This is a genomic window from Pseudomonas oryzicola, assembly GCF_014269185.2.
Taxonomy (GTDB): domain Bacteria; phylum Pseudomonadota; class Gammaproteobacteria; order Pseudomonadales; family Pseudomonadaceae; genus Aquipseudomonas; species Aquipseudomonas oryzicola.
The window spans coordinates 534,512-765,197 of the sequence record NZ_JABWRZ020000001.1 but is presented as its reverse complement, the minus strand read 5'-3'; the positions used below and the strand labels follow the sequence as shown (position 1 = coordinate 765,197).

At 63.1% G+C, this 230,686-nt stretch carries 183 protein-coding genes, 2 pseudogenes and 2 riboswitches (1 of these 187 only partly in view); of the genes and pseudogenes, 83 read left to right on the top strand and 102 right to left on the bottom strand.

The features are described from left to right. From HU760_RS03415 to HU760_RS03365, 11 genes are all read right to left on the bottom strand, one after another. Window positions 1-1,188: the 5' portion of an adenylosuccinate synthase gene (locus tag HU760_RS03415; protein WP_063911922.1), read on the bottom strand. It extends 105 nt beyond the left edge of the window; 1,188 of the gene's 1,293 nt are visible here — the first part of the coding sequence; its start codon is at window positions 1,186-1,188; its stop codon lies off the left edge, out of view. Between the two features lie 56 nt (window positions 1,189-1,244). After that, complete coding sequence (locus HU760_RS03410) at window positions 1,245-2,432, bottom strand: ATP phosphoribosyltransferase regulatory subunit (RefSeq protein WP_170033013.1); 1,188 nt, start codon at window positions 2,430-2,432, stop codon at window positions 1,245-1,247. Window positions 2,433-2,731: 299 nt separating this feature from the next. Further along, window positions 2,732-3,601 (bottom strand): protease modulator HflC, encoded by an 870-nt coding sequence (hflC, locus tag HU760_RS03405; RefSeq protein ID WP_186672545.1) that lies wholly within the window; start codon window positions 3,599-3,601, stop codon window positions 2,732-2,734. After that, window positions 3,601-4,782: an FtsH protease activity modulator HflK gene (hflK, locus tag HU760_RS03400; protein WP_186672543.1), complete on the bottom strand. Its 1,182-nt coding sequence runs from the start codon at window positions 4,780-4,782 to the stop codon at window positions 3,601-3,603. The genes hflC and hflK overlap by 1 nt, the downstream gene beginning before the upstream one ends. A gap of 96 nt (window positions 4,783-4,878) precedes the next feature. Beyond that, entirely contained in the window at window positions 4,879-6,180 is a 1,302-nt protein-coding gene (gene hflX, locus HU760_RS03395; protein ID WP_186672541.1) for a ribosome rescue GTPase HflX, read from the bottom strand. A gap of 12 nt (window positions 6,181-6,192) precedes the next feature. Continuing rightward, complete coding sequence (gene hfq / locus HU760_RS03390) at window positions 6,193-6,453, bottom strand: RNA chaperone Hfq (RefSeq protein ID WP_015272006.1); 261 nt, start codon at window positions 6,451-6,453, stop codon at window positions 6,193-6,195. Between the two features lie 94 nt (window positions 6,454-6,547). Further along, window positions 6,548-7,519 (bottom strand): tRNA (adenosine(37)-N6)-dimethylallyltransferase MiaA, encoded by a 972-nt coding sequence (gene miaA, locus HU760_RS03385; protein ID WP_186672538.1) that lies wholly within the window; start codon window positions 7,517-7,519, stop codon window positions 6,548-6,550. Window position 7,520: 1 nt separating this feature from the next. Then, the gene (mutL, locus tag HU760_RS03380; protein WP_186672536.1) at window positions 7,521-9,419 is read right to left on the bottom strand and encodes a DNA mismatch repair endonuclease MutL; all 1,899 of its coding nucleotides are present in this window, start codon (window positions 9,417-9,419) and stop codon (window positions 7,521-7,523) included. After that, entirely contained in the window at window positions 9,416-10,846 is a 1,431-nt protein-coding gene (locus HU760_RS03375; protein WP_186672534.1) for an N-acetylmuramoyl-L-alanine amidase, read from the bottom strand. The genes mutL and HU760_RS03375 overlap by 4 nt, the downstream gene beginning before the upstream one ends. Window positions 10,847-10,857: 11 nt before the next feature. Beyond that, window positions 10,858-11,316, bottom strand: coding sequence for a tRNA (adenosine(37)-N6)-threonylcarbamoyltransferase complex ATPase subunit type 1 TsaE (gene tsaE, locus HU760_RS03370; RefSeq protein WP_189665355.1), 459 nt, complete (start codon window positions 11,314-11,316; stop codon window positions 10,858-10,860). 2 nt (window positions 11,317-11,318) lie between these two features. Then, entirely contained in the window at window positions 11,319-12,179 is an 861-nt protein-coding gene (locus HU760_RS03365; protein WP_186672518.1) for an NAD(P)H-hydrate dehydratase, read from the bottom strand. Window positions 12,180-12,244: 65 nt separating this feature from the next. Between HU760_RS03365 and queG the strand changes: the two genes are divergently transcribed. Further along, window positions 12,245-13,309 carry a tRNA epoxyqueuosine(34) reductase QueG gene (gene queG / locus HU760_RS03360; RefSeq protein WP_186672980.1) on the top strand — a complete coding sequence of 355 codons (1,065 nt, stop codon included), beginning with the start codon at window positions 12,245-12,247 and terminating at the stop codon, window positions 13,307-13,309. Between the two features lie 135 nt (window positions 13,310-13,444). Here queG and HU760_RS03355 read toward each other — a convergent pair whose 3' ends face one another. Both HU760_RS03355 and orn read right to left on the bottom strand, forming a co-directional pair. Continuing rightward, on the bottom strand, window positions 13,445-14,056 hold the full coding sequence (locus HU760_RS03355) for a trimeric intracellular cation channel family protein (protein WP_170033022.1): 612 nt from the start codon (window positions 14,054-14,056) through the stop codon (window positions 13,445-13,447). Window positions 14,057-14,156: 100 nt separating this feature from the next. Next, the gene (gene orn / locus HU760_RS03350) at window positions 14,157-14,699 is read right to left on the bottom strand and encodes an oligoribonuclease (RefSeq protein WP_170033023.1); all 543 of its coding nucleotides are present in this window, start codon (window positions 14,697-14,699) and stop codon (window positions 14,157-14,159) included. Window positions 14,700-14,844: 145 nt separating this feature from the next. Between orn and rsgA the strand changes: the two genes are divergently transcribed. Beyond that, window positions 14,845-15,876, top strand: coding sequence for a small ribosomal subunit biogenesis GTPase RsgA (gene rsgA / locus HU760_RS03345; protein WP_186672516.1), 1,032 nt, complete (start codon window positions 14,845-14,847; stop codon window positions 15,874-15,876). Between the two features lie 150 nt (window positions 15,877-16,026). Here the strand turns inward: rsgA and motB are convergent, their stop codons facing one another. Next, window positions 16,027-17,034: a flagellar motor protein MotB gene (gene motB, locus HU760_RS03340; RefSeq protein ID WP_186672508.1), complete on the bottom strand. Its 1,008-nt coding sequence runs from the start codon at window positions 17,032-17,034 to the stop codon at window positions 16,027-16,029. A gap of 3 nt (window positions 17,035-17,037) precedes the next feature. Next, window positions 17,038-17,889 (bottom strand): flagellar motor stator protein MotA, encoded by an 852-nt coding sequence (gene motA, locus HU760_RS03335; RefSeq protein WP_186672506.1) that lies wholly within the window; start codon window positions 17,887-17,889, stop codon window positions 17,038-17,040. Window positions 17,890-18,019: 130 nt separating this feature from the next. Here motA and HU760_RS03330 point away from each other — a divergent pair, with 130 nt between their 5' ends. The 3 genes from HU760_RS03330 to asd are packed head-to-tail and all read left to right on the top strand — an operon-like array spanning window position 18,020 to window position 21,282. Beyond that, complete coding sequence (locus HU760_RS03330; RefSeq protein WP_186672504.1) at window positions 18,020-19,555, top strand: HDOD domain-containing protein; 1,536 nt, start codon at window positions 18,020-18,022, stop codon at window positions 19,553-19,555. Between the two features lie 44 nt (window positions 19,556-19,599). Beyond that, window positions 19,600-20,409, top strand: a complete 810-nt coding sequence (locus HU760_RS03325) for a rhodanese-like domain-containing protein (RefSeq protein WP_186672502.1) — start codon at window positions 19,600-19,602, stop codon at window positions 20,407-20,409. A gap of 9 nt (window positions 20,410-20,418) precedes the next feature. Then, a complete protein-coding gene (gene asd, locus HU760_RS03320; protein WP_186672500.1) occupies window positions 20,419-21,282 on the top strand; it encodes an archaetidylserine decarboxylase in 864 nt (287 codons plus the stop codon). A gap of 75 nt (window positions 21,283-21,357) precedes the next feature. Here the strand turns inward: asd and serB are convergent, their stop codons facing one another. Continuing rightward, complete coding sequence (gene serB / locus HU760_RS03315; RefSeq protein WP_186672498.1) at window positions 21,358-22,572, bottom strand: phosphoserine phosphatase SerB; 1,215 nt, start codon at window positions 22,570-22,572, stop codon at window positions 21,358-21,360. A gap of 134 nt (window positions 22,573-22,706) precedes the next feature. Between serB and HU760_RS03310 the strand changes: the two genes are divergently transcribed. Then, window positions 22,707-24,161 (top strand): AhpA/YtjB family protein, encoded by a 1,455-nt coding sequence (locus tag HU760_RS03310; protein WP_186672496.1) that lies wholly within the window; start codon window positions 22,707-22,709, stop codon window positions 24,159-24,161. A 96-nt stretch (window positions 24,162-24,257) separates the two neighbouring features. On the opposite strand, the gene HU760_RS03305 is transcribed toward HU760_RS03310, so the two are convergent. From HU760_RS03305 to HU760_RS03265, 9 genes are all read right to left on the bottom strand, one after another. Next, window positions 24,258-24,968: a PqiC family protein gene (locus HU760_RS03305; RefSeq protein ID WP_186672494.1), complete on the bottom strand. Its 711-nt coding sequence runs from the start codon at window positions 24,966-24,968 to the stop codon at window positions 24,258-24,260. A 172-nt stretch (window positions 24,969-25,140) separates the two neighbouring features. Further along, window positions 25,141-27,399 carry a DNA topoisomerase IV subunit A gene (parC, locus tag HU760_RS03300; protein ID WP_186672493.1) on the bottom strand — a complete coding sequence of 753 codons (2,259 nt, stop codon included), beginning with the start codon at window positions 27,397-27,399 and terminating at the stop codon, window positions 25,141-25,143. Window positions 27,400-27,409: 10 nt separating this feature from the next. Then, a complete protein-coding gene (locus tag HU760_RS03295) occupies window positions 27,410-27,928 on the bottom strand; it encodes a retropepsin-like aspartic protease family protein (protein WP_186672491.1) in 519 nt (172 codons plus the stop codon). Then, on the bottom strand, window positions 27,925-28,911 hold the full coding sequence (locus tag HU760_RS03290) for an esterase-like activity of phytase family protein (RefSeq protein WP_186672489.1): 987 nt from the start codon (window positions 28,909-28,911) through the stop codon (window positions 27,925-27,927). Before HU760_RS03290 ends, HU760_RS03295 begins: the two co-directional genes overlap by 4 nt. Further along, on the bottom strand, window positions 28,908-30,812 hold the full coding sequence (gene parE, locus HU760_RS03285; RefSeq protein WP_186672487.1) for a DNA topoisomerase IV subunit B: 1,905 nt from the start codon (window positions 30,810-30,812) through the stop codon (window positions 28,908-28,910). The genes HU760_RS03290 and parE overlap by 4 nt, the downstream gene beginning before the upstream one ends. A gap of 30 nt (window positions 30,813-30,842) precedes the next feature. After that, entirely contained in the window at window positions 30,843-31,451 is a 609-nt protein-coding gene (locus tag HU760_RS03280) for a YqiA/YcfP family alpha/beta fold hydrolase (protein ID WP_186672485.1), read from the bottom strand. Between the two features lie 148 nt (window positions 31,452-31,599). Next, a complete protein-coding gene (cpdA, locus tag HU760_RS03275) occupies window positions 31,600-32,400 on the bottom strand; it encodes a 3',5'-cyclic-AMP phosphodiesterase (RefSeq protein WP_186672484.1) in 801 nt (266 codons plus the stop codon). A gap of 85 nt (window positions 32,401-32,485) precedes the next feature. Continuing rightward, complete coding sequence (locus HU760_RS03270) at window positions 32,486-32,938, bottom strand: DUF1249 domain-containing protein (protein WP_114170587.1); 453 nt, start codon at window positions 32,936-32,938, stop codon at window positions 32,486-32,488. After that, the gene (locus HU760_RS03265; protein ID WP_186672482.1) at window positions 32,929-33,546 is read right to left on the bottom strand and encodes an NUDIX domain-containing protein; all 618 of its coding nucleotides are present in this window, start codon (window positions 33,544-33,546) and stop codon (window positions 32,929-32,931) included. Before HU760_RS03265 ends, HU760_RS03270 begins: the two co-directional genes overlap by 10 nt. 184 nt (window positions 33,547-33,730) lie before the next feature. Here HU760_RS03265 and HU760_RS03260 point away from each other — a divergent pair, with 184 nt between their 5' ends. Continuing rightward, the gene (locus HU760_RS03260) at window positions 33,731-34,477 is read left to right on the top strand and encodes an RsiV family protein (RefSeq protein ID WP_186672480.1); all 747 of its coding nucleotides are present in this window, start codon (window positions 33,731-33,733) and stop codon (window positions 34,475-34,477) included. Here the strand turns inward: HU760_RS03260 and cytX are convergent. Together cytX and thiC are read right to left on the bottom strand one after the other, a co-directional pair. Then, window positions 34,446-35,729, bottom strand: a complete 1,284-nt coding sequence (cytX, locus tag HU760_RS03255; RefSeq protein WP_186672474.1) for a putative hydroxymethylpyrimidine transporter CytX — start codon at window positions 35,727-35,729, stop codon at window positions 34,446-34,448. The two genes, HU760_RS03260 and cytX, sit on opposite strands and share 32 nt — an antisense overlap. A 164-nt stretch (window positions 35,730-35,893) precedes the next feature. Then, window positions 35,894-37,774: a phosphomethylpyrimidine synthase ThiC gene (gene thiC / locus HU760_RS03250; RefSeq protein WP_186672472.1), complete on the bottom strand. Its 1,881-nt coding sequence runs from the start codon at window positions 37,772-37,774 to the stop codon at window positions 35,894-35,896. 155 nt (window positions 37,775-37,929) lie between these two features. Continuing rightward, window positions 37,930-38,036: riboswitch (TPP riboswitch) on the bottom strand. Window positions 38,037-38,195: 159 nt separating this feature from the next. On the opposite strand from thiC, the gene HU760_RS03245 reads away from it, so the two are divergent. After that, window positions 38,196-39,629, top strand: coding sequence for a TolC family outer membrane protein (locus HU760_RS03245; protein WP_186672470.1), 1,434 nt, complete (start codon window positions 38,196-38,198; stop codon window positions 39,627-39,629). A 53-nt stretch (window positions 39,630-39,682) separates the two neighbouring features. On the opposite strand, the gene HU760_RS03240 is transcribed toward HU760_RS03245, so the two are convergent. From HU760_RS03240 to HU760_RS03230, 3 genes are all read right to left on the bottom strand, one after another. Continuing rightward, complete coding sequence (locus tag HU760_RS03240; RefSeq protein WP_186672468.1) at window positions 39,683-40,585, bottom strand: carbohydrate binding domain-containing protein; 903 nt, start codon at window positions 40,583-40,585, stop codon at window positions 39,683-39,685. Between the two features lie 131 nt (window positions 40,586-40,716). Beyond that, window positions 40,717-41,994 carry a lipid IV(A) 3-deoxy-D-manno-octulosonic acid transferase gene (waaA, locus tag HU760_RS03235; RefSeq protein WP_186672467.1) on the bottom strand — a complete coding sequence of 426 codons (1,278 nt, stop codon included), beginning with the start codon at window positions 41,992-41,994 and terminating at the stop codon, window positions 40,717-40,719. An 11-nt stretch (window positions 41,995-42,005) separates the two neighbouring features. Then, window positions 42,006-42,896, bottom strand: coding sequence for a LysR family transcriptional regulator (locus HU760_RS03230; protein ID WP_186672465.1), 891 nt, complete (start codon window positions 42,894-42,896; stop codon window positions 42,006-42,008). A gap of 87 nt (window positions 42,897-42,983) precedes the next feature. Here HU760_RS03230 and HU760_RS03225 point away from each other — a divergent pair, with 87 nt between their 5' ends. From HU760_RS03225 to HU760_RS03210, 4 genes are all read left to right on the top strand, one after another. Next, window positions 42,984-43,316, top strand: a complete 333-nt coding sequence (locus HU760_RS03225) for a DMT family transporter (protein WP_170033064.1) — start codon at window positions 42,984-42,986, stop codon at window positions 43,314-43,316. 79 nt (window positions 43,317-43,395) lie between these two features. Next, entirely contained in the window at window positions 43,396-44,571 is a 1,176-nt protein-coding gene (locus tag HU760_RS03220; protein ID WP_186672463.1) for an NAD(P)/FAD-dependent oxidoreductase, read from the top strand. Continuing rightward, window positions 44,568-45,380 carry an aldo/keto reductase gene (locus HU760_RS03215; RefSeq protein ID WP_186672461.1) on the top strand — a complete coding sequence of 271 codons (813 nt, stop codon included), beginning with the start codon at window positions 44,568-44,570 and terminating at the stop codon, window positions 45,378-45,380. Before HU760_RS03220 ends, HU760_RS03215 begins: the two co-directional genes overlap by 4 nt. A gap of 52 nt (window positions 45,381-45,432) precedes the next feature. Beyond that, on the top strand, window positions 45,433-46,401 hold the full coding sequence (locus HU760_RS03210; RefSeq protein WP_186672459.1) for a metal ABC transporter ATPase: 969 nt from the start codon (window positions 45,433-45,435) through the stop codon (window positions 46,399-46,401). Between the two features lie 29 nt (window positions 46,402-46,430). On the opposite strand, the gene hldE is transcribed toward HU760_RS03210, so the two are convergent. From hldE to HU760_RS03195, 3 genes are all read right to left on the bottom strand, one after another. Further along, window positions 46,431-47,852 carry a bifunctional D-glycero-beta-D-manno-heptose-7-phosphate kinase/D-glycero-beta-D-manno-heptose 1-phosphate adenylyltransferase HldE gene (gene hldE, locus HU760_RS03205; protein ID WP_186672457.1) on the bottom strand — a complete coding sequence of 474 codons (1,422 nt, stop codon included), beginning with the start codon at window positions 47,850-47,852 and terminating at the stop codon, window positions 46,431-46,433. Window positions 47,853-47,982: 130 nt separating this feature from the next. After that, window positions 47,983-49,791, bottom strand: a complete 1,809-nt coding sequence (gene msbA / locus HU760_RS03200) for a lipid A export permease/ATP-binding protein MsbA (RefSeq protein WP_186672455.1) — start codon at window positions 49,789-49,791, stop codon at window positions 47,983-47,985. 15 nt (window positions 49,792-49,806) lie between these two features. Next, window positions 49,807-50,982 carry an O-antigen ligase family protein gene (locus HU760_RS03195; RefSeq protein WP_186672454.1) on the bottom strand — a complete coding sequence of 392 codons (1,176 nt, stop codon included), beginning with the start codon at window positions 50,980-50,982 and terminating at the stop codon, window positions 49,807-49,809. 101 nt (window positions 50,983-51,083) lie between these two features. Here HU760_RS03195 and HU760_RS03190 point away from each other — a divergent pair, with 101 nt between their 5' ends. Then, the gene (locus HU760_RS03190) at window positions 51,084-51,689 is read left to right on the top strand and encodes a toluene tolerance protein (RefSeq protein ID WP_186672452.1); all 606 of its coding nucleotides are present in this window, start codon (window positions 51,084-51,086) and stop codon (window positions 51,687-51,689) included. Between the two features lie 3 nt (window positions 51,690-51,692). Here the strand turns inward: HU760_RS03190 and HU760_RS03185 are convergent, their stop codons facing one another. From HU760_RS03185 to putP, 9 genes are all read right to left on the bottom strand, one after another. Next, a complete protein-coding gene (locus HU760_RS03185; RefSeq protein ID WP_186672450.1) occupies window positions 51,693-52,784 on the bottom strand; it encodes a glycosyltransferase in 1,092 nt (363 codons plus the stop codon). A 37-nt stretch (window positions 52,785-52,821) separates the two neighbouring features. Continuing rightward, on the bottom strand, window positions 52,822-53,595 hold the full coding sequence (locus HU760_RS03180) for a glycosyltransferase family 2 protein (protein ID WP_186672448.1): 774 nt from the start codon (window positions 53,593-53,595) through the stop codon (window positions 52,822-52,824). A 66-nt stretch (window positions 53,596-53,661) separates the two neighbouring features. Beyond that, complete coding sequence (locus HU760_RS03175) at window positions 53,662-54,618, bottom strand: glycosyltransferase family protein (RefSeq protein ID WP_186672446.1); 957 nt, start codon at window positions 54,616-54,618, stop codon at window positions 53,662-53,664. Between the two features lie 46 nt (window positions 54,619-54,664). Continuing rightward, entirely contained in the window at window positions 54,665-56,068 is a 1,404-nt protein-coding gene (locus HU760_RS03170; protein WP_186672978.1) for a PIG-L deacetylase family protein, read from the bottom strand. After that, window positions 56,065-56,961: an antimicrobial resistance protein Mig-14 gene (locus tag HU760_RS03165; RefSeq protein ID WP_186672444.1), complete on the bottom strand. Its 897-nt coding sequence runs from the start codon at window positions 56,959-56,961 to the stop codon at window positions 56,065-56,067. Before HU760_RS03165 ends, HU760_RS03170 begins: the two co-directional genes overlap by 4 nt. After that, the gene (locus HU760_RS03160) at window positions 56,961-58,091 is read right to left on the bottom strand and encodes a glycosyltransferase (protein ID WP_186672442.1); all 1,131 of its coding nucleotides are present in this window, start codon (window positions 58,089-58,091) and stop codon (window positions 56,961-56,963) included. Before HU760_RS03160 ends, HU760_RS03165 begins: the two co-directional genes overlap by 1 nt. Then, a complete protein-coding gene (locus tag HU760_RS03155) occupies window positions 58,075-59,832 on the bottom strand; it encodes a carbamoyltransferase family protein (RefSeq protein WP_186672440.1) in 1,758 nt (585 codons plus the stop codon). The genes HU760_RS03160 and HU760_RS03155 overlap by 17 nt, the downstream gene beginning before the upstream one ends. A gap of 138 nt (window positions 59,833-59,970) precedes the next feature. Beyond that, window positions 59,971-60,807 (bottom strand): 23S rRNA (adenine(2030)-N(6))-methyltransferase RlmJ, encoded by an 837-nt coding sequence (locus HU760_RS03150; protein ID WP_170033092.1) that lies wholly within the window; start codon window positions 60,805-60,807, stop codon window positions 59,971-59,973. A gap of 185 nt (window positions 60,808-60,992) precedes the next feature. Then, complete coding sequence (gene putP / locus HU760_RS03145; RefSeq protein WP_186672439.1) at window positions 60,993-62,471, bottom strand: sodium/proline symporter PutP; 1,479 nt, start codon at window positions 62,469-62,471, stop codon at window positions 60,993-60,995. Between the two features lie 74 nt (window positions 62,472-62,545). Between putP and HU760_RS03140 the strand changes: the two genes are divergently transcribed. From HU760_RS03140 to yccS, 9 genes are all read left to right on the top strand, one after another. Continuing rightward, the gene (locus HU760_RS03140) at window positions 62,546-62,701 is read left to right on the top strand and encodes a hypothetical protein (RefSeq protein ID WP_186672437.1); all 156 of its coding nucleotides are present in this window, start codon (window positions 62,546-62,548) and stop codon (window positions 62,699-62,701) included. A gap of 127 nt (window positions 62,702-62,828) precedes the next feature. After that, window positions 62,829-66,782: a trifunctional transcriptional regulator/proline dehydrogenase/L-glutamate gamma-semialdehyde dehydrogenase gene (putA, locus tag HU760_RS03135; RefSeq protein WP_186672435.1), complete on the top strand. Its 3,954-nt coding sequence runs from the start codon at window positions 62,829-62,831 to the stop codon at window positions 66,780-66,782. A gap of 303 nt (window positions 66,783-67,085) precedes the next feature. Then, window positions 67,086-68,888 carry an acyl-CoA dehydrogenase gene (locus tag HU760_RS03130; RefSeq protein ID WP_186672427.1) on the top strand — a complete coding sequence of 601 codons (1,803 nt, stop codon included), beginning with the start codon at window positions 67,086-67,088 and terminating at the stop codon, window positions 68,886-68,888. Between the two features lie 31 nt (window positions 68,889-68,919). Next, on the top strand, window positions 68,920-70,365 hold the full coding sequence (locus tag HU760_RS03125; RefSeq protein ID WP_186672425.1) for a TldD/PmbA family protein: 1,446 nt from the start codon (window positions 68,920-68,922) through the stop codon (window positions 70,363-70,365). Next, window positions 70,362-71,681 (top strand): TldD/PmbA family protein, encoded by a 1,320-nt coding sequence (locus HU760_RS03120; RefSeq protein ID WP_186672424.1) that lies wholly within the window; start codon window positions 70,362-70,364, stop codon window positions 71,679-71,681. Before HU760_RS03125 ends, HU760_RS03120 begins: the two co-directional genes overlap by 4 nt. Window positions 71,682-71,808: 127 nt before the next feature. Beyond that, window positions 71,809-73,236 (top strand): multidrug transporter subunit MdtD, encoded by a 1,428-nt coding sequence (mdtD, locus tag HU760_RS03115; protein WP_170033108.1) that lies wholly within the window; start codon window positions 71,809-71,811, stop codon window positions 73,234-73,236. 112 nt (window positions 73,237-73,348) lie between these two features. Beyond that, window positions 73,349-74,686 (top strand): ATP-dependent RNA helicase DbpA, encoded by a 1,338-nt coding sequence (gene dbpA / locus HU760_RS03110; RefSeq protein WP_264081713.1) that lies wholly within the window; start codon window positions 73,349-73,351, stop codon window positions 74,684-74,686. Window positions 74,687-74,833: 147 nt separating this feature from the next. Further along, window positions 74,834-76,015 (top strand): BaiN/RdsA family NAD(P)/FAD-dependent oxidoreductase, encoded by a 1,182-nt coding sequence (locus tag HU760_RS03105; protein ID WP_186672421.1) that lies wholly within the window; start codon window positions 74,834-74,836, stop codon window positions 76,013-76,015. An 83-nt stretch (window positions 76,016-76,098) separates the two neighbouring features. Next, a complete protein-coding gene (gene yccS, locus HU760_RS03100; protein ID WP_186672419.1) occupies window positions 76,099-78,282 on the top strand; it encodes a YccS family putative transporter in 2,184 nt (727 codons plus the stop codon). A gap of 69 nt (window positions 78,283-78,351) precedes the next feature. Here yccS and HU760_RS03095 read toward each other — a convergent pair whose 3' ends face one another. The 10 genes from HU760_RS03095 to tkt form a co-directional block, all read right to left on the bottom strand. Beyond that, complete coding sequence (locus HU760_RS03095; RefSeq protein ID WP_186672417.1) at window positions 78,352-79,089, bottom strand: substrate-binding periplasmic protein; 738 nt, start codon at window positions 79,087-79,089, stop codon at window positions 78,352-78,354. A 175-nt stretch (window positions 79,090-79,264) separates the two neighbouring features. Further along, the gene (locus HU760_RS03090) at window positions 79,265-79,561 is read right to left on the bottom strand and encodes a winged helix-turn-helix domain-containing protein (RefSeq protein WP_170033118.1); all 297 of its coding nucleotides are present in this window, start codon (window positions 79,559-79,561) and stop codon (window positions 79,265-79,267) included. 12 nt (window positions 79,562-79,573) lie between these two features. Then, the gene (locus tag HU760_RS03085; RefSeq protein ID WP_024087829.1) at window positions 79,574-80,074 is read right to left on the bottom strand and encodes a M48 metallopeptidase family protein; all 501 of its coding nucleotides are present in this window, start codon (window positions 80,072-80,074) and stop codon (window positions 79,574-79,576) included. A 39-nt stretch (window positions 80,075-80,113) separates the two neighbouring features. Continuing rightward, entirely contained in the window at window positions 80,114-82,240 is a 2,127-nt protein-coding gene (locus HU760_RS03080) for a putative bifunctional diguanylate cyclase/phosphodiesterase (RefSeq protein ID WP_186672415.1), read from the bottom strand. Between the two features lie 246 nt (window positions 82,241-82,486). Next, a complete protein-coding gene (gene fba / locus HU760_RS03075) occupies window positions 82,487-83,551 on the bottom strand; it encodes a class II fructose-bisphosphate aldolase (RefSeq protein ID WP_186672414.1) in 1,065 nt (354 codons plus the stop codon). 100 nt (window positions 83,552-83,651) lie between these two features. After that, on the bottom strand, window positions 83,652-83,981 hold the full coding sequence (locus HU760_RS03070; protein ID WP_186672412.1) for an MliC family protein: 330 nt from the start codon (window positions 83,979-83,981) through the stop codon (window positions 83,652-83,654). Window positions 83,982-84,044: 63 nt separating this feature from the next. Beyond that, the gene (locus HU760_RS03065; RefSeq protein WP_170033128.1) at window positions 84,045-84,296 is read right to left on the bottom strand and encodes a hypothetical protein; all 252 of its coding nucleotides are present in this window, start codon (window positions 84,294-84,296) and stop codon (window positions 84,045-84,047) included. Further along, window positions 84,296-85,459, bottom strand: coding sequence for a phosphoglycerate kinase (locus HU760_RS03060; RefSeq protein WP_186672410.1), 1,164 nt, complete (start codon window positions 85,457-85,459; stop codon window positions 84,296-84,298). The genes HU760_RS03065 and HU760_RS03060 overlap by 1 nt, the downstream gene beginning before the upstream one ends. Before the next feature lie 12 nt (window positions 85,460-85,471). Further along, entirely contained in the window at window positions 85,472-86,533 is a 1,062-nt protein-coding gene (gene epd, locus HU760_RS03055; protein WP_186672404.1) for an erythrose-4-phosphate dehydrogenase, read from the bottom strand. A 179-nt stretch (window positions 86,534-86,712) separates the two neighbouring features. Further along, complete coding sequence (gene tkt, locus HU760_RS03050) at window positions 86,713-88,710, bottom strand: transketolase (RefSeq protein WP_186672402.1); 1,998 nt, start codon at window positions 88,708-88,710, stop codon at window positions 86,713-86,715. A gap of 229 nt (window positions 88,711-88,939) precedes the next feature. On the opposite strand from tkt, the gene HU760_RS03045 reads away from it, so the two are divergent. From HU760_RS03045 to HU760_RS03030, 4 genes are all read left to right on the top strand, one after another. Continuing rightward, entirely contained in the window at window positions 88,940-89,932 is a 993-nt protein-coding gene (locus HU760_RS03045; protein WP_186672401.1) for an ArsR/SmtB family transcription factor, read from the top strand. Between the two features lie 18 nt (window positions 89,933-89,950). After that, entirely contained in the window at window positions 89,951-91,141 is a 1,191-nt protein-coding gene (gene metK / locus HU760_RS03040; RefSeq protein WP_170033138.1) for a methionine adenosyltransferase, read from the top strand. A 145-nt stretch (window positions 91,142-91,286) separates the two neighbouring features. Beyond that, window positions 91,287-92,987 carry an NAD-dependent DNA ligase LigB gene (gene ligB, locus HU760_RS03035; protein ID WP_186672400.1) on the top strand — a complete coding sequence of 567 codons (1,701 nt, stop codon included), beginning with the start codon at window positions 91,287-91,289 and terminating at the stop codon, window positions 92,985-92,987. Window positions 92,988-93,119: 132 nt separating this feature from the next. After that, window positions 93,120-93,512 (top strand): DUF1090 domain-containing protein, encoded by a 393-nt coding sequence (locus HU760_RS03030; RefSeq protein WP_186672399.1) that lies wholly within the window; start codon window positions 93,120-93,122, stop codon window positions 93,510-93,512. A gap of 70 nt (window positions 93,513-93,582) precedes the next feature. Here the strand turns inward: HU760_RS03030 and HU760_RS03025 are convergent, their stop codons facing one another. Continuing rightward, entirely contained in the window at window positions 93,583-94,041 is a 459-nt protein-coding gene (locus HU760_RS03025; protein ID WP_186672398.1) for a c-type cytochrome, read from the bottom strand. A gap of 119 nt (window positions 94,042-94,160) precedes the next feature. Between HU760_RS03025 and mltA the strand changes: the two genes are divergently transcribed. Continuing rightward, the gene (mltA, locus tag HU760_RS03020; RefSeq protein ID WP_186672397.1) at window positions 94,161-95,312 is read left to right on the top strand and encodes a murein transglycosylase A; all 1,152 of its coding nucleotides are present in this window, start codon (window positions 94,161-94,163) and stop codon (window positions 95,310-95,312) included. Between the two features lie 50 nt (window positions 95,313-95,362). Here the strand turns inward: mltA and HU760_RS03015 are convergent, their stop codons facing one another. Together HU760_RS03015 and HU760_RS03010 are read right to left on the bottom strand one after the other, a co-directional pair. Further along, the gene (locus HU760_RS03015) at window positions 95,363-95,746 is read right to left on the bottom strand and encodes an MAPEG family protein (RefSeq protein WP_186672396.1); all 384 of its coding nucleotides are present in this window, start codon (window positions 95,744-95,746) and stop codon (window positions 95,363-95,365) included. Between the two features lie 28 nt (window positions 95,747-95,774). Then, window positions 95,775-96,608 (bottom strand): EamA family transporter, encoded by an 834-nt coding sequence (locus tag HU760_RS03010; RefSeq protein WP_186672394.1) that lies wholly within the window; start codon window positions 96,606-96,608, stop codon window positions 95,775-95,777. Window positions 96,609-97,008: 400 nt separating this feature from the next. Here HU760_RS03010 and HU760_RS03005 point away from each other — a divergent pair, with 400 nt between their 5' ends. Further along, window positions 97,009-98,244 carry a cation:proton antiporter gene (locus HU760_RS03005; RefSeq protein ID WP_186672392.1) on the top strand — a complete coding sequence of 412 codons (1,236 nt, stop codon included), beginning with the start codon at window positions 97,009-97,011 and terminating at the stop codon, window positions 98,242-98,244. A gap of 32 nt (window positions 98,245-98,276) precedes the next feature. On the opposite strand, the gene HU760_RS03000 is transcribed toward HU760_RS03005, so the two are convergent. Then, window positions 98,277-98,678 carry an acyl-CoA thioesterase gene (locus HU760_RS03000; protein WP_003257757.1) on the bottom strand — a complete coding sequence of 134 codons (402 nt, stop codon included), beginning with the start codon at window positions 98,676-98,678 and terminating at the stop codon, window positions 98,277-98,279. A gap of 178 nt (window positions 98,679-98,856) precedes the next feature. Beyond that, a riboswitch (S-adenosyl-L-homocysteine riboswitch) is annotated at window positions 98,857-98,953 on the top strand. 20 nt (window positions 98,954-98,973) lie between these two features. On the opposite strand from HU760_RS03000, the gene ahcY reads away from it, so the two are divergent. From ahcY to rhlE2, 5 genes are all read left to right on the top strand, one after another. Beyond that, window positions 98,974-100,383 (top strand): adenosylhomocysteinase, encoded by a 1,410-nt coding sequence (gene ahcY / locus HU760_RS02995; RefSeq protein ID WP_170033154.1) that lies wholly within the window; start codon window positions 98,974-98,976, stop codon window positions 100,381-100,383. 158 nt (window positions 100,384-100,541) lie between these two features. Then, the gene (gene metF, locus HU760_RS02990; RefSeq protein ID WP_186672390.1) at window positions 100,542-101,387 is read left to right on the top strand and encodes a methylenetetrahydrofolate reductase [NAD(P)H]; all 846 of its coding nucleotides are present in this window, start codon (window positions 100,542-100,544) and stop codon (window positions 101,385-101,387) included. Between the two features lie 91 nt (window positions 101,388-101,478). Further along, on the top strand, window positions 101,479-102,546 hold the full coding sequence (locus tag HU760_RS02985) for a hypothetical protein (protein WP_186672388.1): 1,068 nt from the start codon (window positions 101,479-101,481) through the stop codon (window positions 102,544-102,546). 17 nt (window positions 102,547-102,563) lie between these two features. Then, window positions 102,564-103,352, top strand: a complete 789-nt coding sequence (locus HU760_RS02980) for a substrate-binding periplasmic protein (protein ID WP_186672386.1) — start codon at window positions 102,564-102,566, stop codon at window positions 103,350-103,352. A gap of 219 nt (window positions 103,353-103,571) precedes the next feature. Further along, window positions 103,572-105,452: an RNA helicase RhlE2 gene (gene rhlE2, locus HU760_RS02975; RefSeq protein ID WP_186672384.1), complete on the top strand. Its 1,881-nt coding sequence runs from the start codon at window positions 103,572-103,574 to the stop codon at window positions 105,450-105,452. Window positions 105,453-105,511: 59 nt separating this feature from the next. Here the strand turns inward: rhlE2 and HU760_RS02970 are convergent, their stop codons facing one another. The 3 genes from HU760_RS02970 to HU760_RS02960 all read right to left on the bottom strand — a co-directional run bounded on the left by HU760_RS02970 (window position 105,512) and on the right by HU760_RS02960 (window position 108,809). After that, window positions 105,512-106,090 (bottom strand): YceI family protein, encoded by a 579-nt coding sequence (locus HU760_RS02970; RefSeq protein ID WP_186672383.1) that lies wholly within the window; start codon window positions 106,088-106,090, stop codon window positions 105,512-105,514. 34 nt (window positions 106,091-106,124) lie between these two features. Next, window positions 106,125-106,676, bottom strand: a complete 552-nt coding sequence (locus HU760_RS02965) for a cytochrome b (RefSeq protein WP_186672382.1) — start codon at window positions 106,674-106,676, stop codon at window positions 106,125-106,127. A gap of 273 nt (window positions 106,677-106,949) precedes the next feature. After that, window positions 106,950-108,809: a flavin monoamine oxidase family protein gene (locus HU760_RS02960; protein WP_186672381.1), complete on the bottom strand. Its 1,860-nt coding sequence runs from the start codon at window positions 108,807-108,809 to the stop codon at window positions 106,950-106,952. Between the two features lie 262 nt (window positions 108,810-109,071). On the opposite strand from HU760_RS02960, the gene HU760_RS02955 reads away from it, so the two are divergent. Together HU760_RS02955 and HU760_RS02950 are read left to right on the top strand one after the other, a co-directional pair. After that, entirely contained in the window at window positions 109,072-110,478 is a 1,407-nt protein-coding gene (locus HU760_RS02955) for an adenosylmethionine--8-amino-7-oxononanoate transaminase (protein WP_186672380.1), read from the top strand. A gap of 97 nt (window positions 110,479-110,575) precedes the next feature. Continuing rightward, a complete protein-coding gene (locus tag HU760_RS02950; RefSeq protein ID WP_186672379.1) occupies window positions 110,576-111,295 on the top strand; it encodes a 16S rRNA (uracil(1498)-N(3))-methyltransferase in 720 nt (239 codons plus the stop codon). Here the strand turns inward: HU760_RS02950 and trhA are convergent, their stop codons facing one another. The 7 genes from trhA to HU760_RS02915 all read right to left on the bottom strand — a co-directional run bounded on the left by trhA (window position 111,296) and on the right by HU760_RS02915 (window position 120,898). Next, window positions 111,296-111,913, bottom strand: a complete 618-nt coding sequence (trhA, locus tag HU760_RS02945) for a PAQR family membrane homeostasis protein TrhA (RefSeq protein ID WP_186672378.1) — start codon at window positions 111,911-111,913, stop codon at window positions 111,296-111,298. A 95-nt stretch (window positions 111,914-112,008) separates the two neighbouring features. Then, window positions 112,009-112,482, bottom strand: a complete 474-nt coding sequence (locus tag HU760_RS02940; RefSeq protein ID WP_186672376.1) for a chemotaxis protein CheW — start codon at window positions 112,480-112,482, stop codon at window positions 112,009-112,011. Further along, window positions 112,475-117,427: a hybrid sensor histidine kinase/response regulator gene (locus HU760_RS02935; RefSeq protein ID WP_186672374.1), complete on the bottom strand. Its 4,953-nt coding sequence runs from the start codon at window positions 117,425-117,427 to the stop codon at window positions 112,475-112,477. Before HU760_RS02935 ends, HU760_RS02940 begins: the two co-directional genes overlap by 8 nt. Before the next feature lie 9 nt (window positions 117,428-117,436). Continuing rightward, complete coding sequence (locus HU760_RS02930; RefSeq protein WP_367615775.1) at window positions 117,437-119,485, bottom strand: methyl-accepting chemotaxis protein; 2,049 nt, start codon at window positions 119,483-119,485, stop codon at window positions 117,437-117,439. Between the two features lie 47 nt (window positions 119,486-119,532). After that, window positions 119,533-120,087, bottom strand: coding sequence for a chemotaxis protein CheW (locus HU760_RS02925; protein WP_186672370.1), 555 nt, complete (start codon window positions 120,085-120,087; stop codon window positions 119,533-119,535). Further along, window positions 120,084-120,449, bottom strand: a complete 366-nt coding sequence (gene pilH / locus HU760_RS02920; protein WP_186672368.1) for a twitching motility response regulator PilH — start codon at window positions 120,447-120,449, stop codon at window positions 120,084-120,086. Before pilH ends, HU760_RS02925 begins: the two co-directional genes overlap by 4 nt. 47 nt (window positions 120,450-120,496) lie before the next feature. Beyond that, on the bottom strand, window positions 120,497-120,898 hold the full coding sequence (locus tag HU760_RS02915) for a response regulator (RefSeq protein ID WP_186672362.1): 402 nt from the start codon (window positions 120,896-120,898) through the stop codon (window positions 120,497-120,499). A gap of 231 nt (window positions 120,899-121,129) precedes the next feature. Here HU760_RS02915 and gshB point away from each other — a divergent pair, with 231 nt between their 5' ends. The 14 genes from gshB to HU760_RS02845 all read left to right on the top strand — a co-directional run bounded on the left by gshB (window position 121,130) and on the right by HU760_RS02845 (window position 135,044). Continuing rightward, window positions 121,130-122,083 carry a glutathione synthase gene (gene gshB, locus HU760_RS02910; protein WP_186672360.1) on the top strand — a complete coding sequence of 318 codons (954 nt, stop codon included), beginning with the start codon at window positions 121,130-121,132 and terminating at the stop codon, window positions 122,081-122,083. A gap of 91 nt (window positions 122,084-122,174) precedes the next feature. Beyond that, window positions 122,175-123,080, top strand: a complete 906-nt coding sequence (locus tag HU760_RS02905; protein WP_186672358.1) for an energy transducer TonB — start codon at window positions 122,175-122,177, stop codon at window positions 123,078-123,080. A 174-nt stretch (window positions 123,081-123,254) separates the two neighbouring features. Next, a complete protein-coding gene (locus HU760_RS02900) occupies window positions 123,255-123,824 on the top strand; it encodes a YqgE/AlgH family protein (protein ID WP_170033190.1) in 570 nt (189 codons plus the stop codon). Further along, entirely contained in the window at window positions 123,824-124,261 is a 438-nt protein-coding gene (gene ruvX / locus HU760_RS02895; RefSeq protein ID WP_186672355.1) for a Holliday junction resolvase RuvX, read from the top strand. The genes HU760_RS02900 and ruvX overlap by 1 nt, the downstream gene beginning before the upstream one ends. 49 nt (window positions 124,262-124,310) lie before the next feature. Next, window positions 124,311-124,829 (top strand): bifunctional pyr operon transcriptional regulator/uracil phosphoribosyltransferase PyrR, encoded by a 519-nt coding sequence (gene pyrR, locus HU760_RS02890; protein WP_186672348.1) that lies wholly within the window; start codon window positions 124,311-124,313, stop codon window positions 124,827-124,829. A 13-nt stretch (window positions 124,830-124,842) separates the two neighbouring features. Then, on the top strand, window positions 124,843-125,847 hold the full coding sequence (locus tag HU760_RS02885) for an aspartate carbamoyltransferase catalytic subunit (RefSeq protein ID WP_186672346.1): 1,005 nt from the start codon (window positions 124,843-124,845) through the stop codon (window positions 125,845-125,847). Next, the gene (locus HU760_RS02880) at window positions 125,844-127,115 is read left to right on the top strand and encodes a dihydroorotase (RefSeq protein ID WP_186672344.1); all 1,272 of its coding nucleotides are present in this window, start codon (window positions 125,844-125,846) and stop codon (window positions 127,113-127,115) included. The genes HU760_RS02885 and HU760_RS02880 overlap by 4 nt, the downstream gene beginning before the upstream one ends. Window positions 127,116-127,311: 196 nt before the next feature. Next, window positions 127,312-127,842 (top strand): ATP-dependent protease subunit HslV, encoded by a 531-nt coding sequence (hslV, locus tag HU760_RS02875; protein WP_025340909.1) that lies wholly within the window; start codon window positions 127,312-127,314, stop codon window positions 127,840-127,842. A 76-nt stretch (window positions 127,843-127,918) separates the two neighbouring features. Next, window positions 127,919-129,262 carry an ATP-dependent protease ATPase subunit HslU gene (hslU, locus tag HU760_RS02870; protein WP_015272084.1) on the top strand — a complete coding sequence of 448 codons (1,344 nt, stop codon included), beginning with the start codon at window positions 127,919-127,921 and terminating at the stop codon, window positions 129,260-129,262. A gap of 166 nt (window positions 129,263-129,428) precedes the next feature. Next, the gene (locus HU760_RS02865) at window positions 129,429-129,806 is read left to right on the top strand and encodes a gamma-butyrobetaine hydroxylase family protein (RefSeq protein WP_186672342.1); all 378 of its coding nucleotides are present in this window, start codon (window positions 129,429-129,431) and stop codon (window positions 129,804-129,806) included. Between the two features lie 268 nt (window positions 129,807-130,074). Then, on the top strand, window positions 130,075-131,754 hold the full coding sequence (gene phaC, locus HU760_RS02860) for a class II poly(R)-hydroxyalkanoic acid synthase (RefSeq protein ID WP_186672340.1): 1,680 nt from the start codon (window positions 130,075-130,077) through the stop codon (window positions 131,752-131,754). A gap of 61 nt (window positions 131,755-131,815) precedes the next feature. Next, a complete protein-coding gene (phaZ, locus tag HU760_RS02855; protein ID WP_186672338.1) occupies window positions 131,816-132,667 on the top strand; it encodes a poly(3-hydroxyalkanoate) depolymerase in 852 nt (283 codons plus the stop codon). A 66-nt stretch (window positions 132,668-132,733) separates the two neighbouring features. Then, window positions 132,734-134,416 carry a class II poly(R)-hydroxyalkanoic acid synthase gene (gene phaC, locus HU760_RS02850; protein WP_186672336.1) on the top strand — a complete coding sequence of 561 codons (1,683 nt, stop codon included), beginning with the start codon at window positions 132,734-132,736 and terminating at the stop codon, window positions 134,414-134,416. A 13-nt stretch (window positions 134,417-134,429) separates the two neighbouring features. Next, window positions 134,430-135,044 carry a TetR/AcrR family transcriptional regulator gene (locus HU760_RS02845; RefSeq protein WP_186672335.1) on the top strand — a complete coding sequence of 205 codons (615 nt, stop codon included), beginning with the start codon at window positions 134,430-134,432 and terminating at the stop codon, window positions 135,042-135,044. Between the two features lie 121 nt (window positions 135,045-135,165). On the opposite strand, the gene HU760_RS02840 is transcribed toward HU760_RS02845, so the two are convergent. Both HU760_RS02840 and HU760_RS02835 read right to left on the bottom strand, forming a co-directional pair. Beyond that, a complete protein-coding gene (locus tag HU760_RS02840; protein ID WP_186672333.1) occupies window positions 135,166-135,924 on the bottom strand; it encodes a phasin family protein in 759 nt (252 codons plus the stop codon). 10 nt (window positions 135,925-135,934) lie between these two features. Then, window positions 135,935-136,354 carry a phasin family protein gene (locus HU760_RS02835; protein WP_186672331.1) on the bottom strand — a complete coding sequence of 140 codons (420 nt, stop codon included), beginning with the start codon at window positions 136,352-136,354 and terminating at the stop codon, window positions 135,935-135,937. 181 nt (window positions 136,355-136,535) lie between these two features. Here HU760_RS02835 and HU760_RS02830 point away from each other — a divergent pair, with 181 nt between their 5' ends. Continuing rightward, a complete protein-coding gene (locus tag HU760_RS02830) occupies window positions 136,536-141,263 on the top strand; it encodes a DUF6543 domain-containing protein (protein WP_189665321.1) in 4,728 nt (1,575 codons plus the stop codon). A 31-nt stretch (window positions 141,264-141,294) separates the two neighbouring features. Here HU760_RS02830 and HU760_RS02825 read toward each other — a convergent pair whose 3' ends face one another. Further along, on the bottom strand, window positions 141,295-141,570 hold the full coding sequence (locus HU760_RS02825; protein WP_186672329.1) for a polyhydroxyalkanoic acid system family protein: 276 nt from the start codon (window positions 141,568-141,570) through the stop codon (window positions 141,295-141,297). A 124-nt stretch (window positions 141,571-141,694) separates the two neighbouring features. Between HU760_RS02825 and ubiE the strand changes: the two genes are divergently transcribed. From ubiE to HU760_RS24620, 13 genes and pseudogenes are all read left to right on the top strand, one after another. Beyond that, window positions 141,695-142,465, top strand: coding sequence for a bifunctional demethylmenaquinone methyltransferase/2-methoxy-6-polyprenyl-1,4-benzoquinol methylase UbiE (ubiE, locus tag HU760_RS02820; RefSeq protein WP_186672327.1), 771 nt, complete (start codon window positions 141,695-141,697; stop codon window positions 142,463-142,465). Beyond that, window positions 142,465-143,088, top strand: a complete 624-nt coding sequence (locus HU760_RS02815) for a ubiquinone biosynthesis accessory factor UbiJ (protein ID WP_186672325.1) — start codon at window positions 142,465-142,467, stop codon at window positions 143,086-143,088. The genes ubiE and HU760_RS02815 overlap by 1 nt, the downstream gene beginning before the upstream one ends. Next, window positions 143,085-144,704 carry a ubiquinone biosynthesis regulatory protein kinase UbiB gene (gene ubiB / locus HU760_RS02810; protein WP_186672323.1) on the top strand — a complete coding sequence of 540 codons (1,620 nt, stop codon included), beginning with the start codon at window positions 143,085-143,087 and terminating at the stop codon, window positions 144,702-144,704. Before HU760_RS02815 ends, ubiB begins: the two co-directional genes overlap by 4 nt. 72 nt (window positions 144,705-144,776) lie before the next feature. Beyond that, entirely contained in the window at window positions 144,777-145,169 is a 393-nt protein-coding gene (hisI, locus tag HU760_RS02805) for a phosphoribosyl-AMP cyclohydrolase (protein ID WP_013974544.1), read from the top strand. 1 nt (window position 145,170) lies between these two features. After that, window positions 145,171-145,506, top strand: coding sequence for a phosphoribosyl-ATP diphosphatase (locus HU760_RS02800; RefSeq protein ID WP_013974545.1), 336 nt, complete (start codon window positions 145,171-145,173; stop codon window positions 145,504-145,506). 69 nt (window positions 145,507-145,575) lie between these two features. Beyond that, complete coding sequence (locus HU760_RS02795; RefSeq protein ID WP_186672316.1) at window positions 145,576-145,848, top strand: twin-arginine translocase TatA/TatE family subunit; 273 nt, start codon at window positions 145,576-145,578, stop codon at window positions 145,846-145,848. Between the two features lie 3 nt (window positions 145,849-145,851). Continuing rightward, a complete protein-coding gene (gene tatB, locus HU760_RS02790; RefSeq protein ID WP_186672314.1) occupies window positions 145,852-146,229 on the top strand; it encodes a Sec-independent protein translocase protein TatB in 378 nt (125 codons plus the stop codon). Then, complete coding sequence (tatC, locus tag HU760_RS02785) at window positions 146,226-147,011, top strand: twin-arginine translocase subunit TatC (RefSeq protein WP_186672313.1); 786 nt, start codon at window positions 146,226-146,228, stop codon at window positions 147,009-147,011. The genes tatB and tatC overlap by 4 nt, the downstream gene beginning before the upstream one ends. Then, window positions 147,008-147,715: a 16S rRNA (uracil(1498)-N(3))-methyltransferase gene (locus HU760_RS02780; RefSeq protein WP_186672312.1), complete on the top strand. Its 708-nt coding sequence runs from the start codon at window positions 147,008-147,010 to the stop codon at window positions 147,713-147,715. Before tatC ends, HU760_RS02780 begins: the two co-directional genes overlap by 4 nt. A gap of 101 nt (window positions 147,716-147,816) precedes the next feature. After that, a pseudogene (locus HU760_RS24635) lies at window positions 147,817-148,878 on the top strand (methyl-accepting chemotaxis protein); the annotation flags it as partial. Continuing rightward, window positions 148,861-149,733, top strand: coding sequence for a methyl-accepting chemotaxis protein (locus HU760_RS24630; RefSeq protein ID WP_437179850.1), 873 nt, complete (start codon window positions 148,861-148,863; stop codon window positions 149,731-149,733). The pseudogene HU760_RS24635 and the gene HU760_RS24630, both read left to right, overlap by 18 nt. A gap of 199 nt (window positions 149,734-149,932) precedes the next feature. Next, window positions 149,933-150,973 (top strand): annotated as a pseudogene (locus HU760_RS24625) (methyl-accepting chemotaxis protein); the annotation flags it as partial. 9 nt (window positions 150,974-150,982) lie between these two features. Beyond that, window positions 150,983-151,876, top strand: a complete 894-nt coding sequence (locus tag HU760_RS24620) for a methyl-accepting chemotaxis protein (protein WP_437179849.1) — start codon at window positions 150,983-150,985, stop codon at window positions 151,874-151,876. 60 nt (window positions 151,877-151,936) lie between these two features. Here HU760_RS24620 and HU760_RS02765 read toward each other — a convergent pair whose 3' ends face one another. From HU760_RS02765 to pip, 7 genes are all read right to left on the bottom strand, one after another. Continuing rightward, window positions 151,937-152,671 carry an amino acid ABC transporter ATP-binding protein gene (locus HU760_RS02765; RefSeq protein WP_170034317.1) on the bottom strand — a complete coding sequence of 245 codons (735 nt, stop codon included), beginning with the start codon at window positions 152,669-152,671 and terminating at the stop codon, window positions 151,937-151,939. Further along, window positions 152,664-153,626 carry an amino acid ABC transporter permease gene (locus HU760_RS02760; RefSeq protein ID WP_186672305.1) on the bottom strand — a complete coding sequence of 321 codons (963 nt, stop codon included), beginning with the start codon at window positions 153,624-153,626 and terminating at the stop codon, window positions 152,664-152,666. Before HU760_RS02760 ends, HU760_RS02765 begins: the two co-directional genes overlap by 8 nt. A 79-nt stretch (window positions 153,627-153,705) precedes the next feature. Continuing rightward, entirely contained in the window at window positions 153,706-154,503 is a 798-nt protein-coding gene (locus tag HU760_RS02755; RefSeq protein ID WP_186672975.1) for a transporter substrate-binding domain-containing protein, read from the bottom strand. Between the two features lie 211 nt (window positions 154,504-154,714). Further along, complete coding sequence (mdoH, locus tag HU760_RS02750; RefSeq protein ID WP_186672304.1) at window positions 154,715-157,288, bottom strand: glucans biosynthesis glucosyltransferase MdoH; 2,574 nt, start codon at window positions 157,286-157,288, stop codon at window positions 154,715-154,717. Then, on the bottom strand, window positions 157,281-158,999 hold the full coding sequence (locus HU760_RS02745) for a glucan biosynthesis protein G (RefSeq protein WP_217858964.1): 1,719 nt from the start codon (window positions 158,997-158,999) through the stop codon (window positions 157,281-157,283). The genes mdoH and HU760_RS02745 overlap by 8 nt, the downstream gene beginning before the upstream one ends. Window positions 159,000-159,262: 263 nt before the next feature. Continuing rightward, window positions 159,263-159,700, bottom strand: coding sequence for a D-aminoacyl-tRNA deacylase (dtd, locus tag HU760_RS02740; RefSeq protein ID WP_186672302.1), 438 nt, complete (start codon window positions 159,698-159,700; stop codon window positions 159,263-159,265). Next, window positions 159,697-160,668, bottom strand: a complete 972-nt coding sequence (gene pip / locus HU760_RS02735) for a prolyl aminopeptidase (RefSeq protein WP_186672301.1) — start codon at window positions 160,666-160,668, stop codon at window positions 159,697-159,699. The genes dtd and pip overlap by 4 nt, the downstream gene beginning before the upstream one ends. 168 nt (window positions 160,669-160,836) lie before the next feature. On the opposite strand from pip, the gene HU760_RS02730 reads away from it, so the two are divergent. Together HU760_RS02730 and HU760_RS02725 are read left to right on the top strand one after the other, a co-directional pair. Beyond that, entirely contained in the window at window positions 160,837-166,350 is a 5,514-nt protein-coding gene (locus HU760_RS02730; RefSeq protein ID WP_225932795.1) for a dermonecrotic toxin domain-containing protein, read from the top strand. A gap of 289 nt (window positions 166,351-166,639) precedes the next feature. Continuing rightward, window positions 166,640-172,150, top strand: a complete 5,511-nt coding sequence (locus HU760_RS02725; RefSeq protein ID WP_186672300.1) for a dermonecrotic toxin domain-containing protein — start codon at window positions 166,640-166,642, stop codon at window positions 172,148-172,150. Between the two features lie 75 nt (window positions 172,151-172,225). Here the strand turns inward: HU760_RS02725 and hutG are convergent, their stop codons facing one another. The 11 genes from hutG to hutC form a co-directional block, all read right to left on the bottom strand. After that, entirely contained in the window at window positions 172,226-173,053 is an 828-nt protein-coding gene (hutG, locus tag HU760_RS02720; protein ID WP_186672299.1) for an N-formylglutamate deformylase, read from the bottom strand. Between the two features lie 10 nt (window positions 173,054-173,063). Next, complete coding sequence (gene hutI / locus HU760_RS02715; protein ID WP_186672298.1) at window positions 173,064-174,269, bottom strand: imidazolonepropionase; 1,206 nt, start codon at window positions 174,267-174,269, stop codon at window positions 173,064-173,066. Between the two features lie 14 nt (window positions 174,270-174,283). Then, entirely contained in the window at window positions 174,284-175,687 is a 1,404-nt protein-coding gene (locus tag HU760_RS02710; protein ID WP_186672297.1) for an amino acid permease, read from the bottom strand. A 66-nt stretch (window positions 175,688-175,753) separates the two neighbouring features. Then, window positions 175,754-177,286 carry a histidine ammonia-lyase gene (hutH, locus tag HU760_RS02705; RefSeq protein ID WP_186672296.1) on the bottom strand — a complete coding sequence of 511 codons (1,533 nt, stop codon included), beginning with the start codon at window positions 177,284-177,286 and terminating at the stop codon, window positions 175,754-175,756. Window positions 177,287-177,307: 21 nt separating this feature from the next. After that, the gene (locus HU760_RS02700; RefSeq protein ID WP_186672295.1) at window positions 177,308-178,831 is read right to left on the bottom strand and encodes an HAL/PAL/TAL family ammonia-lyase; all 1,524 of its coding nucleotides are present in this window, start codon (window positions 178,829-178,831) and stop codon (window positions 177,308-177,310) included. 8 nt (window positions 178,832-178,839) lie between these two features. Further along, window positions 178,840-179,670 (bottom strand): quaternary amine ABC transporter ATP-binding protein, encoded by an 831-nt coding sequence (locus HU760_RS02695; protein WP_170033254.1) that lies wholly within the window; start codon window positions 179,668-179,670, stop codon window positions 178,840-178,842. Beyond that, a complete protein-coding gene (locus HU760_RS02690) occupies window positions 179,667-180,518 on the bottom strand; it encodes an ABC transporter permease (RefSeq protein WP_186672293.1) in 852 nt (283 codons plus the stop codon). Before HU760_RS02690 ends, HU760_RS02695 begins: the two co-directional genes overlap by 4 nt. Window positions 180,519-180,544: 26 nt before the next feature. Then, the gene (locus HU760_RS02685; RefSeq protein WP_186672292.1) at window positions 180,545-181,513 is read right to left on the bottom strand and encodes an ABC transporter substrate-binding protein; all 969 of its coding nucleotides are present in this window, start codon (window positions 181,511-181,513) and stop codon (window positions 180,545-180,547) included. A 106-nt stretch (window positions 181,514-181,619) separates the two neighbouring features. After that, on the bottom strand, window positions 181,620-183,299 hold the full coding sequence (gene hutU / locus HU760_RS02680; RefSeq protein WP_186672290.1) for a urocanate hydratase: 1,680 nt from the start codon (window positions 183,297-183,299) through the stop codon (window positions 181,620-181,622). Window positions 183,300-183,680: 381 nt separating this feature from the next. Further along, window positions 183,681-184,256, bottom strand: a complete 576-nt coding sequence (locus tag HU760_RS02675) for a HutD/Ves family protein (protein WP_186672288.1) — start codon at window positions 184,254-184,256, stop codon at window positions 183,681-183,683. Then, window positions 184,253-184,963, bottom strand: coding sequence for a histidine utilization transcriptional repressor HutC (gene hutC, locus HU760_RS02670; protein WP_170034323.1), 711 nt, complete (start codon window positions 184,961-184,963; stop codon window positions 184,253-184,255). Before hutC ends, HU760_RS02675 begins: the two co-directional genes overlap by 4 nt. Before the next feature lie 143 nt (window positions 184,964-185,106). Between hutC and HU760_RS02665 the strand changes: the two genes are divergently transcribed. Next, complete coding sequence (locus tag HU760_RS02665; protein WP_186672285.1) at window positions 185,107-186,471, top strand: formimidoylglutamate deiminase; 1,365 nt, start codon at window positions 185,107-185,109, stop codon at window positions 186,469-186,471. Window positions 186,472-186,505: 34 nt separating this feature from the next. On the opposite strand, the gene HU760_RS02660 is transcribed toward HU760_RS02665, so the two are convergent. From HU760_RS02660 to HU760_RS02640, 5 genes are all read right to left on the bottom strand, one after another. After that, window positions 186,506-187,078 (bottom strand): lipocalin family protein, encoded by a 573-nt coding sequence (locus HU760_RS02660; RefSeq protein WP_186672277.1) that lies wholly within the window; start codon window positions 187,076-187,078, stop codon window positions 186,506-186,508. Next, complete coding sequence (gene bamE, locus HU760_RS02655) at window positions 187,075-187,329, bottom strand: outer membrane protein assembly factor BamE domain-containing protein (RefSeq protein ID WP_003249234.1); 255 nt, start codon at window positions 187,327-187,329, stop codon at window positions 187,075-187,077. The genes HU760_RS02660 and bamE overlap by 4 nt, the downstream gene beginning before the upstream one ends. Before the next feature lie 226 nt (window positions 187,330-187,555). Next, a complete protein-coding gene (locus tag HU760_RS02650) occupies window positions 187,556-188,152 on the bottom strand; it encodes a DUF924 family protein (RefSeq protein ID WP_170033267.1) in 597 nt (198 codons plus the stop codon). Between the two features lie 3 nt (window positions 188,153-188,155). Further along, on the bottom strand, window positions 188,156-189,166 hold the full coding sequence (locus tag HU760_RS02645; RefSeq protein WP_051099541.1) for a class 1 fructose-bisphosphatase: 1,011 nt from the start codon (window positions 189,164-189,166) through the stop codon (window positions 188,156-188,158). 192 nt (window positions 189,167-189,358) lie between these two features. Beyond that, the gene (locus HU760_RS02640; RefSeq protein ID WP_186672276.1) at window positions 189,359-191,809 is read right to left on the bottom strand and encodes a glycogen/starch/alpha-glucan phosphorylase; all 2,451 of its coding nucleotides are present in this window, start codon (window positions 191,807-191,809) and stop codon (window positions 189,359-189,361) included. A 185-nt stretch (window positions 191,810-191,994) separates the two neighbouring features. Between HU760_RS02640 and HU760_RS02635 the strand changes: the two genes are divergently transcribed. Continuing rightward, on the top strand, window positions 191,995-192,399 hold the full coding sequence (locus HU760_RS02635) for a YkgJ family cysteine cluster protein (protein WP_186672274.1): 405 nt from the start codon (window positions 191,995-191,997) through the stop codon (window positions 192,397-192,399). Between the two features lie 40 nt (window positions 192,400-192,439). Here HU760_RS02635 and HU760_RS02630 read toward each other — a convergent pair whose 3' ends face one another. The 3 genes from HU760_RS02630 to thiI all read right to left on the bottom strand — a co-directional run bounded on the left by HU760_RS02630 (window position 192,440) and on the right by thiI (window position 197,455). Beyond that, window positions 192,440-193,864, bottom strand: coding sequence for a PhoPQ-activated protein PqaA family protein (locus tag HU760_RS02630; protein WP_186672272.1), 1,425 nt, complete (start codon window positions 193,862-193,864; stop codon window positions 192,440-192,442). Between the two features lie 188 nt (window positions 193,865-194,052). Beyond that, the gene (gene typA / locus HU760_RS02625) at window positions 194,053-195,873 is read right to left on the bottom strand and encodes a translational GTPase TypA (RefSeq protein WP_186672270.1); all 1,821 of its coding nucleotides are present in this window, start codon (window positions 195,871-195,873) and stop codon (window positions 194,053-194,055) included. 127 nt (window positions 195,874-196,000) lie between these two features. Next, entirely contained in the window at window positions 196,001-197,455 is a 1,455-nt protein-coding gene (thiI, locus tag HU760_RS02620) for a tRNA uracil 4-sulfurtransferase ThiI (protein ID WP_186672262.1), read from the bottom strand. A 489-nt stretch (window positions 197,456-197,944) separates the two neighbouring features. On the opposite strand from thiI, the gene glnA reads away from it, so the two are divergent. The 4 genes from glnA to ntrC all read left to right on the top strand — a co-directional run bounded on the left by glnA (window position 197,945) and on the right by ntrC (window position 203,217). Next, window positions 197,945-199,351: a type I glutamate--ammonia ligase gene (glnA, locus tag HU760_RS02615; RefSeq protein WP_170033280.1), complete on the top strand. Its 1,407-nt coding sequence runs from the start codon at window positions 197,945-197,947 to the stop codon at window positions 199,349-199,351. A gap of 171 nt (window positions 199,352-199,522) precedes the next feature. Further along, window positions 199,523-200,434 carry a chorismate mutase gene (locus HU760_RS24425; RefSeq protein ID WP_225932794.1) on the top strand — a complete coding sequence of 304 codons (912 nt, stop codon included), beginning with the start codon at window positions 199,523-199,525 and terminating at the stop codon, window positions 200,432-200,434. A gap of 264 nt (window positions 200,435-200,698) precedes the next feature. Then, complete coding sequence (glnL, locus tag HU760_RS02605; RefSeq protein WP_186672261.1) at window positions 200,699-201,784, top strand: nitrogen regulation protein NR(II); 1,086 nt, start codon at window positions 200,699-200,701, stop codon at window positions 201,782-201,784. Next, window positions 201,781-203,217, top strand: coding sequence for a nitrogen regulation protein NR(I) (gene ntrC, locus HU760_RS02600; RefSeq protein ID WP_186672259.1), 1,437 nt, complete (start codon window positions 201,781-201,783; stop codon window positions 203,215-203,217). The genes glnL and ntrC overlap by 4 nt, the downstream gene beginning before the upstream one ends. A gap of 378 nt (window positions 203,218-203,595) precedes the next feature. Here ntrC and HU760_RS02595 read toward each other — a convergent pair whose 3' ends face one another. Then, window positions 203,596-204,033, bottom strand: coding sequence for a hypothetical protein (locus HU760_RS02595; protein ID WP_186672257.1), 438 nt, complete (start codon window positions 204,031-204,033; stop codon window positions 203,596-203,598). Here HU760_RS02595 and trmL point away from each other — a divergent pair. After that, complete coding sequence (trmL, locus tag HU760_RS02590; protein WP_186672255.1) at window positions 204,032-204,493, top strand: tRNA (uridine(34)/cytosine(34)/5-carboxymethylaminomethyluridine(34)-2'-O)-methyltransferase TrmL; 462 nt, start codon at window positions 204,032-204,034, stop codon at window positions 204,491-204,493. The genes HU760_RS02595 and trmL overlap by 2 nt on opposite strands. A gap of 160 nt (window positions 204,494-204,653) precedes the next feature. Here the strand turns inward: trmL and secB are convergent, their stop codons facing one another. The 3 genes from secB to HU760_RS02575 are packed head-to-tail and all read right to left on the bottom strand — an operon-like array spanning window position 204,654 to window position 205,848. Next, window positions 204,654-205,139, bottom strand: a complete 486-nt coding sequence (gene secB / locus HU760_RS02585; RefSeq protein ID WP_170033292.1) for a protein-export chaperone SecB — start codon at window positions 205,137-205,139, stop codon at window positions 204,654-204,656. Between the two features lie 39 nt (window positions 205,140-205,178). Then, window positions 205,179-205,433 (bottom strand): glutaredoxin 3, encoded by a 255-nt coding sequence (gene grxC, locus HU760_RS02580; RefSeq protein WP_003249204.1) that lies wholly within the window; start codon window positions 205,431-205,433, stop codon window positions 205,179-205,181. A 1-nt stretch (window position 205,434) separates the two neighbouring features. After that, window positions 205,435-205,848 carry a rhodanese-like domain-containing protein gene (locus tag HU760_RS02575; RefSeq protein ID WP_186672247.1) on the bottom strand — a complete coding sequence of 138 codons (414 nt, stop codon included), beginning with the start codon at window positions 205,846-205,848 and terminating at the stop codon, window positions 205,435-205,437. 203 nt (window positions 205,849-206,051) lie between these two features. On the opposite strand from HU760_RS02575, the gene gpmI reads away from it, so the two are divergent. The 4 genes from gpmI to HU760_RS02555 all read left to right on the top strand — a co-directional run bounded on the left by gpmI (window position 206,052) and on the right by HU760_RS02555 (window position 211,226). After that, complete coding sequence (gene gpmI / locus HU760_RS02570; protein WP_186672245.1) at window positions 206,052-207,587, top strand: 2,3-bisphosphoglycerate-independent phosphoglycerate mutase; 1,536 nt, start codon at window positions 206,052-206,054, stop codon at window positions 207,585-207,587. 142 nt (window positions 207,588-207,729) lie between these two features. Beyond that, entirely contained in the window at window positions 207,730-209,034 is a 1,305-nt protein-coding gene (locus HU760_RS02565) for a murein hydrolase activator EnvC family protein (protein ID WP_186672243.1), read from the top strand. A 78-nt stretch (window positions 209,035-209,112) separates the two neighbouring features. Further along, a complete protein-coding gene (locus HU760_RS02560; RefSeq protein WP_186672241.1) occupies window positions 209,113-210,429 on the top strand; it encodes a S41 family peptidase in 1,317 nt (438 codons plus the stop codon). An 8-nt stretch (window positions 210,430-210,437) separates the two neighbouring features. Continuing rightward, window positions 210,438-211,226 carry a divergent polysaccharide deacetylase family protein gene (locus HU760_RS02555; protein WP_186672239.1) on the top strand — a complete coding sequence of 263 codons (789 nt, stop codon included), beginning with the start codon at window positions 210,438-210,440 and terminating at the stop codon, window positions 211,224-211,226. On the opposite strand, the gene HU760_RS02550 is transcribed toward HU760_RS02555, so the two are convergent. Both HU760_RS02550 and HU760_RS02545 read right to left on the bottom strand, forming a co-directional pair. Next, window positions 211,210-215,856, bottom strand: coding sequence for a dermonecrotic toxin domain-containing protein (locus HU760_RS02550; RefSeq protein WP_186672237.1), 4,647 nt, complete (start codon window positions 215,854-215,856; stop codon window positions 211,210-211,212). The genes HU760_RS02555 and HU760_RS02550 overlap by 17 nt on opposite strands. 120 nt (window positions 215,857-215,976) lie before the next feature. After that, the gene (locus HU760_RS02545) at window positions 215,977-217,923 is read right to left on the bottom strand and encodes a BCCT family transporter (protein WP_225931987.1); all 1,947 of its coding nucleotides are present in this window, start codon (window positions 217,921-217,923) and stop codon (window positions 215,977-215,979) included. Window positions 217,924-218,454: 531 nt separating this feature from the next. Between HU760_RS02545 and betI the strand changes: the two genes are divergently transcribed. The 7 genes from betI to trxC all read left to right on the top strand — a co-directional run bounded on the left by betI (window position 218,455) and on the right by trxC (window position 229,888). Continuing rightward, window positions 218,455-219,111, top strand: coding sequence for a transcriptional regulator BetI (gene betI / locus HU760_RS02540; RefSeq protein ID WP_186672233.1), 657 nt, complete (start codon window positions 218,455-218,457; stop codon window positions 219,109-219,111). A gap of 37 nt (window positions 219,112-219,148) precedes the next feature. After that, window positions 219,149-220,621, top strand: coding sequence for a betaine-aldehyde dehydrogenase (gene betB, locus HU760_RS02535; protein ID WP_186672231.1), 1,473 nt, complete (start codon window positions 219,149-219,151; stop codon window positions 220,619-220,621). A gap of 77 nt (window positions 220,622-220,698) precedes the next feature. Beyond that, window positions 220,699-222,396, top strand: coding sequence for a choline dehydrogenase (betA, locus tag HU760_RS02530; protein ID WP_186672229.1), 1,698 nt, complete (start codon window positions 220,699-220,701; stop codon window positions 222,394-222,396). 197 nt (window positions 222,397-222,593) lie between these two features. Then, complete coding sequence (locus HU760_RS02525; RefSeq protein WP_186672223.1) at window positions 222,594-224,336, top strand: potassium/proton antiporter; 1,743 nt, start codon at window positions 222,594-222,596, stop codon at window positions 224,334-224,336. A gap of 33 nt (window positions 224,337-224,369) precedes the next feature. Next, the gene (mscK, locus tag HU760_RS02520) at window positions 224,370-227,678 is read left to right on the top strand and encodes a mechanosensitive channel MscK (protein ID WP_186672222.1); all 3,309 of its coding nucleotides are present in this window, start codon (window positions 224,370-224,372) and stop codon (window positions 227,676-227,678) included. Window positions 227,679-227,858: 180 nt separating this feature from the next. Continuing rightward, entirely contained in the window at window positions 227,859-229,319 is a 1,461-nt protein-coding gene (gene selO / locus HU760_RS02515) for a protein adenylyltransferase SelO (RefSeq protein ID WP_186672221.1), read from the top strand. Between the two features lie 134 nt (window positions 229,320-229,453). Then, window positions 229,454-229,888, top strand: coding sequence for a thioredoxin TrxC (gene trxC / locus HU760_RS02510; protein ID WP_186672220.1), 435 nt, complete (start codon window positions 229,454-229,456; stop codon window positions 229,886-229,888). Here the strand turns inward: trxC and HU760_RS02505 are convergent. After that, window positions 229,885-230,658 carry a ParA family protein gene (locus HU760_RS02505; RefSeq protein WP_186672219.1) on the bottom strand — a complete coding sequence of 258 codons (774 nt, stop codon included), beginning with the start codon at window positions 230,656-230,658 and terminating at the stop codon, window positions 229,885-229,887. The two genes, trxC and HU760_RS02505, sit on opposite strands and share 4 nt — an antisense overlap. Window positions 230,659-230,686 lie beyond the last annotated feature (28 nt).

The following is a 230,686-nucleotide window of genomic DNA, read 5'->3' as shown; positions in this document are numbered from 1 at the left end:
GCGAGCGTTGGCTGGCAGTTCTTCCAGGGTTTTAACGCCCAGGGTCGACTCGCTCCAGCCTGGCATCTCTTCGTACACCGGCTCCAGGCCGATGTAGCTGTCGGCATCGGAAGGCGCGTCGATGACGGCACCGTTCTCGTTCTTGTAGCCAACGCAGATGTTGATGGTTTCCAGGCCGTCCAGTACGTCCAGCTTGGTCAGGCAGATGCCCGAGATGCTGTTGACGTCGATGGCACGACGCAGGATGACGGCATCGAACCAGCCGCAACGGCGGGCACGGCCGGTGGTGGAGCCGAACTCGTGGCCACGCTTGGCCAGGGTAGCGCCAGTCTCGTCGAACAGTTCGGTCGGGAACGGACCGGAACCTACGCGAGTGGTGTAGGCCTTGGTGATACCCAGGATGTAGTCGAGGTACATCGGGCCAACGCCAGAACCAGTGGAGATACCGCCAGCGGTGGTGTTGGAGCTGGTGACGTACGGGTAGGTACCGTGGTCGATGTCCAGCAGCGAGCCCTGGGCACCTTCGAACATGATGTCCTTGCCGGCACGACGCAGGTTGTGCAGCTCGGCGGTGACGTCGAGCATCATCGGCTTGAGCTGTTCGGCGTAGGCCATGCATTCGTCCAGGGTCTGCTGGAAGTCGATGGCCGGCTCTTTGTAGTAGTTCACCAGCTGGAAGTTGTGGTAATCCAGCAGCTCACCGAGCTTGGCAGCGAAACGCTCGCGGTGGAACAGATCGCCGACGCGCAGGCCGCGACGTGCCACCTTGTCTTCATAGGCTGGGCCGATACCGCGACCGGTGGTGCCGATCTTGGCTTCGCCACGGGCTTTCTCGCGGGCCTGGTCCAGGGCCACGTGATACGACAGGATCAGCGGCGCAGCCGGGGAAATGCGCAGGCGCTCACGCACCGGTACGCCCTTCTCTTCCAGCTTGGTGATTTCACGCATCAGCGCGTCCGGTGCAACGACCACGCCGTTGCCGATCAGGCACTGTACGCCTTCACGCAGGATGCCCGAGGGAATCAGGTGCAGAACGGTCTTTTCACCATTGATCACCAGGGTGTGACCCGCGTTGTGGCCACCCTGGTAGCGCACTACGGCGGCAGCATGTTCGGTCAGCAGATCGACGATCTTGCCTTTGCCCTCATCACCCCACTGGGTACCCAGGACGACGACATTCTTACCCATTACATTGGTCCTCATTCACGCAAACTTGGTTGTCGGCCTGTTGCCGACGCAGAAACTCACTGGGTCAGCGGCAGAACCTGCCAGCGCCCGTCTTGCTGAATCAATTGCCGATCACAATCCGCTTCGAGGGCAGCACTCAACGGCTGGCCAGGCAGGGCCTGGACCACACGCTGGCCCTCGTTGCGCAACTGGCAGACTTGCTGCCAGAGGGCCGCATCGCCACTGTCCGGCATCCAGATGCCGCCAGCTGGCAATACGACCTCCGCTCGCCCCAGTGTGACCAGGGTCTTCAAATCCGTGGAAAATCCGGTGGCCGGGCGTGCCCGGCCAAAGTCGGCGCCGATGTCGTCGTAGCGTCCGCCCTGGGCGATCGATTGGCCTTCGCCAGGCACGAACACGGCGAACACCACGCCGGTGTGGTAGTGGTAACCGCGCAGTTCGCCGAGGTCGAAGTACAGCGGCAGGTCAGGGAAGCGCGATGCCAGGCGATCGGCGATCGCCAGCAGGTCGTCCAGCGCCGCCAGCACGCTGGCCGGGGCACGGCCCAGGCGCACGCGGGCGTCGGCCAGCACTTCACGACCACCGCACAGCTCGACCAGCGCACGCAGCATGTTGCCCAGGTCTTTCGGCAAGTCGGCGGTCAGCGCCTGGACCTCATCGACGGCCTTGCGCTGCAGGGCGTCGAACAGCTGCTGCTCGACCGCACCAGACAGGCCGGCAGCACGGGCCAGGCCGCGGTAGATACCGACGTGGCCGAGGTCCATGTGTACATCCGGTACGTCGGCCAGTTGCAGCGTGGCGAGCATCAGGCTGATGACTTCGACATCGCTGGTAGGGCTGGCATCGCCGTACAGCTCGGCGCCCAGCTGGATCGGGCTGCGCGAGGTAGACAGGGCACGCGGCTGGGCATGCAGCACACTGCCGGCATAGCACAGGCGGCTCGGGCCTTCACGGCGCAAGGTGTGGGCATCGATGCGTGCCACCTGCGGAGTGAAGTCGGCGCGGAAGCCCATCAGGCGGCCGGACTGCGGGTCCACTACCTTGAAGGTGCGCTGATCCAGGTCCTGGCCGGCGCCGGTGAGCAGCGACTCCAGGTACTCGATATGCGGGGTGACGACCAGTTCGTAGCCCCAACTCTGGAACAGGTCCAACACCTGGCGGCGCGCGATCTCGATGCGCGCAGCCTCAGGTGGCAGTACTTCCTCGATGCCATCTGGCAGCAGCCAGCGGTCTACCGTTGCCATTACGCCATTTCCCCTCTGGTCCGGGTGGCTTGCCAGCAGGCGAGCCGTCAGTAAAGCCGGTATCGCGCACAGCAGCGGGCAGCACTGATCCCAGCGCAGCCACCGTACCCGATACCCTCGAATTGCCATGCGACCTGACCAAACCGTCAACTGGCGGTTTGCCAATCAACCTTGCAGACGCAAAAAAGCCGGGAAATTTCCCGGCTGCCTCATCATACACCCCTTTTCCATCAGGATGCACCCCGCCAGGCGTTTTAGCTGCCAGGCGGGGCCGCTGCATCGGAATCAGGGCCTGAGCATCACGGCCTGCTCTTGTCCAGGAAGCGGAAGAACTCGTTCTTCGGGTCCAGGACCAGCACGTCGCTCTTGCTCGAGAAGCTCTCGCGGTACGCCTGCAGGCTACGGTAGAACGCATAGAAATCGGCGTCCTGGGTGTAGGCCTTGGCGTAGATGGCTGCCGCCTGGGCGTCACCATCACCGCGGGTTTCCTCTGCCTCGCGATAAGCCTCGGCCAGCAGTACACGACGCTGACGGTCAGCATCGGCACGGATACCCTCAGCCAGCTCGTTACCCTTGGCGCGGTGCTCGCGGGCTTCTCGCTCACGCTCGGTGCTCATGCGGTCGAACACGCTGCGGTTGACTTCCTTCGGCAGGTCGATGGCCTTGACGCGTACGTCGACCACCTCGATCCCCAGCTCCTTGGCGGCCATGCGGTTGAGCGATGCAGTGATGTCGGCCATCAGCGCGTCACGTTCACCGGAAACCACCTCGTGCAGGGTACGTTTACCGAACTGGTCACGCAGGCCGCTTTCCAGGCGACGCGACAGACGCTCGTCGGCAATCTGCTTCATGCCGGACGTGGCGGTGTAGAAGCGCTCGGCATCCTTGACGCGCCACTTGGCGTAGGCGTCGACCATCACCGCTTTCTTCTCCAGGGTCAGGAACCGCTGGGTCGGGGCGTCGAGGGTCATCAGGCGAGCGTCGAACTTGCGTACCTGGTTCACGTACGGAATCTTCACGTGCAGGCCCGGCTGGACATCTGCCTGGACCACCTTACCGAAGCGCAGCAGTACTGCACGCTCGGTCTGGGACACGATATAGAAGCTGTTCCAGGCAACGATTGCCAGGACCACGGCGGCGATCAGGGCGATCAGCGATCGGTTGCTCATCAGCGGCTCTCCCTAGTGCGCAGCGGCTGCTGTTGCTGTTGCAGGTCCTGCGCCGCACGGGCGGCCGCATCGTTGACCGATGGCGACACGCTGGTGGTTGGCACGGACGGGTTGCGGCTGCCTTCGACCATCTTGTCCAGTGGCAGGTAGAGCAGGTTGTTCTGCCCGTCCTTGGTTGCCACCATGACCTTGCTCGAATTGCTGTAGACCTCCTGCATGGTCTCCAGGTACAGGCGCTGACGGGTCACGTCAGGTGCCTTGCGGTACTCGGCAACCAGCTTGGTGAAGCGGTCGGCCTCACCCTTGGCACGGGCAATGACTTCGTCACGGTAGCCGTTGGCATCCTCGATGATACGCTGGGCCTGGCCACGGGCTTCCGGCACCACGCCGTTGGCGTAGGACTCGGCCTGGTTGCGCGCACGCTGCTCGTCTTCGCGGGCACGGATCACGTCGTCGAAGGCTTCCTGCACTTCACGCGGGGCGGCCGCGCTCTGCACGTTGACCTGGGTAACGGTGATACCCGTGCGGTAGTTGTCGAGGAAGCGCTGCAGACGTTCGCGGATATCCACGGCCATCTGCTCGCGACCTTCGGTCAGCACCTGGTCCATCGAGGTGGAACCCACCACGTGGCGCAGGGCGCTTTCGGTCGCGTGCTGCAGGCTCACCTCAGGCTGGTCGACGTTGAGCACGAAGTCCTGCAGGTTGCTGATCTTGTACTGGACGGTCAGCGGCACCTCGACGATGTTCTCGTCTTCGGTCAGCATCTGGCCCTGCTTGGTGTAGGCACGCTCACGCGTGACGTTTTCCATGTACTTGCGATCGATCGGCGGGAAGTAGATGTTCAGGCCGGGACCGACCGTTTCATAGTACTTGCCGAAGCGCAGCACCACGGCTTGCTCCTGCTCGTCGACGACATAAACGGCGCTGTACAGCCAGATGGCCGCCAGTACCGCCAGGCCGATGCCCAGCAGGCCCAGGCCACCGCCCTTGCCGACATTGCGGTCGCTGCCGCCACGTTTCTTGCCACTGCCGAACATGCCGTTCAGGCTGTCCTGCAATTTGCGGAAGGCCTCGTCCAGGTCCGGCGGACCTTTCTTGTCACCACCGCCGCCACCGCCACCACGGCGGCCGCCCCAGGGATCCTGATTGTTCGAGTTGCCACCCGGCTCGTTCCAAGCCATAGCGCTCTCCATCTGATAAAGCAAAGACGCGCCCACGGCGCGCCGTCCAATGCTACAGAATGCCTGTCACTGCTGCCCGGCGACCTCGACGAGCATTTATTGCAAAGTGTGTTGCTCGACAAACACTTGCGGCTCTATGCCTTCGCGGCTGACCAGGCGATTCAGTTCCACCCTGGGCAGTCGCACGCTCAGCAGGCTGCGCCCTTCTTCATCATGCGCTTCACTCTGCACGGCCCCCAGGGCGAAGAATTGCGCGCGCAAGCGGGCAAAACGCTGCTCCAGACACAGGGTACCGACAAACAGATCATCCCCCAGCAACTCGGCAATCGCCTGGCCGACCAGCTCCAGGCCACGCCCATCGCGTGCCGATACCCAGACCCGCTCAGGCTTGCCATCGGCATTGCGCTGGATCTGCGGCTCGACATCTTCGAGCAAGTCGAGTTTGTTATACACCTCGAGGATCGGCAACCCTTCGGCACCAATCTCGCCCAACACCGCCAGCACTTGCTCGATCTGCTCCATGCGCTCTGGCTCATGGGCGTCGATCACATGCAGCAGCAGGTCGGAGTTGCTCGACTCTTCGAGCGTAGCCCGAAATGCCTCCACCAGCTTGTGCGGCAGGTGGCGAATGAAACCCACGGTGTCAGCCAGCACGATCGGCCCCAGATCGTTCAGCTCGAGCCGGCGCAGGGTCGGGTCGAGGGTGGCGAACAGCTGGTCCGCGGCATACACCTCGGATGCAGTCAGGGCATTGAACAGCGTGGACTTGCCGGCGTTGGTATAGCCCACCAGCGACACCGAAGGGATATCCGCGCGCTTGCGCCCGCGCCGTGCCTGCTCGCGCTGGCTGCGCACCTTTTCCAGGCGTGACTTGATCTGGCGAATGCGTACCCGCAGCAGACGGCGGTCGGTTTCCAGCTGGGTTTCACCCGGGCCGCGCAGGCCGATACCACCCTTCTGCCGCTCAAGGTGGGTCCAGCCGCGGACCAGTCGCGTGCTCATGTGCTCGAGCTGGGCCAACTCGACCTGCAGCTTGCCTTCATGGGTACGCGCCCGCTGGGCGAAGATATCGAGGATCAGCCCGGTACGGTCGAGCACACGGCACTCGAACACGCGTTCGAGGTTGCGCTCCTGACTGGGCGTGAGGGTGTGATTGAAAATCACCAGGTCTACCTGTTCGGCATGGACCAGGTCATGCAACTCCTCGACCTTGCCAGTGCCAATCAGGTATTTGGCGGAAGGCTGATGCCTTGACACCGTGACCAGCGAGACGATGTCGGCACCGGCCGACAATGCCAGCTCCTGAAACTCCTGCGGGTCTTCGCGCGCCTCAGGGTTCTGGCCTTCCAAGTGAACGAGCAACGCCCGCTCACCACCACCGTGGCGCTCAAAGAACAATGCAGGCTCCTATCAGGCGTTGCCTGGCTCGCTGTCGCCGTGATCGGAATCGGACGGGCTTGGCAGGCGAACCGGACGTGCAGGAACCACGGTCGAGATGGCGTGCTTGTAGACCATCTGGCTGACGGTGTTCTTCAGCAATACCACGAACTGGTCGAAAGATTCGATCGAGCCCTGCAGCTTGATACCGTTGACCAGATAGATGGACACCGGGACCTTTTCTTTTCTCAAGGTGTTCAAGTAAGGGTCTTGTAGCGAATGCCCTTTTGACATATGCCGCACTCCTGTAAGGATCAATAATAGAAAATCAAGAAAATCGATAAATTGGGCCGCCCCTTCGCAAGGATAGACGGCAAACAACAGGGACTCAGCTCAATATGGAGATGGCCCCAAGGTATTTCAAGGTGCGGGACAGATTGTCGCAGGCCAGGCTGTCAAGCCAATGCACTTCAGGCCAGCCACGCAACCAGGTGAACTGCCGCTTGGCCAGCTGCCGGGTAGCAATGATACCGCGCTCACGCATCTCATTCTCAGTCAGCCTGCCATCGAGGTAATCCCAGACCTGCCGATACCCCACTGCCCGTATAGACGGCAGCCCGGCGTGCAAGTCACTTCTGGCTCGCAGCGATCGGACCTCCTCGACAAAGCCCTGTTCCAACATCTGTGAAAATCGTAACGCAATTCGCTGATGCAAAATGTGACGATCTGTAGGAGCAATCGCCAAACTCGCGACAGTATAGGGCAAATGTCCGCCAGCGCCTGCGTCTGCGCCGCGACTTTCCGCGAATTGACGCTGACGATGGGTTGTCATGCTCTCGCCACTCACCCGGTACACTTCCAGCGCCCGGATCAACCGTTGCGGGTCGTTGGGGTGGATACGCGCCGCCGACTCGGGGTCTACCTCGGCCAACTGGCGGTGCAACTCGGCCAGGCCCAAGGCCTCGGCCTGGGCCTCCAGCTCGGCCCGGACCGCAGCATCGGCGGCCGGCATGTCGGCCAGCCCATCGATCAGCGCCTTGTAATAGAGCATGGTGCCGCCCACCAACAAGGGGATCTTGCCGCGCGCAGTGATCTCAGCCATGGCCTCCAGGGCATCGGCACGGAATTGCGCAGCGGAGTAGCTCTCGGCCGGATCGCGAATGTCGATCAGCCGGTGCGGGTAGGCCGCGAGGATTTCCTTCGAAGGCTTGGCCGACCCGATATCCATGCCACGGTAGACCAGTGCCGAATCGACGCTGATCAGTTCACAGGGCAAGACCTTGGTCAGTTCGATGGCCAAGTCGGTCTTGCCGGCCGCCGTCGGGCCCATCAGGAATATTGCAGGGGGCTTGCCGCTCATGTCACCGACCGCGCAGGAAGAGTTTGTCCAGGTCGTCCAGGCCCATCTGGGTCCAGGTGGGACGACCGTGATTGCACTGGCCGCTGCGCTCGGTGTTTTCCATATCACGCAGCAGGGCGTTCATCTCGGGGATCGCCAGGCGCCGGTTGGCGCGCACGGCGCCGTGGCAAGCCATGGTGCCGAGCAGCTCGTTAAGGTGCGCCTGGATACGGTCGCTGGTGCCGTATTCCATCAGGTCGGCGAGCACATCCTGCACCAGGCGGTTGGCCTCGGCCTGCTTGAGCAAGGCCGGGATCTGGCGGATAGCCAGGGTCTCGGGGCCCAGGCGCTGCAGTTCGAAGCCCAGGCGCTGGAACCACTGCGCGTGTTCTTCGGCGCAATCGGCTTCGCGCTGGCTCAGGGCCAGGGTCTCGGGCACCAGCAGCGGTTGGCCGCTGAGGCCTTCGCTGGCCATGGCCACTTTCAGGCGTTCGTACATGATTCGCTCGTGGGCCGCGTGCATGTCCACCAGCACCAGGCCGATGGCGTTTTCGGCCAGGATGTAGATGCCCTTGAGCTGCGCCAGCGCGTAGCCCAGCGGGGGAATATCCCCCTGGCTTTCGGGCAGCGCCGGCGCCGTGACCACACCTTCATCCAGCGGTTTGTAGAACTCGCGATACACCGCCTGCGCCTCGGCGGCCGGCAGCGGCTGCGCGGGACGCGGGGTGTACTGGTACTGGTAACCCGCGCCACTGCCGCCACCGGCATATGACTGCTGCGGGGCACGTGGCTGTTCGAGCACCGGCGAGGCCAGGCGCATTTCCCCCTGTGGGCCGAACTCACCGGCCTGCGGCCCGGTGGGGCGGATGACTTCAGGCACGGCGGCAGGCGCGGCCAGCTGGTCTTCCGGACGCACGTCGGCCAAGGCGCGATGCAGGGTGCCATAGAGGAAATCGTGCACCGAGCGCCCTTCGCGGAAACGCACTTCATGCTTGGTCGGGTGCACGTTGACGTCGACGCCGTTGGGCTCCAGCTCCAGGAACAGCACGAAGGTCGGGTGCCGGCCATTGAACAGCACGTCACGGTAGGCCTGGCGCACGGCGTGGGCGACCAGCTTGTCGCGCACCGCACGACCATTGACGAAGAAATACTGCAAGTCGGCCTGGCTGCGCGAGAAGGTTGGCAGGCCGACCCAGCCCCACAAGCGCAGGCCGTTGCGCTCGACATCGATCGGCAGCGCCTGCTCCATGAAGCCTGGGCCGCAAATGGCGCTTACCCGCCGCGCACGGGCAGTTTCATCATGGGCTTCGTGCAGGCTGAGGATGCTCTTGCCGTTGTGGCGCAGATGGAAGCCAACATCGAAACGCGCCAGCGCCAGGCGCCGGATGACCTCCTGCAGGTGATCGAATTCGGTTTTCTCGGCTTTGAGGAACTTGCGCCGCGCCGGGGTGTTGAAGAACAGGTCGCGCACTTCCACCGACGTGCCTACCGGATGCGCCGCCGGCTGCACCCGTGGAGTCATGTCGCGGCCTTCGGTTTCCACCTGCCAGGCTTCGCTCGCACTGGCGGTGCGCGAGGTCAGGGTCAGGCGCGCTACCGAGCTGATCGAGGCCAGGGCCTCACCGCGGAAGCCCAGGCTCAATACCCCTTCGAGGTCTTCCAGTTCACGAATCTTGCTGGTCGCGTGGCGGGCCAGGGCCAGCGGCAGGTCATCGGCGGAAATGCCGCTACCATCGTCACGCACCCGCAGCAGCTTGACGCCGCCCTGCTCCACTTCCACATCGATGCGCCGGGCACCGGAGTCCAGGCTGTTCTCCAGCAGCTCCTTGGCGACCGAGGCCGGCCGCTCGACAACCTCGCCGGCAGCAATCTGGTTGGCCAGCCGCGGGCTGAGCAGCTGGATGCGCGAACCGCCACTCATTGCGAGGCCAATGTGGTGGCAGGGATATCGAGGCGCTGGCCAACCTTCAGTTCATCGCTCTTGAGGCTGTTGGCGTTGCGCAGGCTGGTCACGCTGACCTGGTAGCGGACCGCGATCATTGCCAGGGTCTCGCCAGGGCGCACCGTGTGCTCACGCGGGCCTGCGGCGATCTTGCCAGTGTCGCGCAGCCAGGCGATGTAGGTGCCAGGCGGCGGGTTCTGCTGGAAGTACTGGCGCACACCGGTGTGGATCGAACGGGCCAGGGCCTGCTGGTGGCTCGCGGTAGCAAGCTTGGCGGCTTCGTTGTTGTTCGAGATGAACCCGGTTTCAACGAGGATCGACGGAATGTCCGGCGACTTCAGCACCATGAAGCCGGCCTGTTCCACACGCTGCTTGTGCAGCGAGGTGATCCGCCCCATGTTGCCCAGCACCTTCTGCCCGACATTGAGGCTGGAGCTGAGCGTGGCGGTCATCGACAGGTCGAGCAATACCCCGGCGAGCATGCGGTCCTTGTCGTCGAGGCTGACGTTACCGGCGCCACCGATCAGGTCGGAACGGTTTTCCGTGTCGGCCAGCCAGCGCGCGGTCTCGGAGGTGGCACCGCGGTCGGACAGGGCGAACACCGAGGCACCGAAGGCGGCACGGGACGGCGCGGCGTCGGCATGGATCGAGATGAACAGGTCGGCGCCCTTCTTGCGGGCGATCTCCGTGCGCTTGCGCAGCGGGATGAAATAGTCGCCGGTGCGGGTCAGCTCGGCCCGGAAGCCTTTTTCGCTATTGATCTGGCGCTGCAGCTCCTTGGCGATCTGCAGCACGATGTCCTTCTCATGCTGGCCACGCGAGCCGGAGGCACCCGGGTCTTCGCCGCCGTGACCGGCGTCGATGGCCACCACGATGTCGCGTTTGCCGTTGGGGACTGGCGGCAGCTTGATGGCCGGCTGGGCTGGGGTGACCGGCACGGCTGGTGTGGTTGCGGGCGCTTGTACCGGAGCCGGCGGCGGGGTTGGCGCGCTGGCGGCGATGGCGTCGGCTTCCTGGTCGTACAGGTCGACCACCAGGCGGTTGCCATACTGGGCGTTGGGCGCCAGGGTAAAGCTTTTCGGGGTGACCGACTTTTTCAGGTCGACCACCACGCGCAGGTCGGTCGGGGTGCGCTGGGCCGAACGCACGCTACTGATCGGCGTGTTGGAGGTGGCCACGTTCAACGGCGCGGCCAGGGTCGCGCCGTTGATGTCGATAACCAGGCGATCCGGTGCGCTCAAGGTGAAGACGCTATGCTGCACGGGGCCAGACAGGTCGAAGACCAGCCGCGTGTTGTCTGGCGCGCGCCACAGGCGCATGCTCTTGACTTGAGTGACGGCCAGAGCGTCAACGGTCACCGTTGTCAGCAGCAGCCCAACGATGGCGACCAGTGCGCGTATGCGCATACCTACCCCACTTACTGTTTATGATGTTCGGCCAGTGCCACGCACCAGGCCTCGCCGCGAGCCCCCTGCGGCGAAAGGTTCAGCGAGCGTCCGCCCGCTTGGGGGCTTATGGTAATGGTCAGGTCAGGCTTTGGCAAAACGCCCGCACCCTTTTGTGGCCACTCGAACAGGCACAGCGGGTCGCCCTCGAAATAGTCACGAATCCCCATGAATTCCAGCTCTTCCGGATCGACCAGGCGGTACAGGTCAAAGTGGAAAGCTCGGACCTCACCGATTTCGTAAGGTTCGACCACGGTGAAGGTCGGGCTTTTCACTGCACCAGTATGGCCCAGGCCCCGGATCAGGCCACGCGACAGCGTGGTTTTGCCCGCGCCCAGGTCACCTTCCAGGAAAATCACGCCGTGCCCCCCGGTTACCTCGGCCAGATGTGCGCCGAATTTGACCGTGGCCGCTTCATCGGCCAGAAACAGGTTTAAGCCAGACACGCAGAATGCTCCTCCAACAACTCACGAATGACCGGCGCCAGATCGCTGGCGGCCAGGCCTCTACCTTTTACGCCCAGGCGCTCGCCCGCACAGGCGTGCAGCCATACCCCCAGCCCCGCGGCTTGCCAGGCATCCAGGCCCTGGGCCAACAGCGCTGCCAGCACGCCCGTGAGCACATCGCCGAGGCCGGCACCGGCCATGGCCGGGTGGCCACGTTCGCATAGCAGCAGTTGCCCGGCCGGGTCTGCGACCAGCGTGCCAGCGCCCTTGAGCACGCAGACACTGTTGTAGCGGCGCGCCAGCTTGCGCGCGGCCCCCTGGCGGTCGACCTGCACCGCCTCGGTGGAAATCCCCAGCAGCCGCGCCGCTTCCCCCGGGTGCGGGGTGAGAATGCTGCCACTCGGCAGGGCCAGCGGGGTGCGCGCCAGCAAATTCAGGGCATCGGCATCCCACACCTGCGGGCGCTCGGCATTGGCCACTGCCGACAGCAGGCTGCGGCCCCAGGCCGCCTGGCCCAGGCCGGGGCCGACCACCAGTACCGAAGCACGCTCCAGCCCCCCCATCAACTGGTTGGCCGATTCGACCCCCAGGCACATGGTCTCGGGCATGCGGGTCAGGCCGGCAGCAACGTGCTCAGGGCGGGTTGCCACACTGACCAAACCGGCACCACAGCGCAAGGCGGCTTCGGCGCTGAGCAACACGGCGCCACCGGTGCCGAGGTCGCCGCCGACCACAAGCACATGGCCGAAGTCGCCTTTGTGAGCCTGCGCATGGCGTGCCGGCAGGCGAGCGACGCTCACGCTGCTGAGCAGTTGCGGGGCATGACTGGGGTGTTTGGTCTGCGGCATGCGGTCAAAGGCTCCAATGTCTGGCAGAATTATACGCACCTGAGCCCGTTATGCCTTGCCCATCCATGTCCGCTTGTACGCCTGACCTCGCCCAACTGGCCCAATCCATCAAGATTTGGGGCCAAGAACTCGGTTTTGCCCATGTTGGCATCGCCGGGGTCGACCTTGGCGAGCACGAACATCACCTGCAACGCTGGCTCGATGCCGGTTACCAGGGTGAGATGGAATACCTGGGCGCCCATGGCAGCAAACGCGCGCACCCGGAGCAACTTATCCCCGGCACCGTGCGCGTGGTATCGCTGCGCATGGACTACCTGCCCGGCGACACGCAGATGGCGCAGCGCCTGGCGCAGCCGGAAAAAGCCTACGTGTCGCGCTACGCCCTGGGCCGGGACTACCACAAGCTGGTACGCAAGCGCGTGCAGTTCCTGGCCGACCGCATCCAGGAAGCTATCGGCCCGTTCGGTTACCGCGCCTTCGTCGACAGCGCTCCAGTACTGGAAAAGGCCCTGGCCGAGCAGGCCGGGCTGGGCTGGATCGGCAAGAACACGCTGCTGCTCAACCGCAAGGCAGGCAGCTACTTCTTCCTCGCCGAACTGTTCGTCGACCTGCCGCTGCCGGTGGACGAAGCCACCAGCAGCGAGCATTGCGGGCGTTGCCAGGCCTGCCTGGACATCTGCCCGACCCAGGCATTCGTCGGGCCCTATGTGCTGGATGCACGGCGCTGCATTTCGTACCTGACCATCGAGCTCAGAGGGCCGATCCCGGTCGAGCTGCGCGCCAAGATGGGTAACCGGGTGTTCGGTTGCGATGATTGCCAGATCGTCTGCCCATGGAACCGCTTTGCCAGGCACAGCCAGGAGCAGGACTTCCAGCCACGGCACGGCCTGGAAAATGCCGAACTGGCCGAAATGTTCCTGTGGGATGAAAGGACGTTCCTGCGCAAGACCGAGGGCGGGCCGTTGCGCCGGGCCGGGTATGAGCGCTGGTTGCGCAACCTGGCAGTGGGGTTGGGCAATGCGCCGTCGACGATCCCGGTGATCGAAGCCCTGAAAGCGCGACGAGAGGATGCCTCGGAGCTGGTGCGCGAACATGTGGAGTGGGCGCTGGCGCAGCACGGCATTCAATAGTTCAAAGGCTGCATACCCCTTGAACTGCTCCGGCTTGCAGCAGCGGCTTCAGCCGCGATCACCGGCACAGCCGGCGCCATCCACCGCGTCGCCAGCTTCGCGGATAAATCCGCTCCTACCTGGAGCGCTTTAGCGTTACTGCTGGTCGTTGTAGTGGAACTTCGGCATTTCCCAGTGAAAGCGGATCGCCAGCAGGCGCAACAGGAAGCCGCCAAACAACGTCAGCAGCATCGCCTGCTCCGCCGGCACCTTGAAGTACACGCAGCCCAGGTAGAACCAGGCCGCGGCAAACGAGACGCTGGCGTACAACTCGCGACGGAACACCAAGGGGATGTCGTTGCAGAAGATATCCCGCAGGATCCCGCCAAACACCCCGGTAATGACCCCGCTGAGGGATGCCACCAGCATGCCCTGCCCCATCTCCAGTGCAGTCATGCAGCCAATCAGGGTAAAGGCCACCAGCCCCAGGGCATCGAGCACCAGGAACAGCGAGCGCAAGCGGCGCATCATCGGTGCAATGAAAATGGTCAACAGCGCTGCACAACTGGTCAGTACCAGATACTCCGGGTGCTTCACCCAGGTCAGCGGGTAGTGCCCGAGCAGCACGTCACGCACCGAGCCGCCACCCAGGGCGGTGACGCAGGCAATCAGTACCACGCCGAACCAGTCCATGCCGCGGCGGCCGGCAGACAACGCACCGGTCATGGCTTCGGCGGTGATGGCAATCAGGTAGAGCATCAACAACATGGCGCGGGGTCCGTGCGGGCAGGCGAGAAAGGCGCGCAGTCTAACCAGTTGCACATGGCACCAAAAGGGGGCGCAGAGAGAATATCTGCGCCTTTTCGACTCACAGCTTGATGAAATGCTCGCGGTAGTGGCGCAGCTCGGCGATCGATTCGCGGATGTCGTCCAGCGCCAGGTGGGTGTTGCCCTTCTTGAAGCTGTCACGCACGGATGGCGCCCAGCGGGCAGCCAGCTCCTTCAAGGTCGAGACATCCAGGTTGCGGTAATGGAAGTAGTTTTCCAGGTTGCGCATGTGGCGGTAGAGGAAGCGGCGGTCCTGGCAGATGCTGTTGCCGCAGATCGGCGATTTGCCTTTTGGCACCCACTGTTCGAGGAAGGCAATGGTCTGCGCCTCGGCTTCGGCCATGCCGACCTTGCTCTCGCGCACGCGCTGGGTCAGGCCCGAAGCGCCATGGGTGCGGGTGTTCCACTCGTCCATGCGTGCCAACACTTCGTCACTGTGATGGATGGCAATCACCGGCCCTTCGGCCAGGGTGTTCAGCTCGCTGTCGGTAACGATGGTGGCCATCTCGATGATGACATCGCTGTCCGGATCCAGGCCGGTCATTTCCAGGTCGATCCAGATCAGGTTCTGTGGGTTTTGCATGCAGGGGCTCCTCGTATAGGCGTTCATAGTAGCGTAGTGGCCAGGGCACGCCCATTCACGGCACGCAGGCCAGCGAATTGATCCGCTGCCTGGCGTGCTAAACTGCCTGCCGTTTTCCACCCGCCCCACCACGCACGGAACCTTCATGGCCAAACGCCAGCTCAACCGCCGCCAGAACTGGCGCATCGAAAAAATCCAGAACGAGCGCGCCGCGCGTGCGGCCAAACGCGAGCAGCACGTGCTGCAGGAACTGGAGGGTGGCGACCTGGGGCCGGAGCAGCTGGGCCTGGTGATCGCGCACTTCGGTGTGCAGGTAGAAGTGGAGGCTCAGGACGGCGAAGCCGCAGGCCAGGTGTTCCGCTGCCACCTGCGCGCCAACCTGCCGGCATTGGTCACCGGCGACCGCGTGGTCTGGCGCGCGGGCAACCAGGGCATCGGCGTGATCGTCGCGCAGATGCCGCGCAGCACCGAGCTGTGCCGGCCGAACAACCACGGCCAGCTGAAGCCGGTGGCAGCCAACGTCGACCTGATCGTGATCGTCTTCGCTCCGGCTCCCGAACCGCATCCCAACTTGATCGACCGTTACCTGGTCGCGGCGGAACACGCCGGCATTCGCCCGCTGTTGCTGCTGAACAAGGCCGACCTGATCGATGACCAGAACGGCCCGGGCCTGCATGCGTTGCTGGAGGTCTACCGCGATCTGGGCTACCCGCTGCTGGAAGTATCGGCGCACCATGGGGACGGCATGCAACGCCTGCAGCAGATGCTCGACGGCCACATCAGCGTGTTCGTCGGCCAGTCGGGGGTCGGCAAGTCCTCGCTGGTGAACAGCCTGCTGCCGGACGCCGGCACCCGCGTCGGCGATCTGTCGGAATGGTCTGGCCAGGGTACCCACACCACTACTACCGCGCGGCTGTACCACTTCCCTAATGGCGGTGACCTGATCGACTCACCGGGCATCCGCGAATTCGGCCTTGGCCACGTCAGCCGCAGCGATGTGGAAGATGGCTTCATCGAGTTCCGCGACCTGTTCGGTACCTGCCGCTTCCGCGACTGCAAGCACGACCGTGAACCGGGTTGCGCACTGCTCAAGGCGCTGGACGAAGGACGCATCAAGCAGCAACGAATGAACAGCTACCGCTCGATCATCGCCAGCCTGCCGGAAGACAGTTACTGAAGCACACGCCTGCAGAAGCGGCCTTGTGTCGCGAAAGGGCCGTAACGCGGCCCCGGCAATATTGGCACTTTTGCTGATATCCGGGGCCGCTGCGCGCCCCTTTCGCGACACGAGGCCGCTTCTACAGGGGGCTGCGCAGGCATGGAGGGCTTACTGCTCCTTGGCCTCATCCATCTTCAGCGTTCCTTCCTCGAAGATGTTCAGCTTCTGGCGCAGTTCGCGCGGCTGCATGGGGGCTTGCTCGGTCGCATCGGACGCAGGCGGTGCGGCCGGAGTGGCCGGTGCGGCAGCCGGTTTTTCCGGGGTACCCTGTTCACCTTCAATGTCGCGCTGGGCCTTTTTGGTCAGCACGATGATGTCGATGCGGCGGTTGACCGGGTTGAACGGGTTGTTGCGGTCGAACAGCGACGACGAGGCATAACCCACCACCCGCGCCACCTGGCCATCCGGATAGCCACCGGCCACCAGCGCACGACGTGCGGCGTTGGCCCGGTTGGCCGACAGCTCCCAGTTGCCGAACTCACCACTGCCTGCATACGGCTTGGCATCGGTGTGGCCGCTGATGCTGATCTTGTTCGGTACAGCCTTGATGGTGTCGGCCATGGCCAGCAGGATGTCTTCGAAGTACGGCTGCAGGCGTGCGCTGCCAATGTCGAACATTGGCCGGTTCTCGGCATCCATGATCTGGATGCGCAGGCCATCCTGGGTGATCTCGAACAGGATCTGGTCCTTGAACTTCTGCAGCTGCGGGTTTTCCTCGACCTTGTTCTGCAGCTCCTGCAGCAACAACTCCAGGCGCTCGCGCTCGACCTGCTCGGCCATGGTCTCGACCTGGTCCTTGTCCAGCTGGATGCTGGTATCAGGCGTCGGCTCGGACTTGGCTTCAGGGTTGATGGTCTTTTCCGGCGCCAGCTGCGGCGAACCACCCAGGTCGATGATGTACGGCGTACCGCTTTCCGAGAAGCCGATCGGGTCCTTGAAGTAGCCGGCGATGGCGATCTTCTGTTCCGGTGTGGCCGTGGACAACAGCCACAGCACCAGGAAGAACGCCATCATCGCCGTGGCGAAGTCGGCAAAGGCGATTTTCCAGGCGCCGCCGTGATGGCCGCCGCCATAGCGCTTGACGCGCTTGACGATGATGGGCTGATTGTTCTCCATGACTCAGCGACCGCGAACCGCTTGTTCCAGTTCGGCAAAGCTTGGGCGGTGCTTGGGGTACAGCACCTTGCGCCCGAATTCCACCGCCAGCGAAGGCGGCATGCCCGAGGCCGAGGCCACCAGCGAAGCCTTGATCGATTCGTAGAGGTTCAGTTCTTCCTTGGCATCGTGCTCCAGGCATTTGGCCAGCGGCCCGAAGAAGCCGTAGGCCGCCAGGATACCGAAGAAGGTACCGACCAGCGCCGCACCCACATGGAGGCCGATGGAGGCCTGGTCACCATCGCCGAGCGAGGCCATGGTCACCACGATACCCAGTACTGCCGCGACGATACCGAACCCTGGCATGCCGTCGGCGATGCCGGTCACGGCGTGGGACGGGTGCTCCAGCTCTTCCTTCATGCTCAGCAGCTCCATGTCGAACAGGCCTTCGAGCTCGTGCGGGGCCATGTTGCCGGTGGACATGATGCGCAGGTAGTCGCAGATGAACGCGGTCATGCGCTCGTCGGCCAGCACTGTCGGGTACTTGGCGAAGATCGGGCTGGCTGCGGCGTCCTCGATGTCGGCCTCGATGGCCATCATGCCTTCACGACGGCTCTTGTTGAGGATCTCGTACACCAGGCCCAGCACTTCCAGGTAGAAGGCATGGCTGAAGCGCGAGCCGAACATCTTCATCGACTTCTTGATGACGTGCATGGTCATGTGGCCAGGGTTGGCCTGCAGGAATGCACCGAAGGCCGCACCGCCGATGATCAGTACTTCGAACGGCTGGATCAGTGCCGCGATCTTGCCGTGGGAGAGTACGTATCCGCCGAGCACGCTCGCGAATACGACGATGATGCCGATAATTTTAGCCATAGGTTCAAAGCACTTGCTGTCGTGGTCAGGGGAAGAGACGGGAGCCTGAAAACTCTTCTTCTACTTATCGGCAGAACTGCGCCAGACTATAGCCACTCATTGCGAAAAGCCAGTTCGGACTGATGTCAAAATGACAATTGAAACCAAGGTGCCCGCTCAGGCCCCGCGTACGCTAGAGGCCTGGGTAAAGCTGCTCGAGAGTATTCGCATCCCCGTGCCGAAGCACAGCTACGACCGGGTCATGGCCGCCATCCACGATAGCCGCCGCTCGCTGCGCGATATCGCCGAACTGATGCAGGATAGCCCGGCCCTGGTGCTGTCGGTGATGCGCGAAGCCAATCACCCCACCAATGCCAGCCTGGCCGAACCGGCCGAAAGCCTGGAAATCGCTCTCAACCGCCTGGGCCTGGAGCGCAGCGAACAGCTGCTCAAGCGCCTGCCTGCGGTGCCCGTCGAAGAGATCCCACCGGTACTGTGCCAGTTCCAGCTGATCAGCCAGCACGCTTCGCAGCAGGCCAGCGGCCTGTTCGCCAGCCGCCTGGCACGACTGTGGCAGGAAATCCACTGGGGCAGCCTGCTGTTCCTGTCGCCACTCTGGCCGCTGGCGCTGGCCTACCCGAAGCTGCTCGACACCTGGGAACTGCGGGTTATCCACAAGGGCGAAGACGCCGCCCATGTCGAGCAAGAGCTGTTTGGCGTGCGCATCATGACGCTGTGCCAGGCCATGGCAGAGTTCTGGCGCCTGCCACAATGGGTAACCCAGGGTTATCGCCTGCTGCTGGATGAGCGCGACCAACTGGCCCAGGTACTTGCCATCGCTCGCGACCCGGACCTGCTCAGCCAACAACATCGCCTGGACGCCGAGCCTGGCCTGCGCCGCTGGTTCAACCAACCGGCCAACACCGTGCTGCTGGCCAACAACCTGGCCCTGGCGGCACAGGTGGGCTGGGACAACCCGCACCTGCTGCGCTGGCAACTGTTGACCGCGCTGTACCTGCAGACCTCGCTGGAAGACGTCCAGCAGCAGGTGCACCAGCAGGCTGCGGCGAGTGCGCGCCGCCACGCCCAGCACGCCCTGTTCCACCCGGCAGAAGCACTGATCTGGCCTTGGCAGCAGCGCCGTCCGCACCCCGACATGCTGGCACCGCCCCCACCCAGCAACGACGAGCTGACGCGCTGGCGCAAGCTGTGCCAGCACCTGCTGGCCCAGCCCAGCCCATTCACCAACAGCGTGCACCTGGCCACCCAGGCCCTCGAAGCCCTGCTGGCCTGTGGCATGCAGCGCGTCCTGCTGCTGAGCCTGGACAAGGCCAGCGACCATCTGCGCGTGCAGCAGTTCGCCGGCCTGCCCAAGGAGGCCGGGGCCCTTACCCTGCAGGTATCGCAAAACAAACTGCTGCAAAAGCTCCTGGCCCAGGCCGGCCAATTGCGCATCACCCCGGAAAACCACAGCCAGTTCTCGGCGCTGCTGCCGGCCCCGCTGCGGGCGTTGTTCAGCAGCGAGCACGCACTGCTACGCTCGTTGGCGGTCAACGATCAGGTGCTGATGCTGGTGGTGGCCGACCAGGGCAGCCGACCATTGGCCGATGTCAGCGTGCAAGCTTTCGGCAAGACTGCACAATGCACCGAGCGGGCTTTGTCGGTATTCGCCAACCGCAAGGCCTGAGCCTTGCGCTACAATCGCCCCTCTTTCCACACTGGAGACCGTGGATGACTGACTTTTCCGGCCTGCCGTTGGTGATAGAAGCCGCAGACCTGCTGCCACGCCTGGATTCGCCTCAGCTGATTCTGGTCGACCTGAGCAGCAGCAACCGCTATGTCAGCGGGCATATCCCCGGCGCACGCTTCGTCGAAGGCAAGCGCACCCAGCTCGGCCAGCCGCCTGCGCCCGGCTTGCTGCCGGCCCAGGCCGATCTGGAGAAGCTGTTCAGTGAACTCGGCCACCGCGAGGATGCGGTGTATGTGGTGTACGACGATGAAGGTGGCGGCTGGGCCGGGCGCTTCATCTGGCTGCTCGATGTGATCGGCCACAAGCGCTATCACTACCTGAACGGCGGCATCCAGGCCTGGCCGGCCGACAAGCTCTCCACCGAAGCGCCTGCCAGTGCCAATACCCCCGTGCAGCTGCGCATCGACACGGCACCCACAGCCACCCGAGAGTACCTGCAAAGCCGCCTGGGCGCGGAAGATCTGGTCATCTGGGATGCTCGTGGCCCGCAGGAATTCCGCGGCGAGAAAGTACTGGCAGCCAGGGGCGGCCACATTCCCGGCGCGATCAACTTCGAGTGGACGTCCGGCATGGACCTCAATGACCACCTGCGCATCCGCACGGACATCGCCGAAGTCCTGCAGAAACTGGGGATCACTCCTGACAAGGAAGTCATTACCCACTGCCAATCCCACCGTCGCTCCGGTTTCACCTACCTGGTGGCCAAGGCCCTCGGCTATCCACGGGTCAAGGCCTACGCCGGCTCGTGGAGCGAATGGGGCAACCACCCGGACACGCCTGTAGAAGTTTAAGGAACCTGCATGAAATCCCGTTTGTTCATCATCAGCCAGTACCTGCTGCCGCACCATCTGCTGTCGCGTCTGGCCGGCTGCATCGCCGAATGCCGCGTACGCTGGTTCAAGAATGCCTTTACCGCCTGGTTCGCCAAGCGCTACCAGGTGAACATGGCCGAAGCCCTGGTCGAAGATCTGAGCGCCTATGAGCACTTCAATGCATTCTTCACCCGCGCCCTGAAACCAGGCGCGCGCCCGCTGGATGAAACCCCGGGCGCCATCCTGTGCCCCGCTGACGGTGCCGTCAGCCAGCTTGGCCCGATCGAGCACGGCCGCATCTTCCAGGCCAAGGGCCACGGTTTCAGCGCGCAGGAACTCCTGGGCGGCGACCCGGCGATGGCTGCGCCATTCATGGGCGGCGAGTTCGCCACCATCTACCTGTCGCCCAAGGACTACCATCGCGTGCACATGCCGCTGGCCGGTACCCTGCGCGAAATGGTCTACGTGCCGGGCCGCCTGTTCTCGGTCAACCAGACCACCGCCGAGAACGTGCCCGAGCTGTTCGCCCGCAATGAACGCGTGGTGTGCCTGTTCGATACCGAGCGCGGCCCGATGGCCGTGGTGCTGGTGGGTGCGATGATCGTTGCCTCGATCGAAACCGTGTGGGCCGGGCTGGTAACGCCGCCCAAGCGCGAGCTGAAGACCTTCCGTTACGACGAAGCCAGCCGCGCGCCGATCCACCTGGAGAAAGGCGCCGAGCTGGGCCGCTTCAAGCTGGGCTCGACCGCTATCGTGCTGTTCGGGCCAGAGCAGGTGAAATGGGCCGAGACACTGGGGGCCGGCTCTGCAGTACGCATGGGGCAACAGTTGGCGATGCCTGTGCAGGCTTGATTCAAGCTGCATGAAAAAGGCCCTGCACGAGCAGGGCCTTTTTATTGGGGCCGCTGTGCGCCCCCAAGGTTCCGATCAGCCGCGCGCGTCGCGGTCACGCACGCCCAGCAGGTACAACACCCCATCCAGCCCCAGGGTGGAAATCGCCTGCTTGGCCGACTGGCGCACCAGCGGCTTGGCGCGGAACGCCACGCCCAGGCCAGCCAGCGACAGCATCGGCAGGTCGTTGGCGCCATCGCCCACGGCAATGGTCTGCTCCAGCTCCAGGCCTTCTTCGCTGGCCAGCTTCTGCAGCAGCTCGGCCTTGCGCTGGGCATCGACGATCGGTTCCACGGCCACGCCAGTCACCTTGCCATCGACCACTTCCAGCTCGTTGGCGAACACGTAATCGATACCCAGGCGCGCCTGCACCTGGCGCGCAAAGTAAGTGAAACCGCCGGACAGGATCGCGGTCTTGTAACCAAGGCGCTTGAGCTCGGCAAACAGGTTCTCGGCACCCTCGGTCAGGCGCAGCGACGCGCCGATCTCGTCCAATACCCCCACATCCAGGCCCTTGAGCAGCGCCATGCGCTCTTTGAAGCTGGCACGGAAATCCAGCTCGCCACGCATCGCGCGCTCGGTGATGGCCGCCACCTGCTCGCCGACCCCGGCAGCCTTGGCCAGTTCGTCGATGACTTCGGCTTCGATCAGCGTCGAGTCCATGTCGAACACCGCCAGGCGGCGGTTGCGGCGGAACAGGTCGTCCTTCTGGAAGGCGATATCGATACTCAGTTCTTCGGCCAGGGCGAAGAAATCGGCACGCAGGGCCTGGCCATCGCTCGGCACTCCACGCACGGAAATCTCGATGGCCGCCTTGCCCTTGCCGGTCTGGGCATCCAGCGCCACACGGGCCGACAGGCGCTCGATACGCTCGATGGTCAGGCCGTACTGGCTGATCACCGCACTCACCCGCTGCAGTTGTTCGGGGGTGATCTTGCGACTGAGCAGGGTGACGATGTGACGCGCCTCGCCCTGGCCGTCGGCCCAGTGCTGGTAGTCCGCCTCGGAAATCGGCGTGTAGCGGGCCTGCAGGTTCAGTTCGTGGGCCTTTGCCTGCACGCTTTGCAGCAGGGCGGTAGCCACTTCGTTGTCCGGGATATCGACCAGGATGCCGAACGACAGGGTGCCGTGCATGACGGCCAGGCCGATGTCGAGGATACTCACACCGCCCTGCAGCAGGACGCCGGTGATGGCCGCAGTGAGACCGGGACGGTCCTCACCGGTGATGTTGATCAGGACGATTTCGCGCACAACCTGGCTCCGACTTCGATGAAAAATGCGCATTCTACCGATTTTCCGTGACCATCGGGCGCCAACGATACTTTGCCGACAAAACCCGGCTCGCTATACTCCCCACACTTTCATGCCATTAAGAGCCGAGCTCAGTGAACCGGCCCACGCCCGTCAAACCAGACAACTTCTTCCTGATGATCTATCGTGCCCTGAGTCAACGTCGCGTGCCGCTGGCACTGCGCATCGCCTGCACCAACATTTTCCTGGTGGCGCTGGCGCTGGTGATCTACGCCTGCGTGATGGGCCTGCAGTTCAAGCAGGCCATGCACGAGCAGGCCGATGCCCTGGGCCAGAGCCTGACCACCCAGACGGCCACCTCGGCAACCGAGCTGCTGGTGGCCAACGATATCCTCAGCCTCAACGTGCTGCTGGGCAACCTGGTGAAAAATCCGCTGGTGGCCCATGCCGCCATCTACAGCGTGGATAACCGCATCCTCGCCGAAGCCGGCCAGCGCCCGCGCAACAGCCTGCTGGGCGAGGCCGAAGGCCTGTACCAGACCAAGATCACCTTCCAGGACGTGACCGCCGGGCAACTGCGCATCAGCCTGGACATGAGCCAGTTCCAGCAGCCGATGCTGATCAGCTTGCAGAGCATGGGCATCCTTGCCGCCATCCTGCTGGTGCTGGCCTTGACCCTGAGCCTGCGCCAGGGCCGCTTCATCACCCTGCCGCTGCTGCAGCTGCGGGTGTGGCTGCGTGACCCGCAACCCTACACGCCGGCCACCGACCGCCAGGACGAGATCGGTGATATCGCCCGCCAGTTGCACGCGCGCCTGGCCCCGCCACCGCCACCTGAGCCGGAGCCAGAGGAAGAAGACGACGAACCGTTCGATGACCTGCACGGCGATGCCCCGGCGGCAAAGGCCGCACCACGCGCCAGGGTTGCCACCCAGGCGCACGAGGATGACGACGAGGCCTTTGCCGGCCTGCTGGACGACGACACGCCCAAGGCCTCTGTCGTCGAGTCCGACGAGCCGCAGTACAGTGCCGTGCTGGCCGTGCAACTGGGTTCGCAGGAGCAGCTGCGCCGCCTGCCACGCACGCGCCTGACCGAGCTGACCGAGCGCTACCGCGACTGCCTGGAGCACGCTGCTTCACTCTACGACGGTGAAACCCACACGCTCAACGACGGCAGCACCCTGGTGCTGTTCCACAGCCGCGACTGTGGCGAGGACTACCTGACCAATGCCATCTGCTGCGGCGAGCTGCTGCGCGCCCTGGGGCATGCCCTGCAGATCGAAGTGGCGGACAGCGGCATCACCTTGCAGTTGCAACTGGGCCTGGCCCTGGGTAACGACCTGCAAGGGCTGGAACTGGTGGACCTGCTGATGGCCGAGAAGGCCCAGGACGCGCTGGCGCTGTCGCAGCACAGCCGCAATCTGTTGCTGGTGGAACGCCAGATCAGCGATGACACGCTGATTCGCCAGCGCGCCCGCATTCGCCCGATTGCCAGCCCGGAAGGCGCCTGCTGCGTGGAGCGGTTGATGGAGCCCTACCCTTCGATGCTGGAACGGCAGTTGGCGCGGATGCATGAGCACCGGGCCTGACCCCGAGGAGGCCCTATCGCCGGCGCAAGCAGCACAAAAACAGCAGATACAAAAAAGCCCGCAACAATGCGGGCTTTTTTGTATCTGGCGGTTCGATCAGAACCGATAGACTTCCATATCAGTACGAATCGGCGCAGCCATCGGGATCTTGGATTTCTCCGGAGCCTTTTTCACCTGCACCGGCGCCGCTGCCTTCTTGGGCGCCTCTTCGGCGATGGCAGGCTGATTGGCCAGCGGCTTCACTGCCGTGCTCAACTGCTCGGCCAGCTTCTGCAGCAATTGGCCCTGTGCCTGTACCTGCGACGCCTCGCTGCCCTCGTGCTGTTGCTCGAGGTGAACGATGCGGTTGTCGCGCACATGACCACGACGGTCCAACAGACGCCACTGGGCATCCAGGATGGCCGGCTGATCCTTGCCCGAATCCAGACGCGTGATCGACAGCAGCACTTGCACGTCCGGGGTGAAGCCGGCGGTCGCCGGGGCCAGTACCACGCGCTGGCTGTCCAGGCGCCAGGCAAGCTGGCGCACCAGCAGTTGGTCGATATCCGCCGAGAGGCTACCGGCCCAACGACCGTCGGTCGCTGAACTGAGGCTGCCGTCGGCCTGACGCTGCAGGAATGTTTCGCGTTGCAGGTAATCGGCGACCGATACCGGGCCAAGCACCACGGCCATGCCTGCACTCTGCGAAGGCTGGCCAGGATCACCACTGTCAAGCTGGTACAGGGCAACCGGCTGGTGCATGGTGCACCCGCCCAGGCCCAGCAGGCCAGTCATCAACAGCGCAAATGGAAGGCGCAGAAATTTCATCATCCCATCCAGGCGGCCGCCAACAGGCCAACCGCAGTGATACATGTAAATTCAAACGGGCACACGGCCACGCCGGCACCGCAAGGGCCATATCATCCGCGAAATAACCGTCCGACTCCAGCATTTCTGCCCGGAACGGCGCTGAAATTGCCGCTCCAGACATTTCAACTGGTTACGCCGGCACTTCCACCTGCAATCCGTCGACTCGCTGGAACCCCCGCGGCAGCTTGTTGCCACGCCGTCCACGCTCGCCCTTGTAATGCTCCAGGTCGTCCGCTTTCAGGGATAGGGTACGCTTGCCGGCTTGCAATACAAGTGTCGCACCCTCGGCAATCACCGCCAGATCGGTAACAAATTCTTCACGACTGGCCACCCGATCGCCGGGGATCCCGATGATCTTGTTGCCCTTGCCTTTGCCCAGCTGGGGCAGGTCGCTGACCTTGAACACCAGCAGGCGGCCTTCGGTGGTCACTGCTGCCAACCAGTCCTGCTCGCGGTCTGCGACCGGGCGCGGGGTCATGACCTTGGCTCCGTTGGGCAGGCTGAGCAAGCCCTTGCCAGCCTTGTTCTTGGCCTGCAAGTCTTCCCCCTTGACCACGAAGCCGTAACCGGCATCCGAGGCCACCACGTACAGCGCGTCGTCATCCGGCAACAGCACGCATTCAAACGTAGCCCCTGCCGGCGGCGTCAGGCGGCCAGTCAGCGGCTCACCCTGGCCCCGCGCCGACGGCAGGCTGTGGGCAGCCAGCGAGTAGCTGCGCCCGGTGGAGTCGATCAGCACGGCAAATTGGTTGGAGCGCCCGGCGGCTGCAGCCTTGAAGCCATCGCCAGCCTTGTACGACAGGCCGGTAGCGTCGATGTCGTGACCCTTGGCACAGCGTACCCAGCCCTTTTCCGAGAGCACCACGGTGACCGGCTCGGTCGGCATCAGCTCGTTTTCCGACAAAGCCTTGGCCTCGGCGCGCTCGACGATCGGCGAGCGGCGGTCGTCGCCATAGGTTTCGGCATCCTTGATCAGCTCGCTGCGTACCAGCTTGCGCAGCTTGGCATCGCTACCCAGCAGGGCCAGCAGTTTGGCCTGCTCTTTCAGCAGTTCGTCCTGTTCGCCACGGATCTTCATCTCTTCCAGGCGTGCCAGCTGTCGCAGGCGAGTCTCGAGGATGTAGTCGGCCTGGATTTCGGTCAGGTCGAAACGGGCGATCAGGGCCTGCCGGGGCTGGTCCTCGGTACGGATGATGTGGATCACCTCGTCCAGGTTGAGGAACGCGGTCAGCAAACCTTCCAACAGGTGCAGGCGCTTCTCCACCTTGTCCAGACGGTGCTGCAGACGGCGGCGAACGGTGGCGGTGCGGAACTCCAGCCACTCCAGCAGCAGCGCACGCAGGTTCTTCAGCTGTGGCCGGCCATCCAGGCCGATGATGTTGACGTTGACCCGGTAGGTGCTTTCCAGGTCGGTGGTGGCGAACAGGTGCTGCATCAGTTCGTCGACATCCACGCGGCTGGAGCGCGGGATGATGACGATGCGGCACGGGTTTTCATGGTCCGACTCGTCGCGCAGGTCGGCGACCATCGGCAGCTTCTTGGCCTGCATCTGGGCAGCGATCTGCTCCAGCACCTTGGCCCCGGAAACCTGGTGCGGCAGTGCAGTGACGACGATATCGCCGTCTTCCACGCGGTACACCGCACGCATGCGGATCGAGCCGCGGCCGCTTTCGTACATCTTGAGGATTTCTGCCCGCGGCGTGACGATCTCGGCCTCGGTCGGGTAATCCGGCCCCTGGATGTGCTCGCACAGCTGCTCGATGCTGGCCTTGGGCTCATCAAGCAGGCGCACACAGGCCGTCGCCACTTCCCGCAGGTTGTGCGGCGGCACGTCGGTGGCCATGCCCACGGCGATACCGGTGGTGCCGTTGAGCAGGATGTTGGGCAGGCGCGCCGGCAGCACGGCCGGCTCCTGCAGGGTGCCATCGAAGTTCGGCACCCAGTCCACGGTGCCTTGGCCGACTTCGCTGAGCAGCACTTCGGCATAGCGCGATAGCCGCGCCTCGGTGTAGCGCATGGCGGCGAACGACTTCGGGTCATCCGGCGCACCCCAGTTGCCCTGGCCGTCGACCAGGGTGTAGCGGTAGCTGAACGGCTGCGCCATCAACACCATGGCCTCGTAGCAGGCCGAGTCACCGTGGGGGTGGAACTTGCCGAGCACGTCACCGACGGTACGCGCCGATTTCTTGTGCTTGGCGTCGGCATCGAGCCCCAACTCGCTCATGGCATAGACGATGCGTCGCTGCACCGGCTTCAGGCCATCGCCGATGTGCGGCAGGGCGCGGTCCATGATCACGTACATGGAATAGTTGAGGTAGGCCTGTTCGGTGAAGTCAGCCAGCGAGCGGCGTTCGACGCCGTCCAGGCTGAGTTCCAGTGAGTCGCTCATGCGGGCCTCGTCATTTCAGGTTCTGGCGCAGCAGCATGGTGCCGCCGCGCTGGGTAAATTCAAGTTGTTTCAGGGCACTCATGCCCAGCAATACGGTTTGCCCATCCAGGCCCGGCACCACGATGGCGCGTACATCCTGCAGGCGGATGTCCCCCAACTGCAGGCTGGCCAGGCGCGTCCGGTAGCCTTCGGTGCGACCGTTGGCGGTACTGAGCTGCACCGGGCTGCCGCGCTCCAGGCCCAGCTCGCGGCCCAAGGCCTCGGGGATCGCCACGTCGGTGGCGCCAGTGTCGAGCATGAAATGCACAACCTGGCCGTTGATCGCGCCATCCATCACGAAGTGGCCCTGGCCGTTACCCAGCAAGCGCACTTCGATGAAGCCTTCGCCATGCGACGATTGCACCTGGGCATTGGGATTGCGCTGGCGCTCCTCCCATTGGCCGAAGAAGCGTGTGGCAAGGAACAGCGCCGCCGCCCAGGCGACGATCATCAGTACCTTGCCAGCCCGCTTGCCCGGTGCCTGGCTCATGGTTTGGCGCTCCAGCCGCCTTGCGGCGCGTCGAAACGCCAGACGATCGGTCGCGTCTCGCCATCGGCGCGCGCGCCGTTGTTGTTGTCCACGCCGATCCAGGCACCTTCGGCATCGATTACCAGTGCCTCGGCCAGGCCGTACGGTTGTTGATAGCGACGCGACTCGACCAGGGCGTCGGCAGCGAACGACCAGCAGCGCTCGACTTCACCGCTATCGGCAGCACGCCGGCAGACCCGGTAGGCGTTGCGTTCGAGGGTGAACAACTTGCCCTCGAACCAGGCCAGGTCGGCAAAGTCACGCGACCGGGCCTGGGCATCGGGCATCTGCGGCGGTTGCATCTCGACCCCGGCCTCGCTCAGCAGGACACAACTGCTGCCGCAGGTCCACACCGACTGCTGGCGCTCGATAGCCACCAGGCCGCGGCGCTCACGTTCGGCGGCCAGCCACAGGCGGTCACCCGCCGGGTTGATGGCCAGGCCTTCGAACAAGGCATTGAAGTTCAGCAGCATGCCGCTGGCCCGGGCCTGGCGGACCATGGCCGGGTCGATCTTCAACCAATCCGCCTGGCCTTCCACGGGCAGCTGCAGTACGCCGGCATGAGCCTCGCTGACCAGGTACAGGTTGCCCGCCTGGTCGCAGGTGATGCCCTCGAAGTCCAGCTCGCCACCGCGAATATACGAGGCCGCCCAGTTGCGCGACTTCAGGCCCCAGGGCAGGCCGCTTTCCGGCACCGGCGGCGGGGTGAAGGACAGCGGCTGCGCACGCCAGGTCGCATCCTGCCGGTCGAAACGGTAAATGCGGTCGTCGTCGCGGTCAGACACGCCCCACAGCCCACCCCGGCATTCCACCAGGCCAGACAGGTTGCCCCCGCGCATGCCGTCGATCGGGTGTTCGGCACTCAGCTTCAGCTCTGGCCAGTTGCCCGCCAGGCTCGGCAGGGCAAGCAGCGCCAGGCAGGCAGCCAGGAGCCACCGAATCAAACCATGACCTCGGCCAGGTTGCCCTTGGTTTCCAGCCAGCTCTTGCGGTCGCCCGCGCGCTTCTTGGCCAGCAGCTTGTCCATCAGCTCGCAGGTGGCCTGCACGTCGTCCAGGGTCAGTTGCACCAGGCGCCGGGTGTTCGGGTCCATGGTCGTTTCACGCAACTGAGGCGGGTTCATCTCGCCCAGGCCCTTGAAGCGGGTGACCTGCGGCTTGCCACGCTTCTTCTCGGCCACCAGGCGGTCGAGGATGCCATCGCGCTCGGCCTCGTCGAGGGCATAGTAGATTTCCTTGCCCAGGTCGATGCGGTACAGCGGCGGCATGGCCACATACACGTGGCCAGCCTCGACCAGGGCACGGAAGTGCTGGACGAACAGCGCACAGAGCAGCGTGGCGATGTGCAGGCCGTCGGAGTCGGCGTCGGCGAGGATGCAGATCTTGCCGTAGCGCAATTGCGCAAGGTCGGTGGCACCCGGGTCGACGCCGATGGCCACGGCGATGTTGTGCACTTCCTGGCTGGCCAGCACTTCACCGCCATCCACTTCCCAGGTGTTGAGGATCTTGCCGCGCAGCGGCAGGATCGCCTGGAACTCCTTGTCGCGCGCCTGCTTGGCCGAACCACCGGCCGAGTCACCTTCGACCAGGAACAGCTCGGCGCGCATCGGGTCCTGGCCGGCACAGTCGGCCAGCTTGCCGGGCAGCGCCGGGCCCTGGGTGATGCGCTTGCGCTCGACCTTCTTGCTGGCCTTGAGGCGGCGCCCGGCATTGCTGATGGCCAGCTCCGCCAGTTGCGTGCCCAGTTCGGGGTGGGCGTTGAGCCACAGGCTGAAGGCGTCCTTGACCACACCGGAAACGAATGCCGCTGCCTCGCGCGACGACAGGCGCTCTTTGGTCTGCCCGGAGAACTGCGGGTCCTGCATCTTCATCGACAGCACGAAGGTGATGCGTTCCCAGACGTCTTCGGGTGCCAGCTTCACCCCGCGCGGCAACAGGTTGCGGAATTCGCAGAACTCGCGCATGGCATCCAGCAGGCCCTGGCGCAGGCCGTTGACATGGGTGCCGCCCTGGGCGGTGGGAATCAGGTTGACGTAGCTTTCCTGGATGCTGTCGCCACCCTCGGGCAGCCACAGCAGGGCCCAATCGACGGCTTCCTTGTTACCCGCCAGGCTACCGCAGAATGGCTCGTCGGGCAGGCGCTGGAATTCGTTGACCGAGTCGACCAGGTACGAACGCAGGCCGTCTTCGTAGTGCCACTCGACCTTTTCGCCGCTGGCCTTGTCCTCGAAACTGACCAGCAAGCCCGGGCACAGCACGGCCTTGGCCTTGAGCACGTGCTTGAGGCGGCTGATGGAAAACCTGGGGGAATCGAAGTACTTGGGGTCGGGGCTGAAGTACACGCTGGTGCCGGTGTTGCGCTTGCCGACCGAGCCGATCACCTCCAGTTCGCTGGCCTTGAAGCCATCGGCGAAGGTCATCTGGTATTCGTTGCCGTCGCGCTTGACGCGTACGCGAACCTGGGTCGACAAGGCGTTGACCACCGAGATACCCACACCGTGCAAGCCGCCGGAGAACTGGTAGTTCTTGTTGGAGAACTTGCCGCCGGCGTGCAGCTTGGTGAGGATCAGCTCGACCCCGGACACGCCCTCTTCCGGGTGGATGTCCACCGGCATGCCACGGCCATCGTCGCTGACTTCCAGCGAGTGGTCGGCATGGAGGATGACCTGCACCGAACGGGCGTGCCCGGCCAGGGCTTCGTCGACACTGTTGTCGATGACTTCCTGGGCCAGGTGGTTGGGGCGGCTGGTGTCGGTGTACATGCCCGGCCGCTTGCGGACCGGGTCAAGGCCCGAGAGGACTTCGATGGCGTCTGCGTTATAGGCGCTAGCGCTGGGATTGGCCATGGGGTCTCGTCGTCAGTTGAATGCAAAAAGTCAAAATACAGAAAAATCGAGCGCTGCATACTGCCCGCGAGCAATACCGGCGAAGGCCAGCAGTGCCGGCAGGCGCTCGGCGAAGCCCTGAAAACTGTGGTCGCCGCCAGCCTGGATACGCAGGGCACAGCCACGGTAATAGCGTTCGGCGTGGCGATAGTCCAGGGTTTCATCGGCGGTCTGCAGCCACACTTGATAGCGGCTGGCGTCCGACGGAGGCGGCACTTCCAGCTCAGCCAGCGCCTGTACGTGATCATGGGTCAGTTCCCAGGTTTCACCGCTGTAGTGATTGCGCTGGGTGCCCAGGTACCCGTCGAAATGCTTGTGTGGCGTTACCGCCGGGTTCACCAGCAGGGCCTTGAGCCCATGGCGCTCGGCCAGATGGGTGGCATAGTAGCCGCCGAGCGAACTGCCTACCAGCAGTGGCGCACCCAGTTCGGCGATGGCCGCTTCCAGCTGGGCGATGGCCTGGCGCGGGTGGTGGTGCAAGGCGGGCACGCGCAACTGGTCGGCCATGCCGAGCTGCTGCATGACGGCCTCGAGCTGGCGTGCCTTGGTTGAAAGCGGCGAGCTGTTGAAGCCATGGATGTAGAGGATGGAACCCGACATGCTGCCCCCGGTAATCTGTGGCTTGGCGCCTGATGGTGCGGGCGCTGGGACGCGCAGTGTAGCGCGTTCGCCGGGTTTTGACGCAGTGTCGCGGGTTTCGCAACAATTTCTTCAAGAGCGCCGAGGCCGCCGCGCAGCCTCGAGAGGCTCAATACCCCGGGCTATCGAAGTCGAGCTTCACGTCGAAGTCCAGTACCCGCTCCACTCCGGTTTCCAGCCGCCCGTCGGCGTGCAGGCGCAACCAGCGGTACCCAGGCTGCTCTTCACTGACCTTGAAGTCCGCGCTGCCCGCCGCGAACTGAATACAGGTGGACGGCGTGGCCAGCAAACGCCGGCCTGCGCGCATTTCATCCCATGGCTGGTGCACATGCCCCCAGAGCAACGCCCGCACCTGTGGATAAGCGTCGACGATAGCGAACAGCGCCTGCGCGTTGCGCAAGCCGATCGGCGCGATCCAGGCGCAACCGATGTCCACCGGCTGATGGTGGAGACACACCAGGCAGTGTCGATCGCCCGCCGACTCCAAGGCCGCTTTCAACACCGCCAATTGCTCATCCTGCAACCACCCGTGGGTCGCTCCTGGCACGGCCGTGTTGAGCATGACGATGCGCCACGCACCGATATCGGTCACCGCCTGCATCAATTCCGCGGCAACCTGCGCCATCACCCGTGCCTCGTCATGGTTGCCTGGCAACCAGCGAGTGGGTACGGCGAACGGCGCGGTCAGTTCGCGAAACGCTTCATACGACGCCACGCTGGCATCCTGGGACAGGTCACCGGTGCACAGCAACAGGTCGACAAGTGATTGCTCGCGACGCACCTGGGCCACCACATGGCGCAGGCTGTCACGGGTATTGAGGCCCAGCATGCTGCCGGCCGGGTCGGCGAACAGGTGGGCATCGGTCAGTTGCACCACATGCACGGGGCGCGATTGATCTGGCTGCGGCAACGGCCGTCTCCTCGAACGGATTCAGCACGGATTATGGCGGTACAACGGTTGCGAGCAAACACCCGCAGCCAAACCACGTCACAATTCAGCGAACGCTTGCCAGTTCGTGACCGCAGGCCAGGCAGTGGCTCAGCCATTCACCGAGGAACAGGTTGAGCTGGGCCTTCTCGTCCGGCTGATGCATGGCCGCGTTGGGATAGGGGTAGATGCTGCGCAGGCGCCGGGCATGCTCGGCGCTGACCACTTCGGCCATGCGTGCATCGTGGTACACCTGCACTTCCAGGTGCGGCACCGGCAACCATGGCAGGCTGTGCTCCTGGCGCACGTGCAGGGTGGTGGTGTAAGGGCACGCGAGCACCACGTCGAGCACCAGTACGCCGAGCATCTGGTCGCCCTGGGTCATGCCGATGCGGCGCGAGCTTTGGGTGGTGCGCATGTCTGGCAACAGGCGCATCAGCCGGGCGTAGTTGGCCTCGCAGGCTGCCTGCAGCCCGACCAGGTCGACCCGATAACGCTCGCGCAGCAGGTTCACTTCCACATACCTCGTACTTCATCACGGTTCAGCGCCAGCCATTGCAGGCCGATGATGGTCGCCGCGTTGCAGATGCGCCCGTCGCGCACCGCCTGCATGGCATCCTCGAACGACCACACGCGCACGCGAATGTCCTCGCCCTCTTCCTCCAGGCCATGCAGGCCGCCCGCCCCTTCGCTGCGGCAACGACCGAGGAACAGGTGAACGTATTCGTCACTACCACCGGGCGACGGGAAGTAACGGGTCATCGGCCACAGCGCACTGAAGACCAGACCGGCCTCTTCCTCGGCTTCGCGGTGGGCGACCTGCTCAGGTTGCTCGTCCTTGTCGATCAACCCGGCAACCATCTCGATCAGCCAGGGGTTGTCGATCTTGTCCAAGGCCCCGACCCGGAACTGCTCGATCAGCACCACTTCATCGCGCTGCGGGTCATAGGGCAGCACGCACACCGCATCATGGCGCACGAACAGTTCGCGGCTGATCTCGCGGCCCATGCCCCCGGCGAACAACTCGTGGCGCAGGTGCACCTTGTCGAGCCGGTAGAAGCCCTGGAAGCAGTTATCGCGCTTGACGATCTCGACCGCCTTGGGCACTGAGTTCAACGTGTCTGACATGGAAATCCTCATTACCTCGTTTACAGCATCGCGCCATCCTACTCCGCACGCCAGCGGGTTTCATCCCTTTCCGGTTACCGTTCGCGCAGTCGGGACAGCGCGGCCGCTCTCTGTTAGCTTAGTGGCGAACTGAAGGCCGCGCAGACGGTCAAAGGCCGACTTTCCCTGTTCTGCAAGGATCACCATGACACTTGTCAAACTGACTTCCGTGGCCGTGCTGGCCCTGGCCCTGGGCGCCTGCCAGAGCCTGTTCACGCCCAACTACCGGGCGCCGCTCGAGGTCAAGCGCGACGCCTGGGAGCATGTCAAACCCGGCTGCAGCGAAAGTGACTGCCCGCTGGTGAACATTGACACCATCCACTTCCCGGCCCTGCCCAAACTCGATGGCATCGTCGAAAAACGCCTGCTGCAGCTGACCGAGGACAACCAGCACGGCAACACGCCGACCACCCTGCAAGCCTACGAGCAGCAATACCTGGCCACTGCCGACAAGCGCAACAGCAGCTACCTGCAGGCCAAGGTACGCGAGCAGCATGACGGACTGGTGATCATCGAGCTGTCCAGCTACCTGGACAGCGGCGGCGCCCACGGCATGCCCGGTCGCGGCTTCATCAACTACTCGCGCAAGCTGGACAAGGTGCTGACCCTGCAGGACATGCTGGTGCCCGGCCAGGAGGAAACCTTCTGGAAAACCGTCGAGGAATCGCACCGTGCCTGGCTGATGAGCGTGGGCATGGACAAGGACGCCGAGTTCATCAAGACCTGGCCATTCAAGCACTCGCCGCACATCGCCCTGACCTACGGCGCGGTGGTGGTGAAGTACGAGGTCTATGCCATCGCGCCCTACTCCATGGGCCATGTGGAACTTAAAATCCCCTACCCACGCCTGAATGGCGTACTCAAGCCTGAGCTGTTTCCCGGCCGCGGCTGAAACCCAGAAGCCCGTGCACCAGCCCTGCCAGTAGCAACGCCGGCAGGGTTGCCCCCAGGTCCGGCGCCTGTGCGGCGATCACATGATATGCCGCCACGCCCACTACCCAGGCCAGCAACGCCTGCCAGTGCAGGCTGCGCACCTGTACGGGCAGGCGGCGGCGACGGATCAGGTAGTGGTCCACCAGCACAACGCCGAACAACGGGGCGAACACCGAGCCGATCAGCAACAGGAAGTTCTCGTACTGTGCCAGTGGCGCCAGCAGCGCGATCAGGGTACACAGCACGCCAATGATCAGCGCCAGGTGCTCGACTTTCAGGCGCACCAGCACCCCCGTGGAAACTGCTGCCGAGTGGATGTCGGCAAAGGCCTTTTCCACCTCGTCCAGCAGGATCAGCAGCAGCGGAATGCCCATGCCAGCCCCTGCCAGGGCCAATAGCAAGGCGTTGGCTTCGCCACTGGTGGCAAAGGCCAGGGTGTAGGCCACGCCCAGGCTCATCAGCCAGGTATTGCCAATGAAGTAGCCGATTACTGTACCGCCGAACACATGCTTGCCATTTCGGGCGAAGCGCGAGTAGTCGGCGATCAGCGGCAACCAGGACAACGGCATGGCGATGACGATGTCGAAGCCCACTGCCAGCGACATCGAGCCGTCCCCGGCCCGCTGCCACAGTTCCGCCAGGTCAGCCTTGGTGAACAGGTTCAAGGTCAACCACAGGCAGGCACCCAGCAGCAGCCAGATGCCCCAGGCTCGCAATACCTTGCGCACGAACGCCAGCGGCCCGCTGACCGCGAGCAAGGTGGCCAGGGCGCCAAAGCAAAGTGTCCAGAGCATCGGGCTGTTCCAGGCACTGGCGTCGCCGAACGCGCGCGTGGCCAGCAGGCTGGCGGCATCACGCATGACGACGATTTCGAACGCGCCCCAGCCTACCAGTTGCAACAGGTTCAGCAGCGCCGGCAAGCGCGCGCCGTAGCCGCCCAGGCTGAGTTTGAGGGTGCCCATGGCCGACAGCCCAGTGTCGCTACCGATGACACCGGCGGCGCCCAGCAACAGCACGCCGACACCCGTGCCCAAGGCGATTGCCGACACCGCGCCGGCCAGGCCCAGGCCAGGCGCCAGCATGGCACCGACCTGCAACACCATCAGGCCGATGCCCAGGGAGAACCACAGCGAGAGCAGATCGCGGGCGCCGAAGATGCGCTGGGCGGTGGCGACCGGGTGGTCGGGAGAGAATTGGCTGGGTGATGTCATGGTTGGCGCTCGCCGGCAATGTGGTAGAGGTTTCCTGGTGAGGACTTCGTCCTCGTATCGCGACACAAGGCCGCTCCCACAAGAACCGCGCAGGCATCCAGCTTGCCCGGTCCCTGTGGGAGCAGCCTTGCGTCGGGAAAGGGCCGCAAGCGGCCCCGGCGTGCTCAGACCTTGTGGTACAGCTGGCTGCCTTCCTGGCGGAACCGTTCAGCCTGCTCGCGCATGCCTTGCTCGACCGTCACGTCCACGGTTTCGATCTTGGCGGCGTACTCCCGCACTTCCTGAGTGATCTTCATCGAGCAGAACTTCGGCCCGCACATCGAGCAGAAGTGCGCGACCTTGGCCGACTCCTTCGGCAGGGTCTCGTCGTGGAAAGCGCGGGCAGTATCCGGGTCCAGGCCCAGGTTGAACTGGTCTTCCCAACGGAACTCGAAACGCGCCTTGGACAAGGCGTTGTCGCGAATCTGCGCGCCCGGGTGGCCCTTGGCAAGGTCGGCAGCATGCGCGGCGATCTTGTAGGTGATGATGCCGGTCTTCACGTCATCCTTGTTCGGCAGGCCCAGGTGCTCCTTGGGCGTGACGTAGCAGAGCATGGCGCAACCGAACCAGCCGATCATCGCGGCGCCAATGCCCGAGGTGATGTGGTCGTAGCCTGGGGCGATATCGGTGGTCAGCGGGCCGAGCGTGTAGAACGGCGCCTCGTCGCAGCATTCCAGCTGCTTGTCCATGTTTTCCTTGATCAACTGCATCGGCACGTGGCCGGGGCCTTCGATCATGCACTGCACGTCGTGCTTCCAGGCAATCTTGGTCAGTTCACCGAGGGTTTCCAGCTCACCGAACTGCGCAGCATCGTTGGCGTCGGCAATCGAACCGGGACGCAGGCCGTCACCCAGCGAGAAGCTGACATCGTAGGCCTTCATGATTTCGCAGATCTCTTCGAAATGCGTGTACAGGAAGTTTTCCTTGTGATGCGCAAGGCACCACTTGGCCATGATCGAGCCACCGCGGCTGACGATACCGGTGACGCGCTTGGCGGTCAGCGGCACATAACGCAGCAGCACGCCGGCGTGGATGGTGAAGTAGTCCACGCCCTGCTCGGCCTGCTCGATCAAGGTGTCGCGGAACAGTTCCCAGGTCAGGTCTTCGGCCACGCCATTGACCTTTTCCAGAGCCTGGTAGATCGGCACGGTCCCGATCGGTACCGGCGAGTTGCGGATGATCCACTCGCGGGTTTCATGGATGTGCTTGCCGGTGGACAGGTCCATGACCGTATCCGAACCCCAGCGGATGCCCCAGGTCAGCTTGGCCACTTCTTCCTCGATCGAGGAACCCAGGGCGCTGTTGCCGATGTTGCCGTTGATCTTCACCAGGAAGTTGCGGCCAATGATCATCGGCTCCAGTTCCGGGTGGTTGATGTTGGCCGGGATGATCGCGCGGCCACGGGCGATTTCCTGGCGAACGAACTCGGGGGTGATTTCCTTGGGGATATTGGCGCCGAAGCTGTGGCCGGCATGCTGCTCGTTCAGCAGGCCAGCGGCGCGGGCCTCTTGCAGCTTCATGTTTTCACGGATGGCCACATATTCCATCTCGGCGGTGATGATGCCTTGGCGGGCGTAGTGCATCTGCGAGACGTTGGCGCCCGCCTTGGCACGGCGCGGGTTGCGCACGTGGGCGAAACGCAGCTTGGCCAGTTCGGCATCGCTCAGGCGCTGCTGCCCGAAGTTGGAGCTCAGGCCGTCCAGGCGTTCGGTATCGCCGCGGGCTTCGATCCATGCCGAACGCACATCGGCCAGGCCCTTGCGCACGTCGATGACCACGTTGGGGTCGGTGTACGGGCCAGAAGTATCGTAGACCAGCACGGGGGCATTGGCCTCGCCACCGAAATCGGTCGGGGTATCGTCCAGGCTGATTTCACGCATGGGCACGCGGATGTCAGGGCGCGAGCCTTCGACATATACCTTGCGCGAACGCGGGAACGGTTGTACGGACTGCTGATCGACTTGTGCCGATTCGCTGAGGTTTATCGCTTTTTCTTGTTTGCTCATCACAGGCTCTCCAGACGGCTTCCAGGCAGTGGAATGTCGGGGTGAACCTGAAAGGCGCGGACGCACCCCTTTACGGGTGCAGTGCCGGATATGGGGGTGCCTGAAGCTGCACGCAGCTGTGACATTCCCGGACCTGGCACAAGAGGCTGGCCGGGAAGGCGAGCAATCTTGTTCCCTACGCAGGCGCTAACCTGATCAGGTTCAACGGGATCCGCAACTTTGCGATCTCAGCCTTTGCTTCAAGGCACCCCGACAAGAACATGCGCAGTCTAGACTGGAGTGGTCGGCAAAGCCAAGCGGGTAAATGCGCGGATGATGAAAGGTACGCCGAGCATTGTTGCCGGGTGCGCATGGCACTACACTGGCCCGTCGCTCGATACTCAACAGTTCAGTAATTAAACTTCGTACAAGGATTGCCTCTATGCTGCGCAAACTCTCACTGGCAATAGCCGTGTCTTGTGCGTCCAACGGAGTGGTCTGGGCAGCGGACGTGCCCTCTACGGTGAAAACCGACCTGGTCAGCGTTTACCAGGAAGCGGTGGACAACAACGCTGACCTGGCGGCCGCCCGCGCCGATTACGGCGCCCGTCGCGAAGTGGTGCCGCAGGCCCGTGCCGGGTTGCTGCCGAACCTGTCGGCCGGTGCCGAGATGATGAATACCCGCACCAAGCTGGATGAGCCATCGATGACCTCCAACCGCAGCGGCAACGCCTGGAGCGCAACCCTGGCACAACCGATCTTCCGCGCTGACCGCTGGTTCCAGTTGCAGGCCGCCGAGGCCGTCAACGAACAAGCGGCACTGGAACTGTCGGCCACCGAGCAGAACCTCATATTGCAAACGGCCCAGAACTACTTCGCTGTCCTTCGGGCCCAGGACAACCTGGCTGCCACCAAGGCCGAGGAAGCCGCGTTCAAGCGCCAGCTGGACCAGTCCAACGAGCGCTTCGATGTGGGCCTGTCGGACAAGACCGATGTCCTCCAGTCGCAGGCCAGCTACGACACTGCACGCGCCAACCGGATCATTGCCGAACGCCAGGTGCAGGATGCCTTCGAGGCCCTGGTCACGCTGACCAACCGTGAATACACGTCGATCCAGGGCGTGGTCCACACGTTGCCGGTACAGGTCCCTACCCCGAACGACGCCAAGGCCTGGGTCGAGACTGCCGGGCGCCAGAACCTCAACCTGCTGGCGACCAACTATGCGGTTTCCGCTGCCGAGGAGACGCTGCGCCAGCGCAAGGCCGGCCATGCGCCGACGCTGGATGCAGTCGCCAAGTACCAGAAAGGTGATAATGACAGCCTCGGCTTCACCAACCCTTCCCAGCTAGGGGTGCGTTACAGCGACGACGTCGAGCAGACCAGTGTCGGCCTGCAACTCAACATCCCGATCTACAGCGGCGGCCTGACCAGTTCGCAGGTGCGCGAGGCCTACCAGCGCCTGAGCCAGAGCGAGCAGCAACGCGAAAGCCTGCGCCGCCAGGTGGTGGAGAACACCCGCAACCTGCACCGCGCGGTGAACACCGATGTAGAGCAGGTGCAGGCGCGCAAGCAGTCGATCATCTCCAACCAGAGCGCGCTGGAAGCCACCGAAATCGGCTACCAGGTGGGTACTCGCAACATCGTCGACGTACTCGACGCCCAGCGCCAGCTGTATACCTCGGTGCGCGACTACAACAACAGCCGCTATGACTACATCCTCGACAACCTGAGCCTGAAGCAGGCTGCCGGGACCTTGAGCCCGCAGGATCTGCAGGACCTCAAGCAGTACCTGAAACCGGACTACAACCCGGACAAGGACTTCCTGCCGCCGGACCTGGCGGCCGCAGCGGCGAAGAACTTCGAGCGCAGGCCTTAAAAAACTGTCGCGAGCCTCCCCGAATGACGGCGAGGCTCACGACATTACCGACATCAGTTAACGGGAGACAGCTGCAGTTTAGCGATGAAAAAATCATTGCCACTCGCCGTGGCTGTATAATTTTCGATCGTGATCTTGGTCACATCGTCAGTGACCGTAAATTTTCCAGAAATATCTTCCCATTCCTTGTATTTGGACAGAGTCACTTCTTCGATTACCACGTCCTTGTCAGCTTTTACCTCCAGTCTGGGAGGATTGCCTCCGTAATCCAGCCACACCCTCATGGAAAATTCGTATTCTTTGCCATGCTCTAGCAAAGGGTATTCTTTTGTCAAAAATACGCCCTCATGCCCGGCCTCAATGCTATGTGTATGAAGATAAAGGACCTTGCCTTCATCCGGAGTATCCTTGAATTCCCGCTTGTAATCGTCACGCATCACCCAACCATTCAAGCGCTCTTGATCTTCACCCGCTTCAAAGTCCGTAAGATCAGTCGCTGACCGAAGGACAAATTGAGAAAATCTGTAATCATTCCCTTGTAGCTCAGGATTATGATTATGTATTTCAAGAGAAAATTGGCTGCCTGCCTGCTCAACGACAACGGAGCCATGGTAATTCCCCCAGCGATCTTCATTATGCTGCCACAGGTTGGTTTCATAAATAACGAACTTGCCACCCTTGGCATCTGCGCCCACTACAGATATACGCGCAGGGCTCGACTTACTCACACTCCGAGCGCGCATTACGAACTGATACTTGCCCGACGCCAACCCATCATATTGTTTACTTAATACGATGCCGTCCGCCTTTTCTTTGAGAGTGGGAAAATCCAACACGCAGCCTTCAGACGCCTCTTGGACAATCCTCGCCTTATCGCCAACGAAGTCACTAACCTCCCAACCATTCATAGACCCATTAGAAAAATCAGTAATATCGCTATACGTAGTATCTGCCATGTTCGACACTCCCATGATAAGAGACCCTGCCGAACCAAACTAGATGAAGTCGCGCTCGCGCGTAACTGTCAAAACTGTCAGTTGACAGCGCTTCAGCACTGTCTATTACCACATACTGTCTGCGTCTTGAATTAGCGCTTATGAAGTAAATTACCCAGTTCTTCCAGCAACCGTTGCAAGGCGCCCTGGTTGGCGCGCATCACCGCCCTGCCCGCCTCGCCCATGCGCTGCGCATCCTGCGGCAGCTCGATCAACCGACGCACAGCCTCGGCCAGCCCGTCGGCATCATCGACCTGCTGCAGCGCCCCCGCATCGCGCAACATCGCACTGATTTCGAGGAAATTGAACACGTGTGGCCCCATGAGCACCGGTAGTGCCAATGCTGCAGGCTCCAGAGGGTTGTGGCCGCCCGTGGCCACCAGGCTGCCGCCGACGAAGGCGATGTCGGCCAAGGCATAGAGGAACAGCAACTCACCCATGGTGTCGCCAAGCAGCACCTGCGTCCGCGCATCCACCGACGTGCCGGCAGAGCGGCGTACCGTGGCGAACTGTTCAGCGCACAAGGCATGCACGCCATCGAACCGCTCTGGGTGTCGCGGCACCAGGATCAGCAGCGCATCAGCATGCACCTGCAGCAGCTGCCGGTGCGCCTGCAGGATCAAGGCATCTTCACCCTCATGCGTGCTGGCAGCAATCCACAGCGGACGTTGGTCGGCGCCCCACTGTTCGCGCAGTGCCCTGGCTCGGGCTTGCAAGTGCTCATCGATCTTCAGGTCGAACTTGATCGAACCGGTGACCTGCACGCACTCAGGGCGCGCCCCCAGGTCACGGAAGCGCCGGGCCTCGGTTTCGGTCTGCACCGCAATCAGGCTCATCTCGGCCAGCATCGGCCGGGTCAGCTTGGCAAAGCGCCCATAGCCACGGGCCGAGCGCTCGGAAAGGCGCGCGTTGGCCAAGGCCACCGGGATGCCACGCCTGGCACACTGGTGGATATGGTTGGGCCACAGTTCGGTTTCCATGATGATGCCCAGCTTCGGCTGCACATGATCGAGGAAACGCCCGGCCGCCCAAGGCAGGTCGTACGGCAGGTAGCAATGCTGCACGCGCGGTTCGTCGGCGAACAGGGCGCGAATACGCTCGGAACCGGTAGGGGTCATGCAGGTCAGGGTGATCGGCAGCCCAGGGTAGGCCTTGAGCAAGGCACGCACCATCGGCGCGGCGGCGATACTCTCGCCCACCGAAACGGCATGCACCCATATGCCGCCCTGGCGCATGGTCGGCAGCTTGCAGGCAAAGCGTTCGCCAATACGCTGGCCATAGGCCGGGGCCTTGCGCGCGCGCAGGTACAGGCGCAGCGCAACCAGCGGCAGGCCCAGGTGAAACAGCAAGGTATAGAGAGTTCTGTTCATGGCGGCGGAGTTTACCCGATCGCACGCAGGTGCACTGCAAAGCGCTCGGCCAGCCACTGCGCGGCTGGGCCCAGTGGCTCGTCGCGGCGCCAGGCCAGCTCCGCCACCAGGGCCGGCGGCCGCCATTCGCTGTCCAGCTCGACCATGTGCGCCTGGTAGGTCGGGTATTGCACCACGTGTCGCGGCAGCCAGGCCCAGCCCAGCCCGCGCATCAACAGCTCGGCCATGGCATAGAAGCTGTCGGCCCTCCACACCTGCGGGCTGATCGCTTCGCCGCCCGGGTAGCCACTTTGCTGTGGGGTGATCAGCAACTGTCGGTGACGGGCCAGTTGCTGGCGGGTCACCCGGCCTTCGCCTGCCAGCGGGTGGCCGACCGCGCACACGGTGACCATTTCCACGCTGCCCAGGGCGCGCCGCTCCAACGAGGCCGGGATACTTTCGTGGTTGAAAAACAGGCCCAGGTCGGCGCGTCGCTCCACCAGCTTGCGTGCCACATCGCCTTGGGCGCCGCTGGCCAGTTGCACTTCCAGGAACGGGTAGCGGCTGGCCAGTTCGTCGAGGCTGTCGATAACCGGCTGGTAGGGCATGGCTTCGTCCTGGGCCACCCGCAGCAAGGCCTCTTGCCCACGCATCAGCGCCAGCGCGCGACCGTCCAGGCGTTCACACTGCCGCAGCAGTTCGCGGGCATCCTCCAACAGCGCACTGCCATTCTCTGTCAGTTTGGGTTGTCGGCCACTGCTGCGCTCGAACAGGGTCACACCAAGGTCGGTTTCCAGCAGGGCAATCGCGCTGCTGATTGCCGATTGAGCTTTGCGCTGTTCACGAGCCACAGCCGAGAACGAGCGCAGCTCGGCGACCCGCAGGAACGTGCGCAGCTGTTCGAGGTTCCACTGTTCGGCCATCTACCTATCTCCGCTATTGATAGGTAATGACTTTACCCCATCCAGGGTGAGCCTAGAATCTGCGGCCAGTTACCGGAGGATCCCGCCATGAATGCCTACACCTACCTCGCCATCGCCATTTGTGCCGAAGTCATCGCCACCGCCTCGATGAAAGCGGTGAAAGGCCTGAGCACGCCGCTGCCGCTGTTGCTGATGGTGATTGGCTACGCCATCGCTTTCTGGATGCTGACTTTGGTAGTACGCAGTATTCCAGTGGGGATCGCCTATGCCATCTGGTCTGGGTTGGGTATCGTGCTGATCAGTGTGGCGGCGCTGGTGATCTATGGGCAGAAGCTGGATGTGCCGGCGATGCTGGGCATGGCGATGATCGTGGGTGGAGTGGTGGTGATTCAGTTGTTTTCGAAGACGGCCGGGCATTGAGGCAACCCATGCCGGCGATAGGGCCCTCGCCGCGATAGCCTGTATACTTGCCAGCTGTCCCAGCCTTCGAGGTACCGCCATGCCATCTGCCATTTCCACTGACGTACTGATCGTCGGCGCCGGGGTCGCAGGCCTCTGGCTCAATGCCCGCCTGCGCCGCCTGGGCTATTCGACAGTGCTGGTGGAGCGTGCGAGCCTTGGTGGCGAGCAGACCATCAAGTCCCAGGGCATCATCCATGGCGGTACCAAGTATGCCCTGCACGGCGCACTCACCGGCGCCTCGGAAGCCATCGCCGACATGCCGCGCCGCTGGCGCGAAGCGCTGAATGGTGGCGGCGAGCTGGACCTTACCCATACCCGCCTGTTGTCCGACGCCCATTACCTGTGGTCACCCGGCACCCTGGCCGGCAACCTCACCAGCTTCTTCGCCAGCAAAGCCGTGCGTGGCCGGGTCGACCAGGTGAAGGGCGAGCAATTACCGCCCGCGCTGCAGGACCGCGCCTTCAAGGGCAAGGTCTATCGCCTGGCCGAACTGGTCGTCGACGTGCCCAGCCTGCTGGCCAACCTGGCCGAGCTGGCGGGTGACAGCCTGCTTGCCGGCGAGCACATCGAACCGTTGCGCGAGGCTGACGAACTGGTCGGCCTGTGCGTGGACGGCCGCGATATCCGCGCCCAGCGCATCGTGCTCAGTGCCGGCGCCGGCATCGCAGACTTGCTGCATGCCCTGGGCCTGAGCCAACCCGCCATGCAGACCCGCCCGCTGCACATGGTCATGGCCAAAGGTGCCAACCTGAAGCCGTTGTATGCCCACTGCCTGGGTGGCGGGCCGAAGCCGCGAGTGACCGTCACCACCCATCCGGCCGCCGATGGCCAGTGGGTCTGGTACCTGGGTGGCGACCTGGCCGAAGCCGATGGCGTCGCCCGCGAGCCATCGGCGCAAATCGCGGCGGCACAGAAGGAAATCGCCAGCCTGCTGCCATGGGTCGACCAGAGCGAGATGCGCTGGGCCACCCTGCGGGTCAGCCGCGCGGAACCGGCGCAATCGGGCCTGGTGCGCCCGGACAATGCCTTCCTCGCCGACCAGCAACGCCTGCTGGTCGGCTGGCCAACCAAGCTGGCCCTGGCACCGGACTTCAGCGACCGGGTCATCGCCCACCTGGAGCGTGATGGTATCCAGCCGCAGGCCCAGCCTGACCTGACCGGCCTGCCACGCCCGCCGCTGGGCGTGCCGGCCTGGGAGCAACTGTTACCATGAGCCTGCCAACCCTGCACGACTTCCACCGCCCCTTGGGCAATCTCGGCTTCAAGGTTTCGCCGCTGGGCCTGGGTACGGTCAAACTGGGCCGCGACCAGGGCGTCAAGTACCCCACCGGCTTCACCATCCCCGCTGATGACGAAGCCCGCCTGCTGCTGGCACAGGCCCGCGAGCTGGGCATCAACCTGATCGACACCGCACCGGCCTATGGCCGCAGTGAGGAACGCCTGGGCCCGCTATTGCGCGGCCAGCGCGATGAATGGGTAATCGTCAGCAAGGTTGGCGAAGAATTCGACAATGGCCAGTCACACTTCGACTTCAGCGCTACCCACACCCGCCGTTCGGTGGAGCGCAGCCTGCAGCGCCTGGAAACCGACCGCATCGAGCTGGTGCTGGTGCACTCCGACGGCAACGACCTGGCAATTCTCGAACAGCAGGAGGTGTACCAGACCCTCGCCGAGCTCAAGCAGGAGGGCAAGATCCTCGGCTATGGCCTGTCCGGCAAGACAGTTGCTGGCGGCCTGAGGGCGCTGGAGCATGGTGACTGCGCCATGGTCACCTACAACCTCAACGAACAGACCGAACGCCCGGTGCTGGACTACGCTGCCGAGCACGGCAAGGCCATATTGGTGAAGAAGGCGCTGGCCAGCGGGCATATCTGCCTCGCCTCAGGGGTTGACCCGGTGCAGGCCAGCTTCGAGTTGCTGTTTGCCCACCCGGGCGTGAGCAGTGCTATCGTCGGCACCATCAATCCGTTGCACCTGGCCCACAACGTGGCAACCGTCGCCCGTATTCTGGGCCGGCACTGAGTTGCCCCAGGCCTGCAGGCCTGGAGACTGACCCGACGCAAGGAGGAGCCTCGTGGCGCGTACGCTGATCCGCAAGAACCCGAGCAACTTCAAGACGCTGCCGCTGCATGTCGAGGCCACGCCCGAAGGGCTGATCTACCAGAGCATCGGCATGCCGCTGAACTTCGCCCAGACCCAACAGCGACGCAAGGCCATCCAGTTGCCCGATGCACAGCGCTTCGTGGTGGAACTGGCCAACCTCGGCGTGTCGGTACGGCTGACCTTGCATTGGCAGAACCGTGACTACTGGGTTTTGGTACGCCAGCGTCGGCAAGACCGTGGCGATGTGGTGCTGAAGCTGATTTCCGGTTACGTGCCGGCGCAGGAACTGAACCTGCCGTTGCACACCGCCGTGCAGGAAGTTGCCGAGGAATGTCTGCTGGAAACCCCGGAAGGCTGGCTGGGCGGACGCTTCAACGATACCTGGCTGCCAGTGCCCTACGCCGCTGCCCTGCACTACCGCGAAAACCCGCATTTCGTGCTGGCCCCACAGTCCGGTGCCGCGCGCCCGGTGCACTGCGGCAACCTGATGCTGCTGGAACGGCCACGGGCCTATGTGCACCTGCCTACCGCCTCGTTGCAGCTGATCTATGACATGCGCCTACAAGTCCCTCGGGAGGCCAAGAAGCTCAGCCTGTTCCACGTCGATGAGCGGCTTGAGGGTGGCCAACTGGTGGCGCGGCTCAACCGCAAACGGCCCGACCTGTACCTGATGCCGTTGCAGGATGGCCAGCCACTGGCTGAGCTGTATACGTTGAAAAAGGATGAGCTGGTGCCGGCGAGCACGCGGGGGCTACACCTGGCTGAGAGTTTTGCTCACCAGGAGGGTTGGGTGGTGAAGGAAGAGCGGGTGCGCTGGAGGGATTGGGTGAAGCAGCAGGGGTTAGTGGAGAGCAAGCCGGTGCGGGCCTCGCACCTGCAGCGCTTTGGTGACAAGGCGCGGGCGCTGCTGGAGCGGGCTCGCACTTCGCTGCACAAGTAAGGGGCCGCGAAGCGGCCCCCTGGGGCAGGTCAATTCTTGCGGATCTTCTCGACGATCGCCGTGGTCGAGCTGTTCTCGACCAGCCCCAGCACCTTCACGGTACCGCCGTAGGCCTTGACGATATCGGCGCCCACTACCTGGTCGATGCCGTAATCCCCCCCTTTGACCAGCACATCCGGCTTGACCTGGCTCAGCAGGTTCTCCGGCGTACCCTCAGGGAAGCTGATCACCCAGTCCACCGCCCCCAGCCCGGCCAGTACGGCCATGCGCCGGTCGACGCTGTTGATCGGTCGACCCGGCCCTTTCAGGCGGCTGACCGAGGCATCGTCGTTGACTGCGACGATCAGGCGGTCGCCCTGGGCACGGGCCTGCTCCAGGTAGGTGACATGCCCGGCATGCAGAATGTCGAAGCAACCGTTGGTGAAGACGATCTTCTCTTTGTGCGCCCGCGCGTCGTCGATCGCCAACAGCAGTTGCTCCAGGCCCAGCACACCGCGCTCGGAGCCTTCCTCGCGCTGGATGGCCCGGCGCAGTTCTGGGGCACTGATCGCCGCCGTACCCAGCTTGCCGACCACGATACCCGCCGCCAGGTTGGCCAGGGCCACCGCGTGCGGCAGGTCCTCGCCGGCAGCGATGGCCGCCGCGAGCGTGGAGATGACAGTATCACCGGCACCGGTCACGTCGAATACTTCCCGCGCCCGCGCCGGCAGGTGCAGCGCCGGCTGGCCGCTGCGCAGCAGGGTCATGCCATGCTCGCCACGGGTCACCAGCAAGGCGCCCAGGTCGAGGTCCTGCAGCAACTGCAGGCCTTTGGCAACCAGTTCGGCCTCATCGACGCAACGGCCGACGATGGTCTCGAATTCGCTGAGGTTCGGGGTAATCAGGCTGGCGCCACGGTAGATGGAGAAGTCCTTGCCCTTGGGGTCGGCGAGCACCGGAATGCCCTTGGCCCGCGCCGCCTGGATCAGGCTCTGGTGATTTCTCAGTGCGCCCTTGCCGTAGTCGGACAGGACCAGCACCTTCACGCCCTCGAGCAGGTTGTCGACCTCGGCCCCCAGCGACAGCGGGTCGGTGGCGAACGGTTCTTCGAAATCGATGCGCAGCAGCTGCTGGTGACGGCTCATGACCCGCAGCTTGACGATGGTCGGCTGGTGCGCGATGCGCTGGAAGACCGAGCGCACGCCGGCAGCCTGCAAACTGTTGGCCAGGCTGTCGGCGGCCTCGTCCTGGCCGGTGACGCCAATCAGCGCCGCCGGGGCGCCCAGGGCGGCGATGTTCAAGGCAACGTTGGCCGCGCCGCCGGGGCGATCCTCGATCTGATCGACCTTGACCACCGGCACTGGCGCTTCTGGCGAGATACGCGAAGTACCGCCATGCCAGTAGCGGTCGAGCATGACATCGCCGACCACCAGTACCGGGGCTTGATCGAAACGCGGCATGGACAACTTCATGGGCAACCCATATGGAAATAATGAACAGGGGCAGGATATTAGCACAGGGTTGGCGACGGCTTTACGGCCATATCACCCCAGGAAAATTCCCGTGACAATCGGGGCCGTGATGGCCCCGATCAACGAAGGTTCAGGTGATGTCGGCCTTGGCTGGCTCATCCAGGCCCATGGCATGCAGGCGGGCATAATGGCCATTGGCCGCGAGCAGCTCGGTATGGGTGCCGCGTTCGACCAGGCGGCCTTGGTCCATTACCAGGATCTGGTCGGCCTTCTCGATGGTCGACAGGCGGTGGGCGATCACCAGTGTGGTACGGCCCTGCATCACATGGTCCAGGGCCGCCTGGATATGCCGCTCGGATTCGGTGTCCAGCGCCGAGGTGGCTTCGTCGAGGATCAACAGCGGTGCGTTTTTCAGCAATGCCCGGGCGATGGCCAGGCGCTGACGCTGGCCGCCGGAGAGCAGCACGCCGTTTTCACCCACTTCGGTATCGAAGCCTTTCGGCAAGCGGTCAACGAACTCCTTGGCGTAGGCATCGGCCGCAGCAGCTTCGATGTCGGCGCGCGGCGCACCGGCCAGGTCGCCGTAGGCGATGTTGTTGGCCACGGTATCGTTGAACAGGGTGACGTGCTGGGTCACCTGCGAAACGTGGCGACGCAGGTTGCGCAGGCGGTAGTTCTCGATCTCCACGCCATCGAGCAGGATCTGCCCTTGATCGTGGTGATAGAAGCGCGGGATCAGCGCCGCCAGAGTAGACTTGCCGCTGCCGGAGCGGCCGACCAGGGCAATCATCTGCCCGGGCTCGGCGACGAAGCTGATGTCGCTGAGCACTTCACGCTCGGTGCCGGGGTAGGTGAAGCTCAGGTTGCGCACTTCCAGGCGCCCTTCCACGCGTTCCTTCTCGACGGTACCGGTGTCCACTTCAGGCGTTTCGTCCAGTTGCTCGAAAATGCTCTCGGCACCGGCCAGGCCCTTCTGGATGGTCGAACTGACCTCGGAAAGCTGACGAATCGGCTTGGGCAGCAGGCCAGCGGCGGTGATATAGGCAACCAGGTCACCGGCAGTGGACTCACCGCGCAGGAACAGCACCAGGAACATCAGCGCAGCCATGGCGGAGTAGATCACCAGTTGCAGCATCGGCGTATACAGCGAACCGGTCTTGGTCATGCGCAGCTGTTTGTCGGTGTTGCTCTGGCTGGCCTTGCCGAAGCGCTGCTCCTCGTAGGCCTCGCCGCCGAAGCTGCGGACCACTCGATAGCCCTGGATGGTTTCCGAAGCGACATGGGTGACGTCGCCCATGGCCACCTGGATCTTCTTGCTCTGCTTGCGGAATTTCTTGCTGGCGACGCTGACCATTACCGCGATCAGCGGCAGGATGGCAACCATCACCAGGGTCAGGTGCCAGTTCATCCACAGCAGATAGCCGAACAGAAATACCACTGTCAGGCCTTCGCGGATCACCACCTTGACCGCATCGGTGGCCGCACCGGTGACCATGGTCACGTTGAAGGTGATACGCGAAATCAGGTGTCCGGAGTTATGGTTGTCGAAGTAGCGGTTGGGCAGTACCAGCAGCTTGTTGAACAACTCCACACGCAGGTCGTGCACCAGGCACAAGGACACCTTGGCCAGGAAGTAGTTGCCGAGGAACGAACCCAGGCCCTGCCAAGCGGCGATCAGGATGATCAGCAGCGGCACCGCCTGCAACAGTTGCAGGTCGCGCAGGTAGGGGACGTTGGGGAACAACACCGCTTCGGGGTTGCTCAGCCCATCGACGAAATACTTGAGAATGCCGGCCAGCATGGGCTGGGTCGAGGCAAAGATCACGAAACCGATGATGCTCAGCAGGAAAATGCCGACATAGGGTTTCACATAGCTCAACAGCCGGAAGTAGATCTTCAGGCTGGAGGTGTGTTCCGCCGGTCGCGGTGTTTCGGCCATTATCGAGCTCGCTGTTCAGGTTGAACCGGAAATTTTACCACAGGCGTCATTTTCGGCACGCCCCCATGGCAGCGACATGACCAGCCCCACGGGCAGCCAGCTGATGAACCATTCGGCACGCGGCGTACCGGTGAGGCTGGCGGCATCGAACTGCATGGCCAGGGTCGAGTACACCCAGAAGCCGAGCAGGATCTTGCCGAACAGCGAGCCGCGTGCACGCACGATTTCACCCAGCGTGTACAACCACACCATGATCCACAGCAGCATGCCGGGCAGGCCCAGCTCGACGGCAACATGGGTGAACATGTTGTGTGTGTGGTCGAAGTGCTTGCCCACGGCGCTCACATCGTAGGCGGCGCCCAGGCCAAGGCCGGTCCAGGGATGCGCGGCAATCATGTCGACCACGGCATGGAAGATTTCCGGCCGGTAGGAGGATCCGCGCTTGGCGATCAGGTCGTAGACAAAATAGAAGGCCAGGCCGGTGGCGACAGCCGCCAGGATGGAGAATACCCGGCTATGACGGTCACGGAACCACAGCGGGGCCAAGATCACGGTGAGCACCAGGGCCAGAACCGCCCCACGGCTCTGGCTAAGCATGACAAAAGCCCCCAGGCAAGCCAGTGCCAAGAGCCACAATAGCTGCAGGCCGCGCTGCTGCGGCGGCTGATAAAGCAGGAATAACACCGCCGAACCGATGACGTAGGCACCGAGGATCGGATGCGATATTTCGCCGATGCCTTGCAGGCGGGCCAGCAAAGGGTAGCCCTGCATACCGTAGAAATGAATCACCGATACCAGCGCAGCAATGGCCAGCAAAACGCAACCAACCAGCAGCAACTGGCGAATGCGTGCCTGGCCAAGCTGCGCGAGCAACGGGAACGCCAAGAGGAAGACGAGAATGTAGAGCAGGCGTTTGGCCTCACGCCCCGGCTCTTCTGCCACCGACCAGACCAGGCTCAGCGCGCTCCAAGCCAGCAGCAACAGCAGACTCACCCACAAAGCAGGTTGGCGCTGCCAGGCTTGCACCAGTACCCGCCTGGCAGGCCAGGCCAGGACCAGCGTCGGCAACCACAGGAACAACACCAGGCCTTGCTGATAGATCTTGTTGCTCGGGGCCAGGGCAATCGCTGCCAGAAACCAGACCAGACCCAAGCCCAACCAGACCTTCGCCCAGTTTTTCTGATACAACATCCTCTCCCCCGATGAATCAAACACACCATCCAATGGTGCAACAACATTATTTTCGGCATTATTGCCGGTCATTTCGTTCGCCCGATGACAAGGCTCTTTTCATGCAATGCTCCCGGCTCAACCAGGTCGACTTCGATCAGCTGACACTAGGCGCCCAGGTGCTAGAGGCAGACAGCCATGGCGCCAAAGTCTACCTGCTCGCGGATGGTAATTTCCTCAAGGTTTTTCGCAGGAAGCGGCTTATTTCATCTGCACTGCTGCGTCCATACTCCCAGCGCTTCGTCGACAACGCCGCGCGCCTGGCGCAAATGGGCATTCCCACCCTGCAAGTGATCAGCCAGCACAAGCTCGACCTGCCGGGCCGTACCGCCGTGCTGTATCGGCCGCTGCCAGGGCGCACCCTGTTGCAGCTGTCGCGCGATGAAGGGTTCAGTTGGGACACCTACCTGCCGCGTCTGGTCGAGCTGATTCACCAACTGCACCGCAACGGGGTGTATTTCCGCTCGTTGCACCTGGGCAATGTAGTGGTCACGCCCGATCAGCAGTTGGGACTGATCGACGTGGCTGACATGCGCTTCCTGCGCCCGCCGCTTTCGGGGCGCATGATTCGACGCAACGTCCAGCACATGGTGCGCTACATCGAGCGAGAGAAACTCGCTGACCGCTTCCCCCTTGCCGCCTTCGAGGCAGCCCTGCTGGCGCGCTGAGGCTCAACTGCGCAGCAGGCTCTGCGAGCCGTTGCAGAACGCCTGCCAGGCCTGTTCCGGGGCCAGTGCCTGCCGCTGCCGGGCGGCTACCAGCGAGGCATTGAGCGCAGCACAACGCTCGATCGCCTCTGCCCAGGCGTTTTCATTGGCAACGGGCAAGTAACCACCGGTATCCTGCAACTGTTCGCGGAACACCTGCAGGTCGCTGCACACCACCGGCACGTCGGCCATGACCGCCTCCTGCACCACCAACCCCAGCCCTTCGGAGCGCGAAGGTACCAACAGCCAGTCGAATGCCCGGTATAACTGCTGCAGGTCGTCGCGGTGGCCGCTGAGGTGAACACGCCCGGTCAGGCCCAGCGCGTCGATACGGGCCTGCAGCAACGCACGCAGGGGCCCCTCGCCAATGATTGCCAACTGTAGGCCCGGCTGGCCCACACTGGCTTTGGCGAACGCCTTGATCAGCATCTCGAAGCCCTTGCTCTCGACCAACCGCCCGACCGCGCCCAACATCACCCCGGTTGCCTGTGGCAACTGCAAAGCCTGCCTGGCCGCCTCCCGGCTCAATAGCGGCTCGGCGAAAGCCAGCGGATCAAGGGCCATGCGCAAGGTCTGCACCGGCCGGTTCAGTTCGTGCTCAAGCGATGCGGCAAGCGTCTGCGAAACGGCAGCAATGCTCAGCCGCTCTGCCGGGTAACTGCGCAGTAAGCGCACATCGCTGGCACTCAGGCGGGTCTTGCCATGAAACAGCACCTTGGCACGCAACTGCGGAACCTGATGCAACAACGGCAACACCAGCCGCGCCACACCGACACCATCCAGCAGCACGACTTCAGCCTGGGCCTCGTTCAGCGCCTTGCGCAAGCGCATGCGCAACCACGGGCGCAACAGGCGCCAGAGGTGGCGCCCCTTCAGTGCCCGCGACGGCATGTGCCACTCCCGGGTCGAACCGATTCCACAACAGAGGCCGCTGCCCAGCAGCAGCCAGTTACTGATCCGGGCATCGGCGCCCGCATGCGCCAGCACCTGCCGATGAACCTTGTGGATGGACATGTACGGCGTTCCACCCGCCCACATCATATTGACGATGTTCATGGGCTCTCTCCCGCTCACGTCCGGTGGAACAGCGACTTTATTGAACAAGAATGGTGATTCCCATGCCAACCACGGCCCCCGCCACCAGCGTCAACGCCAATTTCATACGGTCACGTTTACGACGTTTGGTCTTGCGCTCCACTTCAATCGGCAAGGTCACATGATTACCAAATCCAGTATGCAATACTGCATCACCCTCCAAGGTGACCGCTGTCAGATTTAACTCAGCGTAGCGTCGAGAAAGTGCTTTTTCTCCAGCATAGGCGGCAAATGGCGCACAGCGTTGGTAGTCGCTCAAACGACGCAGCCCGGGGTTAAGCGAAAACGCCTGCCACTCGGCCTTATCGGACAGCAACGGATAGCAAGGCACGCCGGCGATCACCTGGCGATCACCGAGGTGGATGTACGGGCTATGGATGGCCAGGTCATGGGCATGACTGCGCAGCCAGACCTGCAACAGGCCAGGGCTGACATCCAGAATGGCTCGGGAATCTTCTATGAACCCCTGGCGATAGAAATGCCAGTCGTCCTCGCAATGGAAGATGTAAGGTGTCTTGACGTGGCTGTAGGCCAGATCGATGGACGGCAACTGGCCGAGTTTGGGTCGGTTCACGAACACCTTGCAGTGCGGTTTCCAGTGTTCCGGCACAGCCGCATGCACGGCGTCATCACCGGAGTCTTCGGTGATGAATACCTCACGAATCGGCGCGGTGTTGCAGCGGTCGAAACTCTCAAGGGTATCTTTGAGCAGATCGAACCGCCCACAACTGGTCACGACGAGCGTGACGTCACTCTCATTTGAAAAGCGCACCGGACTCCCTCCGCCTTGCGACTATCGACTTTCAACACCTGCTCCGTAGGTGCGAAAGTTCTTATGTTAGATGCCCAGTTTCAAGCGCAACCGCTGCCATGCAGATAACGGTGGGTGGGGCCTGAGCGCCGGGCGCATGTGGTCGACGATGCTACGACCAACTGCGGCGAAACTAAACCGGGAAACCGCCAGCTGGCGGCCGTTTTCCGCAATCCGCCGGGCCAGTTCGGGCTCCGCGCGCAAACGGCGGAGCTTTTCCTGCAGGGTCGGAATGCTGTTATAGAACACCACGTTGTGCATGTCCTGCAGGCCCAGCGCGCGGTTCTCTTCCTCGCCCTGGTCATACGCCAGCAACACACAGCCACAGGCCATGGCTTCGAAGTTCTTGATCATGTATTCGCCCATGCCGACGTCGGCGCTGACGAAAAAGCGAATACGGTTGAGCGTGTTGCAGTAGTCCTCACCCGACTTGGTGCGGGTCACTACCAGGTCCTCGACCCGGCCCAGTTCATCCAGCAGCGCCTTGCGGCCGCTATAGGCCACGCTGTTGGTGCTGCCGACGAAGGCCAGTTCGATGTCACGCTCACGCCCCTGGTCGCCCAGCAACTGCTCGTCGTAGCCCTTGGGCACGAACACGGCATCGAAACCTTCCTGGCGCAGGCGCTCGCTGACCATGTAGCCAGAGCTGATCACGCGCGCCCATGGCAGCTGACGGTAATGCGCACTGAACTTGCCGGTGTACTTGCACGGGATGTAGTTCTGGTAGGCGTCATGCTCGAGAATGACCAGGTTCGGCACCGTGCGGATGAACGCCACCTGGCGAATCTCCTGCTTGAAACGCAGGAAGAACACGATGCGATCATAGCGCTCGACCTGCACTTCGCGCTTGAAATAGCGGCGCAGGTTGCGCTGGTCTTCGCTGGTCAGCCAACGCAGGTCGCATTCACAGTTGGCCGCGACGCCATCGTACAGGCGGTCGAGAATGGCCCGCTGTTCCTTCTGCACCAGAAATAGGACTTTCATTGCTTTCCTTGGGCGCTCTGCGCCATCGCGGTCAACCATGGGGAAGCTACAGCTCACGCCGCCAGAACAGCTCATGTCGGCGCACGGCCTTGCGGAAGAACTCGTTCTCCCCGTAAGGCGATGGCCGCCGCCCGGCCAGCCAGCGCTGCAACAAGCGACGCACACGGCGCTTGAACGGCGCAGGAGGCTGCAGGTCATGCATCATGCCCAGGGCCATGGCCTTGTCACGCTGGGTCGCCAGGTCCAGCACCAGGCTGCAGGGTGCCCAGGCCTGATCAGCGCTCAACTGCGGTGGCAAGGCCACGCCATCGCCACTGTCGCCCATCGGCCAGCGGTCGTTGTCATGCAGGTGGTTGGCGTAGCAAAGCAGGGTTTGTGGCTGCCAGGCCAGGCCTTGCAAGGCCTCCAGCACTGCCGCCTGGGCGCAGATGTGGTCAGGGTGCGGGTCGAGCTGCGGGTGTGGCATCACCAGCACCTGCGGCCTGGCCATTTCCAGCAAGGCCCGCAGGTCGGCCAGCAGGTTGTGCCAGGTCGGTGCTCCATCGCCGTCGGCCGGCAGCGGGAACGGGTTGAACTGGCGGAACACCCGGACATCGGCGAGCTCGGCCTCACGAGAGGCAACCGGCTGGTCTGGCGCGGCCTGCATGGCAGGCAGTTGCAGGCAGAAATAGCCCAGCTGCACGCAACGCGACTGCGGCACACCGGCCCAGCGTGGCACGGCGATGCTGTCCCAGGCCCGCAGGCGACCTTTCAACCGCGCAGCCTCGGCCTCGGCCAGGCCCATCTGCTGGTAGTGCTCAGCCTCGATTTCACCGGCGGTGAGGGTTACCACCCAGGTTTCGTCGGCCTGACTGTAGAGACCGTATGCGGCCAGCTCGGCGTCATCGGCATGCGGCGCGATCACCATCACCCGCCGCCGCTGCAATTCGACCGCCGGGGTTATCCACAGGCGCGGCTGGCCTAGCAAGCGGCAATGGCGGGCACGCAGGCGCAACAAGCCTTTTTGCAAGGGCGCGGCCAAGCCGGTCAGGTTGAGAAAACGCACGCCATCGACACCGCGCTCGAAGGTTTGCCGATCGTCCTGCCCGCTAGCCAGCAGCTCGACCTTCGGGTCGAACAAGCGTCCCAGCCAGCTGCTTTTTACCTGCAGTTCGAGGATCAGGGTTTCGTTGCCTTGCAACACACAGTCGGCCTTGAGCAGGCCAGCGTCGAGGCTGGCGACAACCGCCCGGGCCTGATCGCCGAAGTCGTAGACGTAGTCCTCGCCAGGCGCATAGAACAGATGGTCGGCAAACCAGGCTTCGTGACCTGCCCACAACATCGGTAACAGCAGCAGCGGCAACCACCACCAGGTGAATACCCCCAAGGCAACCAACGCGACCAGGCCCACCAGCAAGCCCAGGCGCTTGTTGCGCCGGTGGCGCTTGAGCAACTGCTGCTTGCGGCTCACGCCTGATACACCGGCACGGGGTTGCACCAGCGGTCCTTGTACTCACGGTCGGCACGGCCGAACGAGAACCGCAGCGGCTTGTTGCGCGCACGGGCGTCCTCCCAGGCGGCCTGGGTATTGAGGAAGCTCAGTACGCTGCCAGGGCTGAAGGCCTTGGTTTCCGGGTCGACGCCACCATTGATGTACTCCACGCTGATCCACTCCGGCGCTTCGACACGGTACACCAGCTGGATGGCTATCGGCTTGCCTTCCAGCAGCAGCACCGAGCCGATCAGCAGCTCGCGCAGGCGCTCCAGCACATCGGCCATGCGCTCGGCACCGGTGGCCGGGAAGCCCCAGCGGCGCTGGAAAAGGTCGCAGTACATGCCAGCAACTTCCTGCGCGCTGAAGTCGCTGATCGGGCGCACCACGCCGCCCGCCTCTTCCAGCAGGCGTAGCTCGCGGCGCTGGTTGTAGCGGAACTTCTTCGACAGGTCTTCAGGGGCGCGAGCCATGGCCAGCTGTTCCTTCTGCACCTTCAGGCCGCTGAAACGGCCCTGGTTCAGTTCGGACAGGTAGCGCGCTGCATGGCGCAACGGTGCAGCGGCATCGGCCGCCGCCGGCAGGATGATCTCGGCATTGCCCAAGTCGAACAGGGCTTTCTTGCCAGCACGCTTGAGCACATCCTTGGACAGCGCCAGGTGGTGCCCCCAGGCGGGTATGGCTGCCTTCAGCTCGCCGGCCTGGTACCAACCGAGGTAACGCACCGGGATCTGCGCCAGGTCGGCCAGTTGCTCGACCACCCGCGGGTGGGTGGCGACACTGCCGCCAAAGCGGGCCCACGCCTCGGCATAGGCCTTGGCGTCGATGGCTTGCCAACCGCGCTCGCGGAAAGCCTGGATTCGGTTGAGCATCAGGCCTTCCCTACCAGTGAGCGAACCTGCGGCAGTTGCCAGAAGGCCTCGCGCACCGCCTGGTCGGAGAAACGCTCACGCAGGCGCTGCAGCATGTGTTCGGCACAGGCCTGGCGCTGCGCCGCATCGAGCACAGCCAGGTGCTTCAGGCCTTGGGCCAGTTGCCCGGCATCGCCCAGCGGGAACAGCACACCAACCCCTTCGACCACCTCGCGCGCACCGCCACAGGCCGTGGCCAGCACCGGAACACCGGCGACCATCGCTTCGAGCAGGACCATGCCGAACGGCTCATGGTCGGAGCTCAGGGCGAACACGTCGAAGGCCTGGAAATAGCGGCGCGCGTCCGGTACCTGGCCAAGGAAGTCCACGTGCCCGGCAATGCCCAGTTCGGCGGCCAGCGCCTTGAGCCTGGCTTCCAGGCGGCCCTTGCCGAGGATCGCCAGGCGTGCACCGGCCGGCAGCCCCGGCAGCGCTTCGGCAAAGCCACGCAACAGGGTGGTCTGGTCCTTGTCCGGGTGCAGGCGTCCGACATTGCCGACAATCCACGCCTGCGCATCCAGGCCCAGGGCCTGGCGAGCCTCGGCGCGCGACACCAGGGCCGCTTGCAGAGCGTCGATATCAATGCGGTTGTACAGGGTCTGGATACGCTCTGCCGGCCACTGCGGCAGACAGCGGCGCATATCATCACGCACTGCGTCCGATACCCCGAGCAAGCTGAGGCGCTTGCTGAACAGGCTGGCGAACAGCCGACGACCCTTGCGCTGATAGTCACCAAAGGCATGATGCACACCGATCACCGGCAGGCCGGTACCCAACAGCGCCACATAGATCGGCTTGAAACGATGGGCAATGCAGAAGGCGAAATTGCGCTCGGCCGCAATCCGCCGCAACGCGCGGATGGCGCCGAGCTTCAGGCCGCGCACGGCCTTGGAGCTGAACTCGAGGAACACTACCTCGTCCGACGCACAGCCGGCCGCCACTTGCGGGTCGGCAGCGCCGGTGAGGAACACCGTGGTCACCTGGTAGCCACGCCCCTGGAACAGGCTGGCGTACTGACGGGCGCAGTCCAGGAACGGCCCGTCATAACCATGGCAGAACTGCAGGATGCGCGGTTCAGAGCGGCTGGTCATACGGGGCCGCGCCGTCCTTCACAACCAGGATGTCTTCCATGATCAGGTACTGCAGGTCCGAGCCGAAGAACATGTTCAAGGCGTCGGTCGGCGAGCAGATCATCGGTTCACCGCGGCGGTTCAGCGAGGTGTTGAGCGACACGCCGTTGCCGGTGAGGTCCTCCAACGCCTTCATCATGTCGTAGTAGCGCGGGTTGTACCCGCGCTTGAGCACCTGGGCCCGCGACGTGCCATCCTCGTGGACGACTTCCGGCACGCGGTTTTTCCACTCTTCAGCCACTTCGAAGGTGAAGGTCATGAACGGTGCGGGGTGATCGACCTTGATCATCTGCGGGGCGACGGTGTCGAGCATCGATGGGCAGAAAGGTCTCCAGCGCTCGCGGAACTTGATCTGCTCGTTGATGCGGTCGGCCACGCCCGGCACGCTCGGGCAACCGATGATCGAACGGCCACCCAGGGCACGCGGACCGAACTCCATGCGGCCCTGGAACCAGGCCACCGGGTTGCCATCGACCATGATCCGGGCGATGCGCTGCGGCATGTCGTCAAGCTTGCGCCACTTCGGCGCGTTCGGGTGACGGGCGCAGGCGGCGATCACATCTTCGTTGGAGTACGACGGGCCGAGGTAGACGTGTTCCATCTTCTCGACCGGCACGCCACGGGCGTGGGAAACGTAGGCGGCAGCGCCCACGGCGGTACCGGCGTCCCCAGAAGCCGGTTGCACGAAGAGTTCCTTCACATCGGAACGGGCAATGATTTTCTGGTTGAGCTTTACATTCAACGCACAGCCGCCAGCAAAGGCCAGCTTGCCGGTTTCACGCAGGGTATCGCCCAGGTAATGGTCGATCATCTGCAGGGCGATCTTTTCGAACAGTGCCTGCATGCTGGCCGCGTAATGGATATAAGGCTCGTCGGCGATGTCGCCTTCGCGCTTGGGCCCCAGCCATTCGATCAGCTTCGGCGAGAAGTAGAAGCCCTTGCCCTTCTCTTTATAGCGGCGCAGGCCGATCACGTTGGCGTATTCGGTATTGATCACCAGTTCGCCGTTTTCGAAGCTGGCCAGGCGCGAGAAGTCGTACTTGCTGGCATCGCCATACGGCGCCATGCCCATGACCTTGAACTCGCCGTCGAGCATCTCGAAGCCGAGGAACTCGGTGATTGCACCGTACAAGCCACCCAGCGAGTCCGGATCGAAGAATTCCTTGATCTTGTGAATCTTGCCGTTTTCGCCGTAGCCAAAGAAGGTGGTGGCGTACTCACCTTTACCGTCGATGCCGAGGATCGCGGTCTTCTCCTTGAAGCCCGAGCAGTGGTAAGCGCTGGAGGCGTGGGCCAGGTGGTGCTCGACCGGCTCGATCTTGACCTTTTTCGGGTCGAAACCCAGTTGCTCCAGGCACCAGACGATCTTCTTGCGGTAACGCTTGTAGCGACGGTTGCCCATCAGGATGGCGTCGAGGGCGCGGTCCGGGGCGTACCAGTAACGCTTGGCGTAGTGCCAGCGTGCCTTGCCAAACAGGCTGATCGGGGCGAACGGGATGGCAACTACATCGACGTCAGATGGCTTGATGCCAGCCTGCTCCAGGCAGAACTTCGCCGACTCGTAGGGCATGCGGTTCTTCGCATGCTTGTCACGCACGAAGCGCTCTTCTTCGGCGGCGGCAACCAGCTTGCCGTCGATGTACAGGGCCGCGGAAGGGTCATGGCTAAGGGCGCCGGACAGGCCAAGAATCGTCAATGCCAAGGGATCAACCTCTTCATTCGGTAGAAATGCGCCAGCGGCTCGGTGGGCGGGTGGCGGCTAAAGGGCGGGATTATAACGCAAACATGTGCGCAACGCGGCAACCTGTACCGGCGATGAAGCCGGTACAGGCAACCGATATTATTCGGCGATCAGCCAGTCCATACGGAAGCTACCGGCGGTCTGCGCCAGCTCCTTGGCCAGCCATGGCAGCAGCTCGCGGAGTTCTTCCTCCAGCCCCCACGGCGGGTTGGCGATGGCCAGGCCAGAACCATTGAGGCCCTGCGGGCTGTCCTGGTGGTGCACGTACAGCTCGACCCGCAGCAGCTTCGGTGCGCCGGTGCTGGTCAGGTCCTGGTAGAAACGGGTCAGCGAACGCTGATCCTTGATCGGATACCAGATGGCCGCGACCGTCTGGCGCATGCGGCTGATCGCTTCTTTCATCGCCGTGGTGCAGCGCTTCAATTCATCAGCCTGCTCGAACGGCGGGTCGATCAGCATGATCGCGCGCTTTTCCTGCACCGGCAGCAGGGCGCGCGGCACATGCCAACCTTCGCCCAGGTGCACGACCACGCGCGGGTCCTTCTTCATGTTTTCCTTGAGCAGCGGCCCGTCTTCGGGGTGCTTCTCGTTGAGCAGGGCGCGGTCCTGCTGGCGCATCAGGCGGCGGGCCAGCTCGGGCGAACCGGGGTAATAGCGCAGCTCGCCATCAGCATTCAGGCGCTTGATGATACGCAGGTAGTCAGCAGCCATGGCCGGCAGGTCATCGCGGTTCCACAGGCGGGCCACCCCTTCCAGGTATTCGCCGGTGCGGGTTGCCTGGTCACCTTGCAGGTCGTACAGGCCGAGCCCTGCGTGGGTGTCGATGTAGGCGAACGGCTGCTCCTTGCGCGACATCAGGGCGATGAGGCGGGTCAGCACGATGTGCTTGAGGACGTCGGCGTGGTTGCCGGCGTGGAAGGCGTGACGATAATTCATGGCAACTCCTGCGGGGGTGGCAAGTTTACCTTGCCTTGCAGGCGGAGTCAGGCCTGCCTGTCGATCGGCGCGAGCTGCTTCGCGGGCTTGCCCGCTCCCACACGGCCTGCACAGATCTCAAATGCTGTGGAGTTCCTGTGGGAGCGGGCAGGCCCGCGAAGCAGGCGCCGCCGATTCAACCGGTATTACTTGTCAGCGTGATACGCCGCATCAGCCGTTTCGAAGCGCTGTACCATCGCTTTCGACGGGTTGCCCAGCTTGCTCACCACGATGATGGCGATGCTGGCGAACAGGAAGCCCGGGATGATTTCGTACAACCCGAGGGTGTCGAAGTTCTTCCACAGGATCACGGTCAGCGCACCGACCACGATACCGGCCAGCGCGCCGTTACGGGTCATGCCTTTCCACAGCACCGAAATCAGCACCACCGGGCCGAATGCAGCACCGAAACCGGCCCAGGCATAAGCCACCAGGCCCAGCACACGGTTTTCCGGGTTGGCGGCCAGGGCGATGGCGATCAGGGCCACGGCCAGCACCATCAGGCGACCGACCCACACCAGCTCGACCTGCGAAGCATTCTTGCGCAGGAAGGCCTTGTAGAAGTCCTCGGTCAGGGCGCTGGAGCACACCAGCAGCTGGCAGCTCAGGGTGCTCATGACGGCGGCCAGGATGGCCGACAGCAGTACACCGGCGACCCACGGGTTGAACAGGATCTTGGCCAGCTCGATGAACACACGCTCGTGGTTCTCGGTAACCGGGCCGGCCAGCTCGGGATGAGCCGAGAAGTAGGCGATACCGAAGAAGCCCACGGCACAGGTACCAGCCAGGCACAGGATCATCCAGGTCATGGAGATACGACGGGCGTTGGCGATCGACTTCACCGAGTCGGCAGCCATGAAACGCGCCAGGATGTGCGGCTGGCCGAAATAGCCCAGGCCCCAGCCCATCAGCGAGATGACGCCGATGAAGGTTGCACCCTTGAGCATGTCGAAGTGCGCCGGGTTGACCGCCTCGACGGCGGCAAAGGTCTGGTCGAAACCGCCGGTGGAGATCAGCACGATCACCGGGGTGAGGATAAGCGCGAAGATCATCAGCGATGCCTGCACGGTATCGGTCCAGCTCACTGCCAGGAACCCACCAATGAAGGTGTAGGCGATGGTTGCCGCCGCGCCGGCCCACAGGGCGGTTTCGTACGGCATGCCGAAGGTGCTCTCGAACAGACGGGCACCGGCAACGATGCCGGAAGCGCAATAGATGGTGAAGAACACCAGGATCACGATGGCCGAAATGATCCGCAGCAGGCCGCTATGGTCTTCGAAACGGCTGGAGAAGTAGTCCGGCAGGGTCAGTGCATCGCCGTTGTGCTCGGTCTGCACGCGCAGGCGGCCAGCGACGAACAGCCAGTTCAGGTAGGCGCCGACGGTCAGGCCGATGGCAATCCAGGCTTCGGACAAACCGGCGAAGTAGATGGCGCCCGGCAGGCCCATCAGCAGCCAGCCGCTCATGTCTGACGCACCGGCAGAAAGCGCGGTAACCACGCTGCCCAGGCTGCGTCCGCCGAGGATGTAGTCGGAGAGGTTCTTGGTGGAGCGATAGGCCGCGAAGCCGATCAGCACCATTGCCGCGATGTAGATCACGAACGTGATCGTTAGTGGGTTGCCCATATGTGTGCCCTGGCGTTTGTTTTTATCTCATGCACAACCGCAGCCATGGCGGTTGCACCCAGGCGGCGAATGCTATGCAACAACGCGAAGCGGGTGCAACCATTTTCCACCTGCAAGTTGCACCTGCCGGCGCATTTTCCGATAAAGCCCGTTTTTTGCTCCTTTTGGGAGCAATGAGGCCGGTTTTCAGAATAAAACGCACCGAAAACACCCCTTTTCAGAGCGCTTGACCGGACAGCTGACGAGTTGCACCTTTTTCATCAAAAATTAGGGTTGCACCTGGTTGCACCCGAATTGTCCTACAGCTACTCTTGGCGCCAGCTTAGGCCACAACCGTGGCAATAACGAGGATAAGAAATGGCGACGACCACCCTTGGGGTCAAACTCGATGACCCGACCCGTGAGCGACTCAAGGCAGCTGCGCAGTCCATTGACCGCACGCCGCACTGGTTGATCAAGCAAGCGATCTTCAACTACCTGGAGAAGCTCGAGGGTGGTGCCACCCTGACCGAACTCAACGGTCACGCCAGCAACCTGGCCGACGACGCTGGAGAAATCCAGCCCGACCACAGCCACCAGTGCTTCCTCGAATTCGCCGAGAGCATCCTGCCGCAGTCGGTGCTGCGCTCGGCGATTACCGCCGCCTATCGCCGCCCCGAACAGGAAGTGGTGCCGATGCTGCTGGAACAGGCACGCCTGAGCGTCCCACTGGCCGAGGCGACCAACAAGATGGCCGCAGGCCTTGCGGAAAAACTGCGTAACCAGAAGAGCGCCGGTGGCCGCGCCGGTATCGTCCAGGGCCTGCTGCAGGAGTTCTCGCTGTCGTCCCAGGAAGGCGTGGCGCTGATGTGCCTGGCCGAAGCCCTGCTGCGCATCCCCGACAAGGGCACCCGTGATGCGCTGATCCGCGACAAGATCAGCACCGGCAACTGGCAGCCACACCTGGGCAACAGCCCGTCGCTGTTCGTCAATGCCGCCACCTGGGGGCTGCTGCTGACCGGCAAGCTGGTGTCCACCCACAACGAATCCGGCCTCACTGCCTCGCTCACCCGTATTATTGGCAAGAGCGGCGAGCCGATGATCCGCAAGGGCGTCGACATGGCCATGCGCCTGATGGGCGAGCAGTTCGTCACTGGCGAAACCATCGCCGAAGCCCTGGCCAACGCCAGCCGCTTCGAGTCCAAGGGCTTCCGCTATTCCTACGACATGCTCGGCGAAGCCGCACTGACCGAGCATGACGCACAGAAGTACCTGGCGTCCTACGAGCAGGCCATCCATTCGATCGGCAAGGCCTCCCACGGCCGTGGCATCTATGAAGGCCCGGGCATCTCGATCAAGCTGTCGGCCCTGCACCCGCGCTACAGCCGCGCCCAGTACGAGCGCGTGATGGAAGAGCTGTACCCGCGCCTGCTGTCGCTGACCCTGCTGGCCAAGCAGTATGACATCGGCCTGAACATCGACGCCGAGGAAGCCGACCGCCTGGAGCTGTCGCTCGACCTGCTCGAGCGCCTGTGCTTCGAGCCTTCGCTGGCCGGCTGGAACGGTATCGGCTTCGTCATCCAGGCCTACCAGAAGCGCTGCCCTTACGTGATCGACTATGTCATCGACCTGGCCAAGCGCAGCCGTCACCGCCTGATGATCCGCCTGGTGAAGGGCGCCTACTGGGACAGCGAGATCAAGCGCGCCCAGGTCGAAGGCCTGGAAGGCTACCCGGTCTATACCCGCAAGGTGTACACCGACGTGTCCTACGTGGCCTGCGCCCGCAAGCTGCTGGCGGTGCCAGAAGCCATTTACCCGCAGTTCGCCACCCACAACGCCCACACCCTGTCGGCCATCTACCATATTGCCGGCCAGAACTACTACCCGGGCCAGTACGAGTTCCAGTGCCTTCACGGCATGGGCGAGCCGTTGTACGAGCAGGTGGTCGGCAAGATTTCCGAAGGCAAGCTGAACCGCCCGTGCCGCGTCTATGCACCGGTCGGCACCCACGAAACGCTGCTGGCCTACCTGGTGCGTCGCCTGCTGGAGAACGGCGCCAACACTTCGTTCGTCAACCGCATCGCCGACCATTCGATCTCCATCCAGGAACTGGTCGCCGACCCGGTCGCCAGCATCGAGCGCATGGGCACCCAGGAAGGCAGCATCGGCCTGCCGCACCCGCGCATCCCGCTGCCGCGTGAGCTGTATGGCAGCGAGCGGGCCAACTCGGCCGGCATCGACATGGCCAACGAACACCGCCTGGCGTCGCTGTCCTGCGCCATGCTGGCCACTGCCCACAACGACTGGAAAGCCGCCCCGCTGCTGGCCTGCGCCGCCAGCGAGAGCGCTGCCGTCGCCGTGCTGAACCCGGCGGACCACCGCGACGTGGTCGGCCATGTGCAGGAAGCCACTGTCGCCGACGTCGACAACGCCATCCAGTGCGCATTGAATGCCGCACCGATCTGGCAGGCCACCCCACCGGCCGAACGTGCTGCCATCCTGGAACGCACCGCCGACCTGATGGAAGCCGAGATCCAGCCGCTGATGGGCCTGCTCATCCGCGAAGCCGGCAAGACCTTCGCCAACGCCATCGCCGAAGTGCGTGAAGCCGTGGACTTCCTGCGCTACTACGCGGTGCAGGCACGCAACGACTTCAGCAACGACGCCCACCGCCCGTTGGGCCCGGTGGTGTGCATCAGCCCGTGGAACTTCCCGCTGGCGATCTTCACCGGCCAGGTGGCCGCGGCCCTGGCCGCCGGTAACCCGGTGCTGGCCAAGCCGGCCGAGCAAACCCCGCTGATCGCCGCCCAGGCCGTGCGTCTGCTGCTGGAGGCCGGCATTCCGCAAGGCGTGCTGCAACTGCTGCCAGGCCGTGGCGAAACCGTCGGTGCCGGCCTGGTCGGTGACGAGCGCGTCAAGGGCGTGATGTTTACCGGCTCCACCGAAGTCGCCCGCCTGCTCCAGCGCAACGTCGCCGGCCGTCTGGACAACCAGGGCCGCCCGATCCCGCTGATCGCCGAAACCGGTGGCCAGAACGCGATGATCGTCGACTCCTCGGCGCTGACCGAGCAGGTGGTGATCGACGTGGTGTCCTCGGCCTTCGACAGCGCCGGCCAGCGTTGCTCGGCACTGCGCGTGCTGTGCCTGCAGGAAGACTCCGCCGACCGCGTGATCGAAATGCTCAAGGGCGCCATGGCCGAAAGCCGCCTGGGTAGCCCGGACCGCCTGGCCGTGGACATCGGCCCGGTGATCGACGCCGAAGCCAAGGCCGGCATCGAGAAGCACATCCAGGGCATGCGTGAGAAAGGCCGCCCGGTCTACCAGGTGGCGATTGCCGATGCCGCCGAGATCAAGCGCGGTACCTTCGTCATGCCGACCCTGATCGAACTGGAAAGCTTCGACGAACTGAAGCGTGAGATCTTCGGCCCGGTGCTGCACGTGGTGCGCTACAACCGCCGCAATCTCGACCAGCTGATCGAGCAGATCAACAACTCCGGTTACGGCCTGACCCTCGGCGTGCACACGCGCATCGACGAGACCATTGCCAAGGTGGTGGAAACCGCCAATGCCGGCAACATGTACGTCAACCGCAACATCGTTGGTGCAGTGGTCGGTGTGCAACCGTTCGGTGGTGAAGGCCTGTCCGGCACCGGCCCGAAAGCCGGCGGCCCGCTGTACCTGTACCGCCTGCTGTCGACCCGCCCGGCCGACGCGATTGGCCGCCACTTCCAGCAGCAGGACGGCGAAGGCAAGCCAGACCGCACCCTGCACGAGCAACTGATCAAGCCGTTGCACGGCCTGAAAGCCTGGGCCGAGAGCAACCAGCATGCCGACCTGGCCGTGCTGTGCAACCAGTTTGCCAGCCAGTCGCAGAGCGGCATCGCCCGCCTGCTGCCAGGCCCGACCGGCGAGCGCAACAGCTACACCATCCTGCCGCGTGAGCACGTGCTGTGCCTGGCTGACAACGAAGCCGACCTGCTGGCGCAGTTCGCCGCAGTGCTGGCTGTGGGTAGCTCGGCGGTGTGGGTAGACGGTGAACCTGGCAAGGGCCTGCGCGCTCGCCTGCCGAAAGAGCTGCAGGCCAAGATCAAGCTGGTAGCGGACTGGAACAAGGACGAAGTGGCGTTCGACGCCGTGATCCACCATGGCGACTCGGACCAGCTGCGCGGCGTGTGCCAGCAGGTGGCCAAGCGTGCCGGGGCAATCGTCGGTGTACACGGGCTGTCCAGCGGGGATCATCAGATTGCGCTGGAGCGCCTGGTGATCGAGCGGGCGGTGAGTGTGAACACTGCGGCGGCGGGTGGTAACGCCAGCCTGATGACCATTGGCTGATGGCTGAGGGTTGCTGAAGAAAAGGAGAGCCTCGGCTCTCCTTTTTAATTTCCCAGATGGCGCACCTAAACCGGAGATCAATTTATCGGTCCGCATACCATGAAAAGCTGACGAACCTATACCTGATCCGTAACTGAATACGCTAATCAGTTGACCACTAGCATCAATTTTCGCCTTTCGTTTTCTTTAGCGTCAAAGCTGCGGCCTCAATAGTTTCTGAACCCCTATCACCAAATCCTATTAACCTCCTTTCTTGCCATCCAACCACCTACACTCGCAGCATCCCGCCTCAGGACCGCAACCATGCCCGAGACCCTGCTCAGCCCCCGCAACCTGGCCTTCGAGCTCTACGAAGTACTCGACGCCGAAGCCTTGACCCAGCGCCCGCGCTTTGCCGAACACAGCCGCGAAACCTTCGACGCCGCGCTCACCACCGCCCGCACCATCGCCGAAAAGCTCTTCGCCCCGCACAACCGCAAAGCCGATGAAAACGAGCCACGCTACGTCGACGGCCGCGCCGAACTGATCCCGGAAGTGAAACCTGCCATCAACGCCTTCCTTGAAGCAGGCTTCCTCAACGCCAACCGCGACTTCGAGGTCGGCGGCATGCAGTTGCCCAGCCTGGTCTCACAGGCCTGCTTCGCCCACTTCCAGGCCGCCAACGCCGGCACCACGGCCTACCCGTTCCTGACCATGGGCGCAGCCAACCTGATCGAAAGCTTCGGCGGCGAAGAACAGAAGCGCCTGTTCCTGCAGCCAATGATCGAGGGCCGTTACTTCGGCACAATGGCCCTGACCGAACCCCATGCCGGCTCTTCGCTTGCCGATATCCGCACCCGTGCCGAGCCTGCCGGTGACGGCAGCTACCGGCTCAAGGGCAACAAGATCTTCATTTCCGGCGGCGACCACGAACTGTCGGAAAACATCGTGCACATGGTGCTGGCCAAGCTGCCGGACGCCCCGCCCGGGGTGAAAGGCATCTCGCTGTTCATCGTGCCGAAGTACCTGGTCAACCCGGACGGCAGCCGCGGCCCACGCAACGACGTGCTGCTGGCCGGGCTGTTCCACAAGATGGGCTGGCGTGGCACCACCTCCACCGCGCTGAACTTCGGCGACAACGGCCAGTGCGTTGGCTACCTGGTCGGCCAGCCGCACCAGGGCCTGGCCTGCATGTTCCAGATGATGAACGAAGCCCGCATCGGCGTTGGCATGGGCGCAGTGATGCTCGGCTACGCCGGTTACCTGTACTCGCTGGACTATGCCCGCCAGCGGCCGCAGGGCCGGCTGCCGGACAACAAGGACCCGCACAGCCCGGCGGTGCCGATTGTCGAGCACACGGATGTGAAGCGCATGCTGCTGGCCCAGAAGGCCTATGTGGAAGGCGCGTTCGACCTGGGCCTGTACGCAGCGCGCCTGTTCGATGACACCCACACCGCCGCCGATGAAAGCACCCGCAAGCAGGCACAGGACCTGCTCGACCTGCTGACCCCGATCGTAAAGTCCTGGCCTTCGACGTTCTGCCTCAAGGCCAACGAACTGGCGATCCAGATTCTTGGCGGCCACGGCTACACCCGTGAATACCCCGTCGAGCAGTACTATCGCGACAACCGCCTGAACCCCATTCACGAAGGCACCGAGGGCATCCAGTCGCTTGACCTGCTGGGCCGCAAGCTGGCACAACACAACGGCGCCGGGCTCAAGCAACTGGTCCGCCTGATCGCCGCCACCGGCGAACGCGCCAGCCATCACCCCAACCTCGACCCACTGCGCCAGCCACTGGAACAACTGGTCAATCGCCTGCAAGCCGTCACCCTGGCCCTGCTCGGCGACCTGGCCGAAGGCAAAGTCGCCAGTGCCCTGGCCAACTCGGCCCTGTATCTCAAGGCCTTCGGCCACTGCGTGATCGGCTGGCGCTGGCTGGAACAGGCCATTCACGCCGAGCTTGGCCTGCTCAAGGGCAGCCCGGTCGACCGCGACTTCTACCTTGGCAAGCTGCAGGCCGCACGCTATTTCCTGACTTGGGAAGTACCGGGCTGCCATAATGAGCTGGCATTGCTCGAGGCGCGCGACGACACCTGCCTCGCCATGCAAGACGGGTGGTTCTAGGGGGAGCCACCGTGTACACGGAGGCTTCCGAATGTTCGATTCCAGCGCCCTGCTGCGTCAGCGCTTTGCCGCGCTGCGCAGTACGGCCGAGTTGTTTTCCCTGCGCCATGTGAAACAGTCGCACCAGGCGCTGTCGGTGCGCCGCAATGTCGCCGAACCGCCGCTGTTCAATCAGGACGAAGGCGCCATGCTCACCGTGCGGATCAATGGCGTGGATGCCTATGCCGCCACCGCCGACCTGTCCCAGGCCGGCTTGCAACGCGCGCTGGAGCAAGCCGAGGCACTGGCCCGGCAGATCGCCCGGCACAGCCTGCTGGACCTGCGCGGGCAGGCAGTGACCAATGCCCACCATGACCACATTTCGCCCAACTTCGACCAGCCTGTGCCCTCCCTCGCCGACTGCCTTGGCCTGCTCGTCGCGGAATCGGCCAGCGTGCCCAAGGACAGCCGCCTGGTGGACTGGCAAGCCAGCCTGGGCATGAGCCTGGTCGAGCAAACCTATCTGAATTCGGCAGGCGCGCAACTGCGCCATGCTCAGCGCTTCCTGTTCCCCGGCCTTGGGGTGACCGCCAGCGACGGCCAGGATAGCCAGAGCCGCAGCCTGGGCCGCGACAACTTCGGCCAGCAAGGGGGCTTCGAGATCATCGAGCGCTGCGGCCTGGTGGGCGCCGCCCGCCGGGTAGCGGACGAGGCGCTGCAACTGCTGCTGGCACCGAACACCCCCAGCGGCCCGCGCGACCTGCTGTTGATGCCGGACCAGATGATGCTGCAGATTCACGAATCGATCGGTCACCCGCTGGAGATGGACCGCATCCTCGGCGACGAGCGCAACTACGCCGGCACCAGCTTCGTCAAAGCCAGCGATTTTGGCCACCTGCAGTACGGCTCCAGCCTGCTGAACGTGACCTTCGACCCGACCATCGGCGAAGAGCTGGCCAGCTACAGCTTCGATGACGACGGCACCCCGGCCAGCAAACAGTTCCTGATCCGCAACGGCCTGTTGCTACGCCCGCTCGGCGGTGCCCTGTCGCAGTTCCGCTCCGGCCTGGACGGCGTGGCCAACAGCCGCGCCTGCGGCTGGAACCGTGCGCCGATCGACCGCATGGCCAACCTCAACATCGAGCCGGGTGACAAATCGCTGAGCCAACTGATCGAGGGTATCGAGCACGGCATTCTGATGCGCACCAACCGCTCCTGGTCCATCGACGACGCGCGCAACAAGTTCCAGTTCGGCTGCGAATGGGGCCAACTGATCGAAAACGGCGAACTCAAGGGCATCGTCAAGAACCCCAACTACCGCGGCATTTCCGCGCATTTCTGGCGTGACCTGGCGGCAGTCGGAGACCGCAGCACCCTCCAGGTGCTGGGTACGCCCAACTGCGGCAAGGGCGAACCCAACCAGGTGGTACGGGTTGGTCACGCCTCGCCAGCCTGCGTGTTCCGCCAGATCGATGTATTCGGAGGAGACGCCTCGTGAAGAACGCTTTCGAAACCCTGGTCGCGGACCTGAGCAAAGCCTTGCAGGCGGGCGAGCAGTTCACCCTCGGCTACAGTGCCGAGCAGTCGCAGTTCGTGCGCTTCAATCATGCCAAGGTGCGCCAGGCTGGCGAAGTGAGCCAGGCCAGTGCGCAACTGCGGCTGATCCGCGATGGCCGTCAGGCGGAGCAACAGGTGACCTTGAGTGGTGACCCGCTACTCGATAGCCAGCGCCTGGACACTGCCCTTGAACAACTGCGCCAGACCTTGCCGCTGTTGGCCGTCGATCCGTACCTGTGCCTGGACGAAAGCGCCTGGCACAGCCACAGCCAGCAACAACAGCCGCTACCCGAACTGAATGAAGTACTGGCCCTGCTCGAACGCGAAGCCGGCGACCTGGACCTGGTCGGCATCTATGCCGCAGGCCCCATCTGCCGGGGCTTCGCCAGCTCGTTCGGGGCCTTCGGCTGGCACCAGGCCAACAGCTTCAACTTCGACTGGAGCCTGTTCCACGAAAACGGCGAGGCGGTGAAGGCCAACTACGCAGGGCAGGATTGGCGCGCTGACGACTTCATCACGCGCCTGCGCCAGGCACGGGAACAACTGGGCTTCCTCGGCCGCCCGGCAATTACCCTCAAGCCTGGCAGCTACCGCGCCTACCTGGCCCCGGCGGCGATGGACGAAATCGCTGGGATGTTGTGCTGGGGCGGCTTTTCCGCGCAGGCCCTGGCCACCGGTAACAGCGCCCTGCAGCGCCTCTACAACGGCGACGCGCGGCTAAGCCCACTGGTGAGTTTCACCGAGCAGGTCAGCGGCTCGCTGAGCCCGGCATTCTCGGATGAAGGCTCGCCGCGCCTGGACGTGCCGCTGATCCAGCAAGGCGAGGCACTGCAACGGCTGGTCAGCGCACGCAGCTCGGCCGAATTCGGGCTGCTGGCCAACGGGGCCGACAGCTACGAATCGCCATGCGCGCTCAGCCTTGCACCAGGTAGCTTGCCCAGCGCACAGGTGCTTGAGCAGCTCGGTACCGGGCTGTACATCAGCAACCTCTGGTACCTGAACTACTCGGACCTGCCGGCTGCGCGGATGACCGGGCTGACCCGCTTCGCCACGTTCTGGGTAGAGAATGGGCAGATCCAAGGGCCGGTGCGCACCATGCGCTTCGATGACAGCCTGTACAACTTGCTGGGTAACCAGCTGGAGCACCTGACCCGCGAGCGCGAGATGATTCTATCGACCAGTACCTATGGGCAGCGCAGTACCGGGTCGAGTCATTTGCCGGGGGCGCTGGTCAAAGGGTTGACTCTGACATTGTGATAGACACCACCGGCCTCTTCGCGGGCACGCCCGCTCCCACAGGGATTGCACCCTCATCGAATGCGATGCGCTCCCGGTGGGAGCGGGCGTGCCCGCGAAAGGGCCGGTACTGACAAACGAGGAAGTCATGCCCGAACGCACTCCGCTGGACCCCGTCACCGCTCGCTGGATCCCCTGGGTGGTGGCCATCGCCTTCTTCATGCAGTCCCTGGACGGCACCATCCTCAACACCGCATTGCCGGCCATGGCCCGCTCGCTGGCCGAAGACCCGCTGCGCATGCAAGGCGTGATCGTCGCCTACATGCTCACCGTGGCCCTGCTGATCCCCGCCTCGGGCTGGATCGCCGACCGCTTCGGTACCAAGCGCATCTTTTTCAGCGCCATCCTGCTGTTCAGCTTCGGCTCGCTGCTGTGCGCGGCAGCCAACAGCCTCGGTTTCCTCATCTTCGCCCGTGTCGTGCAGGGCCTGGGGGGTGCGCTGATGCTGCCAGTCGGCCGCCTGGTGGTACTGCGGGCCTACCCACGCACCGAGTTGGTGCGCATCATGAGTTTCATCACCATTCCCGGTCTGCTCGGCCCGCTGTTGGGCCCGACGGTCGGCGGCTGGCTGGTGGAAATTCTCAGCTGGCACTGGATCTTCCTGCTCAACCTGCCCGTTGGCCTGGTCGGCTGCTACGCCGTGTGGAAGTTCATCCCCGACCTGCGCGGCGCCGAACGCACGACCTTCGACGGCCCGGGATTCCTGCTGTTTGGTGCAGCAATGGTGCTGATCACCATCGCCATGGAGGGCCTGGGCGAACTGCACCTGCCACACCTGCGGGTGATGTTGCTGCTGTTCGCCGGCATGGCCTGCCTGGCGGCCTACTGGCTGCGCGCCGGGCGCGACCCGGAGCCACTGTTCTCGCCCAGCCTGTTCCGTGTGCGCACCTTTGCCATCGGCATACTCGGCAACCTGTTCGCCCGCCTGGGCAGTGGCGCCCTGCCGTTCCTGGTGCCGTTGCTGCTGCAGGTGGCGCTGGGCTACTCGCCGGCCCAGGCCGGCATGAGCATGATTCCACTGGCTGCTGCGGCCATGCTGGCCAAGTCCATCGCCCGGCCGCTGATCGAACGCTTCGGCTACCGCATCATCCTCACCGGCAACACTTTGCTGCTGGGCGTGCTACTGGCCAGCCTGGGCCTGGTCGACGAGCAAACCCCTTATGCCGTGTTGCTGCTTCAGCTGGGCCTGCTGGGGGCAGTCAATTCCATGCAGTTCACGGCAATGAACACGGTGACCCTTATCGACCTTGACGACGCCAGCGCCAGCAGCGGCAACAGCCTGCTGTCGGTCGTGGCGCAGTTGGCCTTGAGCCTGGGCGTGGCCTGCGCCGGGGCGCTGCTTGGTGGCTTTACCGCTGCCGGCAGCGCCGAGGGCGTGGAAACCACCCTGGGGGCATTCCAGCTGACCTTCGTCACCATCGGCGTGATGGCCATGCTGGCAGCAGCGATCTTCCTGCAGCTGGCGCCGACGGACGGAAGGCGTGCCCGTCGTCCGGAACAACACATGGAGTCGTAGGGCGAATGGCCACGAGGCTGGTAGACTATGCGGCATTTTTCGCTTCGCACCGCAGGCCCGCCTCGTGACCACCGACTCCACCGCCTTTGCCTCCCTGCCGCTGTCCGCTGCCATGCTGGCCAACCTGGACGCCCTCGGCTATGCCTCGATGACGCCGATTCAGGCCGAGAGCCTGCCGGTCATCCTCAAGGGCCAGGACCTGATCGCCCAGGCCAAGACCGGCAGCGGCAAGACTGCCGCCTTCGGCATCGGCCTGCTCAACCCGATCAACCCGCGCTATTTCGGCTGCCAGGCGTTGGTGCTGTGCCCCACCCGCGAGCTTGCCGACCAGGTGGCCAAGGAATTGCGCCGCTTGGCCCGCGCCGAGGACAACATCAAGATCCTGACCCTGTGCGGCGGCGTTTCGCTGGGCCCGCAGATCGCTTCGCTGGAGCATGGCGCGCACATCATCGTCGGCACTCCGGGGCGCATCCAACAGCACCTGGACAAGGGCACCCTGGTGCTCGACGGCCTGAACACCCTGGTGCTGGATGAAGCCGACCGCATGCTCGACATGGGCTTCTTCGACGCCATCGCCAGCATCATCGGCAAGACCCCGTCGCGCCGCCAGACCCTGCTGTTCTCGGCCACCTACCCGGCCGGTATCAAGCAACTGGCCGCCGACTTCATGCGCAACCCGCAACAGGTCAAGGTCGAGAGCCTGCATACTGACAACCAGATCGAGCAGCGTTTCATCGAAATCGACCCGCAACAGCGCCTGGAGGCCGTCACCCGTGTGCTCGGCCACTACCGCCCGCAGTCCTGCGTGGCGTTCTGCTTCACCAAGCAGCAGTGCGAGGACGTGGTCGCCCATCTGACCGCCAAAGGCATCGTTGCCCAGGCCCTGCACGGCGACCTGGAGCAGCGCGACCGCGACCAGGTGCTGACCATGTTCGCCAACCGCAGCAGTTCGGTGCTGGTAGCCACCGACGTGGCTGCACGCGGCCTGGACATCGACGGCCTGGACATGGTCATCAACGTCGAGCTGGCACGTGACGCGGAAATCCATGTACACCGCGTGGGCCGTACTGGCCGTGCGGGCGAAAAAGGTATTGCGGTCAGCCTGGTGGCACCTGCCGAGGGCCACCGCGCCCAGGCCATCGAAGACCTGCAGAAAAGCCCGCTGCGCTGGGACCAGCTGGACAGCCTGAAGAGCAAGGGCGGCGAGCCGCTGCTGCCGCTGATGAGCACCCTGTGCATCGCCGCCGGACGCAAGGACAAGCTGCGCCCGGGCGACATCCTTGGTGCGCTGACCGGAGATGCCGGGATCCCGGGCAAACAGGTGGGCAAGATCGCGATCTTCGACTTCCAGGCGTTCGTGGCCGTGGAGCGGGCGCTGGCCAAGCAGGCCATGCAGCGTTTGAACAGCGGCAAGATCAAGGGTCGCTCGTTGAAAGTCCGTATCGTCTGACATCTTTGGGGCTGCTTGGCAGCCCATCGCAGGCAAGCCAGCTCTCACAGAGGAAGCACCCGCCCTAAGGCTTGTGCAGCCCTTGTGGGAGCTGGCTTGCCTGCGATAGGCCGCACAGCGGCCCCAGCCAATTCATGAGGTAACACCGTGCACTCCACCGACGTGATCATCCTCGGCGCCGGCGCCGCCGGCCTGATGTGCGCCCAGCTCAGCGCCCGTCGTGGCCGCCGGGTACTGGTACTCGACCACGCCAACAAACCGGGCAAGAAGATCCTCATGTCCGGCGGCGGGCGCTGCAACTTCACCAACCTGTACACCGAACCCGGCAACTTCCTCTCGCACAACGCACACTTCTGCAAGTCGGCCCTGGCCCGCTACACCCAGTGGGACTTCATCGAGCTGGTGTGCAAGCACGGCGTGCCCTACCACGAGAAGAAGCTCGGTCAACTGTTCTGCGACAACAAGGCCAGCGACATCCTCGATATGCTGCTGGCCGAATGCGACGAGGCCGGTGCCGAGATCCGCATGCACACCAGCATCGAACAGATCGAAAAGACCGAAGGCGGCTACCTGCTGCAGACCAGCAGCGGCCAGTTCGCCTGCCAGTCGCTGGTGATCGCCACCGGCGGCCTGTCGATCCCGACCCTGGGTGCCACTGGCTTCGGCTACCAGGTGGCGCGCCAATTCGGCCATACCCTGCTGCCGACCCGCGCCGGCCTGGTGCCATTCACCATCACCGAGCCCCAACTCAAGGCACTGTGCACCGAGCTGTCCGGCACCTCGCTGGATTGCACCGCCAGCTGCAACGGCACCAGCTTTCGCGAGAACCTGCTGTTCACCCACCGCGGCCTGAGCGGCCCGGCGATCCTGCAGATCTCATCGTTCTGGGAAGCCGGTGACACGGTCGAGATCAACCTGCTGCCCGACCGCGATGCGCTGGCCTGGCTGCAACAGATGCAGGCCGAACGCGCCAACGCCGAACTGAAGACCGTGCTGGGCGAAGTGTTCACCCGCAAGCTGGCCAACCTGCTGGCCGAGCAGTGGTTCGAGTCCAGGCCCATGAAGCAGTACACCCCGGCAGAACTGGCGCAGATCGCCGAGAAGCTGGCGAACTGGCAGGTAGTGCCGGCCGGCACCGAGGGCTACCGCACCGCCGAGGTAACCTTGGGCGGCGTTGACACCCGCGAAGTGTCGTCCAAGACCATGGAGTCGCTGAAGAGCCCCGGCTTGTATTTCATCGGCGAGGTGCTGGATGTGACCGGCCACCTGGGCGGTTTCAATTTCCAGTGGGCCTGGGCCTCCGCCAACGCCGCGGCGCAGTTCGTGTAGAGTAGAATCCATTCAGCAGCACGGAACGCTTCTTGCTGACCGTGCCGCCATGCATTCAATCGCTCACTGCCCAGCAGGCCATCATGTCATCGAGCTCGTTCCGTCAGTCACTGCGTCGCCTGTGGGGCCAAGACAAGTTCAGCTACAGCATCCGGGTCACCATCGCCCTCACCGGCAGCCTGGCCCTGTGCTGGTACCAGAACGAGATGGCCCTGCTGATTCCGCTGTTCCTCGGCATCATCGCCAGCGCCCTGGCGGAAACCGACGACAGCTGGCAGGGCCGCCTCAGCGCCCTGGCCGTTACTCTGGTGTGTTTTGCGATCGCCGCGCTGGCAGTCGAGCTGCTGTTCCCCTACCCCTGGATCTTCGTCATTGCCCTGGCTGTAGCCGCCTTCAGCCTGACCATGCTCGGGGCGCTGGGCGAACGCTATGGCGCCATCGCTTCGGCGACCTTGATCACCTCGGTCTACACCATGATTGGCGTGGACCAGCGCGGTGGCCAGGTCACCGACTTCTGGCATGAACCGTTGCTGCTGGTGGCAGGTGCGGCCTGGTACGGGCTGCTGTCAGTGCTATGGCAAGCGTTGTTTTCCAACCAGCCGGTGCAGCAGAGCCTGGCCAAGCTGTTCTTCGAGCTGGGCAGCTACCTCAAACTCAAGGCCAGCCTGTTCGAGCCCATCCGCACCCTCGACATCGAAGCTCGGCGCCTGGAGCTGGCCCAGCAGAACGGCAGAGTGGTGGCGGCCCTCAACGCAGCCAAGGAAATCATCCTGCATCGGGTAGGCAACAGCCAGCCCAATTCCAAGGTCAGCCGCTACCTCAAGCTGTATTTCCTGGCGCAGGACATCCATGAACGGGTCAGCGCCTCGCATTACCCGTACAACGCCCTGACCGAGGCGTTCTTCCACAGCGACGTGATGTTCCGCTGCCAACGCCTGCTGCGCAAACAGGGCTCGTCCTGCCAGGAACTGGCCCGTTCGATCCGCCTGCGCCAGCCGTTCGTCCTGGCCAGCGGTTATCCCGAAGCGCTTGAGGACCTCAACGCCTCGCTGGAACATCTGCGCATCCAGAGCAACCCGGCGTGGCGCGGCCTGCTGCGCTCGCTGAGGGCGCTGGCGGCCAACCTGGCGACGCTGGACCGCCTGCTCAGTGCGGCCAGTAACCCGGACAGCCTGGCCGATGCCAGCGACAGCAGCCTGCTCGACCGCTCACCACGCTCGCTGAAGGACGTGTGGACGCGCTTGCGCACCCAACTGACACCGACCTCACTGCTGTTCCGCCACGCCTTGCGCCTGCCGCTGGCATTGTCTATCGGCTATGGCATGGTGCACCTGATCCACCCGACCCAAGGCTACTGGATCATCCTCACCACCCTGTTCGTATGCCAGCCCAACTACGGTGCAACCCGGCGCAAGCTGGGGCAACGGATAGTCGGTACCGCGTTCGGCCTTACCGTCGGTTGGGCGTTGTTCGACCTGTTCCCCAACCCGGTCGTGCAGTCGTTGTTCGCCGTGGTTGCCGGGGTGGTGTTCTTCGTCAACCGCACCACCCGCTATACCTTGGCCACGGCAGCCATCACCCTGATGGTGCTGTTCTGTTTCAACCAGATCGGCGATGGCTACGGCCTGTTCCTGCCACGCCTGTTCGATACCCTGGTGGGCAGCCTGATCGCCATTCTTGCGGTATTCCTGTTCCTGCCCGACTGGCAGGGGCGACGCTTGAACAAGGTGCTGGCCAATACCCTGACCTGCGCCAGCGTGTACCTGCGCCAGATCATGCAGCAGTACGCCCACGGCAAGCGCGACGACCTGGCCTACCGCCTGGCCCGGCGTAACGCCCATAACGCTGACGCAGCACTGTCCACCACCCTGGCCAACATGCTCATGGAGCCAGGGCATTTCCGCAAGGAAGCCGACGTTGGTTTCCGCTTCCTGGTGCTGTCGCATACCTTGCTCAGCTACCTCTCCGGGCTGGGCGCACACCGCGATACCGCCTTGCCGGCGGAGGTGCAGGAACAATTGATCGAAGGTGCCGGGCAGAGCCTGGCCAGCAGCCTGGACGAGATCGCCAATGGCCTGGCCGCGCGCTCGCCGGTGGCGATTCACAGTGATGCCGAAGAGGCGCTGGCCACTACCCTGGAGCAGATGCCGGAAGAGCTGGACGAGCACCAACGCCTGGTGCAGACGCAGTTGGCATTGATTTGCCGGCAGTTGGCACCGTTGCGGACCTTGGCAGCGCACCTGATCAAGGAAGGTGCGCCGAGCTGATTTCCTGTCTGGTCTGTGCGAGCCTCTTTGCCGGTTTACCCGCGAAGAGGCCTGCGCAGACGATAGCGGTCAGAAACCATACTGGTGCAGCAGCCGCGCATAGCTGCCATCGGCTCTCATCGCCGCAATCGCCTGCTCGAACCGCTCAACGATCCGTGCATGCTCGGGGTGCTTCAGGCTGACCAGGATGTGCAGGGTGTTCTCTCCCAGCGGAGGCTCAACCAGCTTCACCCCATCACGCACCGCCTGCGGCTCACGCTGCAGGTTGTAACGGGCCACGTACTCGTCTTCCACCGCCAGGTCCACCCGCCCCGCTGCCAACATGCGCACCGCCGACGAAAAGTTGCGCACCGGTACCTTGCGCAGCTGGGTGTCATTGTCGAACTCCGGGGAATAGGCGTAACCACGCACCACAGCGATGCTGTAGGGATACAAATCGGACTGGCGCGCATAACGGAACGTATCGCCCGTGCGCTGCAGCAGACGGATGCGGTTATTCAGATAGGCGGAGGAAAACTGCCCGATGCGTTCGCGCGAATCGTTGTACCAGGCGTTGATCAGCACGTCGTAGCGCCCTTCGCCTATCCCGAGCAACGCCCGCGCCCACGGCACCTCTTCAAACTCGCTGGTATAACCGGCCCGGGTCAGCGCGGTGCTGACAATACTGGTCGCCAGGCCGCCGCCCGGCATGCCGGCGTCGGTGAACGGGGGCCAGTTGTCTGCCACCAGGCGCAGCTTGTCCAGACCCAGGGCGGGGGTTGCCAGCGTCATTGCCAGTAATCCCAGAACACATAGCAGTGGCCGCATGCTCAAGTCCTTTTCGCAATGAGGGAGCACACATTGTCAGGGCGGTCTTCTTCGCAACTGCCGATGAGATTACACAAAGGCTGTGTTCAGGACAGCGGCCAATAGTGTCATTTAGCCTCTATTTTGGCCGAAGCACATATTCAGGGCGCAACATTGCGCATACGACCCGGATTGTTCAAGGGTAACCCAGCACTTCGCGGATCTGCCGCAAGTGCCGGATGATCCACTGCTTGTCGATCGCCCCCCAGTCATGAATGCGATAGTGCCCGGCATGATTGCGCGCGCCTGCCTGCTGCTCGAACTCGCAGACGATATCCAGATCGGCCAGCGCGGCGATGGTGTCCTGGGCGGTGCGCCGTGGCATGCCGGTGGCCTCCATCAGGGCGGGCACGCTGGTCGCGGTCTGGCTGTCGATCAGCCACGCCACGTACAGACGGCGGTAGAAGCTGCTCTTGGTCTTGCTCACTTCCATGCTGCATGGTCCTTAACAGTTGCCCGGCAGCTCCCGATAGGTCAGGTAGACGCGCAGGTCGAATTCCAGTTGGTGGTAGTCCGGCTCCATGTGCTGGCAGAGCTGGTAGAACGCCTTGTTGTGATCACGCTCGCGCAGGTGTGCCAGTTCGTGCACCACGATCATGCGCAAGAATTGCGGCGCCGCCTCCTTGAACAGCGAGGCAATGCGGATTTCCTTCTTCGCCTTGAGCTTGCCACCCTGCACCCTTGATATCGCCGTGTTCAGGCCCAGGGCCCGGTGGGTCAAGTCGAGGCGATTGTCGAACAGCACCTTGTCCAGGTTCGGCGCGCTGCGCAGGTATTGCTGGCGCAGATCCTGGGCATAGCCGTACAGCGCCTTGTCGCTTTGTACATCATGGCGGTCAGGGTAACGGCGCTGCAGATATTCGCCCAGGCGGTCGCTGTCGATCATCTGCCGCACCTGCTGCTGCAGGTGCGGAGGGTAGGCTTGCAGGTAACGTAATACAGTCATGGCGCGGCTTTCGGTATGGCGAATGCCGATTCTAGCCAATCAAGGCTTTGGCCAGGAGAAAATCGCCGGGAAACTGCTGGCATCCGCTGCGGTCATCGGGTAAGCCACCAGGAAACCCTGCACGTACTGGCAACCATTGGCCTTCAGCCAGGCCGCCTGGACCGGGGTTTCCACGCCTTCGGCGATCACCGTGATGCAATAGTCGGCGCACAGGCTGATAACGCTGCGCACCAGCGCGGCATCCATCGCCGAGTCGGGCAGGCGCGCCACCAGATGGCGGTCGAGTTTGAGCGTATCGATCGGCAGGTCGCGCAACATGCGCAACGAACAGTCACCGGCACCAAAATCATCCAGCGCCACCCGCACACCCAGCTCGCGCAAGCGGTGGATCTGTTTTACCGCCGCATCGATGTTGTACATCAACGAAGTTTCCGCCACCTCCACTTCCAGCTGTGCCGGGTCCAGCTGGTAAAGCTGGATCACCCGCTGCAACTCCTCGACCAGGCCCGGCATGACGAATTGCGCACGGCTCAGGCTGATACCCAGCACCAGGTCTGCAGCAAAGCGCTGGCACCAGGCCTGGCGCTGGGCCGCACCCTGACGGTAGATCCAGCTGGCCAGGCGGTTGATCAGGCGCGCTTCTTCCAGCAGCGGAATGAACAACCCGGGCGGCACATCGCCAACACTGGGGTGCTGCCAGCGCAACAACGCTTCGAAACCACGCAGGTGACCGTCAGCGAAGGCGACCTGCGGCTGGTACACCAGGGTGAAGTCCTGCTGCTCGATAGCCGCACGTACGCTGTCTTCCAGCATCAGCCGAGAACGCGCACGGCCATTGAGTTCCTGGTCGTAGAAGCGGTACTGCTGGCGCCCCGCTTGCTTGGCCGCGTACATCGCCGCATCGGCGGCGCGCAACAGGCCTTCGACGCTGGCCCCGCAGTCCGGGTAGGTAGCGATGCCGATGCTGACCCCAAGGCACACATCGAAGCCGTCCACCTCGTGGCTGATGGAAACGCGTTCCAACAGCCGCTCGGCATAACGCCCGGCCTGCTCCGGATACGGCAGGCCGTCGAACAGCGCGGTGAATTCATCACCACCCATGCGTGCGAGCAGCGCCTCGCTGCCCAGGCAGTCCTTGAGCTGCTCGGCGACCCAGCGCAACACCCGGTCACCCGCGTCGTGGCCAAGCGAGTCGTTGATACGCTTGAAGCCATCCAGGTCCATGTACATCAACGCCTGCGACTTGTCCGAGCGCTCATTGCGCAACAGCGCGCCTTCGGCGGCCTGGTAAAAACCGCGGCGGTTGAGCAGGCCGGTGAGCGGGTCGGTCACGGCCTGGTATTCCAGCTGCTGGTGCAGGTTGCGCACCACCGACATGTCCAGCACCGTCACCACCATCGCCTGCTGGTCGACCGGCAGCGGTGCACAGGACAACGCCACGGGCAGCAGCTCACCGCCAGAGGTACGCAGTTGGGCATCATGCACACGGAAGATCTGCCTGCCCAGGTAGGCCTGGTAGAAGCCCGAGTCCTCCCACAGGCTGGCAGTGGCCAGTTGCACCAGATCGAGCAGGCGAGCGCCCTGCAGCTGTGCTACCGGCGTGGACAACAGGTTGGATATGGCCGGGTTGGCAAAGCTGATGATGCCTTGCGCATCCACTACCAGGATGCCCTCGGCGGCATTTTCCAGGATCGACGCATTGAACGCCGTGGCGGCTTCCAGCTCACGGGTCAGGCGTTGCAGCATGCGCCGGTTACGCTGCTGCTCGAGCAGGGCCTGGACCTTGGGCTTGAGGATCTGTGGGTCGAACGGCTTGAACATGTAGTCCACGGCGCCGCTGGCATAGCCTTTGAGCACGGCCGCTTCGGACTGTTCGTTGGCGGTGAGGAAGATGATCGGCGTCAGCCGGGTACGCTGGCTGCCGCGCATCAGCCGGGCGACTTCAAAGCCATCCATTTCCGGCATCTGTACATCCAGCAAGACCAGATCGACTTCATGTTCGAGCAATGCGTTCAAGGCTTCCATACCCGAACTTGCCGTTAATACCTGCCAATCCTGACGGGCCAGCAATGCCCGCATGCTGATGAGGTTCTCGGGGTAATCGTCTACCACCAGGAGAACCGAATTGCCATCCAGTGGCTGTGGTAGAGCGGGAGCGCCATCCATGCTGCTTCTCTATTATGTGACCGACTTCAAAATACACTTGGATCCATTAGTACTCTAGCTCTACGCGAATAACGCGCAATGCAATCAGAACGCTATCAGGTACTTAACTGTACCGTAGCCGACTAACGGTCGGTTCGCCGTGTTTTATGGAGCGCCTGTAGCGCCACGCCTGCACAGCAGCAGCAATTTCTGAACCCGAGAAATGAAAAACCCGCATTTCTGCGGGTTTTTCGTGTTGCCAGTCGATCAGTTGACCTTGGCGGCCAGTTCGCCCTTGGCGTAGCGCTGGAACATGCCTTCCAGGGAGATCGGCTTGATCTTCGAGGCATTGCCAGCGGTGCCGAAAGCTTCGTAGCGGGCGATGCACACATCACGCATGGCCTTCACGGTCTCGGCGAAGAACTTGCGTGGGTCGAACTCGCTCGGGTGCATGGCCATGTAGCGGCGGATGGCACCGGTGGAAGCCAGACGCAGGTCGGTGTCGATGTTGACCTTGCGCACACCGTACTTGATACCTTCGACGATTTCCTCGACCGGCACACCATAGGTTTCCTTGATGTCGCCGCCGTACTGGTTGATGATCGCCAGCCACTCCTGCGGTACCGAGGACGAACCGTGCATCACCAGGTGGGTGTTGGGGATGCGCTTGTGGATTTCCTTGATGCGGTCGATCGCCAGCACGTCACCGGTTGGTGGCTTGGTGAACTTGTAGGCACCGTGGCTGGTACCGATGGCGATCGCCAGGGCGTCGACCTGGGTCTTCTTGACGAAGTCCGCAGCCTCTTCAGGGTCGGTCAGCATCTGGCTGTGGTCCAGCACGCCTTCGGCGCCGATGCCGTCTTCTTCACCGGCCATGCCGGTTTCCAGCGAACCCAGGCAGCCCAGCTCGCCTTCTACCGAAACGCCGCAGGCGTGAGCCATGGCAACGGTCTGCTGGGTAACGCGTACGTTGTACTCGTAGTCGGTCGGGGTCTTGCCGTCCTCACCCAGCGAGCCGTCCATCATCACCGAGCTGAAGCCCAGCTGGATCGAACGTTGGCAGACATCAGGGCTGGTACCGTGGTCCTGGTGCATGCACACCGGGATGTGCGGGAATTCTTCGATGGCAGCCAGGATCAGGTGACGCAGGAACGGGGCACCGGCGTATTTGCGAGCACCGGCCGAAGCCTGGACGATCACCGGGGAGTCGGTCTTGTCGGCCGCTTCCATGATGGCGCGCATCTGCTCGAGGTTGTTGACGTTGAAAGCTGGTACGCCGTAACCGAACTCGGCGGCGTGGTCCAGCATCTGGCGCATGCTAATGAGTGCCATTGTGTATCTCTCTCCCGACAAGCGTCGTTTGTTTCGTGCAAGCCTGCCGCAGGGGCGGTTGCTGTTCAAGTTGTGTGGGCCACCCTCGCGGCCCGGCCAGTCACGGTGCCTTGCAGCCCCGCCCAATCAGATCGTTGGTCGCCACCCAATACACCAGGCCCTCTTCGCCCTTGGTGTGGAAGGCCAGCATGCCATCGCTGTACAGCGTACCCGATGCACCGGGCTCGGCCTTGAGCCGGTAGACCTGGTCGCCGCCACCCAGGCGTACATCGACCTGGTCACGTTGCGCATCGGCGAAGCGCCACAACACCTCAGCCTGGCTGTCGCAGACCCAACGGGTCCAGTCGTCTGCCGGGGCGGGTTGCGCCGGCTGCAGCAGCGAGCATCCTGCCAGTGTCGCCAGGGCCGTCACGGCCAAAAGCGCTTTCATTGCATATCCTCTAGATGACCACACAGCGGTCGCTTGGTTGCCTGGCCCGACGAAACGCCGCGCTCAAGGGCAACCCGGCGCCTTGCGCTGGTGGTCTTCATCGTACTTCTCAAGGCCTTCCGGGCCCACGCGCTTGCTGATGACCGGCACGGTCTCGGCTTGCCACTCGGACTGGTAGCAGCCACCTTTGGGCGGCTGCGCCGGGTCGCTGTCCGAGGCCGGGCTGCCGGCGCAGGCGCTCAGCAGGCCAGCCAGCATCATCACAGGCAATTGCTTGACCATCAGGCCACTCCCTTTGCCAAGCGCCGACGTCATCAGGCCTTGGCCCGCTCTTCCAGAATTGCCACGGCCGGCAGGACCTTGCCCTCGACGAACTCGAGGAAGGCGCCACCACCGGTAGAAATGTAGGAGATATCGGCGCCAACGCCATACTTGTCGATTGCAGCCAAGGTGTCACCGCCGCCGGCGATGGAGAATGCCGCGCTGTCGGCGATGGCCTTGGCCAGCACCTTGGTGCCATTGCCGAACTGGTCGAACTCGAACACACCGACCGGGCCGTTCCACAGGATGGTTTTCGACGACTTCAGCAGCTCGGCGAAGTTGGCTGCGGTTTGCGGGCCGATGTCCAGGATCATGTCGTCAGCGGCAACGTCGGCGATGGCCTTGACGGTGGCTTCGGCGCTCTCGGCAAATTCCTTGGCAACCACCACGTCGACCGGCAGAGGCACGCTCACCTTGGCAGCGATGGCCTTGGCAGTGTCGACCAGGTCAGGCTCGTACAGCGACTTGCCCACTGGGTGGCCGGCGGCGGCCAGGAAGGTGTTGGCGATGCCGCCGCCGACGATCAGCTGGTCGCAGACTGCGCTCAGGCTGTTCAGCACGTCCAGCTTGGTGGACACCTTGGAGCCGGCAACGATGGCGGCCATCGGCTTGGCCGGGGCTTTCAGGGCCTTGCCCAGGGCATCCAGCTCGGCAGCCAGCAGCGGGCCGGCAGCAGCGACCTTGGCGAACTTGGCAACACCGTGGGTCGAACCTTCGGCGCGGTGGGCGGTACCGAAAGCGTCCATGACGAACACGTCGCACAGGGCAGCGTATTTCTGCGCCAGCTCGTCGGCGTTCTTCTTCTCGCCCTTGTTGAAGCGCACGTTCTCGAACAGCACCAGGGAACCGGCCTGGACCTCGACACCATCAAGGTAGTCGGCAATCAGCGGCACATCACGGCCCAGGGCCTTGCTCAGGTAGTCGGCAACTGGCTTGAGGCTGTTCTCGGCCGAAAATTCACCTTCGGTCGGACGGCCCAGGTGCGAGCAGACCATTACCGCCGCGCCTTTCTCCAGGGCCAGCTTGATGGTCGGCAGCGCTGCCAGGATACGCGCATCGCTGGCAACCACACCGTCCTTCACAGGCACGTTGAGGTCTTCGCGGATCAGTACGCGTTTACCTTGCAGGTCGAGGTCGGTCATCTTCAACACGGTCATGAATGCAGTCCTTCAGGGCTGTTTGTTGCAGGTGGGGTGGACGACGTGCAGATAGTGTTCGGCAACGTCGAGCATACGGTTGGCAAACCCCCATTCGTTGTCGAACCAGGCCAGCAGGTTCACCAGGCGCGGGCCGCAAACACGGGTCTGGCTGGCATCGACGATCGCCGAATGGGGGTCATGGTTGAAATCACAGCTGGCATGCGGCAATTCGGTATAGGCCAGCAAGCCTTTCAGCGGGCCTTCCAGCGCCGCCTCGCGCAACACCCGGTTGACCTCGGCCGCGCTGGTATCGCGGGCGGTCTGCAGGGTGATGTCCAGGCACGAGACGTTGACGGTCGGTACGCGTACCGCTTTGGCCTGGATTCGCCCGGCAAGTTCCGGAAGCAGGCGCTCGATGCCACGCGCCAGACCAGTGGACACCGGGATCACCGACTGGAAGGCCGAACGCGTGCGGCGTAGGTCCTCGTGGTGATAGGCGTCGATCACCGGCTGGTCGTTCATCGCCGAATGGATGGTGGTGATCTGTACGTACTCGATACCGAACGCCTGGTCCAGTACGCGCAACAGCGGCACGCCGCAATTGGTGGTGCAAGAGGCGTTGGACACCAGGCGCTCATGGCCAGTCAGGCAGGCCTGGTTGATGCCGTAGACCACCGTGGCGTCGACGTCGACCTCGCTGGCCATCGGCTGCGAGAACAGCACCCGCGGTGCGCCGGCGTCGAGGAAGCGCTGGCCATCGGCGCGGGTGTGGTAGGCGCCGGAGCACTCCAGCACCAGGTCGATGCCCAAAGCGGCCCAGTCGATGCCTTCAGGGGTGGCACTGCGCATCACTTTCACGCAGTCGCCATTGATATGCAGGCAGTCGCCATCGACCTTCACCTCACCGGGAAAACGCCCGTGGGTGGAGTCGAAGCGTGTCAGGTATTCCAGACTGGCCTGGTCGGCCAGGTCGTTCAGCGCGACGATCTCGAAACCGGCCTTCGCCCCCCGCTCGAACAGCGCGCGCAGGACACAGCGGCCGATACGGCCATAACCGTTGAGTGCAACTTTGTAGGGACGCAGGTGGGACATTCGTTGCCTCGCTAACGCATGATGGCTTTGGGGCCGCGTTGCGGGCCATCGCGACACAAGGCCGCTCCTACGAGGGCCCTGCATGCGCAGTACCCTGTAGAAGCGGCCTTGTGTCGCGACGGAGGGCGAAGCCCTCCCCTTGCACGACCTGGAGAGCGTCACTGCCCTCCATATTTACATCAGTCTTCCAGCAGCTCTTCGGCAGTACCGAGGATGTTCTCCACGGTGAAGCCGAACTCTTCGAACAGTGCCGAAGCCGGCGCCGACTCACCATAGGTGGTCATGCCAATGACGCGACCTTCCAGGCCAACGTACTTGTACCAGAAGTCGGCATGGGCGGCTTCGATGGCGATGCGCGCCCCCACTTCCAGCGGCAATACCGACTGCTTGTAGGCAGCATCCTGGGCATCGAACACACTGGTGCACGGCATGGAAACCACGCGCACCTTGCGGCCTTGCTCGGTCAGCTTGTCGAACGCCTGAACCGCCAGGCCCACTTCCGAACCGGTGGCGATCAGGATCAGTTCAGGCTCGCCGGCGCAGTCCTTGAGCACGTAGCCGCCGCGGCTGATGGCGGCGATCTGATGGGCGTCACGCGCCTGGTGCTGCAGGTTCTGGCGCGAGAAGATCAGTGCCGAAGGACCGTCCTTGCGCTCCAGGGCGTATTTCCAGGACACCGCGGACTCCACCGCGTCGGCCGGGCGCCAGGTGTCCAGGTTCGGCGTGCTGCGCAGGCTGGTCAGTTGCTCGATCGGCTGGTGGGTCGGGCCATCTTCGCCCAGGCCAATGGAGTCGTGGGTATAGACGTGGATCACGCGCTGCTTCATCAGCGCCGACATGCGCACGGCGTTGCGGGCGTATTCCATGAACATCAGGAAGGTCGCGCCGTAAGGTACCAGGCCACCATGCAGGGCAACGCCGTTCATGATGGCGGTCATGCCGAACTCACGCACACCGTAGAACACGTAGTTGCCGCTGGCATCGTTGGCTTCGACACCCTTGCAGCCCTTCCACAGAGTCAGGTTGGAACCGGCCAGGTCGGCCGAACCACCGAGGAATTCCGGCAGCAGCGGGCCGAAGGCGTTCAGGGCGTTCTGGCTGGCCTTGCGGCTGGCGATGGTTTCGCCTTTGGCGGCCACTTCGTTGATGTAGGCCTGGGCCTTCTCGCTGAAATCGGCCGGCAGCTCGCCGGCAGCACGACGCTGGAACTCGGCAGCCAGCTCTGGATAGGCCTTGGTATAGGCCTCGAAACGCTGGTTCCACTCGGCTTCAGCCTTGGCGCCGGCAGCCTTGGCGTCCCACTCGGCATAGATGTCGGCCGGGACTTCGAACGGGCCATGGTTCCAGTTCAGCGCCTGGCGGGCCAGGGCGATTTCGTCGTTGCCCAGCGGGGCGCCGTGGCAGTCTTCCTTGCCCTGCTTGTTCGGCGAGCCGAAACCGATGATGGTCTTGCAGCAGATCAGGGTCGGGCGATCGCTCTTGCGGGCGGTCTCGATGGCGGTCTTGATCTCGTCGGCGTCATGGCCGTCGACATTGCGGATCACCTGCCAGTTGTACGCTTCGAAGCGCGCCGGGGTGTTATCGGTGAACCAGCCGTGCACTTCGCCGTCGATGGAGATGCCATTGTCGTCGTAGAAGGCGATCAGCTTGTTCAGGCCAAGAGTGCCGGCCAGCGAGGCAACCTCGTGGGAAATACCTTCCATCATGCAGCCGTCGCCGAGGAACACATAGGTGTTGTGGTCGACGATGGTGTGGCCGTCACGGTTGAACTGGGCGGCGAGCACTTTTTCGGCCAGGGCGAAGCCCACGGCGTTGGCGATACCCTGGCCGAGCGGGCCGGTGGTGGTCTCGACGCCCGGGGTGTAGCCGTATTCCGGGTGGCCCGGGGTGCGGCTGTGCAGCTGGCGGAAGGCCTTGAGGTCGTCGATCGACAGGTCGTAGCCGGTCAGGTGCAGCAGCGAGTAGATCAGCATCGAACCGTGGCCGTTGGACAGCACGAAGCGGTCGCGGTCGACGAAGTTCGGGTTGCTCGGGTTGTGCTTCAGATAGTCGCGCCAAAGCACTTCGGCGATATCCGCCATGCCCATGGGGGCACCTGGGTGGCCGCTGTTGGCCTTTTGCACGGCATCCATGCTGAGGGCACGAATGGCGTTGGCACGTTCACGACGGCTGGGCATCGCTGATCTCCTGGGGGGCTTGAATAGGTGGTGTCACGAAAAAAGGCGGCCATTTTCGCCCACTGGGGGGGCTCGGGGCAATGACGTATGGTCGCAGTCGGGGGATTTTCCTGTGATTGAGGTTCAATTCGGGGCAAAACCGGGCGAACCGTCCCGCTCATCACCCAATATCAAAACTTTTTGATATTGCCCTTGCTAGGGCAACGATGCCTGTCTAGACTGCCGCCCCATGAACCTTCGTGCGCAATTGATCCCCAAGCAATGCGAAACATTGGCTGCCCTGTGCAAAGCCAGTGGCGACGAGTTGCGCCTGAACGTGTTGCGCGCCCTGGCCAACGACTCGTTCGGCGTGCTGGAACTGGCGCAGATCTTCGACGTTGGACAATCGGGCATGAGCCATCACCTGAAGGTGCTGGCCCAGGCCGAACTGGTCGCCACCCGCCGCGAAGGCAACGCCATTTTCTATCGCCGGGCCCTGCCCGACAGCTTGCGTCTTGGCGGCAGGCTGCATGCAGCACTGCTCGAAGAGGTCGACGACCTGGCCCTCCCGGCAGAGGTGCAAGCTCGCATTGCCCAGGTGCAGCAACGTCGTGCCGCCACCAGCCAGGATTTCTTCCTCCGTGTGGAAGAAAAGTTTCGCGCCCAGCAGGACCTGATCGCCGGCCTGCCGCAGTACCGCGAAAGCCTGCTGGCGCTGCTCGACAAACTGAACTTTGATCTGGCCGCCAGTGCCCTGGAGGTCGGCCCCGGCGACGGCGGCTTCCTGCCGGACCTGGCCCGCCGCTTTGCCCAGGTCACCGCGCTGGACAACAGCCCGACCATGCTCGAACTGGCACGCCAGGTCTGCGAACGCGAACGGTTGGGTAATGTAAACCTGCAGTTGGCCGATGCACTGGGTGCAACGGATGTGGAAGCCGACTGCGTTGTGCTGAACATGGTCTTGCACCATTTCAGCGATCCGGCCCTGGCCCTGCGCCAGCTGGCCAAACGGGTGAAGGCAGGCGGCAGCCTGTTGGTCACCGAACTGTGCAGCCATGACCAGGGCTGGGCGCGGGAAGCCTGCGGCGACCTCTGGCTCGGTTTTGAACAGGACGACCTGGCTCGTTGGGCCACGGCAGCCGGGCTGACCCCTGGGGACAGCCTGTACGTGGGCTTGCGTAACGGTTTCCAGATCCAGGTCCGCCATTTTCAGCGGACGGCTGGCGACATACACCATCGGTAAATTTCAGGAACCTTCGAGATGAGCGAATACTCCCTTTTCACCTCCGAGTCCGTGTCCGAAGGGCATCCGGACAAGATCGCCGACCAGATTTCGGACGCTGTCCTTGATGCCATCATCGCCCAGGACAAATACGCCCGCGTAGCCTGCGAAACCCTGGTCAAGACCGGTGTTGCCATCATCGCCGGCGAAGTCACCACTTCGGCCTGGGTCGACCTGGAAGACCTGGTGCGCAAGGTCATCATCGACATCGGCTACAACAGCTCCGACGTCGGTTTCGACGGTGCCACCTGCGCCGTGATGAACATCATCGGCAAGCAGTCGGTGGACATCGCCCAGGGCGTGGACCGTTCCAAGCCGGAAGACCAGGGCGCGGGTGACCAGGGCCTGATGTTCGGCTATGCCAGCAACGAAACCGAAGTACTGATGCCAGCACCGATCTGCTTCTCGCACCGCCTGGTCGAGCGCCAGGCTGAAGCGCGCAAGTCGGGCCTGCTGCCATGGCTGCGCCCGGACGCCAAGTCGCAGGTCACCTGCCGTTACGAAAACGGCAAGGTCGTCGGCATCGACGCCGTGGTGCTGTCGACCCAGCACAACCCTGAGGTTTCGCAGAAAGACCTGCAGGAAGCCGTGATGGAGCTGATCGTCAAGCACACCCTGCCTGCCGAGCTGCTGCACAAAGGTACCCAGTACCACATCAACCCGACCGGCAGCTTCATCATCGGTGGCCCGGTGGGTGACTGCGGCCTGACCGGGCGCAAGATCATCGTCGACTCCTACGGCGGCATGGCCCGCCACGGTGGTGGCGCGTTCTCCGGCAAGGACCCGTCCAAGGTCGACCGTTCCGCCGCCTACGCCGGCCGTTACGTGGCCAAGAACATCGTCGCCGCCGGCCTGGCAGAACGCTGCGAAATCCAGGTGTCCTACGCCATCGGCGTGGCCCAGCCGACCTCCATCTCGATCAACACCTTCGGTACCGGCAAGGTTTCCGATGACAAGATCGTCCAGCTGGTGCGCGAGTGCTTCGACCTGCGTCCTTACGCCATCACCACCATGCTCGACCTGCTGCACCCGATGTACCAGGAAACCGCTGCCTACGGCCACTTTGGCCGCACCCCGCAGCAGAAGACGGTCGGCGACGACACCTTCACCACCTTCACCTGGGAGCGCACCGACCGCGCCCAGTCGCTGCGTGACGCTGCCGGCCTGTAAGTTTCCTACGGCGCTGGACGAAAGCCCCTGCCGAGCAATCGGCAGGGGCTTTTTTGTGACATATCGGCTGACAAACCCCGCATGGCGTCGCGCATGTGGCCTGCCTAGGCTGAGGGTTCCCACACGCCATGCAAGGATGCTGGCCATGCCACTCACGCTGTTGTTTGCCCTGCTGCTGATACTACAGGCCCCGCTGACGCTGGCCGGCCAGTGCCCCGATTGGGGCCCGGAGCAAGCCGCCACTGAAACCACCCAGTTGCGCACCACGCTCGCCCGCTGGGATGACCACTACCATCGCCAGGGCGTTGCGCTGGTGCCCGATGAGTTGTACGACCAAAGCCGCCAGCGCCTGGCACACCTGCAGCAGTGCTTTGGCCTGGCGACCACCGAGTCGCCCTTGGCCAGTGCCCGCGGGCCAGTCCCCCACCCGGTACCGCATACCGGCGTCGACAAGCTGGCCGACCATCAGGCCGTGGTCCGCTGGCTAGCCGGCAAGCGCGGCGTCTGGGTACAGCCCAAGGTCGATGGCGTGGCCGTCACCCTGATCTATCGGCAAGGCCGCCTGGTGCAGTTGATCAGCCGCGGCGACGGGGTGCAGGGGCATGACTGGAGCCGCCACATCCCTCGGCTCGGTGCAATCACCCGGCAGTTACCCCAGCCCGTGGACTTGCTGTTGCAGGGCGAACTGTACTGGCGCCTGGACGCGCACGTGCAAGCCCAGGCAGGCAGCGCCAACGCTCGCGGCACGGTGGCCGGGCTGCTGGCACGCAAGGTGTTGAGCGATGAGCAGGGCAATGGTATCGGCCTGTTCGTCTGGGACTGGCCACAAGGCCCCGAGCAACAGGCCGAGCGCCTTGCGCAGCTGGCACAACTGGGCTTCCCCGAAAGCCAGGACTACAGCGTCGCCATCGATACAGCGGAGGATGCAGCCCATTGGCGCGATCATTGGTACCGCACCGCCCTGCCCTTCGCCAGCGATGGTGTGATCCTGCGCCAGGGCAGCCGGCCGCCCGCCGAGCGCTGGCGGGCCAGGGCGCCGTACTGGATCGCTGCCTGGAAGTACCCATATACGCAGGCGTTGGCCGAAGTCCGCGAAGTCCGCTTCCGCATCGGCCGCACCGGCAGGATTACGCCGGTACTGCAAGTGCTGCCGGTTACCCTTGACGACCGGCAGATCGCCCAGGTAAGCCTGGGCTCGCTGGCGCGTTGGCAGAGCCTCGACATCCGCCCCGGTGACCAGGTGGCCGTGAGCCTTGCCGGGCTAACCATCCCGCGCCTGGAACAGGTGGTACACCGCGCCGTGGAGCGCCAGCCAGTAACCGCGCCGCAGCCCGGCCAATATCACGCCCACAGTTGCTGGCAGGCCGATGTCGGCTGCGAGGAGCAGTTCAGTGCCCGCCTCACCTGGCTCAGTGGTAAACAGGGGCTGGCACTGCCGCGCACAGGCCCCGGCACCTGGCGCCGACTGGTGGCTGCCGGGCTGGTGACATCGATGACCGACTGGCTGCATCTGGATGCCGAGCGCCTGGGCCAGGTCGCCGGTATCAGCGACGCCACAGCGGCGCAGCTGCTGGGCAGTTTCGAGCAAGCCCGCTCACGGCCCTTTGCCCAATGGCTGCGCGGGCTTGGCACGCCCATACCAGCAGGCTTGGCGGTGATCGGCAACTGGCCGGACCTGGTTGCGCGTACAGCCGCCGAATGGCAAGCCTTGCCCGGTATTGGCGAAAAGCGCGGGCAACAGCTTGTGGAATTTTTCACTGCCCATGAGGTTCAAGCCATCGCCACCCAGCTCGGCATGACCGGCATCGATGGGTTTCGGGTCGACAGCCAGAGTATTGGGCAATGATTTTTTACCCATCTACCTGCAGGGATATTCCGAGATTCCACCAGAAAGGTGCAACAAGGGTTTCTAAATGAGCAAAACCAAGGCAGGATTTCCCTCAACTTTTGCTGCCCCGCCCCGTCAAGGAGGCTTTTCATGAAACGTATTTCGACCCTTTTCCTGCTCGCGACACTTGGCCTTGCCGCTGGCGCCGCCCAGGCTGCCCAGCCGGATGCCGGCCTGACCGGCTGCGCGGCCAAGCGCAGCGCCATCGAGAACCAGTTGAAGATTGCCCGTGACCAGGGCAACTCCGCCCAGGTCTCGGGGTTGGAAGAGGCGCTGCGTGGGGTCGACAACTGTACCGATGCTGGCCTGCGCAAGGAACGCGAGCAGAAAGTGCTCGAAGCCCGTCACGAAGTGGCCCAGCGCGAAAAGGACCTGAAAAAGGCCGAGAGGAAAGGCGATTCCGAGAAGATCAACAAGCGCAAGGACAAGCTGGCCGAGTCGCGCAAGGAGTTGCAGGAAGCGGTGGAGGACCTGGACCGCTAAGGCCAGCGGCAAACGCGATCACTGTAGGCGCGGCCTTGTGTCGCGCCTGCAGACAGAGCCATGCAAGCCATCAATGATTACGAAATTCGGTATGACAGGCCTTGCACGCCGCTTCGACCTTGTCCATCGGCGCCTTCAACTGCGCAGCATCGAGCGGCTGACTACGGCTGATATCGGCCAGTTCGCCTGTGACGCCTTCCAGCTGCCGGGCCAGGTCGTGAAAGCGTGCCTGGCGTTCCCATACCTCGGCGCGAGCGCTGCTGTCGCCACCATCACGCACCTGTGGAAAGTGTTGCCAGGGCTGGTGCGCGAGGTTGTCCAGCTTCTGAGCACCGTCGGCGAACTTCACCCCATCGAAAGGCAGCCGGCCACGCAACATGCCGCCCAGGTCTTCGCTGGTTCTGAGCATGTCCTTGAAGATTACCTTGCGCTTGCCCAGCGGCGAGTTGGGGTCGACCCGGTCGCAACCACTCAAGGCGCCGCCCAGGGCCAATGCTGCCAGCAGAACAACGGTCAATCGCTTCAACATCACACTCACTTCGGCCTGCGCAAATGGGCGGCCAGTATCGCTGCCCGCGGGCCAAAGACCAATAGCCACATGAAATACAGGGGTGAATATTCATCTTCGCCCATGACAGGAATGCACACATGAAATCAGCCCTGCGCCATCTGGCCTGGACGCTCCCGGTGCTGGCTTTGCTGGCCGGCTGCAACGGCGGCGAGAACGCCAAGCCGGAGCCCCACGCCATTGCCACCTACGTCCCGGCCACCTGGAATGACCTGCCGGCAGTCAGCGACGAAGACTTGCTAGCCGGCTTCTATGCCTGGCGCAGCGGTTGCGAGAAGCTCGCGCGCGACCCGGTGTGGGCCGCCACCTGCGAAGCCGCCGGCAGTGCCACGGCCAGCGCCGCCCAGGTCCGCACATTCCTGGAGCAGAACCTGGAGGTATACGGCCTGCGTTCCGCCGAGAACAACGCCCATGGCCTGATTACCGGCTACTACGAACCGGTCTACCCCGGCAGCCTGAAGCAGTCGGCAACCAACCACGTGCCGGTCTACGGTATTCCTGATGACATGATCGTGGTCGACCTGGCCAGCGTGTACCCCGAGCTCAAGGGCAAACGCCTGCGCGGTCGTCTCGACGGGCGGGTACTCAAGCCTTACGACACCGCCGAAGTCATCAACCGCGACGGCGCCAAGGCACCAGTGCTGGCCTGGCTGACCGATCCTATGGATTTGCAGTTCCTGCAGGTCCAGGGTTCCGGCCGGGTGCAACTGGAAGACGGCCGCCAGCTGCGCCTGGGCTACGCCGACCAGAACGGCCATCCATACCGGCCGATCGGGCGCTGGCTGGTGGAACAAGGCCAGCTGAAAAAGGAAGAAGTCAGCATGGGCGCCATTCACGCCTGGGCCCAGGCCAACCCGCAGCGCGTACCGGAGCTGCTGGCCAGCAACCCCAGCTACGTATTCTTCAGCACCCGCCCCGACAGCAACGAAGGCCCGCGCGGTTCGCTGAACGTGCCGCTGACCGCTGGGTACAGCGTAGCGATCGACCGCAAGGTGATTCCGCTGGGTAGCCTGCTCTGGCTATCCACCACCCGCCCGGACGCAACCCCGGTGGTACGCCCGGTGGCGGCTCAGGATACCGGAGGGGCGATTACGGGTGAGGTGCGGGCCGACCTGTTCTGGGGCACCGGGCCGGAAGCCGGGGAACTGGCCGGGAACATGAAGCAGCAAGGGCAGATCTGGATGCTGTGGCCCAAGGGCAAGCCGTTGCCTGAAGTACCAAAGGTGCCTTGATCGGCGGTGGGCTCTTCGCGGGCTTGCCCGCGAATCAGGCCCCCCGGTTTTCAGATGGAAACTACAAAGAACGCCACGATCATCGCCATCCCGGCAAACCACACCAGCGAGCGCAGCACGGCCCAGTCCGCCAGGTAGCAGATGATGTAAAGCAAGCGGCTGGTGATGTACATCACCCCCAGCACATCCTGGGTCACCTGCTCGGCATTGCCGACGATATCGGCCACCAGCACCGCCGCGGCAAACGCCGGAAAGGCCTCGTAGCTGTTCTGCTGGGCGGCATGTGCACGGCGTGGCAGGCCGGAAAGCGTATCCAGGAAAGCGCGCGGGTCGTGGTTGTCTTTCAGGCCGAAACGGCCACTTACCTTGGCGATCAGCCCGCACAGGGGTGGCAACACCAACGCGATCAGAATGCACCACAGGGCAACGGTCATAGGCAGGACTCCTTGTTCAGTCTCGAGGTCAAAGCTTCATTATCAACATGCCGGCCAACACCAGCCCGCAAGCCAGGAGTCGGGGCCGACCAAAAGGTTCTTTGAGGTAGCGCATGCCCAGCACTACCACCAGGATCACGCTCAATTCCCGCAGCGCCGCCGCCTCAGCCACCGAGCCGAGGTGCATGGCCCACAGCACCAAGGCATAACTGAGCAACACGCACAGGCCGACCGCCAACCCCAGGCGCCACTGCAGGCGCCAGAACAGTATGAACGGCGCACGTCGCGCCACGCTGGCCAGCAACGGAAAGGGCCAGGCGCTGAGCAACGTCAGCCACACCAGGTAATCCCAGGGTTTGCCCCACAGGCGCACGGCCTGACCGTCAAACCAGGTGTAGCAGCCGATGCACAGGCCAATCAGGGCGACCACCGGCAGCATCGACCAGGGTAGCCGCTCACCACCCCCACCCTGCCACAACAGGCAGGCCATGCCACAAGGGATCAGCAGGATGCCGACGATCTGCTGCTGGCTCAGCGATTCGCCGGCAAAGGCGAGGGTGAGTGCCAGCACCACCAGGGGCGACAGCCCGCGCATCAGCGGGTAGACCAGCCCCAGGTCGCCCACGCGATAGGCCTGGATCAGCAGGAAGCGGTACAACTGCTCGGCCAGCGCCGAGGCCAGCAGCCACGGCCAGACGCTGGCCGGCGGCACCTCGGCGAAGGCCACGGCAAACACCGCGAAGGCCAGCGCCACCGTGTCCATGCTGGCAATCACCAGCAGGCGTTCGCCGCTGAATTTGATCAGGGTATTCCAGGTCGCATGCAGCAGGGCGGCGATCAGAACCAGGGAAGTTGCCAGCACGCCTTTGGGTCCTTGTGACGTTTTCGAGGGATGAATATATAGCGTTGGCGGTCGGGTTGCCCGGGATGTGTTCGCCGATGGGGATTCAGCGCCTGTTAGATCGAGCGCCGCCCGCGCGGCGCATCGCGGATAAATCCGCTCCCACATTTGTTGCAACGTGCCGAACCTGTTACGCCATGGTTGTCAGCCCTGGCGCATGACTTGAGTCTTGCAAACCGGCTGACAACCATGGCCTCACAGACATGGCCACGTTGCATAATTGCACCCTCCAGCTGTAAGCACACGGAACGCTTCCAGCAATTCTGGTCAAATCCTGTGCCCCGAGCCCCTCGCCAGATCATCAAAGAACTGCCCGAGCCATTCGGGTTATGACTTGGAAGCCACTGTCACAGGATTCAGGATGCTTGAACTAGTTGCCGCATTTATCTGCCTCACCACCCTCCTCACCTACGTCAATTACCGTTTCATCGGCCTGCCCCCCGCCATTGGCGTGATGGTCACGGCGCTGCTGTTTTCCCTGATGCTGCAGGGCCTGAGCCTGATCGGCTTCCCTGGCCTGGAAGAACGCGTCGAAGGGCTGATGAACCAGATCGACTTCAATGACTTGCTGATGCACTGGATGCTGGCATTCCTGCTGTTCGCCGGCGCCTTGCACGTCAACCTCTCCGACCTGCGCAGCTACCGCTGGCCGATCGGCCTGCTGGCCACCGTCGGCGTCCTGATTGCCACGGTGGTCATCGGTTACCTGTCGCACTGGGTGTTCGCCCTGTTCGGCTGGCAGGTGCCGTTGATCTACTGCTTGCTGTTCGGTGCCCTGATCTCGCCTACCGACCCGATTGCCGTGCTTGGCGCGTTACGTACCGCCAATGCCTCCAAACCGCTCAAAACCACCATTGTCGGCGAATCGCTGTTCAACGATGGCACCGCAGTGGTGGTGTTCACCGTGTTGCTCGGCATCATCCGCCTGGGCGAAACCCCGAGCATGACCGACACGGCGATCCTGTTCGCCCGCGAGGCCATTGGCGGGGTAGTGTTCGGCGGCCTGATCGGCTACGCCACCTACCGCATGATCAAGAGCGTCGAGCAGTACCAGGTGGAAGTGATGCTCACCCTGGCGCTGGTCATCGGGGGCTCGGCCATGTGCTACGAACTGCACGTTTCGGCGCCGATCGCCATGGTGGTAGCCGGCCTGATCATCGGCAACCTGGGGCGCAACCTGGCGATGAACGACATGACCCGCCGCTATATGGACGGGTTCTGGGAGCTGATCGACGACATGCTCAATGCCCTGCTGTTCGCGCTGATCGGCCTGGAACTGTTACTGCTGCCGTTCAACTGGCTGCACCTGGCAGCCGGCGGTGTACTGGCGCTGGCGGTGCTGCTGTCACGACTGTTGACCGTAGCTCCGGCGATCGTCTTGCTGCGGCGCTGGCGCGCGGTGCCCAAGGGCACGGTACGGGTGCTGACCTGGGGTGGCCTGCGCGGAGGGGTGTCGGTGGCCCTGGCACTGTCGCTGCCTTTGGGCGAGGAGCGCGACCTGCTGCTGTCGATCACCTACATCGTGGTGCTGTCGTCGATCCTGGTGCAGGGCTTGAGCATCGGGCGGGTGGTGCGCAAGGTCAGCGCTCTGCCTTGAGATCCTGGGGCCGCAAAGCAGCCCCAGAATTTTCATTCCACTGCCGAATCCGGGAACTGGTCCTGGATGTACTTGATCTCGGTCCGCCCATGCGCCGCCGGCAACCCATCCTCGCCAAGGTTGACGAAGACCATCTTGTCGACCGTGAGGATGGCCTTGCGGGTGATCTTGTTGCGCACTTCGCACTTGAGGGTGATCGAGGTACGGCCGAACTCGGTGGCAGTGATGCCCAGCTCGATGATGTCGCCCTGGCGCGAGGCGCTGACGAAGTTGATTTCCGATATGTATTTGGTCACTACGCGCTGGTTGCCCAGCTGGACGATGGCGTAGATCGCCGCCTCTTCGTCGATCCAGCGCAACAGGCTGCCACCGAACAGCGTGCCATTGGGGTTGAGGTCTTCGGGTTTAACCCATTTGCGGGTGTGAAAGTTCATCTGTACTCCTGACCTGCTTGGCTGCGATGTAGCAATGATGGCAGAGCGGTCGCTGTCGCTCCATTGAACATCGACTATCGTCGCGATTAATCGACAGAAAACCTTGGGCAAGCCAGCGGGCGCGGCTATAATCTCCGCCGCTTCACATGGTTGCCCACAGCGGTGCCATGCCCGCCACCCGTCCGAGGGGCGCTGCAGCAGGCTCGGCCTGTCAGGCTCGGATGGGGCGTTGTCCGCTCCCGCGGACGCTCAACGCACAACGGCGCCCATTCGCACATTACGAATGGAGGCTCTCATGAGCGCTGCAAACATGCCTGCTGGTTTTACCGATTACAAAGTCGCCGACATCTCCCTGGCCGCCTGGGGCCGTCGCGAAACCATCATCGCCGAATCGGAAATGCCTGCACTGATGGGCCTGCGTCGCAAGTACCTGGCCGAGCAACCGCTCAAAGGTGCGAAGATCCTGGGCTGCATCCACATGACCATCCAGACCGCCGTGCTGATCGAAACCCTGGTTGCCCTGGGTGCCGAAGTGCGCTGGTCGTCCTGCAACATCTTCTCCACCCAGGACCAGGCCGCCGCGTCCATCGCCGCCGCCGGTATCCCGGTGTTCGCCTGGAAAGGTGAAACCGAGGAAGAGTACGAGTGGTGCCTGGAGCAGACCATCCTCAAAGATGGCCAGCCATGGGATGCCAACATGGTCCTGGACGACGGTGGCGACCTGACCGAACTGCTGCACAAGAAGTACCCGCAGGTACTGGAGCGCGTGCACGGCATCACCGAAGAAACCACCACTGGCGTGCACCGCCTGCTGGACATGCTGGCCAAGGGCGAGCTGAAAGTCCCGGCGATCAACGTCAACGACTCGGTCACCAAGAGCAAGAACGACAACAAGTACGGCTGCCGTCACAGCCTGAACGATGCCATCAAGCGTGGTACCGACCACCTGCTGTCGGGCAAGCAGGCCCTGGTGATCGGCTATGGTGACGTGGGCAAGGGCTCGGCCCAGTCCCTGCGCCAGGAAGGCATGATCGTCAAGGTCACCGAAGTTGACCCGATCTGCGCCATGCAGGCCTGCATGGACGGCTTCGAAGTGGTTTCGCCGTTCATCGACGGTATCAACAACGGCACCGAAGCCAGCATCGACAAGGCCCTGCTGGGCAAGATCGACTTGATCGTGACCACCACCGGTAACGTCAACGTCTGCGACGCCAACATGCTCAAGGCCCTGAAGAAGCGCGCCGTAGTCTGCAACATCGGCCACTTCGACAACGAGATCGACACCGCCTTCATGCGCAAGAACTGGGCGTGGGAAGAGGTCAAGCCGCAGGTGCACAAGATCCACCGCACCGGCGCCGGCAGCTTCGACCCACAGAACGACGACTACCTGATCCTGCTGGCCGAAGGCCGCCTGGTCAACCTGGGTAACGCCACTGGCCACCCAAGCCGCATCATGGACGGTTCGTTCGCCAACCAGGTACTGGCGCAGATCTTCCTGTTCCAGCAGAAGTTCGCCGACCTGTCGGCCGAGAAGAAAGCCGAACGCCTGACCGTTGAAGTGCTGCCGAAGAAGCTCGACGAAGAAGTGGCCCTGGAAATGGTCCGCGGCTTCGGCGGCGTGGTCACCCAGCTGACCCAGCAGCAAGCCGACTACATCGGCGTTACCGTAGAAGGCCCGTTCAAGCCGCACGCCTACCGCTACTAAGCGGCAAGCTTCAAGCGGCAGACAGGTGCAAAACCCACCCATGCCGCTTGCAGCCCAGGCTCAAACTTGTTGAACGATGCCCAAGCCAGATCGGCCATCACCGATCTGGCTTCTATTTGCAGCTTGCTGCTTGAGGCGGGCTGCTAGAGGAACGTCTGATGTCCCAGGAACGCCGCTACAGTTTCGAGTTCTTCCCGACCAAGACCGACGCCGGCCACGAAAAGCTGATGGGCGTCGCCCGCCAGCTGGCTGCCTACAATCCGGACTTCTTCTCCTGCACATACGGTGCCGGTGGCTCGACCCGCGACCGCACACTGAACACCGTGCTGCAGCTGGAAAGCGAAGTGAAGGTCCCCGCCGCGCCGCACCTGTCGTGCGTGGGTGACACCAAGGCCGAACTGCGCACCTTGCTGGCCGAGTACAAGGCCGCCGGCATCAAGCGTATCGTCGCCTTGCGTGGCGACCTGCCTTCGGGCATGGGCATGGCCAGTGGCGAGCTACGCTACGCCAGCGACCTTGTCGAGTTCATCCGCCAGGAAACCGCTGACCATTTCCACCTGGAAGTGGCTGCTTACCCGGAGATGCACCCACAAGCACGCAACTTCGAGGCCGACCTGGCCAACTTCGTGCACAAGGTCAAGGCCGGTGCCGACAGCGCCATCACCCAGTACTTCTTCAACGCCGACAGCTACTTCTACTTCGTCGAGCGCGCACAGAAGCTGGGCATGAATATCCCGGTAGTGCCCGGCATCATGCCGATCACCAACTACAGCAAACTGGCACGCTTCTCCGACGCCTGTGGCGCCGAGATCCCGCGCTGGATCCGCAAGCAGCTGGAAGCCTATGCCGATGACACCGCCAGCATCCAGGCATTCGGCGAGGAAGTGATCACCCGCATGTGCGAGCAACTGCTGCAAGGCGGCGCACCAGGCCTGCACTTCTATACCTTGAACCAGGCCGAACCGAGCCTGGCCATCTGGAACAATCTGAAGCTGCCACGCTGAAATTTTTTGCAAAATCTGTTTAAGATCCTACTAAGGCTTTGGTCATAGACTAAAGCCTTATTTTTTCGGGTTTACACAGGTCTTGCCTGCCATGCAGCACTCGCATCCACAGCTCGTCTACCTGGCTTTCGGCCCGGCGACCTATCACCAAGAAGCCTGCTTCAGCATCATCAGCGCCCTGGCCCATCTGGACACGGCAGCAGGCGAAGCCATGGACATTCAGGTCTACACCGACAACCCACAGCCCTACGCCGGCCTGCCGGTAACCGTGCATTTGCTGGACGAAGCAACGCGCCAGGCATGGAACGCCCCTCACGGTTACCACTTCCGCAGCAAGCATGTGCTGTTGCGTCAAGTGCTGCAGCAATATCCACTGGCCGTGCTGATCGACACCGACACGTTCTTCCGCAAGTCGCCGCTGGAGCTGTTCGCCCGGGTAGCCCCAGGCCACCTGCTGTGCAATGCCATCGGCGCACGCTATGGCAGCAACCAGAAGTGCCTGCTGTACAAGAACCTGCTGGCCGTCCTTGAGTCCCGTGGCCTTGCCGATTGCCAAATGCCACTGGTCAACTCCGGGGTGATCGGCCTCACGGCGCAGGATGCAGACACCCTGGACCGCTCCATCGCCATGATGGACGAGTTCCACCCCCTGGCTCGCGAGGCCTATACCTTGGAGGAATTCTGCCTGGCGGTGGCGGCCTACCGCACTCTGGAGCTGGCAGAATGCACCGACGTCATCCACCACTACTGGAGCCGCAAGGCGCAGTTCCGCGCCAAGATTCAGGCCTGGTTGCGCAAACATGGCCATGACCCGCTTAGCCGCGCGGCGCTGGCCGACGTGCACCTGGTCAATGACCAGCTGCCACGGCCACCGGTCCTGCAACGCCTGGGCTACAAGGCACTGAGCATGACTCTGCCCAGCCACGAACGCCAGTTCGCCCGCGAGTTGCTGTATGGCTGCTACCACTACCCCAACGAGTTCGACCGTGCCTGCGCATCGGCCTGGTGGGACAAGGCCCTGGAAAACCTCAATGCCCGCCATGGCCACATGCAGCCCGAGCAGTTGCGCCAGTGCCTGCGCCATCCGGGCCTGCGCCTGACTTTGGGCGAGCGGCGCAAGGACATCGAGGAGCATCTGCTGCGGTCGTCCCACAATTGAGTGAAATTGTGCAGGCCATGCCACATGTCGTCCGTATGCTCTGGATAATTCTGCTGGCCTGCCTGAGCCCCCTGGCCCTGGGCGAACGCCTGCGCCTGGTGACCGATGACTGGGCACCCTATGCATATCTGCAGGACGGTCAGCTGCGTGGCATCGATTACGAAGTCACCACCCGGGTGTTCGCACGCCTTGGCGTCGAGGTGGACGTGCAGATTCTGCCGTGGAAGCGCTGCCTGGCAATGATCGAGCAAGGCCAGGCCGACGGCATCCTCGACATCTTCCAGAACGAATCACGCCAGCCCTACCTGGTTTACGCTCCCGAGCCCATGTCGTATGTCGAGTTCGTCCTGTTCCAGGCCGGCACACGGCGCCATCCGGTCAGCAAACTGGAGGACCTCACCGGCCTCACCGTCGGCACCTCGCCCGGTTACAACTATGGTGCAGCGTTCAACGAGGCGAGGTATTTCAAACGCGAAGCCGCCCCTAGTCACGAAGCCAACTTCGGCAAGCTGGTCCTGGGCCGAATCGACCTGGCAATCACCGACCGCAGGGTTGGCCATTACCTGCTGCAGCATCTGGGCCTGCAACAACAAGTCGAGGTGATGCCGCTGGTGATCAGCCACCAGGCCCAATACCTGGGCCTGGTACGCAAGCCGGGGCGCGAGTTGCTGGCCCTGGCCTTTGCCGAAGAGCTGCGGCGCTTCAAGCAGGAACCGGCCTACGCAGTGATCAGCAAGCGCTACTCAGGCGACATCGGAAACATTCCCAACGCCGTTGAGCAGCAGGAAAGCAGCACGGCGCGATAGCTCTGTTATACTCGGGCCTTCCCGCCCGGCTCACGCCCGGACGCTCGGCCTCGCAACAGGCATCCCGATCGGCATCGACGCACTCAAGCGTCCAGCCTCCGTTACCCGGATGTGCAGTGAAAGCCCAGCTGGACCGGACGCGATCGCATCCATCCGATGCCCGTCGCGCCAGGCAGAACATCCCACACGGGCCCAGCCCACACGAGAACAGGATTGCCCATGTCCTTTGCTTCCCTCGGTCTCTCCGAGGCTCTTGTCCGCGCTATCGAGGCTGCGGGCTATACCCAGCCGACCCCCGTGCAACAGCGGGCGATTCCCGCCGTGTTGCAAGGCCGCGACCTGATGGTCGCTGCACAGACAGGTACTGGTAAAACCGGCGGCTTCGCCCTGCCGATCCTTGAGCGCCTGTTCCCGGCCGGCCACCCCGACAAGTCGCAGCGCCATGGCCCACGCCAACCTCGCGTGCTGGTCCTGACCCCGACCCGCGAACTGGCCGCCCAGGTACACGACAGCTTCAAGGTCTACGCCCGCGACCTACCACTGGTCAGCGCCTGCATTTTCGGCGGCGTCGGCATGAATCCGCAGATCCAGGCCATCGCCAAGGGTGTCGACGTGCTGGTCGCCTGCCCGGGCCGCCTGCTCGACCTGGCCGGCCAAGGCAAGGTCGACCTGGCTCACGTGGAAATCCTGGTGCTCGACGAAGCCGACCGCATGCTCGACATGGGTTTCATCCATGACGTCAAGAAGGTGCTCGCGCGCCTGCCGGCCAAGCGCCAGAACCTGCTGTTCTCGGCCACCTTCTCCAAGGACATTACCGACCTCGCCGACAAGCTCCTGCACAACCCGGAGCGTATCGAGGTCACCCCGCCGAACACCACGGTCGAGCGTATCGAGCAGCGCATCTATCGCCTGCCTGCCAGCCACAAGCGCGCGCTGCTGGCGCACCTGATCACCCTGGGCGCCTGGGAACAGGTGCTGGTGTTCACCCGCACCAAGCACGGCGCCAACCGCCTGGCCGAATACCTGGAAAAGCACGGCCTGACCGCAGCCGCGATCCACGGCAACAAGAGCCAGAACGCTCGTACCAAGGCCTTGGCCGACTTCAAGGCCAACAGTGTGCGGGTACTGGTCGCTACCGACATCGCCGCCCGCGGCCTGGACATCGACCAACTGCCCCACGTGGTCAACTTCGAGCTGCCGAATGTCGAGGAAGACTACGTTCACCGTATCGGCCGTACCGGCCGTGCCGGGCGCTCTGGCGAGGCCATTTCCCTGGTCGCGCCGGATGAAGAGAAGTTGCTCAAGAGCATCGAACGGGTAACCAAGCAGAAGATTCCGGACGGCGACCTGATGGGCTTCGATGCCAGCCAGGTTGAAGCCGAAAAGCCTGAAGTACGCGAGCGCCCGCAGAACAACGGCCGCGGCGGCCGTAATCAGCAGGCCCGTGGCGAAGGCGGCAAAGATGCCAACGGCGGCCGCAAGGACAAGGGCAAGGACAAAGGCAAGGCCAAGCAGCAGGCTGCGGACAAGCCGGCCGAGAAAGAAAAGGCGGGTGACAAGCAACAGCAGCGCAAACCGCGTGACAAGAAGCCACGTCAGCAGCAGCAACAACAAGCCAGCACCAGCGTGCCGAAAGTACCTGCCGACCGCGACCCGGAGGAGTTCCTGGACGACGACATCGACAACTTCGGTAACCGTGCCGACTATGTCAGCCCGTACCAGAACGGTAAGGGCCCGGGGCGCAATCGCCGCCCGGGCGGCAATGCCGGCCAAGGCAATGGCCAGCGCAGCAACAGCGGCGGCGGCGGCCAAGGTCGTACTGGCGGCCAACAGCGCAGCGGCGGTGGCGGCGAGAAACGCCCGGCCCGCGCCAACAACGGTGGCGGTGCCCGCCGTGATGGCGGTGGCCGTGGGCGTCCGGCCCGTGATGATGCAGCTCGCCAAGAGCCGGCCGTGCGCAATCCGCGCCAACCGGAAAAACAACCGCTGATCATTCGCAAGGAATCCAAGCTCGACCGTTACCCGACGCCAGAGCAACTGGATGACCTGCCAAGCCGCCCGCGCGGTGAGCGCCCGGCACTGCTGACCCGCAAGGGCTGACAGATACGAAATGACGAGGGGGCCGCTTTGCGGCCCCCTCGGTCTTCAGCAGGTCGGAATTACTTCTGCTTCACACCCTCAACACTGATATCCAGGTCGAGGGTCTGCGAGGTCGGGCCTGGGCCCTTGATGCCGAAGTCGTTCAGGTTCAGCGTGGTGGTGGCATTGAAACCGGCACGCTCGCCACCCCATGGGTCTTTGCCTTCACCATTGAAGGTGGCCTTGAAGGTCACCGGCTTGGTCACGCCATGCAGGGTCAGGTCGCCGGTCACGTCAGCAGTCTTGTCGCCAGTGGGCTTGACGCTGGTGGAGACAAACTTGGCTTGCGGATACTTCTTCACGTCGAGGAAGTCGGCACTGGCGATGTGCTTGTCACGCTCGGCGTGGTTCGACCACAGGCTGGCGGTTTTCAGGTCGACGCTGATCTTGCTGGCTTCAGGCTTGGCGCTGTCCCAGGTGAAGTTGCCGTCGAAGTCCTTGAAGGTACCGTGAATGAAGCTGTAGCCCAGGTGGCTGATCTTCCAGTCGACGAAAGCGTGCTGCCCTTCCTTGTCGATCTTGTACTCGGCAGCCATGGCCTGGCCGGCAGAGATCAGTGCGGTACCGAGCGCCAGAGCGGCAAAAGTCTTTTTCAACATCCTTACTTCCTTCCTATGCAATTGAGGTTGAGAGTCAAGCTTTGCGGCCCAGCATACGGGTCAGGGTCGCGTCACGGTCGATGAAATGGTGCTTGAGCGCTGCCAGGGCATGCAGTACGGCAAAAATCACCAGGCCCCAGGCCAGCCAGAGATGAATCACGCCAGCCAGGTCCGCCTGGTCAGGCAGGTCGCTGACCAGTGCCGGCACCTCGAACAGGCCGAACACCGGAATACCCACGCCGTCGGCGGTGGAAATCAGGTAACCGGCGATCATTACCGCGAACAGCCCGACATACAGTGAAAAATGGCCCAGCTTGGCGGCCAGACGGGTAACAGCGCCATGATTGGCCGGTGCCGGTGGCGGCGGGCTGATGAAGCGCCAGAGCACCCGCAGCAGCATCACCGCCAGCAGTACCAGGCCGATGCTCTTGTGCAAGTCCGGGCCTGCCTTGCGCCATGGGCTGTAGTAGTCAAGGCCAACCATCCACAGACCCAGGCCAAACAGGCCGAAGACTGCAACAGCCACGCCCCAGTGCAGGACGATGCTGACCACGCCGTAGCGAGAAGGTGAATTGCGCAGTTGCATGTTGACGTGTTTCCCCGTGAAAGCTGTGCACAGACTAACGCGAAACGTATCGAAGAAAAGCGGAAAAAATTGCTTTGGATTATCGAAAAATCCGATATTTATTGTGAAAGCTTCCCATTAAGGAAACATTAACGAAAGTCAGGGAATCAGTGCTTGCCTGTACCGGCCCCATCGCCGGCAAGCCGGCTCCCACAGGCATTGCACAAGCCTTCGAACCTGTGATGCATCTGCGGGAGCTGGCTTGCCGGCTATAGGGCCAGCAAATTCAACGGATCAACCAGCCTTGGCCTGAGTGTCGACAACGGCTTTCTTGGTAGGCGCGGACTTGGCAGTGGCCTTCCTGGTCTCGGCAGGCTTGCGGGCTTGCTTGTGCACAGAGGCACGTTTGGCGGGTGCGGCCTTGGTTGCCGCTGGTTTGGCCGGCGCTTCCTTGGCCACCGGCGCAGGTACTGGCGCAGCCGGGACCGGTGCAACTTGCGGCGCTGGCGCAGGTGTCGGCGACACCTGTTCTGCCTTGGCAACCGGCTCGGCCTTCACTTCAGGCTTGTCCGCCCCGCCAAACAGCCGCGAGAAGAAGCCTGGCTTGTCCTGCTTGGCCTCTTCGACCTTTTTCGCCTCGGCTTTGACGGGGGCCTTGTCACCCTTGTCGGAAGAACCACCGAACAGGTTGGAGAAGAACCCGCCCTTGCTCTCCTTGGCCGCCACGACGCCTGCCGCCGCAGCCGCCACCGGTGCCGCCTTGGCCGGGTCGAACGACTTGCCAGCCAGCAGGTCCTGCACCTGGTTCGCCGCGCGCTGGCCACTGCGCAAGGCACCTTCCAGGGTACCTGGGTAAAGAGCGTCGGTATGCTCACCAGCAAAGGTGATGCGCTGCACCGGGCGCTCCCACAAGCGCCAGTACTTGCTGATCTGCCCCGGGCCATAGGCCAGGTAAGCGCCGCCGGTACCGGCATCGGTGCTGTAGCGCTTGACCTCGTAGCCGGTGAACGAACCCCGGGCTTGCGGGTAGAACGCGTGCAGGCGGATCAGCACCTGGTCGACCATCTGCTTGTCACCGAACGCCTGCAGCAAGCGGGCATTGTCGCCCGACAGGTTGATCACCACGTTGGCGCCACCTTTGAGCGCCGGCTCGATCCACAGCATGCCCAGGCCGGCGTTACTGAAGATTTCGCCCGACATGCGCGCACGGCTTTCCCACACCGGCTTCTTGAACTTGAGCATCAGCTGGTCGCGCCAGCCATAGTTGGTACCCTTGATCGCCGCCAGGTGCTGGCTGTCCAGGCTCGGGGTCATCTGGATCTTGGCCAGGGCGCGCAGCGGCACGGCCATCACCAGGTAATCCGCCTGGTAACCGACACTGCCGACTTTGACCGTGACGCCGTCCTTGTCCTGGATGATTGCCGTCACCGGCGAGCTGGTCTTGATGGTCTTCAGTTGCTTGACGAAGGCCTGGGCCAGCACCGGGCTGCCACCTGGCAGGCGCGCAGCCCGCAGGTCACGGTCGCTGACGCCACGGTAAACACGGTTCTGCTGGGCAAAGTACAGCAGCGACAGGCGCGACGGCTCATCGTAGCGGGTACGGATCTGCTGGTTGATGAGCTGGCGGGCGGTGGCCGGCAGTTGCAGCTTGTCCAGCCAGGTGGAGACGTTGATCTGGTCGAGGGCGAACAGCGTGCTGGTGGCTTGCGGGTTCAGCGGGTCGTCGATCGACCGGGCCAGGTCGTCGAGGGTCTTTTCGTAGCGCTTGATTGCCTCGGCCGTGGCCGGCTGCTTGCTGGCCAGGTCGGTGGTGCTGAAATACTCGCCATCGATCAGGTAACCGGGGCTACGCACGAATTCCGGTGCCGGCTGTGTTTCAATCTTGAAACGCTCGAGATACTGGTTGAGCAGCGGATGCGCCTTGGCATTGCCGATCCACTCACTGGTGGCCAGGCCCGAGCGCCCGCCGACGCCTGGTTTGGCTTCCAGCAGCGTCACCTGCCAGCCCTTGTTCTGCAGCTCATAAGCGGCCGTGAGGCCCGCCAGGCCGCCACCCACGACGATCGCCGAGGGCGTCTTGTCCTTTGCCAGCGCAGCGCTGCTGGACACACCAATCAATACCAACGCGCACAGGCGCACCCAAGCAGCAGCCATGTCGGCGAACTCCGAGTCAGGGGTTACAGAAACGAGTAGAGGCAGGAATGCCCCGAGAGAGATGCGTTAAGAATACGTCAGGTGCGTCGGCCCTGCCAGCACAGCGACATCAAGTGCTTTTGCCAACTGACATTTTTGCCATTGGCGCCCGCCCGCTCGAATGCGGCGATCCCCACCGCCATTGCACCGCGCCGGTTGTTCTGCCCCGCGGCATTGCTTAGGCTTACGCGGTCGAACCAACCCACAGCCAGGAGAAGTGCCAATGGGCCTCAATGATCAATGGATGAAACGCGACCTCGATGTCCTGTGGCACCCCTGTACCCAGATGAAAGACCACGAGCGGCTACCGCTGATCCCTATCCGGCGCGGCGAAGGCGTGTGGCTGGAAGACTTCGAAGGCAAGCGCTACCTGGATGCGGTGGGCAGCTGGTGGGTCAACGTGTTCGGCCACGCCAACCCGCGCATCAACCAGCGCATCAAGGACCAGGTCGACCAGCTGGAACACGTGATACTGGCCGGTTTCAGCCACCAGCCGGTAATCGAGCTGTCCGAGCGCCTGGTGGCCATGACCCCGGCCGGGCTCGACCGGGTGTTCTATGCCGATAACGGATCTTCATGCATCGAAGTGGCACTGAAGATGAGCTTCCACTACTGGCAGAACGTTGGCAAACCAGGCAAGAAGCGCTTCGTCACCCTGAGCAACAGCTACCATGGCGAAACCATCGCGGCCATGTCGATTGGCGATGTACCGCTGTTCACCGAAACCTACAAGGCACTGCTGCTCGACACCCTCAAGGTGCCTAGCCCCGACTGCTACCTGCGCCCCGAAGGCATGAGCTGGGAGGAGCATTCGCGCAACATGTTCCAGGTCATGGAGCAGACCCTGGCCGAACACCACGCCTCGATCAGCGCGGTAATCGTCGAGCCGTTGATCCAGGGGGCCGGCGGCATGCGCATGTATCACCCGGTGTACCTCAAGCTGCTGCGCGAGGCCTGCGACCGCTACGAAGTGCACCTGATCCACGACGAGATCGCCGTGGGCTTCGGCCGTACCGGCACGATGTTCGCCTGCGAGCAGGCCGGCATCCGCCCGGATTTCCTGTGCCTGTCCAAAGCCCTGACCGGTGGCTATCTGCCGCTGGCCGCGTGCCTGACCACCGACACGGTTTACCAGGCGTTCTACGACGACTACTCGACCCTGCGCGCATTCCTTCACTCGCACAGCTATACCGGCAACCCGCTGGCCTGTGCTGCCGCACTGGCGACACTGGACATCTTCGAACAGGACAACGTGATCGAAGCCAACAAGGGCCTGGCTGCGCGCATGGCCAGCGCCACCGCGCACCTGGCCGAGCATGCCCATGTCGCCGAAATCCGCCAGACCGGCATGGCCCTGGCCATCGAGGTGGTCAAGGACAAGGCCGGCAAGGTCGCCTACCCGTGGCAGGAGCGCCGCGGCCTGAAGGTGTTCGAGCATGCCCTGACCCGTGGTGCCCTGCTGCGCCCGCTAGGCAGCGTGGTGTACTTCCTGCCGCCTTATGTGATCACGCCGGAGCAGATCGACTTCCTGGCAGAAGTGGCCAGCGAGGGTATCGACATCGCCACCCGCGAGAGCGTCAGCGTGGCGGTACCGGCCAACTTCCACCCCGATTTCCGCGACCCGGGCTAGGCTTGCGGACCTGAACGCAACCCCTTGCAGGAGCGGCCTTGGGTCGCGAAAGGCCGCTTCTGCAAGAGACAAGTACCCCTTTTCCTACGAGCACCCCATGAGACTGTCCCGCTTCTTCATCGACGCCCCCCTGAGCCTCGGCGAGCACGACCTGCCCGAAGCGCAGGCCCATTACATCGGTCGTGTACTGCGCATGGCCCCCGGCGACGCCGTGCAACTGTTCGATGGCAGCGGCCAGGAGTACCGTGGCCAGTTGCTCGAAGTGGGCAAGAAAACCGTACGCGTCAGCCTCGACCAGGCCCTCGCTGGCCAGGCCGATTCACCGCTGCATATCCATCTCGGCCAGGGGTTGTCCCGCGGCGAGCGCATGGACTGGGCGATCCAGAAGGCCACCGAGCTGGGTGTAAATGAAATCACCCCGATCGTCAGCGAACGTTGCGAAGTGCGGCTGAAGGACGAACGCGCCGACAAACGCCTGGCCCATTGGCGCCAGGTAGCGATCAGCGCCTGCGAGCAATGCGGGCGCTCGACCTTGCCGGTCATCCACCCACCGGTAACCCTGGCCGAATGGTTGAACAGCGCAAGGGCCGACCTGAAACTGGTCCTGCACCCAGTCGCCGAGCCCCTCACCAGCCATGCCAGGCCGGCCACGCTGGCCTTCCTGATCGGCCCCGAGGGCGGCTTGAGCGAGGCCGAGGTCGACCAGGCCAAAGCCACCGGCTTCCACGCCGCGCGCCTCGGTCCACGGGTACTGCGCACCGAAACCGCACCCGTTGTGGCACTGTCGGTGGCACAGCAGTTGTGGGGCGATTTCTAGCTAACGCACATAGAACGACACCGCCACGAAGTGCATGAGGCTGCCGGCAATCACGAACAGATGCCAGATGCCGTGCCAATGGCGGAAGCGGCTGTCGAAAGCAAAGAAGAGGATGCCGACGGTATAGAACACACCGCCGGCTGCCAGCCAGGCGAAGCCGGCAGTGCCCAGTGCGCGCAGCAGCGGCTGCACCGCCACCAGCACGATCCAGCCCATTACCGCATAGATGATGATTGACAGAATCCGCGCTTCGGAACGCGGCTTGATCTCCTGCAGCATGCCGATTACCGCCAGCCCCCAGACGATCCCGAACAGGCTCCAGCCCCACGGCCCACGCAAGCTGACCAGGCAGAATGGCGTGTAGCTGCCGGCGATCAGCAGATAGATCGACAGGTGATCGAGCTTGCGCATGATCACCTTCGCCCGCCCGCGAGTACTGTGGTATAGGGTTGAGATGCTGTACAGCAACAGCAGGGTGCTGCCATAGATGGAAAAGCTGACGATCTTCCACGGGTCGCCTTGCAGGCCCGCGACCACGATCAGCCAGATGGCACCGATACAGGCCAGGACAGCACCGACCAGATGGGTCCAGGCGTTGAAGCGTTCACCGTAGTACATGCAAACACAGACCTCCCGCGGTGGGCTGGGTTCCTGATGTGAGGCTGACGGCCCTTTCGCGGGCATGCCGGCGAAAGGGCCATGTGCTTCACATCCTAGCCAAGGTCAGGTTGCAATTGCGCGTCACGCACCAGCCGCTCCAGCCCGACCAGGTCCGGCACCCTCGCCACCTGCTCGCCCACCTGCACCGCTGCCAGTTCCAGGCGGCCCAGCGCCACGTCCACATAGTTCAGCTGGCTGTCGAGCTTGCACGAGCGGGGTATGTCCTGCAGCAGCAGCGCCAGGTAGCGTAAACCGGTATCGCCCAAGGCATTGAGCACCACGACACGGGCCCGTTCACCGCAGGGGGTCTCGCCACCACACGCGGCCTCGAAGCCGATCAGCGGCAGGCGTTGCTGGCGCCAGTCGATCCAGCCCATGTGCCAGGCCGGCTCACCGCGCTGGCACAGCACGTTGCGCTGGCCGCACAACTCGGCCACCGCGACATTGGGCAATACCAGGGTACGGTCGCCCAACGGCAGCAACAGTCCGGTCAGGCTGCTGCGTTGGCCGGCGATCAGTTCAAGCATGGGTCTGGCTCCAGTGGGCGATGCTCTGCAGCAGGAGCGACTCCTGATACGGCTTGCCAAGGTACTCGTTGACGCCGATGGCCATGGCCCGGTCGCGGTGCTTCTGGCCGGTGCGCGAGGTGATCATGATGATCGGCAGGTCTTTCAGCCGCTGGTCACGGCGGATGCGCGTGGCGACCTCGAAACCATCCATGCGCGGCATCTCGATATCCAGCAGCAGCACATCCGGGCGGTGCTCTTCCAGCAGGGCCATGGCATCGACCCCGTCCTTGGCCGTCAGCACACTCATGCCGTGGCGCTCCAGCAGGCGGCTGGTGACCTTGCGCACGGTTACCGAGTCGTCCACCACCATCACCAGCAAGGCCCGCCGCGGTGCCGGCCCGAATACCTGGCGCTGGGCCGCACCGCCACCCGGCAGGCGCGCCAGGCGCCGCTGCTGGCCCCGCAACTGGCCCAACAGGTCGATAATCAGCACCACACGGCCATCGCCCAGCAACGTCGCCCCTGACAAGCCGGCAACCGCAGCAAACTGCGGCCCCAGGCTCTTGACCACGATTTCGCGGCTGGGCGACAGAGCGTCGGCCTGGATCGCGAACGATTGTTCCTGAGAATGCACCAGCAGCACCGGTAGCGGCACACTTTGCCCCAGCAAGGCCGGGCGCGGCATGCCCTGCAGCAACTCGCCCAGATAGCGCAATTCGTATTCATGGCCAGCGTACACATACCGCGGCATGTCCAGCTGGTAGCACGCCGCCAGTTCAGCGGGTGGCACACGGACGATGCCCTCGATGGTATTCAGCGGGATGGCGTACTGCTCTTCGCCCAGGTGCACCATCAGCGCACGGTTGACCGACACGGTGAACGGCAGGCGAATCAGAAAGCGCGCACCTTTGCCGGGCGCCGACTCGATGCTCATCGAACCGCCCAGTTGCTTGACCTCTTCGTGCACCACATCCATGCCCAGGCCACGGCCGGAAATCTGGGTGATCTTCTCGGCAGTGGAAAAACCCGGGCGCAGGATGAACTGCAGGATTTCGTGATCGCTCAAATGCGCCTGCGGGTCCAGCAGGCCGCGTTTGATGGCCTTGCGCCGCACCGCCTCCAGCGGCACGCCGGCGCCATCGTCGGTCATCTCGATGACGATGTCGGCGCCTTCGTGCAGTAAGTTCAGGTGAATGGTGCCCTGCTCCGGCTTGCCGGCGGCCAGGCGCATTTCCCGGCTTTCCAGGCCGTGGTCGACGGCATTGCGCAGCATGTGCTCCAGCGGCGCCACCATGCGTTCGAGCACGCTGCGGTCCAGCTCGCCCTCGGCATTGCCGACCACCAGTTCGACCTGCTTGCCCAACTCGCTGGCCACCTGCCGCACCACGCGCTGCAAGCGCGGCACGAGGCGCTCGAAAGGGACCATCAGGGTGGCCGTGAGGCCTTCCTGCAACTGGCTGTTCACCCGCGCCTGCTGTTGCAGCAGGCTGTGGGCCTCCTGGGCACGCTGGGCCAGGGTTTCCTTGAGGTCGAGCAGGTCCGAGGCAGACTCGAACAGGGCCCGCGACAGCTGCTGCAGCTGCGAATGACGGTCCATCTCCAGGGGGTCGAAGTCGTCATAGGCATCGCCTTCGAACTGCTGGCGGCTGGAAATACGCCCCTGGGTCTCGATGTCCAGGCGCAGCAACTGGTCGCGCATGCGCTCGAGGGTGGTTTCCATCTCGTTGAGGGTGAACTGGGCATCATTGACCTGCTGCTCGATGCGCCCGCGGATGATCGAGTGTTCACCGGCCAGGTTACCCAGCTCGTCGAGCAGTTCTGCATCGACCTTGACCATGTCGCCAGGCGCCCGTTCCGGTACTGCCGCCGGCGCCTCGCTGGCAGCGGCGCCGACCGGCCCCTGGCCCGCAGCACTGTCGGTCAGCGCCGCGCTGCTGAAGTTGCGGATGTAATCGATCAGCGCCGTCGCGGCATGCAGGGGCTGGCCCAGGCGCACGGCATCGAGCATGTGCGCCAGGCGGTCATGGCAGTTCTGCAACAGGGCGAACAGCGGTGCGCTCGGTGGCAAGCGGCCTGCAGCCAGCAGTTCGTAGAGAAACTCCAGCTCGTGGGCCAGGTCGCCAATTGGCGCAATTTCGACCATACGCGCCACACCTTTGAGGGTGTGCAGGTCGCGCATGAGGTTGTCCACCTCGACACTGCTGCGCGGGTCGGCCTGCCAGCGCGCCAGCGCTGCAGCAGCGCTTTCGACGATGTCCGAGCTTTCTTCAAGGAACACTTCCAGCAGCTCTTCGCCTGGGCTTTCCGGCTCTTCGGCCAGCGGCTCCACCGCAGCGGGCTGCAAAGGCTTGTGCGCCAGCCCCAGGCCCAGGGTATCGGCCAGGTCCATGTCCGGGTGCGGCGGCGTAACCGTGTCGATACCAACCAGGCCGGTGGCCTCCGGCGCCAGGGCCTGGCCCAGCAGATTGCGCAGGCTGTCGACCAGCTCGGCGCGTGGCGCAATGTCCTGCCCGGCCGCCACTTCGTCGAGCATGTCCAGCAGGGCTTCATGGGCCAGCTGGGCCTGGGTGAAGAAGCGCGCATCGGCAGGCAGACTGCCCTCCTCCACGGCACCGTACAGGTCGAGCAGGGCCTCGCACATATCGTCCATCTGCCACAGGTCCGCCAGGTGTGCAGCGTGGCTCAGGGTGGTGAGCTGGTCGAGCAGAGCATCCAGCGCGTCGCGCTGGCCGGGCTGCTCCCGCCAGCGCGACAGCAACGATTCGGCATCCAGCAGGATATCCATGGCCTGGGCCAGGAAACTGGCGACCCGCTGCGGGTCGCGCTTGCTGCGCCGCGCATGCTGCGGGTCGCCATGCGAGTTGGCCAGGCGTTCGTCTACCACCTGGCTGACCTGCTCGATCAACTCGGCGGCGCCGGGGATGGCCGCCAGCGGTGTGCTGTCGAGTTGCGCCAGGCCCAGGTGGAACAGCGAGCGCGCGGCTTCCAGCCATTCGATCTCGGCCATTTGCAGCGGCAGTTGGTGGCCCTTGTACTCACGCGCCAGGCGGTCGAAGGCAGTGGCCAGTTCGGCCACCGGCATTACTCCGGCCATGGCGGCGCTGCCCTTGAGCGTGTGCAATGCACGCTGCAAGCCATCGCTTACCGGCGTGTCGTGGTCGCCGGCGTCACGCAGGAAAGCATCCAGGCTGGCCAGGTGACCCTGCGCCTCGCTGCGGAAGATGTCCAGTAATTGCGGGTCCAGGCCACCCAGGTCCGCCGCCAGCGGGGCAGCGTTTTCAGCCAGGGCATGCAGGTGCCCGGCCAGTTGCTCGATTTCGGTCAGTTGCGGCAACTGGCCGGCGGCAAAGTCGGCCAGCAGGTCGGGTAGGTGGACGAACACCCGCTGCAAGGCCACCACGCCTTCCGGGCTGAGCACACTGCGGCCCTCGAGTACCCGGTTGAGCAAATGTTCGGCGCCCCAGGCCAGCTCGGCCACCGCCTCGGCGTGCACCATGCGGCCACTGCCCTTGAGCGTATGCAGCGCGCGGCGCATTTCCTTCAATGCCTCATGCTGCTGGTTGTCGGCCCGCCAGCGCAGCCAGTGGCGCTCGATTTCCGGCAACAGTTCACCGGCTTCGTCGAGGAACACTTCGCGCAACTCGTCATCGATGCCATCCACGCTGCCATCGTGGCTTGCAGTGGCATCGACCTGGGTGCACTGCACGCCCAGCGTTGCCAGGCTGACGCGTGCCATGTCGATGAACGGCTGGCCATCGGCCAACGGGTCGGCCACCCGCCATTGCAGGTAGCATTCGGCTGCGCTCAAGGCTTCCGCCAGGTGCGTCAGCTCGGCGGCTGGCAGCTCCACCTCCAGGTGCTGCAACCAGCGCTGTACATAACCGGCGCAACCATCGAACAGCTCGGCCACGGCCGGCAGCATCAACATCGCCAGCGCCCCGCGAACCTGCTGCAACAGCCCCGGCAAGGGTTGCAGGCGTTGCCGCGGCCAACCGGACTCCAGGCAATCGCCGATCAGGTCCTTGGCCTGTTGCAGCACGTTAAGTGCCTCGTTCAGCACCAGTTGGCGGATCTCGGCCAGGTCCGAACCCGGCAGGCCGCCCTGGCCGCTCTCCTCCAATGGGCCGACCATGCCGTTCAGCGTAGCCTCGACGTACAGCAGGGCCCCCGCCACGTCCATCAACACCGCGTCATCTACCGCTCGCTCGCCCTGGGCCAGAGCCTGCAGGGCCAGCACCTGATCGATGATCACCCGGCGTGGCTGCTGGAAGCCCAGCACCGCCAGGGTGTCGGCCACGTGGCGTAGCGGTGCCAGCAGGGCATCGAGCTGCTCGTTGTGCTGACGGTCGCCACGCACGAACTGGTCCAGGCGTTCCTTGATGCGCATCAGGTCGTCACACAGCGCGGTCACCACCGAGCGCAGGGCATCGCGGCCCGGCCCGGCCTGCATCTGCTCACGCCAGTTGCCCAGCGACAGGTCGAGGTTGGCCAGGTCGTCGGCACCGGCAAAGCGCTGGGTGGCACCGCTGATCAGGCTGGCCTGGGCCAGCGGTTCCTCGCCACGGCAGGCACGCAGCTGATTGAGCAGCGGCAGCATCACCAACGGCAGGTCGTGGCGGGCACCGCGCAGGCGCTCCAGGTACGAAGGCAGTTGCTCCAGACCACGGAACAAAGCGCCCAGGCAATCACCCCGGGGGCTGACCTGGCCCTCGGCCAAGGCCTTGGCGAACAGTTCCAGTTCCTCGGCCAGGCGGGTGGCGCCGCGCAGTTCGAGCATGCGCAGGCAACCATGAACCTGATGCAGGTTGTCCACCACGAAGGCCAGCATCGACAGGTCGCCCGGTTCGCCGGCAAAGCGCTCCAGCGCCTGGCGCGCCTGGGCCAGGCAGTCGAGGATGGCGGCCTTGGTCCAGGCCAGCGCCACGGTATCGTGGCGTTCGGGGCTTATCGCAGCTACGGCCATTGGCATTCCTCAGCGCGGCGCTTCACTAGGGCTCGTCATGGGCTCTGCAGGCGGCGGCAGGGTGAACCCGGACACCGAACGGCGCATCTCGCTGGCCATGCGAGCCAGGTGGCGGATGCTGTCGGCAGTGGCGCTGGAGCCGGCCGAAGTTTGCGCGGTGATCTGCTGGATCACCGCCATGGTGTGGGAAATCTGCCCGGCCGAAGAGGTCTGCAACTGGGCCGCGTCAGAGATGCTGTGGATAAGGTCGGCGAGGTTCTGCGATACCCCTTCGATCTCGGCCAGCGCTACCCCGGCATCCTGGGCCAGGCGTGCTCCGCGCACCACTTCGGCGGTGGTCTGCTCCATGGAAATCACTGCCTCGTTGGTGTCGGCCTGGATGGTGCGCACCAGCGCTTCGATCTGTCGCGTGGCCGAGGATGAACGCTCGGCCAGGCGCTGCACTTCATCGGCGACCACGGCAAAACCCCGGCCGGCTTCACCGGCGAGCGAGGCCTGGATTGCCGCGTTGAGGGCAAGAATGTTGGTCTGGTCGGCAATGTCGTCGATCAGGCTGACGATATCGCCGATTTCCTGGGAGGACTCGCCCAGGCGCTTGATCCGCTTGGCGGTGTCCTGGATCTGCTCGCGAATATTGTCCATGCCGTTGATGGTGTTATGCACCACCTCGTTGCCCTTGTTGGCGATCGCCACCGAGCGCTCGGCCACCTTGGCTGACTCGTAGGCGTGGGCCGAAACCCGGTCGATCGACTCGACCATGTCGCCGACGGCCTCTGAGGCCTCGCTGATCTGCTCGGCCTGGTGTTCCGAGGCCTTGGCCAGCTGGCGAGCGGTGTTCTGCGTGTCCTGCACCGCAGCGGCGACCTGCATGGCACTGTGGTTGATGGTGGCGACCAGGTCGCGCAGCTGGTCCACCGAATAATTGATCGAATCGGCGATGGCACCGGTAAAGTCTTCGGTCACCGACACGGTCACGGTCAGGTCGCCATCGGCCAGTTCTTCGATCTCATCGAGCAGGCGCATGATCGCCTGCTGGTTGCGTTCGTTCTTTTCCGCTGTCTCGCGCAACTGGCGGTTGGTGGTGCGCACCATGACCAGGCCGATGAGAATGATCGAGGTCAGCGCCAGCAGGCCGAGAATGTAGCCGCCAACGGTGTCGAGGGTACGCCCACCGGCCAGGTTCTCGAAGCCGTTGGCCAGGTGCGAGGCCTCGTCGAGCAGGGTTTGCGACAGGCTGAAGAGATTGCCCGCAGCTTCACGTACACGAAATAGCTCGGGCGAGGTTTCGAGGATCTCGTCCACGGAGCCGGCGACGAACTGGAACAGCTCGGCGATTTCGGCCAGCCGCGCGCGGGCGTCGGCATCCTCGACACGGGTCACCTGGATTGCCGCGTTACCGTTGAGCATGCCCTCCAGCACCTGGCCAAAACGCCCGGCATCGCGACCAAAGGCGTCGGCCGCCTGGGCTGCGGCGTCATCGCCGGCCAGCACGGTGTTGACCGAGCCGAGGATGCGTTCGGCGAGCAGCAGCTGGCGCTGGGCCACCGCCACCTGGCTGGCCGGGGCTCCGCTTTGCAGCAGGATCTCGACCACCTTTTCGTATTCCACCTGCAACTGCGGCACGGTCTCGGCCAGGGTCGCCGCCACCTGGTGCAGAGACAATACGGTCTGTTCGCTGGCCAGGATGGTGTCGGTGTTTCTGCGCAGGTTTTCCCAGTCACGGCGTACCGCTTCCATCTCGTCACGCACCGCCGGCGGCGCCGGTGGCAGGCCGGTGGACTTGTCACCTTCGCGCAGGTAGCCCCAGCGCCGTTCGAAATCGTTGCGCGAATCCGACAACAGCTTGAACGCCAGCGCCTTGCCCGTGGCGGCTTCGGTCGCATTCTTGGCGATACGTTGCGACAGCACCCGCAGCTCGCCGGCATGGCCGATGTACTGCTTGTCGTAGTTGGACTGGGTGTTGAGGTAGGCAAAGTTGGCGAACAGCAGAATGATCGACAGGATCAGGACCAGGAACAGTACGGTGATCTGCGCAATGCTGCGGGTACGTGGGGTCACGGTGGTAGTGGTGACGGGAGGGGCAGGCTTGTTCACGTTCGCAGGTCCTATAACGCCACATCGAGAAAGCCCGGCGCCTGGGCCAGGGCAAAGGGACTGAAAATCGCCCAGTTGCGTTCACGCGGGAAGTGCCCCTGCACAAAGGGTGCAGCGGCGTGGATCAGCGGCTGCGGCGGCGACAACTGCAGGCTGTCCAGGGCGAAGTGCTGCAGGCCCAGCACCTCATCCACCAGCAGGCCGACGAACAGGTCATCGTGGTCCAGCACCAGCACCCGCCGCTGCTTGCCCGGGGCGGCCTGGCCCAGGCCAAAGAAGCTGCTCAGGTCCATCACCGGCAACAGCCGACCACGCAGGTTGGCCACCCCACACACCCACGGCTGCACGCCAGGGACACGGCTGCTGCGCGGTTCGCGCAACACCTCGGCCACCTCGCCCATGGGCGCCACGAACCATTGGCCGGCAATGCGAAAGCCGATGCCGCTCCACTGTTGCAGGCGCTGGTCCTGCGGCGGCTGGTCGGCGACCAGCAGACGGCAGCGCCGGTCGATGTCCAGCAACAACTCGAAGGCGGTCAGCGACGCGCCCTGCGGGCGGGTGGTCAAGCCCCCAGCACCTCTTTGAGCTTGGCGATCAAGGCGTCCTCCTCCACCGGTTTGGTCAGGAAGTCACGGGCGCCCTGACGGCTAGCCCAGACCCGGTCGGTTTCCTGGTCCTTGGTGGTGACCACGATCACCGGGATGGCGCTGGTTTCCGGGTCCTTGCTGAGCTGGCGAGTGGCCTGGAAGCCGTTCATGCCGGGCATGACGATGTCCATCAGCACCGCGTCTGGCTTGTCCTGCCGGGCCAGGGCCACGCCATCGGCACCGTTGCTGGCCTTGAGCACCTGGAAGCCGTGCTTTTCCAGCCATTCGGTCAATCGGTACATCTCTGTCGGCGAGTCGTCGACAATCAGAACTCGGGCCATGCTGTTTCCCCATCAGGAAAGAAAGACCGTGCCATGGCATGACGCGGTCAGGGTGCGTGTTGTTGGGTCGCGGCAAAACCGGGCACATGGGCACGGATCGCATCGAGCAGTTCTTCCTTGCTGAACGGCTTGGTCAGGAACTGGTCCGACCCGACCACCCGGCCGCGGGCCTTGTCGAACAGGCCGTCACGCGACGAGAGCAGGATGACCGGGGTGTCCTTGAAGGCACTGTTGTGCTTTATCACCGCACAGGTCTGGTAGCCGTCCAGGCGCGGCATCAGCACATCGACGAAGATGATGCTGGGCCGGTGGTCGACGATCTTGGCCAGGGCATCGAAGCCATCGCTGGCGGTGATCACCTCGCAGCCCGCTTCACCGAGCAACATCTGTGCGGTGCGGCGGATCGTGCGCGAATCGTCGATCACCATCACCTTCAGGGGTTGTTCCATCTGTTGGGCTACCGTGGCTGATAATGCGGAAATCGTGGGGCCGCTGCGTCGCGATCGGGCTGCGCAGCAGCCTCAAAGTCCTGTTGCACAGCACTCTGACTGGCATTTTTAGCACACTCCGGGTGCCCGTTCCATCTGCCGCGCCCCTTGACCAGCGGCGTTCACGGCGCCACCCTGAGCCACTTTACTTTCGATCCACCGCGGCCACGCGCCGCCAAGAGGAACCACCCCATGAGCGTTCGCCTCGGCATTGTCATGGACCCCATCGCGTCCATCTCCTACAAGAAGGACAGCTCGCTGGCCATGCTGCTGGCCGCCCAGGCGCGTGGCTGGGAACTGTTCTACATGGAACAGCGCGACCTGTACCTCGGTGCCGGCCAGGCCCGCGCGCAGATGCGCCCGCTGAAGGTGTTCGCCGACCCGGCCCGCTGGTTCGAACTGGGCGAGGAGCAGGACAGCGCACTGGCCGAGCTGGACGTGGTGCTGATGCGCAAGGACCCGCCCTTCGACATGGAGTTCGTCTACAGCACCTACCTGCTGGAACAGGCCGAGCGCGAAGGTGTGCTGGTGGTCAACCGCCCACAGAGCCTGCGCGACTGCAACGAAAAGCTGTTCGCCACGCAGTTCCCGCAGTGCATGGCGCCGACCCTGGTCAGCCGTCGTGTCGACATCCTGCGCGAGTTCGCCGACAGCCGCGGCGACGTGATCCTGAAGCCGCTGGACGGCATGGGCGGCGCCTCGGTGTTCCGCCACCGCAAGAGCGACCCCAACCTGTCGGTCATCCTTGAAACGCTGACCCAGCACGGCAACCAGCAAATCATGGCCCAGGAATACCTGCCGCAGATCAAGGATGGCGACAAGCGCATCCTGATGATCGACGGCGACCCGGTCGACTACTGCCTGGCGCGCATCCCGGCCAGCGGCGAAACCCGTGGCAACCTGGCTGCCGGCGGCCGTGGCGAGGCGCGCCCACTGACCGAGCGCGACCGCTGGATTGCCACCCAGGTCGGCCCGACCCTACGCGAAAAGGGCCTGCTGTTCGTCGGTCTGGACGTGATCGGCGACTACCTCACCGAAATCAACGTCACCAGCCCCACCTGCATCCGCGAGATCGACGCGGCCTACAACACCGACATCGGTGGCAAGCTGATGGATGCCATTGATCGCAAGCTCAAGGCGCGCTGACCGCCGACGCGGAGCAAATGCGCGGAGTGGGGTATGATGCCGGTCCTTTTCGACTGAGCTGCTGCCCCGCCCTGCGGTTGCTGGATACTTGATGACGCTGCCTGCCGACATCCCCGCCGACCTGCTGCCACCGCGCGTTCGCCCGGTGGATCGGCTTGGCTTTACCTTGTTCCTGGCTGCCCTGGTGCACCTGGCGCTGATCCTTGGCGTGGGTTTCACCGTGGTCAAGCCGGCGGAAATCCGCCAGACCATGGACATCACCCTGGCCTCGTTCAAGAGCGAGAAGCGCCCGGAAAAGGCCGACTTCCAGGCTCAGGACAACCAGCAGGGTAGCGGCACCCTGGAGAAGAAAGCGGTGCCTACCACCACCGAGGTGGCGCCGTTCCAGGACAGCAAGATCAACAAGGTCACCCCGCCGCCTGCGGCCAAGCCCGAAGTGACGCCCCCGCCCGTACCGGAAAAGTCCGCGGTGGCAACCAAGGCACCGAAAGCGCAGAAGGTCGAGCCCAAGCCCAAGGAAAGCAAGCCGCAACCCAAACCCGCGGCCGCCACGCCGGAGTTCGACAGTTCGCAACTGTCGAGCCAGATCGCCAGCCTCGAAGCCGAGCTTTCCAACGAGCAGCAGATGTATGCCAAGCGCCCGCGCATCCACCGCCTGAATGCCGCGTCGACCATGCGTGACAAGGGCGCCTGGTACAAGGAAGAGTGGCGCAAGAAGGTCGAACGGGTGGGCAATCTCAACTACCCCGAGGAGGCGCGTCGGCAGCAGATCTACGGCAACCTGCGGATGATGGTGTCGATCAACCGCGATGGCTCGTTGTACGAGGTGTTGGTGCTGGAGTCGTCCGGGCAGCCGGTACTCGACCAGGCGGCGCAGCGCATCGTGCGGCTGGCGGCGCCGTTCGCGCCGTTTACCGGCGACCTGGCCGAGTTCGACCGGCTGGAAATCATCCGCACCTGGCGCTTTGCCCGCGGGGACCGTTTGTCCAGTAACTGAGCATTGTCGCTGGACATGGGATGGGTTGGTGCGGATATCGAGCGCCGCCCGCGCGGTGCATCGCGAGCAGGCGGCGCCAGGCCTGACAGACGCCAAGCCCCTCACGCCCGAGCCAAAACGACGACACAAATCCGCACCTTGTCAGCCTCGCCACCTGGCGCCACACTATCCTCCATGAAAAACCTCACGCCGAGCTACCTCAAGCATCAGTTCCTGATCGCCATGCCGCACATGGCCGATCCGAACTTCGCCCAGACCCTCACGTACATCGTCGAGCACAACGCCCATGGCGCCATGGGGCTGGTGGTGAATCGGCCGCAGGAACTCAACCTGGCCGACATCCTCGAACAGTTGCGCCCGGACGAAGCGCCACCGGCCAGCACCCTGCAGGTGCCGATCTACCAAGGTGGCCCGGTGCAGACCGACCGTGGCTTCGTGCTGCATAGCAGCGAATGCAGCTACCAGGCCACCGTAGAACTACAGGGCCTGTCACTGTCCACTTCGCAGGATGTACTGTTCGCCATCGCCGAAGGCGTGGGGCCGCAGAAGAGCCTGATTACCCTGGGTTATGCCGGCTGGGAAGCGGGCCAGCTGGAAGCCGAGCTTGCCGACAACGCCTGGCTCAACTGCCCGTTCGACCCGGAAATCATCTTCGGCCTGGCCAGCGACCTGCGCCTGGAAGCCGCAGCCGCCAGCCTGGGCATCAACCTGAACCTGCTGACCAGTCAGGCGGGCCACGCCTGATGGCCGAACTGCAGCCTGAACCACGCCTGCTGCTGGGTTTCGACTACGGCAGCAAACAGATCGGCGTAGCCGTCGGCCAGGTAGTCACCGGCCAGGCCCGCGAGCTGTGCACCCTGAAGGCACAGAATGGTGTGCCGGACTGGGCCCAGGTAGAAAAGCTGATTGCCGAGTGGAAGCCTGATGCCATCGTCGTCGGCCTGCCGCTGAACATGGATGGCACCCCCAGCGAAATGAGCGCCCGCGCAGAAAAATTCGCCCGCCGCCTGAACGGCCGTTTCAACCTGCCGGTGCACACCCACGACGAGCGCCTGACCACCTTCGAGGCCAAAGGCGAGCGCATGGCCCGTGGCGGCCAGCGCGGCAGCTACCGTGACAACCCGGTCGATGCCATTGCCGCCGCCTTGTTGCTGCAAGGCTGGCTGGAGGCCAACACCTGATCATCTTTGCCGCCGGGCCCGCTCGGCGCACCCTTCCAAGGAGCCTGCAATGAGCCTACCCGATCCCGCCAAGCTGATTCGGCAGATGGCTGTCGACCTTCGCGCCCACCTGGCCCGCCGAAAAATTGCCGAGCCACGCTATATCGGTATCCGCACGGGCGGTGTCTGGGTCGCCCAGGCCCTGCAGGAAGCCATGGGCGACACCAGCCCCATGGGCACCCTGGACGTGTCGTTCTATCGCGACGACTTCAGCCAGAACGGCCTGCACCCGCAAGTGCGCCCGTCCGAGCTGCCGTTCGAGGTCGAGGGCCAGCACCTGGTGCTGGTGGATGACGTGCTGATGAGCGGCCGCACGGTGCGCGCCGCGCTCAACGAACTGTTCGATTATGGCCGCCCGGCCAGCGTCACCCTGGTCTGCCTGCTGGACCTGGATGCCGGTGAACTGCCTATCCGCCCGAATGTGCTCGGCGCCACCCTGTCGCTGGCGGCCCATGAACGGGTAAAATTGACCGGACCCGCACCGCTCGCCCTCGAGCGCCAGGACCTCGCCAACGCTTCCGCCCTTTAAGAGTCCCCCCGCGATGACGCCAATCGACGCCAAGCGCCCGCTGCAGCTCAATGATCAGGGCCAGCTGCGCCACTTCCTCTCGCTCGACGGTTTGCCCCGTGAACTGCTCACCGAGATCCTCGACACCGCCGACTCCTTCCTGGAAGTCGGTGCCCGGGCCGTGAAGAAAGTCCCGTTGCTGCGCGGCAAGACCGTGTGCAACGTGTTCTTCGAGAACTCGACCCGTACCCGTACCACCTTCGAACTGGCAGCCCAGCGCCTGTCGGCCGACGTGATCAGCCTGAACGTGTCGACGTCTTCGACCAGCAAGGGCGAAACCCTGTTCGACACCCTGCGCAACCTTGAGGCCATGGCCGCCGACATGTTCGTGGTACGCCACTCGGACTCCGGTGCCGCGCACTTCATCGCCGAGCACGTGTGCCCCGAAGTTGCCGTGATCAACGGCGGTGATGGCCGCCATGCGCACCCGACCCAGGGCATGCTCGACATGCTCACCATTCGTCGCCACAAAGGCAGCTTCGAGAACCTCTCGGTGGCGATCGTCGGTGACATCCTGCATTCACGCGTAGCCCGCTCCGACATGCTTGCGCTCAAGGCGCTGGGCTGCCCGGACATTCGCGTGGTCGGCCCGAAAACCCTGATTCCCGTGGGTATTGAGCAGTACGGGGTGAAAGTCTACACCGACCTTGCCGAAGGCCTGAAAGACGTCGATGTGGTGATCATGCTGCGCCTGCAGCGTGAGCGCATGGCCGGCGGCCTGCTGCCCAGCGAAGGCGAGTTCTACCGCCTGTTCGGCCTGACCACCGCGCGCCTGGCCGGCGCCAAACCCGATGCCATCGTCATGCACCCCGGCCCGATCAACCGCGGCGTGGAAATCGAGTCGGCGGTAGCCGACGGCAAGCATTCGGTGATCCTCAACCAGGTCACTTACGGCATCGCCGTGCGCATGGCTGTGCTGTCCATGGCCATGAGCGGGCAGAACGCGCAACGTCAATTCGAGCAGGAGAACACCCAGTGACCGTCAGTATTCTCGGCGCCCGGGTCATCGACCCGAACAGTGGCTTCGACCAGGTCACCGACCTGCACCTCGACGGCGGTCGCATTGCCGCCATTGGCGCCGCCCCGGCCGGGTTCAGTGCCAGCCGCACGATCCACGCCGCCGGCCTGATCGCCGCGCCTGGCCTGGTAGACCTCGGGGTGTCGCTGCGCGAGCCGGGTTACAGCCGCAAAGGCAACATCGCCAGCGAAACCCGCGCTGCCGTGGCAGGCGGGGTCACCAGCCTGTGCTGCCCGCCACAGACCAAGCCGGTACTGGACACTTCGGCGGTGGCCGAGCTGATCCTTGACCGCGCCCGCGAGGCCGCCAACAGCAAGGTCTATCCGATCGGCGCCCTGACCAAGGGCCTGGAAGGCGAGCAACTGGCCGAGCTGGTGGCCCTGCGCGACACCGGCTGTGTGGCGTTCGGCAACGGCCTGAAGGAAATCCCCAACAACCGTACCCTGGCGCGCGCCCTGGAATACGCTGCCACCTTCGACCTGACCGTGGTGTTCCACTCCCAGGACCGCGACCTGGCCCAGGGCGGCCTGGCCCATGAAGGTGCCATGGCCAGCTTCCTCGGCCTGCCAGGCATCCCGGAAACCGCCGAGACCGTGGCCCTGGCGCGCAACCTGCTGCTGGTGGAACAGACTGGCGTACGTGCGCACTTCACCCAGATCACCAGCGCCCGGGGCGCGCGGCTGATCGAACAGGCCCAGCAACTAGGCCTGCCGGTGACCGCTGATGTAGCGCTGTACCAGCTGATCCTCACCGACGAATCGCTGCGCGAGTTCTCCAGCCTCTACCACGTGCAACCACCGCTGCGCACCGCCGCCGACCGTGACGGCCTGCGTGCGGCGGTGAAGTCGGGGGTGATCCAGGCGATCTCCAGCCACCACCAGCCACATGAGCGCGATGCCAAACTGGCCCCGTTCGGCGCTACCGAGCCAGGCATCAGCAGCGTCGAGTTGCTGCTACCGCTGGCCATGACCCTGGTGCAGGACGGCCTGCTCGACCTGCCAACCCTGCTGGCGCGCCTGAGCAGCGGCCCGGCGGCGGCCCTGCGCCTGCCAGCCGGCGAGCTGAAGGCGGGCGGCGCTGCCGACCTGGTGCTGTTCGACCCGCAAGCCTCGACCGTGGCTGGCGAGCAGTGGTTCTCGCGCGGCGAGAACTGCCCGTTCATCGGCCACTGCCTGCCGGGTGCCGTGCGTTATACCTTGGTCGACGGGCACGTTTGCCACGAAGCCTGAGTAAAAGCCATTCGCGGGCACGCCCGCTCCCACAGCAGATCACTGTCCCCTGTGGGAGCGGGCATGCCCGCGAATGCCCTTGCACGGTGTCCCCTGCCAAGCGCGACCATTCATCCCCTGCGGTTGAAATCCTTCCCCCCACCCCCATATGAGTCTGCATCAGGCACTTTCGCCCCGCTGCGTGGAGACTCTCCCCTTGACCACCATCGTTTCTGTCCGCCGTAACGGCAAAGTCGTCATGGGCGGCGACGGCCAGGTATCCCTCGGCAACACCGTGATGAAAGGCAACGCCAAGAAGGTGCGCCGCCTGTACCACGGCCAGGTCATCGCGGGCTTTGCCGGCGCCACTGCCGACGCGTTCACCCTGTTCGAGCGCTTCGAAGGCCAGCTTGAGAAACATCAGGGCCACCTGGTCCGCGCCGCCGTCGAGCTGGCCAAGGAATGGCGTACCGACCGTTCCCTGAGCCGCCTGGAAGCCATGCTGGCGGTAGCCAACAAGGATGCTTCGCTGATCATCACCGGCAACGGCGACGTTGTCGAACCCGAAGATGGCCTTATCGCCATGGGCTCGGGCGGTGCATATGCCCAGGCCGCTGCACGCGCCCTGCTGAACAAGACCGACCTTTCTGCCCGTGAAATTGCCGAGACCGCCCTGAACATCGCCGGCGACATCTGCGTATTCACCAACCACAACCTGACCATCGAGGAGCAGGACCTGGCCGAGTGATTCAGCTGTTCTGGCGCCCCTGCCCGGTGCGGGGGCTTTTCCACGCTGACTCATCTGCCCAAGGACCCAATTGATCATGTCCATGACCCCCCGCGAGATCGTCCACGAACTCAACCGCCACATCATCGGCCAGGATGACGCCAAGCGCGCCGTGGCCATTGCCCTGCGCAACCGCTGGCGGCGCATGCAGCTCCCCGCCGAGCTGCGTGCCGAAGTAACGCCGAAGAACATCCTGATGATCGGCCCTACCGGCGTCGGCAAGACCGAAATCGCCCGCCGCCTGGCCAAGCTGGCCAATGCGCCGTTTCTCAAGGTCGAAGCCACCAAGTTCACCGAAGTGGGCTATGTGGGCCGGGATGTCGAGTCGATCATCCGCGACCTGGCCGATGCCGCGCTGAAAATGCTGCGCGAGCAAGAAATCATTCGCGTGCGCCACCGCGCCGAAGATGCCGCCGAAGATCGCATCCTCGATGCCCTGTTGCCGCAGGCGCGGGTCAGCAGCTTTGCCGAGGAAGCCGCGCAGACCAGCACTGATTCCAACACCCGTCAGCTGTTCCGCAAGCGCCTGCGCGAAGGCCAGCTGGACGACAAGGAAATCGAGATCGAAGTAGCCGATGCAGTGGGCGTCGAAATTGCCGCGCCGCCCGGCATGGAAGAAATGACCAACCAGCTGCAGAGCCTGTTCGCCAACATGGGCAAAGGCAAGCGCAAGGCACGCAAGCTGAAGGTCAAGGAAGCGCTGAAGATGGTTCGCGATGAAGAAGCGAGCCGCCTGGTCAATGAGGAAGAACTCAAGGCCAAGGCACTGGAAGCGGTCGAGCAGCACGGCATTGTGTTCATCGACGAAATCGACAAGGTTGCCAAGCGTGGCAACGTTGGCGGCGCCGACGTGTCCCGCGAAGGCGTGCAGCGTGACCTGCTGCCACTGATCGAAGGCTGCACCGTCAACACCAAGCTGGGCATGGTCAAGACCGACCACATCCTGTTCATTGCCTCGGGTGCGTTCCACCTGAGCAAGCCGAGCGACCTGGTGCCCGAGCTGCAAGGCCGCCTGCCGATTCGCGTGGAGCTCAAGGCACTGACCCCGGAAGATTTCGAACGTATCCTGCAGGAACCGCACGCGTCGCTGACCGAACAGTACCAGGCCCTGCTGAAGACCGAAGGCCTGAACATCGAGTTCCTGGCCGACGGCATCAAGCGCCTGGCCGAGATCGCCTACCAGGTCAACGAGAAGACCGAAAACATCGGTGCCCGCCGCCTGCACACCCTGCTCGAGCGCTTGCTCGAAGAGGTGTCGTTCAGTGCCGGCGACCTGGCCAGCACCCATGACGAAGCGCCGATCCAGATTGACGCGGCTTATGTGAACAGCCACCTGGGTGAGCTGGCACAGAACGAAGACCTGTCGCGTTACATTTTGTAAGGACGCAAGCGGCCACCTTGTGGCCCATCGCGACACAAGGCTGTCCCTACCGGAACCACCATCTCCTGTAGCGGCCTTGTGTCGCGATGGGCTGCAATTAGCCCTCTTGCACAATCCTCTGAATCTCCCGAAGCTGTCCATTATCAGCTCCCAAGAGATTCTGCCCATGGCCCGTCTGCCCACCGCCATCAACCTGCACAAAGCCTCGAAAACCCTCAGCCTCACCTACGCCCCCGGCGAGGTCTACCAGCTGCCCGCCGAATTCCTGCGCGTGCACTCCCCCTCCGCCGAGGTCCAGGGCCACGGCAACCCCATCCTGCAGTTCGGCAAGATCAACGTCGGCCTCAGCGGCCTGGAACCTGCCGGCCAATATGCATTGAAACTGATCTTCGACGATGGCCATGACAGCGGCCTGTATACCTGGGAATACCTCGAACAGCTGTGCCAGCGCAAGGAACAACTGTGGGCCGAATACCTCGACGAGCTGCACAAGGCCGGCAAGTCCCGCGATCCCGCCGAGTCGGTGGTCAAACTGATGCTCTAGCGCAGGGGCCGCAGGGTTTAGAGCGCATTTTCTAGAAGCATCTGTTTGAATGCCTTACAAACTGCCCAATAAAGGCTGTCTTGCGCATTACATGAAAGTCGGGTAACCAATGGGGAGTGGCAATTCCCTGCATTACCTTGCAGGTAGTCAGCAATTTCGCAGCACCGCTGTTCCTTATCACTGGTCACCCGAGTAGCAGTACCGGGCTCAGCACTGTGCACCCGTCACAGCAAACCGGTACTCGTCTCAGGACAACGGAGCGTCGTAGATGAGTAACAAGAACAACGATGAGCTGCAGCGGCAAGCCTCGGAAAATACCCTGGGGCTGAACCCGGTCATCGGTATTCGTCGCAAGGACCTGTTGAGTTCGGCACGTACCGTGCTGCGCCAGGCCGTGCGCCAACCGCTGCACAGCGCCAAGCATGTGGCCCACTTCGGCCTGGAGCTGAAGAATGTGCTACTGGGCAAATCCAGCCTGGCCCCGGAAAGCGACGACCGTCGCTTCAGTGACCCGGCCTGGAGCCACAACCCGCTTTACCGCCGCTACCTGCAGACATACCTGGCCTGGCGCAAGGAGCTGCAGGACTGGATCGGCAGCAGCGACCTGTCGCCCCAGGACATCAGCCGCGGCCAGTTCGTCATCAACCTGATGACCGAAGCCATGGCACCGACCAATACCCTGTCCAACCCTGCGGCGGTCAAGCGCTTCTTCGAAACCGGCGGCAAGAGCCTGCTGGACGGCCTGTCCAACCTGGCCAAGGACCTGGTCAACAATGGCGGTATGCCCAGCCAAGTGAACATGGACGCCTTCGAAGTGGGCAAGAACCTGGGCACCAGCGAAGGCGCCGTTGTATACCGCAACGACGTGCTGGAACTGATCCAGTACAGCCCGATCACCGAGCAGGTGCATGCCCGCCCATTGCTGGTGGTACCGCCGCAGATCAACAAGTTCTACGTGTTCGACCTGAGCCCGGAAAAGAGCCTGGCGCGCTACTGCCTGCGTTCGCAGCAACAGACCTTCATCATCAGTTGGCGCAACCCGACCAAGGCCCAGCGCGAGTGGGGCCTGTCGACCTACATCGATGCGCTCAAGGAAGCGGTCGACGCGGTGTTGGCGATTACCGGCAGCAAGGACCTGAACATGCTCGGTGCCTGTTCCGGCGGTATTACCTGTACTGCCCTGGTGGGCCACTATGCCGCCCTGGGCGAGAACAAGGTCAATGCCCTGACCCTGCTGGTGAGCGTGCTGGACACCACCATGGATAACCAGGTCGCCCTGTTCGTCGACGAGCAGACCCTGGAGGCAGCCAAGCGCCACTCCTACCAGGCCGGTGTGCTCGAAGGTAGCGAAATGGCCAAGGTGTTCGCCTGGATGCGCCCCAACGACCTGATCTGGAACTACTGGGTCAACAACTACCTGCTCGGCAACGAGCCGCCGGTGTTCGACATCCTGTTCTGGAACAATGACACCACGCGCCTGCCGGCCGCCTTCCATGGCGACCTGATCGAAATGTTCAAGAGCAACCCGCTGACCCGCGCCAATGCCCTGGAAGTGTGCGGCACGCCGATCGACCTGAAGCAGGTGCAGTGCGACATCTTCAGCGTGGCCGGCACTGCCGACCACATCACCCCGTGGCAGTCGTGCTACCGCTCGGCGCACCTGTTCGGCGGCAAGATCGAGTTCGTGTTGTCCAACAGCGGGCATATCCAGAGCATCCTGAATCCGCCGGGCAACCCCAAAGCGCGTTTCATGACCGGTACAGATCGCCCAGGTGATCCGCTGGCCTGGCAGGAAAACGCCACCAAGCATGCCGACTCGTGGTGGCTGCACTGGCAAAGCTGGCTGGCCGAGCGGGCCGGTGAGCTGAAGAAGGCGCCGACGCGCCTGGGCAACCGGGCCTACGCCGCCGGCGAAGCCGCCCCGGGGACATACGTCCACGAGCGTTGAGCTGCAGCGCCGTGGCCACCGTCAGGGCGCCACGGTGTTCATTCACCCAAGAGTCATGCGCATGCCGCAACCCTATATCTTCAGGACTGTCGAGCTGGATAACCAGTCCATCCGTACCGCCGTCCGCCCGGGCAAGCCACACCTGACGCCGTTGCTTATCTTCAACGGCATCGGCGCCAACCTGGAGCTGGTGTTCCCGTTCATCGAGGCACTGGACCCGGACCTGGAAGTCATCGCCTTCGATGTACCAGGGGTCGGCGGTTCGTCAACGCCTCGTCACCCGTACCGGTTTCCCGGGCTGGCCAAGCTCACGGCACGGATGCTGGATTACCTCGACTACGGCCAGGTCAACGTCATCGGCGTGTCCTGGGGTGGCGCCCTGGCCCAGCAGTTCGCCCACGACTACCCCGAGCGTTGCAAGAAGCTGGTGCTGGCCGCTACCGCTGCCGGTGCAGTGATGGTGCCAGGCAAGCCCAAGGTGCTGTGGATGATGGCCAGCCCGCGACGCTACGTACAGCCGTCGCATGTTATCCGCATTGCGCCGTTGATCTATGGCGGCGGCTTCCGGCGCGACCCGGACCTGGCCATGCAGCATGCCGCCAAGGTGCGCTCCGGGGGCAAGATGGGTTACTACTGGCAGCTGTTCGCCGGGCTCGGCTGGACCAGCATCCACTGGCTGCACAAGATCCAGCAGCCAACCCTGGTGCTGGCCGGTGACGACGATCCACTGATCCCGCTGATCAACATGCGCCTGCTGGCCTGGCGGATTCCCAATGCCCAGCTACACATTATCGACGACGGTCATCTGTTCCTGATCACCCGGGCCGAAGCCGTCGCCCCGATCATCATGAGTTTCCTTCAGCAAGAGCGCCAGCGCGCTGTCATGCACCCACGCCCGGCTCCGGGTGCGTGAGGGCGATTTCCAACACGTGCTCGCAGAGGTCAGCAGCCGGAAAGGGTCAGACGAGGGAGTGTTGCCATGAAAGACAAACCGGCCAAAGGAGCGCCAACGCTTCCCGCCACCCGCATGAACGTGCAGAACGCCATCCTCGGCCTGCGCGGGCGTGACCTGTTGTCCACGTTGCGCAATGTCAGCCGCCACGGCCTGCGCCACCCGCTGCATACCGCCCACCATCTATTGGCCCTGGGCGGCCAGCTGGGTCGCGTGCTGCTGGGCGACACGCCTTGCCAGCCGAACCCGCGCGACCCACGCTTCAACGACCCGACGTGGAGCCAGAATCCGTTCTACCGCCGCGGCCTGCAGGCTTACCTGGCCTGGCAGAAGCAGACCCGCCTGTGGATCGAGGAAAGCCATCTGGACGACGATGACCGGGCGCGGGCGCACTTTCTGTTCAACCTGATCAACGACGCCCTGGCGCCAAGCAACTCACTGCTCAACCCGCTGGCGGTCAAAGAGCTGTTCAATACCGGCGGGCAGAGCCTGGTGCGCGGCGTCGCCCACCTGCTCGACGACCTGCGCCACAACGACGGCCTGCCTCGCCAGGTAGACGAGCGCGCCTTTGAAGTGGGCGGCAACCTGGCCGCCACGCCCGGCGCCGTGGTGTTTCGCAACGATTTGCTGGAGCTGATCCAGTACAAGCCGATGAGCGAAAAGCAACATGCACGACCGCTGCTGGTGGTGCCGCCGCAAATCAACAAGTTCTATATCTTCGACCTGAGCCCGACCAACAGCTTCGTGCAATACATGCTCAAGAGCGGCCTGCAGGTCTTCATGATCAGCTGGCGCAACCCCGACCCGCGCCACCGCGAATGGGGCTTGTCCAGCTACGTGCAAGCGCTGGAGGAGGCGCTCAACGCCTGCCGCAGCATCAGCGGCAATCGCGACCCCAACCTGATGGGCGCCTGCGCCGGTGGCCTGACCATGGCCGCGCTGCAAGGCCACCTGCAGGCCAGGCATCAGCTACGCCGGGTGCGCAGCGCCACCTATCTGGTCAGCCTGCTGGACAGCAAGTTCGAAAGCCCCGCCAGCCTGTTCGCCGACGAGCAGACCATCGAGGCCGCCAAGCGCCGCTCCTACCAGCGTGGTGTGCTGGATGGCGCCGAGGTGGCACGGATATTCGCCTGGATGCGGCCCAATGACCTGATCTGGAATTACTGGGTCAACAACTACTTGCTCGGCAAGACGCCGCCGGCGTTCGACATCCTCTACTGGAACGCTGACAGCACGCGCCTGCCCGCTGCGCTGCATGGCGACCTGCTGGACTTCTTCAAGCTCAACCCGCTGACCCATCCGGCCGGTCTGGAGGTGTGCGGTACGCCCATCGACCTGCACAAGGTCGACCTGGACAGCTTCACCGTAGCCGGCAGCAACGACCACATCACCCCGTGGGACGCGGTGTACCGCTCGGCCTTGCTGCTGGGCGGCGAGCGCCGCTTCGTGCTGGCCAACAGCGGGCACATCCAGAGCATCATCAACCCGCCCGGCAATCCCAAGGCCTACTACCTGGCGAACCACAAGCTGCCCGGCGACCCGCGCGCCTGGTTCCACGACGCCAAGCGCAGCGAAGGCAGCTGGTGGCCGTTGTGGCTGGACTGGATCACCCCGCGCTCCGGCCCGCTCAAGGCACCGCGCAGCGAGCTGGGCAATGCCACCTACCCACCGCTGGGGCCCGCACCGGGTACCTACGTGATGGCCCGATGAGCATGCCGACGGAATGAAGACTCGCGACCGAATCCTCGAATGTGCCTTGCAGCTGTTCAACCAGCAGGGTGAGCCGAACGTTTCCACCCTGGAGATCGCCAACGAAATGGGCATCAGCCCTGGCAACCTGTATTACCACTTCCATGGCAAGGAGCCCTTGGTACTGAGCCTGTTCGAGCGCTTCGAAGAGGCGCTGATGCCCTTGCTCGACCCACCGCTCGAGGTACGCCTGGACGCCGAAGACTACTGGCTGTTCTTGCACCTGATTGTCGAGCACATGGCGCAGTACCGGTTTCTGTTCCAGGACCTGTCGAACCTGACCGGGCGCCTGCCCAAGCTGGCGCGCGGTATGCGCAGCCTGATCAACGCGCTCAAGCGTACGCTGGCAGCGTTGCTGGCCAGCCTCAAGGGCCAGGGGCTGGTCGAAAGCGAGACCCAGGCGCTGGGGCAACTGGTGGAGCAGATCACCCTGACCCTGATGTTCTCGCTGGATTATCAGCGAGTGCTGGGGCGCGAGGGGGACGTGGGCATTGTGGTGTATCAGGTGATGATGCTGGTGGCGCCGCATCTGCAGGCCCAGGCGCGGGCGGCGGCGGAGCAGTTGGCAGTGCGGTATCTGGAGGAGTAGGCCTGTTGTTATGGCGCCGTGGCCTTCGCGAGCAAACCCGCTCCCACAGGTGCAGCGCCGCTTGTGAGCCCTGCACGGTACCTGTGGGAGCGGGCGAGCCCGCGAAGAAAGCGACGCGGTATCAGATCAGAGTACCGCTGCCATTGGCTGCCGACGGCGTGCTGCTGGCCGGCGCGGCGGCAGGTGCCGGGGCGGCGGTCGCAGCTGGCGCAGCACTGGTAGTAGCCGCTGCCGGTTTGGCGGCTGCCGGTTTCGCCGGTGCCTTTTTCACCGCTGGCTTCTTCGCTGCCGCTGGCTTGGCCGCTGCCGGTTTCGCCGCAGGCTTGGCTGCAGGTTTTGCCGCTGCCGTCCTGGTCGCCGGCTTGGCCGCTGCGGTTTTGGCAGCAGGCTTGGCCGCTGCTGTCTTGGCCAGTGGCTTGGCCGCTGCCTTGCTCGTGGCCGGCTTGGCAGCAGCACGCGACGAAACCGGCGTGACCGATGCACCGGTCAGTTTCTCGATCTGCTTGGTCAGGCTGTCCACCTGCTGGTGCAGCGCCTTGATCTCGTTGCGGCTCGGCACGCCAAGGCGCGAGATGGCGCTGTTCAGGCGCTTGTCGAAAGCCTCTTCGAGTTCGCTCCACTTGCCCAACGCACGGTCCTTGACGCCAGACACGCGCGAGCTGGTCGACGACTTGGCGGTTTCCGCCACCTCTTCAGCGGTCTTCTTTGCCTGCTTCTCGGCCTTCTCGCCATCCTTTACCAGCGAGTCGAACAGCTTCGGGCCGTCCTGGTCGATCTTCGAATAGATACCCAGCCCCGCCAGCCAGATCTTGCGGGAGTACTTCTCGATCCCGCCGACCCAGGAGCTGCCTTCTTTCTCGGTGTTCTTCTTGCCAGCCATCCTGCTCTCCTTATGGTTTGTGCGCGACGCGCTCGAGCAGCTCATGCAGCTGTTCAAGCTTGATGGACAACGCCTCAACGTCATGTTTAGACGGAATGCCCAGGCGATTCAAGGCGCGCCCTACCCGTGCGTCGAAAGCTTTTTCGATTTTGTCGAGTTGAATTTCGACCCGCCCTGGGACGCGACTAACGGCCTGGGTCGCTTCATCGAGCTGGTTGTTGGCCGCATCCAGTTGTTTGTCGATACGCTTCTTGCCACGTTTCTCGACACCTTCACCCGCCTTGACCAGCTCGTTGAAATAGTCGGAGCCTTCCTGGCCCACGCGTGCATAGGCGCCAATACCCGCCAGCCAGATCTTGCGTGCGTAACCACGCACCTCGCCCAGCGTACCCGGGGCGTCGTCCTTTTTTTTCACAGTCACCTTGGCCATGCTCTGTACCTCATGCTCATGAGTGGGGAGGAACCGCCCATGGAGGTTGGGCTTGAGCACAAGGTAGGGATAAAAATTAGAAACCTCACCCTAAGCTGCACGGCGTACCCATACATATACCGCAGCACCTATGGCCGTATCGCCTAGCCTGCCGGGCCCCACCAGAGCGGAGCCCGATGCCATGACCGATTCCACCCCCCTATCCACTTTCAGACAACGGGTAGCAAGCTGCTTTGCCCAGCGCCCGGGCCTGCGCCAGGTATTGTCCGTGCAAGGCTTCAACGCCCTTGTCGATCGCTACCCCTTCATCCGCAACAATCATCCGCAGCTGACATCGCTTGATGATTTCCACATCCTGCGGGCCCCAGCCGGCCAAGACGAACCCGGCCGGCAACCGTTACTGCTGGATGAACTGCTGGACCATTTCCGTACCGGCACACACCTGCAGCTGAAGGCTTCGGACGCTTTGAGCATCCGTCCGCCGCACGTGTTCGTCGCCCAGGAACAGGGTGCCGACGCCATCGCCCAGCCTGGCATAACCCTGGACATGTACAAGGTGTCCAGTGATCTCGATGGCCTTCTGGATACCCTGACAGAGGCGTTTCAGCAGGCTCAGGTCGGTTTCTGGAGCGGCTCGGACCCGCTTTCGGGGGTATCCCGCCTACATTGGCTTGAACTGCTGATCAAGGCTGCAATGCTCAACAATGTGCAGTACCAGGGCCTGGATGCAGATGAGCGAGCAACGTTGTACGCCATGCTCGATGGCGCCCGAACCGGCATTACGATCAGCGCCATCAGGCTCGAATTCGGCGTTGGCCTGCAGACCTTCGAACGGCCACTGCTGGACCTGCTGCTGAGCACAACGCGCGGCGCTCGCCAACTGCTGCTGTGGTGCAAACCCTGCGGCATCATTCGTAGCTACCCCGACCAGGCAGCATTCTCGGCCACATTTCAGGCCGAAATGGCTGAGCGCTATCGCTTCGACAGCTTGACCTGGTCGCGTACTGCACTGGAAGGCGACCCGTTTGCCTACCAGGCGAAACAACTGCTCAATGTGGTCCTCGACGATATCCGCCGCCTAACCCTTGCACACGTGCAGACAGTCAGCGAAATGGAAGGTGCCTATGCGCGGGTCAGCGATCCATCGCTGCACTTTCTGCAGCAGGCCTACCTGGTGGAAGGTTTGCCTGCTATACAGCTACCAGACTGGCTCGCAGACGCCACATCCGAAGACCGCTTCGAATACCACGCCGCACTGCTCGATCTCGCCGCCCGTCAAGGACACAGCGGGGGCGCGAGCTCGCTTGCTGATATCGAGACCATCGAGCGCTATGCCAACCGCCGACTACGCGAACAGATTCAGGCCACATATCCCGACAAAACCGCCTACGATCCTGACACAGTGCTGATTGCCGTCTCCCAACAGATCCCGAACACGTCGGCCCCAAACCCGCAATACCTGTTTTTGCGCCACGAGAGCCTGACCAGCCTGGCGATCACCCGCCTACCAGCGCACGAAGTCATGACCCGGGTCAGTGCCCCGGCTGACAGCTGGCTGAGCATCGAACAGGTACACACGTTGATCCACCAGGTGGATGTCGGTGGCTCATACCCGCGTTTTCTGCGAGACCAGGTCGAGGCACAGCCGCGCAGGGCGGAACGGATCAGGCAGTACGCCTGGGAATGGCGTTCCGCGCTACGCTTCAGTGTGCTCAAGGCCAGTATCAGCAAACAGCTCAGCGAAAACGCGCGCCGGGCACTGTTGAATTTCTGCGCAGGCATTGGCGATAGACTCGAACAGCCGCGTATTGCCCCATTGGCCTTTCTCTGCGCGCCCGGGGCCTCGGCAAGCGATCGGGCGCATGGCATGTTCATCATCGGACTGCCGGGCCAGCACAGCTGGATGTTGTACCGACCGTTCTATGCCGACCAGGCGTTGCTGGAATTTGCCAGCCTGGCGTTGCTGATGGTTGCTATCCGCAAAGAGGGCGAGCTGCAGCGCAGTGTTCTGCACTGGCTGGAGGACGCAGCACGCGAGGTCTATGAAAACGATGGTTTCAACTTCCCGCACCTGCCCCCCCGACTGTCTGGCCTGGCGCACCTGCTCGGCGTGGACGCGGCGCTGGCAGCTACCGCGCTGGACAATCTCAGGCGACCAGTGAATGCCTCCTTCGAGGCCTGGACAGGCGACCTCGACAGCCACCTGCTCGACGCCAGGGTCGAAGCCATCCTCCACGTCGCAGCCACCGGCAGCGTGTCCAACGCGCAGGAGCGATGGGCCTTGGCAAAAGCGGCGGCGTGGGCAGTGTTCAATACCGCAACGGTATTCTGTTCCGGACTGCTGGCCAATGTGGCGTGGCTGGTTGCAGCGCTGTCGGCAGCCAAGGATGACCTGGCACTACTGGCCGATGGCGGTCGCGATGAGCAGATCGTGGCGGCAACCGACCTGTTGACCAACCTGGCGATGTTGCTGGCCCATCGCGTGGCGCATGCCACCTCCGCAACTGAAGCACCTGTGACAGTGCGCTTGAGCGAACCTGCCGAGCGCAACACACCATCCGGGCGATCGTCCGGGTCGATAGAAGAGCAGCCCTGGGCAGAACCCGCAACCGAGCTACGGCCAACGCCCATCAGGGTAGACAGCTGGAGTGCCAATCAGCGCCTGGCCAACCTGTCGCCGGAAAGGCTCCAGGCGCTGGCCAGGCTGCAAGCCAGGCAGTCACTGCAAGGTCATACGCCACTGGGCACGGGGCGGTTGCGCGGGTTGTACGAGGTGGACCAGCGGTACTACGTGAAACTTGCAGGCATCGCCTTCGAAGTGCAGCAGACCTGGGGCGGCGTGCAAATCATCGGCCCGGATGAAAGCAGCGGTGAATGGGTCGCGCAATGGGGCGGTGCCGACGACGGCTACCACATCGTCGGGCGTCAACGCAGCCGAGGTCCGTGGGTGACCCGCTGGAATGATGAGTGGGTACTGAACGTCACAGGTGCAGGTGGCATGCCCAACACTTCACAGGTCCGCTCGCACAACCGCCAGGCGTACGAGCAATTGCTCGCCACCGCCAAGGCGAACCAGACGGAATTATCCAGGCTGGGACCACTCATGGAAAAAAGCCGCCAGAAGCTGCAGGCCTATGATGACCTGGCAGCAGCATTCAACGTGGCTTACCAGGCACTACCCGAAACCCAGCGCGCCTCGCTGCCGGAGCATCTCCAGGTGCAGCGTCGGCAACTGTTGGCGATGCGCGAACGTCATTTGCTCGACTTGAAGGGCGTGAGCCTGTTTCTGGAAAAGCAGGCCAATGCGCTGAAGGCAGGCGTTGAAGCATTCAGGCAGATGCTCGAACCCCGCTTTGCCAGATACGACCGTGCTGGCGGCAACGAACGCAGGCTTGGCGAGTGGACCGGGGCCGCAATCGAAAACGACATGCTGCTGCTCCGTCGCCTGTACGAGCTACCGAACCATGAGCGCCTCCGGGCGCTTGGCCATGGCCTGGACAAGTTCCCGGTGGGGCAGGAGCAACTGTCGCGGTATGCCGAGCTGCGCAAGGCAACTCGCGATGCGCTCGATGTCGCTCGCCGTATTCTGGTGGTCAGCGAACGGCTCGATGAGACACTGCCGCTTGCGCTGGATGACGACCGGGTCCGTTTCGAACACAAGAAAAGCAAAATCGAGCAAGCCATCAGGCTGCGCCCCAATTCAACCCTGATCGTACGCGCGCAAGTCCTCAGCGATATGGCTTACCTGACCCTGGACAAAAGCCAGCTGACCGTTGAAAGCGCAGCCGAACTGCTGCCATTGCAGGATGCTCTAAGTGACCCGCATTTGTCCTCGATGCTGTGGAGCCACGATGGCCTGGCCGCGGCCAACCTACCCTACCAGCAGCAGGTTGACATCCTCAGCGATGCACTGCGCGAGTATCGAGCCGTATTGGGTAAAGCCTGTTATCTGCAATCATTCGAGCACCCCGCCATCGACTCGGCCATGCTTGCGGACTACGTCAAGCAGCTCCAGGCCCTGGTGCACCTGACCGAAGCCGAACTGAGCGCGGCGTTGACCGGCATCGACACCAGCGCGTCGCCGCTGCCAGCGCGTGTCACCCACCAGGTCAGGGCGGGCAGACGCACAGTGATACGCACGTCTCGCGGCCGCTCGATACTGGTAGAGCAAGCGCGGGAGGGCAATCGGGCAATCCAGCACAACCCGCTCACTCAACAGCCCGCCGGCAAGTACGAACAACGGGACGGCGTGTGGTTGGAACTGCCTGTTCAGCAGCCACCCATGCAGCCGGACACGACACAACTGCGCCATCGTGCAGCCAGCCTGTTGGCTCAGAAGGACACACGCCTGGCTGTCGCCGCTCGTTATACCGACGAGCCGAACAGCCTGTCCGACCTGATGGACTGGCAGATAGAGGATATGCGCGAGGTTGCGCAGCAACTGGCAAGCAGCGACCAGCCCAAAGACATCGAACAGGTCAACGAACTGGCCAAGGCCGTTGAATCGGTCACGGCGGAAAAACACCGCCTGCTCACTGATGCCTACCTGAACACCCGTCACCCGGACGCCCGGGCGTTACGCTACCTCAGCGAGCAGCACCGCCTGCAAATTGCCCGAACCACGATACGCAAGGCGCTGAGCAAGCCCGACGATTATCTCGACGTGTACCAGATCAGGGACGTCGAGGCAGCGCAGACGGTGCTCTGGGAAGCGCACTTCCACTATCGGAGCGCGGATGCACCAGCCCGCGCCTTTGTCAAAGGCCACCTGAAATTCTGGGAGCCGAGAGGCAAGGCCCGCGAGGCGCGGATGGAAGAAGCCAGCAGTACGGCGGAGCGCTTGCAGATCTACCGAGGCGACTTGCGCCTGGAGCAGGTAGAAGGCCTGATTCCGTTCCCGGACCAGTGACAACCCGGCGTTGCTGCCGAAAGCCCTGGCCTCAGGCCAGGGCCTTGTCCAGTGCCCGCTCGATCTCGCCCTTGATGGTGCCGCTCATCATCGACAACATCATGCCCAGCTTCAGCTCCACGCGGATGCTGTCTTCACCGATGTGCACGCTACCGTTGGCACCGCTGCGCGCCACATCGACGCGGTCGCCGTTCCAGGTCGCCTTGAGGTCGTATTCCCGCACCAGCCTGTCCACCAGCGCTTCGGCCTTGGCACGGGCGGCATCGCGGCCGAGGGAATGTTTGCGTTCGACGCTGATCTGAGTCATGCAGGTGTTCCTGAAGATGAAGACATAATAGGCATTATGCCCGCCCCTGCCCACTGGCACACCCCGCCAAGACAAATCCGCCCGTTCGCCCTAGAATGGCGGTAATTTTTTCCGGTGAAGCGATATGAACGACCAGCGCAAAGGCGACCAAGCCGAACCCACCACCCATTTCGGTTACCAGGACGTCCCTGAAAGCCAGAAGGCGAAGAAAGTCGCCGAAGTGTTCCACTCGGTGGCGGCCAAGTACGACCTGATGAACGACGTGCTTTCCGGCGGCATGCACCGCCTGTGGAAGCGCTTCACCATCGAGCTGTCGGGCGTACGCGCCGGCAACCGCGTGCTGGACATCGCCGGCGGTACCGGCGACCTGGCTGCCAAGTTCTCGCGGCTGGTCGGCCCGACCGGGCAGGTGGTGCTCGCCGACATCAACGAATCGATGCTCAAGGTCGGCCGTGACCGCCTGCTCGACCGTGGCGTGGCCGGCAACATCGAATTCGTCCAGGCCGATGCCGAGAAACTGCCGTTTCCGGACAACTATTTCGACTGCGTCACCATCGCCTTCGGCCTGCGCAACGTCACCCACAAGGACGAAGCGATCCGCTCGATGCTGCGTGTACTCAAGCCGGGCGGCCGTCTGCTGGTGCTGGAGTTCTCCAAACCGACCAACAAGCTGATGTCCAAGGCCTACGACGCCTACTCGTTCGCCTTCATGCCACTGGCCGGCAAACTGATCACCAACGATGCGGACAGCTACCGTTACCTCGCCGAGTCGATCCGCATGCACCCCGACCAGGAAACCCTCAAGGCCATGATGATCGAGGCCGGTTTCGACCGCGTCACTTATCACAACATGACCAGCGGCATCGTCGCCGTGCACCGGGGAATCAAGCCCTGATGCTGCTGGCCGGGCTGCTCGCCAGCGTCGAACATGGCCTGAACCGCATCCTGCGCATGGACAGCACGGCCCTGCCGCGGCTGGCCGCGCTGGAAGGCAAGGTCATCGAGATCGACTGCCGCCAACCGGCCCTGCAGGTGTTCATTCTGCCCGATGAAGAAGGCCTGATGCTGGCCGCCCACTGGGAAGGCGATGTCGATTGCAGCTTGCGCGCCCCGGCCGGCAGCCTGGCGCACCTGGCCCTGGCCAAGGACAAGACTGCCGTGCTGCACAGCCCGCAGGTCGAACTGCATGGCGATAGTGCCGTGCTGCTCGACCTGTTCGGGGTGCTGCAGGACCTGGAGCTGGACTGGGAACACGAGCTGCAGCGCTGGCTCGGCCCGGTCGCCACGGCCATGCTCGCAGGCCACGTCCGCCTGCGTGCACGCTGGACCCGTCAGGGCTTCGCGCGCTTCAGCCAGAACCTCTCCGAATACCTGGCCGAAGAGTCCCGCACCCTGGTTGGCAAGCGCGAAGCCGAAGCCGCCTTCAGCGAACTCGATGCCCTCAAGCTTGAGACAGAACGCCTCGAGGCGCGCATCAAGCGCCTCTCCCAATCCCTTGATACCAGCGATAACGCATGAAGCTGCTCGCCGTCCGCCGTCTTTTTCGCATCCAGCGCGTAGTCATCCGGTACCGGCTGGATGACCTGCTGTTCGACTACCCGCTGCCGTGGTGGCTGATGAGCCTGCGTCTGCTGATGCCATGGCGCTGGCTGCCACGCAAGCCGTCCGAGCTCAACCGTGGCGCACGCCTGCGCCTGGCCCTGCAGGACCTGGGCCCCATTTTCATCAAGTTCGGCCAGTTGCTGTCCACCCGCCGCGACCTGCTGCCAACCGACATCGCCGACGAGCTGATGCTGCTGCAAGACCGGGTACCGCCATTCGACCCGCAACAGGCCGTGGCGCTGATCGAGGAACAGCTCGGCGCCAAGGTGGGTGAGGTCTTCAGCCGCTTCGACGTGGAGCCGCTGGCTTCCGCCTCGGTGGCCCAGGTTCATGCAGCCCGTCTGAAAAGCGGCGAAGAGGTCGTGGTCAAGGTGGTCCGGCCAGGCCTCAAGCCGGTAATCGCCGCTGATATTGCCTGGCTGTTCCTGATCGCCAAAGGCGCCGAGCGCGCCTCTGCCGACGCCCGCCGCCTGCACCCGGTGGAAATCGTCAGTGACTACGAAAAAACCATCTACGACGAACTCGACCTGTTGCGCGAAGCGGCCAACGCCAGCCAGCTACGGCGCAATTTCGAAGGCTCCGAACTGATGTATGTGCCACAGGTGTATTGGGACTGGTGCCGGCCGAAGGTCCTGGTGATGGAGCGCATCTACGGCGTCCCGGTAACCGACATGGCGACCCTCGCCGATCAGCGTACCGACATGAAGATGCTCGCCGAGCGCGGTGTGGAAGTGTTCTTCACCCAGGTTTTCCGCGACAGCTTCTTCCATGCCGACATGCACCCCGGCAACATCTTCGTCAGCACGGTCCGCCCCTGGAGCCCGCAATACATCGCCATCGACTGCGGCATCGTCGGCAGCCTGACGGACGAGGACCAGGACTACCTGGCACGCAACCTGATCGCTTTCTTCAAGCGTGACTACCGCCGCGTCGCACAGCTGCACATCGACTCTGGCTGGGTACCGGCACATACCAAGGTCAACGAATTCGAGGCCGCCATCCGCACCGTGTGCGAGCCGATCTTCGAAAAACCGTTAAAGGATATTTCCTTCGGCCAGGTGCTGATGCGCCTGTTCCAGACCGCCCGGCGGTTCAACATGGAAGTGCAGCCGCAACTGGTGCTGCTGCAGAAGACCCTGCTCAACATCGAAGGCCTGGGCCGCCAGTTGTACCCCGACCTGGACTTGTGGAGCACCGCCAAGCCGTTCCTCGAACGCTGGATGCGCGACCGCATGAGCCCGAAAGCCGTGCTTGGCAACATCCACAGCCAGGTCGAACAGCTGCCGCACCTGGCCGACATGGCCCGCGACGTGCTCGAACGCCTGTCGCAACCGCACCTGCACGATCCGCAACTGCCGGAACGTCGCCGCCAGGGCGACCGCTGGCCGCTGCGCCTGCTGGGTGCCGGCCTGCTGGGTGGCGGCGCGGTGCTGGCCACGGGTGCCGCCGAGGCCGCCAGCCTGGCCGCCCCGAGTGCCTGGCCGGCGTGGCTGATGCTGGCCGCTGGCCTTTACCTGATCGTGCGCCAATAGCCAGCCGCGCCCATGGCTGGCACACTAGCGCAAAGGGCCCGGCACAGGAGCGGGCCCGCTTTGGAGTCGACGATGAAAGACTGGCTGGACGAGATCAAGTGGAACAGCGAGGGCCTGGTACCGGCGATCGCCCAGGACCACAAGACCGGACGTGTGCTGATGATGGCCTGGATGAACCGCGAATCGCTGGCCCTGACCGCCGCCGAACAGCGTGCCATCTACTGGTCGCGTTCGCGTGGCAAGCTGTGGCGCAAGGGCGAGGAGTCCGGGCATGTGCAGAAGCTGCATGAAATGCGCCTGGACTGCGATGCCGACGTGATCATCCTGATGGTCGAGCAACTGGGCCATATCGCCTGCCATACCGGCCGTGAAAGCTGCTTCTACCGTGTTTTCGAAGACGGCCAGTGGAAAACCGTCGACCCGGTCCTGAAGGACCCGGATGCCATTTACAGCGCAGGACACTGACATGAGCGACACCCTCAATCGCCTGGCCGAAGTGCTTGAAGAACGCAAGCAGGCGGCGCCCGACAGCTCCTACGTGGCCAGCCTTTACCACAAGGGCCTGAACAAGATTCTCGAGAAGCTCGGCGAGGAATCGGTCGAGACAATCATTGCCGCCAAGGACGCCGCGGTCAGCAAGGATTACAGCGATGTCATCTACGAAACCGCCGACCTGTGGTTTCATAGCCTGGTGATGCTCAGCGCACTGGGCCAACATCCGCAAGCCGTGCTGGATGAACTGGAACGCCGTTTCGGGCTGTCCGGGCACGATGAGAAGGCAGCACGCCAGCCGTCTGCCTGATGGAATCCAGGCAGGGCGCGATGCACTGCCAGGACAATTCGCTGTACCTGTAATTTTCAGGAGTACGAAATGGGTATCTTTGACTGGAAACACTGGATCGTCCTGCTGGTCGTCGTGGTCCTGGTGTTCGGCACCAAGAAGCTGAAGAACTTCGGCAGTGACCTGGGCGAGTCGATCAAGGGCTTCCGCAAGGCCATGAGCGAGGAAGAAAACAAGCCGGCCGAGCACACCCCGCCGCCAGCCCAGCCCGTTCCGCCAATGCAGAACACCGCCCAGCAGAACCAGGGCCACACCATCGAAGGCCAGGCCCAGCCGGTCCAAGAGCCGCAGCGGAAAGACTGACTGATGTTCGGCATCAGTTTCAGCGAGCTGCTGCTCGTCGGCCTGGTCGCCCTGCTGGTGCTCGGCCCCGAGCGCCTGCCCGGTGCCGCGCGCACGGCTGGCCTGTGGATCGGCCGGCTCAAGCGCAGCTTCAATAGCATCAAGATGGAAGTGGAGCGCGAAATCGGCGCCGACGAAATCCGTCGCCAGCTGCACAACGAACACATCCTGCAGATGGAAGAAGAAGCCAAGCGCATCCTCAACCCGATGACACCACCGGCGCAGCCACCCGTCACCACTGCAACCGTGCAGCCCCCTGCGGGGCTCGAAGCCCGGCCGGTCGACCCAACTGCCGCCCCGGCGACACCTTCCGAACCGCCCCAACCGCCGCGAGCCCCATGAGCGAGAACCCGGAACACGACCAGCCGATGCCTCTGGTATCGCACCTGACCGAACTGCGCACACGCCTGTTGCGCTGCGTTGCCGTCATTTTCCTGATCTTTGCCGGGCTGTTTTCCTTCGCCCAGCAGATCTACACCCTGGTTTCCGCACCGCTGCGCGAACATTTGCCGGCCAATGCCACAATGATCGCCACCGACGTGGCCTCGCCGTTCCTGACGCCGTTCAAGCTGACCATGATCGTTTCGCTGTTCCTGGCGATCCCGTTCATCCTGCAGCAGATCTGGGGGTTCATTGCACCCGGGCTGTACCGTCATGAAAAGCGCATCGCCATCCCGCTGCTGGTGTCGAGCATCCTGTTGTTCTACGCCGGCATGGCCTTCGCCTATTTCCTGGTGTTCCCGCTGATCTTCGGTTTCTTCGCCAGCGCCACGCCAGAAGGCGTGTCGATGATGACCGACATCGCCAGCTACCTGGACTTCGTGATGACGCTGTTCTTCGCCTTCGGCGTGGCCTTCGAGATCCCGGTGGCGGTGGTACTGCTGGTGTGGATCGGCGTGGTCGACGTGAAGTACCTGAAGAAGATTCGCCCCTACGTGATCATCGGCTGTTTCGTGGTCGGCATGGTCCTCACCCCGCCGGACATATTCTCCCAGACCCTGCTGGCGGTCCCCATGTGGTTGTTGTTCGAGATCGGTGTGCTCTGCGGCAGCCTGATCCGCAAGCGCAGCGAAGCCAACGCCGCCAACGACCATAACGACCAGCCACCAGCGACCCAACCGTGAACCTGTTGCTCCTTGAAGAGGCCGACTTCGTCTCGGCCGACCGCGTCGTTCTTGCTGACCGGCGCTTCACCCACATGCAGGAGATCCACCGTGTGGCGGTGGGTGATACTCTGCGCGTTGGCCGTATCAACGGCCTGATGGGCAAGGCCACCGTGTTGCGCCTGGAAACCCACCAGGCCGAACTGGAAGTCGCCTTCGACCAGCAACCACCGGCCAAGCTGCCGCTGACCCTGGTGCTCGCCGTACCTCGGCCGAAAATGCTGCGTCGGCTGTTCCAGACCGTGGCCACCCTAGGCGTACCGCGATTGATCCTGGTAAACAGCTACAAGGTCGAGAAAAGCTTCTGGCAAACGCCCTTCCTGCACCCCGACAGCGTCCGCGAAAACCTCATCCTCGGCCTGGAACAAGCGCGCGACACCGTGCTTCCGGAGGTGATAATCGAGAAGCGCTTCAAACCGTTCGTCGAGGACCGCCTGCCGTCCATCGCCGCAGGCACCCTGGGCCTGGTCGGTCACCCTGGCCCCTACCCCGCCTGTCCGCGTGCCGTGGAGCAAGCCGTGACCCTGGCCATCGGCCCGGAGGGCGGCTGGATCCCCTACGAAGTGGAGCTGTTGGGCAAGGCCGGTTTGGCGCCGGTGCAGCTGGGTGAGCGCATCCTGCGGGTAGAGACCGCCGTGACGGCGCTGCTCGCGCGGATATTCTGACGCTCAAGTCAACTTCTAACCATAAAGTTTCCCTCCCCCTGGCCGATGGCCTTGGCAACAACAACATATATCGTGCTGCCAAGCCGGCCAGGGAGTTTCACATGTACCAATGGATCGCCCAATCGTTGGGCAACGTGAGCGTCAGTCGCAAACTGGGGCTGGGATTCGGCCTGGTGCTGCTATTGACCCTGGCCATTACCCTGACCGGTTGGTATGGCATGGACAGCATCGTCAACCGTGGCGACAAGCTGGGTAACATCTCGCTCATCCAGCAATATACCCAGGAACTGCGCATCGCCCGCCAGCAATACCAGCGCCAGCGTGACGACGCCTCGGTGGCGGAGCTGGAAAAAGCCTTGGTCAATCTCGACCGCCAGGTGCAGCTGATGCTCACGCAGATCGAGCAACCTGTCGACCGCCAGCGGCTGGAACAACAGCGTGAGGCTGTGCGCGGCTACCAGCAGGTGTTCAGCGAGCTGAAACAGGCCGGCCAGCGTCGCGAGGCCAGCCGCGGGGTGCTTGGCGACACCGCCGACAAGGCGGCGGACCTGGTCGGCAAAGTGCAACGCGCACTGCAACAGGGTGGCGATATCAGCCAGTATCAACATGCAGTGGAAGTAAGCGCATTGCTGCAACAGGCGCGCTTCCAGGTGCGCGGCTACACCTACAGCGGCAATGCCGACTTCCAGCAGACGGCGTTGAAAGCCATTGACCAGGCTCTGGTCGAGCTGCGCGCCCTACCGGCCAAGGTGCCTGCTGAACATGCCGCCAGCCTGGACGATGCCGCCACCGCCATGGCCGGTTACCGCGATGCACTTACCCAGTTTGGCACTGCCCAGGCCGCCACTGAACAGGCCCTGCAAAGCATGGCCGCGCACGGCACTGTGTTGTTGCAGACCAGCCAGGCGATGACCGCTTCGCAAACAGAGGTACGCGATGCTGGCGCCGCCCAGGCCAAGCGCCTGCTCGCATTGGCCACTGCGCTGGCCTTGGCCTTGGGCCTGCTGGCGGCCTGGACCATTTCCCGGCAGATCATCATCCCGCTGCGCCAGACCCTGCATGCTGCCGAACGCGTGGCCAGTGGCGATCTGACTCAGCAACAGCAGGTACAACGCCGCGACGAACTCGGCCAATTGCAGGCCAGCATGCAGCGCATGACCCAGGGCCTGCGCGAACTGATCGGCGGCATCGGCGATGGTGTCACGCAGATCGCCAGCGCCGCCGAAGAATTGTCGGCGGTAACCGAACAGACCAGTGCCGGAGTCAATAACCAGAAGGTCGAGACCGATCAGGTGGCGACCGCCATGAACCAGATGACCGCCACCGTGCACGAAGTGGCACGCAACGCCGAGCAAGCCTCGGAAGCCGCATTGATGGCCGACCAGCAGGCCCGCGAAGGTGACCGCGTGGTAGGCGAAGCGGTGGCGCAGATCGAGCGCCTGGCGGGCGAAGTGGTCAATTCCAGCGAAGCGATGAACCAGCTCAAGGCCGAGAGCGACAAGATCGGCAGTGTGCTTGATGTAATCAAGTCGGTGGCCCAGCAAACCAACCTGCTGGCCCTCAACGCGGCGATCGAGGCCGCCCGTGCCGGCGAGGCCGGGCGTGGCTTTGCCGTGGTTGCCGATGAGGTACGCAGCCTGGCCCAGCGAACGCAGCAATCCACCGAGGAAATCGAAGAACTGATCGCGGGCCTGCAGAGCGGCACCCAGCGTGTGGCCAGCGTGATGGACAGCAGCCGCCAGTTGACCGATAGCAGCGTCGAACTGACCCGCCGCGCCGGCACCTCGCTGGAAACCATCACCCGCACCGTGTCGTCGATCCAGGCAATGAACCAGCAGATCGCCACGGCGGCGGAAGAGCAGACAGCCGTGGCCGAGGAAATCAACCGCAGCGTGATGAATGTGCGGGACATTTCCGACCAGACTTCGGCTGCCAGTGAAGAGACGGCCAGCTCGAGCGTGGAGCTGGCGCGGCTGGGTACCCACCTGCAGGGGTTGGTGGGGCGGTTCAGGCTTTGATCTGAAAATGGGTCACCTGTACTGGTTTCTTCGCGGGCTAACCGGCGAAGAGGCCAGCACAGGGTGAGCATTCCTACCTGTTGCAGTGAAATTTCCTACCTGATTATCAGGTCAAGTCCTACAACTCCGCTGCCGATTGGCAGAGGTGTGGTGCTGGCAATTCGCCTGCGCCCCCTCCCCAATTGCACGGAGACTCACCATGCTCGGCTACCTCAACCGCAAGCTCGGCAACATCAGTGTCGGTGCCAAGTTGGCCCTCGGCTTTGCCGTGGTGCTGCTGCTTACCCTGGCTACTACGATCAGCGGCTGGCGCGCGCTGGATGGCGCTATCGTGCGCTCGCAGCAACTCAGCGAGATAGGCCTGATCAACGATCTGACCAAAGACCTGCGCGCAGAGCGCATCACCTACCGCGTTCTCAACGATGACACCAGCCGATCGCAGATAACCAGCATCCTCGACCAGCTGAACAACATGCTGACCACCCTGCAGCAACGCAGCAACGTCGATGAATCACGACAGATACTCAGCGAAAAGCTGGCATTGCTGCAGCGCCTGCGTGACGATTTCAGCGAACTGCAACGCAGCGTCGCCAATCGTATTGCCCTGCGCCAGGCCATGCAGGCCCAGGAGCAGAAACTCAACGACGCGATCGACGAACTGCAGACCCAGGCCTTGCTGAGGATGGGCGCGGACAGCCAGCAAAGAGGCGTACTCGGCTTGATGGACACGGTAAGCCGGCATATCGACGGTGCCAACCAGCAGAGCCTGGTGCCGGCTTACACCTTTTCCCCCGTAGAGGACTTCGCCAAGGTTGGAAACAGCGCCCTGGACGCCGCTGACAGCAGCCTTGAACAATTGCTCAGAGGCCTTGCCCCACTGGGCTTGCCCCGCGCCCTGACCGAACAGCCTGGGGCCGAACTGGCCAAATACCGCGCCAGCCTGGACCAGTACCGCCGCACCGCCGTGCGCGTCGAGCAATTACAGAACAGCCTGGAAACAATGGGCGACGAATTGCGTGCCGTGAGCCTGGAGCTGGGCAAGCGCAAGGTCGAACAACGCGACAGCGAGGCTCTCGCCGCCCGCTCGTTGCTGACCAGTGTGGCACTGCTGGCACTGGTGGTAGGGGTACTGGCCGGCTGGCTGATCACCCTGCAGATTACCCAGCCCCTGCGCCAGACGCTGGCTGTGGCCGCGCGCATTGCCAAAGGCGACCTGAGCCAGGTCGAAGCGGTGCACCGCCGTGACGAAATGGGCCAGTTGCAAAGCAGCATGCGCGACATGACCTTGAGCCTGCGCGAGCTGATCGGCGGCATCGACCAGGGTGTCGGCCAGTTGTCCCAGGCTGCCGCGGAGCTGGCCACCAGCAGCGAGGATACCAAGCTGCGCATCAACCAGCAGCGCGAGGAAACCGACCAGGTGGCCACCGCCATGAACCAGATGAGCGCCACGGTGCAAGAGGTCGCGCAGAATGCCGAACAGGCCTCACTGGCCGCGACCAATGCCGACCAGCAGGCACAGATGGGTGACCAGGTAGTGGCCGAGGCCATCGGCCGTATCGAACAGCTGGCCGGGCAGATGGACCATTGCCTGGCAGCCATGCAGCACCTGGCAGGCGAGAGCCAACGCATCGGCAGCATCCTCGATGTGATCAAGTCGGTGTCCGAACAGACCAACCTACTGGCCCTGAACGCAGCGATCGAAGCGGCGCGGGCCGGTGAAGCCGGGCGCGGCTTCGCCGTGGTTGCCGACGAGGTCCGTGGCCTGGCTCAGCGCACATCGACAGCGACCGAAGAAATTGGCCAACTGATCGACAGCTTGCACAACGGTACCGACGAAGTGACCCGCCTGCTCGACAACAGCAAGAACCTGACCGAGCAAAGCGTGGAACTGAGCCGCAGGGCCGGGCATGCGTTAAGCCAGATTACCGACACGGTGTCGAGCATCCAGGGCATGAACCAGCAGATCGCCACGGCCAGTGAAGAACAGAGCGTGGTTGCCGAACAGATCAACCGTAGTGTGCTGAATGTGCGGGATGTGTCGGATCAGACCAGCGCAGCCAGTGAGCAGACGGCGGCTTCGAGCGGGGAACTGGAACAGTTGGGGCAGCAGCTGCGGGAGATGGTGAGGCGGTTCAGCATTTGAGATTGCCGGGGCTGCTCTGCAGCCCTTCACTACACTGGGGGCGCAAAGCGCCCCCAGTGATTACAGCACCTGGCGCAGGAAGGCCTGCGCGCGCGGGTCCTTCGGCGCTGCGAAGAATGCCGCTGGCGGCGAGTCCTCCAGCAACTTGCCATGGTCGAAGAACAGCACGCGGTCCGCCACTTCACGGGCAAAGCCCATTTCATGGGTGACGCAGACCATGGTCATGCCCTCCTGGGCGAGGGTCTTCATCACGTCCAGCACCTCGCCGACCATTTCCGGGTCCAGTGCCGAAGTCGGCTCGTCGAACAGCATCACTTTCGGGTCCATGGCCAGGGCACGGGCAATCGCCACCCGCTGCTGTTGGCCGCCGGACAGGCGTGACGGGTATTCGTTGGCCTTCTGCGCAATGCCGACTTTCTCCAGCAGCGCCCGGGCCTTGGCCTCGCGCTCAGCCTTGTTGCGCTTGCGCACCACCTTCTGCGCCAGACACAGGTTTTCCAGCACGGTCATGTGCGGGAACAGGTTGAAGTGCTGGAACACCATGCCGACTTCGCGGCGGTAGGCGTTGATGTCGGTCTTCGGGTCAGCCAGTTGCAGGCCGTCGATGGCCACATGGCCCTGGTCGAAATGCTCCAGGCCGTTGAGGCAGCGCAGGAAGGTCGACTTGCCCGAGCCCGACGGGCCGAGCACCACCACCACTTCGCCCTTGGCGACCTGGGTGGTGACGTTATCCACAGCGCGCACCACGTGGCCACGGGTGTCGAAGACTTTCAGCAGGTCACGGACTTCAATCACTTTGCGCAAGCCTCCGCTCGAGCCGGCTGGCCAGGTGCGACAGCGGCAGGTTGATCAGCAGGTACAGGCCTGCCACGCAGAACCAGATCTCGAAGGTCGAGAACGAGGTGGTGATGGCCTCGCGGCCACTCTTGGTCAGTTCGGTGATAGCGATCACCGAGACCAGCGAGGTGTCCTTGACCAGGCTGATGAACTGTCCGGCCAACGGCGGCAGCACACGTTTGAACGCCTGCGGCAGGATCACATGACGCATCGACTGGCCCGCATTCAGGCCCAGCGAGCGGGCGGCTTCGTTCTGGCCCTTGGCAATGGATTGCACACCGGCGCGCACGATCTCGGCCACATAGGCGCCAGTGAACAGCGCCAGCGCGGCCACCCCGGCAAACTCGCGGGACAGGTTGAGCACGGTGCCGATGAAGAAGTAGAAAATGAAAATCTGGACCAGCAGCGGGGTACCGCGTACCAGTTCGACATAGACCGTCGACAGGTCATGCAAAGTCGGGTTGCTGGACAGGCGGCAGAGGCCGGCGAACAGGCCGATGACCAGGCCCAGGGCACCGGACACCACCGAAATCCACAGGGTGGTCCACAGGCCCCAGGTCAGCGGGCCGGCGGCCCAGTGGCGGGTAACGCCGATCTGGTCACCTTCGGCGACATCATCGCCACGGGCCAGCTGCAGACTGTCCTTGGCCACGTCGAGCACCTGCTCGTCACCGTTCTCGTCCTTCAGCGTGACGCGAGCGCTATCGCCTGAGATGACGATATCCTGCACGGTACCGTAACCGGCGGCGCGCTGTGCCTCCTCGGCCTTGTAGGCGAAGTACTGCGGTACGCGGTTCCAGCGCCACTCGTAGGAAATCATCGAGGTGGCCAGGTACAGGCTGAACGCCAGGCCCACCAGGACCAGAGCGGTCAGGCCATGCCAGGGCCACTGGGCTTTCTTGTGTTTGATCACGTGGGGTACTTCCGTAAATGCGAACGCGCAGGGTTTGCCTGCGCGTCGGGGTCATAAAGCCGGGCTTGTGGCCTGGGCCTTATTCCATTTCCTTCAGCCAGTCCTTGTTCTTGAACCACTTGTCGTGAATACGATCGTAGGTCCCGTCGTTCTTGATCTGGTGCAGGAAGTTGTTGATGAAGTTGATGCTGTCGTAGTCGCCTTTCTTCAGGCCGAAGGCCAGCGGCTCATAGGTGAAGGGTTCTTCGAGGAACAGCAGCTTGCCGGCACCGGCTTTCTCCACGGCCACGACGTTGTATGGCGCGTCATAGACGAAGGCGTCAGCCTTGCCGTTGACCACGTCCATCACCGCTTCCTGCTCGTTGTCGTAGCCATGGTACTTGGCTTTGGCGATCAGCTTCTTGGCAACCATTTCGCCGGTGGTACCGAGCTTGGAAGTCAGGCGGTACTTTTCGTTGTTCAGGTCCTTGTACGACTTGATCTCGCCTGCCAGTTCCTTGCGGATCAGCAGGGTCTGGCCGACCACGATGAAAGGTTCGCTGAAGTTCAGGCGCAGGTTGCGTTCCTGGGTCAGGGTCATGCCGCTGCCGATCATGTCGAACTTGTCGGTCAGCAGGGCCGGGATGATGCCGTCGTAGGCGGTGGAGACTGGCTCGAACTTGACACCCATGGACTTGGCCATGGCTTTGAGGATATCGACTTCGAAGCCGATGATCTCGCCACGCTTGTTGGTCATCTGGAACGGCATGTAGGTCGGGTCCATGCCTACCCGCAGGGTGCCGCGCTTGACCGCGTCATCGATGGCACCCGCCTGGGCCGCAGTCACCGCGACCAGGGCGGTGACACCGACCAGCAGTCGCGAAAGGTATTTCTTGATCATCACCAGGTCCCCTAGCAAGAAAAGTAGCGAATCTTATTGTTGGCACGGCCGTACTGGCCGATGCGGCATATCGGAGAGGGATGCTAACGCATGGCGGCTCTCGGACCTAGAGCCGGCGGGGACTTTGTTGGCCAAAAAAACATCGCGAATAAATCCGCTCCTGCAGGCTTAACCCCGTAGGAGCGGATTTATCCGCGATTGGGATGGATCAGACGCCGACGAGCGCCGGCTGGCCTTCATTCTCCGGATGCAGCGGCAACAGCGGCGAATGCGGGTCGTTGTTGATCGACGCACGCCACACATCGATCCACGCCGCATTGTGCTCCGCCCACACCTGCTCGTGCAGGCGGCTCAGCGCCACCGGGTCGCTGAGCAAGGCCAGGCGGGTGTTGAGATCCAGCCCCTTCGGCCCGACCTCCATCGCCTTGGCCACACGCTCGGCACGCAGCGCCTCGATCGGTGCAGCCTGGCCGTGACGGGCCGTGGCCATGGCGCAGGCCAGGGCGTTCTGCCGTGGGTCGACCACAGCGCGCACGAAGCCATCATGCAGGGCATGCCAGCGGTTTTCATGGGTGTACTGGTCGGTCGCCAGCAGCTCCTGCGGGGTGGCGTATTCCTCGGGGATGAGGAACAGCTTCTCGTCCTTGGCTGCCAGGCCCAGGCGGGTGCGGCTGGAAATCACCGAAACCGGGATCGACAGCACCAGCGAACCGACGATAGGCGCCAGCCACCACAGGAAGCTCGGGTTCAGCCAGGCCACCAGCGCCGCCCAGGCAATACCCAGCAGAGTCTGCGGGCCATGCCGGCGCACGGCTTCGCCCCAGGGCGTGGAGTCGTCATCACGCTGCGGCGAGTTCCAGGTCGCCGCCCAGCCGAGGAACGCAGCCAGCACGAAACGGGTATGGAAGATCATCCGCACGGGTGCCAGCAGCATGGAGAACAACATCTCCATCAGCATCGACAGGGTGACCTTGATCCGCCCACCGAACTCGGTCGCGCCCTTGGCCCAGATCAGGATCACGCTGAGCAGCTTGGGCAGGAACAGCAGCACGATCGTGGTGGAGAACAGCGCCACGGCCTTCTCCGGGTGCCACTGTGGCCACAGCGGGTAGAGCTGGTACGGCTCGATGAAGTATTGCGGCTCCATCAATGTGTTGGTCGCCAACAGCGCGGTCGATAGCACCAGGAACAGGAACCACAACGGCGCCGACAGGTACGACATCACCCCGGTCAGGAACACCGCGCGGTGCACCGGGTGCATGCCCTTGACCAGGAACAGGCGGAAGTTCATCAGGTTGCCGTGGCACCAGCGGCGGTCACGCTTGAGCTCGTCGAGCAGGTTCGGCGGCAGTTCTTCGTAGCTGCCCGGCAGGTCGTAGGCGATCCACACGCCCCAACCGGCGCGGCGCATCAATGCGGCCTCGACGAAGTCGTGGGACAGGATCGCACCGGCGAACGCCCCCTTGCCCGGCAACGGCGCCAGGGCGCAGTGCTCGATGAAGGGCTTCATGCGGATGATCGCATTGTGGCCCCAGTAGTGCGACTCGCCCAGTTGCCAGAAATGCAGGCCGGCGGTGAACAGCGGGCCGTACACGCGGGTGGCGAACTGCTGCAGGCGCGCGTACAGGGTGTCCATGCCCGAGGCTTTCGGCCCGGTCTGGATGATGCCGGCGTCCGGGTTGGCCTCCATCAGGCGCACCAGGCTGCTCAGGCACTCGCCGCTCATGACGCTGTCGGCGTCGAGCACGACCATGTACTTGTACTCGCCACCCCAGCGACGGCAGAAGTCGTCGAGGTTACCGCTCTTGCGCTTCACCCGGCGCCGGCGGCGGCGGTAGAAGATGCGGCCGAAGCCTTTGGTTTCGCGGCACACGTCCAGCCAGGCCTGTTGTTCGGCGACGGCGATGTCGGTGTCGTTGGTGTCGCTGAGCACGAAGAAGTCGAAACGGTCGAGGTTGCCGCTGGCGGCTACCGACTCGAATGTCGCGCGCAGGCCGGCGAATACCCGCGGTACGTCTTCGTTGCAGATCGGCATCACCAGCGCGGTGCGCGCCTCGGGCGCGATCGGCTCATTGCCCGCACTGCTACCCGAGATCTTGTATTTGTCGCGCCCGGTGAGCAACTCGAGGAAGCCCATCAGTGCGGTCCAGAACCCCGCCGACACCCAGCAGAAGAGGATGCCAAAAAGAACCAGGATGGAGGTTTGCAGGGCATATGGCCATACCTGCACTACGGTGTCCCACAGCGGCTGGTTGGCGATTTCGTCGAAGTCCACGAACGACCAGCCCTGGTACGGCAGGATACCCTTCATGTACCAGCCGGCGATGATGGTCTGGCCGATCATCAGCGCCAGGAGGATGTAACGGCGGATCGAACCGACCGTGCGCCAGCGTGCCGGCGGCAGCTCGCGCTTGGGCGGCTGCGGTGCATTGGCACGGCCGGTCATGCGCCGCCACATGCGGATCAGCACGTTGGTACGCCATGGCTCGGGCACGACTTTGGTGCGTTTGATCGGCGGAGCGATCTTCAGGCACAGGCGGCCGCTGCCGTCGACGCCGAGCATTTCGGCGTCTTCCAGCTCGGCGGCACTGCCTACGGTCAGGCGCGAGCCCACCGAGGCCTGCACGGCCTCGGCAGAGCTGGCGGCCGGGTTGGCCGCCAGGCGTTGGTGCAGCTCACTGAAGGACGTGCAGCTGGCGAGTTCCGCCCGTTGCTCGTCGCTCAGTGGTAGATGGGCCAGGTATTCGCGCAGCGATTCCGGCCTTGCGCTTGAGTTACTCATCGGCAGGCAACTGATAGCTCCAGGTCTCGGTCAGCACCTTCTCGGTGGTGGCCGGGGTCCCGTTGGTGGGCGCCGCATCGGCGGCAGGTTGTTCGGCCTTGGCTTTGTCGGCCTTGGCATGCTTGGCTGCAGCCTTGTCCTGCTTGGCATCCGCGGCAGGCTTGGTGGTTTCGACCGGCACGTCACGCACCAGCGCGGCACGCATTTCGGTCGATTTGTTGGCCTCCTTGACCTTCAGACGCAGGGTGAGGCGCCAGCCTTTGGTCTCTGGGTTATAGCGCAGGTTGTTCTCGACCACCTCGGCGTTGTCACCCACGCTGATCTGGCTGCGCACGGCGGTGTCTTCCGGCAAGGCCGCCAGCGCCGGCCCGGCGAAGTCGACCAGGAAGGCCACGCTGCCGTCAGGCTGGCGGATCAGGTTGGACTGCTTGACATCACCGGTGGAGCGCAGGGTCTGCTTGACCCAGCCCAGCTCAGGCGCCTGGAACTTCGGCTCGTCGATGGTCCAGTGCAGGCGGTAGGCGTACTCGAACGGCTTGCCTTGCTCAGGCAGCTTCTCCGGGCTCCAGAAAGCCACGATGTTGTCGTTGGTTTCGTCGGCGGTCGGGATTTCGACCAGGTCGACGGTACCCTTGCCCCAGTCACCCTTCGGCTCGATCCAGGCGCTCGGGCGCTTCTGGTAGTTGTCGTCGAGGTCTTCGTAGTCACTGAACGCGCGCTGGCGCTGCATCAGGCCGAACCCGCGCGGGTTCTCGACGCTGAAGTTGCTCACGGCCAGGTGTTTCGGGTTGTTCAGCGGGCGCCACAGCCACTCGCCATTGCCAGCATGGATAGACAGGCCTTCGGAGTCGTGCAGGGCTGGGCGATAGTTGAGGACCTTGGACGGCTGGTTAGGGCCGAACAGGTACATGCTGGTCAACGGGGCGATGCCCAGGCGGCTGACGTGATCACGCAGGAATACACGGGATTGCACGTCGACCACGGTGTCGTTGCCAGGGCGCAGGGTCAGCTTGTAGGCGCCGGTGGAGCGCGGCGAGTCCAGCAGCGCGTAGATCACCAGGTGCTTGTCGGTCGGCTTGGGCTTCTCGACCCAGAACTCGGTGAAGCGCGGGAACTCCTCGCCCGACGGCAGCGCGGTGTCGATGGCCAGGCCACGGGCCGACAGGCCATACACGTGGCCCTTGCCGACCACACGGAAATAGCTGGCGCCAAGCAGGGTCATGATCTCGTCCTGCTTGTCGGCCTTGTTGATCGGATACAGCACGCGGAAACCGGCGTAACCCAGGTTCTTGGTGGTTTCCGGATCGTGCGGTACGTCACCGAACTCGAAGCGGCTCGGGTCGTACTTGATTTCCTCGACCTTGGTGGCGGTGACCTGGTTGATCTTCACCGGCGTGTCGAAGTGCATGCCCTGGTGATAGAACGACAGCTTGAACGGGGTCTTGTCCTTGGCCCACTCGGCCTTTTCCTGCAGGAAGTGGATCTTCTGGTAGTCCGCGAACTTCATGTCGCGGAACACCGCTGGCAGGTTGCTTTTTGGGGCTTCGTACTTCTGACCGGCCAGATCCTTTGCCTTGGCTGCAACATCGTCAAGATTGAATGCCCACAGCTGGCCCGCGCTCATCAGGCCGACCAGTGCCACACTGGCCATCAGAGCCTTGCGCAGCCCGTTGCCGGGGATTCTTGATGCTTTTTGTGGACTAACAATCACGAGCAACCCTCGCCGAAAACAGATCATGAAACCAACGGCCAGCGACAAATGCCGGGTTGGCGAGCACTGTTCGGACCCCGTGAGGGCGTAATGATTCCCCAAACGGATCCAGACAATGCTCGAGTCAAAGTGAAACGAGCCTGCGAACGCAGGCCCATGCAGCGCGCGATTATCCAGCAGGTCGCGTTACAACGCATCAGGCTGGAACAACTATTTATCGTACAAAACCCCTTGTTTTCCTGTGAACAGGGGGTTTTTCGACCTCATATTTGTAACATAAATGTTACGGGGCCATCATTGACCAGATGCACCTGCATGTCCGCGCCGAATTGCCCACTCGCCACGTTGCCATGCCGGGCCCTGGCCTGCTGCAAAAGATAGTCGAACAATTCGGCGCCAAGGGCCGGTGGCGCCGCCGTCGAAAAGCTTGGACGCATGCCATTGCGGGTATCCGCTGCCAGGGTAAACTGGGAAACCAGCAACAGCCCGCCGCCAACATCTTTCAGCGACAGGTTCATCTTGCCCTGCTCATCGCTGAATACACGGTAGTTCAATAATTTGTGCAATAGCTTGTCGGCATGCTCACGCGTATCCCCGGGCTCGACCGCCACCAGCACCAGCAACCCCTGGTCGATGGCTCCGACGATTTCCCCGGCCACCTCGACCCGTGCGCCACGCACGCGTTGCAGCAGGCCCCTCATGCTTCTTCCAGGGGCAGGTCGAGCAAGCGTCGGGCCATCTGGTCGGCAGCACGCACCAGGGCATCGGTGATGCCTGGCTCGGAAGCCGCGTGACCGGCGTCGCGGATCACCTTCAGTTCACTGTTCGGCCAGGCCTGGTGCAGCGCCCAGGCGTTGTCCAGCGGGCAGATCACATCGTAACGACCGTGCACGATCACTGCCGGCAGGTGGGCGATCTTCGGCAGGTCGCGGATCAGCTGATCCGGCTCGAGGAAAGCGTTGTTCATGAAGTAATGGCATTCGATGCGGGCAATCGACAAGGCGCGTTGCGGCTCGGAGAACCGGTCGACCACCAGTGGGTTCGGGCGCAGGGTGGCAGTACGGCCTTCCCAGGTGGACCAGGCCTTGGCGGCGTGCATCTGAGCGATCTGGTCGTTGCCGGTCAGGCGTTTGTGGAAAGCCGCCACCAGGTCGCCACGTTCTTCCGGCGGGATTGGTGCGATGTAGTCCTGCCAGTAGTCGGGGAACAGCCGGCTGGCGCCCTCCTGGTAGAACCAGTGGATCTCCTGGGGCCGGCACAGGAAGATGCCGCGCAGGATCAGGCCGTGCACCCGCTCGGGGTGCGTCTGGGCGTAGGCCAGGGCCAGGGTAGAACCCCACGAGCCACCGAACAGCACCCACTTGTCTATGCCGAGGTGCTCGCGGATACGCTCCAGGTCCTCGACCAGGTGCCAGGTGGTGTTGTTCTCCAGGCTCGCATGCGGCGTGGAGCGGCCACAGCCGCGCTGGTCGAAGGTGATGATGCGATACAGCGTCGGGTCGAAGTAGCAGCGGCTCTGGGCGTCGCAGCCAGCCCCCGGGCCACCGTGGATGAACACCACCGGCAAACCTTCTGGCGAGCCGCTTTCGTCGACATACAGCACATGCGGCGCTTCCACGGCCAGATCGTGCCGGGCGTAGGGTTTGATCTGCGGGTACAGGGTCTGCATTGCGCACTCCGTGTGAGGATTATTCGGCCGTGGGCCATCATAAACCTGAATTGCGCTTTCAGCACCGTCCTCTCTGACACGTCCGCAGTGCAACGACAGACATATCTACCTCACACAGGCCAGGCAAGCCGGTGATAGTCCCTTGTCCTATCATGCAAGGCCGCCGATATGCCAAACCCAGCGATTTCCCAGCCTGGCGTTCATTACGCCACCATCGAACGCAAGATCCCCGCCTGGCTCAAGCTTGCCCCCCCCGAAATCCATCGCGCGATGCGCAACTGGCAGCAGGCACCCGCCTGGCTGCCGGCAGCGATCCAGCGACAACCGGACATCGCCAGAGCATGGCAGGAAGAACATGCCCGCCATCGCGAGCATCAGGCGCAGGTGCACAAACTGTTCGAGCAGCTACCGGACCTGGAGACCTACGCCTGCGAAACGCTGACCGATGCGATCAGGCAGCGCTTCGGGCTTGACCTGGACGTACGCAATACCTATCTGGTCGATACCCGTCTGATCGACACCAGTAATGCGATTGGCAGCCGTCAGGCGATCGATCGGGCCACCCGTTCGCTGCTGCACTGCGCGCTGCACAACTTCGACCAGGACGCAGCTGCAGAGCATGGCATGGATGTACCCGGCGCCTTGCTGGAAAAGTCGGTCATCCTCGATCACCGCCGCTTCATGGGCACGGTGCCGATCACCAATACCGTGGGAATCCCGGCCGAAGCTTTCGCCGACTTGTGCCGTACCCTCGATATCGGCGGCAAGTACCATGAGCGGGTGCATGCCATCTACTACCCTGCCGGCATGCCACAAGCAGAGGCCGACGATGCCGCACTGGCCGTCTATGAAACCCTGGGCCGAGCCGAAGTCTCGGCATTCAGGCAGGCCCTGCATTTCGCCCGGCTCAAGGGCGATATCAGCGAAAAGCTGTACACCGCGGCCCTTGCCGTTCCCCTTGACCAGGCGCCGTCGGCCGGTTCGACAGTAACGTTCAACATGCTCGACTTGTGGGAGGCGGAACTGACCGGCGTTGTGCTCATCACCCTGCAAGCTGGCGACCACCAGGCCGTGGCCCTGTACATCCCGGAGGACAGCCTGCTGCCACTCAAGGAATTCACCAGCCAGGAAGCCTTGATGGCCGAGCTCGGCGAAAGGCTGCAGGCCGATATCCATTACCTGGACAAACACATCGCCGACCGTGACAAAGCGTCGGTCAGCGCCCGTCTGAAGGACCGGCTCACACCGCTGGGCTGGAGTATCAGGGGGATCCGTGAGCCTGTTGCCGACCTGCATGCCACCCTGTATCCCGTGGCAACACCGTTCGGCCACGCATTCCAGGGTGTCACGGCCTTTCAGAAAGCCCAGCGCCATGAAAAGGATGTGCTGTTTCACGCCGTGCCAACCGAGATCGTCGACCGGCGCACCGCGCAGGCGCACCGGGAACTGATAGCCGGGCGGGTGCTCACCGCTATCAACATTGCCGGCTTCTTCGTGCCTGGGTTGGGTGAGGCCATGCTGGCTGTGTGTGTAGCCCAGCTGGCTTTCGAGGTATATGACGGCATCGAAGCCTGGAAAAACGACGAACGCGACATTGCCTATGGCTACCTGGTCGATGTCATCGAGAATGTGGCGATCATGGCGGCTCTCAGCGCGGCGGCCAAGGCCTTGAGGGAAGCGCAGGGCGGCGAAGCCGGCAACGCAACGGAGGTGCCAGCAGTTGATGATGGTGAGCCGGAAATAGAGCGTATCTCCGTGGAAACGCCGTCCTTCATCGAGGAACTGGACGATGTGGAAACGCCCGATGGCCAGGTTCGGCTGTGGAAACCCGACCTTGCGCCATATCGGAGCACCGAGATGTTGCCCGAAGGCCTGGAAGCGGACGCGCTCGGCCTGCGCCAACATGATGGCAGGCACTGGCTGGTTGTGCAGGGTGACCACTACATTGTCGAACAGGAGGCAGCAACAGGCGAATACCGCCTGCAACACCCGCAGGATCCTGGGCGTTATCAACCGCCATTGCGGCACAACGGCGCCGGCGCCTGGTTGCTCGGAACGGATCGACCGCTGAGCTGGTCGGGCATGCAGCTGCTGCGCCGTATCGGCCACTTGAGCGCACATTTCGACGAGGCGACGCTACAACGCATCGTCGCCATCAGCGGCAGCGACGAAGATCAACTGCGCCGGGCCCTGGCGACGAACCAGCGGCTGCCGGCCCTGCTCGAAGATACCTTGCAACGCTTCAGGCTGGACGGCACCCTCCGTCTGCGACCCGGCGCCAGCACGCGACCTGCCGAATTCCACAGAGCCTACACCGCCTTGCCGATCGCACTCGCCCCAGGTGCCGAGGCCCTCCAGCGGGTTTACCCACGGCTGCCGGCGGTGGTGGCCAATGAACTGGCCCGCGCCGCCAGCACCAACGAACTGCAGATGCTCGGCAACGACAAGGTGCCCCTGCGTCTCAACGAAGAGATTCGCGTCTACCAGCAACAGATTCGCCTGGCCCGCGCCTACGAAGGGCTGTACCTGTCCGGCGTGTCGAACTGGGACAGCGACCGGTTGATCGTGCATACCCTGATGCAGCTACCGGGCTGGCCGGCGGAAACTCGGGTGCGCCTGCTGCAGCGCCTGGCATGGCCGGCTCAGAACCATGAGCTGGGCCCGCAGGAGGGCCATCCGTACAAAACCATTACCCACGCCGAGGCCGGGTATATCGTTCACGATGACAGCCAGCCGGGGGCAGTGGTGAGCCTCTACCCCAGCCTTTACGCTGCCTTGTACCAGGCTCTGCCAACAGCCATGAGGGAAATGCAGATCGCCGACCAGCAGGTGCTCGAGCAACTGATACAGGAAAGCCCGTTGCTACCGCGCCAGGCACTGAGGGCGCTTCTGCGCATGCAGCCGGTGCGCCCCGGTTACCGCTCGCCCATGCGCCTGGCTGATGGCCGCCTGGGCTACCCGCTCAGTGGCAGCGGCACACCCGCACTGGACGTTACCCGCGCGCGACTGATCGAAGCCGTCGAGGCTACAGGGCTGGCTACACGTACCGGTCGCTCGGCGGACCAGATTCTGCGGGACCTTTCCATCAGCCGTACACCACTGCAAGTCCTCGAGCATCTGCAGGCATTGCTTGAACAGCGCAACGAACTGCAAAGCCGGCTGGATGACTGGAGCGAAGCCATATCACCTGCAACCGACCAGGCAGCACGCGATTACGACAGCCTGCGTGAGTCGATCCTGCAGCACTGGTATGACCTCGCGCTGGACGAAACAGCCGAACATGCTGCCGAGCTGCGTATTACCCGCGTTCCTATGGTCGATATCCCTCTGACCCTACCCGACTTCTTCACTACCCGCGTGCGTAACCTGAGCCTGGTCGACCTGCCATCAGGATCCCTGGCTGGCTGGGCGCAGAACGAGCGCCTGCTGCAACGTCTGCTCAGCCAGATGCGAAACATCGAGTCGCTGGAAATCAGCCGCCCCTATGACCCCAGGGCAACGCCCTCCTCCTTCGTGTTCAGTGTGCCTACCATTACCGAGAACCTGCCACGCTTGCAGCGCCTGACATTGACCAATCAGAACATCGCGCTGTCCGAGAGCGACCTGAACCTGTTGTCCGGGCTTGGCCAGTTGCGGTATCTGGACTTGAGCGGCAATCGGCTGGCGCAAAACAACAGCCCCAGCTTTCACGAGCTGACCCTGGATTACCTGGGCCTGAACCAGATGCAATTGTCACAATGGCCTATCGGCATTGGCAGCGATGCCCTTGGCCGCATCGGCCACCTGTCCCTGCGCGACAACAACCTCAGGTCGTTGCCCTCGTTCCTGCTCAATGAAGCAGCGACCCTGGCCACTCCGCCCGTCATTTCGCTGCAGGGCAACAGCATCAATGCAAACGACTTGCAGCGCTTGCTGCTCACCGAGGGCGTCGACATGTCCGGAATCGTCACGGACCAGCCTGCCGCGCTCAGCGAACAACTCAGCCGTATCCGCAACGAGCGCCAGCAGGTGCGAGACGCAATCGATGGCTGGGCCCACGCCTCCAGTTCGAGCAACCCGCTGACTCAGGAAGCACTGGCGGACAGGCAGCGCATCGAGGTCGCGATCAGTGAATTCTGGCAACAACAGGAGCGGGGGCAGCTATACCTGCGCCTGCAACTCGAGGATGTGGCCATCGAACATTTCCCCCGCCGGCTGCCGGCCTTCTTCGGCGAGCGCGTACGGGCACTGAGCTTGACTCGCCTGCGTGGCAGTGCTTCGCAGCTCGACGAACTGCTGCGCCGTTTTCCCAATGTCACCCGGTTGACCATCGATGCCCACCAGGCAGCCACACCTGCGCTGGCCTCGGCCCTGACGCGGGTGCCTCAACTCACCTATCTGGAGTTCCGCAACATGGACCTGGAGGTCGACCAGTCCATGCTCAACCTCTTCGCGCGGCTGGAACACCTTACCTCGATAGACCTCTCCGGCAACCGCGCGGGCATCATCAACCAGGTGCCCGCACAGCTGTCGCGCAACCTCCAGTCACTGGCGTTGGCCAACATGAACCTGCAAGCCTGGCCAAGCTGGTGTGACAGCCTGTTGCCCCTCGAGCTGCTGGACTTGAGCTCGAACAATATCAGCGAGTTGCCTGAGCACATCCTGTCGAACCTGAACAGCCCGATGCCGATCTCGTCGATCGCTCTTTTCGATAACCCATTGCCGCTCGACACCATCCTGCGTGTGCGGGCTTTCTCGGACAGCCAGCACAGTTATTCCTTCGCCCTGGATATCCCTGGCAACCTGCAACTGGTCGATTCCTCGAGCAGCGGCTCACTCGATCACCCTCACTTCCCTCTGCTGGGCGACGATACGCCGAGGCTGGAGGACTGGATGCTGGGCAACGAGGCGCAGAACGAGGCATTGCAGGACTGCTGGCAACGGCTGGAAGGCAGTGACCTGCTGCGCCTGGTGGGCCGCCTGCACAATGCTGCTCCATATGTCGACCCGAACACGCGAACCACGTTCTGCGAGCGAGTACGGCTGATGCTGGTGGCGGCCCTCAGCAACGAGATTGAACGCGCAACGATGGAGCAGATTGCTTTGGAGGGCTTGCCCCACCCAGTGACCGGGGCTCAGACCTGCCATGATGGTGCATTGCAGACATTCAACAACATCGAACTGTACCTTATGAACCGGCACCTGCTGGTCGACGCTGGCGATACGCTGCAAGCGCTGCGCCGGCGCCTGTTGCAGCTGTTCCGGATCGATCAGCTGGAGGAACTGGCCGAGCACAGGACTGGCTCGGGGGACACAGTCTCGGTGAGACTGGCCTACCGTCGCGACCTGGCCAGGGAACTGGATCTACCGATCGCCGACAGCATGCGATTTCGAGGTGCCGCGAACCTGGCGCGCGGTGAGCTGTCCAGCGTGCTGGAAAAGGTCCGCCAGCGGGAACTGAGCGATGAACTGGTCGACTATATGCTGGCAAATAGCGACTGGACCACGCGCCTGCGCGCCGAACATGCCGATCGCTTTGCCGAAATAGAGGCACGCTTCCGCCTGCGCGTACTCGAGCTGGCCAGCATGGACCACCCGCTTCAGGACGAGTTGAACCTGCAGCGAGGACTGCAGGAAGACAAGAACCAGGAAGAGCACGATCTGCTGCGTGAACTTACCCTCGCGCAGATCAACAACAACTGACGCTGGATGACGGGCGGCGCGTGTAGCGTGCATCGCGTCGCCCTTTTCATGGCCGGACCTTTACCGCCGGTATCGCGCCTCACCCCATTTCAGTAGTGCCTGTCGAGGACGATGCGTTGCAATGCATCAACCCCGAGCAAGAAGGTCGGCTGATATGGGGGCTTACTCTCTGGTCAATTCCGTACAACTATCTAACACCTCCGAACCCGCCACGGGCGCCAGAATTTTCGCAAGCCACGGCTCGAATGAAGCCTCTGGCGCCCCTGATCAGCAAGATTCGGAGATGTTCATGCAAAAGCTTTCCCAGGCGCCCACGGTATACGCTTGCCACGCTGAGATTGTCCAGGCCAGGCTTCCGGAATGGTTGCGCGACCTCACAGCGGACGAGGTCAGCGCCCTGAAAACATTCAGCTCCTCGCTGTGGGATTGGTTCGACCAGTCCAGCCGCTCTCATCCACACATCACCAGGGAGTTGCTGCACGATTACGCTGCTTATCGCAAGAGCACGGGCCCGCTGGCAGTCACCCTGGCTACCTTGCCAACAGTTGAGGAGTACGCAGCACCACTGCTGGCAGCTGCGATCAAGGCGCGCTTTCGTATCGACCTTGATGTTCGCACAGCCTATCTGAATGACGCCCGCCTATGGTTCTCGCATGCCACGCATATCAAAGTGGCGAACTATCCGACCGATATTCACAAGCCGGTGCTACGTACCGACTACAGAACACTGTTGACTGCAGCGCTGCAGAACTTCAGCCCAAGCGAAACTGCCTTGGGTGCGCTGGATTTCGATACGCGTATCCGCGCGAAGATCGCTACAGGCCCGTCCCTTGATAAACACACGCTTTACGACATAGAGCCTGCACATTTTGCTGCGCTTTGCCGCGACCTCGATTTGGGACAAGGCTATCAAGACCTGATCGACTCGACGTTGGCGGATACGCAGCAGCAGCGGATGGCGGAGCGTTCAGCATTGCTTGTCGAGGCTCACATGGCTTACCTCAAAGGGGATGTGGGCGAGGTATCTTACGAGCGGATAAAAGCGGCAGCTGCCGGGCAGGCGCCTGACGATGGCACTGCCAGCCTGACCGCTTATGAACTTCGGCTCTGGGATACACCGCTTAACGGCGTACTGGTTTTGAGCGGCGATCTGGACAGCGCCGAACGCGCCCTGCCCGTGATCGTTCATATCCCTGGCGACCCGGTGACCCCGCTGAAAGAGTATCCATCATCGACCGCTTTTGCCCAGGCGTTGGTAAAACGGCTGGAGCAGATGAATTACCTGAATTTCTTCCAGCGCTTCTTCCCGGCAAGGCACCGGACCGAGTTGCGCGAAAAAGTCGTTGCCAGCATCTATCCCTATGTCTGGAGCCCGGAGGCCAACCTTTCGAGACGTCAGCGCAGCGCCAACCCTTCATTGCATCTACGTGCCAGCAAGCTCCCTGGGTCACCACTGGATGAGATGCTGAACAGGAAAGTGGCCTTGTTGAAAAACGATGCATTGTTCCATGCAGTACCTACTCGCCTGAAGGACCAACAAGCATTCGATGAGCGCATTCATCACTATCTGGCATTGGGCTTCGGCGCCCTCAATGCAGCTGCGTTCATCGTGCCGGTCGTTGGCCAGGCGATGGCTGTGGTCAATGTCATGCAACTGGCATCCGAAACCTTCGATGGTATTCAGGCCTGGTCCCGTGGTGAACAGGAACAGGCCTGGAGCTACCTGACGGATGTGATCGAAAACGTAGTCTTGATTGGCGCGTTGGGGACGGCGGACCAAAGTGGTGTGCCGGCCCGAGAGATCATCCCCGTGGAAACCCCTTCCTTCATTACCGAACTGGAGCCGGTGACATTGCCCGATGGACAGGAGCGTTTATGGAAACCAGACATGACACCGTATGCCCACGACATCGTCCTGCCTCCTGGCCTGCAACCAGACCAATACGGCATCTATCACTATCAGGGCAAGGCATGGGTCGCCATCGAGGACAGGTTCTTTGCGGTCACCCGCAACCGGAATGAAGGCGACTATCGAGCCCGGCACACCACGCTGGTCGGGACCTACGAACCCAAGCTGCGCCATAACGGGGTTGGCACCTGGCAACATGAACTGGACCGCCCGCTGCAGTGGCAGGGAGCCAGACTGGCAAGACGTCTGGGCCCCGACTTCTGGCGGCTGGATGAGCAAACCGTACAGCGGCTGTTGCGCATCAGTGACATCCACGAGGCCGTACTGCGCCGCGCCTTGAGCGAAAACGACCGGCCGCCGGCGCTGCTGGAAGACGCCAGGCGACGCTTCGCAGCGGATGAGCAAGCCCGCCAGGCCTACCCGGCAAGCGAAGCGTCTGCCCGGACCGAGGCGTTCGAAAACTGCTACCTGGCACTGTCGAGCACGGACGACCCAGCGGCGCTAGCCATACAGCAGCACTATCCTGGGCTACCGGCGGTCATTGCCGAAGAGCTTGGTTTCCACGCCACTACCGAGGAACTGAATCAGCTCGCCCAGGGCCATGTACCTCTACGCCTCGCCGCGGAAATCAGGGTCTATCAACAGGAGGTGCGCCTGGCTCGCGCCTATGAAAAGCTGTATTTGCAAACCCCGGCCTACAACCCGGATAGCGACAGACTGATCTTCCACAGCCTCGATCGGATTACCGGCTGGTCAGATCAGCTACGCCTGGAAATACGCGACCGCTGGTACGGCGGCTCGTTGATCGACAGCATTGGGCAACCCAATGCGCAGACACGGAAGATCCTCGTGCGAGAGGGCTCGCTGTACCAGGCCCAGGATGACCAGGGTCTTCACCTGCATGGTGCTGACGACCTCTATGCATCGGTGCTGCACGCATTGCCTGATGACATGCGTACCGCACTGGGTTTCCCCGGCACATGGCAAGGCCAGGACCTGAAAGCGGCAATAGAACACAACCTGCTGCCACGTCATGCCCTGCGCAAGCTACTGGGCATGCAACCGTCACATCCTTCCCGCGTGCCACCCATGCGCCTGGCTGGGGGTCGCATCGGCTATGCCTTGAGCGGCAGGGGCGCGCTAAGCGGCTTCATTGCACGGGAAACGCTGCTCGACTTGATATTGATGCTGCAGCTGGGTTCAAACCTGGACCTGGAGCCTGAGAACATACTCAGGGCACTGGAAGCAAACTACGACCGCCAGAGCATTCTGGACAGGCTACGGCAATTGCTGGACGAGCGCAGCCAGCTGGCACAAGCCTTGGATACATGGGGGGCAGGCTCGGCCCATTCATTGGACCCACAAGCCGAAGCGCCTGCTCGAACGAGGCTGGTAGAAGCAATCTGGCAAGCATGGTTCGATACAGCCTTGCACGACGTAATACAAACCCCGACTACCCTGTGGCTGCAAGAGATAACGCCGACACTGCTACCTACCCGGCTGCCTGCTTTCCTCATCCAACGGATCAGGCAACTTCGCATCCAGACAACGACCCCGACGGCCCATGACCTTGTCCGCGCTCATGAAACGATGGTTACTTTCCTCGAGCAATTCAATGACCTGAGGTCGCTGGAGCTGACCACCCCGATCTACAACCCCAGTAATGTGAGCCGCCCCCTACTCTCCACACTTCTCAGCCGTTTTCCCAACTTGCAGGAGTTGCGCCTGATCAACCAGAGCCTGGTGATCGGTGCGTGGGAGATACAAGGGCTACGGACCATGCCACACCTAGAAGTCCTGGACCTGTCCGGCAACCTCGTACCAGCCCCCGCAAACCTTGCGCACTTACTGCAATTGCGCCTGCGCTACCTCGGCCTTGATCGCATAGCACTACGTCAATGGCCCACCTGGATCGCGCCCGCCAACCTGGAAGGCGTGGGGGTACTCTCATTGAGAGAGAACAACATTACCAGTATCCCGGATGACCTGTTCAACCAGCCCAGCTCCGATGCCGCGCAGACACGGATCAACCTGCATGGCAATGTTCTGACGGATCGAACCATTCGCAGAATTTTGCTTGACTGGAACCACCCGGAATTCCCTTTACGGTTTGAACTGGATGTGCCGCAATGGTTGCAAACCCGTATAGGGCATCTGCAAACCGAGCGTTCTGAACTGAATGCTGCCATCGAGCAATGGACTTACGGCCAAGCTTCGTCCTCCACACAAGCGGCGGACCGGCAACATATAGGCGAATGCATCATGAATGCCTGGCGTCGCCAAGCCGAAGGGGACAACTTTTCAGCACTGGAGCTCAGAAATGTCAGCCTGGAGCATTTTCCTGAACAATTGCCAGCATTCTTCTGCGATCGCCTGCGCAGCCTGCAGCTTGACCGGATAACTTTCTGGCAGCCCCAGCTGGACAATTTCCTGATGCGCTTTCCTAACCTGGAGGCGCTGAGAATGCATGGTCATGTCTACCCATTACAGGCAGTCCCGAATGCCTTGCTGCGGTTGGACCAACTGCGAACAGTGGTCCTGGTAGACCAAGGCCTGCTGGTGGATCAGCAGGCCATGACGCTATTTGGCCAAATGCGCCAACTGGACACACTTGAACTCAGCGGCAATACCATCGGCCAGATCACTGACCATTCGACTTTGCCGCGACGCTTGAGCATGCTGCACCTGGATAACACAGGTTTGGTCGCCTGGCCCGAATGGGTCGAACCGATGCAGCCACTCAGCGTTCTGGACCTGGACCACAACCAGATCAGTACGTTGCCTGCGCATATTCTCGAAAATCCGCGCGACGACGGTATTCATACTGAAATTTCGCTGATGGGCAACCCGTTGAGCCGAGAGACCATGATCAGGGCACATACCTCCGAGGGGTATCACCGACGCTATTCATTCAATATCGACTTGCCGCCTGATATCGAGGCGATGTCCCCCGACATCCACTCCGACTCCGATAGCAGCTCCTCGGCATCCATTGGGCATGTTCATTCACCGATACCCTTGGAACAAGAAGTACCCAACGTTGCTCACTGGTTATCGACACAAGATGGCCAGGCGAGCACTCGGAGAGCTGTCTGGGCCAGACTGCAACAGCAAGACGCCAACGACAACCTGCTGCGCCTGGTGCAGCGGCTGACCCACACTGCCCCCTATCGCAACCCTGCTCTGCGCCCCGAGTTGGTTCCGCGCGTGTGGGCGGTGCTTGAGGCTGCGGACCGTGATGATGATCTGCGTGCCCTGTGCAATGGGATAGCACAAGATGCATTACCCCAAGCCGACGGCAACCAGACTTGCGCAGACGGCGCGCTGCTGGTGTTCGGCCAGATTGAGCAGCAGATACTCCTGGAAAGCATCCTTGGCGGACCGCGTGAGCACTATGGCGAAAACCTGTTCCGCTGGATGCGGAGCCAGTATCGTCTGCAGGCGCTTGATGAATACGCCAGCGCACACCTTGCCGGGCGTGACGAAGCAGAGGTACGGCTGGCGTACCGCTTGCGCCTGAGTGCCGAGCTTGACCTGCCGCTGCCTCCACAAGGCATGCTCTATGAAGCATCGGCTGACGTGAGCCAGCGTGAGCGGGAAGCCGTTGTCGAGTATGTACGCCAACTTGAAGATGGTGACGGCTGGCTCAATTACGCCGCCGCGCAAGACCGCTGGGTCGAGTATCTGAAAAGCACGGATGAAGCGTACTTCAGCCAACAGAAAGAGGCCTATGAGCTCAGTGTGCTCAACCTGCCTGACAGATACCCAGGCATGACCATCGAAGCACTCCAACCGATGTACGATCAACTCAGGCTCGATTACGACTCTCTGATGCTCAGCCATCTTTATCAGCTGACCATTCAAAAGGGACGCGAGTACTTGCACGACTGATCGACGCAAAGCCCGGCAGCCACCAAAACGCTGCCGGGCCTTGGCTGCGGCTCACCGTTTGGGCATGACCACCTGTCAGCTGTTTACCGTCTTGTCTGAGCTACCGGCATAGCGTTCTTCCGCCCACTCCAGGCACGCCTGCAACAAGCGCTGCAGCACCTGTTGGGTTGGCTGCGCCAGGTCTGCGCGATAGGCGAACGGCTCGGTTTCTTCCATGTAGGTGCTTTGCGCCAGTTCCAGTTGCACCGCATGGATGTGGTTGGCCGGATCGCCGTAATGTCGGGTGATATGCCCGCCTTTGAAACGACCGTTGAGTACATGGCTGTAGCCCTGGGCTTGGGCGCAGACACCTTGCAACCGTTCGGCCAGTGCCGGATCGCAACTGGCGCCGTTGAAGGTGCCCAGGTTGAAGTCCGGCAGCTTGCCGTCGAAAAGGTGCGGGATCAGCGAACGGATCGAATGGGCGTCCCACAGCAGGGCGTAGCCGAACTGCTCGCGCAGCCGCGCCAGCTCGCGACGAATCGTGTCGTGGTAGGGGCGCCAGATCTGCTCCAGATACTGCTTGCGCTGCTCGGCAGATGGTGCTCGCCCTTCCTTGAACAGTGGCTCGCCCTCGAACAGCGTGGCCGGGTACAGGCCTGTGGTGGCACCGGCATACAGCGGCTTGTCGTCATCCGGGCGGTTCAGGTCGATGACGAAACGTGAGTACTCCGCCGCTACCACACTAGCACCCAGCTCCTGGGCAAAGTCGTACAACTGTGGAATATGCCAGTCGGTGTCCGGCAAGCTGCGCGCCGACTCGACCAAGCCGTCGCGTACGGCGTCGCTCAGGCGCAGGCCAGCGTGCGGCATGCTGATCAGCAGCGGCAGGTGGCCCTGGTGAAAACTCAGTACCTTGTCCATCGTGCCTCTCTCAGTTGGTAATCTCGTGGCCCTTGCGCACCACGCGCTTGGGCAGGTCGCCACCCAGCCAGTAGGCCAGGTCGGCAGGGCGCTCGATCTGCCAGGCGACGAAGTCAGCCACCTTGCCCACTTCCAGCGAACCGTGGCTGTCGCCAAGGCCCAGCGCCGTGGCCGCGTGCACGGTGACGCCGGCCAGGGCTTCTTCCGGGGTCATGCGGAAGCAGGTACAGCCCATGTTCAGCATCAACCGCAGTGACAGCCCTGGCGAGGTGCCAGGGTTGAGGTCACTGGCCAGGGCAATCTTCACGCCGTGGCGGCGCAGCGCGTCCATCGGCGGCAACTGGGTTTCGCGCAGGAAGTAGAACGCGCCCGGCAGCAGTACGGCGACCGTGCCGGCCTTGGCCATGGCAATGGCATCTTCCTCGGTCATGAACTCCAGGTGGTCGGCCGACAGCGCCTGGTAGCGCGCCGCCAGGCTGGAACCATGCAATGACGACAGCTGTTCGGCGTGCAGCTTGACCGGCAGGCCCAGCTCGCGTGCCTTGATGAACAGCCGCTCGACCTGGGCCGGGGAAAAAGCCAGATGCTCGCAGAAGGCGTCTACTGCATCCACCAGGCCTTCGGCGGCCAGGGCCGGCAGCATTTCGTCGCAGATGTGGGCGATGTAGTCGTCGGCCCTGCCGGCGTATTCCGGCGGCAGGGCGTGCGCTGCCAGGCAGGTGCTACGCACCGCCAGCGGCAGCTCGTCGGCCAGGCGCCGGGCCACGCGCAGCATCTTGCGTTCATTGGCCAGGTCCAGCCCGTAGCCGGACTTGATCTCGATAGTGGTCACGCCATCGCGCATCAGCGCCTGGACCCGCTGGCGGGCACTGGCGAACAGCTCGTCCTCGCTGGCCGCGCGGGTCGCCCGCACGGTGCTGGCGATACCACCACCCTGGGCGGCGATTTCGGCATAGCTCACGCCCTGCAGGCGTTGCTCGAACTCGCCGCTGCGATTGCCGCCGAACACCGCGTGGGTGTGGCAGTCGATCAGCCCGGGGGTGACCCAGGCGCCGCCCAGGTCCACCGTGCGGTCAGCCTCGACCGGCGCCAGCTCGGCGCGCGGGCCGATCCATTCGATCAGCCCGTCACGGGTGACGATGGCCGCGTCCTCGATGGCCGAGTAACGGCCCTCGGCCATGGTTGCCACATGGCAGTGCTGCCAGAGGGTTGTCATGCGAATCTCCTTTGCTAGCGGTGCAGCTCGGCCGGTTCCGCTGTCGGCTGGCCCTGCCCTGCGCGCGGCTTGCACCACAGCAGGTAGGACGCCACCAGGAACACCACCCACACCACGCCGACAAACAGTGCCGCCTGGGTATCGGGGAAGTAACCGAGCACACCAAAGATGAATACCATGAACGCAATGGCCATGGCCGGGCCGTAAGGCCAGAAGGGTACCGGGAATTGCAGTTTGGCAACCTGGTCGCGGCTCATGCTGCGACGCATGGCCACTTGGGTAAGCAGGATCATCAGCCACACCCATACGGTGGCAAAGGTCGCGATCGAGGCGATCAGCAGGAACACGTTCTCCGGGATCAGATAGTTGAGCAGCACACCGATCAGCAGTGCAGCGCCCATCACCACCACGGTCATCCACGGCACGCCATGCTTCGACAACCTGCCGAAGCCGCGCGGGGCATGGCCTTGCTGGGCCAGGCCATACATCATGCGGCCAGCACCGAATATGTCGCTGTTGATGGCAGAGATCGCGGCGGAAATCACCACGATGTTCAGCACGGCGGCGGCTGAACCAATGCCCAGGTTGCTGAAGATCTGCACGAACGGGCTGCCCTGGCTGCCGATTTGTGGCCAGGGGTACAGGCACATCAGCACCAGCAGGGTCAGCACGTAGAACAGCAGGATGCGCAGCGGCACCGCATTGATCGCCTTGGGGATCACGCGCTGCGGGTCCTTGGCCTCGCCAGCGGTGACGCCGATGATCTCGATGCCGCCGAAGGCGAACATCACCACGGCAAAGGAGGCGATCAGGCCACCCACGCCATTGGGCATGAAGCCGCCGTGCTCGAACAGGTTGCTTATGCCCACGGCCTGCCCGCTATCTGCCTGGCTGAAGCCGAAGGCCATGATGCCCAGGCCGGCCAGGATCATAGCCACGATGGCGCCGACCTTGAGCAGCGACAGCCAGAATTCCATCTCGCCAAATACCCTGACGTTGCACAGGTTGAGGCCGCCGATCAGGAACACGATGCCCAGCACCCAGATCCAGCGGGCCACCTCCGGGAACCAGAAGCCCATGTAGATACCGAAGGCGGTGACGTCGGCAATGGCGACGATGACCATCTCGAAGGCGTAGGTCCAGCCGAGGATGAAGCCGGCCATGGGGCCGAGGTAAGTGCTGGCATAGTGGCCGAACGAGCCGGCAACGGGGTTGTGCACGGCCATTTCACCGAGCGCGCGCATGACCATGAACACGGCGGCGCCGCCGATCAGGTAGGCCAGCAGCACAGCCGGACCGGCCATCTGGATGGCCGAAGCGGAACCATAGAACAGGCCGGTGCCAATGGCGGAACCGAGGGCCATGAAACGGATATGGCGGGCTGACAGGCCGCGCTTGAGACCTTGAGCTTGTTGCATGTCACGTCCTTGAGTTGTTTTTGTGGTCGTGAGGACATTGGGGCCGCACAGCGGCCCCAACGGGCATTACAGGCTAGGCAGCACACCCGCCGGCAGCAGGCCGGTCAGGCAACCCTTGGCCAACAGTTCCACGGCCTTTTCGATATCGGGAGCAAAGAACCGGTCACGGTCGTAGTGCGGTACTTCGCTACGCAGCGCCTGACGCGCCTGCTCCAGCTTGGCCGAGGTCTTCAGGCCCTTGCGCAGGTCCAGGCCCTGGCAGGCGCCCAGCCATTCGATGGCCAGCACGCCACGGGTGTTCTCGGCCATTTCCCAGAGGCGCTTGCCGGCAGCCGGTGCCATCGACACGTGGTCTTCCTGGTTGGCCGAGGTCGGCAGGCTGTCGACACTGTGCGGGTGCGACAGGGCCTTGTTCTCGCTGGCCAGGGCGGCAGCGGTGACCTGGGCGATCATGAAGCCGGAGTTGACCCCACCGTTTTCCACCAGGAACGGCGGCAGCCGGGACATGTGCTTGTCCATCATCAGCGAGATGCGGCGCTCGCTGAGCGAGCCGATTTCGGCGATGGCCAGGGCGATGTTGTCGGCGGCCATGGCTACCGGCTCGGCGTGGAAGTTGCCGCCGGAGATGACGTCGCCCTCGGCGGCGAACACCAGCGGGTTGTCCGACACGGCGTTGGCCTCGATGCCCAGCACTTCGGCGGCCTGACGCAACTGGGTCAGGCAGGCACCCATGACCTGCGGCTGGCAGCGCAGCGAGTACGGGTCCTGGACCTTGTCGCAGTTCTTGTGCGATAGCGAGACTTCGCTGGAGTCGCCCAGCAGGTCACGGAAGCAGGCAGCGGTATCGATCTGGCCACGCTGGCCACGCACTTCGTGGATACGCGCATCGAACGGCGAGCGCGAGCCCAGTGCTGCTTCGACGCTCAGGCCGCCGCAGGCGATGGCCGCGGCATACAGGTCTTCGGCCTGGAACAGGCCACGCAGGGCATAGGCGGTGGAAGCCTGGGTACCGTTGAGCAGGGCCAGGCCCTCCTTGGCGGCCAGGGTCAGCGGCTCGAGGCCGGCGACCGCCAGGGCCTCTGTAGCTGGCAGCCACTGGCCCTTGTGACGGGCCTTGCCTTCGCCGAGCAATACCAGCGACATGTGCGCCAGCGGGGCGAGGTCGCCCGAGGCACCCACCGAGCCCTTGAGCGGGATGTGCGGATAGACTTCGGCGTTGACCAGGGCGATCAGCGCGTCGATGACCTTGCGACGGATACCGGAGAAGCCGCGGCTGAGGCTGTTGATCTTCAGCACCATGATCAGCCGCACCAGGTCATCGTCCAGCGGCGCGCCGACACCGGCAGCGTGGGACAGCACCAGCGAGCGCTGCAGGTTTTCCAGGTCGTGGCTGGCAATGCGGGTCGAGGCCAGCAGGCCAAAACCGGTGTTGATGCCGTAGGCCGTACGGTCTTCGGCAATGATCTGCTCGACACAGGCGACGCTGGCGTCGATGGCCGCACCGGCGCTGGCATCCAGGCTCAGGTGCAGCGGCGCCTGGTGGATCCGGCGCAGCTGGGCCAGGGTCAGCTGGCCAGGAATGAGGTTCAGGGCTTCCACGTAAAGTCTCCTTTCTATTGTTCAGTGCGCGGCCGGCAGCACGGGCTGCGGCGCGAGCGAGGATTTCAGCAGTGCGGCGGCGCGGGCGATGTCCGGCGCCAGCCAGCGGTCTTCCAGGTACGCCGGCACCTGTTCACGCAGCAGGCACCAGGCGGCATGGGTGCCAACGCCAAAGCGCTGGCCGTTGAAAAATTCGAATGCCTGGGCGGCCAGCAGGTACTCGATGGCCAGAATCTGGAAACAGTTCTCCAGCACCTGGTGCAGTTTCAGCGCGGCATTGGTACCCAGGCTCAGATGGTCCTCCTGCAGACCGGAGGTGACGTAGTTGTCGAGCACCGCCGGTTGCGCCAGTTGACGGTTCTGCGCGCACAGCGAGGCGGCGACATACTGGGCGATCATCATTCCGGAGTTGACCCCTGGATTGCTGACCAGAAACGCCGGCAGGCCGCTGACCAGCGGGTTGACCAGGCGGTCCAGGCGGCGCTCGGCGATCGCACCGATCTCGGCCATGGCAATCGCCAGCAAATCCGCCGCCAGGGCCACCGACTGACCGTGCGGGTTGGCTTGGGAGACCACCCGGAAGTCGTCCGGAGTACCCAGCAGCAGCGGGTTGTCGTTGGCGCCGTTGAGTTCGGCCTCGACCTGCTTCACCACATGCACCAACTGGTCGCGGGCAGCGCCATGCACCTGGGGGATCGAGCGGATACTCAGGGCGTCCTGGGTACGGATGCCTTTGCTGGCTGCGATCACTTCGCTGTCGGCCAGCAACGCGCGCAGGTTCTCGCCTACCACCTGCATGCCGGGGTGAGGCTTGAGGGCAATGATTTCGGGGTCGAAGGCGGCGATCTGGCCGCGCAGCGCTTCAAAGCTCATGGCACCGATTACGTCGGCCCATTGCAGCAGCCGGCTGGCATCGTCCAGGGCCAGGCAGGCCAGCCCGGTCATGCACGGCGTGCCATTGACCAGGCACAGGCCGTCCTTGGCACCCAGCTGTACCGGCGCCAGGCCTTCATCGGCCAGGGCCTGGGCAGCATCGACAATCTGCCCTCGGTAGCTGACCTTGCCGATGCCCAGCAGGCATACGCCGACATGGGCCATGTGGGTCAGGTAGCCTACCGAGCCCTGTGACGGCACTTGCGGCGTGATACCGTGGTTGAGCAATGCCAGCAATGCCTCGACCACGCTGCGCTGGATACCGGACTTGCCATGGCTGTAGTTGCAGATGGCAGCACAGATGATCGCCCGGGTCTGCTCATCAGCCAGCGCCGGGCCAACGCCACAGGCGTGGCTGAGCAAGGTGTTGCGCGACAGCTGGCTGAGTTGCTCGCCCTGCAGCGACACATTGCACAGCGCGCCCAGCCCGGTGTTCACGCCATAGGCCCGCTCACCGCTGGCGACGATATGGCGAACGATCGCCTGGGCATTGTCGATGCGTGCCCAGACCTGCGGGGCCAGCTCGAGGCGCACCCCTTGGCGGGCGACCGCGGCGATGTCCTGCCAGCGCAGTGCAACGCCGCTGAGTATCACCGTTTCGACCTGCGACATGCTGCCTCTCATACCGCGACCGCGCGGCGCTGGACAAAGCGGTCAACATATTCGTCGGCCGGATCGTGAAGGATCTGGTGCGGCGTGCCGACCTGGATCAGGCGGCCATCCTTGAGGATGGCGATGCGGTTGCCGATGCGCACGGCCTCGTCCAGGTCATGAGTGATGAACACGATGGTCTTGTGCAGGGTCTTCTGCAGCTCCAGCAACTGGTCCTGCATTTCTGCGCGGATCAGCGGGTCGAGGGCGCTGAACGCCTCATCCATGAGGATGATGTCGGTATCCGCCGCCAACGCCCGTGCCAGGCCGACACGTTGGCGCATGCCGCCGGACAGCTGGTGCGGGTATTTCTTTTCGTAGCCCTTCAGGCCGACGGTCTCGATCCACTGCTGGGCGCGCTCGGCACACAGCTGCTTGCTCTCGCCGCGCACCTTCAGGCCATAGGCGACGTTGTCCAGCACATTGCGGTGCGGCAACAGGCCGAAGCTCTGGAACACCATGCTGATCTTGCGCCGACGAAATTCGCGCAGGGCGTCCATGTCGTACTGCAGGATGTCCTCGCCATCGACCAGGATCTGCCCGCTGGTGGGATCGATCAGGCGGTTGAAATGGCGTACCAGCGTCGACTTGCCCGAACCGGACAGGCCCATGATCACGAAGATCTCGCCACTGCCGATGGACAACGACAGGTCGTTGACGCCAACCACGCAACCGGTTTGGGCCAGCACCTGGTCCTTGCCGTGGTTGTTGCGGATCAACTGCAGGGCCTCGTCGGCACGGTCGCCGAAGATCTTGAAGACGTTTTTCACTTCGATCTTGCTGATCGGCTGCATGCTCATTTGCTCACCTCATGGCGTGGCCGGCCATAGGCCTGGGTAATGCGATCGATCACCACCGCGAGAATCACGATGGCCAGGCCTGCTTCCAGACCACGGCCGACGTTGAGGGTCTGGATTCCGACCAGCACGTCCTCGCCCAGGCCGCGGGCACCGATCATCGAGGCGATCACCACCATCGACAGGGCCATCATGGTGGTCTGGTTGATACCGGCCATGATGCTCGGCAGCGCCAGCGGCAGTTGCACGCCGAACAGTTGCTGCCAACGATTGGCGCCGAAGGCGTTTATCGCTTCCATCACTTCGCCGTCGACCTGGCGAATCCCCAGGTCGGTCAGGCGAATCAGGGGCGGCGCAGCGTAGATCACCGTAGCGAAGATCGCCGGCACCTTGCCCAGGCCGAACAGCATCAGCACCGGGATCAGGTACACGAAGCTGGGCATGGTCTGCATGATGTCCAGCAGCGGCATCAGCACCGCGCGCAGGCGATTGCTGCGCGCCGACAGAATGCCCAGGGGGATGCCCACCAGTACCGAGATCAGCGTGGCCACCAGCATCAGCGCCAGCGTCTGCATCAGTTTGTCCCACAGGCCTACGGCGCCCACCAGGAACAGCAGGCCGGTGATCACCAGGGTCGGCAGGACACGCCGGGTGGCGTGCCAGGCGATGACTGCCACCACGCCGAGCATCAGCCACCAGGGTGTTGCACGCAACATGCCTTCGAGGCTGACGATCGCCCACAGCAAGGTATCGGAGATGTGCCGGAACACATCCCCATAGTTGGTCACCAGGGTGTCGACCCAGCCGTTGACCCAGTCGGCGATGGAGAATGTCAGGTTGTCAGGAAACATAGGTTCCACTCATCAGCTGAGGACGCTCAGAGCGCCGCGTTGATCTTCTTGGCAGCCTCTTCGCTGACCCAGGCCTGCCAGACTTCAGGATGTTCCTTGAGGAACGCCTTGGCCAGCGCGGGCGACTCGATCCGATCCTTGGTCATGCGGGCCAGGTTCTGGTTCAGCAGATCGATGGGCAAGTTGACTTTCTGCAGCACCTCGACCAGCTCCGGCGCCTCGTCGTGGAAGGTTTTGGACAGGCCGACCTTGATCGACACGGTCTTGTCCACGCCGTCTTTTTCCTGCAGCTTGACCAGGTCGACCTGGCCCATCAACGGGGTGGGTGTCCAGTAGTAGAACAGGATCGGCTCGCCGCGCTTGTAGCTAGACAGCACGGCGGCATCCAGCGCAGGGCCGGTGCCGGGGCGGAAGTTGGTGTAGCTGCTTTCCAGGCCGTAGTCCTTCAACATCCTGGTGTTGTCCAGCTCGCAGGTCCAACCGGCCGGGCAGTTGTAGAAGCGGCCTTTGCTGGGCTCTTCCTGGTCCTTGAACACGCTGGAATACTTGGCCAGGTCGGCCACGCGCTTGAGGTCTGGCGCCTTGGCTTCGAGGTTGCGCTTGGCGTCGCCCTCGATCACGTAGCGGGGCACGTACCAGCCCTCCTCCGCTCCCACTACCGGAGCGCCGACACCGACGACCTTGCCGGCGGCTTCGGCCTTGTTCCAGACCTCGCTGCGGCCAACCCATTCTTCGGCGAATACCTGAATGTCATTGGTGCCCAGCGCGTTTTCCATGGTGATGGAGTTGCCGGGCAGGCTGTCGGTCGAACAGCCGTAGCCATTCTTCAGCACGAATTGCATCACGTCGGTCAGCAGCATGCCGCTTTCCCAGTTCAATCCGGCGAACTTCACCGGCTTGCCAGACTCGCACCAGCCAGCGGCCTGACTGCCGCCGGCAACGCCAAGCAGGCCGACGGCGAACAGCGAGGCAAGCAAGGTCTTGTTGGTTTTCATTGCGTGACGCTCCCAAACTTGAAAGTGGAATTCGGCAGTCCTTGCAAGAAAAAAGCTGGATCCATAAAGGTGCTGCGTGGCTCAACCCGCAGCACCCTGTGGACTATCAGCCAGTGATCATCGGCAGGTTGAGACCCTGCTCTTTGGCGCAATCGATCGCGATCTGGTAACCCGCGTCGGCGTGACGCATCACCCCGGTAGCCGGGTCGTTGGTGAGCACGCGGGCGATACGCTCGGCCGCCGCGTCGGTGCCGTCACACACAATGACCATGCCGGAGTGCTGGGAGAAGCCCATGCCCACGCCACCGCCATGGTGCAGCGAAACCCAGGTGGCGCCGCTGGCAGTGTTCAGCAGCGCGTTGAGCAGCGGCCAGTCGGAGACGGCATCCGAACCGTCCTGCATGGCCTCGGTCTCGCGGTTGGGGCTGGCAACCGACCCCGAGTCGAGGTGGTCGCGGCCGATCACGATCGGTGCCGACAGCTCGCCACTGCGCACCATCTCGTTGAACGCCAGGCCCAGCTTGGCCCGCAGCCCCAGGCCAACCCAGCAGATACGGGCCGGCAGGCCCTGGAAGCTGATGCGCTCGCGGGCCATGTCCAGCCAGCGGTGCAGGTGGGCGTCGTCCGGGATCAGCTCCTTCACCTTGGCGTCGGTCTTGTAGATGTCCTCGGCATCGCCGGACAGCGCGGCCCAGCGGAACGGGCCGATACCGCGGCAGAACAGCGGGCGGATGTACGCCGGCACGAACCCTGGGAAGTCGAAGGCATTGGCGACACCTTCTTCCTTGGCCATCTGGCGGATGTTGTTGCCGTAGTCGAAGGTCGGCACGCCCTGCTTCTGGAAGTCGAGCATGGCCTGCACGTGCACGGCCATGGACTGCTTGGCGGCCTTGACCACAGCGGCCGGCTCGGTCTGCGCACGGTCGCGATACTGCTCCCAGGTCCAACCCGCCGGCAGGTAGCCGTTGAGCGGGTCGTGGGCGCTGGTCTGGTCGGTGACCATGTCCGGACGCACGCCGCGCTTGACCAGTTCGGGCAGGATCTCGGCGGCGTTGCCGTGCAGGGCGATGGAAATGGCCTTGCCTTCGGCAGTGTACTTGGCGATGCGTGCCAAGGCGTCGTCAAGGTCGTGGGCCTGCTCGTCCACGTAGCGGGTCTGCAGACGGAAATCGATACGGCTCTGCTGGCATTCGATGTTCAGCGAGCAGGCGCCGGCCAGGGTCGCTGCCAGTGGCTGGGCGCCGCCCATGCCGCCCAAGCCCGCGGTCAGCACCCATTTGCCTTTGAGGCTGCCCCCGTAGTGCTGACGGCCAGCCTCGACGAAGGTTTCGTAGGTGCCCTGGACGATGCCCTGGCTGCCGATGTAGATCCAGCTGCCGGCGGTCATCTGGCCGTACATGGCCAGGCCCTTGGCATCCAGTTCGTTGAAGTGCTCCCAGTTGGCCCAGTGCGGTACCAGGTTGGAGTTGGCAATCAGCACGCGCGGGGCATCGGCGTGGGTCTTGAACACACCGACCGGTTTGCCCGACTGCACCAGCAAGGTTTCATCGTCGTTCAGCTGGGTCAGGCTCTCGACGATCTTGTCGTAGCAAGCCCAGTTGCGTGCGGCGCGGCCGATGCCGCCATACACCACCAGTTCTTTCGGGTTTTCGGCAACCTGCGGGTCGAGGTTGTTCATCAGCATGCGCAGCGGCGCTTCAGTCAGCCAGCTCTTGGCGGTCAGCTTGTTGCCACGCGGGGCGCGGATCTCGACGTCACGGAATTTGTTCAGCTTGTTGTCAGTCACGAAAAGTGCTCCTCGAGCGATCTATCCAAAACCCGACGCGATCGGCGGGCCAGTGATGCGGTCTGTACAGCGCGAAGTGGACGGCCTATCTACTTTCGCTTACTTGGCTTTACTTGTACATACAAGCATATGCAATTGAACGGCCAAGTTGCTTCGGCGGACGTTGTCATGGCCCGGCCATGACGTTGCAGCCCGCACGGCGCAAGGGATGCAGAAAAACGAAAAAACTGGAGAGGGGCTTGGGCAGGGTGGCGAGAACCAGAGGGCATTGCGCCATCTTGGGGCATTCGGTAACAAACAAGACCTTTTCGGGGCGTTACCGGGTAACTCTTGGCGGGGCGGCACGGCCCTTTCGCCAGGTTGCGAAGGGCCGACGGGTATTCACGAAAGCGGGGTCAGCTCGATAACACAGCAACGTCCGAGCACTTCGACTTCCAGCAGGCGCTCGTTGCCGCTCAGTTGCAAGCAGTCATACAGCCCCAGCGCCGATTGCAACTGGCCGTCGATACTCACCGCCAACTGCGCCTGGCCACTGAAAACCAGCACGGTGCTGGCGGCACTGAAAAGCCGACTGCCGCCGTGGTACCACTGCAGTCGCGCACGGTAACGCAGCGGTGCGTAGATCAGGTTGAAGTCGCGGATCGCCCCGCCCAGCAGCGCGCAGCTCACCTGGCTTTCACCGCTGAACGCATAGGCATCGAAGGGCACGAGCGGCCGGCTGGGCTGGCCATCCACCGTAAGGCGCATGCCATCTCCCTGCAGCACGGTGATGATGCGTTGATACCCGGCAAAGGTGGAAAAGCCACCGGAGGCCTCGATATCGGCTATCGACAGGCGCCAGCCGAAACCCTCGAGCCCGTCACCTGCATCGCGGGTGATTTCCTCGGTGAACCCACCACCGTTCTTCCACGGCATGCGCGGGTAGTCTTTGGCACGCAACCATTGCAGTTGACTCATTTGCTGAAACGTCCTTCCAGGCGATGACGGGAACCGGGGTGGATCAACCGCGCTGCGGTGACAGGCTGGCGACCGGACCAGGTACGGCGGCGAATCAACAGGCACGGCTCACCTTGCTCGATCTGCAGCAGCTTGCACTCATCAGGCTCGGCGAGAATGGCTTCGACAACGTGCTCGCCTTCAGTCAGCGGCGCTACCTGGGACAGGTAGGCGTAGGGCGTCTGCCGGGTGAAATCCTGCTTGAGGTAGTCCGGGGCGATCTGTGCATTGACGTAACGGTCTTCGATCTGCACCGGAACGCCGTTTTCATAATGCACGATCAACGAATGGAATACGCGCTGGCCTTCGCGCATGTCCAGGGCCAGGGCGCGTTCGGAGCCGGCGGCTTCCTCGGCGAGGGTGATCACCTGGCAACTATGCTGGTGGCCACGGGCAGCAATCTCGTCGGCAATGTTGTTGACTTCGAACAGCGCCGAACGGGTCTTGGGTTCGGCAACGAAGGTGCCGACCCCCTGCATGCGCACCAACAGCCCTTCGGCGGTAAGCTCGCGCAACGCGCGGTTGATGGTCATGCGGCTGAAGCCCAACTGGCTGACCAGCTCGCTTTCGGACGGCACACGGTGGTGCGGCGGCCAGCTGCCATTCTCGATCTGCTGGACGATCATCTGCTTGACCCGGGCGTACAATGGCGCCGGGCCCTCGCCCATTTGGGCCACCAGCACGGAAACGGAAGGTGTCGGCACGGCGTTTGATCCTTGTGCGATTAGATTGATGGTAGCTTGCCGGAGTTTACCCGGCAGGCAAACGGCTGTATATGTATATACAAGCTGAACAATAACAGGATAGCGCAATGCCCGCCTATTACGCCGAACGTGCCCTCCTGCCCACCGGTTGGGCCCACAATGTCCGTTTCGAGGTAGCCGCCGACGGCACTCTGGTGGCAATCGCAGCCGATGCCAGTGCCGAAGGTGCCGAGCGCCTTGGCGGCCCTGTGCTGCCAGGCATGCCCAACCTGCACTCGCATGCCTTCCAGCGGGCCATGGCGGGCCTGGCGGAGGTGGCTGGCAACCCCAACGACAGCTTCTGGACCTGGCGCGACCTGATGTACCGCCTGGTCGGGCAGATCAGCCCGGAGCAACTGCAGGTCATCGCCCGCCAGCTGTACATCGAGATGCTCAAGTGCGGCTACACCTCGGTGGCGGAGTTCCATTACGTGCACCACGACCAGGCCGGCCAGGCCTATGCCGACCCGGCCGAGCTGTCCCGCCGCATCAGCGCGGCCGCAGCCGACAGCGGCATCGGCCTGACCTTGCTGCCAGTGCTGTACAGCCATGCAGGGTTTGGTGGCCAGGCCCCGACTGAGGGGCAGCGGCGGTTCATCAACTCCACCGAGAAGTACTTGCAGCTACAAGCACAATTGGCCCCGCTGCTGGCTGCGCAACCAGCTCAGCAACTGGGGTTGTGCTTCCACTCCCTACGGGCGGTGACGCCTGGGCAGATTAGCGAGGTGCTGGCAGCCAGCGACCGGCAATGCCCGATACATATCCACATCGCCGAGCAGCAGAAGGAGGTGGACGACTGCCTGGCCTGGAGCGGCCTGCGGCCGTTGCAGTGGCTGTACCAGCATGTGGACGTGGACCCGCGCTGGTGCCTGGTGCATGCCACTCATGCCGAGCCGGATGAAGTCAGCGCCATGGCGCGCAGCGGCGCAGTGGCCGGGCTGTGCCTGACCACTGAAGCCAACCTGGGCGACGGGATTTTCCCGGCAGTGGACTACCTGGCCCAAGGCGGCCGCCTGGGCATCGGCTCGGACAGTCATGTGTCGCTGAGCGTTGTGGAGGAATTACGCTGGCTGGAATACGGCCAGCGGCTGCGTGACCAGCGACGTAATCGCTTGTACCGGGGCGACCAGCCGATGGTCGGGCGCACGTTGTATGACGCCGCGCTGGCCGGTGGCGCGCAAGCCTTGGGGCAGACGGTCGGTGAGCTGGCAGTGGGCAAGCGTGCCGACTGGCTGGTGCTCGATGGGCAGGATCCCTACATTGCCATGGCCGAGGGTGATGCCATTCTCAACCGTTGGCTGTTTGCTGGCGGTAATCGGCAGGTGCGCGATGTGATGGTAAACGGGCAGTGGGTGGTGCGCCAGGGCCGGCATGCGCAGGAAGAGGAAAGCGGGCGGGCGTTTGCCGGGGTGTTGCGCCAGCTGTTGGGGTAAAGGTGTATCGGGGCTGCTTTGCAGCCCCGGAAACTCAATGCATCTTGACGATCTGCTGGTCCGAAGCGCGCCAGATCAAGCGGCTGGTGTCATACCCCTGTTGCCGCGCCCTGGACATCAGGTTCTCGCGCTCCCAGGCTGGTAGCGTCGGCGTTCGCGACAGGAGCCACAAGTGCTTGCGGTCGGGGCTGCCAACCACTGCCGTGCGGTAGCGCTCGTCCACATACAGAATCCAGTACTCGCCCCTGGCCACGCCTGGCACCAGCTTGGTGAACCAGTTGTCGAACTCGACCCACAACTTGTCGGTGTGGCCCGGTTCCTGAATGTTCGCGTGCCCTTCTGCACGCAGCCATTCATCACCCATGGTGCGGCAACGGTTGAGCACACCCAGGCTGCCATCGACCCTGAGGTTGTAGTGCGCCTCGGACTGCTCACAACCGTCCTGGTAGCGCATCGGCAGGCGTGCCAGCTCGTACCATTTGCCCTGGTAGCGCTTGAGGTCGACGTTACCAGCGGTTTTCGGTGCCAGCGGGTCGTGTACCGAGCCGGCACAGCCGCCCAGCAGCAACGCCAGGCATACCCCCATCAACAGGTGCAGGCGCCTCATTTGAGGCCCTGCCCGGAATACATCAGCACTTTGTCGGCCGCGTACTGCACGCTGATGAAGCTCTTCTCGTCCCCCCAGGTGCAGCTGCTCATACCCAACGCGCCGGAACACTCGGTCGGCGTGCCGAGCAACTGCTCGACCTCGGCCTTGTTCATACCGGCCTTGATCTTGGAATAGTTTTCCTGATTGATCTTGCTGCAGGCAGTCAGGACGACGCACAGCGACAACAGGGCGAGGGAACGCAACGACATGAAGGACACTCCTGGACAGGGGATACAGGCGAGTGGCCTGCAGTGACCTTCGACGGAAAAATCCCTCCCAGGTTCCCTACCCGCCCCCCTTTCCCCCTACACCATTGGTCGGATGGCCACTACTGTGCGATTAATCACAAAGAAATAGTCTGTTGCGAATAGAAAAAGGCCGCGCCTGGATAGGCGCGGCCTTTTATCGTGACGGCCTGTAGCAGGTACAGCGGCCTCAGAACCTGGACCCGGGCTCCAGCAGAAAATCCATTTCTTCGCTAGTACTCGGCCGCTCCAGCACCAGGTTGCGGTGTGGAAAGCGCCCGAATCGCGCGATTACCCGCTGGTGCTGCTCGGCATAGTCGAGGAAGCCCTCGAACAGGCGGCGATTCGCTTCGGGCTGCTCGTCCAACAGCATCTGGTAGCGCTCGACACACAGGTTCTGCCAGTCCAGCACCTCGGCATGCTCCAGCACGAGCAGCACGAACACCCGCTGGATCGGCAGCAACTGGTAGTCCCAGCCCTTCTGCAGGCCCTGCATGGCCACCACCTGGGCACGCCGGTCACCTTCGAAGGCACGTGGCGTATCGCGATAGATCATGCGTGGCAGCTGGTCCAGCAGGATCAACAGGCCCAGCCAGCCCTGCGGGCTTTGCTGCCATTCGTCGAGCCCGCCTGCCAGGGCGTGCTCGACCAGCTCGCCAAACAGCGCATGGGCCTCGGCATCGTGATGCTTGCCGAACCACAGCGTGCTCTTCTCGTCAGCCACGGCCTGGGGACTGGTGCCCCAACCGAACCACCACTCCAGCAACGGCTGCCAAGGTGCGAGCATGACTTATTCCTTGTGGTAGGCGGTGACGCGCTCGACCTCTTCCTTCGAGCCGAGGATCACCGACACGCGCTGGTGCAGGCTTTCGGGCTGGATGTCGAGGATGCGATCGTAACCGTTGGTGGAGGCGCCGCCGGCCTGTTCGATGATGAACGACATCGGGTTGGCTTCGTACATCAGGCGCAGTTTGCCCGGCTTGCTCGGCTCGCGAGCGTCACGTGGGTACATGAACAGGCCGCCACGGGTGAGGATGCGGTGCACGTCGGCCACCATCGAGGCGATCCAGCGCATGTTGTAGTTCTTCTTCAGCGGGCCGGTCTCACCTGCCAGCAGTTCGCCCACGTAACGCTGAACCGGCGCTTCCCAGTGGCGCTGGTTGGACATGTTGATGGCGAATTCGGCGGTGCTTTCCGGCACGCGGATGTTTTCATGGGTCAGGACGAAGCTGCCCAGCTCGCGGTCCAGGGTGAAGCCCTTGACGCCGTTGCCCAGGGTCAGGATCAGCATGGTCTGCGGGCCATAGATGGCGTAACCGGCAGCGACCTGCTGGGTGCCTGGCTGCAGGAAGGCTTTTTCGTTCAGGGTTTCATTCTGGCTCAGGTACTCGTTGGGGCAACGCAGTACCGAGAAGATGGTGCCGACCGACACGTTGACGTCGATGTTGGACGAGCCGTCCAGTGGGTCGAAGACCAGCAGGTAGGCGCCTTTCGGGTATTTGCCCGGGATCTGGTAGGCGTTGTCCATTTCTTCGGAAGCCATGCCGGCCAGGTGGCCACCCCACTCGTTGGCCTCCAGCAGGATATCGTTGGAAATCACGTCCAGCTTCTTCTGGACTTCGCCCTGCACGTTCTCTGTGCCCATGCTGCCCAGCACACCGCCCAGGGCGCCTTTGGACACGTGATGGCTGATTTCCTTGCACGCACGCGCCACCACCTCGATCAGGAAGCGCAGATCGGCAGGGGTATTGTTGCTGCGGGTCTGCTCAATCAGATAGCGACTCAGGGTAACGCGGGACATGTATGGCTCCGAAAGGATTGTGGGGATAAAAACCCACGCAGTTTACAGGGAGAGTTGCGGGCTAGCGAGTGATGAGACTCGCCACGGCACTCAGACGGCACAATAGGTCGGTAGTTCAGCGTATGCCAGGCCGATGGTCGGAGTGGGGGCCTTCGCGGGGTGAACCCGCGAAGAGGGCGGACCTGATCCAGCTCAATCCAGAGCCTTCCAGATCTCGCTGGCATACTCGCGAATGGTCCGGTCCGACGAGAACCAGCCCATCCGCGCGGTGTTCAGCACCGCCATGCGCCACCACTCCTGCGGCTTGTGCCACAACTCCTCTACCCGGCGCTGGGCATCCCAGTAAGCATCGAAGTCGGCACACACCAGGAAGCGGTCATAAGCCACCAGCCCATCGATCAATGCGGTGTAGCGCGATGGGTCATCCGGTGAGAACACCCCGCTGCGAATGGCCTGCAACACATCGTTCAGGCGACTGGACGCGGCAATCGCCGCACTGGCACCGAAGTCCCCGGAACGCCGCCGCGCTTCCACCTGCTGCGCGGTGAGGCCGAAGATGAACATGTTGTCGGCCCCGACTTGCTCGCTCATCTCCACATTGGCGCCGTCCAGCGTGCCGATGGTCAGCGCGCCGTTCAGGCCGAACTTCATGTTGCTGGTGCCGGACGCTTCGTAACCGGCGGTTGAAATCTGCTCGGAAAGGTCAGCCGCCGGGATGATGCTTTCGGCCAGGCTGACGTTGTAGTTGGGCAGGAACACCACCTTGAGCAGGCCGCGCACGGTCGGGTCGTTGTTCACCACGCGGGCTATGTCGTTGGCCAGCTTGATGATCAGCTTGGCCTGGTGATAGCTGGCGGCAGCCTTGCCGGCAAATATCTTGACCCGCGGTACCCAGTCGGTGCCCGGGTCGTTGCGCATGGCCTGGTACAGCGCCACGGTGTGCAGCAAGTTGAGCAACTGGCGCTTGTATTCGTGGATGCGCTTGACCTGCACGTCGAACAGCGCCTCGGGGTTGACCGTGACGCCCAGGCGGTCCTGGATGATGCTGGCCAGGGCACGTTTGCTGTGCAGCCGCTGGGCAGCGAACTGCTTGCGGAAACCGCTTTTGTCGGCAAACGGTACCAGGCCGGCCAGGCGCCCTTCCGGGTCATCCAGCAGCTCCGGGCCCAGCGCCTCGACCAGCATGGCCGTCAGCTGCGGGTTGGACTGGTACAGCCAGCGGCGGAAGGTGATGCCATTGGTCTTGTTGTTGATCCGTTGCGGGTAGAGCTTGTGCAGCTCGGCGAATACCGTACTCTTCATCAGCTTGCTGTGCAGCGCCGAAACCCCGTTGACGCTGTGCGAGCCGAGGAACGCCAGGTTGCCCATGCGCACCCGGCGCCCATTGTCTTCCTCGATCAGCGACACCGCCCGCAGCACATCGAAGTCATGCAGGCCTTTCGCGCGCAATGCATCGATGTGGTAGGCGTTGACCAGGTAGATGATCTGCATGTGCCGCGGCAGCATCCGTTCCATCAGCGCCACCGGCCAGGTTTCCAGAGCCTCGGGCAGCAAGGTGTGGTTGGTGTAGGCCAGGGTGCCCACGGTCAGCTCCCAGGCGGTATCCCAGGGGATTTCATGCTGGTCGACCAGCAGGCGCATCAGCTCGGCCACGGCGATCGACGGATGGGTATCGTTGAGCTGGATGGCCGCCGCGTCAGGCAGGTTGAGCAGGTTGTCATGCATGTTCAGGTGACGGCGTAGCAGGTCCTGCAGCGATGCCGAGACGAAGAAGTATTCCTGGCGCAGGCGCAGTTCCTGGCCGGCCTCGGTGCTGTCGGCCGGGTACAGCACCCGCGAGATGCTTTCGGCCCGCGCCACCTCGGCCACCGCGCCCAGGTGGTCGCCGGCATTGAATCGCTCCAGGTGCAGTTCTTCCAGCGCTCGGGCACGCCACAGGCGCAAGGTGTTGACGCTGGCACCACGCCAGCCGACCACTGGCGTGTCGTAGGCCACCGCCCGCACGGTCTCGCCCGGCCACCATACCTGGCGTTGCTGGCCATGCGTGTCATGCACCGTTTCGACGCTACCGCCAAAGCTGATCGGGTAGATCACCTCTGCGCGCTCGAACTCCCAGGGGTTGCCGAAGTCCAGCCAGTTCTCGGTCTGTTCCTGCTGCCAGCCATCGACCATGGCCTGGCGGAACAACCCGTGCTCATAACGAATGCCATAGCCATGAGCAGCAATACCAAGGGTCGACATGCTCTCCATGAAACATGCTGCAAGGCGGCCCAGGCCGCCGTTGCCTAGCGCCGCATCGGGCTCGAGCAGGCGGATGCGCTCCAAATCTACATCCAGCCCTACCAGCGCGTCGCGGGCGATGTCGAGCAGGCCCAGGTTGCTCAGGCTGTCATACAGCAGGCGCCCGATGAGAAATTCGAGGGAAAGGTAATAGACCCGCTTCTGGCTACGGCGATAAGCCTGCCGGGTGTGGTCCATCCAGTGGTCGACCATGTGATCGCGCGCGGCCAGGGCAATGGCTTCGAACCAGTCGTGGTCGAAGGCATGCTCCGGGTCCTTGCCAACCGCGTAGGTCAGCTTGTCCAGTACAGCGGCGCGAAATTCGGCCACCTCGGCGTCACGAGCTTTGGGTTCCTGGGACATGCGGCATCCTCGGGCAAGTTGACGAATACGGAGGGAGACTGTTCAGCCTAGACGCTTCGACAGAGAGCGAAAGCCTGGGTTCGCGGTTTTCATGCCCGGTAACGCAATCGGTCAAAAGGTTGTTCATAAATTGAACGATTCCGGTATGATCGCGCGCCCCAAGACCGTGATTCACCCCCATAACGATGAAAACGACCCTGATCGCCGCCGCTGAAGTCGACCGCCTGGAGACTTGGCAGCGCTATGCCAGCCACATGTGTGGCGGCTGCCATTCAACCTGCTGCACCTTGCCGGTGGAGGTGAAGATCAAGGATCTGATCCGTATCGGCGTGGTCGACGAGTTCGAAAAAGACGAACCGCCAAAGAACATCGCCAAGCGCCTGCAAAAGGACGGCATTATCGAACGCTTCAACCAGAAGTCGGGGATCTTCACCCTGACCCGGATGAGCAACGACGACTGCCTGTACCTGGACCGCAAGAGCCGCCTGTGCACCATTTACGACAAGCGCCCGGACACTTGCCGCAACCACCCCAAAGTTGGACCGCGCCCGGGGTATTGTGCCTACAAGCCCAAGGTGGCCACACGCTGATCGCCTGCCTGCTGTACCTGTACGCAGGCAAGCCGGCCTTTCACTTTGCGTCAGCAGGGAAGCTTTTGCAGGTGCCTCCCTGCTGTGCCGGCGGATGGTCGGGAGAGGTCCGTGGCAACACACTCACCGCGCTGGTGGCAATGAAGCCATCCGCGAACCTGGCCTCGACGAATTGTGCCTGCCAGCCCTCTGCCGGTGGCATACGCTGCAGGGTGAAGTGCTGCGCGGGGACGAGCGTCTCGGACTGGTAGCGCACCCCGCAGGCATAGCGGAAGTCGCGGTCGTGACGGTTGTTCGCCGTCCATACCTTCACTGCCACCGGCGGTTCGGAGAAGTCAACGTCCATATACCCCGATTGCATGTTTGCCGACACTTGCACGCTCGGTAAAGGCACGCCGTCGCGCAAACGCGTTAGCGCCGGTACCAAGGTGCTGAGCACGGCCTGGCGCACCCCGCCATGGTCTGAGTTCGGCAACACCCTCAGGCTGGTCTGGCCGGGCAAACGCTGCTGGTAATCGGTCACAGGATCGGGAACGAAGAAATCATCGCCGCTGGCGGAAACAAGGTATTTGGGTATCGCCAGGCGCTGCCCTGGCTCGTTCATGTACTGCATCGGGTCCATCATCGCCATCAACTGCTCGAAAGCGGGGCTACCCAATTGCTGCAGCACGCCGGCTTGCTGGTAGGGCCACAGCGCCAGCGGCCAGTGCCCGCCATAGCGCTTGCGCACCCCCCTCAGCATGTCCGAGGTGTCGGCGATGTCGATGACGCTAGGTACGATGGCCATCACCCGCTCATCGGCCAATGCCGTCAGCCACGCACTCCAGCCGCGCTTGGAGGCTCCCGTGATAATGAAGCGATCGACTGCCAGCCCTTGCTTTCGCAACTCCAGCTCGGCCAGATCCATCGCCCGGCTTGCCGCAGCGGCCATAGGTACATGCAATGGCAGTTCCGGCGCAGCGCCACGCAGCGAATGTGCCCAGATATGGGCCACGGCGTCATCCTCGCGCATCGGCTTTTCGGCGTCATCGAACGTCACGTACTGGTTGGGCACGTCGCTGATCATGACCACCGCGGTACGCGCCTCAAGGGCCAACTCTCGCAACACTTCGCGCGTATAGTCCGGTGCCTGCGCCGGCCCATGGCGCACGCCGTTGTTCACTACCAGCAGAGCCTTGCCCGGCACGGCATCCAGCGGAATATGCAATTCGACATCGTGCTCCCAGCGGCGGGGCGCAACCACCGGAGCGGGCGTCCATGACTGGGAGACCATCTGCAGACGTCGGAATCTGTAGCCAGGCCCGGAAGCCTGTTCGAGCAGTGCATATTCCAAGGGCGCCTGGCGCACATTGCCGATATGGCAATGGACAATTTTCTGCGGATGCAGGCCGCTGCAATCCTGCAGGGCACTGGCATGGAAACTGGCCAGCAGGCAAGGGATAGCCAGTGCAAATCGATACTTCATGAGCATGCTTCCTGGGCGAGAAAGCAATCCACGTTATGTGGCTCTGCTGCGGCTCACAAGGCGCCGACCACTTCGAGAGACGCAACCCACATAGGCTTGAGAGAAGGATTACAAGACCTTCCGGCACATAAACAAAAACGCCCCTGGGCTTGCGACCAGGGGCGTTTCTTTCAGCTCAAGCTAGACGATCAAGCCTTGGCTTTCTTGGCCGCGCGGGTACGCTCGCCTTCGTCCAGGATCTTCTTGCGCAGGCGGATCGACTTCGGCGTGACTTCGCACAGCTCGTCGTCCTGGATGAATTCCAGGGCCTGTTCCAGGGTGTGGCGAACCGGCGGCACCAGGGCGATGACTTCGTCCTTGCCCGAAGCACGCATGTTGTCGAGCTTCTTGCCTTTGGTCGGGTTCACGCCCAGGTCGTTGTCACGGCTGTTCAGGCCGATGATCTGACCGTTGTAGATGTCCTGGCCGTGCTCGATGAACAGCTTGCCACGCGCCTGCAGGGTTTCCAGCGAGTAGGTCAGCGCCTTGCCGGTCTCGATCGATACCAGTACGCCGTTCAGGCGGCCGGACATGTGGCCTGGCTTCATGGTGTCGTAGCGATCGAAGATCGAGGTCAGGATGCCCGCACCGTTGGTCAGGGTCAGGAACTGGTTACGGAAACCGATCAGGCCGCGAGCAGGTACGTTGTACTCCAGACGTACACGGCCCTTGCCATCCGGCGCCATGTTGGTCAGGTCGCCTTTACGCAGGCCCATTTCTTCCATGACCTTGCCCTGCGATTCTTCAGGGATGTCGATGGTGACGTTCTCGTACGGTTCCTGCTTGACGCCGTTCACCTCGCGGATGATCACTTCAGGACGGCCCACAGCCATCTCGAAGCCTTCACGGCGCATGGTTTCGATCAGTACCGACAGGTGCAGCTCACCACGGCCGGAAACCTTGAACTTGTCAGCCGAGTCGCCTTCTTCAACGCGCAGTGCAACGTTGTACAGCAGCTCTTTGTCCAGACGTTCCTTGATGTTACGGCTGGTGACGAACTTGCCTTCCTTGCCGCAGAACGGCGAGTCGTTGACCTGGAAGGTCATCGAAACGGTCGGCTCGTCAACGGTCAGTGGCTTCATCGCCTCGACGTGGTTCATGTCGCACAGGGTGTCGGAGATGAACAGCTCGTCGAAACCGCTGATGCAGACGATGTCGCCAGCCTGAGCTTCTTCAACGTCGACGCGGTGCAGGCCGTGGTGGCCCATCAGCTTGAGGATACGGCCGTTACGCTTCTTGCCTTCGGTGTCGATGGCAACAACCGGGGTGTTCGGCTTGATACGACCACGGGCGATACGGCCAACACCGATAACACCGAGGAAGCTGTTGTAGTCCAGAGCGGAGATCTGCATCTGGAACGGGCCATCGACGTCAACGTTCGGCGCCGGTACGTTGTCGACGATCGACTGGTACAGCGGGGTCATGTCTTCGGCCATGGCGGTGTGGTCCAGACCGGCGATGCCGTTCAGTGCCGAGGCGTAGACAACCTGGAAGTCCAGCTGGTCGTCGGTGGCACCGAGGTTGTCGAACAGGTCGAAGATCTGGTCCAGAACCCAGTCAGGACGCGCGCCTGGGCGGTCAACCTTGTTGATCACGACGATCGGCTTCAGGCCAGCTTCGAAAGCCTTCTTGGTCACGAAGCGGGTTTGCGGCATCGGGCCGTCCTGGGCATCGACCAGCAGCAGCACGGAGTCGACCATCGACATTACACGCTCAACCTCGCCACCGAAGTCGGCGTGGCCGGGGGTGTCGACGATGTTGATGTGGTAGCCGTTCCAGTTGATGGCGGTGTTTTTCGCCAGGATGGTAATGCCGCGCTCTTTTTCCTGGTCGTTGGAGTCCATCACGCGCTCGTCGTTGAGCTCGTTACGCTCCAGGGTGCCGGACTGGCGCAGGAGTTTGTCTACCAGGGTGGTTTTACCATGGTCAACGTGGGCGATGATGGCGATGTTACGCAGATTTTCGATCACAACTGTATCTCGATCAGAGGATTCGGTTGCCGCCAGTGTAGGCGGCGAATATGTACGCTTTGAGGCTCAGCGGGCCCGATGGTCGGGAGGGCGATGGCGGATGCTGCCGCCATACAGCCCTGGCGTCTTATGCCGGACGATAAACACGCACATTGGCATGTCCCTCACTGAGCAGGTGGTGTGCGTGCAGACGGCTCATCACACCTTTGTCGCAATACAGCAAGTACTGGCGATTGGCGTCCAGGTGCTTGAACTTGCTGTTGATGGCATAGAACGGCATGGCCTGGACTTCGATACCGTCCAGCACCAGAGGTTCGTCTTCCTGGGCATCGGGGTGACGAATGTCGATGACGATCTGCCCGGGCAGCGCCTCGGTCACTTCCTCGATTTCGATGTCCTTGCCCAGCTCATCGATCACATGATCGATGGAAATGAACTTGGCCCGCTCCAGGGCGCGCTCCAGCACGGCCATGTCGAACTGCTTCTCTTCATGCTCCATGCGATGACGCTTGGCATGCGTGGTCGGGTTCACCGAGATCACGCCGCAATATTCTGGCATGTGCTTGGCGAAGTCGGCGGTGCCGATCTCGGTGGCCTGGTCGATGATGTCCTGCTTGTGGCTGGCCAGCAGCGGGCGCAGCACCAGTTTGTCGGTGGCCGAGTCGATGATCGACAGGTTCGGCAGGGTCTGGCTGGACACCTGGGAAATCGCCTCGCCGGTCACCAGCGCATCGATCTGCAGGCGGTCTGCCATATGGGCCGCACCACGCAGCATCATGCGTTTGAGCGTTACGCCCATGTAGCTGTTGTCGACCTTGTTGAGGATCTCGCCGACCACTTCTTCGAACGGCACGCTGATGAACAGCACGCGCTGGCTGCTGCCGTACTTCTTCCACAGGTAGTGGGCCACTTCCATTACACCCAACTCGTGGGCACGGCCACCGAGGTTGAAGAAGCAGAAATGGGTCATCAGGCCACGACGCATCATCTGGTAGGCCGCCACGGTGGAATCGAAGCCACCGGACATCAGCACCAGGGTCTGCTCCAGGGCACCCAGCGGGTAGCCGCCGATGCCGTTGTGCTGGCTATGGATCACGTACAGGCGTTGGTCGCGGATTTCGATGCGCACCAGTACATCCGGGCTCTTCAGCTCGATACCGGCGGCGCCGCATTGCTGGCGCAGCTGGCTGCCGACGTAGCGGTCGACGTCCATCGAGGTGAAGTCATGGTGGCCGCCGCGCTTGCAGCGCACGGCGAAGTACTTGCCGGCCAGCAAATGGCCGAAGTGGTGCTTGCACTTGGCAACGATGTCGTCGAAGTCCCCCAGTGGGTACTCCTCTACCTGCAGGAAGTGGGTGATACCCGGTGTGCAGGTGAGGCGCTCGATCATCTCGCGCTGGGCTTTCTCGTCTTCGACGCGGGTGACCACTTCGAGATTGTCCCAGACACCATCGACCACGAGCTCAGGGTCGAGGTCCTTGAGCACGTTGCGGATATTCTTGCCGAGCTGGCGGATGAAGCGCTTGCGCACCGGCCGGCTCTTGATGGTGATTTCTGGGAAGACTTTGACGATAAGTTTCATTGGTTAACAGCGCGCGCAGGGCCTGCCGAAAATGAGGGGCGCGAATTATAGCGGAAATTGCTCAGGATTTGACCAACTTTTGATCAGAAGCTTTCAGATAAATGCACAGGGCGGGTTTTGCGCAGCCTGGTCCGGCCCTTTCGCGGGCAAACCCGCGCCCACAGGGGCCACACAGATTTCGAAGGCTGTGCAGCCCCTGTGGGAGCGAGTCCACCCGCGAAGAGCCCCCAAAGAAAGCACACCACCCAACCAGTGCACACTATTAGTGCACTGCTACCAAAATTCGCATCTTAAGGGTGCATTTTTTCCACCCGACATGCCGGCAGGTGCCCACAAACGCCCCTTTTTATCCCGCGCTCGCCATTTTCGGGCACTGGCATGCAATTTGCTCCCTTGTGAGGCAGGTACGCTTGGCCGACTATCCGCGCCCGGCAACACCCTTTTTCCAGGGCAGCGGCCCACCGCGCCCTAGACCATCCGGAGGACAACATGTCGAAGTCGGTTCAACTCATCAAAGATCATGACGTCAAGTGGATTGATCTGCGTTTCACGGACACCAAAGGCACTCAGCACCACGTGACCATGCCGGCGCGTGATGCGCTGGACGACGACTTCTTCGAAGTCGGCAAGATGTTCGACGGCTCCTCCATCGCTGGCTGGAAAGGCATCGAAGCCTCCGACATGATTCTGATGCCGGTCGACGAAACTGCCGTACTGGACCCGTTCACCGAAGAACCGACCCTGATCCTGACCTGCGACATCGTCGATCCGTCGAGCATGCAGGGCTACGACCGTGACCCACGCGCCATCGCCAAGCGTGCCGAAGAGTACCTGAAGAGCACCGGCATCGGTGACACCGTATTCGCCGGCCCCGAACCAGAGTTCTTCATCTTCGACGAGGTGAAGTTCCAGTCGGACATCTCCGGTTCGATGTTCAAGATCTTCTCCGAGCAAGGCTCGTGGATGACCGGCGCTGACATCGAAGGCGGCAACAAGGGCCACCGTCCAGGCGTGAAAGGCGGCTACTTCCCGGTCCCGCCGTTCGACCACGACCACGAAATCCGTACTGCCATGTGCAACGCACTGGAAGAAATGGGCCAGACCGTCGAAGTCCACCACCACGAAGTGGCGACTGCCGGTCAGAACGAAATCGGCGTCAAGTTCAACACCCTGGTGAAGAAGGCTGACGAAGTACAGGCCCTGAAGTACGTGGTGCACAACGTTGCCGACGCTTACGGCCGCACCGCCACCTTCATGCCGAAGCCACTGTACGGCGACAACGGCTCGGGCATGCACGTGCACATGTCGATCTGGAAAGACGGCAAGAACACCTTCGCCGGTGAAGGCTATGCCGGCCTGTCCGACACCGCCCTGTACTTCATCGGCGGCATCATCAAGCACGGCAAGGCCCTGAACGGCTTCACCAACCCGTCGACCAACTCCTACAAGCGTCTGGTCCCAGGCTTCGAAGCCCCGGTAATGCTGGCCTACTCGGCTCGCAACCGCTCCGCCTCGATCCGTATTCCTTACGTTGGCAGCCCGAAAGCCCGCCGTATCGAAGCACGCTTCCCGGACCCATCGGCCAACCCGTACCTGGCCTTCGCGGCCCTGCTGATGGCCGGCCTGGACGGTATCCAGAACAAGATCCACCCAGGCGATGCGGCCGACAAGAACCTGTACGACCTGCCGCCTGAAGAGGCCAAGGACATTCCGCAGGTTTGCGGCAGCCTGAAGGAGGCCCTGGAAGAGCTGGACAAGGGCCGTGCGTTCCTGACCAAGGGCGGCGTGTTCTCCGACGACTTCATCGATGCCTTCATCGAGCTGAAGAGCGAAGAAGAGATCAAGGTCCGTACCTTCGTACACCCGCTGGAATACGAGCTGTACTACAGCTGCTGATCTGATCGGCGCCTCGCGCTGATGACATGATCACAACGGCCTCCCTCGGGAGGCCGTTTTATTTTCTTCGCTTTAATCGATCTCGCTCCTACAAAGCAAAGGGATGTTACTGACATTTCCCTGTAGCAAGCACTCTCAAGGTAGACGCCCATTCACAACGGACGTCATGCTATGCGCAGATTTCTACCCGCAGTTCTGACCTTATCCGCCCTTCTCGCCGGCTGCAGCAGCCAACCCGGGGCGGTACAGTCGCAAGTGCTTTATCGCGCCACCGGCAGCTGGGACGGCACCCCCTACACCCACTATCCGGATGGCCAGCCCGTGCTATCACTGGTGAAAGTCAGCATTCCACCCCATACCACCCTCGACTGGCACTGCCACCAGGCGCTCAACCTCGGTTATCTGGAAACGGGCGAACTGGAGGTGGAAACCCGCGACGGCAAGCGAACGACATTAACTGCAGGCAACACGCTGGCTGAGCTGGTAGGCGAGGTGCACCGTGGCAGAACGACACGACAATCCGCCACGGTGATGATATTTCACGTCGCGAACGAGGAACTGGCCTTATCCACGCCGCAAGACCAGTGCCCAGGGCGACCGCCGTCAGCCGAGGAGCCGCTGGATACCTTGCTCGATGCTATTGAGCAGCGCCTGGCAAGCGCCGAGTTCGTCGCACTACACAAATGGGACAGAGGTCAGCCCGTGCAGGACGGCAAGCGCGAGCTGCAAATACTCGATGGCGTGCGCAATAACGCTTGGCGCTACCAATTGCCAGCCGAACGGGCAGCGGCTTTCTTCGCCGACCAGATCGAAGCACACAAAATGGTGCAATACAGCTTGCTTAACCGCTGGCACAGTCGAGGCCGAACACCAGATACACCTCGTCGGGATCTCAAGCAGGAGTTACGCCCGGAGCTGGATGCCTTGCAAGCCAAGCTCCTGCAGCATCTGGCCAGCCTGCCAAGCGATAGCGGTTCCGCGTGCAACCAACGGCTGACGATCTCGATCAACGAGCGCGGCTTATCGCCACTGATGAAACAAGCCTTGGTTCGCGCAACGGGTCAACTGTGCGATCCGCACTGAAACTTCTATGCTCCATATTGGTGCATCTAGAGGGCAGAGGCCGCTGGATGCACCCCAAAAAAGGTCACAAGAAACCCTGAATCAGAACCTTCTGGTGCATATTTGCGCAATTTCAGGTCCCTTATCGGCCAATTCCGCTTCTTTTCGGAGCTTTGGTTTGTTTCTTGCATTTCTGCAGGGAGACCGGAACCAGCGGACTCACCGCGCGGCCAATCATGCCCGCCCCACTGCCAGACAAGCGCCAAAAGAGGTCAACGACGCCTTATGACCATCAGCGATGCACAGCACCGTCTGCTTCTGGACAACCTGACCACTGCCACGCTACTGCTCAACTCCGAGCTGTGCCTGGAATACATGAACCCGGCTGCGGAAATGCTGCTGGCTATCAGTGGGCAGCGCAGCCACGGGCAGTTCATCAGCGAGCTGTTCACCGAATCGAGCGAGGCCCTTAGCTCGTTGCGCCAGGCAGTCGAGCAGGCGCACCCGTTCACCAAGCGCGAAGCGCAGCTCACTTCGTTGACCGGGCAGACCATCACCGTCGACTACGCGGTGACGCCGATCCTGCACCTGGGCCAAACCCTGCTGCTGCTCGAAGTGCACCCGCGTGACCGGCTACTGCGCATCACCAAGGAAGAGGCCCAGCTAAGCAAGCAGGAAACCACCAAGATGCTGGTGCGCGGCCTCGCCCACGAAATCAAGAACCCCCTCGGCGGCATCCGCGGCGCAGCCCAGCTGCTGGCGCGCGAATTGCCCGAGGAAGGTCTGCGCGACTACACCAACGTGATCATCGAGGAGGCCGACCGCCTGCGTAACCTGGTCGACCGCATGCTCGGTTCGAACAAGCTGCCGTCACTGGCCATGACCAACATTCACGAAGTACTGGAACGAGTCTGCAGCCTGGTCGAAGCCGAAAGCCAGGGCTGCATCGCCTTGGTGCGCGATTACGACCCCAGCCTGCCGGACGTGCTGATCGACCGCGAGCAGATGATCCAGGCCGTGCTCAACATCGTGCGCAACGCCATGCAGGCCATCAGTTCGCAGAACGAGCTGCGCCTGGGCCGCATCACCCTGCGCAGCCGAGCCCTGCGCCAGTTCACCATCGGCCACGTGCGCCATCGCCTGGTGGCACGCGTGGAAATTATCGACAACGGTCCCGGCATACCGCCGGAACTGCAGGAAACCCTCTTCTATCCCATGGTCAGTGGCCGCCCGGACGGGACCGGGCTGGGCCTGGCCATTACCCAGAACATCATCAGCCAGCACCAAGGCCTGATCGAATGTGAAAGCCATGCAGGCCACACCGCCTTTTCGATCTACCTGCCGCTGGAACAAGGAGCCACCGCCTCATGAGCCGAAGTGAAACCGTATGGATCGTCGACGATGATCGCTCCATCCGCTGGGTCCTGGAAAAAGCCCTGCAACAGGAAGGCATGACCACCCAGAGCTTCGACAGCGCTGACGGCGTAATGGGCCGCCTGGCACGCCAGCAACCGGACGTGATCATTTCCGACATCCGCATGCCCGGCACCAGCGGCCTTGACCTGCTGGCACAGATCCGCGAACAGCATCCGCGCCTGCCAGTCATCATCATGACCGCCCATTCCGACCTGGACAGCGCCGTGGCGTCCTACCAGGGCGGCGCCTTCGAGTACCTGCCCAAGCCATTCGATGTGGATGAGGCGGTCTCGCTGGTCAAGCGCGCCAATCAGCACGCGCAGGAACAACAAGGGCTGGACGTGCCGCAGAACCTGGCGCGCACTCCGGAGATCATCGGTGAGGCACCGGCGATGCAGGAGGTATTTCGCGCCATCGGCCGCCTTAGCCACTCCAACATCACCGTGCTGATCAACGGCGAATCCGGTACCGGCAAGGAGCTGGTGGCGCATGCCTTGCACCGCCACAGCCCACGCGCGGCTTCACCGTTCATTGCCCTGAACATGGCTGCCATTCCCAAGGACCTGATGGAATCGGAACTGTTCGGCCATGAGAAAGGGGCGTTCACCGGTGCGGCCAACCTGCGCCGGGGCCGCTTCGAGCAGGCCGATGGCGGCACGCTGTTCCTCGACGAGATCGGCGACATGCCCGCCGACACCCAAACCCGCCTGTTGCGGGTACTGGCCGATGGCGAGTTCTATCGCGTGGGCGGCCATGTGCCGGTCAAGGTCGACGTGCGCATCATCGCCGCCACCCACCAGAACCTGGAGTCGCTGGTACAGGCCGGCAAGTTCCGTGAGGACTTGTTCCACCGCCTGAACGTGATCCGCATCCACATCCCACGGCTGGCCGATCGGCGCGAAGACATCCCTGCCCTGGCCCGGCACTTCCTTGCCCGTGCCGCCCAGGAACTGGCGGTCGAACCGAAGATCCTGAAGCCGGAAACCGAGGAGTTCATCCGCAACCTGCCGTGGCCAGGCAACGTACGCCAGATGGAGAACACGTGCCGCTGGATCACGGTGATGGCCTCCAGCCGCGAAGTGCTGATCGGCGACCTGCCGCCCGAGCTACTGAACCTGCCGCAGGACGCTGCACCGGTCACCAACTGGGAGCAGGCGCTGCGCCAGTGGGCCGACCAGGCGCTGAGCCGCGGCCAGACCAGCCTGCTGGACAGCGCAGTGCCGAGCTTCGAGCGGATCATGATCGAGACGGCGCTCAAGCACACCGCTGGCCGTCGGCGCGATGCGGCGCTGTTGCTGGGTTGGGGGCGCAATACCCTGACGCGCAAGATCAAGGAGCTGGGGATGAATGTGGCGGGTGGGGATGATGAGGAAGGTGATGACCATTAATCCTTGACTGGCTGCACCGACGCATTCGCGGGTAAACCCGCTCCCACAAGTACAGCGCCAGCCTCAAGGTCGGCGCCGTACTTGTGGGAGCGGGTTTACCCGCGAATGCGTTTGTAGAACCAGAGCAGATATCGGCTCCATGCACCGTTCCTGTGCCCGATGCACCTCACGAAGGCACAAATCCCCTCAAAAAACGGCTAATTCACCCTTAAAGCCCAATATTCACGGGCTTTGCAAAACTGGCACGCCCCCTGCAATAGCCAATACATACCCAGTTTCGGGGGCCCTGGTACAGGCAGGCCGGGTGAACCCCTCTTTTATTCGCAACACCGCCCGTTTTGGGGACCTCGGTACAGGCAGGCCGGGAAATCCCCTCTTTTATTCGTGCAGCTTCACCTGCACCCGCCAGCGCCCAGCGTCCTCTGCACCGGCCCATTCGCCGTGCAGAGGGCGCGCGGCGACCACCGTCAGCAGCAAGCCTTCCTTGCTCCTCTGCACTTTCCAGCTCACCGGTTTGCCTTGCAGGCTCAACTGCCCCTGCTGGCCCTTGCCCTGAGCCTGGAACAGCAACGCCACCGTGCCTTCCACATTCTCACCATGCAGCTGGGGCTCGGCGTTGAACCACAGATCCAGGCCATCCTGCACCACCTGCACTTGCTGCAGTTCACGTTCCTCGGGCGTGGTCAGGCGCCCGATCATCAGCCCCACCATCAAGCCGACAATCGCCAGGGATAGCATCACCCGCGGGAACGCCTTCGAACGCACGTCCGGTTCAGGGGTAGAATGCCCGTCATCTTCACGCTTGGAGCCGTGCATGTTTCACGTCATCCTTTTTCAACCCGAAATTCCGCCGAATACCGGCAACATCATTCGCCTGTGCGCCAACAGCGGCTGCGACCTGCACCTGATCGAACCCATCAGCTTCGAACTGGATGACAAGCGCCTGCGACGCGCGGGGCTGGATTACCACGAGTATGCCACGCTCAAGCGCCACGAGAGCCTGGCCGGATGCCTGGAGAGCCTCGGTAACCCACGGTTGTTCGCGTTCACCACCAAGGGCTCGCGGCCGTTCCACGAAGTGGCCTACCAGCCGGGCGATGCCTTCCTGTTCGGCCCCGAGAGCCGTGGCTTGCCGACCGAAGTGCTGGACAGCCTGCCGGCCGAACAGCGCCTGCGCCTGCCGATGCGGCCAGGGTGCCGTAGCCTGAACCTGTCCAATACCGTGGCAGTGACGGTGTATGAGGCGTGGCGGCAGAATGGGTTTGCCGGGAGCTGAGCTATAGCCTGTGCCGGCCTCTTCGCGGGTAAACCCGCTCCCACAGTAACCAAGCCAACCTCAAGGGCAGCGCTGTACCTGTGGGAGCGGGTTTACCCGCGAAGGGGCGGCACAGGCAACAAAAAAGCGCCCCGAAAGGCGCTTTTTCAATACAGCAAGCTTACTGCATGGTCGGCGCTTCGCCGGCTTCCTGCATGCGCTGCATTTCCTGCGCGTACAGTGCGTCGAAGTTGACCGGCGACAGCATCAGGGCCGGGAACGAACCGCGGGTCACCAGGCTGTCCAGCGTCTCACGGGCATACGGGAACAAGATGTTCGGGCAGAACGCGCCCAGGGTGTGGCTCATCGAAGCCGCATCCAGGTTCTTGATCAGGAAGATACCAGCCTGCTGCACCTCAGCGATGAATGCGACCTCTTCACCGTTTTTCACGGTAACCGACAGGGTCAGCACCACCTCGTGGAAGTCACCTTCCAGGGCCTTCTGCTTGGTGTTCAGGTCCAGAGCTACGCTCGGTTCCCAGGACTGGCGGAAGATCTGCGGGCTTTTCGGAGCCTCGAACGACAGATCGCGCACATAAATGCGCTGCATGGAGAACTGAGGGCTGTTGTCTTCTGCAGCAGCGCCGTTGGTCTGTTGGTCAGTCATGGCAGGTCCTTATCCTAATGTTTTCGAATGCAGTGCAAATCAGGCCGCCAGCAGCGCGTCGAGCTTGCCGGCGCGCTCCAGGGCATAGAGGTCATCGCATCCACCGACATGGGTGCTGCCGATCCAGATCTGCGGCACCGATGTACGGCCAGCCTTCTGGCTCATCTCGGCACGAACCTGTGGCTTGCCGTCGACCTTGATTTCCTCGAAGGCCACGCCCTTGCTCTCGAGCAGGTACTTGGCGCGCATGCAGTAGGGGCAGTAGTCGCTGGAATAGACGATGACGGGCTTCATATCACTTCACCAAGGGCAGGTTATCGGCTTTCCAGCTGGAAACGCCACCGCTCAGCTTGGCGGCGTTGTAACCAGCTTTGAGCAGCTCGCTGCAGATAGCACCCGACTGTTGGCCCATTGCGTCGACGACGATCAGGGTCTTCGCCTTGTGCTTTTCCAGCTCGCTCAGACGGTTGACCACTTTGTCCTGCGGAATGTTGATTGCGCCGACGATATGGCCTGCGGCGTATTCCTTGGACGGGCGGATGTCGAGGACCAGGCCCTTGTCAGCATTGACCAGAGCGGTCAGCTGGCCATTGCTCAAGCTCTGGCCGCCACGACGGATTTCATTGAGCAGCAGCAGGACCAGCAGAACAACGAAGATCGCAACCAGGATGTAGTGATCTGTCGCGAATTGAATCAGGTGAGCAACCATCAGCGGTGTTCCAGGCGATTGAAAATGTCGGCCAGTATACACAGCCCCTTATTACCACCAAAGCCCGACGGGCCGGCGGCAAAGCCACCTTCATCTTGCCAACCCCTGCGCGCCGGTCGGGGGATGGGACGAATATTCGCCGCGGGTGGCGTATTTGCCCTAAAATGCGTGTCTTTATCATCTTTGAACAACCGTGAGTTTGATTGATGAGTACGCCCAAACCCCTGGTCCTGATCATCCTGGATGGCTTCGGCCACAGCGAAAGCCCCGAATACAATGCCATCTACGCCGCCAACACACCGGTCTATGACCGCCTGCGTGCCAGCCAGCCGCATGGCCTCATTTCCGGCTCGGGCATGGATGTCGGCCTGCCGGACGGGCAGATGGGCAACTCCGAGGTCGGTCACATGAACCTCGGCGCCGGGCGCGTCGTCTACCAGGACTTCACCCGGGTAACCAAGGCCATCCGCGACGGCGAGTTCTTCGAAAACCCGGTGCTGACCGCTGCGGTGGACAAGGCAGCCAGTGCCGGCAAGGCCGTGCACATTCTCGGCCTGCTGTCCGACGGCGGCGTGCACAGCCACCAGGACCACCTGGTTGCCATGGCCGAACTGGCTGCGCAACGGGGCGCCGAGAAGATCTACCTGCACGCCTTCCTCGACGGCCGCGACACACCACCACGCAGCGCGCAATCGTCCATCGAACTGCTCGATACGACATTCGCCAGGCTGGGCAAGGGCCGCATCGCCAGCCTCATTGGCCGTTACTACGCCATGGACCGCGACAACCGCTGGGACCGCGTCAGCGCCGCCTACAACCTGATCGTCGACAGCGCTGCCGAATACACCGCCGACACCGCCCTGGCAGGCCTGGAAGCTGCCTACGCCCGTGACGAGAGCGACGAGTTCGTCAAGGCCACGCGCATCGGCGCTGCGGTCAAGGTCGAAGATGGCGACGCCGTGGTGTTCATGAACTTCCGCGCCGACCGTGCCCGCGAGCTGTCGCGCGTGTTCGTCGAAGCCGACTTCAACGAATTCCCGCGCGCCCGCCTGCCCAAGCTGGCAGCCTACATCGGCCTCACCCAGTACTCGGCGAAGATCCCGGCACCTGCCGCCTTTGCCCCGGCCAGCCTGAACAATGTGCTGGGCGAGTACCTGGCGAAAAACGGCAAGACCCAGCTGCGCATCGCCGAAACCGAGAAGTACGCGCACGTGACCTTCTTCTTCTCCGGTGGCCGCGAAGAGCCGTTCGAAGGCGAAGAACGCATCCTGATTCCGTCGCCGAAGGTCGCCACCTACGACCTGCAGCCGGAAATGAGCGCGCCGGAGGTGACCGATCGCATCGTCGAAGCCATCGAGCAGCAACGCTATGACGTGATCGTGGTCAACTATGCCAACGGCGACATGGTCGGCCACACGGGCGTATTCGAGGCGGCAGTGAAGGCTGTCGAGGCCCTGGATGGCTGCGTCGGTCGCATCGTCGACGCGCTGGACAAGGTAGGTGGCGAAGCGCTGATCACCGCCGACCACGGCAACGTCGAGCAGATGGAAGACGAAAGCACCGGCCAGGCACACACCGCGCACACCACCGAGCCGGTGCCGTTCATCTATGTTGGCAAGCGCAAGCTGAAGGTGCGTGATGGCGGCGTGCTGGCCGACGTGGCGCCGACCATGCTGAAGCTGCTGGGGATGGAGAAGCCGGTGGAAATGACCGGCTCTTCGATCCTGGTCGACGCCTGACCCTGTGCAGGGGGGCTGCGCAGCAGCCCTCTTTCCACATGAATTCCAGACAAACGCCCCCCTGCACCCGCAGCGAGGCGTTTTTTTTGCACGCCCACGCGGGCATACTAGGCCAGTCTCCATCCTTGGTACGCCAAACCCCATGCTTCGCGCCCTGATCCTCCTAGCCCTGTCTTGCCTGCTCAGTCCGGCCTTTGCCGATGAGCGTGCGCAGACCCAGCAGCAACTGGACGCCACCCGCCAGGATATTGCCGAGCTCAAGAAGACGCTGAGCAAGCTCCAGGAAGAAAAGGCCGGTGTGCAGAAGGACCTCAAAGCCACCGAGACCGATATCGGCAAGCTCGAAAAGCAGGTGGAGGCTCTGCAGCAAGAACTAAAAAAGACCGAGGGCGAGCTGGAGCGCCTTGATACCGAGAAAAAAAAACTCCAGAGCGCCCGCGTTGAACAACAACGACTGATTGCCATCCAGGCCCGTTCGGCTTACCAGAATGGCCGCGAGGAATACCTCAAGCTGCTGCTCAACCAGCAGAATCCCGAAAAATTTGCCCGCACCCTCACCTACTACGACTACCTGAGCAAGGCGCGCCTGGAACAACTGCGCACCTTCAACGAGACCCTGCGCCAGCTGGCCAACGTGGAGAAGGACATTGCCACCCAGCAGGAACAGCTGCTGGCCCAGCGTGCCGACCTCGACAGCCGCCGCCAGGCCCTCGAAGCCGAGCGTGGCAAACGCCAGCAGGTACTGGCCAAGCTCAACAGCGACATGAAGGACCGCGACCAGAAGCTGCAGTCGCGCGAGCAGGACCAGGCCGACCTGGCCAAAGTACTCAGGACCATCGAGGAAACCCTCGCCCGCCAGGCCCGCGAGGCCGAAGAGGCGCGCCAGAAAGCCTTGCTGGCCCAGCAAGAGGCGGAAAAACGCCGCCAGCAAGAGGCCCTGGCTGCGGCCGCCGCCCGCGAGCAACACAGCGAACCCGCAGAGCCACCGAAAAAGGCCCGTACCACCCTGGGCCCGATGGTTTCCAGCGACGGCGCGAGCTATGGTGGCGCATTTTCTGCCGCGCGCGGAAAACTTCCCTGGCCAGTCAATGGTCGATTACTGGCACGCTTCGGTGATGCCCGCGGCAGCGATGCCCGTGCCAAGTGGGATGGAGTAATGATCAGCGCCAGCCCGGGCACTCAGGTACGTGCCGTGCACGGCGGGCGTGTGGTGTTCGCCGACTGGTTGCGCGGTGCCGGCCTTCTGGTCATCCTCGACCATGGCAACGGTTACCTGAGCCTGTACGGTCATAACCAGAGCCTGCTCAAAAGCGCCGGTGATATCGTCAAGGCCGGCGAAGCCATTTCCACCGTTGGCGACAGCGGCGGCCAGGATGCTGCCGGCTTGTATTTCGCCATTCGCCAGCAGGGCCGGCCTACCGACCCTTCGCAATGGTGCCGGGGCTAGTCAAATTTCTACGGCGTAGCCCAAGGGCCACGCCGATGCTCCCCAGGGAGCGCTTACAGGATCAGGAGTTCGTTCGACATGCTGCACTCGCCTCGTCTCACCCAGCTGGCCCTGTCCATCGCCCTGGCGGTGGGCGCGCCCCTGGCTACTGCCGCAGAGCCGGCCAAACCGGCTGCAGTACCGGCCACCGAGGTGACCGCCAAGGCCCCCCTGCCACTTGAGGAGCTGCGCACCTTCGCCGAGGTCATGGACCGCATCAAGGCGGCCTACGTGGAGCCGGTGGACGACAAGACCCTGCTGGAAAACGCCATCAAGGGCATGCTCAGCAACCTCGACCCGCACTCGGCCTACCTCGGCCCCGAGGACTTCCAGGAGCTGCAGGAAAGCACCAGCGGAGAGTTTGGCGGGCTGGGTATCGAAGTCGGCCAGGAGGACGGTTTCATCAAGGTAGTCTCGCCAATCGATGACACCCCGGCCTCGCGTGCCGGCGTGCAGGCGGGCGACCTGATCGTCAAGATCAACGGTGCCCCGACCCGTGGCCAGACCATGACCGAAGCGGTCGACAAGATGCGCGGCAAAGTCGGTGAAAAAATCACCCTGACCTTGGTGCGCGACGGCGGCACCCCCTTCGATGTAACCCTTGCCCGTGCTGTCATCCAGGTCAAGAGCGTGAAGAGCCAGCTGCTGGAAAACGACTACGGCTACATTCGCATCACCCAGTTCCAGGTCAAGACTGGCGACGAAGTGGGCAAGGCCCTGGCCAAGCTGCGCAAGGACAATGGCAAGAAGCTGCGCGGTGTGGTGCTGGACCTGCGCAACAACCCGGGCGGCGTGCTGCAGTCGGCAGTGGAAGTGGCCGACCACTTCCTGACCAAGGGCCTGATCGTCTACACCAAAGGCCGCATCGCCAACTCCGAGCTGCGCTTCTCGGCCGACCCGGCCGACGCCAGCGAAGGCGTGCCACTGGTGGTGCTGATCAACGGCGGCAGCGCCTCGGCCTCGGAAATCGTCGCCGGCGCCCTGCAGGACCAGAAACGCGCCGTGCTGATGGGTACCGACAGCTTCGGCAAAGGCTCGGTGCAGACTGTACTGCCGCTGGCCAACGATCGCGCCCTGAAGCTGACCACTGCGCTGTATTTCACCCCCAATGGCCGCTCGATCCAGGCCCAGGGCATCGTCCCCGATATCGAAGTTCGCCCGGCCAAGCTCACTGCCGAAGCCGACATCGACAACTTCAAGGAAGCCGACCTGCAGGGCCACCTGGGCAACGGCAACGGCGGCGCCGACCGCCCGACCGGCAGCGGCAAGCGCAAGGAACGCCCACAGGATGACGACTTCCAGCTGAGCCAGGCCCTGAGCCTGCTCAAGGGCCTGAACATCACCAAGGGCGACTGACCCACCCCATGCGTTATCTGCTGTGTCTGTTGTTCTGCCTGTTGGCCGGAGTCGCGCACGCGGCGCCGGCCAACAAGGCCTACATGAGCATCATCATCGACGACCTGGGCCAGAACCCCGAACGCGACAGCCGCGCCCTGGCGCTGCCCGGGCCGGTGACCATGGCGATCATGCCTGATACCCCACATGCCACCGACTTCGCCCGCCAGGCACACAAGGCCGGCAAGACGGTCATCCTGCACCTGCCCATGGACCCGGCCGACGGCCCCTATGCCTGGCACCCTGGCGTCCCTGTCGAAGAGCTGGCGCGGCGCCTGGACAGCGCCTTGCTCAAGGTGCCCTACGCCGTCGGCATCAACAACCACATGGGCAGCCGCATGACGGCCCAGCGTGAACCCATGGCCTGGCTGATGGGTGAACTGCAGCGGCGCCATCTGTTCTTCGTCGACAGCCGTACCAGTGCCGCCACGGTGGCCGCGTTCCAGGCTCAGGCCCAGGGCCTGGCACAGGTATCCCGCGATGTCTTCCTGGATAATGTACGCACGACCGAAGCCATCGGCAGCGAATTGCAGCTCGGGGTCGAACTTGCCCGGAAACAAGGCTCAGCCATCCTGATCGGCCACCCTTATCCGCAAACCCTCGAAGTACTCGAACGTGAACTGCCCCGGCTTAAGCGCCAGGGCGTAGAGCTGATCGGCCTGGAACAGATGATTGCCGAGCGGGGCAATCAGACGATGCCCGCGCATGCCAGGCATCACCCCACCGCCCCCACAGGCCAGATCACCGGAAAGGAATGATTCCCCGGGCCTGGGCCAGCGTGAGTTTTCCCCTGTGCACCCGCTGCCCCGCGGCTGCAGCGGCCAGGCTACTCAAACTACGCTGCTCCCAGGTCTTGAGATGACCCCGCGTGAATTCATCCGGGTTAGCGTCCGGCGAGGGCAAATGGAAGTGTGCAGCCCAGAGGTTCTGCTTGCTCGGTAGAAGCCGGATCCGGTATTCGTCAAAAGCGCTGCGATCCCGCATGGTGCGCCGTTCCACATATTCGACCTGTATCAGCCTCTTTTTGTGGAGATATTGCAAACCTTCGGCCGACGGATACTTGGTGCGGGTAAGGAGCGTGGTCAACTGCGATGTTTTCTCCTCCTCCAACTTGCCCAGATCCAACTCCAGCGACCTGATCAGTTCGTCGTCTCCTCCGGCAGTACGCACCACAACGAGCGCCTGCGTCAGCTTTTGCAGATGCTGGTCGAACAACTGCTTGAGCAACATCCATTTGATGTCATTCTTCACAAAGTCCTTGGCTTGCTCCTTTACTGCATCGCTCTCTTTCTGTAGCGCCTTTACCCACATGGACAGGTCTGTAGGAGGTGCTTCGTCCGTCAATGACGGGCGCTTGCTTTCACGCTGTCGCCATTCCCCATCCACCAGATCGAAAGTTGCCAGCACTTCTTCACTGAAGGTCTCGCGCACTTCCACTATCTGGCTTTCGCCTACGGTCTTTTCCACCCCGATCATCAACTGCCCGGCCAGGTTGCGCACCACGCGCTGCTCTTCCGTAGACACTTTGTAGGGCGTGCGCTTTGGCGCGACCTTTCCACCCTCCTGCTCCAGAATCGCGGCTACCAGCCGCTGCCCTGCATCTTCCTTCAGTTGCTCCAAATGATTGCGATACCGCTCGAGCATCGCAGGTTCGATCAGGTCGCCACCTTCACGGAGAATGCGGGCGCTGTTGAGTAGCGCGGCGGAGTACTCATCCCATGCCTCTTGCAGGATCACGATGCGGTCATCTGCCGACAGATTGGCGAAGTCAAGCTCGCCATGAGTTTCTGCGGCATTGCGCAAGGCCACGGTGACCAGTTCGTCCCGGTAGCGGGCGACTGTCTGCGGGTCGCCGGGAGCATCGGGATGCAGGGACAGGTCAGCCAGGTTCTGCACTTGATGGAAGCGCATCTGCACGGTCGAGAAGGTTCTTTCATCGATCAGATGCCCAACTGTGCGATGGCCGCCATCGGAGTTGGTAGGTATGACGCGGTCCACTGGCGTCTCGGCGAGCAAATTGTCCAGGTGTACTCGTACGGCGAGCATGCGGTCCTGATAATCCGCCACACTCTCCAGCTTGATACGAAACGCAGCATATTGCTCGCCGATTTCAGCCAATGGCTTCCCATCGATAGCCCGTTGCAGCTCGGCAAGTTGCGAGTAGTCCGTCAGGTTCCAGAGCTCGTTGTAAACGAACACGCAGTCGCGAATCAGCTCTGTGCGAACAGTTTCTTCATAAGCAACTACAGTCTCGTCCATCCCTTTTTCTTGGCGTTGTGTGGTGTATTTGGGTTCTGCCATCGTGATCAAAAGCTTTAGCTGTTCGTCTTCCTTGCCGATGACGTCTTCAACCAGCGAAACGATTTGCTCACGCTGCCGGGCGATACTTTCCCGCCTTTCCAATGCTCGTTGTTCATACTGCGCGGTCAGTGACCTGAGTGCTGTCGTATCGGTACCTGCCGGGGCAGAATCCACATCCCCCTGGGCCTTTACCTTCAATGCGTCTATCTGGGCCAGGCTCTTTTGCAAAGCCAGCATCTGCTGGGTGACCGTGTAGGCCGTTGACTTCAACTTCGGAATTTCCTCATCCAGCTGGCCGACGCGATCTTTCAGTCTCTTGAATCGGCCTGATATTGAGGTCGAGGGGCTGGGCGCTCCTGCTGCAAGGCGCAGTTTCGTGTCCACCCGCCAAGCCCCGTCGACAAGTGTCAGCCAGGGACCGTAACCACCTTTCGCATCGACCACCCGAACGCCATCAGCCATCAACTTCACGCTATAAAGGTCACCAGCCATGGCTGCGTAGTGGTTCCCATCGACCTGGTACAAGCCTTCACCGTCACCCGCTGCCAAGGGGCTCAGCCCATTGACCGAGACGCCGGAGCGCATGGCTTGCAACTTCTTCCGCTGTTCTGCGGGCAGCCAGTTGAACCCATGCTGGCCGCGCCAGGAAAAATCCAGCACCTGGCTGCCCAGCTCTCCCAGTTTGCCTTCCGGCTCTTCGCGCGCCTCGAGAGCAAGTTCGGTAAACGCGCCGCTTTGCCGGTCAGGCCCTTCGAACAGTGAAACCTCCGGCAGCAACCTTGTGGGCATTGCCTCCAGCGTCGGTTGATGAGCATGCAGCAGCGTCATTCCAAGGTTGAGCAACAAGTCGGCCACTGCAGCTGACCGGTCGAACTCACCGCCCTGCTCCAACGCGGTCAGGTCGTGCTGCAGCGAAGCCAGAGTCTGTACCAACCAGGCCACTGAAGCGACCGGACCAGGTATCGCCTGGGTCACCACATCGAACAACAGCCAGGCACCTTCGCACAGCAGCTGCCAGCGGCTCTCGGCGTTAGATACCGATTCAAGGCCTGCCAGCTCGACCAGCAGGTCTCGGTTGGCCTGGTAGATTTTCTCGTCAACCTTGGTCAGCCACAGCTTCAGGTCGAGCATCGCAGGCTTCGGCCGGTCCGGCAACGCATAAGGGTCGCTACCAATGCTCACAATGTGTGGCTCGCTGAAGCCACCCTCTGCATATACGTCGCGCGCGGCCGGATCGATCCAGTCAAGAATGCTCTCTTGCAATAGAGTCGACTCGCGGATGTGTGCAAGCAGTACCTCAAGGCTTGCGTACTCGCGAACCGTGTCCTGTCGATACAGCGGGCGGTACAGCAGAACCTTTGCCGGCTCGGCGCAGAACAGCAAGTACATGCCGCGCACAGTGTCTTTCTTGCGCGAACGGCGGCTGCGTCTGAAAGCCAAGGGGATAAGTGACATGCGCGGCACCAGGGGGTCCTGATGCCCTGCGCAAAAATCGACCACGCATTGTAGCCCCACCTCGGAGACTTTAGCGTCGAGCCTGGCCGAAATGGCGCTGGAAAGAAACGCGCTTCGCCATTCCCTACCCAAAAGCTCGACGCGCTCGGCACGCCTGGCCTGATCATCCAACTGTCCGGCAACATAGGCCGGGTAGCGGCCACCAATGTCTACCTGGGTGACCAGTCGCTGCGCTGCATCGGCATTCAGCCACTTCGGAAGCTGGATGCTCTTCTGATGGCGGACCTGCTTGATGTACGCGCCCTTGAGCGAAGCAAGGTTACCAATGGCGAATTCGGTAAGCGACTTGGTGCCCACGAACGCCAGTGGCTCGCCACCGCCGGCTCCAGTCGCAGCGCCACCAGGCACACCCCGGGCGATGTACAGGTCAAGAAGCACCTGATCTGGAGAAATTTCATCCCCGTGCTCGCTTTTTATCTGCTCGGTCAGTTGCTGCGCGGTATACGCCGTCAATGACTGGATGCCGTCCAGCACCGCAACACCGCCGGCATCCAGTTGGTCGAGGGCGAGTTGCAACAACGCGGCGCGACAGGCAAAGCTGTCCTGCGGGGCGCTGGCCCTGAGCCCCGGCGGGGCTACGGTGGCTGGCGTGTCGTCTTCGTAGCGCACGAACCAGGCCGCCGGGTCGCTCAGCTCGGCAAAACGTTGCTCCAGCGAAGCCACATCCGCCAAGCCACTGAAGCGCATCTGGTCGAAAGCCAGGAACATGGACTCAAGCAACAGCGAAACCTGTTGGGCAAAGACGTTGCCCTCGACCGGCTGACGCGTCCACGACAGGCTTTGGAAGCTGTAGTGCCGCGCCAGTTCGTTGCGCAGCGCGTTACCGAAATCGATCAACGAAGCGAAGCTGCGCGTGATACCGGACGGGGCGCACCAGAGCACCACTTGCCGCTCATCGTAATTGCCAGTGACCAGCAGGTGACTGAGCAGCTGATCGTATTGCATCGCCCCACAGGTCAGGCTGGCTTTGACGAAATAGACCGAGGGCTGGGCAGCGCCACCGCGGATCAACCCGCGGATGCAGGCCTGCTCCTGAACATCCAGCCCTTGCAGTGGCAGGCCGCGCAAAAGCGTAGTCTTGAGCAGTAATTGCAGCCACTGGTCACGGCTCACTCCCGCACTGCCCTTGTCACTCCAGTACTTGAGCTGTGCCTCGCAGAACAGCCGTGGCAACCGTTGCACCAGTTCGTCGAGTGCATCGGACAGGCCGCTCAGTTGACGGGTGTCGAACGCGCTGTTCGAACCTGCAAAACGGTATGAGGAAGTGAGCCCAAGATTGTGATGCCGCTTACCGACAGGCTCGATGTCCAGCGGCTGCGCTTCGAGCAGCGCCTGGAGCACGCGGTCGACCAGCGGTTGCGTGCTCCAGTAGGGCGTGTCGGGATCGGGACTATCCAGCATCAGAGGGTCGGCGTTGGACAGCGCCGGCTTCACAAAGGCAAGCCAGGGCAGCTTCTCCAGCAGCACGGTCCACAGCTGCTCGCTGGTCACCTGCCGCAATGTCGGCCGATCACTGAACTGACTGGCTGCAGCGTACTGAAAATCGAATGTGGGAATAACGGAACGTTTCATGAAGCATGCCTCCGGAAGAAAACCGGCAGGCTGAAGCAAACTAGCCCGATACCCGGGCTAATTATTGCTTGCCCATGAAAAAGGCCCTGCGTCTTGCAGGGCCTCCTCATAGCTCAAGAATTAGCTGTACACACGCCCCAGCAGCTGGCGGTGGCTTTCGAACTGGTCCAGCACATCACGCACGATCTGCTCCGGCGCGAAGCCCATCAGGTCGTACTCTTGGCTGCCATCGTGCAGGTATACCTCGGCGCGGTAGAAACGCTGACGCACCTCCGGCTCACCTTCCACAGGCGCTTCGCTCGGCGCGGCCAGGTAGCCATCCAGGCTCACTTCGTAGACGAACGGGTTGCCCTCTTCCATCATCACCCGCAGGCCCATCATGTTGCGCGACTGGCCAACACGGGTTTCCACCTCGAAGCCCAGGGTTTGCAGCTGCGCGGCGGCTTCTTTCAGCGCTGGGCTGACATGCCTGTCCATGAACCGCTGCACCACGGCCTGGGTCGGCTGCAGTTCCAGCTGGGTCAGGCGCTCACTGAAGCCGCGACGGCCACGGGCGGCCAGCTCGGCACGCTCCTGCTCGACCACCACGTCCTGTTTCATGGCCTTGTACAGGCCGAACATGAACAGCACCAGTACCACCGAGAACGGCAGGCCCGCCAGCACCACCATGGTCTGCATGGCCTCGAAATTACCGGCAAACAGCAAGCCGATGGTGACCAGGGTGATGACCACGGACCAGAACACCACCATCCAGTGCGGGGCGTCCTCGTCCACCTTGCCGCCCTTGCAGGACAGGTTGGCCATCATCACCGCGCCGGAGTCGGCCGGGGTGAGGAACAGGACGAAGCCGACGAACACCGCCACACCGATCACGATCTTGGCCGCCGGGAAGTATTCCAGCAGTTGGTAGATCGACATCGACGGCTGTTCCAGCGCGGTCTTGCCCAGTTCCACGGCGCCCTGATTGATTACCAGGTCCAGTGCCGTGTTACCGAAGATCGACAACCAGGCCAAAGTGAAGCCCAGCGGGATCAGCAATACGCCCATGACCAGTTGGCGCACGGTGCGGCCTTTGGAAATACGGGCAATGAACATCCCTACGAACGGGCCCCAGGAGATCCACCAGGCCCAGTAGAACACGGTCCACAGACCCAGCCAGCGCTCCGACTTGTCACCCGAACCTTCATACACGTAAAGGTCGAAGGTCTTCAGCACGATGCCGTTGAGGTAGTCGCCAATGTTCTGCACGAAGCCATTGAGCAGATACAGGGTTTCGCCACCCAGCAGCACAAAGATCAGCAAGCCGCTGAACAGCATGATGTTCAGGTTGGACAGGCGGCGAATGCCGTTTTCCACACCCGAGACCGCAGCCACGGTCGCCACCCCGGCCATGACCAGAATCACCACCAGCAGGTTGGTCTTGCTGTGGTCCATGCCGAACAGGTATTCCAGACCCGAGGCCACCTGCATCGCGCCGATGCCGAGGTTGGTCACCAGGCCCAGCAGGGTCACGAACATACCGAAGATGTCCACGGCGTTGCCAGCGGCACCCTTGACCCAACGCTCGCCCACCAGCGGGTACAGCGCCGAACGCAGGGCCAGCGGCTGGTTATGACGGTAGGCGAAGTAACCCACGGCCAGGCCGACCAGGGCATAGATTGCCCAGCCATGCAGCCCCCAATGCAGGAAGGTCAGCTGCAAGCCCTGGCGCGCGGCCTCAAGGCTGGCCGAGGTACCTTCCGGCGGGTTGAAGTAGTGGTCCAGCGGCTCGGAGGCGCCAAAGTACAGCAGCGAAATACCGATACCGGAGGAGAACAGCATGCCGGCCCAGGCGCCATAGCTGAAGTCGGGCTCATCGTCCTTGCCGCCAAGCTTGAGCTTGCCGTAGTCGGAGAACGCCAGGTAGACGACGAACAGCAGGTAACCACAGATTACCAGCATGTAGTACCAGCCAAAGGTGCGCGTCAGCCACTTCTGGGCCACGCCCAGCACCTGGCCGGCAGTTTCGGGTACAGCGATAAGCAAGGCAGTCAGAACGAGGATCATCAGCGCGGAGGTGAAGAACACCACGCGGTTGACCCGGACCCTCTCGGCGGGGGGTTTGGTAAGTGAGGCAGAACTCATTGCACGAATGCTCCGGGCAGTACGGCTATGGAGGCTAATCAGTGTTCCCGAGCAATTGGTGGAATATCCCCACTGCGTCAGGTGTTATAAAAGGCACCCTGGAAACCGTGATCCCGAATCGATACGTTGCAAAAATCAGACAGGTGGCCTGTCGCCACTGCCACGCCTCGAACGAGGTGCGCGCATTAGCCACAGTCCACCCCGCCCGCTCCAAGGGCCTGCCGCAGGCTCGACGAGCGCACGGCAGAATCTGCATTTCGCATCGCTCATGCCCGTCAACGCCTTGTATTCCGGGGGTTACGCGATTTCCTGGGGTGTCAATCCGTGCTTCTTAGACCGCCTGAAAAACTGTCAATGGCACAAATTGTCGCAGAGCTTATTCTTTATTGATTGAACGTTCAATCAAAACAAAATAGACTGGCCTTCGCCGAGTCAGCGCCTGTCGCCTGCTCGCGGGCCTGAGGAGATAGCAAGATGCCCAAGGTCGGTATGCAACCCATCCGCCGCCAGCAGTTGATCGAAGCCACGTTGCAGGCGGTCGATCAGGTCGGACTGGGGGATGCCAGCATTGCGCTGATTGCCCGTTTGGCCGGTGTGTCGAACGGCATCATCAGTCACTACTTTCGGGACAAGAACGGCCTGATCGCAGCGACGATGGGATACATCATGAACATGCTCAACGAAGGTGTTCGAGCACGTCGCCAGGCCCTGACGGACGACAGTCCGCGCGCCCACCTGAAAGTGATCATCGAGGGCAACTTCGATGCCAGCCAGGTGAACGGCCCGGCAATGAAAACCTGGTTGGCCTTCTGGGCTTCCAGCATGCACCAGCCCGATTTGCACAGGTTGCAGCGGATCAACGACCACCGCTTGTATTCCAACCTGTGCTGCCAGTTCCGCCGCGCCCTGCCGCTCTACCATGCGCGCAAGGCAGCCCGCGGCCTGGCGGCGTTGATCGACGGTTTGTGGCTGCGTGGTGCCCTGTCGGGTGATGCATTCGACACCGACCAGGCGATACGGATTGCTTACGAATACATGGATCTACAACTGGCTAAACAGCACACCCTGGACACCAACGACCAGGCTGCTGATCAAGCACGCACGGCACTTGTCGACCCGGCAGGAGCGTGACGCGCAGCCAACCACACACTGCACTTGCGAGGACACTATGGCCCGTTTCGGAACGCAAAAACTCTACATTGATGGCGCTTACGTCGACGCTGGCAGCGATGCCACTTTCGAAGCCATCAACCCGGCCACCGGCGAAGTCCTCGCCCACGTGCAACGTGCCACCCAGGCCGACGTCGAGAAGGCCGTCGAAAGCGCCGAGCGCGGCCAGAAAGTCTGGGCCGCGATGACCGCCATGCAGCGTTCGCGCATCCTGCGCCGCGCCGTCGACATCCTGCGCGAACGCAACGACGAACTGGCCATGCTGGAAACCCTGGACACCGGCAAGTCGTACTCGGAAACCCGCTACGTCGACATCGTCACCGGCGCCGACGTGCTGGAATACTATGCCGGCCTGGTACCGGCCATCGAAGGCGAGCAGATCCCGCTGCGTGAGTCGTCGTTCGTCTATACCCGCCGCGAGCCGCTGGGCGTGACTGTCGGTATCGGCGCGTGGAACTACCCGATCCAGATCGCCCTGTGGAAGTCCGCCCCGGCCCTGGCTGCTGGCAACGCAATGATCTTCAAGCCGTCGGAAGTCACCTCGCTGACCACCCTGAAGCTGGCCGAGATCTACACCGAAGCCGGCCTGCCGAACGGCGTGTTCAACGTGCTGACCGGCAGCGGCCGCGAAGTCGGCACCTGGCTGACCGAGCACCCACGCATCGAGAAAGTGTCCTTCACCGGCGGCACCACCACTGGCAAGAAGGTCATGGCCAGCGCCTCGAGCTCGTCGCTCAAGGAAGTCACCATGGAACTGGGCGGCAAGTCGCCACTGATCATCTGTGCCGACGCCGACCTGGACAAGGCCGCCGACATCGCCATGATGGCCAACTTCTACAGCTCGGGCCAGGTCTGCACCAACGGCACCCGCGTATTCGTCCCAGCGGCAATGAAAGCGGCTTTCGAAGCCAAGATCGCCGAGCGCGTTGCGCGCATTCGCGCTGGCAACCCGGAAGACGAAAACACCAACTTCGGCCCGCTGGTCAGCTTCCAGCATATGGAAAGCGTGCTCGGCTACATCGCCAAGGGCAAGGAAGAAGGCGCCCGCGTGCTGTGCGGTGGCGAGCGTATGACCGAAGGTGATTTCGCCAAGGGCGCCTTCGTCGCCCCGACCGTGTTCACCGATTGCACCGACGACATGACCATCGTCAAGGAAGAGATCTTCGGCCCGGTGATGAGCATCCTCACCTACGAAACCGAAGAGGAAGTCATCCGCCGTGCCAACGACACCGAGTACGGCCTGGCCGCCGGTGTGTGCACCAACGACATCAGCCGCGCCCACCGCATCATCCACAAGCTGGAAGCCGGTATCTGCTGGATCAACGCCTGGGGCGAATCGCCAGCCGAAATGCCGGTGGGTGGCTACAAGCAGTCGGGTGTCGGCCGTGAGAACGGCATCAGCTCGCTGGCCCAATACACTCGCATCAAGTCGGTCCAGGTCGAGCTGGGCGGCTACAACTCGGTTTTCTAAACCCTGTCTAGCCACGCCCGTGCCGCTGTGCATGGGCGTTTCCGCTCCCTGTTCACCGCCAACATGAGGGTACTTGCATGTCCAAAGAATACGATTACATCATCGTCGGCGCCGGCTCGGCCGGTAACACCCTGGCGACCCGCCTGACCGAAGACGCCGGCGTCACTGTGCTGCTGCTGGAAGCCGGCGGCCCCGACTACCGCTTCGACTTCCGCACCCAGATGCCGGCCGCCCTGGCCTTCCCGCTGCAGGGCCGCCGCTACAACTGGGCCTATGAGACCGACCCGGAGCCGCACATGGACGGCCGCCGCATGGAGTGTGGCCGCGGCAAGGGCCTGGGTGGCTCGTCGCTGATCAACGGCATGTGCTACATCCGCGGCAACGCCATGGACTTCGACGGCTGGGCAGAACTGCCGGGCCTGGAAGACTGGACCTACCTGGACTGCCTGCCGTACTTCCGCAAGGCCGAAACCCGTGACATCGGCCCGAACGACTATCACGGCGGCGAAGGCCCGGTCAGCGTTACCACGCCGAAAGCCGGCAACAACCCGCTGTTCCACGCCATGGTCGAAGCCGGCGTACAGGCCGGTTACCCACGCACCGAAGACCTCAACGGCTACCAGCAGGAAGGCTTCGGTCCGATGGACCGCACCGTGACCAAGAACGGTCGCCGTTCCAGCACCGCCCGCGGCTACCTGGATCAGGCCAAGAAGCGCCCGAACCTGACCATCGTCACCCACGCCCTGACCGACCGCGTGCTGTTCGACGGCAAGCGCGCCATCGGCGTGACCTACCTGGTCGGCGACAGCGAAGAGCGCGTCGAAGCCCGCGCCCGCAAGGAAGTGATCGTCAGCTCCGGCGCCATCGCCTCGCCGCAACTGCTGCAGCGTTCCGGCGTCGGCCCGCGCGCCCTGCTGGAAAGCCTCGACATCCCGGTGGTGCACGACCTGCCGGGCGTCGGCGAAAACCTCCAGGACCACCTGGAACTGTACCTGCAGTACGCCTGCACCCAGCCAGTGTCGCTGTACCCATCGCTGCTGTGGTGGAACCAGCCGGCGATCGGCGCCGAGTGGATGTTCAACGGTACCGGCATCGGCGCCAGCAACCAGTTCGAGGCCGGTGGTTTCATCCGCACCCGCCCTGAATTCAAATGGCCGAACATCCAGTACCACTTCCTGCCGGTGGCCATCAACTACAACGGCTCCAACGGCGTGCAGGAACACGGTTTCCAGGCGCACATGGGCTCGATGCGCTCGCCAAGCCGCGGTCGTATCCGCCTCAAGTCGAAAGACCCGCGCCAGCACCCAAGCATCCTGTTCAACTACATGGCTACCGAACAGGACTGGCAGGAATTCCGTGACGGCATCCGCCTGACCCGCGAAATCATGGCCCAACCGGCGCTGGACCCGTACCGTGGCCGCGAAATCAGCCCGGGCGCGCACGTGCAGACCGACGAGGAACTGGACAAGTTCATCCGTGAGCACGCCGAAACCGCCTTCCACCCGTCCTGCTCGTGCAAGATGGGCACCGACGACATGGCGGTGGTCGACGGCGAAGGCCGCGTGCACGGCATGCAGGGCCTGCGGGTGGTCGACGCGTCGATCATGCCGATCATCATCACCGGCAACCTCAACGCCACCACGATCATGATTGCCGAGAAGATCTCGGACAAGATCCGTGGCCGCAAGCCACTGCCGCGCAGCACCGCCAAGTACTATGTGGCCAATGGTGCACCGGTGAAGGGCAAGCCGATGCGTGAGGTGAAGCAGGCCTGATGAACCTGGGGCCGCTTTGCTGCCCTTTCGTGATACAAGGTCCCACGATAGAAAAGGCACCCACCGCGGTGCCTTTTTTTTACCTGCAGAAACGCTTTACAGGCTGCCAATTCATCAGGTTAGAATCATTTGGCACGCGACCTGCTAGCGACATGCTATCAAGTCCCTTCCCCCCGCGGTTCCCGGAGTACCTGCCTTTGGATGCAAGCACCATCAACAGCCTGTTCCTGATCGGCGCATTGCTGGTGGGTGCGAGTATCCTGGTCAGCTCGCTGTCGTCGCGCCTGGGCATCCCTATCCTGGTCATCATCCTTGCGGTCGGCATGGCCGCCGGTGTCGATGGTGGCGGCATCATTTTCAACAACTACCCGACCGCCTACCTGGTAGGCAACCTGGCATTGGCCGTGATCCTGCTGGACGGCGGCCTGCGCACGCGGGTTGCGAGCTTCCGGGTGGCCCTGTGGCCGGCGCTGTCGCTGGCCACCATCGGCGTGATGATCACCACCGCCCTCACCGGCATGGTCGCCGCCTGGCTGTTCGACCTGAGCCTGATCCAGGGCCTACTGATCGGCGCCATCGTCGGCTCCACCGATGCTGCGGCGGTGTTCTCGCTGCTCGGCGGCAAAGGCCTGAACGAGCGGGTGACCGCGACCCTGGAAATCGAATCGGGCAGCAACGACCCGATGGCCGTGTTCCTTACGGTCACCCTCATCGACATGATCGCCAGCGGCCAGACCGGCCTGCACTGGAGCCTGCTCACCCACCTGCTGCGCGAATTCGGCATCGGCGGGCTGGTGGGCCTGGGCGGCGGCTGGCTGATGCTGCAATTGGTCAACCGCATCAAGCTGGCTGGCGGCCTGTACCCGATCCTGGTGATTGCCGGCGGCCTGGTGGTGTTCTCGCTGACCAACGCCCTGCACGGCAGCGGCTTCCTCGCCGTGTACCTGTGCGGCCTGGTGCTGGGCAACAAGCCCATCCGCAGCCGCCACGGCATCCTGCACATGCTCGATGGCATGGCGTGGCTGGCGCAGATCGGCATGTTCCTGGTGCTGGGGTTGCTGGTCACGCCGCACGACTTGCTGCCCATTGCCCTGCCGGCGCTGGGCCTCGCGCTGTGGATGATACTGGTGGCGCGCCCGCTGTCGGTGGTCGCCAGCCTGTTGCCGTTCAAGGCCTTCCACGGCCGTGAAAAGGCCTTCATTTCCTGGGTCGGCCTGCGCGGTGCGGTACCGATCATCCTCGCGGTGTTCCCGCTGATGGCTGGCCTGCCGGATGCCCAGCTGTTCTTCAACCTGGCCTTCTTCATCGTGCTGGTGTCGCTGCTGGTGCAAGGCACCAGCCTGCCGTGGATGGCCAAGCTGCTTAAAGTGACGGTACCGCCAGACCCGGCGCCAATCTCCCGCTCCGCCCTGGAAGTGCACATCACCAGCGAGTGGGAATTGTTCGTCTACCGCCTGGGCGCCGAAAAATGGTGCATCGGCGCCGCGCTGCGCGAGCTGAAAATGCCAGAAGGCACGCGGATCGCCGCACTGTTCCGGGGCGAGCAGCTGCTGCACCCGTCGGGCAGCACCGTGCTGGAAGTCGGCGACATGCTTTGCGTGATCGGCCACGAGCACAACCTGCCCGCCTTGGGCAAACTGTTCAGCCAGGCGCCACAGCGCGGCCTCGACTTGCGATTCTTCGGCGACTTCGTACTCGAAGGCGATGCCGAACTGGGTGCGGTGGCGGCGTTGTACGGCCTCAAACTCGATGGCCTGGACGCGAAAATGCCACTGGCGCAGTTCATCCGACAGAAGGTCGGAGGCGCTCCAGTAGTAGGTGACCAGGTCGAATGGCATGGCACGATCTGGACCGTGGCCACCATGGACGGGAACAAGATTCAGAAAGTGGGCGTCAGATTCCCCGAAGGAACGCGACCCGGACCAGGATTGTTCCTCTAAACTTCGTTTGCCTGATTCTCAAGTAGCCTGCCTATGTCCCTGCGCGCGTATCTCCGCACAGCCCTGCTCGGGCTGTGCCTGTCTCTCTCTTTTGCAGCCACTGCGGCAGAAGCCCCGACCACCGCCAGTATCCAGAACAGCCTTGACAAGATCGCCGAGCGCAAGCTGCCCGAGGCCGAGCAGAAGGCACTGCAGCAGGTGCTGGAGCAAACCCTCAGCCTGCTCGCCAGCAAGGAAGACAACGAGCACAAGCTCACCGCCCTCAAGCAGCAGTTGGCCGGGGCCCCGAAAGAAACTAGCGACAGCCAGCATGAACTGGCCAGGCTCAAGGAGAGCAAGCCACAGCCGGTGGCCCAGCGCTACGCCAGCCTCAGCGTGCCGCAACTGGAACAGATGCTCAGCGAACGCAGCACCCAGCAGGGCGAGCTGCAGGAGGCGCTGTCCGAAGCCAACAGCCTGATCATCAATTCGCAGACCCGCCCGGAACGAGCCCAGGCTGAAATCAGCAACGCCCAGGCACGCACCCAGCAGATCAACAGCATTCTCAAGACCGGCAAGGATGCAGGCAAACCGATCAACGCCGACCAGCGCAACCAGCTCAACGCCGAACTGGCCTCGCTCAACGCCCTGACCCTGCTGCGCCGCCAGGAGCTGGCCGGCAACAGCCAGCTGCAAGACCTTGGCAACGCTCGCCACGACCTGCTGATCGAGCGCGCCGCGCGCCTGGAACAGGAAATCCAGGACCTGCAGACCTTGATCAACGACAAGCGCCTGGCGCAGTCCCAGGAAGCCGTCACCCAGCAGTCGATCGAGGCCCAGAAAGCCGGCGGCAGCAGCCTGCTGGCCACCGAAAGCGCGGTCAACCTCAAACTCTCCGATTACCTGCTCAAAAGCACCGATCGGCTCAACGAACTGACCCAGCAGAACCTGCGCACCAAACAGCAACTGGACAGCCTGACCCAGGCCGACCAGGCGCTGGACGAACAGATCAACGTGCTCAAGGGCAGCCTGCTGCTGTCGAAGATTCTCTACAAGCAGAAGCAGAGCCTGCCGCACCTGAAACTGGACCGCGATCTGGCTGACCAGATCGCCGACACCCGGTTGTACCAGTTCGAGGTCAACCAGCAACGCGAGCAGATGAGCAACCCGGTCACCTACGTCGACAAGCTGCTGGCCGCCCAGCCGCAGGAAGAGGTGACGCCACAGCTGCGCAAAGCCCTGCTGGAAGTGGCCATCACCCGCAGCGACCTGCTGGAGCGGCTGAACCGCGAGTTGTCGGCACTGCTCAACGAATCGATCACCTTGCAGCTCAACCAGAAGCAGTTGCTGGGCACTGCGCAGAGCCTGCGTACCACCCTCGACGAGCAGATGTTCTGGATCCCCAGCAACAAGCCGCTGGACTGGGACTGGCTGCGCTACGTACCCGAGCGCCTGGCTGATCAGGTCGCCAACCTGCCGTGGGGTTCGGGCCTGAAGGAACTGGCCGACGGCTTGAGCCAACGCCCGTTGCTGTTCCTGCCGCTGCTGCTGGTGATCGGCGCCCTGCTGTGGCGGCGCAAGTACCTGTACCAGCGGTTGGGCAAGGTGCACCAGGACATCGGCCATTTCCGCCGCGACAGCCAGTGGCATACGCCCCAGGCGCTGCTCATCAATATCCTGCTGGCGATGCCGGTCAGCCTGGGCCTGGCCCTGTGCAGCTATGCCCTGCAGATCGACGCCCGGGGGCAGAACGCCAACCTCGGCGCCGCCCTCTGGCAACTGGCACAGGCCTGGCTGGTGTTCTATACCGCCTATCGCATCCTTGCCCCCGGCGGCGTGGCGGAAATCCACTTCCGCTGGCACAAGCCGCAGGTCGAGTTCCTGCGCGGCTGGGTACGCCGCCTCGGCACCGTGGTGCTGGCGCTGGTCGGGGTAGTGGCTGTGGCCGAGCACCAGCCATCGGCCCTGGCCGACGACGTGCTGGGCATCGGCGTGGTGCTGACCTGCTACGCACTGATGGCCTGGCTGCTCAGTCGCCTGCTGCTCAGCAGCCCGGCACACCGTGACACTTCGCTGTTCCGCAAGGCCGTGGGCGTAGCCTTCACCGCGCTGCCCATCGCCCTGTTCGTGGCCGTATGCTTCGGCTATTACTACACCGCGCTGAAACTCACCGACCGGCTGATCTACACCCTCTACCTGCTGCTGTTCTGGCTGGTGATCGAGGCCGCGTTCGTGCGCGGCCTGTCGGTGGCCGCACGGCGCCTGGCCTACCAACGCGCGCTGAGCAAGCGGGCGGCGGCCAAGGAGGGGCTGGACGGCGAAGTCATCACCGAAGAGCCGACCCTGGACATCGAGCAGGTCAACCAGCAGTCGCTGCGCCTTATCCGTCTGGCCCTGCTCGGCGGCTTCATCGCTGGCCTGTACTGGGTGTGGTCGGACCTGATCTCGGTGTTCGCCTACCTCAACAACTTCGTCCTCTACGAATACACCAGCGGCACCGGCGCCGCCGCCAGCATGGTGCCGATCAGCCTCGGCGACCTGCTCGGTGCCCTGATCATCGTCGGCATCACCTTTGCCCTGGCCGGCAACTTGCCGGGCCTGCTGGAAGTACTGGTACTGTCGCGCCTGAACCTGGCCCAGGGCAGCGCCTACGCCACCACCACGCTGTTGTCGTACACCATCGTCGGCGTCGGCATCGTCAGTACCCTGTCGACCCTGGGGGTCAGCTGGGACAAGCTGCAATGGCTGGTAGCCGCGTTGTCGGTGGGCCTGGGCTTCGGCATGCAGGAGATCTTCGCCAACTTCATTTCCGGCATCATGATCCTGTTCGAGCGCCCGGTGCGCATCGGCGACACCATCACCATCGGCAACCTGTCGGGCACGGTGAGCAAGATCCGCATCCGCGCCACCACCATCACCGATTTCGACCGCAAGGACATCATCGTCCCCAACAAGACCTTCATCACCGGCCAGCTGATCAACTGGTCGCTGACCGATACGGTCACCCGGGTAACGCTGAAGCTGGGTATCGACTACGGCTCCGACCTGGACCTGGTGCGCGAGCTGCTGCTCAAGGGCGCCCATGAAAACCCACGGGTACTCAAGGACCCGGAACCGATCGTGTATTTCCTCAACTTCGGCGAAAGCTCGCTGGACCATGAACTGCGCATGCACGTACGCGACCTGGGCGACCGCAACCCGACGCTGGACGAGATCAACCGCTACATCAACCGTGAATTCAAGGCGCACAACATCAAGATCTCGGTACGCCAGGTCGAGGTATTCCTGATGGACCAGAAGGGGGGCAAGCAACAGCTGGTGCCGGTGGAGCAGCCAAAACCGGATGGCACTCAGCCTGTGTAAGTGGACTCCATAGGGCATGAACGCCCAGAATGCCTGCGAGGGCTTCGCCCTCGTTCGCCGGCAAGCCCGCTCCCACCAGAACTGCGTTGCTCTCAGGCTCTGCACATCTCCGGTGAGAGCTGGCTTGCCGGCGATGGGCCGCAACGCGGCCCCAATGGCACCGACTTCCAGGAGCAGCCCGTGAAAGCCCTCGACCAACTCACCTTCGACAACCGCTTCGCCCGCCTGGGCGACGCGTTCTCCACCCAGGTGCTGCCCGATCCCATCGCAGAGCCACGTCTGGTGGTAGCGAGCGAGTCGGCCATGGCCCTGCTCGACCTCGACCCGGCCCAGGCCGACCTGCCGTTGTTCGCCGAACTGTTCAGCGGCCACAAGCTGTGGGACCAAGCCGACCCACGGGCAATGGTCTATTCCGGCCACCAGTTCGGCTCGTACAACCCACGGCTGGGTGATGGCCGTGGCCTGCTGCTGGCCGAAGTGCTCAATGACGCCGGCGAGCACTGGGATCTGCACCTCAAGGGCGCCGGCCAGACCCCCTATTCGCGCATGGGTGACGGCCGTGCGGTGCTGCGCTCGTCGGTCCGTGAGTTCCTCGCCTCCGAAGCCCTGCACGCCCTGGGCATCGCCACCAGCCGGGCATTGTGCGTCATCGGCTCCAGCACCCCGGTATGGCGCGAAACCCGTGAAAGCGCGGCCATGCTCACCCGCCTGGCGCACAGCCACGTGCGTTTCGGCCACTTCGAGTATTTCTATTACACCAAACAACCCGAGCAGCAGCGCGTGCTGATCGACCACGTGCTGGAACAGCACTATCCCGAATGCTGTGAGGCGCAGCAGCCGTACCTGGCCATGTTCCGCACCATCGTCGAGCGCAACGCCGAGCTGATTGCCCGCTGGCAGGCCTACGGCTTCTGCCACGGCGTGATGAACACCGATAACATGTCGATTCTCGGGATCACCTTCGATTTCGGCCCCTATGCCTTCCTGGATGATTTCGACGCCAACTTCATCTGCAACCACTCCGACGACCGTGGTCGCTACAGCTATGCCAACCAGGTGCCGATTGCGCACTGGAACCTCAGTGCCCTGGCTCAGGCCCTGACCACAGTGATCGAAGTGGAACCGCTGAAAGAGGCACTCGGGCTGTTCCTGCCGCTTTATCAGGCCCATTACCTCGACCTGATGCGCCGCCGTCTGGGCCTGACCACTGCCGAGGACGACGACATGGCGTTGGTCGAGCGCCTGTTGCAGCGCATGCAGAGCGGTGGCGTGGACTACAACCTGTTCTTCCGTAAACTGGGTGACAGGCCGGTAGCCGAAGCGCTGAAGGTAGTGCGCGACGACTTCATTGACCTGGCCGGTTTCGATGCCTGGAGTGCAGCTTACCTGGCCCGCTGTGAGCGTGAAGCTGCTAATGCCGAAGGGCGTCGGGAACGGATGCATGCGGTCAACCCGCTGTATGTGCTGCGCAACTACCTGGCGCAGAAAGCCATCGAAGCGGCTGAAGCGGGGGACTACAGTGAAGTACGGCGGTTGCATCAGGTGTTGAGCAAACCGTTTGAAGAGCAAGCCGGGATGCAGGCCTACGCCGAACGGCCGCCAGAGTGGGGCAAGCACCTGGAAATCAGCTGTTCATCCTGATTTGATGGTCGCTGTACAGGCCCCATCGCCGGCAAGCCAGCTCGCACAGGTAAAAAGCCTACCTGAGGCAGACGCCCCCCCTGGGAGCCGGCTTGCCGGCGACAGGGCCCGAACAAACAACACTAGGAATTGATATGTCCGAGCCACTGGTAATCCCCTGCCCCCACTGCAACGGCCTCAACCGCCTGCCTGCCGAGCGCCTGGGCGACGCGCCGAAATGCGGCCGCTGCAAACAGGACATGCTGCTGAGCACACCCTTCGAGCTCACCGAAGCCAGCTACGCCAGCCAGATCAAAGGCGACCTGCCGCTACTGGTCGACATCTGGGCCGACTGGTGCGGCCCGTGCAAGGCCTTTGCCCCCACCTTCGAACAAGCCGCCCGCCAACTGGCCGGTCGCTGCCGCCTGGCCAAGCTCGACAGCGAAGCCAACCGCAACCTGGCCGGGCAATTGGGTATCCGTTCGATCCCCAGCCTGCTGCTGTTCAGAAACGGCCGCGAAATCAGCCGCCAGGCCGGGGCGTTCCCACTCCAGTCATTGCTGGAGTGGCTGCGCAGCCAAGGGGTTTAAGCGTTCTCTTCAAGCAGCGAATGCAACTCAACGAACTGCTGGGTCAGCTTGTGCCTGGGCTCCAGGTGAATCAGCGGCAGGCTGGCGTGATGCGACTCACGCATCTTCACCGAGCTGCCCAGGTACACCGGTAGCACCGGCAGGCCTTCCTCCAGCAGCTCATCGAGCATCTGCTGCGGCAGGCTGGCGCGGGACTGGAACTGGTTGACCACGATGCCTTCCACCACCAGATCTTCGTTGTGGTCTTCCTTGAGTTCTTCGATCTCGGCCAGCAGACCATATAGGGCCTGGCGCGAAAAACTGTCGCAATCAAAGGGGATCAATACGCGATCGGCGGCAATCAGCGCGGAAACAGCATAGAAGTTCAGCGCTGGCGGGGTATCGATATAGATCCGCTCGTAGTCCTCGTCCAGTTCGTCGAGGAGCTTACGCAGCTTGTTGATCTTGTGCTTGGCCTCCAGCTTCGGCTGCAGGTCGGCCAGCTCGGCGGTAGCAGTGACCACGTGCAGGTTGTCGAACGGGGTTTCGTAGATATCGACTTTGTTCTTCTTGCTGAACGGCCCGCTGGACAGGCTTTGCTTGAAGAAATCGGCAATGCCCATGGGGATGTCCTCGCCGGTGAGGCCGGTGAGATACTGGGTCGAGTTGGCCTGGGCATCCAGGTCGATCAGCAGGGTCCGGTAGCCTTCATTGGCACTGACCGCCGCCAGGTTGCAGGCAATGCTCGACTTGCCCACGCCACCTTTCTGATTGAACACCACGCGCCGCATGATTGACCTCCGTGTTTCAACGAATGCC

Bases quoted from the DNA above. Each gene is read 5' to 3' on its own strand.
- HU760_RS03410 (WP_170033013.1), bottom strand. From the start codon at position 2,432: ATGGCAACGGTAGACCGCTGGCTGCTGCCAGATGGCATCGAGGAAGTA.
- hflC (WP_186672545.1), bottom strand. From the start codon at position 3,601: ATGAGCAACCGATCGCTGATCGCCCTGATCGCCGCCGTGGTCCTGGCA.
- hflK (WP_186672543.1), bottom strand. From the start codon at position 4,782: ATGGCTTGGAACGAGCCGGGTGGCAACTCGAACAATCAGGATCCCTGG.
- hfq (WP_015272006.1), bottom strand. From the start codon at position 6,453: ATGTCAAAAGGGCATTCGCTACAAGACCCTTACTTGAACACCTTGAGA.
- miaA (WP_186672538.1), bottom strand. From the start codon at position 7,519: ATGAGCGGCAAGCCCCCTGCAATATTCCTGATGGGCCCGACGGCGGCC.
- mutL (WP_186672536.1), bottom strand. From the start codon at position 9,419: ATGAGTGGCGGTTCGCGCATCCAGCTGCTCAGCCCGCGGCTGGCCAAC.
- HU760_RS03375 (WP_186672534.1), bottom strand. From the start codon at position 10,846: ATGCGCATACGCGCACTGGTCGCCATCGTTGGGCTGCTGCTGACAACG.
- HU760_RS03365 (WP_186672518.1), bottom strand. From the start codon at position 12,179: ATGCCGCAGACCAAACACCCCAGTCATGCCCCGCAACTGCTCAGCAGC.
- queG (WP_186672980.1), top strand. From the start codon at position 12,245: ATGTCCGCTTGTACGCCTGACCTCGCCCAACTGGCCCAATCCATCAAG.
- HU760_RS03355 (WP_170033022.1), bottom strand. From the start codon at position 14,056: ATGTTGTTGATGCTCTACCTGATTGCCATCACCGCCGAAGCCATGACC.
- orn (WP_170033023.1), bottom strand. From the start codon at position 14,699: ATGCAAAACCCACAGAACCTGATCTGGATCGACCTGGAAATGACCGGC.
- rsgA (WP_186672516.1), top strand. From the start codon at position 14,845: ATGGCCAAACGCCAGCTCAACCGCCGCCAGAACTGGCGCATCGAAAAA.
- motB (WP_186672508.1), bottom strand. From the start codon at position 17,034: ATGGAGAACAATCAGCCCATCATCGTCAAGCGCGTCAAGCGCTATGGC.
- motA (WP_186672506.1), bottom strand. From the start codon at position 17,889: ATGGCTAAAATTATCGGCATCATCGTCGTATTCGCGAGCGTGCTCGGC.
- HU760_RS03330 (WP_186672504.1), top strand. From the start codon at position 18,020: ATGACAATTGAAACCAAGGTGCCCGCTCAGGCCCCGCGTACGCTAGAG.
- HU760_RS03325 (WP_186672502.1), top strand. From the start codon at position 19,600: ATGACTGACTTTTCCGGCCTGCCGTTGGTGATAGAAGCCGCAGACCTG.
- asd (WP_186672500.1), top strand. From the start codon at position 20,419: ATGAAATCCCGTTTGTTCATCATCAGCCAGTACCTGCTGCCGCACCAT.
- HU760_RS03305 (WP_186672494.1), bottom strand. From the start codon at position 24,968: ATGAAATTTCTGCGCCTTCCATTTGCGCTGTTGATGACTGGCCTGCTG.
- parC (WP_186672493.1), bottom strand. From the start codon at position 27,399: ATGAGCGACTCACTGGAACTCAGCCTGGACGGCGTCGAACGCCGCTCG.
- HU760_RS03295 (WP_186672491.1), bottom strand. From the start codon at position 27,928: ATGAGCCAGGCACCGGGCAAGCGGGCTGGCAAGGTACTGATGATCGTC.
- parE (WP_186672487.1), bottom strand. From the start codon at position 30,812: ATGGCCAATCCCAGCGCTAGCGCCTATAACGCAGACGCCATCGAAGTC.
- HU760_RS03280 (WP_186672485.1), bottom strand. From the start codon at position 31,451: ATGTCGGGTTCCATCCTCTACATCCATGGCTTCAACAGCTCGCCGCTT.
- HU760_RS03265 (WP_186672482.1), bottom strand. From the start codon at position 33,546: ATGTCAGACACGTTGAACTCAGTGCCCAAGGCGGTCGAGATCGTCAAG.
- HU760_RS03260 (WP_186672480.1), top strand. From the start codon at position 33,731: ATGACACTTGTCAAACTGACTTCCGTGGCCGTGCTGGCCCTGGCCCTG.
- cytX (WP_186672474.1), bottom strand. From the start codon at position 35,729: ATGACATCACCCAGCCAATTCTCTCCCGACCACCCGGTCGCCACCGCC.
- thiC (WP_186672472.1), bottom strand. From the start codon at position 37,774: ATGAGCAAACAAGAAAAAGCGATAAACCTCAGCGAATCGGCACAAGTC.
- HU760_RS03245 (WP_186672470.1), top strand. From the start codon at position 38,196: ATGCTGCGCAAACTCTCACTGGCAATAGCCGTGTCTTGTGCGTCCAAC.
- HU760_RS03240 (WP_186672468.1), bottom strand. From the start codon at position 40,585: ATGGCAGATACTACGTATAGCGATATTACTGATTTTTCTAATGGGTCT.
- waaA (WP_186672467.1), bottom strand. From the start codon at position 41,994: ATGAACAGAACTCTCTATACCTTGCTGTTTCACCTGGGCCTGCCGCTG.
- HU760_RS03230 (WP_186672465.1), bottom strand. From the start codon at position 42,896: ATGGCCGAACAGTGGAACCTCGAACAGCTGCGCACGTTCCTGCGGGTC.
- HU760_RS03225 (WP_170033064.1), top strand. From the start codon at position 42,984: ATGAATGCCTACACCTACCTCGCCATCGCCATTTGTGCCGAAGTCATC.
- HU760_RS03220 (WP_186672463.1), top strand. From the start codon at position 43,396: ATGCCATCTGCCATTTCCACTGACGTACTGATCGTCGGCGCCGGGGTC.
- HU760_RS03215 (WP_186672461.1), top strand. From the start codon at position 44,568: ATGAGCCTGCCAACCCTGCACGACTTCCACCGCCCCTTGGGCAATCTC.
- hldE (WP_186672457.1), bottom strand. From the start codon at position 47,852: ATGAAGTTGTCCATGCCGCGTTTCGATCAAGCCCCGGTACTGGTGGTC.
- msbA (WP_186672455.1), bottom strand. From the start codon at position 49,791: ATGGCCGAAACACCGCGACCGGCGGAACACACCTCCAGCCTGAAGATC.
- HU760_RS03195 (WP_186672454.1), bottom strand. From the start codon at position 50,982: ATGTTGTATCAGAAAAACTGGGCGAAGGTCTGGTTGGGCTTGGGTCTG.
- HU760_RS03190 (WP_186672452.1), top strand. From the start codon at position 51,084: ATGCAATGCTCCCGGCTCAACCAGGTCGACTTCGATCAGCTGACACTA.
- HU760_RS03185 (WP_186672450.1), bottom strand. From the start codon at position 52,784: ATGAACATCGTCAATATGATGTGGGCGGGTGGAACGCCGTACATGTCC.
- HU760_RS03175 (WP_186672446.1), bottom strand. From the start codon at position 54,618: ATGAAAGTCCTATTTCTGGTGCAGAAGGAACAGCGGGCCATTCTCGAC.
- HU760_RS03165 (WP_186672444.1), bottom strand. From the start codon at position 56,961: ATGCTCAACCGAATCCAGGCTTTCCGCGAGCGCGGTTGGCAAGCCATC.
- HU760_RS03160 (WP_186672442.1), bottom strand. From the start codon at position 58,091: ATGACCAGCCGCTCTGAACCGCGCATCCTGCAGTTCTGCCATGGTTAT.
- HU760_RS03150 (WP_170033092.1), bottom strand. From the start codon at position 60,807: ATGAATTATCGTCACGCCTTCCACGCCGGCAACCACGCCGACGTCCTC.
- putP (WP_186672439.1), bottom strand. From the start codon at position 62,471: ATGGGCAACCCACTAACGATCACGTTCGTGATCTACATCGCGGCAATG.
- HU760_RS03140 (WP_186672437.1), top strand. From the start codon at position 62,546: ATGCAACAACGCGAAGCGGGTGCAACCATTTTCCACCTGCAAGTTGCA.
- putA (WP_186672435.1), top strand. From the start codon at position 62,829: ATGGCGACGACCACCCTTGGGGTCAAACTCGATGACCCGACCCGTGAG.
- HU760_RS03130 (WP_186672427.1), top strand. From the start codon at position 67,086: ATGCCCGAGACCCTGCTCAGCCCCCGCAACCTGGCCTTCGAGCTCTAC.
- HU760_RS03125 (WP_186672425.1), top strand. From the start codon at position 68,920: ATGTTCGATTCCAGCGCCCTGCTGCGTCAGCGCTTTGCCGCGCTGCGC.
- mdtD (WP_170033108.1), top strand. From the start codon at position 71,809: ATGCCCGAACGCACTCCGCTGGACCCCGTCACCGCTCGCTGGATCCCC.
- dbpA (WP_264081713.1), top strand. From the start codon at position 73,349: ATGCTGGCCAACCTGGACGCCCTCGGCTATGCCTCGATGACGCCGATT.
- yccS (WP_186672419.1), top strand. From the start codon at position 76,099: ATGTCATCGAGCTCGTTCCGTCAGTCACTGCGTCGCCTGTGGGGCCAA.
- HU760_RS03095 (WP_186672417.1), bottom strand. From the start codon at position 79,089: ATGCGGCCACTGCTATGTGTTCTGGGATTACTGGCAATGACGCTGGCA.
- HU760_RS03090 (WP_170033118.1), bottom strand. From the start codon at position 79,561: ATGGAAGTGAGCAAGACCAAGAGCAGCTTCTACCGCCGTCTGTACGTG.
- HU760_RS03085 (WP_024087829.1), bottom strand. From the start codon at position 80,074: ATGACTGTATTACGTTACCTGCAAGCCTACCCTCCGCACCTGCAGCAG.
- HU760_RS03080 (WP_186672415.1), bottom strand. From the start codon at position 82,240: ATGGATGGCGCTCCCGCTCTACCACAGCCACTGGATGGCAATTCGGTT.
- fba (WP_186672414.1), bottom strand. From the start codon at position 83,551: ATGGCACTCATTAGCATGCGCCAGATGCTGGACCACGCCGCCGAGTTC.
- HU760_RS03070 (WP_186672412.1), bottom strand. From the start codon at position 83,981: ATGAAAGCGCTTTTGGCCGTGACGGCCCTGGCGACACTGGCAGGATGC.
- HU760_RS03065 (WP_170033128.1), bottom strand. From the start codon at position 84,296: ATGACGTCGGCGCTTGGCAAAGGGAGTGGCCTGATGGTCAAGCAATTG.
- HU760_RS03060 (WP_186672410.1), bottom strand. From the start codon at position 85,459: ATGACCGTGTTGAAGATGACCGACCTCGACCTGCAAGGTAAACGCGTA.
- epd (WP_186672404.1), bottom strand. From the start codon at position 86,533: ATGTCCCACCTGCGTCCCTACAAAGTTGCACTCAACGGTTATGGCCGT.
- tkt (WP_186672402.1), bottom strand. From the start codon at position 88,710: ATGCCCAGCCGTCGTGAACGTGCCAACGCCATTCGTGCCCTCAGCATG.
- HU760_RS03045 (WP_186672401.1), top strand. From the start codon at position 88,940: ATGAACCTTCGTGCGCAATTGATCCCCAAGCAATGCGAAACATTGGCT.
- metK (WP_170033138.1), top strand. From the start codon at position 89,951: ATGAGCGAATACTCCCTTTTCACCTCCGAGTCCGTGTCCGAAGGGCAT.
- ligB (WP_186672400.1), top strand. From the start codon at position 91,287: ATGCCACTCACGCTGTTGTTTGCCCTGCTGCTGATACTACAGGCCCCG.
- HU760_RS03030 (WP_186672399.1), top strand. From the start codon at position 93,120: ATGAAACGTATTTCGACCCTTTTCCTGCTCGCGACACTTGGCCTTGCC.
- HU760_RS03025 (WP_186672398.1), bottom strand. From the start codon at position 94,041: ATGTTGAAGCGATTGACCGTTGTTCTGCTGGCAGCATTGGCCCTGGGC.
- mltA (WP_186672397.1), top strand. From the start codon at position 94,161: ATGAAATCAGCCCTGCGCCATCTGGCCTGGACGCTCCCGGTGCTGGCT.
- HU760_RS03015 (WP_186672396.1), bottom strand. From the start codon at position 95,746: ATGACCGTTGCCCTGTGGTGCATTCTGATCGCGTTGGTGTTGCCACCC.
- HU760_RS03005 (WP_186672392.1), top strand. From the start codon at position 97,009: ATGCTTGAACTAGTTGCCGCATTTATCTGCCTCACCACCCTCCTCACC.
- HU760_RS03000 (WP_003257757.1), bottom strand. From the start codon at position 98,678: ATGAACTTTCACACCCGCAAATGGGTTAAACCCGAAGACCTCAACCCC.
- ahcY (WP_170033154.1), top strand. From the start codon at position 98,974: ATGAGCGCTGCAAACATGCCTGCTGGTTTTACCGATTACAAAGTCGCC.
- metF (WP_186672390.1), top strand. From the start codon at position 100,542: ATGTCCCAGGAACGCCGCTACAGTTTCGAGTTCTTCCCGACCAAGACC.
- HU760_RS02985 (WP_186672388.1), top strand. From the start codon at position 101,479: ATGCAGCACTCGCATCCACAGCTCGTCTACCTGGCTTTCGGCCCGGCG.
- HU760_RS02980 (WP_186672386.1), top strand. From the start codon at position 102,564: ATGCCACATGTCGTCCGTATGCTCTGGATAATTCTGCTGGCCTGCCTG.
- rhlE2 (WP_186672384.1), top strand. From the start codon at position 103,572: ATGTCCTTTGCTTCCCTCGGTCTCTCCGAGGCTCTTGTCCGCGCTATC.
- HU760_RS02970 (WP_186672383.1), bottom strand. From the start codon at position 106,090: ATGTTGAAAAAGACTTTTGCCGCTCTGGCGCTCGGTACCGCACTGATC.
- HU760_RS02965 (WP_186672382.1), bottom strand. From the start codon at position 106,676: ATGCAACTGCGCAATTCACCTTCTCGCTACGGCGTGGTCAGCATCGTC.
- HU760_RS02960 (WP_186672381.1), bottom strand. From the start codon at position 108,809: ATGGCTGCTGCTTGGGTGCGCCTGTGCGCGTTGGTATTGATTGGTGTG.
- HU760_RS02955 (WP_186672380.1), top strand. From the start codon at position 109,072: ATGGGCCTCAATGATCAATGGATGAAACGCGACCTCGATGTCCTGTGG.
- HU760_RS02950 (WP_186672379.1), top strand. From the start codon at position 110,576: ATGAGACTGTCCCGCTTCTTCATCGACGCCCCCCTGAGCCTCGGCGAG.
- trhA (WP_186672378.1), bottom strand. From the start codon at position 111,913: ATGTACTACGGTGAACGCTTCAACGCCTGGACCCATCTGGTCGGTGCT.
- HU760_RS02940 (WP_186672376.1), bottom strand. From the start codon at position 112,482: ATGCTTGAACTGATCGCCGGCCAACGCAGCAGCCTGACCGGACTGTTG.
- HU760_RS02935 (WP_186672374.1), bottom strand. From the start codon at position 117,427: ATGGCCGTAGCTGCGATAAGCCCCGAACGCCACGATACCGTGGCGCTG.
- pilH (WP_186672368.1), bottom strand. From the start codon at position 120,449: ATGGCCCGAGTTCTGATTGTCGACGACTCGCCGACAGAGATGTACCGA.
- HU760_RS02915 (WP_186672362.1), bottom strand. From the start codon at position 120,898: ATGGAACAACCCCTGAAGGTGATGGTGATCGACGATTCGCGCACGATC.
- gshB (WP_186672360.1), top strand. From the start codon at position 121,130: ATGAGCGTTCGCCTCGGCATTGTCATGGACCCCATCGCGTCCATCTCC.
- HU760_RS02905 (WP_186672358.1), top strand. From the start codon at position 122,175: ATGACGCTGCCTGCCGACATCCCCGCCGACCTGCTGCCACCGCGCGTT.
- HU760_RS02900 (WP_170033190.1), top strand. From the start codon at position 123,255: ATGAAAAACCTCACGCCGAGCTACCTCAAGCATCAGTTCCTGATCGCC.
- ruvX (WP_186672355.1), top strand. From the start codon at position 123,824: ATGGCCGAACTGCAGCCTGAACCACGCCTGCTGCTGGGTTTCGACTAC.
- pyrR (WP_186672348.1), top strand. From the start codon at position 124,311: ATGAGCCTACCCGATCCCGCCAAGCTGATTCGGCAGATGGCTGTCGAC.
- HU760_RS02885 (WP_186672346.1), top strand. From the start codon at position 124,843: ATGACGCCAATCGACGCCAAGCGCCCGCTGCAGCTCAATGATCAGGGC.
- hslU (WP_015272084.1), top strand. From the start codon at position 127,919: ATGTCCATGACCCCCCGCGAGATCGTCCACGAACTCAACCGCCACATC.
- HU760_RS02865 (WP_186672342.1), top strand. From the start codon at position 129,429: ATGGCCCGTCTGCCCACCGCCATCAACCTGCACAAAGCCTCGAAAACC.
- phaC (WP_186672340.1), top strand. From the start codon at position 130,075: ATGAGTAACAAGAACAACGATGAGCTGCAGCGGCAAGCCTCGGAAAAT.
- phaZ (WP_186672338.1), top strand. From the start codon at position 131,816: ATGCCGCAACCCTATATCTTCAGGACTGTCGAGCTGGATAACCAGTCC.
- phaC (WP_186672336.1), top strand. From the start codon at position 132,734: ATGAAAGACAAACCGGCCAAAGGAGCGCCAACGCTTCCCGCCACCCGC.
- HU760_RS02845 (WP_186672335.1), top strand. From the start codon at position 134,430: ATGAAGACTCGCGACCGAATCCTCGAATGTGCCTTGCAGCTGTTCAAC.
- HU760_RS02840 (WP_186672333.1), bottom strand. From the start codon at position 135,924: ATGGCTGGCAAGAAGAACACCGAGAAAGAAGGCAGCTCCTGGGTCGGC.
- HU760_RS02835 (WP_186672331.1), bottom strand. From the start codon at position 136,354: ATGGCCAAGGTGACTGTGAAAAAAAAGGACGACGCCCCGGGTACGCTG.
- HU760_RS02830 (WP_189665321.1), top strand. From the start codon at position 136,536: ATGACCGATTCCACCCCCCTATCCACTTTCAGACAACGGGTAGCAAGC.
- HU760_RS02825 (WP_186672329.1), bottom strand. From the start codon at position 141,570: ATGACTCAGATCAGCGTCGAACGCAAACATTCCCTCGGCCGCGATGCC.
- ubiE (WP_186672327.1), top strand. From the start codon at position 141,695: ATGAACGACCAGCGCAAAGGCGACCAAGCCGAACCCACCACCCATTTC.
- HU760_RS02815 (WP_186672325.1), top strand. From the start codon at position 142,465: ATGCTGCTGGCCGGGCTGCTCGCCAGCGTCGAACATGGCCTGAACCGC.
- ubiB (WP_186672323.1), top strand. From the start codon at position 143,085: ATGAAGCTGCTCGCCGTCCGCCGTCTTTTTCGCATCCAGCGCGTAGTC.
- hisI (WP_013974544.1), top strand. From the start codon at position 144,777: ATGAAAGACTGGCTGGACGAGATCAAGTGGAACAGCGAGGGCCTGGTA.
- HU760_RS02800 (WP_013974545.1), top strand. From the start codon at position 145,171: ATGAGCGACACCCTCAATCGCCTGGCCGAAGTGCTTGAAGAACGCAAG.
- HU760_RS02795 (WP_186672316.1), top strand. From the start codon at position 145,576: ATGGGTATCTTTGACTGGAAACACTGGATCGTCCTGCTGGTCGTCGTG.
- tatB (WP_186672314.1), top strand. From the start codon at position 145,852: ATGTTCGGCATCAGTTTCAGCGAGCTGCTGCTCGTCGGCCTGGTCGCC.
- tatC (WP_186672313.1), top strand. From the start codon at position 146,226: ATGAGCGAGAACCCGGAACACGACCAGCCGATGCCTCTGGTATCGCAC.
- HU760_RS24630 (WP_437179850.1), top strand. From the start codon at position 148,861: ATGCAGCGCATGACCCAGGGCCTGCGCGAACTGATCGGCGGCATCGGC.
- HU760_RS24620 (WP_437179849.1), top strand. From the start codon at position 150,983: ATGGGCCAGTTGCAAAGCAGCATGCGCGACATGACCTTGAGCCTGCGC.
- mdoH (WP_186672304.1), bottom strand. From the start codon at position 157,288: ATGAGTAACTCAAGCGCAAGGCCGGAATCGCTGCGCGAATACCTGGCC.
- dtd (WP_186672302.1), bottom strand. From the start codon at position 159,700: ATGAGGGGCCTGCTGCAACGCGTGCGTGGCGCACGGGTCGAGGTGGCC.
- pip (WP_186672301.1), bottom strand. From the start codon at position 160,668: ATGCAGACCCTGTACCCGCAGATCAAACCCTACGCCCGGCACGATCTG.
- HU760_RS02730 (WP_225932795.1), top strand. From the start codon at position 160,837: ATGCCAAACCCAGCGATTTCCCAGCCTGGCGTTCATTACGCCACCATC.
- HU760_RS02725 (WP_186672300.1), top strand. From the start codon at position 166,640: ATGCAAAAGCTTTCCCAGGCGCCCACGGTATACGCTTGCCACGCTGAG.
- hutG (WP_186672299.1), bottom strand. From the start codon at position 173,053: ATGGACAAGGTACTGAGTTTTCACCAGGGCCACCTGCCGCTGCTGATC.
- hutI (WP_186672298.1), bottom strand. From the start codon at position 174,269: ATGACAACCCTCTGGCAGCACTGCCATGTGGCAACCATGGCCGAGGGC.
- HU760_RS02710 (WP_186672297.1), bottom strand. From the start codon at position 175,687: ATGCAACAAGCTCAAGGTCTCAAGCGCGGCCTGTCAGCCCGCCATATC.
- HU760_RS02700 (WP_186672295.1), bottom strand. From the start codon at position 178,831: ATGTCGCAGGTCGAAACGGTGATACTCAGCGGCGTTGCACTGCGCTGG.
- HU760_RS02695 (WP_170033254.1), bottom strand. From the start codon at position 179,670: ATGAGCATGCAGCCGATCAGCAAGATCGAAGTGAAAAACGTCTTCAAG.
- HU760_RS02690 (WP_186672293.1), bottom strand. From the start codon at position 180,518: ATGTTTCCTGACAACCTGACATTCTCCATCGCCGACTGGGTCAACGGC.
- HU760_RS02685 (WP_186672292.1), bottom strand. From the start codon at position 181,513: ATGAAAACCAACAAGACCTTGCTTGCCTCGCTGTTCGCCGTCGGCCTG.
- HU760_RS02675 (WP_186672288.1), bottom strand. From the start codon at position 184,256: ATGAGTCAACTGCAATGGTTGCGTGCCAAAGACTACCCGCGCATGCCG.
- hutC (WP_170034323.1), bottom strand. From the start codon at position 184,963: ATGGGCGAGGGCCCGGCGCCATTGTACGCCCGGGTCAAGCAGATGATC.
- HU760_RS02665 (WP_186672285.1), top strand. From the start codon at position 185,107: ATGCCCGCCTATTACGCCGAACGTGCCCTCCTGCCCACCGGTTGGGCC.
- HU760_RS02660 (WP_186672277.1), bottom strand. From the start codon at position 187,078: ATGAGGCGCCTGCACCTGTTGATGGGGGTATGCCTGGCGTTGCTGCTG.
- bamE (WP_003249234.1), bottom strand. From the start codon at position 187,329: ATGTCGTTGCGTTCCCTCGCCCTGTTGTCGCTGTGCGTCGTCCTGACT.
- HU760_RS02650 (WP_170033267.1), bottom strand. From the start codon at position 188,152: ATGCTCGCACCTTGGCAGCCGTTGCTGGAGTGGTGGTTCGGTTGGGGC.
- HU760_RS02645 (WP_051099541.1), bottom strand. From the start codon at position 189,166: ATGTCCCGCGTTACCCTGAGTCGCTATCTGATTGAGCAGACCCGCAGC.
- HU760_RS02640 (WP_186672276.1), bottom strand. From the start codon at position 191,809: ATGTCCCAGGAACCCAAAGCTCGTGACGCCGAGGTGGCCGAATTTCGC.
- HU760_RS02635 (WP_186672274.1), top strand. From the start codon at position 191,995: ATGAAAACGACCCTGATCGCCGCCGCTGAAGTCGACCGCCTGGAGACT.
- HU760_RS02630 (WP_186672272.1), bottom strand. From the start codon at position 193,864: ATGAAGTATCGATTTGCACTGGCTATCCCTTGCCTGCTGGCCAGTTTC.
- thiI (WP_186672262.1), bottom strand. From the start codon at position 197,455: ATGAAACTTATCGTCAAAGTCTTCCCAGAAATCACCATCAAGAGCCGG.
- glnA (WP_170033280.1), top strand. From the start codon at position 197,945: ATGTCGAAGTCGGTTCAACTCATCAAAGATCATGACGTCAAGTGGATT.
- HU760_RS24425 (WP_225932794.1), top strand. From the start codon at position 199,523: ATGCGCAGATTTCTACCCGCAGTTCTGACCTTATCCGCCCTTCTCGCC.
- glnL (WP_186672261.1), top strand. From the start codon at position 200,699: ATGACCATCAGCGATGCACAGCACCGTCTGCTTCTGGACAACCTGACC.
- ntrC (WP_186672259.1), top strand. From the start codon at position 201,781: ATGAGCCGAAGTGAAACCGTATGGATCGTCGACGATGATCGCTCCATC.
- trmL (WP_186672255.1), top strand. From the start codon at position 204,032: ATGTTTCACGTCATCCTTTTTCAACCCGAAATTCCGCCGAATACCGGC.
- HU760_RS02595 (WP_186672257.1), bottom strand. From the start codon at position 204,033: ATGCACGGCTCCAAGCGTGAAGATGACGGGCATTCTACCCCTGAACCG.
- secB (WP_170033292.1), bottom strand. From the start codon at position 205,139: ATGACTGACCAACAGACCAACGGCGCTGCTGCAGAAGACAACAGCCCT.
- grxC (WP_003249204.1), bottom strand. From the start codon at position 205,433: ATGAAGCCCGTCATCGTCTATTCCAGCGACTACTGCCCCTACTGCATG.
- HU760_RS02575 (WP_186672247.1), bottom strand. From the start codon at position 205,848: ATGGTTGCTCACCTGATTCAATTCGCGACAGATCACTACATCCTGGTT.
- HU760_RS02565 (WP_186672243.1), top strand. From the start codon at position 207,730: ATGCTTCGCGCCCTGATCCTCCTAGCCCTGTCTTGCCTGCTCAGTCCG.
- HU760_RS02560 (WP_186672241.1), top strand. From the start codon at position 209,113: ATGCTGCACTCGCCTCGTCTCACCCAGCTGGCCCTGTCCATCGCCCTG.
- HU760_RS02555 (WP_186672239.1), top strand. From the start codon at position 210,438: ATGCGTTATCTGCTGTGTCTGTTGTTCTGCCTGTTGGCCGGAGTCGCG.
- HU760_RS02550 (WP_186672237.1), bottom strand. From the start codon at position 215,856: ATGAAACGTTCCGTTATTCCCACATTCGATTTTCAGTACGCTGCAGCC.
- betI (WP_186672233.1), top strand. From the start codon at position 218,455: ATGCCCAAGGTCGGTATGCAACCCATCCGCCGCCAGCAGTTGATCGAA.
- betB (WP_186672231.1), top strand. From the start codon at position 219,149: ATGGCCCGTTTCGGAACGCAAAAACTCTACATTGATGGCGCTTACGTC.
- betA (WP_186672229.1), top strand. From the start codon at position 220,699: ATGTCCAAAGAATACGATTACATCATCGTCGGCGCCGGCTCGGCCGGT.
- mscK (WP_186672222.1), top strand. From the start codon at position 224,370: ATGTCCCTGCGCGCGTATCTCCGCACAGCCCTGCTCGGGCTGTGCCTG.
- trxC (WP_186672220.1), top strand. From the start codon at position 229,454: ATGTCCGAGCCACTGGTAATCCCCTGCCCCCACTGCAACGGCCTCAAC.
- HU760_RS02505 (WP_186672219.1), bottom strand. From the start codon at position 230,658: ATGCGGCGCGTGGTGTTCAATCAGAAAGGTGGCGTGGGCAAGTCGAGC.